The sequence below is a fragment of the Pseudomonas promysalinigenes genome (assembly GCF_014269025.2).
GTDB lineage: Bacteria > Pseudomonadota > Gammaproteobacteria > Pseudomonadales > Pseudomonadaceae > Aquipseudomonas > Aquipseudomonas promysalinigenes.
This window is the reverse complement of sequence record NZ_CP077094.1, coordinates 4,542,765-4,773,450: the sequence shown is the minus strand read 5'-3', so window position 1 is coordinate 4,773,450 and position 230,686 is coordinate 4,542,765. Positions and strand designations below refer to the sequence as shown.

Below are 230,686 nucleotides of genomic sequence, written 5' to 3'. Positions count from 1 at the left end.
GAACGCTATCAGCCAGGCCAAGTACTTCAACCAGAGCGTCGAATTGACAGGCCTTGCCCTGACCAAGCTGGACGGCACGGCCAAAGGCGGGGTGATCTTCGCCCTGGCCAAGCAATTCAAGCTGCCCATCCGCTTCATCGGGGTGGGTGAAGGCATCGATGACCTGCGCACATTCGAAGCCGAGCCGTTCGTCAAGGCTCTGTTCGCCGAGCGAGACTGACCATGATCCGATTCGAACAGGTTGCCAAGCGCTACCCCAATGGCCATGTCGGCTTGCATGAGCTGAGTTTCCGGGCGCGCCGGGGCGAATTCCTGTTCGTCACCGGCCACTCGGGTGCGGGCAAGAGTACGTTGCTGCGCCTGCTGCTGGCCATGGAGCGCCCCACGAGTGGCAAACTGCTGCTGGCCGGGCAAGACCTAGGGCAGATCAGCAACGCCCAGATCCCGTTCCTGCGCCGGCAGATCGGCGTGGTGTTCCAGAACCATCAACTGCTGTTCGACCGCACAGTGTTCAACAACATCGCCTTGCCACTGCAAATCCTCGGCCTTTCCAAGGCCGAGATCGCCAAGCGCGTGGACTCTGCGCTGGAGCGTGTTTCGCTGGCGGACAAAGGCGAGCTGTTCCCGGCGGACCTGTCCACCGGCCAGCAACAGCGGGTCGGTATTGCCAGGGCCATCGTCCACCAGCCGGCGTTGCTGCTGGCCGATGAGCCCACCGGTAACCTCGACCCACGTCTGGCGGCCGAGATCATGGGCGTGTTCGAGGACATCAACCGCTTGGGCACCACCGTTCTGATCGCCAGTCACGACCTGGCACTGATTGCGCGCATGCGCCACCGTATGCTGACGTTGCAGCGCGGCCGTCTGATCGGCGATGGGGAGGCCGGGCAATGAGCACTACACGTACACCCAAGGTTTCCGAGCGCGTCGCGCCCAAGGCCGCCGACCCGCAGCCGGCGAAGAAAAAGGGCGGCGATCACGACGACGGCCCGGATTTTCGCACCTTGCTGCACGCCTGGCTGGAGAGCCACCGGGCCAGCCTTGCCGACAGCCTGCGGCGCCTGGGCAAACAACCTATCGGTAGCTTCTTCACCTGCCTGGTGATGGCGGTGGCTTTGAGCATGCCCATGGGCCTGTCGTTGCTGCTCAAGAATATCGAAGTGCTAGGGGGCTCCTGGCAGCGTGCTGCGCAGATTTCGCTGTACCTGAAGCTCGATGCCGGTAGCCAGCAGGGCGAGGCCTTGCGCGATGAGATCAAGCGCATGCCGGGTGTTGCCGATGCCCAGTACGTGAGCCCCGGGCAGGCCCTTGAGGAGTTCCAGCAGCAATCCGGGCTGGGCGAAGCGCTGCGCGAGCTGCCTGACAACCCGTTGCCCGGGGTGGTGGTGGTGACCCCTACCGAAGTCGACAAGCCCGCCCTCGAAGCCCTGCGTCAGCGCCTGTCGGAATTGCCGCGAGTCGAGAATGCGCAGTTGGACCTGGTCTGGGTGGAGCGCCTGGCGGCGATCCTCAAACTGGGTGATCGCTTCGTCTTCGGCCTGGCGGTGATGCTGATTTCTGCGCTGTTGTTAGTAATCGGTAACACAATTCGTCTACATATCGAAAACCGCCGTATCGAGATCGAAGTCATCAAGCTGGTCGGTGGCACCGACAGCTACGTACGCCGGCCTTTCCTGTACATGGGAGCCTTGTATGGCCTGGGTGCAGGGGTACTGGCCTGGGCAATTCTGGCATTCGGCCTGAACTGGCTGAACGAGGCCGTGATAGGGCTCTCGGGGCTGTATGGCAGTGACTTCGCATTGGGCGGGGTGCCCGCTTCCGATGGTCTGTCGCTCTTGATCGGAGCGGTGTTGTTGGGGTATATCGGTGCATGGATCGCAGTCGCTCGCCATTTGAACGAGTTGGCCCCGCGATAGTTTTTACCTGCCAGCATTGACACGTTGTTCACGGCTGAACTTGTACGGTCGTGCCGTGTCTATGTTGGTAGTGCTCACAAGGCGCAAATTCAGTAAGTCGGAGGTTCTTGAATGACCACATCGTTGCAACCTGCCTATGCCCTGGTGCCCGGTGCAAACCTGGAAGCCTATGTGCACACGGTCAACAGCATCCCGCTGTTGTCTGTCGAGCAGGAGCGTGATCTGGCCGAGCGTCTCTATTACGAGCAGGATCTTGAGGCCGCTCGGCAAATGGTGATGGCCCACCTGCGTTTCGTCGTACATATCGCACGTAGCTATGCTGGCTACGGGCTGGCCCAGGCCGACCTGATCCAGGAAGGTAACGTTGGCCTGATGAAAGCGGTAAAGCGTTTCAACCCTGAAATGGGTGTGCGCCTGGTGTCTTTCGCCGTGCACTGGATCAAGGCAGAGATCCACGAGTTCATCCTGCGCAACTGGCGCATCGTCAAGGTGGCTACCACCAAGGCGCAACGCAAGCTGTTCTTCAACCTGCGTAGCCAGAAGAAGCGCTTGGCTTGGCTCAATAATGACGAGGTGCACCGCGTGGCTGAAAGCCTCGGTGTTGAGCCCCGTGAAGTGCGCGAGATGGAAAGCCGCCTGAGCGGCCAGGACATGGCCTTCGACCCGGCGGCAGAAGCCGATGACGACAGCGCATTCCAGTCGCCTGCCCATTACCTTGAAGACCACCGCTACGACCCGGCTGTGCAGTTGGAAGATGCCGACTGGAGTGACAACTCCACTAGCAATCTGCACGAAGCCCTGCAAGGGCTGGATGATCGCAGTCGCGATATCCTCTATCAGCGCTGGTTGGCTGAGGAAAAAGCTACCTTGCACGAGCTGGCTGAGAAGTACAGCGTTTCGGCTGAGCGGATCCGCCAGTTGGAGAAGAATGCGATGAACAAGGTCAAGGCGCTGATCACCATCTGATTGCGCCAAGTTACGCTGAAAAGCCGCTTATCCGAGGAGGATGAGCGGCTTTTTCGTTTGTGCTGGTTTTATCACCCTCTTGGCGGGTGCACTGCAACAGCTAATGGTCAGTAGCGAACCTGTGGGCGCGGGCTTACCCGCGAAGAGTGCATCAAGGCCTGCGCGTCGAGTCGAGTTGCATGAGGTAGCTCGGCCCACCCAGCTGACTCATCTGCCGACGAATCCAGCCCGCTCGACTTGCGACATAGGCACTGGGCCTGCTGGCGCTCCATTTGATCGGGCTCGGCAGCACTGCGGCCAATTGAGCCGCCTGCTGGCGGGTCAGTTGGCTGGCATCGACGCCAAAGTGGTATCGGGCCGCGGCCTGGGCGCCGAATATACCTTTGCCCCATTCGGCGCTGTTCAGGTACACCTCAAGGATGCGCTCCTTGGGCCAGAATAATTCGAGCAGTGCGGTGAACCAGGCCTCCAGCCCCTTACGAAACCAGCTGCGCCCCGACCACAGGAACAGATTCTTGGCCACCTGCTGGGTCAGGGTGCTGGCACCGCGAATACTGCCCCCGCGCTCGTTGTAAGCCAGCGCCGCTTGGATGGCCGGTATGTCGAACCCCCAATGGCTGGCGAACTTCTGGTCTTCACCGGCGATTACCGCAACTTTCAACTCGTCTGAGATGTTTTCCCATGGCTCCCAGTCGCGCTGCAGCTCGATCGGTTCGCCACTCACCCAGGACTGCACTTTGCGCTCGATCATCAATGCGCTGCCTGGCGGTGGAACCCAGCGAAACACCAGCACCAGTACGATGCTGCCGGCAGCGAACCAGAGCAGGGCACGGGCGAGGCGACGAAGAATGGATGACAGCATGGCGATGGCTTGGCCGGACCAGTGGAACGGGCCATTATACAGACCCGATAGAAGGAGTCGTCCCATGCTTCGCAGCTTCCTCATGCTCGCCGCCTTTTTCGGCTTCACAGGCGTCGCACTTGGCGCGTTCGCCGCGCACGGGCTCAAGAACCGCCTCAGCGCCGACTATTTGGCAATCTTCCACACCGGGGTGACCTACCAATTGGTACACGCTTTGGCGATCTTCGGCGTCGCCGTGCTTTCGGTGCACCTGCCAGGGCGCCTGGTCGGCTGGGCCGGCGGTCTGTTCGCCGTCGGTATCGTGCTGTTCTCCGGTAGCCTGTATGTGCTGACCCTGACAGGCATCAGCAAGCTTGGGGTGATCACTCCTATCGGTGGCCTATGCATGCTCGCCGGCTGGCTGACCCTAGGCCTGGCTGCCTGGCGCCTTGGCTGACCAAGCGGTCCACAATCGCGACTAATGGTGTGCAGTGCCCTTGGGTTCGCGCGTGGATCGGCGCTAGAATGCGGGCCCCAAAGTACAATGGTGGCCGTGCGCATGCGCATTCAACTGAACGGTGAACCTTACGAACTGCCCGCTGGCGAGAGCGTTGCGGCGCTGCTTGCTCGCCTGGAACTGACCGGGCGCCGGGTGGCGGTGGAACTCAACCTGGATATCGTGCCGCGCAGCCAGCACGACAGCACGCCGCTCAATGAGGGCGACCAGGTCGAAGTGGTCCACGCCATCGGTGGCGGCTGAGCACTCTCCGGCAATTCACCCGATAGCCTGCAACCCTTTCCAGAGGAACATCGATGAGCAACGTTCGCAGCGACAAGCCTTTCATCCTGGCCGGGCGCACTTTCCAGTCGCGCCTGCTGGTGGGCACCGGCAAGTACCGTGACATGGAAGAAACCCGCCTGGCAACCGAGGCTTCGGGTGCCGAGATCGTCACCGTGGCCGTACGCCGGACCAACCTGGGCCAGAATGCAGGCGAGCCGAACCTGCTCGACGTGCTGTCGCCTGACAAGTACACCATCCTGCCCAATACCGCCGGTTGTTTCGACGCGGTCGAGGCAGTGCGTACCTGCCGCCTGGCTCGCGAGCTGCTCGATGGGCACAAGTCCCACGAGTCGCGCACACTGGTGAAACTGGAAGTTTTGGCCGACCAGAAAACCCTGTTCCCCAACGTGATCGAAACCCTCAAGGCCGCAGAAGTGCTGGTCAAGGACGGCTTCGACGTAATGGTGTACACCAGCGACGATCCGATCATTGCCCGTCAGTTGGCAGAAGCTGGCTGCATCGCGGTGATGCCACTGGCTGGCCTGATTGGTACTGGCTTGGGTATCTGTAATCCGTACAACCTGCAGATCATCCTCGAGGAGTCCAAGGTGCCCGTGCTGGTCGACGCTGGCGTAGGCACGGCCTCCGACGCCACCATCGCTATGGAAATGGGCTGTGAGGCCGTACTGATGAACTCGGCCATTGCTCACGCACAGCAGCCGGTGTTGATGGCCGAGGCAATGAAGCACGCCATCCTCGCCGGTCGTATGGCCTATTTGGCCGGCCGCATGCCGAAAAAACTTTATGCCAGCGCATCTTCGCCGCTGGATGGTCTGATCAAGTAAGAGCCCCTGATGACTGACTCGCAAGATACGCCGATCTCCGCCGACGGCGACCAGCGCCCACACCGCCGCATCAAGAGTTTCGTGATGCGTGCCGGGCGCATGACCGAAGGCCAGCAACGTGGCCTCGACCAGGGCGGCCCGCAGTTCATCCTACCGCTGGCCGACAGCCCGGTGGACTACGACCAGGTATTCGGCCGTTCGGCGCCGCGTACCTTGGAGATTGGCTTCGGCATGGGGCACTCCCTGCTGGAAATGGCCGCCGCTGCGCCGGAGCAGGACTTCATCGGTGTCGAAGTGCACCGTCCGGGTGTCGGCGCGCTGCTCAACGGCGTGCTGACTCAGGGCCTGACGAACCTGCGGGTGTACGACTGCGATGCGATTGAAGTACTCAACCGCTGCGTAGCCGACAACAGCCTTGACCGTCTGATGCTGTTCTTCCCGGACCCGTGGCACAAGGCGCGTCACCACAAGCGCCGTATCGTGCAACTGGAGTTTGCCGAGTTGGTACGGCGCAAGCTCAAGCCCGGCGGCGTGTTCCACATGGCCACCGACTGGGAGCCTTACGCTGAGTACATGCTCGAAGTGATGAGCGCCGCTGCGGGGTATCGCAACCAGGCTGACGACGGTACTTACGTGCCGCGCCCGCAGGAGCGCCCGATCACCAAGTTCGAGCGTCGTGGCGAACGCCTGGGCCATGGGGTCTGGGATCTGAAGTTCGAGAAGGTGGACTGACCGGCGTATCAAGCCTTTCGATACGCCGCAGTGATCACGGGCTTTGGCCCGTGTTCGCGGTGAACCCGCTCCCTTAGCGCCCATGCTTTGAGGTGATGCTCGACCAGCGGGAGCGGCTTGCGCCGTTATGAGGCCGGCCCAGGCTGACACGCTGGTGGCGCCTCACCCTCGGCGATCAGCCACCACGCCAATCAGCACCAGCACCACCAGCAACACCGGTGCCAGCGCATAGTTGTTGAATTGCCCCAACCCCTTCACCACCCAGGGGGTAGCATAGATCAGCGCCGCACCACTGCCGATCATCACCAGTGCCGCCATCACCGGCACGCGCAGCGCACCCGCCAGAGCGCCCAGGCGCTGGTCTACCCAACCTTTGATATCGGTGCCGAACAACACCAGCAGGCAGCCTACCAAGGCAAGGGAAATCTCAGACAGATTGCTGCGGCTCCAGCGAGAAACCGTAGCGAGCAGATCGAGTACCAGATCCATGGGTCTTCCTTAGGTCAAGAAATACTGCAGCAGGTCATTGAGGAACAGCTGGCCTCGCGGTGTGGCTACCAGCCGATTCGGTTCGACTTGCAAAAGACCCTTTTGTTCGGCAGCACGTCGTGCTTCGGCCAGCTGCGCCAGGGGCAGCCCGGTGCGCTGGGTGAACAGCTCGGCCTCCACGCCATCGGTCAGGCGCAGCGCATTCATCAGGAACTCGAACGGTAGCTCCTCTACGGGTAACAGCTTTTCGCCGGCCTTGAATGGCTTGGCCAGATTCAGGTAATCCTTTGGCAGGCGGGTCTTCCAGGTACGCAGGATGCGGCCGTCGGCAAACGTCAGCTTGCCGTGGGCGCCGGCACCGATGCCAATGAAGTCGCCAAAGCGCCAGTAGTTGAGATTGTGCTGGGCGGCCCGATCAGCCTGAGCATAGGCCGATACTTCGTACTGCTTGAAGCCGTTGGCTGCCATCAGCGCCTGGCCCGCCTCCTGGATGTCCCAGAGGATATCGTCCTCTGGTAGTTCCGGTGGCTGGTTCCAGAACACCGTATTTGGCTCGACGGTCAGCTGGTACCACGACAGATGGGTAGGGCCGAGGTCGATGGCCTGCTGCAGATCGCCCAAGGCATCGTCAAGCGATTGCTCGGGCAGGCCGTGCATCAGGTCCATGTTGAAGTTGTCGAAGCCAGCAGCGCGCGCCATGCCGGCAGCGCGAACCGCTTCGTCACCATTGTGGATGCGCCCTAGCGCCTGAAGCTTGGCAGGCTGAAAGCTCTGCACCCCGATCGACAGGCGGTTGATGCCCGTTTGCCGATAGGCCTTGAATTTCTCTTGCTCGAAGGTCCCCGGGTTGGCCTCCAGGGTGATCTCGATGTCCGATGCGAACGGGATGCGCTGCTCGACCCCGCGCAGCAGGCGCCCCAGGGCATTGGCACTGAACAGGCTAGGCGTACCGCCCCCGAAGAAGATCGACGACAGGGGCCTCCCCTGGACGGCAGCCAGCTCCAGATCGAGGTCGGTCAACAGCGCGTCGACGTATGCCTCTTCTGGTAGCTCAGGCCCCGCGGCATGGGAGTTGAAATCGCAATACGGGCATTTGCGTACACACCACGGAATGTGGATGTACAGCGCCAGCGGCGGCAGGCTGGTCATTGCTGCCACGCAGCGTTGGGACTGCGCTGCGATCATGCCAGGCCCAGACGTTGGCGCAGCAGGGCCATGGCGCGGGCGCGATGGCTGAGCTGGTTTTTATCCACAGGTGCGAGGTCAGCGCTGGAGCACTGGCGCTCAGGCACCCAGAACAGCGGATCATAGCCGAAACCATGCTCCCCGCTGGCCTCGAACAGGATGCTGCCGTGCCACAAGCCTTCGCAAAGAATCGGCAGCGGATCGTCGGCGTGGCGTACCAGCGCCAGCACGCAGACGAACTGTGCGCCGCGCTGGTCTTGTGGCACATCCTTCAACGCATCGAGCAGTTTGGCGTTGTTGGCTGCATCACCCTTGCCGTCCGCGTAGCGCGCCGAGTAGATGCCTGGCGCACCGCCAAGAAAGTCCACCGCTAGGCCTGAGTCGTCGGCCAGCGCCGGCAAGCCGGAAATCCGCGCGGCGTTACGCGCCTTGAGGATGGCGTTTTCCACGAACGACAGGCCGGTTTCTTCGGGTTCGACCTGGCTGAACTCGCCAATCGAACGCAGCTGCACCGACTGGCCGAGCATCGCCTGAAGTTCCTTGAGTTTGCCAGCGTTATGGCTGGCCAGTACGAGTTGCTGGAGATTCATCATTCGCCTGGGAAGACTTCCTGGTTGAAACTAAGTGAATGGCTGACCCCGCCGGTTTCGACCGTGATGTCGAAGGTCAGGGTCTGGGCCTGCTCGATTTTGAACTGAGCGATGTAATACACCGCGCCGTGTTCGGTCATCTGCTTGAATGACAGCGCGCTGGTGCGGCCGGTCAGGTCTTTGACAGTGCCGCTGACCACCGCCGTAGAAGGCTTGTTGCCCTTGAGCACGGCAATGTTGAGCACGCCCTGGTTCTTGCTGCGGTTCAGCCCGGCGGCAGCGGCAATGTCCGGTTGCAGCATGCTTGAGGTGAAAGCGCTGTAGTGCACCGTAACGTCGCCGAAGACTTCCTTGCGCTCGGGGCGAGCAGCTTCGGACGCCAGTGCTGGCAGAGCCAGGCACAGGCTGATCAGTAACAGGGCTAGGCGACGACGCATGGTGCGATTCCTCCGGAAAGCGTCAGACCGCCAGGTGGTGCTCCCGCAAGCCCGGGCTGCTGACACGGTAGATGCCGATTTCACCCAGAAGATTAGGCCAAAGCCGGCCAGCCCACCCGTTGCGATGCAAATGGTCGACGGCTAGGCGGTCCAGCACCTTGGCCCGGCGCTCGCGGCACAGCTGTTCGAAGTCGGCGAACGTGCAGAAGTGGATGTTCGGCGTGTTGTACCAGGTGTAGGGCATGAAGTCCGACACTGGCATGCGGCCCTTGGTGGCCAGATACCAACGGCAGCGCCAATGACCGAAGTTGGGGAAGGTGATGATGCACTGGCGGCCCACTCGCAGCATTTCGTCGAGGATGCGGTCAGGATACTCCACAGCCTGCAGGGCCTGGGTCATGACCACAACGTCGAAGCTGTTGCTGGCGAAGTTGCCCAGGCCTTTGTCCAGGTCCTGCTCGATGACGTTGACACCTTTAGCCACGCAAGCGGCGATATTGTCGGCGTCGATCTCCAGGCCATAGCCGGTGACCTGCTTGCGGTCACGCAACGAGGCCAGAAGCTCGCCACTGCCGCAGCCCAGGTCCAGTACCCGGCTGCCGGCGGGAATCCACTCGTGGATGATTTCCAGGTCGGCTCTCATGCTGTCCTCAGATGACGATGCGGTTCATGTAGTTCGCGAAACCCTGCATGTAGCGAGGCGTGGGGATCAGGAAGGCATCGTGCCCATAAGGTGAATCGATCTCCAGGTAGCAGACGTTCTTGCGTGCGGCCATCAAGGCATCGACGATCTCTCGCGAGCGGGCCGGCGAGAAGCGCCAGTCGGTGGTGAACGAGATGATGCAGTAATCGGCTTTGACGTGGCTCAGGGTGGCCGCCAGGTCGCCGCCTTGGGCAGCGGCCGGGTCGAAATAGTCTAGAGCCTTGGTCATCAACAGGTAAGTATTGGCGTCGAAACGGCCGGAAAACTCCTCGCCCTGATAGCGCAAGTAGCTTTCGACCTGGAATTCGACGCTGTGGAAGTCGTAGTTGAGTTTGTCGCTTTTCAGTTCACGGCCAAACTTCTCACCCATCGAGTCATCGGATAGGTAAGTGATGTGGCCGACCATACGTGCCAGCATCAGGCCACGTTTGGGAATCACACCTTGATCCTGGAACGAGCCGCCGTGAAACTCAGGGTCGGTGAGGATGGCCTGGCGTGCGACCTCGTTGAAAGCGATGTTCTGCGCCGACAGCTTGGGCGCCGAGGCGATGTCTACACAATGACGCACACGCTCGGGGTAGGTGATGGTCCATTGCAGCGCCTGCATGCCACCGAGGCTGCCGCCGACGATCGCAGCCCACTGGCCGATGCCCAGGCGGTCGGCCAGCCGTGCCTGGCTGTGTACCCAGTCTTGCACCGTCAGCACCGGAAATTCGGCGCCGTAGGGCTTGCCGGTAGCCGGGTTGGTGCTGCTTGGGCCGGTGCTGCCGTTGCAGCCACCGAGGTTGTTCAGGCTGACCACGAAGAAGCGATTGGTATCGATCGGCTTGCCAGGGCCGATGCAGCTATCCCACCAGCCTGGCTTGCGGTCGGTGGTGGCGTGGTAGCCAGCAGCGTGGTGGTGGCCGGACAGTGCATGGCAGATCAGCACGGCATTGCTCGCGCTGGGGTTCAGTGTGCCGTAGGTCTCGTAGACCAGTTCATAGCTGTTCAGCGAACGGCCGCAGGCCAGGGCCAGCGGTTCATCGAACCTGGCAATCTGAGGTGTAACCAGACCGACGGAATCTTCGGGAAGGACAGTGGACATCGACCCTGCTCACGCTTGACGGAGGCGTAAGTCTAAAGAGCGCTACCCCCAGCGGCAAGCGAAGGCTTGCCTCTGGAGGCAACAGCAGGGCCAGGTCCTTAGATCATGCGCCACAGTTCTTGTGGCATGCCTGCGTAGGCCGCCAGCGGAGGCATGACGAACGACTGGATCACCTGGATCGCCAGGAAGGCGAAGATCGGCGATATGTCCATGCCGCCCAGGTTGGGCACGATGCGGCGGAAGGGCGCCAGCACCGGCTCGCTGATCTGCCAGGCAAGCTCGGCAGCGGGGTTGTGGCTGTTAGGGGCAACCCACGAGACGATCACCATGACAATCATCGCCACCCAGAAGATTTTCAGGAACAGCGAGGTGACCCCGATGATGGCCCACGTCAGCAGGTGCAGGATGTCGCCGAAGGTGCCGTAGGTGACCATCAACACGAAGCCCATCAACAGCGCCTGAATCACGATCGCCAGCAGCAGCGAGGAAGTGTCCAGGCCAGCGGTGCTCGGAATTATTCGACGGATCGGCTTGAGCAGCGGCTGGGTGGCGCGCACGGCGAACTGGCTCAAGGGGTTGTAGAAGTTGGCCTTCACCAGCTGCAGCACGAAGCGCAGCAGCACGATCACCAGATACAGGCTGACCAGGGTTTGCACCACGAAGATCGCGGCGCCGGACAGTGCATTCATCGACAGCTCCTTATTTGCCCAGTTGTTCGGCCAGCTCTGCAGACCGTTTTGACGCCGCTTGCAACGCCTGCTCGACGATGGCCTCGAAGCCATTGCCCTGGAACGACTTGATGGCCGCTTCGGTGGTGCCGGCTGGCGAGGTGACACGACGGCGCAGTTCAGCGGCATCGACATCGCTGGCGACCGCCATGTGGGCTGCGCCCAAGGCGGTTTGCAGGGTCAGCTCAGAGGCGATTTCGCGAGGTAGCCCCAATTTTTCGCCGGCAGCGGTCATTGCCTCGATCAGCAGGAAAAAGTAGGCCGGGCCGCTGCCGGATACCGCAGTGACCGCGTCCAGTTGCTGCTCCTGCTCAAGCCACAGGGCGGCACCGACCGCCGACAGCAGCTGTTCGGCCTGCTGACGTTGTTCGGCGGATACCTGGGCGGTGGCATAAAGGCCGCTGACGCCTTGGCGCAGTAGGGCCGGCGTATTGGGCATGCAACGCACCAGCGCAACATCGCCAAGCCAGGCCTGCAGGCTGGCGCAAGTGATGCCGGCGGCGATGGAGACAATCAGTTGCCCCGCTTTGAGGTTTGGCTTGAGCGCCGCGCACACATCTTTCATGACCTGCGGTTTGACCGCCAGCACGATGACGTCGGCGCCCTCGACAGCCTGGGCGTTGTCTTCGAACGCCTCGATACCGTGTTCGGCCTGGATGCGGGTGCGGGTGTCGGCGCCCGGGTCGCTGGCACGGATCTGCGCCGCGTCCAGGCCTTGGGCACGCAGGCCACCGATCAGGCTGGCGGCCATGTTGCCGGCGCCGATAAAGGCGATACGTGTCTTGCTCATGTCAGGTCCTTGAAGGAAAGAGTGAGTAAAGCATGGAATCAGGCGGGGCCGTACTGGCGGGCGCCGAACAGGGCGGTACCGATACGTACCCAGGTCGCTCCCTGGGCGATGGCTGCCTCCAGATCGTGGCTCATGCCCATCGACAGGGTATCGAGGCCAAGGTCCAGGCCTTGTTGGAGCTGGCGCAGGCTGGCAAAGGCCGCCTCCTGGATGGTGCGATCTTCGCTGGGCTCAGGTATCGCCATCAGCCCCCGCAGGCGCAGATTCGGCAATGCCGCCACCGCCTTGGCCAGCGCTGGCAGGTCGGCAGGGGCGCAACCGGACTTGCTGTCTTCGCCGCTGACGTTCACCTGCAGGCAGATGTTCAGCGGCGCCAGGCCCGCAGGGCGCTGCTCGGACAGGCGTTGGGCGATCTTCAAGCGGTCCACGGAGTGTACCCAGTCGAAATGTTCGGCAATGGCTTTGGTCTTGTTCGACTGAATGGGGCCGATGAAGTGCCAGATCAAGGGCAGGTCGCGCAGTTCCGCTTGCTTGGCCAGTGCCTCTTGCAGGTAGTTTTCACCCACGTCGCGCACACCGGCGGCGTGGATTTCGCGGATGGCAGCGGCGGGTTTGGTTTTGCTGACCGCCAGCAGCTGCACGCTGCCCGGCTCACGCCCGGCGGCCTGGGTTGCATCGTGGATTCGGGCGGCAAGGGCGCGAAGGTTGTCTGCTATGGTGGACATGGATCGATGCCGTCTGCTCTGAAGATCTTCGGCATTCTACCTGCTTGATGGCTATTGGGGAGTCTCATGGATGTGACCGACCTGTTGGCCCGGGCCATGGATGCAAGGGCTAGCGACCTGCACCTGGCAACGGGCGAGGTACCGATGCTGCGCGTGGATGGGGCGTTACGGCGCATGCCGCTGCCAGAGATTACGGCAGCCGCGTTGGGCGATGCGATAACGCCCTTGCTCGATCAGAACCAGTGCCGGCAATGGCAGCATGGCGATGAGCTGGACCTGGCCTTGCAGTTACCTGGCCTGGGGCGATTTCGTCTCAATCTGTTTCGGCAGTTCAATGGTCTGGCCGCCACCATCAGGCTGATTGCTCAGCGCATAGCCTGCGTGGATGAGCTCGACCTCGAGGAAGTGTATCAAGCTGTTGCGCGATATTCGGATGGGCTTGTGCTGGTAGGCGGCCCGACCGGCAGCGGCAAGTCAAGCACCCTGGCGGCCTTGGTCGACCGGCTGAACCGGGAGCGGGCGCTGCACATCATCACGCTTGAAGACCCCATCGAAGTTATCCACACCAGCCAATGCAGCCTGATCAACCAGCGTGAAGTTGGCCGGCACTGCCGCGACTTCGCGCAAGGCTTGCGCAGTGCGCTACGTCAGGACCCCGATGTGATCATGATTGGCGAGCTGCGCGATCTGGAAACCATCCGCTTGGCGTTGCGTGCCGCAGAGACCGGCCATCTGGTGCTGGCCACGGTGCATACGCGCTCTGCTGCAGGCAGCATCGATCGGTTGGTCGAGGTTTTCGAGGCGCCGGAAAAGCCGCTGGTAAGGTCCATGCTGGCAGAGTCATTACGCTTGGTGGTGGCGCAAGCGCTGGTCAAGCGGGTGGGTGGTGGCCGTGTCGCGGCGCGTGAGGTGCTGGCGGCGACACCTGCTGTGCGCAATCTGGTGCGCGAGGGGCGCATGGCGCAGTTATGTTCGGTGATGCAGGCCGGGGCGGCGGAGGGCATGCGGACGATGGAGGGAGCGATTCGGGGGCTGAGGGAGCGCGGGTTGATTAGTGACCCGTAGCGGCTGTGCTGACGTACAGCGGGTGAACCTGCTCCTACAGGGCTTGTGGGAGCGGTTCACTCGCGCTGATCAGATCAGCGTTTGGCCAGGCTCAGTGCTTGCTGTTCTTTTGGCAGTACACGTTTGGCCACTACATAGTGCTGCTGCCAGTACGGCTTGCTCAAGGTGTCGATGCTCACCCGCTTGCCCCTGCGAGGCGCGTGGATGAAGCGATCGTTACCCAGGTAGATGGCAACGTGGTTCACACGGCGGCTTTTGATGTTGAAGAAAATCAGGTCGCCGGGCTTGAGGTCGCTTTTGGCGACTTTCACGCCGTGGCCTTGAGCCATGGCATTGGAGGTGCGCGGCAGGTCGACGTCAGCCACATCATTGAACGCGTACTTTACCAACCCGCTGCAATCGAAACCTTTTTTCGGGTTGCTGCCGCCCCAAACATAAGGAGTACCTAGCACATTGACTGCACGGCTCAGTACATTGCTGCTCTGTTTGGGCGACATGGCTGCAACAGCAGGCAGGTGGTGACTTTTGCTCGAAGAGGCCGAGCGTGCGCGCAGCGAGGTTTGCTTGGTGGGCGCGTGTTTCACCGATGCATTGCTGGTGTAACCGGTGAAGCCATTGGGAAGACGTTGCTCACGGTTGGTGGCGTGGGCGGCCAGGGGCAATAATAGGCAGAGGGTCAGCCATGTCTTGAATAAAGGCGGCATAGATGAAGCTCTTATGAGTGATTATGTGTTTGGCGGGCAACTTTATAACAGCTTTTTGACTCCTTTCTGGGCCGTTGGTCGATTGTCATGTTGCCGTACGTCGCCCTGCGGCGAAAAAGTCACAACTTTTTTTAGAAAATTTTCGGATAACCCACGAGGGCTATGAATGAACAGTTATCAACAGGGCGTGCCGTATCACGACACCCACAGCAAGGTCATTGGCTACCTGTTGTGGATTTTCGGCTTTACCGGGTCTCACCGTTTCTACTACGGCAAGCCCATTACCGGGACGATCTGGTTCTTCACGCTGGGCCTGCTCGGCATCGGCTGGCTGATCGACCTGTTCCTGATCCCGTCGATGGACCGTGAGGCGGACATGCGCTTCCAATCGGGCCGTATCGACTACAACATCGCCTGGATACTGCTGACCTTCCTCGGCATTTTCGGCGTACACCGTCTTTACCAGGGCAAGTGGATCACGGCGATCATCTACTTCTTTACCGGCGGCCTGTTCCTCGTTGGGGTGCTCTACGATTTCTGGACCCTCAACGGCCAGATTTCCGAAGCCAACGCCCGCAATCGCTAAACGCCTGCGCGTAAAAAAGGCCTTGTCGCGTTGTACGGCAAGGCCTTTTTCATTACTGGCGGGTCTGTCGCTGCTGCAGTAGCAGGTTGTTGAAGCCTGCCCCCGACAACTGCTTTTGTGCCCCGGTCAGCTGTTCGCGGTTGCTGAACGGCCCGACCAGCACCCGGTACCAGGTTTCATCCTTCACGGTACCCGACTCGACCTTGACCGCCAGGCCCAGCAGGATGATCTGCGCACGCACTTTGTCAGCGTCGGCCTGCTTGCGGAACGAACCCGCCTGCATGAAGTACTGCGTGGTAGCGGCGGGCTTGATCACCGGAGGTGCCGGGGGCGGGGTTTGCCCCAGCAAGGCGGCCTGAGCGCGTGCGGTATCGATTTTCGCAGCCTCCGCCGGTGTCACTGGAGTGACGGGCTGGGCAGGGACTGGCGGGGTTTTTTCGGGTACAGCCTCCGGCGGCACGATGACCTCGGATTCGGGCAGCAGCGTATAGAAATCGTACTTGGGCTTGACCGGCTGCTGTGCAGAGGCCGCCGTGGTCGACTTGCCGGCCTCGGCCACTTTCTCGGGCTTTTGCTGCTCGGGCTTGGTGCGCTTGATCTCGCCGCCACCCGGTTCGAGCTTCATGAGAAAGACGATGAATGCACCGACCGTCAGGCCTACGGCCAACCATACCCAGCCCGGAATCGGCTGCTTGGCTGGTGCGGTCTGGCGGCTGGCCCCGCGTTTGGGTGCTGGTTTTTTCTTGGCAGCCAACTTACATGCGCTCCAGGGTTTCCAGGCCGAGCAGTTCCAGACCTTGTTTGAGGGTGCGGCCAGTCAGCGCAGCCAGGCGCAGGCGGCTCTGCTGCTGTTCTGGGGTGTCGGCGGCGAGAATCGGGCAGTTCTCGTAGAAGCTCGAGAACAGGCCAGCCAAGTCGTAGAGGTAGCTGCACAGCACATGCGGGGTGCCTTTCTCGGCCACGCTGTTGAGCACCTCACCGAACTGCGCCAAGCGTGCCGCCAGGTCCTGCTCGTGGGCGGCCTGCAGCACGATGTGGCCATCGACTTGGTCTAAGCCTTTGCCCAGCTTGCGGAACACGCCAGCCACGCGGGTGTAGGCATAAAGCAGATACGGCGCTGTGTTGCCTTCAAAGTTGAGCATCAGTTCGAAGTTGAAGCTGTAGTCGCTGGTGCGATGCTTGGACAGGTCGGCGTATTTCACCGCGCCGATGCCAACCACCTCACCGATGCGGCGCAGTTCATCTTCGTCCAGGCTCGGGTTCTTTTCCTTGACCAGCGCGTAGGCGCGATCCTTGGCTTCGTTGAGCAGGTCGATCAGCTTCACGGTCCCGCCATCGCGGGTTTTGAACGGGCGGCCATCGGCGCCGTTCATGGTACCGAAGCCCATGTGCTCCATCTGCATTGGGTGGCCGACGAAGCCAGCACGGCGGGCCACTTCGAATACCTGATTGAAGTGCAGGGCTTGACGCTGGTCGACGAAGTACAAGGCGCGATCAGCCTTGAGCACGTTGCTGCGGTAGCGCACGGCTGCCAGGTCGGTAGTGGCGTACAGGTATCCGCCATCGGCCTTCTGTACGATCACCGGCAGTGGCTCGCCTTCGCTGTTCTTGAATTCTTCGAGGAATACGCACTGGGCGCCTTGGTCTTCGACCAGCAACCCTTTGGCCTTGAGGTCTGCGACCACGTTGGCCAAGTCGGCGTTGTAGGCGCTTTCGCCCATCACGTCGGCCATGGTCAGCTTGACGTTGAGCAGCTCGTAAGTCTTCTGGCAGTGCGACAGCGAGATGTCCTTGAAGCGGGTCCACAGTGCCATGCAGTCTGGGTCGCCGGCCTGCAGTTTGACCACCAGGCCGCGGGCGCGGGTGGCGAACGCCTCGGACTCGTCGAAGCGCTTCTTGGCGGCGCGGTAGAAGTTTTCCAGGTCCGACAGTTCATCACTGGTGATCGGGTTTTCTTCCAGGTAGGCCAGCAGCATGCCGAACTGGGTGCCCCAGTCGCCTACGTGGTTCTGACGAACGACTTGGTCACCAAGAAACTCCAGCACGCGGGCGACGCTATCACCAATGATGGTCGAACGCAGGTGGCCAACGTGCATCTCCTTGGCCAGGTTCGGCGCCGACATGTCGACCACTACCTTCTGCGCAGGGCCTGCCTTGCGTGCACCCAGGCGGGCATCGGCCAGCGCTGCGTCCAGGCGCTGGGCCAGGGCCTCGGTGTTCTGGAAGAAGTTCAGAAAGCCAGGGCCGGCGATCTCGACCTTGCTGATGTCGGCGCTGGCCGGCAATGCGTCGATCAGTTTTTCTGCCAGCTCGCGCGGCTTCATGCCAGCTGGCTTGGCCAGCATCATGGCGATGTTGCTGGCGAAGTCGCCGTGGGTCTTGTCCCGGGCATTTTCCACCTGAATCGCCGGCGAGAGCCCTTCAGGCAGCACACCGTCGGTGACGAGTTGGGTGAGGGCTTGCTGGATCAGCTGGCGAATGGTGTCTTTCATTGGGATCTCTTTTCGACCGCAAGCGCGGTAGGGCGCCTGGATGCGCTGGTGGAAAAACTGGGCATTATCCGTTGCTGGGCGCGGGTTGCCAACCTTTAGGGCACATGCTCAATAAAGGTCCACCGGGTCGACGTCCAGCGACCAGCGTACCTGGCGCCCGCTCGGCAGTTGCTCCAACACTAGCAACCAGGCACTGATCAGTCGATGCAAGGGGGCTCGGGTATTGGCCTGAACCAACAGTTGCGCCCTGAAGCGCCCGGCGCGCCGCTCCATGGGCGCAGGCACCGGGCCAAGCAGCTCGATGCCGGGCAGTTGCTGTTCTGCCACCAGGCGCTCGGCCGCAGCGCAGGCTTGGTCGAGGAAGCCTTCGGCCTGGCCGGGCTTGTGCGCTTCGGCGCGCAGCAGGGCCAGGTGAGAGAACGGCGGCAGCCCAGCATTGCGCCGCTCGTCCAAAGCCTGTTCGGCGAAGGCGAAGTAGCCTTGTTCGGTCAATTGCACCAGCAGTGGGTGGTCGGCCAAGTGCGTCTGGATGACCACCTTGCCCGGTTCCTCGGCGCGCCCGGCCCTGCCCGCTACCTGCACGATCAGTTGGGCCATGCGCTCGCTGGCGCGGAAGTCGCCGGAGAACAGGCCGCCATCGGCATCGAGGATGGCTACCAAGGTCACCCGAGGGAAATGATGCCCTTTGGCTAGCATCTGGGTGCCCACGAGGATGCTCGGCTGGCCGCGCTGAATGGTCGTGAAAAGCGTATGCATGGCGTCCTTGCGGGCCGTGCTGTCGCGGTCCACGCGCAAAATCGGATAGTCCGGAAAAAGCACTTTCAAGCGTTCTTCTGCGCGTTCGGTGCCGGCGCCAACCGGGCGCAGGTCGACATGATTGCACTGCGGGCACTGCTGCGGCAGGCGCTCGTCGTAGCCGCAGTGATGGCAACGCAGCACGCCAGAGCGCTGGTGCACGGTCATGCGTGCATCGCAGCGCGGGCATTCGGACAGCCAGCCGCAGTCATGGCACAGCAAGGTTGGGGCGAAGCCGCGGCGGTTGAGGAACACCAGCACCTGCTGACCGGCCTCCAGGGTCTGGCGAATGGCCTGTTGCAAAGGGCCGCTGATACCGCTGTCCAACGGCAGGCTCTTCACATCCAGGCGCAACATGCGCGGCGGGCGGGCACCACCGGCGCGCTGGTTCATGCGCAGCAGGCGATAGCGGCCGGTAAGTGCGTTGTGCAAGGTTTCCAGCGACGGCGTCGCGGAGCCGAGCAAGATCGGAATGTTCTCTTGCTGGGCGCGTACCAGCGCCAGGTCGCGGGCGTGGTAGCGCAGGCCTTCCTGCTGTTTGTAGGAGCCGTCGTGTTCTTCATCGATGATGATCAGCCCTGGGTTTTTCATCGGCGTGAACAGCGCCGAGCGCGTACCGATGATGATGTCGGCCTCGCCGTCGCGAGCGGCCAGCCAGGCGTCGAGGCGCTCACGATCATTCACGGCCGAGTGCAGCAAGGCGATGCGGGCGTTGAAGCGCTGCTCGAAGCGCGCCAGGGTTTGCGGCCCTAAGTTGATTTCCGGAATCAGCACCAGGGCCTGCTTACCGGCCTCCAAGGTTTCGCGGATCAGTTGCAGGTACACCTCGGTCTTGCCACTGCCGGTGACGCCGGCCAGCAGGAAGGCAGCAAACGCGTCAAAACCCTCCCGCACGGCGTCGAACGCATCGCGTTGTTCGTCGTTCAGCGGTAATTCCGGCTGCGCCAGCAAATGTTCATGGCGTGGCGCCGGCTGGTGGCGGCGTACCTCCAGTTGAACCAGCTCCTTGGCCAGCAGCAGGTCGAGGCTGTCCTTGTTCAGGTTCAGCTTGCTCAGCAGGCTGTGTGCCACGCCGTGCGGGTGCTGGGCCAGGGTCTTGAGGGCATCGCGCTGACGGGGCGCGCGGGCGATGCGTGGGTCCTCCAGGCGTGCATCGGGTGCTACGTGCCAGAAGCGCTCCTGGCGCATCTCGGCGGGCTCGCCCTGGCGCAGCAGCGCAGGCAGGGCCCAGCTCAATGTGTCGCCAAGGCTGTGCTGGTAGTACTGCGCGGTCCATAGGCACAGCTTGAACAGCGCTGGCGGGATCGGCGAAACCGAGTCGAGCAAGGCACTGGCGGGCTTTAGCTTGTCGGCGGGCACCTCGCTCTGTGCACACACCTCCACAAGCACACCGATCATTTCGCGACGCCCGAATGGCACGCGAACGCGCATGCCGGGGGTCAGTGCTTGGCGCGCCATGCTTGCAGGCGCCTTGTAATCGAACAGGCGACGCAACGGGGAGGGCAGGGCAAGGCGCAGAATGACGTCGGGCACGCGTGAGGTCTCGCAGGGCGTTTCGAAGACTGGCGAGCCTAGCAGACGACGGTCGGTGCAAGCGACAACTTGCGTTGGCGCGATGCTCTGGTATTATTTGCCGCCTAATTACGTGCGGTATTCAACAATAGGTGTTGGGTGGCGGCACGCAGCTTGAGGAAGTGACCATGAAAGAAGGTATCCACCCGAACTACGAAGTAGTTGCAGTCACCTGCAGCTGCGGTAACAAGTTCGAAACTCGTTCGACCCTGGGCGACACCCTGGCGATCGACGTTTGCAACCTGTGCCACCCGTTCTACACCGGTAAGCAGAAAGTTCTGGACACCGGCGGCCGCGTACAGAAGTTCGCCGATCGCTTCGGTATGTTCGGTACCAAGAAGTAATCATGCGCATGGCGAACCCTTCGGGCTTCGCAGTGTTGCTGAAAAAGGCGCCCCTTGTGGGCGCTTTTTTTGTGGGCGCAATCTGGCACCTCCCAGCCCTGGCGTTCTGCCCGGTGCCTGACCAGCCGCAGCGGGTAGCGGTGCGCCAAGTGGTCGACGGCGACACCCTGCGCCTGACAGACGGTCGTAGCGTTCGCATGATCGGCATCAATGCCCCAGAGATCGGGCGCAAAGCACAACCCAGCGAGCCTTATGCCGAGGCCGCTAGGCAGCGCCTGCAAGCACTGGTCAAAGCCAGCGACGGGCGCTTGGGGCTGGTGCCAGGCGTGCAGGGCAGGGACAAATATGGCCGCACCCTGGCGCATGTTTATGACCGCAGTGGCAACAATCTGGAAGCACAGTTGCTCAGCGAAGGGCTTGGGTTTCGTGTCGCGGTCGCACCCAATGTGCGGTTGGTGGGCTGCCAGCGCGCGGCCGAGCAGGTGGCGCGCAACAAGCGGGCCGGTCTGTGGGGCAACTCGCCCGTGCTCAGGGCCGAACGTGTAAAGCAATCGGGCTTCGCCGTGCTGACTGGCACTGTGGGAAACATCGAACGCAATCGTGGTGGCGTCTGGCTGGAACTGGACAGGCGTGTGGTGTTGCAGATTCCCGCTCGTCTGCAACCCTCCTTCCCGGCGCGGTTCTTCGATAACCTCAAAGGGCGCCAGGTCGAGGTGCGGGGCTGGGTGAAGGATCGATCCCGCCAGGGCGGGCTCAAGCCAGGGCAGCGGCGCTGGGTTTTACCTCTGACAGACCCCAGTATGCTTGAGCGCACATCAAGCCGAAAGATGTAGACATTTCGCTATTGAATTGTACACACTGAGTGCCGCATGCCCCGTGTGTGATAGCTTAAAGTCGTAGGCTAAAGGCCTTGACACAAGTGACTGACCAGTCTTGTGACTCCCCGGCTCTTTGCGTATCCTCGGCGGCCCGTCAGAACAGTAAATAGCGGAATGCCCACCATGTCAGACCTGAAAACTGCCGCTCTCGAATACCACGCTCAGCCCCGTCCGGGAAAACTGAGCGTCGAGCTCTCCAAGCCCACTGCCACCGCCCGTGATCTCGCCCTGGCCTACAGCCCAGGTGTTGCAGAGCCTGTGCGTGAAATCGGCCGTGATCCTGAGCTGGCTTACAAGTACACCGGCAAGGGCAACCTGGTCGCGGTCATTTCCGATGGCACCGCTATCCTGGGTCTGGGTGACCTTGGCCCACTGGCATCCAAGCCAGTGATGGAAGGCAAGGGCGTTCTGTTCAAGCGTTTCGCTGGTATCGATGTGTTCGACATCGAAGTCGACTCGGAAAGCCCGCAGGCTTTCATTGACACCGTCAAGCGTATCTCGATCACCTTCGGTGGTATCAACCTTGAAGACATCAAGGCTCCTGAGTGCTTCGAAATCGAACGCACCCTGATCGAGCAGTGCGATATTCCAGTGTTCCACGATGACCAGCACGGCACCGCAATCGTGACCGCGGCCGGCATGATCAACGCCCTGGAAATCGCCGGCAAGAAGCTCGAAGATGCCAAGATCGTCTGCCTGGGTGCCGGCGCTGCTGCCATCTCCTGCATGAAGCTGCTGGTCAGCATGGGCGCCAAGGTCGAAAACATCTTCATGATCGACCGCAGCGGCGTGATTCACGCTGGCCGTGACGACCTGAACCAGTACAAGGCCCAGTTCGCCCACGCCACTGACAAGCGCACGCTGGCCGATGCTCTGGACGGTGCTGATGTGTTCGTTGGCCTGTCCGGCCCGAACCTGCTGAGCCCGGAAGGCCTGAAGTCGATGGCTGCCAACCCGATCGTGTTCGCCTGCTCGAACCCGGACCCAGAAATTTCCCCAGAGCTGGCCCACGCTACTCGCAACGACGTGATCATGGCGACCGGTCGCTCCGACTACCCGAACCAGGTCAACAACGTACTGGGCTTCCCATTCATCTTCCGTGGTGCCCTGGATGTTCGCGCCAAGCGCATCAACGAAGAAATGAAGATCGCTGCCGCCATCGCCCTGAAAGACCTGGCCAAGTTGCCGGTGCCTAAGGAAGTCTGCGATGCCTACGGTGTTGAAGGCCTGGAGTTCGGCCGCGAGTACATCATCCCGAAACCGCTGGACGCGCGCCTGATCACCGTCGTCTCCGACGCTGTGGCCAAAGCCGCCATCGAGTCCGGTGTGGCAACGCTGCCGTATCCGAAGCACTACCCGCTCAACAGCGTGGATGAAGTGTTCAACGGCTGATAGCAGCCCTCGCGGCAGTAAAAAGCCCCGGCTCGCGAGAGTCGGGGCTTTTTTGTGTTCGTCTTGAGGGTTGTGGTGGCTGTGAGAGCCAGCGCCGCGCGGGCGGCGCTTGATAGATGCATCACCCCAAGTTGAGGGTCAGAACAGGTCCATAGGCGCCGCTTCATCGGCTGGCAGCGGGCTACCTGGCGCAACGCCATTGCCTAGTTCGTCCACCGACGGTGGCGAGTCCTCGGCCTTGAACAGTTCGAAGTAGGCGTTAGGCGTGCTCGGCGAGGCCGCGCGTCCGCTCACCGGGTCTACTCGCAGGCTGAGGATGCCGTCCGGCTCCGCTGGCGCATGGCTTGGCCTGCCATGCAGCGCCGCGCCCATGAATTTCATCCATATAGGCAGTGCCGCCGTGCCGCCGTACTCGCGACGGCCGAGGCTTTCTGGCTGGTCGAAGCCAACCCACACGGTGGTCACAAAATCGGCGTTGTAGCCTGAGAACCAGGCATCTTTGGACTCGTTGGTGGTGCCGGTCTTGCCGGCCAGGTCGTCACGGCCCAAAGCCAGGGCCCGGCGGCCGGTGCCGCGTTTGATCACATCCTGCAGCATGCTGGTGAGGATGTAAGTAGTGCGATTGTCGACGATTCGTTCAGCGACGGCCGGGGTTTGCGGTGGTGGTGCAACCTCGCCAAGGGCAGAGGGCGCCTCGCCTGGCAGGGCGGAAGTGCTGATCGGTTGCTCCGCAGCAGGCAACCCTGCATTGTCCTCAGCCCCTTGAGGGACGCGGGCTGGATTGGCGGTGAACAGCGTTTCACCACTGCGGCTCTCGATACGGTCGATCAGATACGGGTTCACCTTGTAGCCGCCATTGGCAAAGGTGCTCCAGCCAGTCGCGATTTCCATCGGTGTCAGGGTTGCGGTACCCAGTGCCAGCGACAGGTTGCGCGGCAGGTCCTGCTTGTTGAAGCCGAACTTGGTGATGTAATCGATGGTGCGATCCACCCCCATGGCCTGCAGCAAGCGAATCGAAACCAGGTTACGGGACTTGTACAACGCCTCGCGCAAGCGAATCGGGCCAAGGAAGGTGTTGGTGTCATTTTTGGGGCGCCATTCCTTGTCCAGATACTGATCGACGAATACGATCGGAGCATCGTTGACCAGGCTGGAGGCGGTGTAGCCGCTGTCCAGGGCTGCGCTGTAAATGAACGGCTTGAAGCTCGAACCCGGCTGGCGCTTGGCCTGCATGGCGCGGTTGTAGTTACTCTGCTCGAACGAGAAACCACCTACCAGCGCGCGGATGGCGCCATTGTTCGGGTCGAGGGTGACCAGCGCGCTCTGCGCGGTGGGGACTTGGCTGAACTTGAGCTTGCCATCGTCCAGGCGCTGCAGGCGCACCAGGTCGCCGACCTGCGCGACGTCAGCGGGCGACTGCGGCGAACGGCCTTGGGCGTTGGTGTTGATGTAGGGGCGTGCCCACTTCATGGTGTCCCAGGCAACCTCTTCATCCTTGCCGTCACGGGTCAACACCTTGATGCCGGTTTTCTCGACCTGGGTGACGATGGCCGGCTCCAGCGCGCCGAGGTTACGCTGCTTGTTCAGCTCTTGTTGCCAGGCAGCATGCGTCTTGCCTGGGAAGCGCGCCTCCGGGCCACGATAGCCATGGCGTTCGTCGTACTCGGTGAGGCCGTTGAGGATGGCCTTGTTGGCCATTTCCTGCATATCGCTAGGCACCGTAGTGGTCACGCGGAAACCCTCGGTGTAGGCATCACCGCCATAACGGCCGACCATTTCGGCGCGGGCCATTTCAGCCACGTAAGGTGCGTTCACCTCAGGGGTCGGTACGTGGTAGCTGGCGTTGAGCGGTTCGGCCAGGGCAGCCTGGTAGCTGGCTTCGTCGATCTTGCCGAGCTTGTACATGCGCCCAAGGATCCAGTCACGGCGCTCCTTGGCACGGGCCGGGTTGGCCAGCGGGTTGAAACGTGAGGGTGCTTTCGGCAGACCGGCGATCATTGCCATCTGTGCCAGGCTCACGTCGCGGATCGACTTGCCGTAGTAAACCTGAGCCGCGGCGTCGATACCGTAGGCGCGGTTGCCCAGGTAGATCTTGTTCACGTACAGCTCAAGGATCTCGTCCTTGGTCAGTTCGCGCTCGATCTGCAGAGCCAGCAAAATTTCGCTGGTCTTGCGCGAGAAGCTGCGTTCGCTGGTGAGGAAGTAGTTTTTTGCCACCTGCATGGTAATGGTGCTGCCGCCGGTCTGAATATGACCAGACTTCACCAGCTGGGTAGCAGCACGCATCAGGCTGCTCGGATCGACACCGTAGTGGTTGAGGAAATTGTCGTCCTCGGCTGACAGAAGTGCCTGAATGAACTGTGGCGGAATGTCCGCGAAGCGGATCGGCGAGCGCCGCATTTCGCCAAACTCGGCGATCAGCTTGCCGTCACTGCTAAAGACCCTCAGTGGGATCTGCAACTGGATGCTTCTGAGTGAATCGACCGATGGCAGGTTGGGGCTAAGATACAGAAACGCACCGCTCACACCGAGTACGAGCGCGCAGATGACTGCGACGAAAGACCACCAGAAGAACTTCAGCAGGCGTATCAAGGCTTTTCGGTGTCCAGGTTGAGAGGTGAATTGCGCACGGGGCCGGCGGACGAAAAAACGCTGGGCATTATAAGCACTTTTCGCTTCGCCGGGTGACCGGCCAGGCGGCTCGCTGCACCGTTTGGCCCTTCAGGGCCCGGCAGTGTGGCGGTTCATGGTTGTAACAAGGAAATCGTGATGTTAGGACGCTTTGGCAAGGATGCCAGTTCACTGCTGGGGGTGGAAATCACCTCGGATTCACTGCGGGTTGCCCAACTGCGGCGCCACAGGGGGCGTTATGAGCCGCTTGTCTGGGCGGTGCATGAGTTCGAGCCGCTCGCGCCTGGCAACCGATCGCAGGGGCCAGAGCGCTTGATAGCTACTTTGCGCAACGCGTGTCAGCAATCGGGCAGGCGCCTACGTAGAGCCGCAGTGGCACTGCCCGCCTCGCAGGTCATCTGCAAGCTGTGCCGCTTGCCTGAGGGGCAGGCCCCCAGCCAGCTGGAGGCGCAACTGCTGGGTGATGCGGAGCAGCTCTTCCCTTTCCCACTCGAAGATCTGGCATTGGACTTTCAGGTACTGGGGGACTCCCTGCTGCAACCGGGATGTCAGGATGTATTGGTTGCGGCCAGCCGGCAAAGCTCGCTGCAGCCTTTGGTCGCTGCCTTCGAAGCCGCGGATCTGGAACTCGAGGTGGTGGAAGTTGACACAATTGCCCTGCGTCGCCTGCTGCCGGGTCAAGGCCACAGTGGCGCAGCGCTGCTGCGCATCGAGCCGGGAAGCGCAACGTTGCATGGCTGGCTTGGCGATACCCTGCCTGTCCGGCGTGAGTGGCCGCTGGAGACGGGGGCAGTCCTGGAGCTGCTCAATGAACTGGCAGATGGCCAGATGCCGACCGAACTGCTTGTGGCCGGTGCGTCGGCAATCGGTCAAGACGCGCTGCTTCGCCTGAGTGAGCGCTTTGGCTTGCCGTGCCACCCGTTGCCGCCTGTGGCAGGTGTGCACTGCCAGGACGGCTGCATGGCGTTGGCCTTTGCCTTGGCGCTTGGGAGCCTGCATTGATGTTGCGCCTCAATTTGATGCCCTGGCGAGAGCGGCAGCGCCAAGCGGCGATCCAGCGTTTACGCCTGATGTTGGTAGGGGCTGCAGTGTTGGCGCTGTGCGCCGTCCTGTTGATGGACCAATTGGCTCGTCAGCGCGTTCGCCAGCATGCCATGGCCAGCCACGCCCAGCAGGTCGCAATACAGGCACTCCAGGCGCAGCTCTCTGAACACGAACGCATCACCCAGGCTTACGCCGACGTGCGCAATCAGGTTGCGGCCTTGGCAGGCTTGCGTACCCAGCAAGGGCTGCCAAGCGCAGTGTTTGCCGACCTCGAGCGGGCAATGCCGGAGGGCGCTCGTCTGCGCCACGTGGAGATGGACGGCTCGCAATTGCGCATGGCCGGGATAGCTGCCTCCAGCGCTGTAGTGGCGCAGCTGATGCGTGAACTTGAGCGCTCTGGCGTGCTACGCGACCTGGAGCTCAAACACATCAGGCAGCAGCCGGGCGGCGACGAGTTTCTGCTGCTGGCGCGCGTATCGGCAGTCTGGTCATGAACCTGTTGCGCGGTGGAGAGTTGCTGGCATTGATAGAGCGCTTGCCACTGGCTCGCAGTGCGCTACCGGGCATTTTGTGCATTGTTGTGTTCGGTTTTGGGTGCTTGCTTCTTCTACCTCAATGGCTACAGCGTGAGGAGGTGGCACGTGCTCGGTATGTGGGGCTGCTGGAAGACCAACAAGCTGCAATTGGCGAGGTGAAGGCGCTCGGGCAACTTCGTGAAAACTACGAGGCTGAGCTGATGCAGTTGCAGGATGCTCGCTGGCGCCTGGCTGCCGGCGCAGGCATGAGCGATTTGCTGGATCAGTTGGCCGCTTCAGGGCATGCCCATGGCCTGCACTTCGAGCAACTGGATGTGGGCGAGGAGGTCAAGCGACCTGGCTACTGGCAGACGCCTGTGGATATACGCGTAGTTGGGGGGTATGCAGGGCTTCGAGTGTGGCTGGACGACTGGCTTGGCCAGGTTCGCCTGCTGCGTGCCGAGACGATGCGGCTGGAGCCAACGGAGGATCGGCCAGGGCTGTTGAGCCTTGGTATGCGAGTGTATGTCTATCAAGCCGACGGCTCCGTACCACAGCCGCCATCACTGGCCGATGTGCCTGCTCGCGGTCAGATGCAACCTGTGAGCCTGGATCCGTTTTCTTCCTCGCCGGCTCGTGTAGTGCGCGCAGGGCTTGCCGGTGTTGCGCTGACACAGCTGCAGATGGTCGGCAGCCTGCAGCGCGGTGAGCAGAGCGAAGCGCTTGTGTTGTCGGCTGGGCGTGTGTACCGCGTTCGCCCAGGGGACCGGCTGGGGCGCGAGGGAGGGGTAGTGGTGCAGGTTGGCGAACGGCAATTCGAGGTCCGCGAGCGTCTGTTCGTAGGAGGCGTGTGGCGAGAGCGCACGGTAACGCTGAAGCTCAGGAAGAGCATGAAAACTGAGGCCACGGAGGGCGACGATGAGGCTGTCGAAATGGCTAGTGGTGGGCTTGATGGCCAGTCAGGCGTGTCTGGCAGCGCCCTTTCGGGGTGAGGCCATAACCCTGAACTTCCAGGATGTGGAGGTGCGCTCAGTGCTTCAGGTGCTGGCTGACTATGCCGGGATCAACTTGGTGGCCAGTGACACCGTGCAAGGCAATATCACCTTGCGGCTACATGATGTGCCCTGGGATCAAGCGCTGGATTTGGTGTTGCACAGCAAGGGTCTGGCGCGACGTGAGCAGGGCAATGTGTTGTTGGTCGCGCCCGCCGCAGAGTTGGCCGAGCAGTCTCGCGGTGCCCGTATCAAACAGGAGCTGGACGCACAAATGGAGCCTTTGCGGCGTGAGCTGCTACCGATTCATCACGCCAAGGCCTCGGACCTTGCCGAGTTGCTCCTGGCGACGCTCGCCGATGACGGTATTTTGACCGGCCGTGGCAGTCTGAGTGTCGATACGCGCACCAACACCCTGGTAGCGCACCAGCCGGCTGAGCGCCTGGCCGAGTTGCGCCAGTTGGTCGCACAGCTTGATGTACCGGTCCAGCAGGTGGAAATCGAGGCGCGTATCGTGGAGGCCAATGTCGATTACGAAAAAGGCCTGGGGGTGCGCTGGGGGCGGCAGTTATACGGGGATGCACCACTGTTGGGCAAGGACCTGTTCGTCGACCTGGGCATGGACCGGGCCGCAGCTGGCATTGGCGTAGGGTTGTTGCGCGGCGGTGTGCTGCTGGACCTGGAGCTCAGCGCGATGGAGAAAAGCGGCAACGGCGAAATCATTTCCCAGCCCAAGGTGGTTACGGCTGACAAGGAAACCGCCAGGATTCTCAAAGGCACCGAAGTGCCCTACCAGGAAACCAGCAAAAGCGGGGCGACCTCGGTAGCCTTTCGCGAAGCCTCGCTGTCACTGGAAGTTACTCCACAGATCACGCCGGACGGCAATGTCATCATGACGGTCAAAGTGACCAAGGATGAGCCCGATTTCGTCAATGCTCTCAACGACGTACCACCGATTCGCAAGAACGAAGTCAATGCCAAGGTTCGGGTAGCGAATGGGGAGACCATCGTCATCGGTGGCGTTTACTCGACCGCGCAAAACAATGTGGTCGACAAGGTGCCATTTTTCGGCGATCTGCCGTATGTTGGGCGGCTATTTCGACGCGATGCATTACAAGAGAAAAAATCCGAGCTGCTGGTCTTCCTGACTCCGCGTATCATGAGTGACCAGGCGATTGCTGTGAGTCGTTGATTCTGTGCGAAATTTGATACTTGTAGGGCCCATGGGTGCTGGTAAAAGCACCATCGGGCGCCTGTTGGCCAAAGAGCTGCGCCTGCTGTTCAAGGATTCCGACAAGGAAATCGAACTGCGAACCGGCGCCAACATCCCGTGGATCTTCGACAAAGAAGGCGAGCCGGGCTTTCGTGACCGTGAGCAGGCGATGATCGCCGAATTGTGCGCGCTCGATGGCGTCGTCGTGGCCACCGGCGGCGGCGCGGTCATGCGCGCGGAAAACCGTCAAGCACTGCACGCGGGCGGGCGAGTCATCTACCTGCATGCTTCGGTGGAGCAGCAGGTGGGGCGTACCGCACGCGATCGCAATCGCCCACTGCTGCGCACAGCGAACCCGGAGGCCACCTTGCGCGGCTTGCTCGAGGCTCGCGACCCGCTCTATCGCGAAATTGCCGATCTGGTGGTGGAAACCGACGAACGGCCGCCACGCATGGTAGTGCTCGATATCCTCGAGCGCCTGCAGCAGTTGCCGCCCCGTTAAGCCGGGACTATTCTCGGCCAGCGCCGAGGCGACGTTCAACGTTCCTGCGCGGCGCGCACAGCCGGCGCCGCGCCCAAGTACATTGTGGGGATACATGCAGACACTTAAGGTCGATCTCGGTGAGCGTAGCTACCCGATCTACATTGGCGAAGGCCTGTTGGACCAGGCCGAACTGCTGGCGCCGCATATCCGCGGGCGCCAGGTCGCCATCGTTTCAAATGAAACCGTCGCGCCTCTGTATCTCGACCGCCTGAGCAAAACCCTTGGCGCCTATTCGGTAGTGTCAGTGATCCTGCCGGACGGCGAAGCACACAAGAATTGGCAAACCCTGCAACTGATCTTCGATGGCCTGCTGACTGCGCGGCATGACCGCCGTACTACTGTGGTGGCGCTCGGCGGCGGCGTGATCGGCGACATGGCCGGCTTCGCAGCGGCCTGCTATCAGCGGGGGGTCGACTTCATCCAGGTGCCGACCACTCTGCTGTCACAGGTCGACTCTTCGGTCGGCGGCAAGACCGGTATAAACCACCCCCTGGGCAAGAACATGGTCGGGGCTTTCTATCAGCCTAACGCCGTGCTGATCGATACCACCAGCCTCAAGACCTTGCCTGGGCGCGAGCTTTCGGCAGGCCTGGCTGAAGTCATCAAGTACGGGCTGATCTGCGACAAGCCCTTTTTGGCCTGGCTCGAAGACAATATGCAGGCACTGCGTGCCCTCGAGCCCGCAGCTCTGACCGAGGCGATCCGCCGCTCGTGCGCGGCCAAGGCCGCAGTGGTCGGTGCCGACGAGCGTGAGTCCGGTGTGCGTGCCACGCTCAATCTCGGGCACACCTTCGGCCACGCCATCGAAACCCACATGGGTTACGGAGTGTGGCTGCATGGTGAGGCCGTAGCCGCAGGCACGGTCATGGCCCTGGAGATGTCCATGCGCCTGGGTTGGATCGACCAGGCCGAACGTGATCGCGCAATACGCCTGTTGCAGGATGCAGGTTTGCCGGTGGTGCCACCAGAGGAAATGACCCCGGCGCATTTCATGGAGCATATGGCGGTCGACAAGAAGGTGCTCGATGGTCGCTTGCGGCTGGTGCTGCTGCGCCAGCTGGGGGAGGCCGTGATCACCGACGACTATCCGAAAGAGATTCTTCAGGCCACGCTGTCGGCGGATTACCGCGCGATCGTGGCCCAGCTTTGAGGTTGTGACAGCGTAATGACCAGTTTGCATGCCGATGAGGCGTTCCTCGAACATTACCAGTTGAGCCACGATCCGTTCGCGCCGCGTGTGCCCGGCTTCAAGTTTTTCCCCGCCCAGCGCAAGCCGGTGTTGGGCCAGTTGCATCACCTGGCCCGCTACAGCCAGTTGATGCTGGTGGTCACAGGCCCCGTGGGCAGCGGTAAGACCCTGCTGCGCCAAGCCCTGGTGGCCAGTACCAACAAGCAGTCGGTACAGAGCGTGGTGGTATCGGCCCGCGGCGCCAGCGACGCTGCCAGCGTGCTGGGGCAGGTGGCGCAGACGCTGGAAGTGCCGCAGCCTGAAATGCAGGCGATCTTGAACAAGGTCGTGCAACTGGCGCTAACCGGGCAGGAAGTCTATCTGCTGGTGGACGATGCGGAACAACTCGACGAGTCGGCACTCCAAGCGTTGCTGGAACTGGCGGCAGGGCTCCCGGAAGGGCGCCCGCACGTGTTCCTGTTCGGCGAGCCCTCGCTGATTGCCGGGTTGGATGAGATCCAGATCGAGGAAGAGCGCTTCCACGTCATCGAACTTGCCCCCTACAGCGAGGAAGAAACCCGCGAGTACCTTGAACAACGCCTGGAAGGTGCTGGCCGGGGTATCGAGGTGTTCACCCGTGAACAGCTTGTCGATATTCATGAAAACTCCGACGGGTGGCCTGGCAACATCAATCAGGTCGCCCGCGATACTCTGATCGAAGCCATGATCGCCAGCCGTACCACGGTCAAGCGACCAGCCATGGGGTTCAAAATGCCTAAGAAACACGTACTTGCGCTTTCCGCAGTAGTCGTGGTCGCCGTAGGCGCTGCGGTGCTGATGCCCAAAAAGAGCGACAAGGCCCCTGCCGAGGCGCCTGTGGCCCAGGCCCAGCTGCCATTGGGCGAGGGCAAGCAAGGCGCTGAGCAAGCCAACAATGGCAGCCCGGCCATCGAATTTTCCGGCCAGTCGCAGCCGATGCCGCTGCCACTGGTCGGCCAGTCCCAGCCGGTCATGCGCGAACCGCTGGCCGAGGCTGCGGGTATGGGTGATGGGGACGAAGGCGGCCCTGCCGGCAATACCGCTTTGCAGCCTGGCAATCCGCCTACAGTAACCACTATCGCGCCTCCTCAAGGTGTACCTGCCGGTCCCGCACCGAGCATGGCCCAGGCCACTGCTCCCACGCAGCCTGCTGCGCCTGCGTCCAAGCCAGCGGCGTCTCAGCCGGTCAAGCCGGTTGCGCCAACCAAGCCAGCGCCTACTCAAGTCGCCACCGCCAAGCCAGCCGCCAAGGCCGCGGAAAAGCCTGCCGCTGGCGGTACCGGGAACAGTGGTTGGTATTCGGGTCAGAAACCAGGCAACTATGTGGTGCAGATCCTAGGTACCAGCTCTGAGGCTTCGGCCCAGGCCTTCGTAAAAGCGCAGGGTGGCGACTATCGCTACTTCAAGAAAACCCTGCAGGGCAAACCGCTTTACGTGGTCACCTACGGCAACTTTGCCAATCGCGACGCTGCGGTCGCGGCAATCAAGAACTTGCCAGCGAAGGTCCAGGCTGGTAAACCTTGGCCACGAACCGTCGCCAGCGTCCAACAAGAGCTGGCCTCGGCCCGCTGATCCTGCCGGGCGGCATCACCCCCGCCGCCCAGTTGCTGAGCGATTAAAGACATCCGAATAGCCTGCTGCGCCCGAGCGCGGCAGGCTTTTCTGTCCCGGACTGCTGGCCACAAGCCTCCCTAGCAGTCATGGCAAAGCGCTTCAGATACAATCCAGCCGTTATCACGGCTCTCGGCGCAAAAACATTCAAAAATGCGACATAAATTTTCAATGGTGAGACATGAAAATTTGTGGGTATGACTGTCGCTGTGCAACAATGGTTTTCCATGGCCACCGCAAAAAAGCTGGCGTTTGATCGGCGTGGATGGTAAGTGGTTGTACATAAAAGAGATTTGCCTCCGGTTGAGAGGTGAACCTGGTGAGAAAGTGTCTATGAAAACAGGTCTGTACCATCCCGAAGAATTCAAGGACAACTGTGGTTTCGGCCTGATTGCCCATATGACGGGCGAACCGAGCCACCACCTTCTGCAAACGGCTATGCAGGCACTGACCTGCATGACCCACCGCGGCGGCATCAACGCTGACGGCAAGACCGGTGACGGTTGTGGTCTGCTCATGCAGAAGCCTGATCAATTCCTGCGTGCCGTGGCCCAGGAGCACTTCAGCGCCGAGCTGCCCAGGCAGTATGCCGTCGGTATGGTGTTCTTCAACCAGGACCCGGTCAAAGCCGAAGCTGCCCGCGCCAACATGGACCGCGAAATCGTCGCTGCCGGCCTGAAGCTGGTCGGTTGGCGCAAGGTGCCGATCGACACCAGCGTGCTCGGCCGCCTCGCCTTGGAGCGCCTGCCGCAGATCGAGCAGGTGTTCATCGGCGGTGAAGGCCTGAGCGATCAGGAATTCGCCATCAAGCTGTTCAGTGCTCGTCGCCGCTCGTCCGTGGCCAACGCCCACGACGCCGACCACTACATTTGCAGCTTCTCGCACAAGACCATCATCTACAAAGGCCTGATGATGCCGCGCGATCTCGCGGCGTTTTACCCAGACCTGGGTGACGAGCGCCTGCAAACCGCGATCTGCGTGTTCCACCAGCGCTTCTCCACCAATACCCTGCCGAAATGGCCGCTGGCGCAGCCGTTCCGCTTCCTCGCCCATAACGGCGAAATCAACACCATCACCGGCAACCGCAACTGGGCCATGGCCCGTCGCACCAAGTTCGCCAACGACCTGATCCCCGATCTGGAAGAGTTGGGCCCGCTGGTCAACCGCGTCGGCTCCGACTCGTCGAGCATGGACAACATGCTCGAACTGATGGTCACAGGCGGCATCGATCTGTTCCGTGGCGTGCGCATGCTGGTACCGCCAGCTTGGCAGAACGTTGAGACCATGGACGCCGACCTGCGCGCCTTCTACGAGTACAACTCCATGCACATGGAGCCGTGGGATGGCCCGGCCGGTATCGTCATGACCGAAGGCCGCCATGCGGTGTGCCTGCTCGACCGCAACGGCTTGCGTCCTGCACGCTGGGTAACCACCAAAAATGGCTACATCACCCTGGCGTCGGAAATTGGCGTATGGGACTACAAGCCTGAAGACGTCATCGCCAAAGGCCGTGTCGGCCCAGGGCAGATCTTCGCTGTCGACACCGAAACTGGCCAGATTCTCGACACCGATGCCATCGACAACCGCTTGAAGTCGCGTCACCCCTACAAGCGTTGGCTGCGCCAGCACGCCCTGCGCATTCAGGCCAGCTTGACCGACGACCAGGGCGTGGCCAGCTATGACGCTGACCAGCTCAAGCAGTACATGAAAATGTTCCAGGTCACCTTCGAAGAACGTGATCAAGTGCTGCGTCCGCTCGGTGAGCAGGGGCAGGAAGCGGTCGGTTCGATGGGTGACGATACGCCGATGGCGGTGCTGTCCCAGCGTGTGCGTTCGCCGTATGACTTCTTCCGTCAGCAGTTCGCCCAGGTGACCAACCCGCCGATCGACCCGCTGCGCGAAGCGATCGTCATGTCCCTGGAAATCTGCCTGGGCGCCGAGCGCAACATTTTCCAAGAGTCCCCGGAGCACGCATCTCGGGTGATCCTCAGCTCGCCAGTCATCTCGCCCGCCAAATGGCGTTCGCTGATGAACCTGGAGCGCGAAGGCTTCGACCGCCAACTGATCGACCTCAACTACGACGAGAGCGTCGGCCTGGAAGCGGCCATCCGCAACATTGCCGACCAAGCCGAAGAAGCCGTGCGTGGCGGTAAGACCCAGCTGGTGCTGAGCGACCGCTACATCGCACCTGGCAAGCTGCCGGTGCATGCATCGCTGGCCGTGGGGGCCGTGCACCACCGCCTGACCGAGCAGGGCCTGCGTTGCGACAGCAACATCCTGGTCGAAACCGCCACTGCCCGCGACCCGCATCACTTCGCCGTGCTGCTGGGCTTCGGCGCCTCGGCCGTGTACCCGTACCTGGCCTACGAAGTGCTGGCCGACCTGATCCGTACCGGTGAAGTGCTGGGTGACCTCGACGAAGTCTTCAAGTACTACCGCAAAGGCATCTCCAAAGGCCTGTTGAAGATCCTTTCGAAGATGGGGATCTCCACCATTGCCTCGTATCGTGGCGCACAGTTGTTCGAAGCCGTTGGCTTGGCCGAGGAAGTGGTTGGCCTGAGCTTCAAGGGCGTCTCCAGCCGCATCAAGGGTGCGCGCTTCGTCGATCTGGAAGGCGACCAGAAGCTGCTGGCCGCCGAAGCCTGGAGTGCCCGTAAGCCAATCCAGCAAGGTGGCCTGCTGAAGTTCGTCCACGGTGGCGAATATCACGCCTACAACCCTGACGTGGTCAACACCCTGCAAGCTGCTGTGCAGCAGGGCGACTACGCCAAGTTCAAGGAATACACGACGCTGGTGGACCAGCGCCCGGTATCGATGATCCGCGACCTGTTGAAAGTGAAAGTGGCCGACCAGGCCCTGCCGCTGGATCAGATCGAGCCGTTGGAGGCCATCCTCAAGCGCTTCGACTCCGCCGGTATCTCGCTGGGTGCACTGTCGCCAGAGGCTCACGAGGCCCTGGCCGAGGCGATGAACCGCCTGGGCGCGCGCTCCAACTCCGGTGAGGGCGGTGAAGACCCGTCGCGCTATGGCACCATCAAGAGCTCGAAGATCAAGCAGGTCGCCACTGGCCGCTTTGGCGTGACCCCAGAGTATCTGGTCAATGCCGAGGTACTGCAGATCAAGGTCGCCCAGGGCGCCAAGCCCGGTGAGGGTGGCCAGCTGCCAGGCGGCAAGGTCAACGGCCTGATCGCCAAGCTGCGTTATGCCGTGCCGGGTGTGACCCTGATTTCGCCTCCGCCGCACCACGACATCTACTCCATCGAAGACTTGGCCCAGCTGATCTATGACCTCAAGCAGGTCAACCCGCAGGCCCTGGTTTCGGTGAAACTGGTGGCCGAAGCCGGTGTTGGCACGATCGCCGCGGGCGTGGCCAAGGCTTACGCCGACCTGATCACCATCTCTGGTTACGACGGTGGCACCGGCGCCTCGCCGCTGACCTCGATCAAGTACGCCGGCGCCCCGTGGGAACTGGGCCTGGCCGAAACCCACCAGACCCTGCGCGGCAACGACCTGCGCGGCAAGGTGCGGGTACAGACCGACGGCGGCCTGAAGACCGGTCTGGACGTGATCAAAGCGGCCATCCTCGGCGCCGAAAGCTTCGGCTTTGGTACCGCACCGATGATCGCCCTGGGCTGCAAATATCTGCGCATCTGTCACCTGAACAATTGCGCCACTGGCGTAGCTACGCAAAATGAAAAGCTGCGCAAGGATCACTACATCGGCACCGTCGACATGGTGATCAACTTCTTCACCTTCGTTGCTGAAGAAACCCGTGAATGGCTGGCCAAATTGGGCGTTCGCAGCCTCGGCGAGCTGATTGGTCGCACCGACCTGCTTGAAGTGCTGCCAGGCGACACCGAGCGCCAGCAGTACCTGGACCTGACGCCCCTGCTGGGCAGCTCGCACATTCCGGCCGACAAGCCGCAGTTCTGCGAAGTCGACAAGAACCCGCCGTTCGACAAAGGCGAGCTGGCTGAAAAAATGGTCGAGATGGCCCTGCCGTCGATCCGCGACCAGGCCGGCGGCGAGTTCAGCCTCGATATCTGCAACTGCGACCGCTCCATCGGTGCGCGAGTTTCCGGTGAAATTGCCAAGCTCTACGGCAACCAGGGCATGGCCGACAAGCCGGTCACCTTCCGCTTCAAAGGTACTGCCGGTCAAAGCTTCGGCGTGTGGAACGCCGGCGGCCTGAACCTGCACCTGGAAGGCGACGCCAACGATTACGTCGGCAAAGGCATGACCGGGGGCAAGCTGACCATCGTGCCGCCAGCTGGCAGCCCGTTCGCCACCCAGCATAGCGCCATCGTCGGTAACACCTGCCTGTACGGCGCAACCGGCGGCAAGCTGTTTGCCGCTGGCACTGCGGGCGAGCGCTTCGCTGTACGTAACTCCGGCGCCCACGCTGTTGTCGAGGGTACTGGCGATCACTGCTGTGAATACATGACCGGCGGCTTTGTCTGCGTTCTGGGCAAGACCGGTTACAACTTCGGTTCTGGCATGACTGGCGGCTTCGCCTACGTGCTCGACATGGACAACAGCTTCGTCGACAAGCTCAACCACGAGCTGGTCGAAATCCAGCGCATCAGTGGTGAGGCGATGGAAGCTTACCGCAGCCACTTGGCGCGGGTCCTGGGCGAGTACGTGGAAGAAACCGGCAGCGAGTGGGGGCGTGAGCTCTTCGAGAACCTGGACGACTACGTGCGGCGCTTCTGGCTGGTCAAGCCCAAGGCGGCCAACCTCAAGCAACTGCTGTCCAGCACCCGTGCCAACCCGCAGTAAGAACAGCTGCAAGTGACGGCCCCGTGCGCGGGGCCCGTCGTGCTCAAGTGATCGTCTTGCAGCTTGCAGCCTGAAGGCTGGCAACTGCGGTAAAGAGGTTTTGAAAAATGGCTGAACGTCTGAACAACGACTTCCAGTTCATCGAAGTGGGCCGCAAGGACCCCAAGAAAAAGCTGCTGCGCCAGCGCAAGAAAGAGTTCGTGGAGATCTACGAGCCGTTCAAGCCCCAGCAGTCCGTAGAGCAGGCCCACCGTTGCCTGGGCTGTGGTAACCCCTATTGCGAGTGGAAGTGCCCGGTCCACAACTTCATCCCCAACTGGCTGAAGCTGGTTTCCGAAGGCAACATTCTTGCCGCGGCGGAGCTATCGCACCAGACCAACACCCTCCCGGAAGTCTGTGGCCGCGTATGCCCGCAGGATCGTCTGTGCGAGGGTGCCTGCACGCTGAACGACGGCTTCGGCGCGGTGACCATCGGCTCGGTCGAGAAGTACATCACCGACACCGCCTTCGCCATGGGCTGGCGCCCTGACATGTCCAAGGTCAAGCCAACCGGTAAGCGCGTTGCCATCATCGGTGCCGGGCCTGCCGGCCTGGGCTGCGCCGACGTGCTGGTGCGCGGCGGCGTGACCCCTGTGGTGTTCGACAAGAACCCGGAAATCGGCGGCCTGCTGACCTTCGGCATCCCTGAGTTCAAGCTGGAAAAGACCGTGCTGAGCAACCGCCGCGAGGTGTTCAGCGGTATGGGAATCGAGTTCCGCCTCAATACCGAGGTTGGCAAGGACATCACCATGGAACAGTTGCTCGCCGAATACGACGCCGTGTTCATGGGCATGGGCACCTACACCTATATGAAAGGTGGTTTCCCGGGTGAGGACCTGCCTGGGGTGCACGACGCATTGGACTTCCTGATCGCCAACGTCAACCGCAACCTCGGTTTCGAAAAAGCGCCGGAAGACTTCGTCGACATGCAGGGCAAGAAGGTCGTGGTGCTCGGCGGTGGCGACACCGCGATGGACTGTAACCGTACGTCGATCCGTCAGGGCGCCAAGTCGGTCACCTGTGCCTACCGCCGTGACGAAGCCAACATGCCGGGTTCGCGCAAAGAGGTGAAGAACGCCAAGGAAGAAGGCGTGAAGTTCCTCTACAACCGCCAGCCTATCGCCATCGTCGGCGAAGACAAGGTCGAAGGGGTGAAAGTCGTCGAAACCCGTCTTGGCGAGCCGGATGCTCGTGGTCGTCGTAGCCCAGAGCCGATCCCAGGTTCCGAAGAAATCCTGCCGGCTGACGCCGTGGTGATCGCCTTCGGCTTCCGCCCAAGCCCAGCCCCGTGGTTCGAGCAGCATGGAATCGAGCTGGACAGCCAGGGCCGGGTTGTAGCGCCAGAGAAAGCCAAGTTCAAACACCAGACCAGCAACCCCAAAGTGTTTGCTGGCGGCGACATGGTGCGCGGTTCTGACCTGGTGGTTACAGCCATTTTCGAAGGCCGTAACGCTGCCGAAGGCATCCTGGACTACCTGGAGGTCTAAGAGCACTAGGTTTTGTATACAAAATCTATTGATCCACGACATACCTATTAAGAAAAGGCACGGCAAACAGCCGTGCCTTTTCTTTGTGCGTCTGAGAAAATGCCCGCACTATTTTTCCGGATGCCGACATGACTGCCCTGAAGAACGATCGTTTCCTGCGTGCACTGCTCAAGCAACCCGTGGACGTCACCCCCGTGTGGATGATGCGCCAGGCCGGCCGCTACCTGCCGGAGTACCGCGCCAGCCGTGCCAAGGCGGGTGATTTCATGAGCCTGTGCATGAACCCGCAGTTTGCCTGCGAGGTGACCCTGCAGCCGCTGGACCGCTACCCGCTGGATGCGGCGATCCTGTTCTCGGACATCCTCACCATCCCCGACGCCATGGGCCTGGGCCTGTATTTCGAAACCGGCGAAGGTCCGCGTTTCAAGAAAGTCGTCAGTACCCCGGCCGATATCGAGGCGCTGCAGGTTCCTGACCCGCAGAAAGACCTGGGTTATGTGATGGACGCGGTCAGTACCATCCGCCGTGAGCTCAACGGCCGGGTGCCGCTGATCGGCTTCTCCGGCAGCCCATGGACCTTGGCCACCTACATGGTCGAAGGCGGCTCGTCCAAGGACTTCCGCAAGACCAAGGCCATGGCCTATGACAACCCACAAGCCCTGCATCTGTTGCTGGACAAGCTGGCTCAGTCGGTCACCAGCTACCTCAACGGCCAGATCCTCGCAGGCGCCCAAGCCGTGCAGATCTTCGACACCTGGGGCGGCAACCTGTCGGCGGCGGCGTATCAGGAGTTCTCACTGGCCTATATGCGCAAGATCGTCAGCGGCCTGATCCGCGAGCATGAGGGGCGTAAAGTGCCGGTGATTCTGTTCACCAAGAACGGCGGCCTGTGGTTGGAAAGCATCGCTGAAGCGGGAGCAGATGCACTGGGCCTGGACTGGACCTGCGACATCGGTGACGCCCGCCGCCGTGTGGGCGACAAAGTGGCGTTGCAGGGCAACATGGACCCGACCGTGTTGTACGCCAAGCCGCAGGCCATCCGCCAGGAAGTGGCGCGCATCTTGGCCAGCTACGGCCACGGCACCGGTCATGTGTTCAACCTCGGCCACGGTATCACTCCGGAGGTCGACCCGGAGCACGCAGGTGTGTTCATTAACGCCGTACACGAACTGTCGGCGCAGTATCACCAGTGATTTGAAGGCAGAAAAGAAGAGCCCGGCGATATGCCGGGCTTTTTCATGTCATTAAGTTTGAATTCAGCGATCGTCGCTAATCTGGTCCCATTGAACATCAAACAGGACCCAATCACCATGAAAGCACGTTACCTTGCCTTGATTCTTGCGCCTCTGTTCAGCACTGCAGCACTGGCTGCGACTTACACCGGGCCCGGTGCCACACCGGTTACCACAGTGGCTGCAGCCAATGACGCTGCCGATGATACGCCGGTTGTGCTGCAAGGCTTTGTGACAAAGAAAATCAACAACGACGACAAGTACGAATTCAAGGACAACACCGGCACAATTACCGTCGAGATCGATGACGAAGACCTGCCGACGACGCCGTTCAATGAAAAGACCAAGGTCAAGCTGACCGGCGAGGTCGAGAAACACCTTATGAGCCGTGAGGTGGACGTAGATATTGTCGAGATCATCAACTGATCCACTGGCCCTTTCGCGGGCAAACCCGCGAAGGGGCCTCACACCGCTTTGGGCTGAAGCTTGCTCAGGCGCAACGCCACCAGCAACGCCACCGCCAGCAAGCTGCCGATGAACAACCCGATCCCATTCCAGCCCCACTGGTGCCAGAACACACCGCCCGCCGTACCCGCCACGCTGGACCCTGCGTAATAGCTGAATAGGTACAGCGACGAAGCCTGTCCCTTGGCCTTGAGCGCCCGTCGCCCGATCCAGCTGCTGGCCACCGAGTGCGCACCGAAAAAGCCGAAGGTGAACACCAGCATGCCAACGATCACCATCGCCAAAGGGGTCGCCAAGGTCATCAGCAAGCCACCTGCCATTACCACGATACTGGCCCAGAACACCTTGCGTCGGCCCAGTTTGTCGGCCAGGGCGCCGACCTGCGCTGAACTGTAGATGCCCGACAGGTAGACCACCGACAACAAGCCGACCAGGGCCTGGTTCATGTGGTAGGGCTCGGCCAGCAGGCGGTACCCGATGTAGTTGAAGAGCGTAACGAAGGCGCCCATCAGCAGGAAGGCCTCAAGGAACAGCCACGGCAGGCCGGCATCCTTGAAATGCATGACGAAACCGTCCAACAGGCTACGTGGATTCATCGATTGCTGGCGGAAATTACGCGACTCCGGCAGCACCTTCCAGAACACCAACGCCGCCAGCAGGGCCAGGCCGCCTATGGTCAACATCGCCGTATGCCAGCTGACGAAATCGATCAATACGCCGGTGATCAGCCGCCCGCTCATGCCACCGATGGCATTGCCGCCGATGTACAGGCCCATGGCCAGGCCGATGTGCTGCGGGTGAATCTCTTCGCTCAGGTAGGTCATTGCCACTGCCGCCAGGCCGCTCAGCGACAGGCCGACTAGTGCGCGGCTCGCCAGTACCAGTTCCCAGCTCGGCATCACCGCGCTGGCCAGGGTCGAGAGTGCGGCGCACACCAGTGCGAATACCATTACCGGCTTGCGTCCGATTCGATCGGAGACTGGCCCAGTCACCAACAGACCGACTGCCAGCATCGCCGTCGACACCGACAAGACCAGGCTGCTTTGCGCCGCATTGATGGAAAACTCCTTCGATAAAAGGGGCATCATCGGCTGCACGCAATAAAGAAGGGCAAATGTGGCAAAGCCGCCGCTGAACAGTGCCAAGACGGTTTTGATGAAAGCCGGGGTGCCTTTCTCGATCCACATTTCGGTCAGGCCGGCAGGTTCAGTGTTGGCAGGAAGGGGTGCTACAGCAGTTTTCACGGACGGTACCTCTGGTGCAATGAAAAAAGCATATAGCTGGCTAATAATTAGATCCAATATATTGTTCGACCTATTTAAGACGTCAAACGACCTAATTGGAGCTGATCATGGAGCTGCGCCATTTGCGGTATTTCATCGCTGTTGCCGAGGAGTTGCATTTCGGACGCGCGGCTCAACAGCTGGGCATTTCCCAGCCACCTTTGAGCCAGCAGATCCAGGCCTTGGAGCAAGAGCTAGGGGCTCGCCTGTTCGAGCGAACCAACCGTCGTGTCGAGCTCAGTGAGGCTGGCCGGTTGTTCCTCGATGAGGCGCGGCAGGTGTTGGCCCAGGTGGAGAAAGCTGCCGACGTGGCGCGGCGCGCGCAGTTGGGCGAGTTGGGCGAGATGAAGATTGGCTTCACCTCGTCGGCACCGTTCACCTCGAAGATTCCCAAAGCCATCCATGCCTTTCGCCAGCGATTTCCGGCGGTGCACTTGAACCTCAAGGAAATGAGTAGCCGGGATGTTGCCGAAGGTGTGTTCGATGAGTCCATCGAGGTTGGGCTGATGCGACCGATGCCCTTACCCGAGGGCCTGGTGGCCATCGAGTTGTTCCGCGAGCCGTTGGTGGCGGTGATCAACGCCTCGCACCCCTTGGCAGAAGGCTCGGGACAGGGTGTGCACATGGCCGCACTGACCCATGAACCTTTCGTGTTCTTCCCGCGCAGCTACGGCAGTGGCTTGCATGCGCAGTTGCTGAGCCTGGCCCGCCAAGCCGGCTTCAGCCCACATTTCGCCCAGGAGGCAGGGGAGGCGATGACCATCATTGGCCTGGTGTCTGCAGGCCTGGGGGTTTCGGTGCTGCCGGCTTCGTTCCAGCGGATGCGAATCGAGGGCGTGGTGTACCGCACGCTGCTGGATGAAGGGGCCATGTCGGCGGTTTGGCTGGTGCAGCGTGAGCAGGGGGCTTCGGTGATGGCTCGGGCCTTCGCCGAGTTGCTGACCGGACTGATGGCGAGCCAGGGTTGATCGGGGGGATACAGGCAGGCTAAGGGGCAAATGGCACTGGTCATTGCCGCTGCACCACCACATACTCGGGCATTCGTTGATACACGGAGGTCTATCATGCGGCGCGTGGTGTTCAATCAGAAAGGTGGTGTGGGCAAGTCGAGCATCGCTTGCAACCTGGCAGCAGTGAGTGCCAGCGAAGGTTACCGGACCTTGCTGATCGACCTGGATGCCCAGGCCAACTCCACCCAATACCTCACTGGCCTGACCGGCGACGATATCCCCATGGGCATTGCCGATTTCTTCAAGCAAAGCCTTTCCAGTGGCCCGTTCAGCAAGAAGAATCAAGTCGATATCTACGAAACACCGTTCGACAATCTGCATGTGGTCACCGCCACTGCAGAGCTGGCCGACCTGCAGCCAAAGCTTGAGGCCAAGCATAAAATCAACAAGTTGCGTAAGTTGCTCGACCAGCTGGACGAAGACTACGAACGGATCTACATCGACACGCCACCGGCCCTCAACTTTTATGCGGTTTCTGCATTGATCGCCGCTGATCGCGTGCTGATCCCCTTCGATTGCGACAGCTTCTCGCGCCAGGCGCTGTACGGCTTGCTGTCTGAGATCGAAGAGCTCAAGGACGACCATAACGAAGACCTGCTGGTCGAAGGTATCGTGGTCAATCAGTTCCAGTCACGCGCCAGCCTGCCCCAGCAGATGCTCGACGAACTGCTGGCCGAGGGGCTGCCGGTGTTACCGGTGTACCTGGGCAGTTCGGTGAAGATGCGCGAATCGCACCATGCCAGCCTGCCGCTGATTCACTTGGAACCGCGGCACAAGCTGACCCAGCAGTTTGTCGAACTGCACGATTTGCTCGAGGAGAATGGTTGAGGATCTCACAGGCACCAATCAGCTCAAGACAGGCGCTTCAAACCCCCTGACCGCGCAACCACTCCAGCAACGGCTGGAGCGCAAACGCCCCAGCCTGGCGGCTGATTTCACGACCGTTCTTGAACAGGATCAGGCTGGGAATCGAGCGGATTCCCAGTTGCCCCGCCAAGTTACGGTTGGCTTCGCTGTCCAGCTTGGCCAGGCGGCAGCGGCCGCTGAGCTGGCGGGCAGCCTGCTCGAAGGTCGGGGCAAACGATTTGCACGGGCCGCACCAGTCAGCCCAGACGTCGATCAGCAGCGGCACGTCGCCTTTGATCTGGCTGCCATAGTTCGCTTCGCTCAGTTCGAACGGCTGGCTCAACAGCACAGCCTGTTTGCAGCGCCCGCATTTGGGTGTGTCACCCAGACGCTGCGCCGGCAGACGGTTAAGGCCGTTGCAGTGGGGGCAGGGGATTATCAGTGGCTCGGACATCAAGGCTCCTTGAACATTAAGAAGAACAGCTGATTTCCAGGTGTTTGCCCCACTCAGGTGGGCGCTCGGCGTAAGCCTGCATGCCGGCTTGTTCCTCGAACGGCGTGCTCAGTACCTGGTGCAGGCGGCGTACTTCACTGTAATCGCCCGCTTCGGCCGCTTCGATGGCCCGCTGCGCAAGATAGTTGCGCAGCACGTACAGGGGGTTCACGCCATGCATACGCTCACGACGGCCTTGGGCGTTGCCGCTTTCGCGCTTGCACCGGGCCAAGTAGTCCGCACCCCATGCATCGAAGCCGGCGAGGTCGATGAAGTCGTCGCGTACCAGCTTCAGAGCCTCGGCGACTGGCCGTTCACCCAGCTTGCGGAAAAACAGGTTGTAGTCCACGCCACCACTCTGCATGCGCTGAAGCAGGCGCTCGATCAAGGCCATGTCGTCGTCTTCGCCTGTGGTCAGCCCCAGGCGCCTGCGCATCAGGTCCAGGTAGTGTGCCTGGTACAGCGGCAGGAACAGGCCCAGCGCCTCCTTCAACGGTTCCACTTCGATGACCGTGGTCAGGGCCTGGGCCAAGGCGCTGAGGTTCCAGTGGGCGATGGGCACCTGGTTGGCGTAGCTGTAGCGGCCGCGGTCGTCGGAATGGTTGCAGATGAAGTTGGCGTCGAAGTCGTCGAGGAAGGCGTAAGGCCCGAAATCGAAGGTGATGCCAAGAATCGACATGTTGTCGGTATTCATCACCCCATGGCAGAAGCCATAAGCCTGCCAGCGGGCGATCAGTTCGGCATTGCGCTCGACGATGGTGCGGAACATTGCCAGGTAGGGCTGCTCGGCATCGCGGCATTCGGGGTAGTGCTGCTGCAGCACATGGTCGATCAGCAGGCGCTGCTGCTCTGGCTGCTTGGTGTAGTAGAAGTATTCGAAATGCCCGAAGCGCACATGGCTGTGGGCAAGGCGGGTGAGCATGGCGGCACTTTCGCGGGTCTCGCGCCAAACCGGCGTGCTTGAACCAACCACGCACAGGGCGCGGCTGGTAGGGATGCCGAGTGCGTGCAGGGCTTCGCTGGCGAGGAATTCACGAATCGATGAGCGCAGCACCGCACGGCCGTCGCCCATGCGCGAGTACGGGGTCTGGCCGGCTCCTTTGAGGTGCAGGTCCCAGTGCTCGCCCTGGTCGTTCAGCACCTCGGCCAGCAACAGGCCACGGCCATCACCCAGGCGCGGGTTGTAGGCGCCGAACTGGTGCCCTGAGTACACCATCGCGCGTGGGTCGGCCTCTTCCCAGAGCTTGTGGCCGCTGAACAGCTCGGCGAACAACGGCAGTTCGGCCTGGGCCGGGTCAAGGTCGAGCAGGGCCATGGCGGACGTGCTCGCCACCACCAGGCGCGGCTCGGCGATCGGCTCGGGCAATACCTGGGTAGAGAACGCATCGCCCAAACGGGCGAAGCGGTTGTCGAAGGTGAGTTGGTCGAGGGCTTTCACGGGCTGCTCCTGGGGTTCAGCACAGAATAAAGCATTCGAGCCTGCTCAGGCCGATGGGGTGCCATCGGGTTTGGGTTGTTCCATCGGGATCAGCTGTTGCTTGCCACCTTTGGAGTCCATCAGGAACACCTCGACCTGACGTACCGAGATCTTGATGTCATGGGCCTTGAACTCGCGGTTGATGTAGCGGTTGATCTCGTCCAGCGTCGGGTTGCGGTCACCCAGGTCACGGACATGCATGCGCAGTTCGTGGTCCAGGGAGCTTTCGCCGAAATTGAGGAAATACACCAGCGGCTCTGGGTCCTTGAGCACGCGCGGGTTCTCGTGGGCGCCCTTGAGCAGCAGATCGCGCACCAAGTCCAGGTCCGAGCCGTAGTCGATGCCCAGCTTCAACGTCACCCGAGTGACGGTATCGGTCAGCGACCAATTGATCAGCTGGCCGGTGATGAAGGTCTTGTTAGGGACGATGATGTCCTTGCGGTCGAAATCGGTGATGGTGGTGGCCCGAATGCGAATCTTGCTGACCGTCCCTGAAAGGTTGCCGATGGTGATGGTGTCGCCGATGCGCACCGGCCGCTCGAACAGGATCATGATGCCGGAGATGAAGTTGGCGAAGATCTCCTGCATGCCGAAGCCCAGGCCCACCGAGAGCGCTGCCACCAGCCACTGTAGCTTGTCCCAGCTCACCCCTAGGGTAGATAAGGTGCTGACGATACCTACGCCGACGATGGTGTAGGAAAGCAGTGTGGTGGTGGCGTAGGCGCTGCCCTGGGCCAGGTTCAGGCGTGAAAGCACCAGCACTTCCAGCAGGCCAGGCAAGTTGCCAGCCAGGGCGAAGGTGATGCCAACGATCACCAGGGCGCCCAGCAGGTCGCCGAGGCTGATCGGCACCATGCTGGCCGAGGTACCGGTCCCGCTGGTGTATTCGTACAGGGTGACGTTGTTGAGGTAGGCGAAGACCGAAAGCAGGTCCGACCAGACCCAGTACAGGCCGGCGATGAAACCGCCGAGCAGTGCCAGGCGGATCAGGCGCAGCGACTGCTGGTTGACCTGTTCGATGTCCAGGGTCGGCTCTTCGACGATGACTTCACCGTCGAGCCCTTCCTTGGCTGCCTGGCGCTTGCTCAATGCGCGCTGGTAGGCCAGGCGCCGCGCCGCCACCGACAGGCCGCGCACGAATGCCGCCTCGATCACCAGCCAGAACAGCAGCAGGTACAGGGTATAGATCAGGCGGTCGGTAAGTTTGAGCGCGGTGTAGTAGTAGCCGAAACACACCGCCACGAACAACGCGATCGGCAGCGCCGTGAAGGCCACCCCGACTGCTTTGCGGAACAGCGATGTATTGCGGTGCGCCGGGCTGCTCAAAAGCAGGCGGCTCAGTAGCCAGGCCATCAGGGCATAACAGGTCAGCACCACGCCGATACCCAGCACGTCGTCGGCCAGCGCCGAAGGCTGGTGCTCGGCGACGGCAACCACCCCGACCAGCGCCAGCACCACGATGCCCAGCCGGCGCACCCAGCCGCGTAGAAACTCGACCTGCGGCTTGTGCCAGCGGAAATGGATCTCGGCCACCCCGCCCGGGGCGAGGATACGGTAGGCGGTATAGAACACCAGCCAGGCCTGGGCCAGTTGCCACAGCGCGGCGCCCAGGTTGGCGTTCTGGCCGCGGGCGTCGATCTGCAGTGCATAGCTGCACAGGGCCAGGCCCAGACTCACCGGCATCGCCAGCAGTACATTGATCAGGATGGCCTGTGGCGTGTGCCATTGGCTGTCGCGACGGAAATGGCCGATATCCTGGTGGACCTTGTTCAGCCTTTCATACAGGTACTTGCGCCGCCACAAGAGGGCCCCAATGACCAGCAGCAGGGGCAGGAACAGTAGCGGGCGCTGGCTCAGGCCGTCGGCCAGTTCCTTGATACCCGAACCCCAGGGCAGGCTTGCGATCTGTTCGGGTAGGCGGGTCGGCACGAAGCTCAGCCAGTCCCAATCCAGCGGTTTGTTGCTGGGGATCCAGAACATCTGCTCATCGAGCGTGTTGCGCAGCCCCTGGGCGGTGCCCAGCAACTGCTTCTGGTTGAGCTGCAGAGTGATCGACTCGTTGAGCAGCGCCGACAGTTCACGGTTCAGGCGCTCGAGCAGGTCGCTGCGGGTGATCGCCACTTCGAGCAGCGCCTTGCGTAGCTGCGGTGTAACGTCTTGCTGCGGCTGGTTGGCCAGCAGCTTATCGACGTAGCCCACCGGGTTGCTCATTTGCTCGCGCTGCTGGTTGATCTCGAATTGATACAGGCGGATATCGGCAATCTGATCAGCCAGGTCACGGTCGAGCTTCAGGTGCGGCAGCGCCTGTTTCTGCTTGTAGAGGATCTTCGACAGCAGCAGGCTGCCCTTGAGAACGTTGATCTGTTCGTCCAGCGCCTGGTCGGCCTGGGTCAGGCTGTCGAGCTGCTGCTTGGTACGCAGGTTCTGCTGGGTCACCTCGTTGAGGCGGTCGGTGCTTTTGAGCAGGTAGTCCGAAAGCTTGAGGTTGGCCGCACTCTCAGTGGCGAGCAAGCTGCTGCCGCCAGCCTTCTGCGCCTCGATCGACTGTTGCGTGACGGTTTGTTGGGACTGGGCCAGGCGCTTGTCATTGATCAGCGTCTGCAGGTCCTGGATTTCCTGCTCCAGGCGTGCGGTACGCTCGATCAGCAGGTCATGCTGAGCATTGCCAAGGTCTTGCAGCAAACCATTGCCGGCCAGCTCCTGACGCCGCAGTTGGGTAAGGGCATTGAGCGAGCCCAATTCGGCATTGAGCTGATTGCGCTGGTCGGCGTTGATCGGCTTGCCAGCGTCTTTGCCGCTCTTGAGGATGTTGTTGATCTGCTGGGTGCGGGTCTGGTTTTGGCTGATCTCGGCCTGGGCCCGCTCCGGGCGGGTTTGCGAGTTGATGATCAGGCTATTGGCGTCTGACAGCGCCTTCTGCAAGTCGCCTTGCAGGGTATTGCGCTCGCTGAGCATTTGCTCGAGCTGCGGCACGCTCAGGTTGGCATAGCGCTGGGTGACCGGCTGGGGTTTGCTTTCCTTGAGCCTTGCCAGCTCTTTCTGGCTATCGCTGGTTTGCTTGGGCGCACCGGCCAGTTGCTGCTTGAGCGCGGCCAGCTTGCTCTCGCTGTCTTCTTTACTGTTTAGCAGCGCCAAAGTCTGCTCGAGCACCTGCTGCAGAGCCTTCTGGTCAGCTTCGGGCAGCTTGCGCTCGGCGATCTTGTCGAGGCTGTTCTGGATGCTGGCGGTGGTTGGGGCTTCTGCCGCGGTGGCCGCGAACGAAAGGGAAAGGCACAACCCAAGCAGGGCCGCGCGAAGGTACACACGCAAGGACATAGGCAGACTACTTATGGATCAGGCTAACACGCAGTTTAGAGGAACAATCCTGGTCCGGGTCGCGTTCCCTCGGGGAATCTGACGCCGACTTTCTGGATCTTGTTCCCGTCCATGGTCGCCACGGTCCAGATCGTGCCGTGCCATTGCACCTGGTCGCCTACTACTGGAGCGCCTCCGACCTTTTGTCGGATGAACTGCGCCAGCGGCATTTTCACGTCCAGACCATCGAGTTTCAGGCCGTACAGGGCGGCTACCGCACCCAACTCCGCATCGCCTTCGAGCACGAAGTCGCCGAAGAAACGCAGATCCAAACCACGTTGGGGTGCCTGGCTGAACAGTTTGCCCAAAGCCGGAAGATTGTGCTCGTGGCCGATCACGCAAAGCATGTCGCCGACTTCCAACACGGTACTGCCGGAAGGGTGCAGCAGTTGCTCGCCACGGAACAGCGCAGCGATACGCGTGCCTTCGGGCATTTTCAGCTCGCGCAGGGCGGCGCCGATGCACCATTTCTCCGCGCCCAACCGGTAGACGAACAGCTCCCACTCGCTGGTGACATGAACCTCCAGGGCCGAGCGGGAGATCGGGGCGGGGTCTGGCGGCACGGTGACTTTCAGCAGCTTTGCCATCCAGGGCAGGCTTGTGCCTTGCACCAGCAGTGATACCAGCACGATGAAGAACGCCAGGTTGAAGAACAGCTGTGCGTCCGGTAGGCCCGCCATCAGCGGGAACACCGCCAGAATGATCGGCACCGCACCCCGCAGGCCAACCCAGGAGATGAAGGCTTTTTCGCGGCCGTGGAAGGCCTTGAACGGCAACAGGGCGGCGACCACCGACAGCGGCCGTGCCATCAGGATCATCCACAGCGCCAGGCCCAGTGCCGGCAGCGCGATCGGCAGCAAGTCGTGGGGCGTAACCAGCAGCCCCAGCACCAGGAACATGCCGATCTGGGCCAGCCAGGCCATGCCGTCAAGCATGTGCAAGATACCGTGGCGGCTGCGGATAGGCCTGTTGCCCAGCACCAGGCCGCACAGATAAACGGCCAGGAACCCGCTGCCGTGCAGGGCATTGGTCAGCGAGAACACCACAAGCCCCCCAGCGATGACCAGAATCGGGTATAGGCCGCCGGCCAGGTTGATGCGGTTGACCAATTGCAGCATCAGCCAGCCCCCACCCAGGCCGACCAGGCCACCGATGCCGAATTCGCGCAGCAAGTGGCCCAACAGGCTCCAGTGCAGGCCGGTCTGGCCACTGGCGATCATGTCGATCAGGGTGACAGTGAGGAATACCGCCATCGGGTCGTTGCTGCCCGACTCGATTTCCAGGGTGGCGGTAACCCGTTCGTTCAGGCCTTTGCCGCCCAGTAGCGAAAACACCGCGGCGGCGTCGGTCGAGCCGACGATGGCGCCGATCAGCAGGCCCTGGATCAGGCTCAGATCGAACAGCCAGGCGGCGACCATGCCGGTCAGCGCCGTGGTGATCATCACCCCGACCGTGGCCAGGGACAGCGCTGGCCACAGGGCTACACGAAAACTCGCCACCCGTGTGCGCAGGCCGCCGTCGAGCAGAATCACGGCCAGTGCCAGGTTGCCCACCAGGTACGCGGTTGGGTAGTTGTTGAAGATGATGCCGCCACCATCCACGCCAGCGATCATGCCGACAGCGAGGATGATGACCAGAATCGGAATGCCCAGTCGCGACGACAGCGAGCTGACCAGGATACTTGCACCCACCAGCAATGCGCCGATCAGAAACAGGCTGTTGATGGTGCTGGCATCCAAAGGCAGTACTCCGGGGGGCGGGGCGGGGAAAGACTTGACTGGCAAGTCGCGTGCCAATCGATTCTAACCTGATGAATTGGCAGCCTGTAAAGCGTTTCTGCAGATGAAAAAAAGGCACCGCGAGGGTGCCTTCTATTTGGGTGGCCTAATGAGCGCTTTCGCGGTTAAAGCCGCTCCTACAGATACAGTGTGGGAGCGGACTCATCCGCAGCAGCCTCAAATGGCTTGGCTGAGTGGCGTCAGGGTCAAGCCTGCTTCACTTCACGCATTGGTTTGCCTTTGACCGGTGCATCGCCTGCCACATAGTACTTGGCAGTGCTGCGCGGCAGCGGCTTGCGGCCACGGATCTTGTCGGAGATTTTCTCGGCGATCATGATCGTGGTCGCATTGAGGTTACCGGTGATGATCAGCGGCATGATCGAGGCATCGACCACGCGCAGGCCCTGCATACCGTGCACTCGGCCTTCACCGTCAACTACCGCCATGTCGTCGGTGCCCATCTTGCACGAGCAGGATGGGTGGAAGGCGGTTTCGGCGTGCTCGCGGATGAACTTGTCCAGCTCTTCATCGGTCTGCACGTGCGCGCCCGGGCTGATTTCGCGGCCACGGTACGGGTCCAGCGCTGGCTGGGCCATGATTTCGCGGGTCAGGCGAATGCCGTCGCGGAACTCCTGCCAGTCCTGCTCGGTGGACATGTAGTTGAACAGGATGCTTGGGTGCTGGCGCGGGTCTTTGGACTTGGCCTGAACGCGACCGCGGGCGGGCGAGCGCATCGAACCCATGTGGGCCTGGAAGCCGTGTTCCTTCACACCGTTGGAACCGTTGTAATTGATGGCCACCGGCAGGAAGTGGTACTGGATGTTCGGCCACTTGAACTCAGGACGGCTGCGGATGAAACCGCCGGCCTCGAACTGGTTGCTGGCGCCGATGCCAGTCCCGTTGAACAGCCACTCGGCACCGATCGCCGGCTGGTTCCACCACAGCAGCGATGGGTACAGCGAAACCGGCTGGGTGCAGGCGTACTGCAGGTACAGCTCAAGGTGGTCCTGCAGGTTCTCGCCAACCCCTGGCAGGTCATGCACCACGGGAATGTCGAGGCTTTCGAGCAGGGCGCGTGGGCCAACACCGGAACGCTGCAGCAATTGCGGCGAAGCAATCGCGCCGGAGCTGACGATCACTTCCTTGCGGGCGCGGGCCTCGACGCGTTCTTCGCTGTCGCCGACCAGGTAGCTTACGCCTACGGCACGCTTGCCTTCGAACAGTACGCGGTCGCTCAGGGCGTGGGTGACGATGGTCAGGTTCGGGCGCTTCTTGGCCTGGTCCAGGTAGCCGCGAGCGGTGCTGGAACGGCGGCCGTTCTTGGTCACCGAGCGGTCCATCGGGCCGAAGCCCTCCTGCTGGTAGCCGTTGAGGTCTTCGGTACGCGGGTAACCGGCCTGCACGCCGGCTTCGACCATGGCGTTGAACAGCGGGTTGTTGCCCGGCTTGGGCGTGGCCACGCTGAGCGGGCCGTCGCCACCGTGATAGTCGTTCGGGCCGATGTCACGGGTTTCGGCTTTGCGGAAATACGGCAGGCAGTCCAGGTAGGTCCAGTCTTCAAGGCCTGGCAGTTCTGCCCAGCCGTCGAAGTCCATGGCGTTGCCGCGGATGTAGCACATGCCGTTGATCAGCGACGAACCACCCAGGCCCTTGCCGCGGCCACATTCCATGCGGCGGCCATCCATGTGCGGCTCTGGGTCGGTCTCGTAGGCCCAGTTATAGCGGCGGCCCTGCAGCGGAAAGGCCAAGGCAGCGGGCATCTGGGTGCGGAAGTCGAAGCGGTAGTCGGGGCCACCGGCTTCCAGCAGCAATACGCTGACACCGGCGTCTTCGGTCAGGCGGGTTGCCAGGGTGTTACCGGCCGAACCTGCACCGACGATGATGTAATCGAATTCTTGGGACATGAACGTACCCTCGTGTTGGCGGTGATCGGGGAGCGGGAGCGCCCGTGCCCAGAGGCACGGGCGTGGCTAGACAGTTTTAGAAAACCGAGGTGTAGCCACCCAGCTCGACCTGCACCGACTTGATGCGAGTGTATTGAGCCAGCGAGCTGACGCCGTTCTCACGGCCTACGCCCGACTGCTTGTAGCCGCCAACCGGCATCTCGGCTGGCGATTCACCCCACGCGTTGATCCAGCAGATACCGGCTTCGAGCTGGTGGATGATGCGGTGGGCGCGGGAGATATCGTTGGTGCAGACACCGGCGGCCAGGCCGAAGTCGGTGTCGTTGGCACGGCGGATGACTTCTTCTTCGCTTTCGTAGGTGAGGATGCTCATCACCGGGCCGAAGATCTCTTCCTTGACGATGGTCATGTCGTCGCGGCAATCGGTGAACACGGTCGGTGCCACGAAGGCACCCTTGGCGAATTCACCCTCAGTCAGACGCTCGCCACCGCACAGCACGCGGGCACCTTCTTCTTTGCCCTTGGCGATGTAGCCCAGCACGCTTTCCATGTGCTGGAAGCTGACCAGTGGGCCGAAGTTGGTATTTTCGTCTTCCGGGTTGCCAACGCGAATGCGGGCAACGCGCTCGACGATCTTGGCTTCGAAGGCCGCTTTCATTTCGGCCGGGACGAACACGCGGGTGCCGTTGGTGCAGACCTGCCCCGAGCTGTAGAAGTTGGCCATCATGGCGATGTCGGCGGCCTTGTCCAGGTCGGCGTCAGCGCAGATGATCAGCGGCGACTTGCCGCCCAGTTCCATGGTGACTTCCTTGAGCGACGAGCTCGAGGCGCTGGCCATGACCTTTTTACCGGTGGTGGTGCCGCCGGTGAAGGAAATTTTCTCGATGCGTGGGTGCTCGGTCAGCCAGGTGCCCACTTCGCGGCCGCTGCCGGTCAGCACGTTGAACACGCCATTGGGCAGGCCGGCTTCGGTGTAGATTTCGGCCAGTTTCAGCGTGGTCAGGGAGGTGACTTCCGACGGCTTGAAGATCATTGCGTTGCCGGCGGCCAGCGCGGGTGCGGATTTCCACAGCGCGATCTGGATCGGGTAGTTCCACGCGCCGATACCGGCCGTCACGCCCAGCGGCTCGCGACGGGTGTACACGAAAGACGACTCGCGCAGCGGGATCTGCTCGCCTTCGATGGCCGGCACCAGGCCTGCGTAGTACTCCAGCACATCGGCGCCGGTGACGATGTCGACATAGCGGGTTTCGGAGTACGACTTGCCGGTGTCCAGGGTTTCCAGCATGGCCAGCTCGTCATTGCGCTCGCGCAGGATGTCGACGGCACGGCGCAGAATGCGCGAACGCTGCATGGCGGTCATCGCAGCCCAGACCTTCTGGCCGCGCTCGGCGCTTTGCACGGCCTTCTCGACGTCAGCCTCGGTGGCGCGCTGCACGTGGGCGAGGACTTCGCCGGTGGCCGGGTTGATGGCTTCGAAGGTGGCATTGCTGCCAGCGTCGACGTAAGCACCATCAATGTAGAGTTTTTGCGTTCCGAAACGGGCCATAGTGTCCTCGCAAGTGCAGTGTGTGATTGGCTGCGCGTCACGCTCCTGCCGGTGTGGCAAGCGCCGTGCGTGCTTGGTCAGCCACCTGGTCGGTTGTGCCCAGGGTGTGCTGTTTAGCCAGTTGTAGATCCATGTATTCGTTGGCAATCCGTATTGCCTGGTCGGTGTCGAATGCATCACCCGACAGCGCGCCACGCAGCCACAAGCCATCGATCAAGGCCGCCAGGCCGCGGGCTGCCTTGCGCGCATGGTAAAGCGGCAGGGCGCGGCGGAACTGGCAACACAGGTTGGAGTACAGACGGTGGTCGTTAATTCGCTGCAACCTGTGCAAATCGGGCTGGTGCATGCTGGAAGCCCAGAAGGCCAACCAGGTTTTCATCGCCGGGCCGTTCACCTGGCTGGCATCGAAGTTGCCCTCGATGATCACCTTCAGGTGGGCTCGCGGGCTGTCGTCGATCAGGGCCTGGCGACGTGCTCTTACGCCTTCGTTGAGCATGTTCATGATGTAACCCATCGTCGCTGCGATCAGGCCGTTCTTGTCCCGAAAGTAGTGACTGATGATGCCGTTCGACACGCCGGCCAAACGGGCAATCAGCGCAATGCTGGCGTCCCCCAGTCCGACCTGATCGACCGCCTGCAACGTGGCTTCGATCAACTGCTGACGGCGGATGGGTTGCATACCGACCTTGGGCATCTTGCTATCTCCTCAGGTCCTGCCAGCAGACGACAGACGGCTGACTCGGCGAAGACCAGTCTATTTTGTTTTGATTGAACGTTCAATCAATAAAGAATAAGCTCTGCGACAATTTGTGCCATTGACACTGTTCAAAGCGATCGGTGAGGCGCGAATTGACACCCCAGGAAATCGCGAAAACCCCCGGAATACAAGGCGTTGACGGGCATGGGCGATGCGAAATTCAGATTCTGCCGTACGGTCACTGGCCCTGCGACAGGTCCTTGGAGCGGGCGGGGTGGTCTGTGACCAATGCGCGCACCTAAGCGGTGATGCAGCAGTTTTCAACAGGCCGCCTGTCTGTTTTTTGCAACGTATCGACTCGGGATCGCGGTTTCCAAGTTGCTTTTATAACACCTGATGCAGTGGGGATATTCCACCAATTGCTCGGGAAAGACTGATTAGCCTCCACAGCCGCACTGCCCGGAGCATTCGTGCAATGAGTTCTGCCTCCCTTACCAAGCCCCCCGCCGAGAGGGTACGGGTCAACCGCGTGGTGTTCTTCACCTCCGCGCTGATGATTCTCGTTTTGACTGCCTTGCTGATCGCTGTACCCGAAACCGCTGGCCGTGTGCTGGGCGTCGCCCAGACATGGCTTACGCGCACCTTCGGCTGGTACTACATGCTGGTGATCTGCGGTTACCTGCTGTTCGTGGTTTACCTGGCCTTCTCCGATTACGGCAAGCTCAAGCTGGGCGGCAAGGATGACCAGCCCGATTTCAGCTACGGTGCCTGGGCCGGCATGTTGTTTTCTTCCGGTATCGGTATCTCGCTGTTGTACTTCGGTGCTTCCGAGCCACTGGACCACTACTTCAACCCACCGCAAGGCACCCCTGCCAGCCTTGAGGCCGCACGCCAGGGCCTGCAACTGACCTTCCTGCACTGGGGGCTGCATGGCTGGGCGATCTATGCGCTGGTGGGCCTGGCCGTGGGTTACTTCGCCTACCGCCATAACCAGCCGCTGGCGCTGCGTTCGGCCCTGTACCCGCTGGTCGGTGAGCGTTGGGTCAAAGGCGCTGCAGGCAATGCCGTGGACATCTTCGGTATGTTCGTGACCTTGCTGGGCCTGGTGACCAACCTGGGGATCGGTGCAATGCAGGTGGCCTCTGGGCTTGAATACCTGTTTGGCATGGACCACAGCAAAACCAACCTGTTGGTGGTGATCCTGGTGATGGCCGGCGTGGCAACCGTGGCTGCAGTGTCCGGTGTGGAAAACGGCATCCGCCGCCTGTCCAACCTGAATATCCTGCTGTTCAGCGGCCTGTTGATCTTCGTACTGCTGGCCGGCAACACCCTGCATCTGTTCAACGGTTTCGTGCAGAACGTCGGGGACTACCTCAATGGCATCGTGCTCAAGACCTTCGACCTGTACGTGTATGAAGGCGAGAACGGCCAGTCCGAGCGCTGGTTGGGCCTGTGGACGGTGTTCTACTGGGCTTGGTGGATCTCCTGGGGTCCATTCGTCGGCATGTTCATCGCCCGTATCTCCAAGGGCCGCACGGTGCGCCAGCTGGTCAGCGGGGTGCTGCTGATCCCACTGGGCTTCACCTTGGCCTGGCTGTCGATCTTCGGCAATACCGCTTTGGACCTGGTGATCAACCACGGCGCTGTCGAGCTCGGCAAGACGGCGCTGGAGCAGCCTTCGATGTCGATCTACCAGCTGTTGGAGTACTTCCCGGCAGCCAAGATCGTCATCGGTGTGGCAGTGTTCGTGGGCTTTGTGCTGTTCCTCACCCCCGCCGACTCCGGTGCGGTGATGATGGCCAACCTGTCGTGCAAAGGCGGCAAGGTCGATGAAGATGCCCCACATTGGATGGTGGTGTTCTGGTCGGTGGTCATTACCCTGGTCACCATCGGCCTGCTGTTCGCCGGTAACTTCGAAGCCATGCAGACCATGGTGGTACTGGCGGGGCTGCCGTTCTCGGTGGTGTTGGTGCTGTTCATGTTCGGCCTGTACAAAGCCATGAAGCACGACGTTGCCGTCGAAGGCGAACGCGCCGAGTTGGCTGCCCGTGGCCGCCGTGGCTTCAGTGAGCGGCTGACCCAGCTTGACCTGCAGCCGACTCAGGCCGTGGTGCAGCGGTTCATGGACAAACAGGTCAGCCCGGCGCTCAAAGAAGCCGCCGTTCAGTTGCAGACCCTGGGTTTTGAAGTGGAAACCCGTGTTGGCCAGTCGCGCAGCATGATGGGCCTGCGGGTGATGATGGAGGAGGGCAACCCGTTCGTTTACGAAGTGAGCCTCGATGGCTACCTGGCGGCGCCAAGCGAGGCACCGGTGGAGGGCGAGCCCCAGGTGCGTCAGCGCTTCTACCGGGCCGAGGTGTACCTGCACGATGGCAGCCAGGAGTATGACCTGATGGGCTTTGCGCCGGAGCAGATCGTGCGTGACGTGCTCGATCAGTTCGAAAGCCACCGCCAGTTGCTGGGGCGTGTCTATAGCTGATCGCTGAGCCGCAGCGAGCAGGGGCCTGGTGCGAAAGCATCAGGCCTTTTTCGTTTGTGCGCAGTCGCAATATGTACAGCCAAGCGGGCTTGGGCGTGACGGCATGGTGGCGGCCCACCCACCAAGAAGCGCTCACCATGACTACACTTTCGACAACGCTGTTCGATTTCAAAGACGCTGTGGCCCGGCAGTTCGTCGGCAGGCCGACCCTGCGCCAGGTGGTCAGCACCCAGGTGCTGAACCTGTTGCTCGAAAAGCTGCCTTGGCTGGCTTACGTCACTCCAGCACTGACCGATGCCGAGCCACTGATGCTCGACAGCCCTGTGCTGGGCACCCGGCACTACACCACTGAGCCTTTGGTCGATCGGGTGCTGCAGGCGCTGGTGGCGGACCAGCCGATGAACCTGGAGGCGCTCGACGGGCGTCACCATAACCTTGCGCTGGCCGCGACCCACCGCTTCGCCGGTGCCGATAGCGAGTTCGATACCCGCCGCCTGAGCGGCGTGACCGATGCCTTCAACCAACTGCTGGTGGATTTGCCCGAACACTTCTGCCATGCCCAGGTTGCTTACTGGCAGGGCCAGGGCAACGCCAGTAATAACCGCGACAAGTGGTTGCAATGGCTGCTGAAGATGGCGCTGCTCAGCAACCTTCCCCGCCAAGGGCTCGATACCAAGGCGCAGGCGTGTGTGCGCGCGCTGATCGAAGGTGGTATCGGGCAGCCGGCAGTGTTTGCGGTGCAGGCCAACCTGATCTGGGATGAGCAGGCGGTGTCGCTGGTGCAACCGGGCTTGCTGCTGGTCGGTGAGTGGGATGAGGAACAGGTTGTGCTGTGGTACAGGCCGTCGAGCCAGGTCACGGCCTTCGCATCGCTGGATGCCTTCGGTCTGGCCTTACGCGACACCTTGGCGCTGGACTATGGTTTCGAGCGCCTGAGTTGGGACCGTCATGGCCTGGAGGGCAATGTATTCGCCCAGCTCACGGCGCTGCTGTTGACCCTGATGTGCGAGCAGATCACGCAATTACGCCTGCATGGCCTTGATGTGGCGCAGATGCAGGTTCTGTTCGCACAGTTGAGCGATCCTGCGCAGTGGCTGGTTGCCGGTTATTTCGACGACGATGGCCTGCAGGCCAAGCTGCCTTTGGGCTTGCTCGGCGCTTCGGCCAGCGACAGTTTCGCGGCTCAGCAGGCGCTGCTGGGCATGGCGCTGGCACAGGCGCAGTCAGAGGGGGGCTCGGCGCTCGATGGCGTGCAGGATCTACACACCTTTGCACGTAAGCGTTTGCGTGAGCAATTGCTGGCCGACTACCCGGTGGAGGCGAACTATTTTCCCGACGACCTGCTGCTTTCGCTTGCCTCGGCCCAGGGCATTGCGGGAGGCGCTGCGAGCGGGGCAGGTGGCGGCGAACCGCTGGTCCACAGGGGGGAGGTGACCCTCACGGCATTCGCCATCGGTAATCTGAGCTCCCTCAGTACGGCGGTGATCACCGGCGTCCGGCACCGTACCGGGCAGTTGATCATGCCTTGGCTGAGCGTGGATTACCTCAAGGGCCTGGTTCAGCGGGTCGACATCGGTGGCCAGTACCCACACTACGTGGCAACTGCCCTGGGCGACCTGGCCAGCCGGCCGCAGCGCACCCACTACATCGCCCGCGAGTGGCGCCAGGGCCTGCTGTTCAGTGCCCTTGCTGCCAAGCTCGACGGCAAGGTCACGGAGTTCGGTCTACAGGGTGTGGTCGACTTTTGCCATGGCCGCCAGGGCCAACCGTCACCCAGCAGCGTGCTGATGCCCCTGGCTTTCAAGCGCCGTCCCGAGGCTAGCCAATCTGATGGTGTTCAAGGCATGTACCTGCTGATTTGCGCGCAGCCCTCGCGGGTGTTGTTGTACCGCCCGCTCTATGCCAAGGATACGCTGCTCGAGTACCCCAGCCTGGATGCCATGCTGGTGGCGATCCGCGCTTCGCCCGAGCTGCAGCAGAGCATGGTGGCGTGGATGGATCCGGCGGCGCGCCCAATTTATGACCACGGCGGCATCGGTGAGCCGCACATCAGCAGCATCGGCATCGACCCCTACAACCTGCCGGAAAAACCAGCGCCTGCCCAACTGGCAACGTTGCTGTGGGCCACGGGTGTGGATGAAAAACTGTATGCCGCCAACCAGGAGTTGCGTATTGCATTGGCCGATTTGCAAAGCACGTCCACCGCCGAAAGCCGCTGGGCGCTGCTCAGCCGCGGCGCCTGGCTATTGTTCGATGTGGTCAGCCTGGCGCTGCGCGGCCCTGTGGCCTCGGTGTCTTGGCTAGTACAGAGCCTCAGCGCGTTGGACGCAGAGCTGGAGGCATTGACCCAAGGCGACGATTTCGCTCGCCAGGCGGCCACCGTCGACCTGATCATCACTGCTGGCATGACCCTGCTGCATGCCCATCTGCCCAGCGCCGCAGCGAGCGACCCCCAGCCGCTACCAAAGGCAGCGGCATTCAAACAGTTGCCAGCCCAGGATGGCCGCTACCAGGGCCTCTACGTTGTGCCTAGCCAAGGCAAGGTGACGACCCCTGGGCCGCTGCCATGGCCGGTGCCGCCGCTGGAGGGCACGGCGCAGATAGATTTCAGTTGGCGTGGCAACCAGGGTTTCAACGATTTGCCAACCCAGCGGCGCCAGGCCCTGATGGCCATGCGCGCCAAAATCGCACTGGACGGGGAGCAACCGCAGGCAACGGGTATTTATCAGGTCGCAGGCCAAGACTACATCTCGATGCTTGGTGAGGTATTTGCCGTGACTGCTACGCGCGACGGTATCCGCGTGGTTGACCCAGCCGGTGGACATGGCCCGTACCTTGTCTATCAAGGCGGCGCATGGCGGGTCGATACCCGCTTACGCTTGCGCGGCGGCATGCCCAAGGCGTCACTGCAGACGCAGTTCAGCAGGATGCTCGCGCAGATCGATCGGTTGAGCCATGAGTCCAACCAGGCTGCCAACCTGTTCCAAACGGCCCTTGACGAGGTGCAGGCGCTACAACGCAAGCGGGCGCAGTTGGCTGCGCTTGAAGCCACGGAGCAAACGCGACGCCAGGATGCTGAGGCCGCAGGGGAGGGCGGTTTCGATCGTGCCGCCTCCGACCACCTGATGAGCCGCTACCAGGCACGCCTGAGCGAAATGGATGCGCAAGTGAAGGCAAAACGCCACGAAGTCGTGGCTACGCTGGAAGCGGTCATCGCCCTGGACCGCAAGCAAATCGCCCAGCTGAAGGTGATGCTCGAACCCAAGTATGGCCGTTATCGCCCCCATGAAATGGGCGATGTACTGGAGCGTCAGCTCAAGCTGCTGCTGCAGTCGACGATTCGCAACGCTGACTTCGCCCTCGGCGAACTCTACCTGCTGGCCGACTACAGCTATATCAGCCAGAGACGTCGGCAGTTCAGTGGCAAATACCTGCATGAAATGGCCGAGCAATACCAACAGTTCCGCGCAGAACTCATTCCCCACATCGAACTCAATGAACGGATACTGGCCCTTCACGGCGAGCTCGACGTGCTGTTGCGCGATGCGCCGGACACCTTGGACATCAGCGTCTCGACCACTCCGCGCAGCGTGGCGCAGTTGATCAAAAGCCGGCGCTTCACCACCATCGACTTGCGTTTCCAGCACGCGTTGAACCTTGCCGAGGCCGCTTTGCGCCTGGAGTCCAAAGCCATGCCCCGGCGCCTGCTGCGGTTCCAGAATGGGTTGATGAACCCGGCACTGAACCGCGCGTCGTCGGCACACGGCGACTCACTGATGGCCAACCTGTCGGCCTCGGATCGGATCAGCATTTTGCAGGAGGCCTGGGATGAATACACCGCCGCAATCGTGCACTCCCTGCACATCGAACCCCAGGCCGGTGTATTGCTGGACCCTGTGATGTTGCGGCGCTACCGGGCGCAGATGATCCTGCTCAAGGAAGACGCCGGGCGCCGGTTGGTCGATGCCATGGCTGAGCAGGACGGCAAGCCGACTGCTTCAGGGCGGGTGCCGTACCCTGTCACCCAGCAGCCGCAGCAGGTGATTCGCAACCGCGATGGCCAGTTGCTGATTGCCACGCAGGTCGAGGATCAAGGGCAAGTCGTCCTGCAGGTGCGTCAGTCGATCAGCGATAAAATCCTGCAGGTGTTCGAGCGCCAGGGGGATGCCTGGGTCGAGCGTGTTGCCAAGCCAGCTTCTGCTCGGGCGCAGCCAGGCCCAGCAGTGGATGTCGACGCCCAGGTCAAGGCGTTGCTGCTGGACCACCAGGAGGTGCTCGTCGCCGCCCAGGCTTATGTACTGGAAGATGTCAGTGGCGGGTTGCTCGATCGCCTGCTCAGTGACCAGGTGAACGTGCTGGAAACTGCCTTGGCAAGCTTCGCCGAGCAGGGTGCGCAAAGCGCGGCGACAGCACCGCTGAGCCAAGCGCTGATTGCGCTGCGCGCCTACCGGGTCGAACAGTTGACTGCGCTATTCAGCAAAACCCCGTACCCCACCGCCAAAGCCTTGCGCTTCTTGCATGAGCAGCGCTTGATCAAGGTTGAGTACGTGCGCCGCGAGGTTTCTGCCAATACCAGCCCGTTCGACGAGTTCAAGATCATGCGCCTGAACGCCCCAGGCGCCAGTAAAGGGCGACCGCTGTGGGCTGCGCACTTCCATTTGCCGTCGCAAACCGCGAACCTGGCCGACTTCACTTACGCCCATCTCAAGCGTTGGAGCCAGCGCCAGATGGGGCGGCAATTCGAGTCTGTGAGCGGTCAGCGCGTACATCGTGGGCGGCTAGAGCAGGCCGATGTGCAGGGCATCATTGCGTTGAACTGATAGTTAACCGAAGGTGCAGGCCCGGTTCTGACGAGCGGGCCTGATCGCCCTCAGCCGTCAGTCGTTGCGAGCAATATTTAGGCCTGGCCGGTCAGGCTGGCTCTATAGGGTTCCAGGCTATTCTCAACCTGGAGCAAGCGCCCATGCCCCCCCTGAACGATGACAAACATGCTGTGGCCGCGCACTTCGCTAGCCGCCCGACTCTGCGCCAGGTCGCGGGGCAGCAATTGATGCAGGTGCTGATCGCACAGTACCCGGCCATTGCCCACTACCGGCCTGAACTGACCTCTGCTCAAGCGCTGTATTTGATGATTCCGCAAGTCGATGGCACCTGGAGCCACCAGCCTTTTGTCGACTACGTCCTGCAAGCGCTACTGACGCGTCGTGTGCTGGATTTTCCCTGGGTGGCCGGCCTGGACTATCGCCTCAGCCTGCAAGTCCCCTACCGTTTCTATGCCAACCCTGACCCATTCCAGAGCTCCGATGACGATGTGGTCAGGCCCCAAGCGCTGACCGCCGCGCTCAACGATCTGTTGCTGCTGTTGCCCGAGCAGTTTTGCCAGGCGCAAGCCGAATACTGGCAAGCGCTGGGCGTCAGCGGTGTCAGCCGTGACCTGTGGCTGCAACAGACGATCAAAGCCGCCTGGTTGGCCAACCTGCCTATGCAGAACCTGGATGCCGAGCAGCAGAGCTACATCCACGGTGCGCTTCAGGGCGGCCAGCGATCGCCCAGTGTGAGCGTGGTACAGGTACGACTGAGCCAAGGCAGCCAGAGCTATCGCTGCCTGTTGCCTCATTTGCTGATCATGGGGGAAAGCGATGCGCGCAAGGTACTGCTGTGGTGCGCGCCCTGCAGTGTGATCCGTTCGTTCGATTCGCTGGACGAGTTCGCCTTGGCCCTACAGGATACGTTCGCCCAGCGGCATGCATTCGAGGGTTTCGTTTGGGACCGCTTTGAACTGGAGGGCGATGCTTTCGCGCAGTTGAGCGCGCTGATGCTCGAGGCGCTGCTTGAGCCTGTGATCCGCGTGCGCTATTGGCAACTAGCTGACGTTGACGCGCTTGAGCAGTGTTTCGCTGGCCTGTGCGATCCATCGCGCTACTTTGTCGATGGCTATCGGTTGACCGAACCACGCGCCAGCACCCTACTGCCACCGCGCTTTCTGCATGCAGCGGCGGCCGATAGCTTCGCTTGCCAGTGCGCATTGTTCGACCTAGCCCTGGCCCAAGCACAGTCCGATGGTATCGGCGCCCTGGAGGGGGTGCTGGACCTGCACGCCTACACACGCCAGCAGCTGCGGGCGCAGTTGCTGGCCGACCATCCCGATGACGCCAACTACTTCCCCGACGACCTTGAATTGACCCTGACCATCGCCCGCGGCACGCCGGGCGGTGCTGGCGCAGGCGTGGGTGGCGGCAGTGTGGAGCATCGGCGCCTGAGCTTGACCGAGTTCGCCATTGGCAATCTCAGCTCTTTGCAAGGCGCAGTGCTCAGCGCTGTGCACCACCGCCAAGGGCAGTTGATCATGGACTGGATGAACCCAGCCTATGTGCAGGCCCTGGTGCAAAAGGTCGACATTGGTGGTCACTACCCGGCGTATGTCGCTCAATGCCTGGATGACCCCGAACAGCGCCCACAGCGGGTGGCCCGGTTCGGGCGTGAGTGGCGCTGCTCGCTGTTGTTCAGTGCGCTTTCGGCCCGCTTGGCCAATGACCTCAGCGAAGCTGGCCTGCAGTGCGTTGTCGACTACTGCCGGGGTGTGGTTGACCCCCAATTACCTGCGCAGATGCTGATGCCACTGGCGTTCAAGCGCGAAGCTACGGCGCCGGCCAGCGACCAGGCAACTGGCATGTACGTGCTGTTTTCCACGCAGCCTGCATGTGTGCTGCTGTATCGCCCGTTATACGGCGATGTGGCGATCACCGAGTACCCCAGCATCGAGGCGATGATGGCGGCGATAGGCCAGGCCGGTGCGCTGCAAACCAGCGTCCTTGACTGGCTGAGCCCGCAAGCTCGTCGTGTCTATGACTGGGGTGGTTTCCTTGAGCCTCATTTGCTCAAGCCAATTTTCGATACCTCAGTGTTGCCTGCGCGGGTCAAGCCTGCCTCGTTCGAAGCCCAGTTCTGGCAGCGGGATGTTGATGCTCAGCTGTACCAGGCCAACCGGGACCTGCTGGTGGAGCTGGCCGACCGCCAGACGGTTTCCAACCAGGAAAGCCGTTGGGCCATTCTCACCCAGGGCGCCTGGCTGTTGTTCGATTTGGTCAGCTTGTGGCTGCGCGGCCCGGTGGCTTCGGTAGCATGGTTGGTGCAGGCTCTTGGGGCTTTGCAAAACGATGTGGCGGCGTTGCGTGGCAGCGATGCATTCCAGCGCTCTGCTGCCGTGGTGGATCTGCTGCTCAATGCATCCATGGCTTTGATGCATCTGCGCCTGCCAGGCGCACCAGAAGCAACGGCATCGGTACTGCCCGCTGCGGCCACCGAGCAATGGCCGAGGGTGCATCCGGCCAGTCGTGCTCAGGCATCCATGCCGGCCCAAGGCAAGGTTGGTTTACCAGGTGCCCTGGCAGAGCAGGCCACGCGACTGGACTTTTCCTGGCGTGGCGCCCAAGGCCTGAATGTGCTCTCGGCCGAACGACGCAAGGCGCTGCAAAGCATGCGGGTGCGCCAATCGCTCAGTGGGCTGGAAATGATCGAAAGCGGTGAGCACCATGGCCTTTACGCGCTCGATGGGCAGCATTACTTGCAATTGGCTGGCGATGTTTACGGCGCGCGCGTTACCGACCAAGGCGTTCGTATCGTAGACCAGGCTGGGCGAGCGGGGCCCTGGGTGGCGTTGGTCGATGGTCAGTGGCGAATCGACCATGCCCTGCGGTTGCGCGCCGGCATGCCGCGTAGTCGCTTGAAGGCAATGCGAGAAGAAAACCAGAAGCTGCTCGAAAGCCTGCGGCATACCGAAGCAGACTTGGCGAGGAACAATAACCGGCTGGGTATGCAACTGGAGGGGCATCGCGAAATGCTTATCCAAAAAGACCAGCAGATCGAAGCCTTGCTAGCACGGCCGGAGCTGGACGAATTGAGCCAGAACCTTCTCGACCTGACTCGTCGCCTGCGCAAGAAGCTCAACGAAAAGGTCATCTACGAACTCAAGGCAGTGGTCGAGAATGGCATAGAGCATGATCAAGTGTTGGCGCGGCTGAACGCCATGCGCATCGACGAGAAAACGCTGCTCGACTCGCTCAGCGAACAGCGCAGCAGCGTTCGTCAGGCACTGATCCAGAACCTCTCGGTTTACTACAACGAGATGGCCAAGATGATCAATGACGAGGGCTTGGATGATATTTCCAAGGACATCGCCGTACGCCCCGAAGGTGAGCGCGAAATCCAGCACTACAAAGACTTCCTGGGGATGCTGGAGAATGTCATCAAATGGGAAACCGACCTGGTCGATATTTCCCGGGTTTTGGACAAGTTACTGGTCGATACCCTCAACGATAGCTCGATCCTGTACAGGGACGAGGCGAGTGGCGCAAGGATCAACAAGGACTTGGAGCTCAAGGAAACCATCGAGCGGCGTCGGCTATCTGCTATCGACCTGGATTTCCGTCTGCTGCTCGATTTGGCCGAGGCCAGCCTCGACCGGTTGGTGGACGTCGACGAGCGCACCTTGGAGCAATACCTGGATTACCTTGGCAGCGAGACCTTGATCAGCGCGGGCAATGCCCATGGCGATCTGGCTGCAAGCGAGCTCTCGGCCGCTGAAAGGATCGAGGTACTGGCAGGCATTCTGGAGGTTTACGAAGAAGCCAGGGGCATGGCGGACTACCTGACCAGCCTGGGTGGCCCGGCGATCCGGCAAGATCGTCTGCAGCAGTACAAGCTCAGGCTCGAGGGCCTTCAGAGCTTGGCGGAAAAGGATATGGCTGAGGCTGTACGGGAAAAAGAACTTGAGCAGCCGCCCGCACGGCAGCCCCCTACTTATGCGCCGCGCGGTGGCAGGCGCAAGGTGGTCAGGACCAACCGAGGCCGCAGCGTTCTGGGTGAAGAGGTAGAGATCGACGGCGTTGCCGTGGTTCAGCAACGAGACTTCCGCACCCAGAACGTCATCAAGACGTTTCATAAACAGGGTGAAGAATGGGTCGAGCAAGCCGCTGGATTAGGCGGCAGCGAACTGCCACCTTTCTCGCCCAAGGACCCGCGCATCGCGCGTCAACGTGCCCAGGCACTGGTGGACCAGGTGGATTCGGTGATTTCCCTGGCTCGCCTGTATGTCAAATCGGATGAAGCGCTCGGGCTCTCCACGGTCGTGGAAGAGCATATCGATAAGATCAAAGAAGCGCAGGCCAAGCTACCCAGGCTGACCCCCGAAGACGAACTGTTCGACAGCCTGAGCCAGGCAGTGACCAGGCTGCAGGCAACCCAGCGTGCTCTGCTGACCGGGATGTACCTGGTCACCTTCCACCCGACGGCGAAAAGTTTGCGCTTTTTGGTCGAGCATCAGGAAGTGACCGTTCACCGTGCCGGGCCCCGGCGCATGCTATCGGCGAAGGACTACCTGGATGTCTACGAGATTCGCCGACGCGTCAGGGCTGGCGAGCAGGAGGGCGAAGGTTTGTGGGAGGCGCATTTCCATTACCCCACGGCCACAACTGGCGCACGGCAGTTCAGCAAGGGCCATCTGAAGCTCTGGTCGCAGCGCAAGCTGGGCCGCAAAGCGCAGCTTCAGGCGGCAGCCACCGGCAAGGACTTGCTGGCGATCTACCGGGGTGAGGTGCGGCTGAACGACGTCGAGGGCATCATTCCTTTCGATTGACCGGGTCAGCGGTTCTGGTAACGGCCATGCTTGCCATGGGCTGGCATGGCCTGATTACCGCGCTCGGCGATCATCTGCTGCAGCCTTACCAACTCGATGCCCTGGCTTTTCAGGCGGGGCAGTTGCTGTTCGAGTACCGCCAGGGTTTGCGGGTATGGGTGGCCGATCAGTACCGCCGAGCCTTGCTTGTGCGCCAGGGCGATGCCTTGCTGCAATTGTGCGGCAATGGCTTCAGGGGTGCGCACGTCGTCGAGGAATACATCCCGTGAAACATGGGCCAGGCCTTCGGCCTGCGCCTGGGCCGCGGCGACCGTAGCTGCGCTGGTACGGCTGTCGACGAAGAACAGGTGCCGGCGCTGCAGTTCGCCCATCAACCAAGTCATTGGCTCGCGCTGTGCGGTCATGCGGCTGCCCATATGGTTGTTGATGCCCGCAGCGTACGGCACTTTGGCCAAGGCCGCGTCCAAGCGCCGCGCCAGCTCTTCGATGGCGATCCCTGGGTGCCAGGCGTAGGGCCCGGTGGCTGGGTCCATGGGCATGTGCAGGATCACCGTCTTGCCGGCCTTGTGGGCCTGGCGGGCGAAGTCAGTGGCATGCGGGGTATCGGGCATGATCGCCATGGTCACCGGCCCTGGCAGGGCGAGTGTGCGGGTGTCACGCTCGGTGCTCTGGCCCAGATCGTCGATGATGATGCTCAGGTAAGCCTTGCCGGCCGGTGCCGCTTGCGCAGCACCGGCCATCAGGCAGAACAGAATACACAGCAGATAACGCATGGGTTGGGTCAGTCACCCTTGGTGATGTTCAGGCCCTTGAGCAAGCTCAGCGCCTGGCTCAGCTGATAGTCGCTGTCCTGCGGGCGGTCCTGGCGCTTGGCCTTGCTGCTGCCGGTCGGGCGGTCGGCGCCACCGTTGCCGTTGCCCAGGTGACCCTGCAGGTCGGCTTCCTTGAAGGTGTCGTTGTCATTGTCGCTGGCATCGGCGGTGAGCTTGGCCTGACGAACTTCGATATCGGGCACGATACCTTGTGCCTGGATCGAGCGGCCGTTGGGGGTGTAATACAGCGCGGTGGTCAGCTTGAGCGCACGATCGTTGGCCAATGGCAGTACGGTCTGTACCGAACCCTTACCGAAGCTGTCGGTGCCCATCAGTACGCCGCGCTTGTGGTCCTGCAGGGCGCCAGCGACGATCTCCGAGGCCGAGGCGCTGCCACCGTTGATCAGCACCACCAGCGGAACACCTTCGCTGGCGTCGGCCGGGTCGGCAGAGAAGCGCAGCTCGGAGTTGGCGATCCGGCCCTTGGTGTAGACGATTAGGCCCTTGGTGAGGAAGTGGTCGGCCACTTCCACGGCCGCCTGCAGCACGCCACCTGGGTTGTTGCGCAGGTCGAGGATCACCCCGCGCAGCTTCTTGCCGTTGTCCTTGCGTAGCTTGGTCAGGGCTTTGCCGACTTCATCGCCGGTCTTGACCTGGAACTGGGTGATGCGGATGTAGCCATAGCCGCTTTCGAGCAGTTGGCTTTTCACGCTTTTGACCTGAATGACCGCGCGGGCAAGGGTTACATCGAACGGGCTGCCGCCGTCGCGCACCAGGGTCAGGGTAATCTTGTCCCCAACCTTGCCACGCATCTTGTCGACCGCTTCGGTCATGGTCTGGCCGCGGGTGGGGGCGCCGTTGATCTTGACGATCAGGTCACCGGCCTGCACCCCGGCGCGGGAAGCCGGGGTGTCGTCGATTGGCGACACCACTTTGATCATGCCGTCTTCCTGACCCACTTCGATGCCAAGGCCGCCGAATTCGCCGCTGGTGCTTTCCTGCAGCTCCTGGAAGTCCTCAGGGCCAAGGTAGGCCGAGTGCGGGTCGAGGTTGCTGAGCATGCCTTTGATGGCATTTTCCAGCAGGGTCTTGTCGTCCACCGGTTCGACATAGGCGGCTTTGATGCGGTCCATGACCTCGGCGAAGGTGCGTAGCTCCTCCAGCGGCAGCGGGGCCTTGGCGGTCACCTCGGTGACGGGCATCGCGGCGGATTTGGCGGGTGCTTTCGCCGGCTCCGCGGCGCAGACCAGGGGCGCACCGATCGCCAGGGCGATGGTCAGGGCCAGCTGGGTGAGGCGAGGCGAGTGCAGCATGTCGAACGAACTCCTGATCCTGTAAGCGCTCCCTGGGGAGCATCGGTGCGGCGCCTGGCGCTATACCGTTTGTTGTGTGTCAGCCGCGGCACCATTGTGCGGGGTCGGTCGGCCGGCCCTGCTGGCGGATGGCGAAGTACAACCCTGCACTGTCCTGGCCACCGCTGTCGCCAACGGTGGAAATGGCTTCGCCGGCCTTGACGATGTCGCCGGCGCTCTTGAGCAGGCTCTGATTATGGCCGTACAGGCTCAGGTAACCATTGCCATGGTCGAGAATGACCAGAAGTCCAGCGCCACGCAACCAGTCGGCGAACACCACTCGCCCGCCATGCACGGCGTGCACTTGCGTGCCGGGGTTGGCGCTGATCATCACCCCGTCCCACTTGGCTCGGGCATCATTGCCGCGGGCATCGCCAAAGCGTGCCAGCAGTCGACCGTTGACTGGCCAAGGAAGTTTTCCCCGTGCAGCAGAAAATGCACCGCCATAGCTGGCGCCATCACTGGAAACCATCGGGCCGAGGGTGGTGCGAGCCTTTTTCGGGGGCTCGGCATCGTCTTTGTCGGCCCGTGCGGCCAAGGCTTCTTGCTGCCGGCGCTTCTCGGCCTCCTGCTGGGCGAGCAGAGCCTTCTGCCGCGCTTGCTCGGCTTCGCGGGCCTGGCGGGCCAGGGTTTCTTCGATGGTCTTGAGCACTTTGGCCAGATCCGCCTGGTCCTGCTGGCGGGCCTGCAGTTTCTGGTCGCCGCTCTTCACGTCGTTGTTGAGCTTGGCCAGCACCTGCTGACGCTTGCTGCGTTCGGCGTCCAGGGCCTGGCGGCGGGTGTCGAGGTCGGCGCGCTGGGCCAACAGTTGTTCCTGCTGGCGGGAGATGTCCTGCTCGACATTGGCCAACTGGCGCAGGGTTTCGTTGAAGGCCTTGAGCTGGTCCAGGCGGGCTTTGCTCAGATAGTCGTAGTACGTCAGGGTGCGGGCGAACTTCTCAGGGTTCTGCTGGTTGAGCAGTAACTTGAGGTATTCCTCGCGGCCGTTGTTCTGGTAGGCCGAGCGAGCTTGTATAGCGATCAGCCGTTGCTGTTCAACGCGGGCGCTCTGGAGTTTTTTTTTCTCGGTATCAAGGCGCTCCAGCTCGCCCTCGGTCTTTTTTAGTTCTTGTTGCAGGGCCTCCACCTGCTTCTCCAGGTTACCGATGTCGGTTTCGGTGGCCTTGAGGTCTTTTTGCACTCCGGCTTTTTCTTCCTGCAGCTTGCTTAGCGTCTTTTTGAGCTCGGCAATGTCCTGGCGGGTGGCATCCAGTTGCTGCTGGGTCTGTGCGCGCTCATCGGCGAAGGCCGGGCTGAGCAGGCAGGACAGGGCTAAGGGGATCAGGGCGCGTAGCATGGGGGTCGGCGTACCAGGGATGAAGACTGGCCTAGTATGGAGCAGCGGCAAGCGCCAAGCTACCTGCGGCAAGAAAAAGCGAGCAATGGCAGGCCTGATCTTGCCGCGTGCAGCTGGCAGCGTCAGGCGTCGAGCAGGATCGAGGTGCCGGTCATTTCAGCCGGTTTTTCCAGGCCCAGCAGCTTCAGCATGGTCGGCGCCACGTCGGCCAGTACGCCGCCTTCGCGGACCTTGACCTTGCGTGTACCGACATAGATGAACGGCACCGGCTCACTGGTGTGCGCGGTGTGGGCCTGGCCTGTGCAGGCGTCTTCCATCTGTTCGACGTTGCCGTGGTCGGCGGTGATCAGGGCCTCGCCACCGACCTTGTCCAGCGCCTGAACGATGCGCCCGACACAGGTGTCCAGGGCTTCGACAGCCTTGACTGCAGCGTCGAAGACACCGGTGTGGCCGACCATGTCGCCGTTGGCATAGTTGGCCACGATCACGTCGAAACGCTGCTGCTCGATGGCTTCGACGATGCGGTCGGTCACTTCAGACGCATTCATCTGCGGCTGCAGGTCGTAGGTGGCAACCTTCGGCGACGGGATCAGGATGCGCTCTTCGCCCTCGAATGGCTCTTCGCGGCCGCCGGAGAAGAAGAACGTGACGTGTGCGTACTTCTCGGTTTCGGCGATACGCAGCTGAGTCTTGCCGTTTTTCGCCAGGTACTCACCCAACACGTTGTCCAGGCTGGACGGTGCAAAGGCGGCCGGAGCGGCAATTTTGGCCGAGTACTGAGTCAGGCCGATGTAGGCGGCCATCTTTGGCAGACGCGCCCGTGGGAACTCGTTGAAGTCCGGTTCGACGAAGGCACGCGACAGCTCACGAGCACGGTCGGCGCGGAAGTTCATGAAGATCACCGCATCGCCGTCTTCGACCTTGACCGGTGCGCCGATGCGCGTGGCCTTGACGAATTCATCGTTCTCCTCGCGGGCGTAGGCCGCTTCCAGGCCTGCCAGTGCGGTGTCGGCGCTGTAGTCGGCCACGCTGTCGACGATCAGGTTGTAGGCCGCGCTGACGCGGTCCCAGCGGTTGTCCCGGTCCATCGCGAAGTAACGGCCGATCAGGCTGGCGATGCGGCCCTTGCCGAGCTTGGCGAAAGTCGCGTCGAGCAGTTCGATCGACGACTGCGCGCTGCGTGGCGGGGTATCGCGGCCGTCGAGGAAGGCGTGCAGGTAGATGTTCTCGGCGCCACGCTGGGCGGCCAGTTCGGCCATGGCGACCAGGTGGTCCTGGTGGCTGTGCACGCCACCGTCGGACAGCAGGCCGAGGATATGCACGGCCTTGCCGGCGCCGACTGCCTTGTCCACCGCGCCACTTAGCACGGGGTTTTCGAAGAATTCGCCATCGCGGATGGCCTTGGTCACGCGGGTGAAGTCCTGATAGACGACGCGCCCGGCGCCGAGGTTCATGTGGCCGACTTCAGAGTTGCCCATTTGCCCATCTGGCAAGCCGACATCCATCCCGGAGCCGGAAATCAGGCCATGCGGCTGGGTGGCGCGCAGACGATCGTAGACCGGGGTGTTGGCGGCGTAAATGGCGTTGAATTCGTGGCTTTCGCTATGGCCGAATCCATCCAGGATGATCAGGACCAGGGGTTTGGGCGTGCTCGTCATCAATCAAACTCACGGTTGTTCAAAGATGATAAAGACACGCATTTTAGGGCAAATGCGCCATCTGCGGCGAATAATCGTCCTGCCACCCGACCGGCGCAGGCCTGCGGCAACATGAACCTACCTTTACCACCGGCCCATCGGGCTTTGGTGGCACAGGGGGGCTGTGTATACTGGGCGGCATTTTCAATCGCCTGGAACACCGCTGATGGTTGCTCACCTGATTCAATTCGCGACAGATCACTACATCCTGGTGGCGATCTTCGTGATTCTGCTGGTTGCCTTGCTCGTCAACGAACTGCGCCGTGGTGGCCAGAGCCTGAGCAATGGCCAACTGACCGCGCTGGTCAATGCCGAGCAGGCACTGGTCATCGACATTCGCCCGTCCAAGGAGTACTCGGCCGGCCACATCGTCGGTGCGCTGAACATTCCACAGGACAAAGTTGCCAGCCGCATGACCGAGCTGGAAAAACACAAGGCCAAGACCCTGATCGTCGTCGACGCGATGGGCCAGCAGTCCGGCGCGGTCTGCGGCGAGCTGATCAAGGCTGGTTTCACCGCCGCCAAGCTCAGCGGTGGCGTTTCCAGCTGGAAAGCCGATAACCTGCCCTTGGTGAAGTGATATGAAGCCTGTCATCGTCTATTCCAGCGACTATTGCCCCTACTGCATGCGCGCCAAGCACCTGCTCCAGAGCAAGGGCGTGGCCTTCGAGGAAATCAAGGTCGACGGCAAGCCGCAGGTGCGTGCCGAAATGAGCCAGAAGGCGGGCCGTACCTCCGTGCCGCAGATCTGGATCGGCAGTACCCACGTCGGTGGATGCGATGACCTTTACGCCCTGGAGCGCGCCGGCAAGCTCGACGCGCTGCTGGCGCCCTGACTTGCCCTGCATTCAAAACCATTAGGATAAGGATCTGCCATGACTGACCAACAGACCAACGGCGCTGCTGCAGAAGACAACAGCCCGCAGTTCTCCATGCAGCGCATCTACGTGCGTGACCTGTCGTTCGAAGCCCCGAAAAGCCCGCAGATCTTCCGTCAGGCCTGGGAGCCGAGCGTTGCCCTGGACCTGAACACCAAGCAGAAGGCCCTTGAGGGTGACTTCCACGAGGTGGTGCTGACCCTTTCGGTTACCGTGAAGAACGGTGACGAAGTCGCATTCATCGCTGAGGTTCAGCAGGCCGGTATCTTCCTGATCAAGAACCTCGACGCTTCGTCGATGAGCCACACCCTCGGCGCGTTCTGCCCGAACATCCTGTTCCCTTACGCCCGTGAAACCCTGGACAGCCTGGTGACCCGCGGCTCGTTCCCGGCCCTGATGCTGTCGCCGGTCAACTTCGACGCCCTGTACGCTCAAGAACTGCAGCGCATGCAGGAAACTGGCGAAACGCCTACCGTGCAATAATTCTGCCGGTATCGAAAAAGCGCTCCTCGGAGCGCTTTTTTAATGCCTGTGCCGACCTGTTCGCGGGCTAACGGTCAGCTCCCGGCAAACCCATTCTGCCGCCAGGCTTCATAGACGGTCACCGCCACGGTATTGGACAGGTTAAGGCTCCGGCACCCTGGCCGCATCGGCAGGCGCAAGCGCTGTTGCGCTGGCAGGCTATCCAGGACTTCTGCGGGCAGGCCTCGGCTCTCAGGCCCGAACAAAAATGCATCCCCTGGCTGATAAGCCACCTCATCGAAAGGGTGCGAACCCTTGGTGGTGAAGGCGAACAGGCGCGGGTTGCCCAGGCTTTCCAGGCATTGAGCCAGGCTCTGGTGGCGTTTGAGCGTGGCATACTCGTGGTAGTCCAGCCCTGCCCGGCGCAGGCGCTTGTCGTCGAGTTCGAAGCTGATTGGCTCGATCAGATGCAGGGCACAACCGCTGTTGGCGCACAGGCGGATGATGTTGCCGGTATTGGGCGGAATTTCTGGTTGAAAAAGGATGACGTGAAACATGCACGGCTCCAAACGTGAAGATGACGAGCATTCTACCCTCGAACCGGACCTGCGTTCGAAGGCCTGGCCGCGGATGCTGCTTTCCCTGGCGCTGTTTGGCGTGCTGGTGGGCCTGATGATCGGGCGCCTGACGGCCCCGGATGAGCGTGTACTGGAGCAGGTCGAGGTGGTACAGGGTGGCCTGGACCTGTGGTTCAACGAAGCCCCCAAGCTGCATGGCGAAAATGTCGAGGGCACCGTGGCTGTGCTGTTCGAGGCCCAAGGCAAGGCTCAGCGCGGTCAGCTGGACTTGCAGGGTAAGCCGGTGGGCTGGCGTTTGCAGGACAGCGACAAGGGGCTGTTACTGACACTGATTGCCGCGCGCCCCCTGCACGGTGAATGGGCCGGTGCAGAGGACGCTGGGCGTTGGCGGGTGCAGGTGAGGCTGCGCGAATAAAAGAGGGGATTCCCGGCCTGCCTGTACCGAGGTCCCCAAAGGGGGCTACTGCGTATTAAAGAGGGGATGGCCCGGCCTGCCTGTACCGAGGTCCCCGAAAACGGCTACTGCGAATAAAAGAGGGGTCACCCGGCCTGCCTGTACCAGGGCCCCCGAAACTGGGTATGTACCAACCATTGCAGGTGGCGTGCCAGTTTTGCAAAACCCGTGATTACTGGGCCTTGAGGGCAATCTGGCCGTTTTTACAGGGGATTTGTGCCTTGGTGAGGTGCAGCGGGCACAGCAACGGTGCATCACAGGGCAAAAACGACTAAGGCCGCGAAGCGGCCTTAGTGAGTTCATGGACGAAGCACAGGATCAGTGGTCGTCACCTTCTTCGTCATCCCCGCCATCTACATTCATCCCCAACTCTTTGATCTTGCGGGTCAAGGTATTGCGGCCCCAACCCAGCAGCAGTGCCGCATCGCGACGGCGCCCGGCGGTGTGCTTGAGTGCGGTCTCGATCATGATGCGCTCAAAGCTGGGCACTGCGCTGTCGAGCAAGTTCGACTGGCCGCGGGCCAAGGCTTGGTCGGCCCACTGGCGCAGGGCTTGTTCCCAGTTAGTCACCGGCGCAGCATCCTGCGGCAGGTTCAACAGCTCCGGCGGCAGATCGCCAATCAGCACTTCGCGGCTGGAGGCCATCACGGTGATCCAGCGGCAGGTGTTCTCCAACTGACGCACGTTGCCCGGCCATGGCAAGTTGCGGATGAACTCTTCGGTTTCTGGCTTGAGCAGTTTCGGCTCGACCGCCAGCTCCTGTGCGGCACGGCCCAGGAAGTGACGGGCCAGTGCCGGGATGTCCTCGCGGCGGTCTGCCAAGCGGGGGATATGGATGCGGATTACATTGAGGCGGTGGAACAAGTCTTCGCGGAACTTGCCAGCGGTTACCAGTGATTCCAGGTTCTGGTGGGTTGCGGCGATGATTCGCACGTCGACCTTCACCGGCACATGCCCGCCCACGCGATAGAACTCGCCATCGGCCAGCACTCGCAGCAAGCGGGTTTGGGTGTCGGCCGGCATGTCACCGATTTCGTCGAGGAACAGCGTACCGCCGTCGGCCTGCTCGAAGCGCCCGCGACGCAGGTTGGTGGCGCCGGTGAATGCACCTTTTTCATGGCCGAACAGCTCGGACTCCATCAAGTCCTTCGGAATGGCCGCCATGTTCAGCGCAATGAAAGGCGATGCGGCACGTGGGCTGTGGCGGTGCAGGGCGTGCGCCACCAACTCTTTACCCGTACCGGATTCGCCGTTGATCAGTACGGTGATGTTGGAGTGGCTCAGGCGACCGATGGCTCTGAACACCTCCTGCATGGCCGGCGCTTCGCCGATGATTTCCGGGGTGCGGGCCAGCGTTGGGGGTACATCCAGGCCTTGCTGTTCCTGAGCGTGCTGATTGGCGCGCTTGACCAAAGACACCGCTTCGTCGACGTCGAATGGCTTGGGCAGGTATTCGAAGGCGCCGCCCTGATAGGACGCCACAGCGCTGTCCAGGTCGGAATGGGCGGTCATGATGATGACCGGCAGTCGGGGGTGTTGTTCGCGAATCTGCGCCAGCAGGTCGAGGCCGCTGGCGCCGGGCATGCGAATGTCAGAGATGATCACATCCGGTTGCTGGCGAGCCAGGCGGCCCATCACACCATCGGCGCTGTCGAAGCTCTGGGTGGTCATGCCTTCCTGTTGCAGGGCTTTTTCCAGGACCCAGCGGATGGAGCGATCATCATCGACGATCCATACGGTTTCACTTCGGCTCATGAGGCGTTGGCTCCTTGTTCCAAGGGCAGGAAGATCGAGAAGGCGGTGTGCCCTGCGTGGCTTTCGCACTCGATCAGGCCCTGGTGCTGGCTAATGATGTTCTGGGTAATGGCCAAGCCGAGGCCGGTGCCGTCCGGGCGCCCGCTGACCATGGGATAGAAAAGCGTGTCTTGCAGTTCCGAGGGGATACCCGGGCCGTTGTCGATGATCTCGATCCGCGCCGCCAGGCGATGGCGCACGTGGCCGATGGTGAACTGACGCACGGCGCGGCTGCGCAGGGTGATGCGGCCCAGGCGCAGCTCGTTCTGCGAACTGATCGCCTGCATGGCGTTACGCACGATGTTCAGGACGGCCTGGATCATCTGTTCACGATCGATCAGCACATCCGGCAGGCTTGGGTCATAGTCGCGCACCAAAGTGATGCAGCCCTGGCTTTCGGCATCGACCAGGCTGCAGACCCGTTCGAGCACTTCGTGAATGTTGGTCATTGCCAGGGACGGCAGCTTGTTCGAGCCAAGCATGCGGTCGACCAGGTTGCGCAGACGGTCGGCCTCTTCGATGATCACGTTGGTGTAGTCGCGCAGCCCCTCTTCGGGTAGCTCGCGAGCGAGTAATTGCGCGGCGCCGCGGATGCCGCCAAGCGGGTTCTTGATCTCGTGAGCCAGGCCCCGCACCAGCATCTTGGTGGTTTCCTGCTTGCTCAGCTGGGCCTCTTCCTTGGTAATTCGCAACAGGCGGTCGCGCGGGTGGACCTCCAGCAGCAGCAAGGTATTGCCTTGGTGCAGGATGGGCGTCACGGCGTAGTCAACAGTGATGGTCTGCCCGGTCAATGACGTCAGCTGCGCTTCACGCTTGGTGAACGGGTGCGCGTGCTCCACCGCCTGGCGCAATGAGTTGAGCGCTTCGGTCGATTCGGTGAACAGTTCACTGATGAACTGCCCATGGCTGCGCTGGCCGCTGACTGCAAGTAGCATTTCTGCGGCCGGGTTCATGTACTCCAGGCGCAGTTCCGCATTGAGCAGGAGCGTGGCGGTGGTCAGGTTGTCCAGAAGCAGACGGTGCTGTGCATCGCTGATGGTCATAAGGCGTCGTCGACCTCTTTTGGCACTTGTCGGGCAGGCTGCGGCCATTGGCCGGGCGCGCGGTGGAACCGCTGATGCCAGTCTCTGCCCAAGAAACTGCAAGAAACAAACCAAGGCTCTGAAAAGAAGCGGAATTTACTGATTACGGCCTGAATATGCGCATATTCGGACCAGAATGCCCTGATAAATCGATCCGGTGAACCGTTTTGGGGTACAAACCGGCTCACTCGCAGATTTCATGCACCAATATAGAGCATAGGTGGTTCAGGGTGTGTCGCACAGCCGGCCAGTTGCGCGGATCAGAGCCTGCTGAGTCAGATGGTCCACAGGGCGGCCGGCCACGGCATTGGCTAACTCAACGGCGCAGTTTTGCGGTTTGCCCCTGTCGAAGTCGGCCAGTTGCCTGAGCAAGGCGCTCTGTAGCTGGTCCAGTTGAGGGCGGATTTGCCGTTGCAGGTCGCTGCGCGGCTCGTCTGGTGCTGCGCCCACGCGTTGCCAGTGGAAAAGCAGTGTGTACTGCACCAGTTTGTTTGCCTCGATCTGGTCAGCGAAGAACGCCTCGGCGCGCTCTGCAGCCAGGCCATATTCAGCTGCGGCCGCCCGCACATTGGCCACTACTTGCCGTTCACGGGTGCTGGCCTGAACAGGTTGGCCGTTGTCCCACTTGTGCAAGGCGACCGCTTGCGCCAAATCCAGGCGACGCTCGATGGTTTCGAGCAGTGGGCCGAAGGCTAGGTGGTTTGGTTCTGATGCCGCGCAGCCGGTGAGAACAAGGCTGGCGGTTGCCACAAGCAGGGGTGTACGCATGCTGAACCTCCTTTGAGTGAAGGTTCGAGTGTGCAGAAGCTAGGCTGGGCTGCGGGTAGGAGCCTTCCGAAGTTGCTGAAGGCAGAAACAGAAACGGCCTCCCGAGGGAGGCCGTGTCGATCAGCTTATCGACGCCAGGCGCCGATCAGATCAGCAGCTGTAGTACAGCTCGTATTCCAGCGGGTGCACGAAGGTACGGACCTTGATTTCTTCTTCGCTCTTCAGCTCGATGAAGGCATCGATGAAGTCGTCGGAGAACACGCCGCCCTTGGTCAGGAACGCACGGCCTTTATCCAGTTCTTCCAGAGCCTCTTTCAGGCTGCCGCAAACTTGCGGGATGTCCTTGGCTTCTTCTGGTGGCAGGTCGTACAGGTTCTTGTCGGCAGCATCGCCTGGGTGAATCTTGTTCTGGATGCCATCCAAGCCAGCCATCAGCAGGGCCGCGAAGGCCAGGTATGGGTTAGCCGATGGGTCCGGGAAGCGGGCTTCGATACGGCGGGCTTTCGGGCTGCCGACGTAAGGAATACGGATCGAGGCGGAACGGTTGCGAGCCGAGTAGGCCAGCATTACCGGAGCTTCGAAGCCTGGAACCAGACGCTTGTAGGAGTTGGTCGATGGGTTGGTGAAGCCGTTCAGGGCCTTACCGTGCTTGATGATACCGCCGATGAAGTACAGAGCGGTTTCCGAAAGGCCGGCATAGCCTTCACCGGCGAAGGTGTTCTTGCCTTCTTTCCAGATCGACATGTGTACGTGCATGCCCGAGCCGTTGTCACCGTACAGTGGCTTAGGCATGAAGGTAGCGGTACGGCCGTAAGCGTCGGCAACGTTGTGCACGACGTATTTCAGTGCCTGAACTTCGTCAGCTTTCTTCACCAGGGTGTTGAACTTGACGCCGATTTCGTTCTGGCCGGCAGTCGCCACTTCGTGGTGGTGAACTTCAACGGTCTGGCCCATTTCTTCCAGCGCGTTGCACATGGCAGTACGGATTTCGTGGTCGTGGTCGAACGGCGGAACTGGGAAGTAGCCGCCTTTGACGCCCGGACGGTGGCCTTTGTTGCCGCCTTCTACGTCAGCGCCGGTCATCCACGAGCCTTGCTCGGAGAAGATCTTGAACATCGAGCCGGAGATGTCCGACTGGAACTTCACTTCGTCGAAGATGAAGAATTCTGGCTCTGGGCCGGCGAATACGGTGTCACCGATGCCAGTGCTCTTGAGGTACTCTTCGGCGCGCTTGGCGATCGCACGTGGGTCGCGATCGTAGCCCTGCATGCTCGACGGGTCGACGATGTCGCAGGTGATGATCAGGGTCGGCTCTTCGGTGAACGGGTCCAGAACGGCGGTTTCATCGACCGGCATCAGGATCATGTCGGATGCTTCGATGCCTTTCCAGCCAGCGATGGAGGAACCGTCGAACATCTTGCCGACTTCGAAGAAGTCTTCGTCCAGGCCATCACGCGCCGGCATGGTCACGTGGTGCTGGGTGCCTTTGGTGTCCGTGAAACGCAGATCAATCCACTTGACGTCATGATCTTTGATGAGTTGAACCGACTTCGACATGTTGTCCTCCGGATGGTCTAGAGCGCGGTAGGCCGCCGCCCTGGAAAAAGGGTGTTGCTGGGCGCGGATAGTCGGCCAAGCGTACCTGCCTCACAAGGGAGCAAATTGCATGCCAGTGCCCGAAAATGGCGAGCGTGAGATAAAAAGGGGCGTTTGCGGGCATTTGGTGGCGGGCTCGCGGGTAATAGCGCACGGTTTTGATGCGTTTTTTGTTATGTGTGCACTGTTGTGGTGCTTGGCGTCGTTTTTGTGGTGCGTTTGCGATCGAGCGCCGCCCGCGCGGCGCTCGATCTCACAGGCACCCTCAAAAACCGCCCCTTTCATCTATATCAAACCTTCTGATCAAAAGTTGCTCAAATCCTGAGCAATTTCCGCTATAATTCGCGCCCCTCATTTTCGGCAGGCCCTGCGCGCGCTGTTAACCAATGAAACTCATCGTCAAAGTCTTCCCAGAAATCACCATCAAAAGCCGGCCGGTGCGCAAGCGCTTCATCCGCCAGCTCGGCAAGAACATCCGCAACGTGCTCAAGGATCTGGATCCCGAGCTCGCGGTCGATGGTGTCTGGGACAATCTCGAAGTGGTCACCCGCGTCGAGGACGAGAAGGTTCAGCGCGAGATGATCGAGCGCCTGACCTGCACACCGGGTATCACTCACTTCCTGCAGGTAGAAGAATACCCGCTGGGTGATTTCGACGACATCGTCGCCAAGTGCAAACACCACTTCGGCCATCTGCTGGCAGGCAAGCGTTTTGCCGTACGTTGCAAACGTGGCGGGCACCACGACTTCACCTCGATGGACGTCGATCGTTACGTCGGCAGCCAGCTGCGCCAGCAATGCGGCGCCGCCGGCATCGACCTGAAGGCGCCAGAGGTAATGGTGCGTATCGAAATTCGCAACCAGCGCCTGTACGTCATTCACAACCAGCACAACGGCATTGGCGGTTACCCGCTTGGCGCTCTTGAGCAGACGTTGGTACTGATGTCCGGTGGTTTCGACTCCACCGTGGCCGCCTACCAGATGATGCGCCGCGGCCTGATGACCCACTTCTGCTTCTTCAACCTTGGGGGGCGTGCCCACGAGCTGGGGGTAATGGAAGTTGCGCATTATCTGTGGAAAAAGTACGGCAGCAGCCAGCGGGTGCTGTTCATCAGCGTGCCGTTCGAAGAAGTGGTCGGCGAGATTCTCAACAAAGTCGACAACAGCTATATGGGCGTGACCCTCAAGCGCATGATGCTGCGCGGCGCCGCGCACATGGCCGAGCGCCTGCAGATCGATGCGCTGGTCACTGGGGAAGCGATTTCCCAGGTCTCCAGCCAGACGCTGCCGAACCTGTCGATCATCGACTCGGCCACCGACAAGCTGGTGCTGCGCCCATTGCTGGCCAGCCACAAGCAAGACATCATCGACCAGGCCACGCAAATCGGCACGGCCGACTTCGCCAAGCACATGCCCGAATACTGCGGCGTCATCTCGGTGAACCCGACCACCCATGCCAAGCGTCACCGCATAGAACATGAAGAAAAGCAGTTCGACATGGCCGTGCTGGAGCGTGCCTTGGAGCGCGCCAAGTTCATCTCCATCGACCATGTTATCGACGAGTTGGGCAAGGACATCGAAATCGAGGAAGTGGCCGAGGCGTTGCCGGGCCAGATCGTCATCGACATCCGTCACCCCGATGCCCAGGAAGACCAACCTCTGGTGCTGGACGGGGTCGATGTGCAGGCCATGCCGTTCTACGCGATCAACAGCAAGTTCAAGCATCTGGACCCTACACGCCAGTACTTGCTGTACTGCGACAAAGGTGTGATGAGCCGTTTGCACGCACACCACCTGCTCAGTGAGGGACATGCCAATGTGCGTGTTTATCGTCCGACATAAGACGCCAGGGCTGTATGGCGGCAGCATCCGCCATCGCCCTCCCGACCATCGGGCCCGCTGAGCCTCAAACTCTACATATTCGCCGCCTACACTGGCGGCAACCGAATCCTCTGATCGAGATACAGTTGTGATCGAAAATCTGCGTAACATCGCCATCATCGCCCACGTTGACCATGGTAAAACCACCCTGGTCGACAAACTCCTGCGTCAGTCCGGCACTCTGGAGCGTAACGAGCTCAACGACGAGCGCGTCATGGACTCCAACGACCAGGAAAAAGAGCGCGGTATTACCATTCTGGCGAAAAACACCGCCATCAACTGGAATGGCTACCACATCAACATCGTCGACACCCCCGGCCACGCCGACTTCGGTGGCGAGGTTGAGCGTGTAATGTCGATGGTCGACTCCGTGCTGCTGCTGGTCGATGCCCAAGACGGCCCAATGCCGCAAACCCGCTTCGTAACCAAGAAAGCGTTCGAAGCCGGCCTCAAGCCAATCGTCGTGATCAACAAGGTCGACCGTCCGGGTGCGCGCCCTGATTGGGTACTGGACCAGATCTTCGACCTGTTCGACAACCTCGGTGCCACCGACGAACAGCTGGACTTCAAAGTCGTCTACGCCTCGGCCCTGAACGGCATTGCCGGCCTGGACCACACCGCCATGGGCGAAGACATGACCGCCCTGTACCAGTCGATCGTCGACAACGTACCTGCGCCATCGGTTGACCGTGAAGGCCCGTTCCAGATGCAGATCTCCGCTCTGGACTACAACAGCTTCCTCGGCGTTATCGGCGTTGGCCGTATCGCCCGTGGTCGCGTCAAGCCGAACACGCCAGTGGTCGCCATCGACACCAATGGCAAGAAGCGTAACGGCCGTATTCTCAAGCTGATGGGCCACCACGGCCTGCACCGCGTCGACGTGGAAGAAGCCCAGGCTGGCGACATCGTCTGCATCAGCGGTTTCGACGAGCTGTTCATCTCCGACACCCTGTGCGCCCCAGATGCGGTCGAAGCGATGAAGCCGCTGACCGTTGACGAGCCAACCGTTTCGATGACCTTCCAGGTCAACGACTCGCCGTTCTGCGGCAAGGAAGGCAAGTTCGTCACCAGCCGTAACATCAAGGACCGTCTGGACAAGGAACTGCTGTACAACGTAGCTCTGCGCGTTCAGGAAACCGACTCCCCAGACAAGTTCAAGGTATCGGGCCGTGGTGAGCTGCACCTGTCGGTACTGATCGAAACCATGCGCCGTGAAGGCTTCGAGATGGCCGTGGGCCGTCCTGAAGTGATCATCCGCGAAGTCGACGGCGTCAAGCAGGAGCCGTTCGAGAATGTCACCATCGACATCCCTGAAGAATCCCAGGGCAAGGTGATGGAAGAGATGGGCCTGCGTAAGGGCGACCTGACCAACATGGTTCCGGATGGCAAGGGCCGTGTTCGCCTGGAGTACAACATTCCAGCCCGTGGTCTGATCGGTTTCCGTAACCAGTTCCTGACCCTGACCAACGGTGCAGGCATCCTGACTTCGATCTTCGATCGCTACGACACCATGAAGTCGGGCCAGATGTCCGGCCGTCTGAACGGCGTTCTGGTTTCGGTCGAAACTGGCAAGGCGCTGACCTACTCGCTGGAAACTCTGCAGGCGCGTGGCAAGCTGTTCGTCGAACACGGCCAGGAGATCTACAACGGTCAGATCATCGGCCTGAACAGCCGCGACAACGACCTGGGCGTTAACCCGACCAAAGGCAAGAAGCTCGACAACATGCGTGCTTCGGGCAAAGACGAAGTCATCGCCCTGGTACCGCCAGTTCGCCACACCCTCGAGCAGGCTCTGGAATTCATCCAGGACGACGAGCTGTGCGAAGTGACGCCGAAGTCGATCCGTCTGCGCAAGAAGATCCTGGACGAAGGCGAGCGTACCCGCGCTGCCAAGAAAGCCAAGAACTGAGTTAGCTCAGGCTGAATGAAAACGCCCCCGGTCGAAAGGCCGGGGGCGTTTTTGTTTTGAGGGTGCGCGGTTTTTGTAGCTGATGTCTCAAGGTTGTGTAGTTTGCATCTGCCAGTGCATTTTGCGACTTGTGGGCGCTTTTGGTCATGCCTAGCGTGGCGTGCATTTTCTTGGAGAGGAAGCATGACCATGAATTACCGCTTGGCAATGGCCATCCCCTGCCTGATGGTTGGCCTGCAGGCTTGCACCGGGCGCGAATGCGCCAATGCGCGACCGCAGGATGTCGTCCAGTGCCACATGGACAAGGTGCGCCAGGCACCCTTGGAAGCAGAACTGTTGGAACAGGCCTCCGAGCCTGGCTATGCATTGCGTCGTCTGCAGATGGTTTCGCAGGTGTGGGAGCCAGCCCCGGTGCTGGAGCCGCGCCGCTGGGTGCACAATGTCGAGCTGCACATTCCCGACAACGCAGTGCCTGGCAAAGCCTTGCTGGTGGTGAACAACGGCGTGCGGCACGGGCCGGCGCAAGTGCCCGACTATGCTCGAGAAGCATTGCGCGAAATCGCCCTCAAGGCGCAGATGGCCGTGGTCATGATCAGCGATGTACCCAACCAGTACGTGATCTTCAGCGATGTCGACAAGCCATTGCGTGAAGATGACGCCGTGGCCCACACCTGGGCCCACTCACTGCGCGGGGCTGCGCCGGAACTGCCGCTGCATGTGCCGATGGCTGCGGCGGCGAGCCGGGCGATGGACTTGGCCCAGCAGGAACTGGCAAAGCAGGGCCTCACGGTTGAGCGTTTCATCATCACCGGTGCCTCCAAGCGCGGCTGGAGTGCGTGGCTTACGGCATTGGCCGATGAGCGGGTGATGGCCATCGTGCCCAGTGTGATCGACATTGCGGACGTTTCGGGAATGCTGAGCGGATTGCGCAAGCGTTATGGGGGGCACTGGCCTCTGGCGCTGGGTGCCTACCAGCAGGCCGGTGTTCTGCAGCAACTGGGCACCCCAGCATTCGAGCGGCTGATGATGATGATGGATCCGATGCAGTACCTGGGCGAGGAGGGGCAGCGGCTGGCCATTCCCAAATATCTGGTGTCCGCCAGCGGCGACGACTTCTTCGCACCTGACCCGGTCACTGATTATCAGCAGCGCCTACCTGGTGTGACGAGTTTGAGGGTGTTGCCTAACTCTGACCATGGTGGCGTGCGAAAAGCGGTGGTCAGCACTTTGGTGCCGCTTGTTACGCGCCTGCGCGATGGCAAGCCACTGCCTAGTGTGAAGGTGACAGCGAGCGGGCAGGCCGGGCAGATGTTGGTCGACTTTTCCGAACCGCCAGTGGCGGTGAAGGTATGGACGGCGAGCAACAGTCGGGACCGAGATTTCCGCTATGCCTGCGGGGTGCGTTACCTGTCCGAGACGCTCGCGCCCAAGCAACACTTCGTTCTGCAACGTACGGCGCCAGCTACTGGGTGGCAAGCGCAGTTCGTCGAAGCGAAGTTCGCTGATGGCTTCATCGCAACCAGCCCGGTCAGCGTATTGCCGCAGAGCTACCCCGAGCACCCTCCGATGGATCAGGGGGGGCTTGCCGCAGCTTCCCCGCGTAGATCGCTTCAGAAGCTGGTTCGGTGGGGCATGCCGAGTTCGGCGTCGTCCAGTAGAGCCTTGGCCAATGCACTGAGGTAGTGCGCAGCCCATATCAGTTGCGGGTCGTTTTCCATGACCGCGTTCAGTGTCAGGTCGCGCACGCAGCCCATCAGCTCGGAGGCTTGATCGCGGGCGTCCTGGCAGGGTATACCCGCGCAGACTTGAAACAGCGGTTGTTTGTGATCGTCGCCTTGGTAAAAGCAGGTTTTTCCGGGAGTGATCGGGTTGTCGTCGGTCATCGATCCAATTGCCTGAGTCCAGTTGTGGGTGACACCGGCTGCGCTGGTGTTCGCGGGTGAAGCCGCCCCCACAAGAGGTGCGGGTACCCGCGAAGGGTCGGGCATCAATGGCTGCTGCCGGTTCGCTCCAAGGCGTGCGATAACGCATCCGCCTGCCCCCAGGCCAATTGCATGGCGCGCAGGCCATTGACCAGCGTTTCGCGCGTGCGATCATCCTCGACGGTGTCGACGGCGCGGTGGCAGTGGTTATAGGCGATCATCAGGTAATGGGTGATGTTGACCACTACATGGTCGAGTGGAACGAGGTTTTCGCAGATGGCGTGGGTGAGGGTCGTGCCGTCTGGGAGATCGAAGTGGTGGGGTGGGTCGGGGACGATTTTTTTCATGGCTCGCTCTCATGTCTTTACCCCGCGCTTGCGTTTCCACACGCAAGGGCGGCGATTGTACGCGGAGTGGAAAACCAGGCATGAGAACCCCGGTAGGCTAAGCAGCCTTCCGCGTACAACCGCCATAACGACAGTCGCAGTTCTCATGAATTGCCGGGTTTCCACACCCGATCGCTGAACCGTCAGCGACCTGGTGAGCCTAGAGGGACAGGTTTCCAGCAACAATCAGATGCGAGTCGACAGGGTTTGTAGGGTATTTCGCAGGGAGTGAGATCGCTAGATTGAATTTGTAGGAAATGTCTGGCGGTTGAGTGGGAATGGTGGCGGGGTGGGTTTGTTTTGAGGTTGCGGGTAGGCCAGCGTGGGTTCGCCTTGGCATTTTCAGCGCCTGGGAGATCGAGCGCCGCCCGCGCGGCGCATCGCGAGCTGCGCTCGCTCCTACGTTTGTTTCGGGCCAATTGATCCTGTGGGATTTGCGCGCGGACGCCTTGGTGCATGGCGCAATGTCGCGTCGTACAGACAAGGCGGTCGCGCGCGTCTGCTACAGGCGTTATTGGCCGGAAACAAACGTAGGAGCGAGCGCAGCTCGCGATGCGCCGCGCGGGCGGCGCTCGATATCCGCCGCACCACCACAATCAAGTCAATACCGTCAGCTCGATATCCGCCGCACCGCAACACTCAACTCAATAGCGTCAGCGCCCAACCACCTTCGGCTTGTACGCACAATAACCCGGCCGCGGCCCAACCTTGGGGTGATTGCGGCAGGTGTCCGGGCGTTTGTCATAAATGGTGCAAAGCCGGCTTTTACGATCCAGATAGAGGCAATCGTCGTTGCTCATGCGGGTCAGGGTGAAGATCCCCGACTTCTGGTTGAAGCGCTCGATGATGCCGTCTTTCTGCAGGCGTTTGGCGATGTTCTTCGGCGGCTCGTCTTTCTCGAACTCATCCACTACGCCGATGCGGATCAGATCCTTGATCTTCACCTCTACCGGCAGGGTGCAGCACGTCGAATGGCAGCCATGGCACATATTGCTGGTGTAGCGCTGCCAAGTCTCCAGGCGGTCGACTTCGGCCGCGGCGATCAGGGTCGTTTTCATCGTTTTATAAGAGGTGAATCACGGTCTTGGGGCGCGCGATGATACCGGAGTTGTTCAAATTGTGAACAACCTTTTGCCGGATTTGGCAATCGGGCATGAAAACTGCGAACGTCATCTGTCACTCTGTGTCGAAGTGGCTAGTCTCAACACTCTCCCTGTGATTCGTCCATTTGCCCGAGGATGCCGTATGTCCCAGGAAACCAACCCACGTGACGCCGAGGTGGCCGATTTTCGCGCCGCGGTGCTGAGCAAACTGACCTACGCGGTCGGCAAAGACCCAGAGCATGCCTTCGACCATGACTGGTTCGAAGCCATCGCCCTGGCTGCGCGCGACCACATGGTCGACCACTGGATGGACCACACCCGCCAGGCTTACCGTCGCAGCCAGAAGCGGGTCTATTACCTTTCTCTGGAGTTTCTCATCGGCCGGCTGCTGTACGACAGCCTGAGCAACCTCGGGTACCTGGAGATCGCCCGTGAAGCGCTGCAAGGCCTGGGCGTGGATCTTGAGCGCATTCGCCTGCTCGAACCCGATGCGGCCTTGGGCAACGGTGGCCTGGGGCGTCTTGCCGCGTGCTTCATGGAAAGCATGTCGACACTGGGCATTGCCGCCCACGGTTACGGCATCCGCTACGAGCATGGTTTGTTCCGTCAGGCCGTGGTCGACGGCTGGCAACAGGAGCAGACCGAGAACTGGCTGGATTTCGGCAACCCTTGGGAGTTCGAGCGGGCAGAGGTGATCTACCCCATCAGCTTCGGCGGTAGCGTCGAAACGGTGCACGACGCCCATGGCGAACAGCGTCAGGTGTGGTGGCCGGGCGAGACCGTGCGGGCAGTGGCCTATGACACCCCGGTGGTGGGCTGGCGTGGCTCGAGCGTCAACACCCTGCGCCTTTGGCGTGCGCGGGCACTGGAAGAGCTGCACCTGGAACGCTTCAATGCCGGCGACCATTTGGGCGCTGTCGCCGAAGTGGCCAGGGCCGAGAGCATCTCGCGCGTGCTCTACCCAGCCGACAGCACCGAGGCTGGGCAGGAGTTGCGCCTGCGCCAGGAGTACTTCTTCGTGTCGGCATCGCTGCAGGACTTGCTGCGCCGTCACCTGAACATGCACAAAGACCTGCTCAACCTGCCTGACGCGGCCGCCATCCAGCTCAACGACACGCACCCCTCGATTGCTGTGGCCGAGCTGATGCGCCTGTTGGTCGATCAGCATGAAATACCCTGGGACACCGCCTGGTCGCTAACCGTCGGCACCCTGGCCTACACCAACCACACGCTGCTTCCGGAGGCGCTGGAAACCTGGCCGGTGGCGCTGATGGAGCGCATGCTGCCGCGGCACATGCAGATCATTTACCTGATCAATGCCTATCACATCGACGCTCTGCGCGCCAAAGGGCAGCACGATTTCGACGTGCTGCGCGCCGTGTCGCTGATCGAAGAGGACAACGGCCGCCGGGTGCGCATGGGTAACCTGGCGTTCCTCGGGTCGCACAGCGTGAACGGTGTGTCGGCGCTGCACAGCAAGCTGATGAAAAGCACGGTGTTCTCCGAGTTGCACAAGCTTTACCCCGAGCGCATAAACAACAAGACCAACGGCATCACCTTCCGCCGTTGGTTGTTCCAGTCCAACCCGCAATTGACCGCGATGCTGACCGAAGCGCTTGGCCCAGAGCTGCTGGACGACCCCGAAGGCCGTCTGGCCGGGCTGCTGCCGTTTGCTGACAAGCCCAGCTTCCGCAAGGCGTTCGCTGCCCAGCGGCTGCACAGCAAGCGTGCGCTGGCCAGCATCATCCAGGACCGCATCGGGGTCACGGTGAACCCCGAGGCGCTGTTCGATGTGCAGGTCAAACGGATTCACGAATACAAGCGCCAGTTGCTCAACCTGCTGCACACCGTGGCGCTGTACCAGGCCATGCGCAACGACCCCGGCACCGACTGGGTACCACGGGTGAAGATCTTCGCCGGCAAGGCCGCTGCCAGCTACCAACAGGCCAAGCTGATCATCAAGCTAGCCAACGACATCGCGCGGGTCGTGAACAATGACCCGACCGTGCGCGGCCTGCTGAAGGTGGTATTCCTGCCCAACTACAACGTCAGCCTGGCCGAGAGCATCATTCCGGCGGCGGACCTGTCCGAGCAGATTTCCACGGCCGGTTACGAGGCATCCGGTACCAGCAACATGAAGTTCGGCCTCAATGGCGCGCTGACCATTGGCACACTCGATGGCGCCAACGTCGAGATGTGCGAACACGTGGGTGCGGACAACATGTTCATCTTCGGCCTCACCGCCCAGCAGGTAGAGGCGCGCCGCAAAGCCAACGACTTCGGCGCCAGCGCCGCGATTGCCGCCTCCAATCGGCTGAACGACGTGCTTCAAGCCATCCGTAGCGGGGTGTTCTCACCTGACGATCCGTCGCGTTACAGCGGGCTGATCGACGGGCTGGTCGCCTATGATCGCTTCCTGGTGTGCGCGGACTTCGATGCCTACTGGGATGCCCAGCAGCGGGTCGAAGAGCTGTGGCACACACCGGAGCAGTGGTGGCGCATGGCCGTGCTCAATACGGCCAAGATGGGCTGGTTCTCGTCGGATCGGACCATTCGCGAATATGCCACCGAAATCTGGAAGGCTCTGGATTGATCTAAGCCCGTGCTGGCACCTTCGCCAGTTAACCCGCTCCTACCATCAGCAATCTCCGGCTGCTTGGTGGGAGCGTGTTCATCCGCCAATGGCCCTTGGGCCGACCACCTGCCTGGCGCAGGCTGAACTACCGACCTATTGTGCCGTCAGAGAGCCGTGGTGAGTCTCATCACTCGCTAGCTCGCCACTCTCACTGTAAACTGCGGGGGTTTATCTCCCCCTATCCTTTCGGAGCCATACATGTCCCGCGTTACCCTGAGTCGCTATCTGATTGAGCAGACCCGCAGCAACAATACCCCTGCCGATCTGCGCTTCCTGATCGAAGTGGTGGCGCGTGCGTGCAAGGAAATCAGCCATCACGTGTCCAAAGGCGCCCTGGGTGGCGTGCTGGGCAGCATGGGCACTGAAAACGTGCAGGGCGAAGTCCAGAAGAAACTGGACGTGATCTCCAACGATATCCTGCTTGAAGCCAACGAGTGGGGCGGCCACCTGGCCGGCATGGCCTCCGAGGAAATGGACAACGCCTACCAGATCCCGGGCAAGTATCCCAAGGGTGCCTACCTGCTGGTCTTCGACCCACTGGACGGCTCGTCGAACATCGACGTCAACGTTTCGGTCGGCACCATCTTCTCGGTACTGCGTTGCCCTAACGAATACCTGAGCCAGAACGAAACCCTCAACGAAAACGCCTTCCTGCAGCCAGGCACCCAGCAGGTCGCCGCCGGTTATGCCATTTATGGCCCGCAGACCATGCTGATCCTGACCCTGGGCAATGGCGTCAAGGGCTTCACCCTGGACCGCGAACTGGGCAGCTTCGTCCTGACCCACGAAAACATCCGCGTCCCGGAAACCACCGCCGAGTTCGCCATCAACATGTCCAACCAGCGTCACTGGGAAGCGCCAGTGCAGCGCTACGTGGGCGAACTGCTGGCAGGCGAGACCGGCCCGCTGAAAAAGAACTACAACATGCGCTGGATCGCCTCGATGGTCGCCGATGTGCATCGCATCCTGACCCGCGGTGGCCTGTTCATGTACCCGCGCGATGCCCGTGAGCCGAGCAAGCCGGGCAAGCTGCGCCTGATGTACGAAGCCAACCCGATGTCGTTCATCATCGAACAGGCTGGCGGCGCCTCGACCAATGGTTACGATCGCATCCTCGACATCAAGCCTGAGAGCCTGCACCAGCGCGTGTCGGTAATCCTTGGCTCGAAGGAAGAGGTCGAGCGCGTCACCGCCTACCACAAGGAGTAAATCATGCTCGCACCTTGGCAGCCGTTGCTGGAGTGGTGGTTCGGTTGGGGCACCAGTCCCCAGGCCGTGGCTGACGAGAAGAGCACGCTGTGGTTCGGTAAGCACTACGATGCCGAGGCACAAGCGCTGTTCGGCGACCTGGTCGAGCACGCCCTGGCCGGTGGGCTCGACGAATGGCAGCAGAGCCCGCAAGGCTGGCTTGGCCTGTTGATCCTGCTGGACCAGTTGCCGCGCATGCTTTACCGAGACACGCCGCGCGCCTTCGAGGGCGACCGGCGGGCCCAGGTAGTGGCTCTGCAGGGCCTGCAGAAGCACTGGGATTACCAGTTGCTGCCGATCCAGCGGGTGTTCGTGCTGCTGGTGCTGGAGCATGCCGAGGTGTTGGACTGGCAGAACCTGTGTGTCGAGCGCTATCAGGCGCTGCTGCAGGAACAGCCCGAGGAGCACCGGCGTTTGTTTGAAGGCTTTCTTGATTACGCCGAGCAGCACCAGCGGGTGATCGCGCGGTTCGGCCGCTTCCCGCACCGTAACCTGGTGTTGGGGCGGCCGAGTACCAGTGAGGAGATGGACTTCCTGCTGGAGCCTGGGTCCAGGTTCTGATCAGAGCGCCTCTTCGCGGGTGAACCCGCGAAGAGGCGCCGCCGCATTCAGATCCTGAAACTACCCACCAAGTGCTTCAATCGTTCGACCTGATGTTCAAGGTCATTGCAGGCGCGCAAGGTGCTCTGCAGGTTCTGCACGCCTTCCTGATTCAACGTGTTGATTTCGGTGATGTCGACATTGATCGACTCGACCACTGCCGTTTGTTCTTCCGTGGCGGTGGCCACCGACTGGTTCATGCCATCGATCTCACCAATGCGCTGGGTCACACTGCCTAGTCGCTCGCCGGCCTGGTTGGCGATACCAACGCTGTGGTCACTGTGCTCACGGCTCTGGTTCATGGTGCTGACGGCCATCTGCGCGCCTGCTTGCAGTTCTTCGATCAGGCGCTGCACCTGCTGCGCCGACTCCTGTGTACGGTGCGCCAGGTTGCGCACTTCGTCCGCCACCACGGCAAAGCCGCGCCCGGCCTCGCCGGCACGGGCCGCCTCGATCGCGGCGTTGAGCGCCAGCAGGTTGGTTTGCTGGGATATGCCGCTGATCACATCGAGGATCTGACCAATGTTGGCGGTGTGCTCATTGAGCGTTGAGATATTGCCGCACGAATCGCTGATGCGCGCCGATAGCTGGTTCATCACCTCAATGGTGCGGCCGACCACCTGCTGGCCATCTTCGGCCAAGCCCCGCGCCTCGCTGGAGTGCTGCGAGGCCTGGGCGGCATTCTGGGCGATCTCCTGCGTGGCGGCGCCTAACTGGTTAATCGCGGCTGCCACGCTGCTGGTGCGGCTGGACTGCTGATCGGCTTTGTCGATCGACGCATTCGACGCGCTCACCACCTGGGCTGCCACGGCATTGACCTGGCTGGTGGCCGAGGCTACCTCACGAATCGACTGGTGGATACGCTCGACGAAGCGGTTGAATGACTGGCCGAGGCTGCCGAACTCATCGTGTGCATGAATGCTCAGGCGCCGGGTGAGGTCGCCTTCGCCTTCGGCGATGTCATGCATGGCGCGGCCCATCAGGTGCAAGGGCGCCATCAACACGCGGATCAGCAAGCCCAGCAGGGCGATGATCACCACCACCGCGATCAGCGTAGCGACCACCGCTGAGGTGCGTAGATCGCCCAGCATGGCGAAGGCTGCGTCCTGGTCGAGTACCAGGGCGACGTACCAGTCGGCCGAAGGCACTCCGTCGATGTGGGTGAAGTTGATGAACTGCTTGCGCCCACCTGCTTCGAGTTCCTTCAGGCCACTGCCGATTCGAGGAGTGTCCTGGGGGTAGATATCGGCCAGGGTTTTCAAGGCCAGCTCGGCGTTGGGGTGAATCATGACCTTGCCCTGGCCGTTGACGATGAAGGCATGGCCCTGGCCGTTGAAGTTCAGCGCATTGATCAGGTCGCTGACGGTCTTCAGGTCAGTATCCACACCACTGACCCCCACCAGTCGTCCGGCTTGCTGCACCGGTGTCGCCAGGGTGATCACCAGCTTGCCGGCCGATGCCGAAAGGTAGGGCTCGGTAACGATGGTCTGGCCGCTGGCAGTGGCAGCCTTGTACCAGCCGCGAGCCCGTGGGTCGTAATCGGCAGCGCGGTTACCCGCAGGCACCGACTGCATGCTGCCGTCCTGGCCCCCGAAATAGGTGAGTTGAAAGTTCTTGCTGTACACGGGCAGGGCCAAGCTACGGCTAAGGCTGGCTTTGCCTGGCCCGTCGAGTGCTATTTGCTGGGCCAGGGAGTCGAGCAGCTGGATACGGCTGTCGAGCCAGTTGCGGATGTTGCCTGCGGTAAGGGTGCCCAGGTTCTGCAGGTTGGTTTGTGTGTCGCTGCGCAGGGATTGGCGTTGGCGATAGTCGTTGAACAGTACGAAACAGGTAAAGGCAACGGCCACCACCAGGGCGGCGGCCAGCAGGATCTTGTGGCTGAACTTGAGGTTCTTGGTCATTTTTCTGGTCTGCACAAGGCAAGGCAAAGGAGGGCGCAGGGGCCACGCGGCCACAGCGTGCTCGCTGTGTCGTCTGATCCGGGCAAAACATTAATTGTATACCCACGGCCGGCCGACCAACGGCGTACCACTAAAGCGCAATTGCCGGGGAACCAGGGAGGGATTTTCCCGTCGAAGGTCACTGCAGGCCACTCGCCTGTGTCTACTATCCAGGAGTGTGCCTTCATGTCGTTGCGTTCCCTCGCCCTGTTGTCGTTGTGCGTCGTGCTGACTGCGTGCAGCAAGATCAATCAGGAAAACTATTCCAAGCTCAAGGCCGGTATGAACAAGGCCGACGTCGAGCAGCTGCTCGGCACGCCCACCGAGTGCTCCGGCGCGCTGGGTATGAGCAGTTGCACCTGGGGCGACGAGAAGAGCTTCATCAGCGTGCAATACGCCTCCGACAAAGTATTGATGTACTCCGGGCAGGGCCTTAAATGAGGCGTCTGCACCTACTGCTGGGGCTGTGCCTGGCCATGCTGCTGGGTGGCTGCGCCAGTACCTCCACCGACCCACTGGCACCGAAGACCGCAGGCAACGTCGACCTCAAACGCTACCAGGGCAAGTGGTACGAACTGGCGCGGCTGCCGATGAAATACCAGGCCGATTGCGCGCAATCCGAGGCGCACTACAACCTCAAGCCCGATGGCTCGTTCGGTGTGCTCAACCGCTGCCGTACTTTGGGTGACGAGTGGCTGCGCGCCGAGGGCCATGCCAACATCCAGGAGCCGGGGCACACCGACAAGCTGTGGGTAGAGTTCGACAACTGGTTCACCCGCTTGGTCCCAGGGGTCGCCCGGGGCGATTACTGGATTCTGTACGTCGATGAGCACTACCGTACGGCGATCGTCGGCAGCCCGGATCGCAAGTACCTCTGGCTACTGTCGCGCACGCCGACCCTGGCGCAGTGGCAGCGCGAGAGCCTCATGGCCAAGGCCCGGCAGCAGGGCTATGACACTAGCCGGCTGATCTGGCGGACACCCGACAAGCAGATCGTGCAAATGCATTGATAACCGAGGGGGCGCTGAAGGCGGCCCCCATCGGTTTCAGGCCAGAAGCGTGCGCAACACCTCGGTGAATGCCTGCTGGCTTTGCGCTTCATCTGCATGGTGGCCCTGGCGCACCACCCACTGCCCGTTGACCATCACATCGCGCAGCTGGCGGTCGCCGCCGGCGAACAGCCAGCGGTTGAGCACGCCATCGCCTTCAGCCATGGCGATGTAAGGGTCCTGCCCATCGAGCACCAGCCAGTCCGCCCGCTTGCCCACGGCGAGTTCGCCAACCGGCTGCCCCAGCGCCTGTGCCCCGCCAGCCAACGCCGCATCGTAGAGCGTGCGCCCGACCATCGGCTGATCATTGCGGTACAGGCGGTTGCGCCGCTGGTCCCGCAGGCGTTGGCCATACTCCAGCCAGCGCAGCTCTTCAACGACGCTCAGCGACACATGGCTATCGGAACCGATACCCATGCGCCCGCCCTGGGCCAGGAAATCCACGGCCGGGAATATGCCGTCGCCCAGGTTGGCTTCGGTGGTCAGGCACAGCCCGGCCACCGCGCCACTGCGTGCCATGGCCGTGACCTCATCGGCCAAGGCATGGGTGGCATGCACCAGGCACCAGCGCGGGCCAACCTCGACATGTTCATACAACCACTGCAGAGGCCGCAGCCCGCTCCAGGCCACGCAGTCATCGACTTCCTTCTGCTGTTCGGCGATATGGATATGCACCGGGCTTTGCCGGTCGCTGGCCGCCAGTACTTCAGCGATCTGGCCGGGGGTGACCGCCCGCAGCGAGTGGAAGCACAAGCCCAGGCGCTGTGCCGGCTGGGCCGCCAGGATGGGAGCCAGGCGTGCCTGCATGTGCAGATACTGATCTTGGGAATTGATGAAGCGCCGTTGCCCATCGTTTGGCGCCTGACCACCAAAGCCTGCGTGGCTGTACAGCACCGGCAGCAGGGTCAGGCCAATACCGCTGCTGGCGGCGGCCGCACTGATGCGCCGCGACAGCTCGTCCGGGTCGGCGTAGGCCTTGCCTGAAGGGTCATGGTGCACATAGTGGAATTCGGCCACCGAGGTGTACCCGGCCTTGAGCATTTCGATGTACAGCTGGCGGGCAATCACCTGCAGTTGCTCCGGGGTGATCTTGCCGACCAGCCGGTACATCAGCTCGCGCCAGGTCCAGAAACTGTCGTTAGGGTTGCCAGCGACTTCCGCCAGGCCCGCCATGGCCCGTTGAAACGCGTGGGAATGCAGGTTGGGCATGCCTGGCAGCAATGGCCCGGCCAGGCGCTCGGCGCCCTCGTGCGAGGCGCCGGTTTGCACGTGGCTGAGCAAGCCGTCGCTGGACACTTCCAGGCGCACATCACGGGCCCAACCTGTAGGCAGCAGGGCGCGTTCGGCGAAATAGGCGGGCATCGGCAAATATCCTGTTATTGTTAACTTGTATATACATATACAGGCGTTTGCCTGCCGGGTAAACTGCGGCAAGCTACCGCTCACCCCATAGCCTAAGGACTCAATGCCGTGCCGACACCTCCTGTCTCCGCGCTGGTTGCCCAGATGGGCGAGGGCCCGGCGCCGCTGTACGCCAGGGTCAAGCAGATGATCATCCAGCAGATCGAAAACGGCAGCTGGCCGCCGCACCACCGGGTGCCGTCGGAGAGTGAACTGGTCAGCGAGCTGGGCTTCAGCCGCATGACCATCAACCGCGCCTTGCGTGAGCTGACCGCCGAAGGCCTGCTGGTGCGCATGCAGGGTGTAGGCACCTTCGTGGCCGAACCCAAAAGCCGCTCTGCGCTGTTCGAGGTCAACAATATCGCCGACGAGATCGCCGGCCGTGGCCACCAGCATAGCTGCCAGGTAATCACCTTGGCCGAGGAAGCGGCAGGCTCGGAGCGCGCTTTGGCGTTGGACATGCGTGAGGGGCAGCGGGTGTTTCATTCGCTGATCGTGCACTACGAAAACGGCGTGCCGGTGCAGATCGAGGACCGTTTCGTAAACGCTTCGATTGCCCCGGATTACCTCAAGCAGGACTTCACCCGGCAGACGCCCTATGCCTACCTGTCCCAGGTTGCGCCGTTGACCGAGGGCGAGCACGTGGTCGAGGCGATTCTCGCCGAGCCTGAAGAGTGCCGCCTGCTGCAGATCGAACGTGGCGAGCCTTGCCTGCTGATCCGCCGGCGCACATGGTCTGGCCGCCAGCCGGTTACTGCCGCACGCTTGATTCATCCAGGCTCCCGTCACCGTCTCGAAGGACGCTTCAGCAAATGACCCAAATGCAGCTGCTGCGTGCCCAGGACTACCCGCGCATGGCGTGGAAGAACGGTGGCGGCTTCACCGAAGAAATCACCCGGGACAATGGCGAAGGGCTCGATGGTTTTGGCTGGCGTCTGTCGATTGCCGATATCGAGGAATCGGGCGGGTTTTCAGTATTCGCCGGGTACCAGCGGATCATCACGGTGCTGCAGGGTGAGGGCATGCGCCTCACGGTGGAGGGTGAGCAGAGCCGGCCCCTGCTGCCGTTCGATGCTTATGCCTTCGATGGCCAGAGCCAGGTGAGCTGCAACCTGCTGGGCGGGCCGATCCGTGACTTCAACCTCATCTATGCACCGCAGCGCTATCGGGCGCGCTTGCAGTGGTTCGACGGTACCAGCCGCGTCTATAGCTCGGCACCGACGCTGTTGCTGTTCGCCGCCAGCGGGCAGGTCGAGGTGGCGGTGGCAGGGCACGATATACAACGGTTGGGGGTGTACGACTGCTTGCGGGTGGACGGTAACCAGCGGTTGCTGGAACTGTGTATTCAAGGGCGGTTCTGCCTGATTGAACTGATGCTGCGTTAAGGTCATACGGCGCCTGGGACGATGCGCACCGCCCGTTCCCTGCACCAGCATCCTTTCCCTGGCCAGTGGCGAGGTCCGTGAATTTTGGTTGTCCATGCTTGTACATACAAGTAAAGATGTGTTTATCTATCGCTCACGACACATCTGCCCGCGGACAACCGCCAAGGACCTTCCCGTGACCGACAACAACAAATACCGTGACGTTGAAATCCGTGCCCCACGTGGTAACAAGCTGACCGCCAAAAGCTGGCTGACCGAAGCGCCGCTGCGCATGCTGATGAACAACCTCGACCCACAAGTTGCGGAAAACCCCAAAGAGCTGGTGGTGTATGGCGGTATCGGCCGCGCCGCGCGCAACTGGGCCTGCTACGACAAAATCGTCGAAACCCTGACCCGCCTGGAAGACGACGAAACCCTGCTGGTGCAGTCGGGCAAGCCGGTTGGCGTGTTCAAAACCCACAGCAACGCCCCGCGCGTATTGATCGCCAACTCCAACCTGGTGCCGCACTGGGCGAACTGGGAACACTTCAACGAACTGGATGCCAAGGGCCTGGCCATGTATGGCCAGATGACCGCCGGCAGCTGGATCTACATCGGCAGCCAGGGCATCGTTCAGGGCACCTACGAAACCTTCGTCGAAGCCGGTCGCCAACACTATGGCGGCAGCCTGAAAGGCAAGTGGGTCCTGACTGCTGGCCTTGGCGGCATGGGCGGCGCCCAACCACTGGCCGCAACCCTGGCAGGCGCCTGCTCGCTGAACATCGAATGCCAACAGAGCCGCATCGACTTCCGCCTGGAAACCCGTTACGTCGATGAGCAGGCCAACGACCTGGACGACGCCCTGGCCCGCATCGCCAAATACACCGCCGAAGGCAAAGCGATCTCCATCGCCTTGCACGGCAACGCTGCCGAAATTCTGCCCGAGCTGGTCAAGCGTGGCGTGCGCCCGGACCTGGTCACTGACCAGACCAGTGCCCACGACCCGCTCAACGGCTATCTGCCTGCTGGCTGGACCTGGGAGCAGTACCGTGACCGTGCTCAGACCGAGCCTGCAGCAGTGGTCAAGGCTGCCAAGCAGTCGATGGCCGTGCACGTGCAAGCCATGCTCGACTTCCAGAAGCAGGGCATCCCGACCTTCGACTACGGCAACAACATTCGCCAGATGGCCAAGGAAGAGGGCGTGGCCAATGCATTCGATTTCCCAGGCTTCGTCCCGGCCTACATCCGCCCACTGTTCTGTCGCGGTATCGGCCCGTTCCGCTGGGCGGCGTTGTCCGGTGATGCCCAGGACATCTACAAGACCGACGCCAAGGTCAAAGAGCTGATCCCCGACGACGCGCACCTGCACCGCTGGCTGGACATGGCTAGCGAACGCATCAGCTTCCAGGGTTTGCCAGCACGTATCTGCTGGGTTGGGCTGGGCCTGCGCGCCAAGCTGGGCCTGGCGTTCAACGAAATGGTCCGCAGCGGCGAGCTCTCGGCGCCCGTGGTCATCGGCCGCGACCACCTGGACTCCGGATCGGTATCGAGTCCCAACCGTGAAACCGAAGCCATGCGCGACGGCTCCGACGCGGTCTCCGACTGGCCGCTGCTCAACGCCTTGCTCAATACAGCAGGCGGCGCTACCTGGGTTTCGTTGCACCACGGCGGCGGGGTGGGCATGGGCTTCTCCCAGCACTCAGGCATGGTCATCGTTTGCGACGGCACCGACGAAGCGGCGGCGCGAATTGCCCGGGTGTTGACCAACGACCCGGGTACCGGGGTGATGCGCCACGCCGATGCCGGTTACGACATCGCCATCGACTGCGCCAAGGAGCAGGGCTTGGACCTGCCGATGATCACCGGCTGATCGCTGCGCTTGGTTGATACTGAATAACAAGAGGGGCTGCGGCCCCGACAGAATTGGAGTAGCGAAGTGACCGAATTGACCCTCAAGCCCGGCACCCTGACCTTGGCCCAACTGCGCGCCATTCACGCCGCACCTGTACGCCTGCAGCTCGATGCCAGCGCCGCTGCGGCCATCGAAGCCAGCGTTGCCTGTGTCGAGCAGATCATTGCCCAAGACCGCACCGCCTACGGTATCAACACCGGTTTCGGCCTGCTGGCGTCGACCCGCATCGCCAGCCATGACCTGGAAAACCTTCAGCGCTCGCTGGTGTTGTCCCACGCCGCCGGTATCGGCGCGCCGCTCGACGACGCCCTGGTGCGGCTGATCATGGTGCTCAAGATCAACAGCTTGAGCCGTGGCTTCTCCGGTATCCGCCGCAAAGTCATCGATGCGCTGATCGCCCTGGTCAATGCCGAAGTCTACCCACACATCCCGCTCAAGGGTTCGGTCGGCGCCTCCGGCGACCTGGCACCGCTGGCGCATATGTCGCTGGTGCTGCTGGGCGAAGGTAAGGCCCGTCACCAAGGCCAGTGGCTGTCGGCCACCGAGGCCTTGGCAGTGGCTGGCCTTGAGCCGCTGACCCTGGCCGCCAAGGAAGGCTTGGCCCTGCTCAACGGTACCCAGGCGTCCACCGCCTACGCCCTGCGCGGGTTGTTCCAGGCCGAAGACCTGTATGCCGCTGCCATCGCTTGTGGCGGGCTGAGCGTTGAGGCAGCGCTGGGTTCGCGCTCGCCGTTCGATGCACGTATTCATGAAGTGCGTGGTCAGCGTGGCCAGATCGACACCGCCGCTTGCTTCCGTGACCTGCTGGGCGATGCCAGTGAAGTGTCGTTGTCGCACAAAAATTGCGACAAGGTTCAGGACCCTTACTCGCTGCGCTGCCAGCCGCAGGTCATGGGCGCCTGCCTGACCCAGATCCGCCAGGCAGCCGAAGTCCTGGGCATCGAGGCCAACGCGGTATCGGACAACCCGCTGGTGTTCGCCGCTGAAGGTGATGTGATCTCCGGCGGCAACTTCCATGCCGAGCCGGTGGCCATGGCTGCTGATAACATCGCCCTGGCGATCGCCGAAATTGGCTCGCTGAGCGAGCGTCGCATCTCGTTGATGATGGACAAGCACATGTCGCAGCTACCGCCGTTTCTGGTGGAAAACGGCGGGGTGAACTCAGGGTTCATGATCGCCCAGGTGACTGCTGCCGCCCTGGCCAGCGAGAACAAGGCCTTGTCCCATCCGCACAGCGTCGACAGCCTGCCGACCTCGGCCAACCAGGAAGACCATGTGTCGATGGCCCCGGCCGCAGGCAAGCGTCTGTGGGAAATGGCCGAGAACACCCGTGGTGTGCTGGCCATCGAATGGCTGGGTGCATGCCAGGGGCTGGACCTGCGCAAAGGCCTGAAGACCTCGGTGAAGTTGGAGCAGGCGCGCCAGGCGCTGCGCCGTGAAGTGCCGCACTACGACCGTGACCGCTTCTTCGCGCCGGATATCGAGGCCGCTGTGGAGCTGTTGGCCAAAGGTAGCCTGACCGGGCTGCTGCCTGCCGGTGTACTGCCTAGCCTGTGATGCCCCTGAGTCGCCATGCGGCCTTTTCGCGGCTGAAGTCGCCCCCACGATTAGCGTAGGAGCGACTTCAGCCGCGAACTTCCACCTCACGACCACAAAAACAATTCAAGGACGTGACATGCAACAAGCTCAAGGTCTAAAACGCGGGCTCACGGCCCGCCACATTCGTTTCATGGCCCTTGGTTCTGCCATCGGCACTGGCTTGTTCTACGGCTCCGCCTCGGCCATTCAAATGGCCGGCCCAGCGGTACTGCTTGCCTATCTGATCGGCGGCGCGGCGGTATTCATGGTCATGCGTGCACTGGGCGAAATGGCCGTGCACAACCCGGTGGCGGGTTCCTTCGGCCACTACGCCACCACCTACCTCGGGCCCATGGCCGGGTTCATCCTCGGCTGGACCTACGCGTTCGAGATGGTCATCGTCGCTATCGCCGATGTCACTGCCTTCGGGATCTACATGGGCTTCTGGTTCCCCGAGGTGGCGCGCTGGATCTGGGTGTTGGGCATCGTCTTCGTGATTGGTGGCCTGAACCTGTGCAACGTCAAAGTGTTCGGCGAAATGGAGTTCTGGCTGTCGCTGCTCAAGGTGGGCGCCATCGTGGCGATGATCCTGGCAGGCCTTGGCATCATGGCGTTTGGTTTCAGCCAGGTGAGCGGGGAGCATGCAGCGGGCATCGGCAACCTGTTCGCGCATGGCGGCTTCATGCCCAATGGCGTCGCCGGACTGGTCGCCTCGTTCGCCGTGGTGATGTTCGCCTTTGGTGGCATCGAGATCATCGGCGTGACTGCAGGTGAGGCCAAGGACCCACAGCGTGTCATCCCCAAAGCGATCAACGCCGTGCCCCTGCGCATCCTGCTGTTCTACGTACTGACCCTGTTCGTGCTGATGTGCCTGTACCCGTGGCCGCAGATCGGCAGCGAAGGTAGCCCTTTCGTGCAAATCTTCAACAATCTGGGCATCGGCTCGGCAGCTGCGGTGCTCAATGTCGTGGTGATCTCGGCTGCTGTTTCAGCCATCAATAGCGACATCTTCGGCGCGGGCCGCATGATGTACGGCCTGGCCCAGCAAGGGCATGCGCCACGTAGCTTCGGCAAGCTGTCCAGACACGGCGTACCGTGGATGACCGTAGTGGTGATGGGCTCGGCGTTGCTGATCGGTGTGTTGCTCAACTATCTGATCCCGGAAAACGTGTTTCTGTTGATCGCCTCCATCGCGACGTTTGCCACCGTGTGGGTGTGGTTGATGATCCTGGTCACCCAAGTCGCCATGCGCCGCAGCATGAGCCGTGAAGAGGCTGCGGGGTTGAAGTTCCCGGTCCCGTTCTGGCCCTACGGCCCGGCCATGGCCATTGCCTTCATGGTGTTCATTTTTGCTGTGCTCGGTTACTTCCCGGACACTCAGGCGGCCTTGCTGGTCGGTGTAGTCTGGGTGGTGTTCCTGGTGGCGTCCTACCTGCTGTGGTGCAAGCCCCGTGCAGGCAAGCACGCCCCAGTTGAGCTGCACCGCTAGTCAAGGAGATTGCACATGAGAACCCTCTGGCATAACTGCCAAGCGGCAACCATGGTAGAAGGCCGTTACTCGATCATCGAGGATGCGGCCATCGTCACCCAGGCCGGGCTTATCGAGTGGATCGGCCCCCGCGCTCAATTGCAGATATCGGCGCTTGAACGCACCGTGGATCTGGACGGCGCCTGGGTCACTCCGGGCCTGATCGATTGCCACACCCACGTGGTATTCGGCGGTAACCGCAGCGATGAGTTCGAACAGCGCCTGCAGGGTGTCAGTTACGCCGAAATCGCTGCCCAGGGCGGCGGTATCGCCAGCACCGTGCGGGCCACCCGTGCGGCAAGCGAGGATGAACTGTTCGCCAGTGCGCGCCAGCGCGTTCAGGCATTGATGCGCGACGGTGTGACGACCCTGGAGATCAAGTCCGGTTACGGCCTGGACTTGGAAAACGAACGCAAGATGCTGCGCGTCGCTCGGCGCCTGGCTGACGAGCTGCCGCTCACGGTGCGCGCCACCTGCCTGGCCGCCCATGCCCTGCCGCCGGAGTACGCCGGCCGGGCGGACGACTATATCGCGCATATTTGCGATCACATGCTGCCGGCATTGGCCGCCGAAGGCCTGGTGGATGCGGTGGACGCGTTCTGCGAGCACTTGGCGTTTTCCCCGCAGCAGGTCGAGAAAGTGTTCATCAAAGCCCATGAGCTGGGCCTGCCGGTGAAACTGCATGCCGAGCAATTGTCTTCGTTGCATGGCTCCAGCCTGGCAGCGCGCTACCAGGCGCTGTCGGCCGATCATTTGGAGTTCATGACCGAGCAGGACGCGATCGCCATGGCCGCCGCAGGCACCGTGGCCGTGCTGCTGCCAGGGGCGTTCTATTTCCTGCGTGAAACCCAGCTGCCGCCAATGGACGCGCTGCGTCGGCACGGCGTGAAGATGGCCCTGGCCAGTGACCTCAACCCTGGCACATCGCCAGGTTTGTCGCTGCGCCTGATGCTGAACATGGGTTGTACCTGTTTCCGGATGACGCCAGAACAAGCCCTGGCCGGCGTCACGCTACACGCAGCCGCGGCCCTGGGCCTGGAGGGCAGCCACGGCTCCCTTGAAGTTGGCAAGGTGGCCGACTTCGTCGCCTGGCAAATCGATCGTCCTGCCGACCTGGCCTACTGGCTAGGCGGCGATCTGCCCAAGCGCGTGGTGCGCAAGGGTCACGAAATCTGTATTTGAGCGAGGTGCCATGGACAACGTACTGAGTTTCCACCAAGGCCGCCTGCCACTGCTGATCAGCATGCCCCATGCAGGCTTGCGCCTGAGCGATGCGGTGCGCGACGGCTTGGTCGAGCAGGCGCAAGGGCTGCCTGACACCGATTGGCATATTCCTAGGTTGTACGACTTTGCCCGTGACATGGGCGCCAGTGTGGTGGCTGCGCAGTACTCGCGTTTCGTCATCGACCTGAACCGCCCGGACGACGATAAACCGCTGTATGCCGGTGCCACCACCGGCCTGTACCCGGCGACCCTGTTCGAAGGAGAGCCGCTGTTCAAGGCTGGTTTGCAGCCTTCGCCTGAGGAGCGGGAACGGTACCTGGAGCAGATTTGGCGTCCATACCACAACACCCTCCGCCGCGAACTGGACCGCCTGCGCGAACAGTTCGGCTACGCCCTGCTTTGGGATGCCCACTCGATTCGTTCGCGGATCCCGCACCTGTTCGAGGGCAAGTTGCCCGACTTCAACCTGGGCACCTTCAACGGTGCAAGTTGCGATCCAGTACTGGCCGAGCGTCTGCGGGCGGTATGCGAGCAGGCCGCGGGCTACAGTCATGTGCTCAACGGCCGCTTCAAGGGCGGGCACATCACCCGGCATTACGGCGACCCGGCCAAGCACATCCATGCGGTGCAGCTGGAGCTGGCGCAAAGTACCTACATGGATGAATTCGCGCCCTTCGCCTACCGGGAAGACCTCGCACTGCCAACACAACAGGTGCTCAAGGCCTTGCTGCAGGCACTGTTGGCCTGGGGCCAGGCGCGCTATGCGCACTGAACCCAGGCCAGGGCGTGGCGATCAGTCGTCGTTGTTCACGAAGGTGATGGTCAGCTCGCGCAGCAATTGCTGCTCTTCCTGCGCCTTATCCGCCAGCAGGCCCTGCTGCAGGTCGAGTTCTACCTGAAGCGGGTGGTCGGCGCTGGCAAGGTCCAGCACCCGCTGGCGAAAACGTGCTTCGACTTCATCGAAGCGGGGCGCGTTTTCGGCCCGCAGGCGCGCCGTCCAATCGGCGTTAGCCAGCAGGTAGTCGATGAACGCATCACCGTGTTCACTCTGGCGCACATGCTCCAGCACGCTGGACAGCTCGCCACGGGCCAGGTTGGCTGCACCTCGAAAGCGCATGCTGTCGGCAATCGGCAAGTCCAGTTCCTTGGCAAGTTCACGGCGGTAGGCCAGGCGCACCGATACCAGGTCGCCGGAGCCCGTGCGAGTGCTGGCCAGCTTCTCCAGCTGGCCCATGCGAAACAGCTGCAATAGCCGCCTGCGCAGGGTTTGCAGGGTATCGCCTGCATCAATCAGCACGCGTTTGCTCAACAGGTAGAGCTCAATGTTGTTGAACTCTTGCAGGGCGCCGTCGTGGCAGGTCTGCGAGCCGGTTTCGGGGTCGGGCAGGGCGGCTGCAGCAATGCTCTCCAGCAGTGGGCGTTCCTCGGGGTTGGCTACCGCTGCCACCAGCATCAGCCGAACGCGCTCAGTGAAGCTGGCCCGAGTGGTGAGGTCGACGAATGGCGCAGCATTGTGCAAACGGCCAACCAGGCGCAACAGGTCGCTGCCTTCGAGTTGTTCCCAGCAGGCTTGCAATGCCTCGTTTTGAGCGGCATTGCCCAGCATCCAGTCGGCCATCCTTGGGGTGTCGTCGCTGAGCATGGGGAAGTGCGGGTGGTCCAGCGAACCCTCACTGGAGGAGCTGGCCAGCAGCAGGTTATCCGGAATGTCCAGCGCGAAGGAATAGCTGCGTTGGCTATCGGAGAAAGCGCGCACACGCAAGATGGTCTCCATGGGCAGAGGGTTGTCGAACAGCGAAATCGAGGAAATCGGCAGTGCGTTGTTCAGGTTCGAAAGGATGTGTTCGGGCAGCTCGGTGATGCTGTTAGCGCTCAAGTCCAACAGTTCCAGAGGCAGCAAGTCGTTGCACCACGCAGGCCAAGCTTGCAGGTTCATGTTGGTCAGCCCCAGTGAGGTCAGGTTCGCGGCCAGGCTTGCAGGGGCTTGGGTTATGTTGCCGATGCGGTTGCCTGACAGGTCGAGCGATGTCAGGTGCTGCAGCTGGGCCAGGGTGTCCAGCATGGCCTGGTCGACTTCCAGGCCCATGTTGCGAACCTCAAGGTATACCAGCCGAGGCAGGCGCAGTAGCGCCGTGGCCAGCGAGCCGTTGGCACCTTGATGGGCATCGATGACAAGCCGGGTAACGTTGGGAAAGCGCCCGAGCAGTTGGTCGAGCTGCGAAGCATCGCCGCGCAGGCGGGTGAGCACCACCGACGTCACACGTTCACCGAAAAACGCCGGTAGCCGCCGGGGGAAGTTCTCCAGCGCCACCTCTTCCAGTACCAGGCGCAGGTACTGCTGACCACGTTCCTGTCGCTCCCAGAATTCGTTGATCGCCGTGGCTATTCGCTGCCGGTCTGCCAGGGTGGCTTGGGTCAGTGGTTGGCTAGAGCTCGACGCTTGGGCCCAGCCGTCGATCGCTTCGCGCAACTGTTGTCGCTCGTTGCGGATGCGTGCCAGGCGCTGATCGAGTGCCGGGGTTTGGTCCAGCGCTACCTGTGCAGTGGCCGGATGCTCGCTCAGCAGTAGGCGCTGCAGGTGCGTTTCATTGATGTTGTTGCCTTGCAGCGAGATAACTGGTGGCCGGATGAGTGTTTGGGTTTCAGTGATCAGGAACGAGGGCAACGAAGTCAGGTTGTTTTCCTGAAGGGAAAGATGGCCGATGCGTGCCAGGGCATCGCTGCCGATACCCAGCGGCCATTGGCTCAGTTGCATTCGGTTAAGCCCTAGATAGTCCAAGGAAAACAAATGGAAGCTTGGCCGGTCACCACTTTGCTGCAGGCGGTTGCCACTGAGGTCCAGATGGCTGAGCTGAGCCAGCCCTGCCAGCTCGGTCAGATGGCTGCCGGTCAGGGCGATGTTCTGATTGGTCAGCGCCAACCTACGCAGGTTGGGCAAGGCAGTGGGGATGCTCGATACACTGGCCTGCAGTAGCGAAGGGGTGGCGCGAGGATTGTAGGGCCTGCTGATTTCCAACGATTCGAGCTGCGGCATCAACCGGAACAAGCGCTGCATCAAGCGCTCACTCTGCCCCCAGCCCGCGAGCGGGCCACTTGGCAGATCGAGCAGGTGCAGGTTGTGTATACGCTGATAGAAAAAACCAGGCAGGGTCATCGGGATATCGGTCAGTGGCACGCCCTGCACGCTAAGCTCGGCGCTGCGCGAGGCGTCATCTTGTAGAGCGGTGTCGTACCAGTGCTGCATGATCGATTCGCGCAGAGCGTCATAGGCGCGAGCCGCTTGGTCGGAGGCTGGCGAAATGGCTTCGCTCCAGTCGTCCAGCCGGCTTTGCAGTTCGTTGCGCTCGTCCAGCAGCGTGGTCAGATATTCCAGAATCTGCAGCCGATTGCGGCCATTGCTGGCAATGGATGACAGAAGCTGCTCGGCTGGCCTGCCAGTGCGCTCCGGGATGCCCGTTGCTCTGAGGGTGGCCAGCAAATGCTGGCGTGTGCTGCCTTGGGCTTGGTCGTCGCCGCTGCTCAGTGGGTACCCCAGCCGCCCATCGGCAAGGCGCAAGGGGGAGCGGTAGCCTGGGCGAACAGGCTGCATGCCCAGCGCCCGGCGCAGGGCTTGGCGGGGTAATAGTGGGCTCTGCTGCATAAGTTGCTGGAGGGCTTTGCCGTCGGTTGCGCCAAGCTGAGCCATGGCTTGGGGCAGCGCCTGGTGCAAGGCATCATAGATGTTTGGGTGAACAGGCACCGTTGCCCCAGGCTGGCTGGTATCGGTGACCAGATAACCTGCGTGTGCGTGGGTCAGGGTGATATAGGGCCGGGTGTCCTGCGGGCCGATGGCATGGTGTTGATCTGGCCAGAATCTGCGCTGCAGGAGCTTGAGTTTGGTTTCGACGGGCCAGCCCGGCAGCTGTGTCAGGGTTTGCAGGATCAGCCGGTCACTGTCCCAGCTTGGTACCCCGGCCAGGTGCAGGCCCTCGTAGGCGCGGGCAAGCCGCACCTGTTGCTGATACACGCGGATTTCTTCGGCCAGGCGTAGGGGCACCTTGCCCGAGGCTAGCGCTTGCAGTTCCTGGGCATTGGCATTACCCAGCAATTCCTCGATAACCAGGCCGGGTAGGGCGGGGTAGACACGCTGGATGAGCTCGCCGTGAAGGGGCAGGGATGGCTGAAGACGCTCGTAGGCCTGGGTGAACAGTGCAGGCAAGGCTGGGTTGCCTGGCGTCTGACGCACGCCCTGGTCGAGCTTGAAGCGTTGCAGCGTGTCTTCGAGCAACGCCGGCAGCCTTAGATTCTGCGCGAGCACCCGGCGTAAGGTGCTTTGCTCGGTGGCACTGATCTGGAGGATGCGTTGCAGTGTCGTTTCATCGAAATGCGCACTCAAATGGCCAAGGCGGCGCAGCAACCTGCTGCCTGCCCAGTGCCGTGGTTGGTCACCGGGCAGCAGCCAGGCACCGCTGCCGTTGTGGGCCAGCAGCGGTGAGTAGCGATGAGGTGCCGTGGGGTGCCGCAGACGGTATTGGTCCGTCGCGGGCGTTCGCTCTACCTGGTATTGCTGGCCTTCGATCACCAGCCACTGTTTGCCCTGGTGCATACGCAGGCCACGTTCGTCCGTTTGCAGGCCTGCCGGTAGCGGTTGGTCGCTGTGATAAGGCCGCAGGTCGGATTTCCACAGGCGTATCCGCCCGTCGGGCATCTCAACGTCTTGGAGTTCTTCGATGAACGACGGTGTTTCCACTGCGAGGCGCTCAGGGTACGGGTCTTCACTAGGCTCGCCCTTCGCGCCTTTCAACGCCTTGTGCGCCGCAGCGAAGGCGGCCATGAGTGCGACGTTTTCGATCACGTCGACCAAGTAATTGAACGCGGTGTCGCGTTCGTCGTTGTGCCAGGCCTCGATGCCGTCATACACCTCGAAGGCCAATTGGGTCACGCACACTGCCAGCATCAACTGACCAAGGCCGGGCACGAAGAAACCGGCAATATTCAAGCCGGTCAACGCACGCCCGAAAATCAGCTCGCGGTGCATCTGGGCGCTGCGGCGGTCGACGATTTCAGTGGGGATGGCATGGTACAACGCGTCTCGTTCGTGGCGCTCTACCTTCTGCAGCGCCATCATGCTCTGGAACGCGTGGGTGAAGGGGCGCATGACCGGGTTGAGGCTGGCCTGGGTGTCCGGCAGGCGCTCGAGCAGGCCCCGGCTGCTCCATCGAATGGGGGTCAGGCGATCGGCCAGGCGGCTTTGCACAGCGGCTTTGTCCCGCTCGGGGATATGCGCGTCCAGATAGGCGATGTTGGCCCGCAGCCGGTCGCTCAGCTCGTTTTCCAGTGCGCCGATAGAGGGGAATGCCTTGAGCGGGGTCTGTTCATCCTGGGCCACATAGAGGGCGTGAGTCAGTTGCCCGTTGCCTTGCCAGGTGATCAGAATGACGCCGGTCAGTTCGGCCTCCCATAGGCTAAGGGTGCTGAAGGTGAGTGGCGCATCTGCAGCCGGGGCCTGATCCACTGGCGTTGCAAGTGCTGCGTCGTAGAAGCCTTGGTCAATATCGCCTTTGAGCCGGGCGAAGTGTAGCGATTGGCGCCACGCCGAGGCTTCGGCCTTGCCCAAGGTCTGATAGACCTCGAGCGCGACTTCGTCGGCGCTGCGCTCGGCAGTGGCAGCAGGGTAGTAGATGGCATGCACCAGTGCGTGGTAACCGCCACCGATGTCCAGGTTGCGGCAAAGCTCAGCAAAGGCTTCGGCGCTTATGTCCAGAGCGTTGGTGATGGGTACGGTGCCCATGAACCTGCGGTGGTCGACGATGACCGACCTTTTCAGCAGCGCGTTGGGGGCGTCCATGCCATGCTCGCCTGCGGCCTGGGCGTCGAAATTGTGCATGGCGCACTGCAGCAGCGAGCGAGTTGCCCGATTCACTGCCTGACGGCCGTCGATGGCATTGCTTGTGTCGATCAGGCGCGCATCGATCAGGTAGGTGTGGTCGACATCAATGGGCTGCGCAGGCTCGAACCTTGCGTTGAGGGCGTCGCTCAGTGCGGCTCGAGCGTAGCTTTGCAGGTCAGGCAGGTGGGCGAACAGTTTTTGCACATCGGCCTGGTGCTCGCGGTGGCGAGCATGTTCTTCGGCCCAGGCTCTGGCGACATCGGGCTGGCGCGCGATCGCATCGGCCAGCCAGGCAGGCGCCTGTTGCCAGTTTCGCAGCTGACGGTGCAATGCAGGCGGGCTGCGTTTGAGCCACGCAGGGATGGTGTTTGCAAGGGTGGTGTAATGCACGTTCGGTGGGGTTGGCATGCGAGCTCCAGTGCGTGATCAAAGCAAAGGACGTTGCCTGCCCAGCCAGATGAGTGAGTGGTAGATATGTGCGTTGCACTGCGGCTGACCATGGCGCTTCGTTCCCCGTAAAATCGGAATGCGAAGAACCTGCTCTGACGCATGCTCAAAGTGCAATTCAGGTTTATGATGGCCCACGGCTGAACCAATCCTCACACGGAGTGCGCAATGCAGACCCTGTACCCGCAGATCAAACCCTACGCCCGGCACGATCTGGCCGTGGAAGCGCCGCATGTGTTGTATGTCGACGAAAGCGGCTCGCCCGAAGGTCTGCCGGTGGTGTTCATCCACGGTGGCCCCGGTGCCGGGTGCGATGCTCAGAGCCGCTGCTATTTCGACCCTAACCTGTATCGCATCATCACCTTCGATCAACGCGGCTGTGGGCGCTCCACCCCGCATGCGAGCCTTGAAAACAACACCACCTGGCACCTAGTCGAGGACCTTGAGCGCATTCGCCAGCACCTTGGGATCGACAAATGGGTGCTGTTCGGCGGTTCGTGGGGCTCGACCCTGGCCTTGGCCTATGCTCAGACCCACCCCGAGCGCGTGCATGGCCTGATCCTGCGCGGCATCTTTCTGTGCCGCCCGCAGGAAATCGAATGGTTCTACCAGGCCGGCGCCAGCCGCCTGTTCCCTGACTACTGGCAGGACTACATCGCGCCGATCCCGGCAGAAGAACGTGGCGACCTGGTCAAGGCCTTCCACAAGCGTTTGACCGGCAATGACCAGATTGCCCAGATGCATGCAGCCAAAGCCTGGTCCACATGGGAGGGGCGCACCGCAACGCTGCGGCCCAACCCGCTGGTGGTGGATCGTTTTTCCGAGCCGCAGCGTGCGTTGTCGATCGCCCGCATCGAATGCCACTACTTCATGAACAATGCCTTCCTGGAGCCGGATCAGCTGATTCGTGACATGCCCAAGATCGCTCACCTACCGGCGGTGATCGTGCACGGCCGCTATGACGTCATCTGTCCGCTGGACAACGCCTGGGCGCTGCATCAGGCCTGGCCGAACAGTGAATTGAAGGTGATTCGCGACGCAGGTCACGCCGCCTCCGAGCCGGGTATCACCGATGCTTTGGTGCGTGCCGCCGACCAAATGGCCCGCCGCCTGCTCGACCTGCCCCTGGAAGAAGCATGAGGGGCTTGCTGCAGCGCGTGCGTGGCGCCAGGGTGGAGGTGGGCGGGGAAATCGTCGGCGCCATCGACCAGGGCTTGCTGGTTCTGGTCGCCGTAGAGCCTGAAGATACCCGCGAACATGCCGATAAGCTGTTGCACAAGCTGCTCAACTACCGGGTATTCAGTGACGAGCAGGGCAAGATGAACCTGTCGCTCAAGGATGTCGGGGGCGGTTTGCTGCTGGTATCGCAGTTCACCTTGGCGGCCGATACCCGCAGCGGCATGCGCCCCAGCTTTTCAACTGCGGCGCCACCGGCGCTCGGAGCGCAATTGTTCGACTATCTTTTGAGCAAGGCCCGCGACCAGCATGCCGATGTGGCCAGTGGGCGTTTTGGTGCAGACATGCAGGTGCACCTGGTCAATGATGGCCCTGTGACATTCTTGTTACAAATATGAGGTCGAAAAACCCCTTGTTTGGAAGAAAACAAGGGGTTTCGTACGATAAATAGTTGATCCAGCCTGATGCGTTGTAACGCGACCTGCTGGATAATCGCGCGCTGCGTGAGCCTGCGTTCGCAGGTTCGTTTCACTCTGACTCGAGCGTTGTCTGGACCTGTTTGGGGAATCATTAGGCCCTGATGGGGTCCGAACAGTGCTCGCCAACCCGGCATTTGTCGCTGGCCGTTGGTTTCATGATCTGTTTTCGGCGAGGGTTGCTCGTGATTGTTAGTCCCCATAAAGCATCAAGAATCCCCGGCACTGGGTTGCGCAAGGCCCTGATGGCCAGTGTGGCACTGGTCGGCCTGATGAGCGCGGGCCAGCTGTGGGCATTCAATCTTGACGATGTTGCAGCCAAGGCAAAGGATCTGGCCGGCCAGAAATACGAAGCACCGAAAAGCAATTTACCTGCCGTGTTCCGCGACATGAAGTTTGCGGATTACCAGAAAATCCACTTCCTGCGCGAAAAAGCCGAGTGGGCCAACGACAAGACTCCATTCAAGCTGTCGTTCTACCACCAGGGCATGCACTTCGACACGCCGGTGAAGATCAACGAGATCACCGCGACCAAGGTCGAGGAAATCAAGTACGACTCCAGCCGCTTCGAGTTCGGGGACGTGCCACACGACCCCGACACCGTGAAGAACCTCGGCTACGCCGGCTTCCGGGTGCTGTACCCGATCAACAAGGCCGACAAGCAGGACGAGATCATGACCCTGCTGGGGGCCAGTTACTTCCGCGTGGTCGGCAAGGGCCAGGTGTATGGCCTGTCGGCCCGTGGCCTGGCAATCGACACCGCGCTGCCGTCGGGCGAAGAATTCCCGCGCTTCACCGAATTCTGGGTGGAAAAGCCCAAACCGGCCGACAAGCACCTGGTGATCTACGCGCTGCTGGACTCGCCGCGCTCCACTGGGGCCTACAAACTTATTCTGCGCCCAGGCACCGATACCGTGGTCGACGTACAGTCGCGGGTGTTCCTGCGTGACCAGGTCAGCCGCCTGGGTGTCGCGCCGCTGACCAGCATGTACCTGTTCGGCCCCAACCAGCCGTCCAAGGTGCTGAATTACCGCCCAGCGCTGCACGACTCCGAAGGCCTGTCGATCCATGCCGGCAATGGCGAGTGGATCTGGCGCCCGCTGAACAACCCGAAACACCTGGCCGTGAGCAATTTCAGCGTCGAGAACCCGCGTGGTTTCGGCCTGATGCAGCGTCAGCGCGCCTTCAGCGCCTACGAAGACCTCGACGACAACTACCAGAAGCGCCCAAGCGCCTGGATCGAGCCGAAGGGCGATTGGGGCAAAGGTACCGTCGACCTGGTCGAAATCCCGACAGCCGACGAGACCAACGACAACATCGTTGCTTTCTGGAGCCCGGAGAAGTTGCCTGAACCAGGCAAGCCGTTCGAGTACGCCTACCGCCTGCACTGGACGCTCGACGAGCCGCAGTTCCAGGCCCCTGAGCTGGGCTGGGTCAAGCAGACCCTGCGCTCGACCGGTGACGTCAAGCAGTCCAACCTGATCCGCCAGCCAGACGGCAGCGTCGCCTTCCTGGTCGACTTTGCTGGCCCGGCCCTTGCTGCCCTGCCAGAAGACGCCCCGGTGCGCAGCCAGATCAGCGTCGGTGACAACGCCGAGGTGGTAGAGAACAACCTGCGCTACAACCCGGAGACCAAAGGCTGGCGCCTGACCCTGCGTTTGAAGGTCAAAGAAGCCAACAAGTCCACGGAAATGCGCGCTGCCTTGGTACGCGACGTGCCGGTCGAAGTAGCCACGCCTGCTGCTGAAACCAAAACGGAGAAGGCTGTGGCCAAGCACGGCAAGCACGATAAGGCTGCCAAGGCGGAGCCAGCCAAGGCTGAACAACCTGCCGCCGATGCGGCATCCACCAACGGGACCCCGGCCACCACCGAGAAAGTGCTGACCGAGACCTGGAGCTATCAGTTGCCTGCCGATGAGTAACTCAAGCGCAAGGCCGGAATCGCTTGGCGAATACCTGGCCCACCTCCCTCTGAGCGATGAGCAGCGTGCGGAACTTGCCAGCTGCACCTCGTTCAGCGAGCTGCATCAACGCCTGGCGGCCACCCCGGCCGCCAACGGCACCGAGGCCGTGCAGGCCTCGGTTGGCCCGCGCCTGACCGTGGGCAGCGCCGCCGAACTTGAAGACGCAGAAATGCTCGGCGTCGACGGCAGCGGCCGGCTGTGCCTGAAGATCGCCCCGCCGATCAAGCGCACCAAGGTCGTGCCTGAGCCATGGCGTACCAACCTGTTGATCCGCATGTGGCGGCGCATGACCGGCCGCCCCAATGCCCCGCAGCCGCCCAAACGCGAGCTGCCGGCAGCGCGCTGGCGCACGGTCGGTTCGATCCGCCGTTACATCCTGCTGACCCTCATGATTGGCCAGACCATCGTCGCCGGCTTCTATATGAAGGGCATCCTGCCATATCAGGGCTGGTCGTTCGTCGACCTGGACGAAATCGTCAATCAGCCGCTGTGGGACACCGTGGTGCAGGTTTGGCCGTATGCCCTGCAAACGTCCATTCTGGTGCTGTTCGGTATCCTCTTCTGCTGGGTTTCTGCAGGTTTCTGGACCGCGCTGATGGGCTTTCTCGAGCTGCTCACCGGGCGTGACAAGTACAAGATCTCCGGCAGCAGTGCAGGCAACGAGCCCATTGCTCCCGAAGCGCGTACCGCGCTGGTGATGCCGATCTGCAACGAAGACGTGCCGCGGGTGTTCGCAGGGTTACGGGCGACTTTCGAATCGGTGGCTGCCAGCGGCAACCTCGATCGCTTCGATTTCTTCGTGCTCAGCGACACCAACGACACCGACATTGCCGTGGCCGAGCAACAGGCCTGGCTGGACGTGTGCCGCGAAACCAAGGGCTTTGGCCGCATCTTCTATCGCCGCCGCCGCCGCCGTGTGAAGCGCAAGAGCGGTAACCTCGACGACTTCTGCCGTCGCTGGGGTGGCGAGTACAAGTACATGGTGGTGTTGGATGCCGACAGCGTCATGAGCGGTGAATGCCTGAGCAGCCTGGTGCGCCTGATGGAGGCTAACCCGGATGCGGGCATCATCCAGACCGGGCCGAAGGCTTCGGGCATGGACACTCTCTATGCGCGCATGCAGCAGTTCGCCACCCGTGTGTACGGCCCGCTGTTTACTGCCGGCCTGCACTTCTGGCAGCTGGGTGAGTCGCACTACTGGGGCCACAACGCGATCATCCGCATGAAGCCGTTCATCGAGCACTGCGCGCTGGCGCCGTTGCCCGGCAAGGGGGCGTTCGCCGGGGCCATTCTGTCCCACGACTTCGTCGAAGCAGCGTTGATGCGCCGTGCCGGCTGGGGTGTGTGGATCGCCTATGACCTGCCGGGCAGTTACGAAGAACTGCCGCCCAACCTGCTCGACGAGCTCAAGCGCGACCGCCGCTGGTGCCACGGTAACCTGATGAACTTCCGCCTGTTCCTGGTCAAAGGCATGCACCCGGTGCACCGTGCGGTGTTCCTCACTGGGGTCATGTCGTACCTGTCGGCGCCGTTGTGGTTCTTGTTCCTGGTACTGTCCACTGCGCTGCTGGCGACCAATACGCTGATGGAGCCGCAATACTTCATCGAGCCGTACCAGCTTTACCCGCTGTGGCCGCAGTGGCACCCGGAGAAGGCCGTGGCGCTGTTCTCCACCACCATCGTGCTGCTGTTCTTGCCCAAGCTGTTGAGTGTGATCCTGATCTGGGCCAAGGGCGCGGTCGAGTTTGGCGGGCGCATCAAGGTCACCCTGTCGATGCTGATGGAGATGTTGTTCTCCATGCTGCTGGCGCCGGTTCGGATGATCTTCCACACCCGCTTCGTGCTGGCCGCGTTCCTTGGCTGGGCTGCGACGTGGAATTCGCCGCAGCGTGACGATGACTCCACCCCGTGGAGCGAAGCGGTGCGTCGCCATGGCCCGCAGACCCTTCTGGGTATCGCCTGGGCTGGGCTGGTGGCGTGGCTTAACCCAAGCTTCCTGTGGTGGCTGGCGCCGATCGTCGGTTCGCTGGTGCTGTCGATCCCGGTGTCGGTGATCTCCAGTCGCACCCGCCTGGGCCTTGCAGCCAAGGACGAGAAGTTGTTCCTCATTCCAGAGGAGTACGCAACTCCCCAGGAGCTGTTGGCGACCGACCGCTACACCCACGAAAACCGCTGGCATGCGCTGCATGACGGCTTCGTGCGCGCAGTGGTTGACCCGCGGCAGAATGCCCTGGCCTGTGCCATGGCCACCGCCCGCCACGGCCATGCCGCGCCGATCGAGGCGCTGCGCGCCGAGCGCGTGGCCAAGGCGCTGGAAGTGGGGCCCAAGGCACTGGACCTCAATACCCGCCTGGCGCTGCTCAGCGACCCGGTAGCCTTGAGCCGCCTGCACGAACAGGTGTGGGCGCAGCACAATGCGGCGTGGATCGATGTGTGGCGTGCTTCGATCAACAACGACCCGCATTCACCGCTGCTGCCACTGCATCCGGAGCAAGAGGGCCAGCCGACCCTGGCCGGCGCCTGACGGAGCCTATTCGCGGGTGAACCTGCCCCACGGTCACTGCGCCGCCTCACGGTCGGCGCGGTACTTGTGGGAGTAGGTTCACCCGCGAAGCTTTTCACCACCCAGGCCGATTTTGGCCAACAAAGTCCCCGCCGGCTCTAGGTCCCAGGCCCGCCATGCGTTAGCATCCGTCTCCGATAATGCGCATCGGCCAGTACGGCCGTGCCAAGACAATAAGATTCGCTTCTTTACTTGTTAGGGGACTTGGTGATGATCAAGCAATACCTTTCGCGACTGTTGGTCGGTGTCACCGCCCTGGTCGCCGTAACGGCAGCCCAGGCCGGCGCTATCGACGATGCAGTCAAGCGCGGCACCTTGCGGGTGGGCATGGACCCAACCTACATGCCGTTCCAGATGACCAACAAACGCGGCGATATCATCGGCTTCGAGGTCGATATCCTCAAAGCCATGGCCAAGTCCATGGGCGTGAAGTTCGAGGCGGTTTCCACGGCCTATGACGGCATCATCCCGGCGCTGCTGACCGACAAGTTCGACATCATTGGCAGCGGCATGACCCTCACCCAGGAACGCAACCTGCGCCTGAACTTCAGCGAGCCCTTCATCGTGGTTGGCCAGACCCTGCTGATCCGCAAGGAGCTGGCTGGCGAGATCAAGTCATACAAAGACTTGAACAACGAGAAGTACCGCCTGACTTCCAAGCTGGGCACGACCGGCGAAATGGTGTCCAAGAAGCTGATCGGCAAGGCCAAGTACCACGGCTACGACAACGAGCAGGAAGCGGTGATGGACGTGGTCAACGGCAAGGCTGACGCTTTCGTCTACGACGCACCCTACAACGTGGTGGCGATCGAGAAGGTCGGCGCTGGCAAGCTGCAGTTCCTCGACGAGCCCTTCACGTACGAGCCACTGGCCTTCGGCCTGAAGAAAGGCGACTACGACAGCATCAACTTCATCAACAACTTCCTGCACCAGATCAAGCATGACGGGACCTACGATCGTATTCACGACAAGTGGTTCAAGAACAAGGACTGGCTGAAGGAAATGGAATAAGGCTCAGGCCACAAGCCTAGCTTTTGCCCCCGACGCGCAGGTAAACCCTGCGCGTTCGCATTTACGGAAGTACCCCACGTGATTAAACACAAGAAAGCCCAGTGGCCCTGGCACGGGTTGACCGCCCTGGTCCTGTTGGGCCTGGCGTTCAGCCTGTACATGGCGACCTCGATGATTTCCTACGAGTGGCGCTGGAACCGCGTGCCGCAGTATTTCGCCTACAAGGCAGAAGAAGTTCAGCGGGCCGGCGGCAACGGCAGCGTGCAGGAAATCGTCGTTTCCGGTGACACCGCACGTGTCACGCTCAAGGACGAGAACGGTGACGAGCAAGTGCTCGACGTGGCCAAGGACAGCCTGTTACTGAGCCGTGGCGACGATGTCGCCGAAGGCGACCAGATCGGCGTGACCCGTCACTGGGCGGCGGGCCCGCTGGCCTGGGGCCTGTGGACAACATTGTGGCTTTCGGTGGTGTCCGGCGCTTTTGGCTTGCTGATCGGCCTGTTCGCCGGCTTGTGCCGTCTGTCGAACAATCCAACCCTGCGTGACCTGTCGACGGTTTATGTCGAGTTGGTGCGGGGTACTCCACTGCTGGTGCAGATTTTCATTTTCTACTTCTTCATCGGCACCGTGCTCAACCTGTCCCGGGAATTCGCGGGGGTGGCAGCCTTGGCGTTGTTCACCGGCGCCTATGTTGCAGAAATCGTTCGCGCCGGCGTGCAGTCGATCGCCAAAGGGCAGAATGAGGCTGCACGCTCGCTGGGCTTGAACGCAGGCCAGTCGATGCGCCACGTGATCCTGCCGCAGGCGTTCAAGCGCGTGCTGCCACCACTGGCGGGCCAGTTCATCAGCCTGGTCAAAGACACCTCGCTGGTATCGGTGATCGCCATTACCGAACTGACCAAGAGCGGCAGGGAGGCGATCACCACATCGTTCTCGACTTTCGAGATCTGGTTCTGCGTGGCAGGCCTGTACCTGCTGATCAACCTGCCGCTGTCGCACATCGCCAGCCGGCTCGAGCGGAGGCTTGCGCAAAGTGATTGAAGTCCGTGACCTGTTGAAAGTCTTCGACACCCGTGGCCAGGTAGTGCGGGCTGTGGATAACGTCACCACGCAAGTTGCCAAGGGCGAAGTCGTGGTCGTGCTTGGCCCATCGGGCTCGGGCAAGTCGACCTTCCTGCGTTGCCTCAATGGCCTGGAGCATTTCGATGAAGGCCATGTGGCCATCGACGGTCTGCAACTGGCAGACCCTAAGACCGACATCAATGCCTACCGCCGCGAAGTCGGCATGGTGTTCCAGCATTTCAACCTGTTCCCGCACATGACTGTGCTTGAGAATCTGTGCCTGGCGCAGAAGGTGGTACGCAAGCGCAACAAGGCCGAGCGTGAAGCCAAGGCCCGGGCATTGCTGGATAAGGTTGGCATCGCGCAGAAAGCCAACGAGTATCCCTCGCGCCTCTCCGGTGGCCAGCAGCAGCGGGTGGCGATTGCCCGCGCGCTGGCGATGGACCCGAAAGTGATGTTGTTCGACGAGCCGACTTCGGCGCTTGACCCGGAGATGGTGGGTGAGGTGCTGGACGTGATGAAAACCTTGGCCCAGGAAGGCATGACCATGGTCTGCGTCACCCATGAGATGGGCTTTGCCCGTGAAGTGGCCGACCGGGTGCTGTTCTTCGATCACGGCAAGCTGCTGGAAGATTCGGCCCCGGCGGCGTTCTTTGCCTCGCCCCAAGACCCGCGGGCGCAGGCTTTCCTGCGCCAGGTGCTGTAACTCGGGGCCCTTTGCGGGTAAACCGGCTCCCACACGTTAGCGAGCATCTCCAAGCATGTGCTGCCCTTGTGGGGGCGGGTCCACCCGCGATGTGGGCGCCTGTATCTCAAAGGTTGAATCGCCCCACCATCCCCCGCAACTGCTGCCCCAGCTGCTCCAGCTCACCACTGGAGGCTGCCGTCTGCTCACTGGCCGCACTGGTCTGGTCCGAGGCATCCCTCACGCTGATCACGCTACGGTTGATCTGTTCGGCCACGACGCTTTGCTGCTCGCTGGCCGTGGCAATCTGTTGGTTCATCCCCTGAATGCTCGACACGGTATCGGTGATCTGCGCCAGCGCCTGCCCAGCTCTGCGGCTGAGCTCCACGCTCTGCTCGGTCAGCTGTTTGCTGTCATCGAGCAGGCGGGTGACCTCGTCGGTGCCGCTGTGCAGGCTGTGGATCAGTTGTTCGATTTCTTCGGTGGATTGCTGGGTACGCTGCGCCAGCCCGCGCACCTCGTCGGCCACCACGGCAAAACCACGGCCCGCTTCGCCGGCCCTGGCAGCTTCGATGGCTGCGTTGAGTGCCAGCAGGTTGGTCTGTTCCGACACTGACTTGATCACCACCAGGATGCTGCCGATGCGCTGGCTCTCGCCGGCCAGGTGCTGCATGGCGTTCAGGCACGCATCCATCTGCCGTGCCAACTGCTCGATCCGGCCAATGGCTTGAGCCACCACCTGATCGCCCAATTGCGCCTGCTGGTCTGCATTGGTGGCCGCGAACGAGGCATGTTCAGCGTTCTGCGCCACTTCTTGCACCGTTGCGCTCATCTGGTTCATGGCGGTGGCCACTTGGTCGGTTTCTTCGCGCTGCTGGTTGATGCGCAGCTTGGTGTCCTCGCTGCTGGCGGCCAGCTGCGACGCCGCCTGGGACAGGTGGCCAACGCCATGGTCGATACCGCCGATCAGCTCACGCAGGCTCACGGTCATTTCGCGCATGCTGGCCTGCAATTGCCCCATCTCGTCGCGGCGCCGCACAGGCTCCAGCGTGCTCAGATCGCCTTTGGCGATTCGCGCGGCCAGCGTCAGCGTCTGGCGCAGCGGCTGGGTGATCTGCTGGGTGATGAGCCAGCCGGCGACGACGCCTACGACCAGGGCCAACAACGCCACGCTGGTAAGCAGCGAGCGAGCAGCCAATGCTTCCCTGTCACGCTGCTCCACTTTACGCTCGCTCAGCGAAAGGCTGATCCCCCGGACCTCGTCGCCCATCTTTTCCATTTCATTTTGCAGCTGTTCGACCTTAAGGGCCGTGACGCGATACTGGGCCAGACTGGTTCGGTATTTTTTCAGCTCGATGCCCGGCTGTTCGGTCAGCGTACGTGGCAGCCCGAGGGGCGCCAGGCCGGTGACGAGCTGAGCGAGGCTGGTGTCGGCGATGTTCAATGCGCTGTCACCGACCGTGGCGAAGTCTTCAAGCGGCGAGAAGGTGTAGGCGGGCACCAGACTCTGCTGGTTGGCGGTGTCCACCTGCTGGCTCAGGCTATCCATCAGGCCAAGCAGGTTGCCTTGGCTGTCTGCCGGCATCTTCAACAGGGCCTGGGTTTGCAGAGCATCGATGGCGTCGTTGAGTTTTTCTTCCTGGGCCTGCATGGCCGTGCGAAGCGCGTGACGCTCATCGACGTTGCGCTGCAGTGCGGTGAAACTTTCGCGAAGTTGCTGCAGCAGCGGCAGCTTATGGGTCAGCAACTCGCGTGACTCATCGACCTTGCTGCGTTGCTGCAAAGTGGTCACCGTGGCTTCCAGTTGCTGAAGAATGCCAGCGATCTTGGCTTTGCTGGTGTCGTCGGCGAGCACTCTGTAGGTAATGCGCTCGGCGCGCAGGTCTTTGGCCAAGTCGTTGATGCGGCCAATTTCGCTAAGTTGTTCCGAGCGGGTGATGGCGCCGTCCAGCGCGCGCCAGCCGCTGATCGTGGTCGCCAGGGTGAGTGCCAGTACCACGGCGAAGCCCAGGGCGAGCTTGGCGCCGACACTGATGTTGCCGAGCCTGTAATTGAGGTAGCCGAACATGGCAGATCTCCGTCCAGATGAGGGGGTAGGGTGCTGGCGGAATGCTGGCATCCTATCCCTGCCCATCGGCGGAGAGCCCGTAGGACTTGACCTGAAAGTGCTGTAGGAAAATTCAGCTCACTTTGTGAGGCGTTAGAGCCGGAATCGCCCGACCAGCCCCTGCAAATGGGTGCCCAACCGTGCCAGTTCCACGCTCGAGCTGGCGGTTTCCTCGCTGGCTGCCGAAGTCTGGTCCGAGATATCACGCACGTTCATGACGCTACGGTTGATTTCTTCGGCTGTAGCGCTCTGCTGCTCGGCTGCCGTGGCAATCTGCTGGTTCATGGCCTGGATCGACGACACCGTGTGGGTGATGGTTTCCAGCGAACTACCGGCACGACGGGTCAGTTCGACGCTGCTGTCGGTCAACTGGCGGCTGGCGTCCATCACGCTGGCGACGCGCTGGGTGCCGCTTTGCAGCCCGGCGATCAGCTCTTCGATCTCCTCGGTGGACTGCTGGGTGCGCTGGGCGAGGCTGCGCACCTCGTCGGCCACTACCGCAAAGCCACGCCCGGCTTCACCGGCACGGGCCGCTTCGATGGCCGCGTTGAGCGCTAGCAGGTTGGTTTGTTGGGCCACCGACTTGATCACATCCAGCACGCTGCCGATTTTGTCGCTTTCGGCCTTGAGCTGGTTCATCGCCTCGCTGGAGTTGACCACTTCGCCGGCCAGGCGCTCGATCTGCGCCACTGCTTCGCTGACCACCCGGTCGCCTTCTCGCGCCTGCTGATCGGCCATGGCAGCGGCTTCGGAGGCCTGCTCGGCATTGCGAGCTACTTCGTGCACGGTGGCAGCCATTTCGTTCATCGCAGTGGCGACCTGGTCGGTTTCGACCTTCTGATTGCTGACCCCGGCGCTGGTCTGTTCGGTGACCGCCGACAGCTCTTCGGCAGCGCTGGCGATCTGTGTCACGCCATCGCCGATACCGCCGATCAGTTCGCGCAGGCCTTGGGTCATGCGTTGCATGCTGGCCTGCAACTGGCCGAGTTCGTCGCGGCGGGTGGTGTCCAGGTCCTGGCGCAGGTCTCCATTGGCCACGCGCTCCGCGGCAGCGAGGGTATGGCGCAGGGGGACGATGATCTGTCGGGTGATCGCCCAAGCGGCCAGCAGGCCCAGGACGATGGCCAGGGCGCTGGCGCCGCCGAGCATGATTTTGGCTTTGTGCGTACCGGCATCGCGGACCTCGGTCTGCGAGAGGGTCATGGCTTCACTGTTCTTCAGCAGGACCGAGCCTTGCTCAGTGATGCGCTCCAGGGCCTGCTCGCTGGCACCTTGAGCATCGCCGAACTGGGTCACCGCATCGCGGTAGGCGGCCAGGGCAGTGGCCGAATCGTCCAGGCTGGCGGCGTATTCGGCAGGCAACCTGGCAGGCAGAGCTTTGAGCTCGCTCAGTGCCTGGTCGATGGCCTTGAGCGCAGTCTGCTGATATTCGGCGTTGCCGCTGTAGGTGTAGCCACGCACTTGGAAGCGTGCCTGCTGCACCAGCGCACTGACCTCCACGGCTTGGCGATACTGGCCGATGTCGCCGCCCTGCAGCAGGCGCTGCTCGACCCGGTCGATCAGCCCGGCCGCCTTGTCGGCGCTGTCACCCAGCACCGCGCGGGCAGCTTCGCGGCGTTGGCCGGCTTGCTTGAGGTCGTTGAAGGCTTGCTGATACTGGGCAACGGCGGCCTGCTGTTGCTTGAGCCGCTGCTGGTCGATGGGTTGCTCGATTTGCCCGAGCATCATGTCGACCTGACGCTCGAGGATACCCAGTGCTTTTTCCATCTCACCGATGGCCGCCTCGTTGCGGTCGCGCTGGTAGTGCTGGCGGGCGATGCGCAGATCCTGGGTGTACTGGTGAATCACCGAAATGTTGCCCAGCTTGTCACCCCTTGCGGTGACGCTGTCCAGCCCTTGCCAGCCGGTGAAGGTGATGGCCAAGGTCAGCAGCAACACCAGGCCAAAGCCCAGCCCCAGCTTGCGATTGACGCTTATATTTCCCAGCGATTGGGAAAACCATTGGTACATGTTCGACTCCCCGGCAGCGTGGCAGTATTTTTGTGGTATTGCCCACACCATCGGCTTGCGCTGGGGAAACTTTACAGCTTAAAGCTGACCCGCTCGTCAGAAAATCCTCGAGAGCAAGGCTGTTACAGCGGTTTCCACACGCAAGATGCGCTCACCCAGTTGCACGGGGGCAAGGCCCGCGTTGCCGAGCAAGTCCACTTCATACGGAATCCAACCTCCCTCCGGCCCAATCGCCAGGGTCACAGGCCCCTCGACGGCGCGCGGGCAGGCGGGGTAGGGGCCAGGGTGGCCGACCAGCCCGAGTGTGCCTTGGGCGATGGCCGGCAGGCGATCTTCGACGAACGGTTTGAAGCGCTTTTCGATGATGACCTGGGGCAGTACCGTGTCGCGGGCTTGTTCCAACCCAAGGATCAGGTTTTCACGAATGCTTTCGGGGTTGAGGAATGGGGTTTGCCAGAAGCTCTTCTCGACCTTGTAGCTGTTGACCAGGATCAAACGCGGCACGCCCAGGGTGGCGACGGTCTGGAACAACCGGCGAAGCATTTTGGGCCGTGGTACGGCCAACACCAGGGTCAATGGCAACTTGGCCGGTGGTGGTCGATCGAAAGCGACTTGCAGCTCGGCTTCGTGCCGTTCCAGGCGCAGCACCATCGCCGTGCCCATCAACCCATCGATGCGCCCGACGCGAAGTGTGTCGCCTACGGCGACACGGTGGATGTCTTGCATATGGGTCAAGCGCCGATCAGCCAGAACGACGCGGTCGGCCGCGACGAAGTCGGCCTCTTCGAGGAGTAACAGGTTCACGGCTGGGTCGCTGGCGGCTGGTCGTTAGGGTCGTTGGTGGCGTTGTCTTCGGCTTCGCTGCGTTTGCGGATCAGGCTGCCGCATAGCACGCCGATCTCGAACAGCAGCCACATTGGCACCGCAAGCAGGGTCTGCGAGAAGATGTCGGGCGGGGTGAGGATCATGCCGACCACGAAGCAGCCGATGATCACGTAAGGGCGGATCTTCTTCAGATACTTCACGTCAACCACGCCGATCCACACCAGCAGTACCACAGCCACCGGAATTTCGAACGCTACGCCGAAGGCGAAGAACAGCGTCATCACGAAGTCGAGGTAGTTGGCGATGTCGGTCATCATCGCGACGCCCGCAGGAGTGGCGGCGGCGAAGAACTTGAACATCAATGGGAACACCAGGAAATAGGCGAACGCCATGCCTGCGTAGAACAGCAGGATGCTGGACACCAGCAATGGAATGGCGATGCGCTTTTCATGGCGGTACAGCCCTGGCGCGATAAAGCCCCAGATCTGCTGGAGAATGAACGGGATCGCCAGGAACAGCGAGACGATCATGGTCAGTTTGAACGGCGTCAGGAACGGCGAAGCCACGTCGGTGGCGATCATCGTGGCGTTGGCCGGCAAATGCTCGCGCAGGGGTGCCGACACCAGGGTGTAGATCTGCTGGGCAAAGGAGAACAGCCCCGCGAAGATCAGGAAGATGACCGCCACACAGCGAAGCAGGCGGGTACGCAGTTCGGTCAGGTGCGAAACCAGCGGCATGGGCTGGTCGTGTTCCGGATTTTCGCTCATGGGGCTCGCGGCGGTTGAGGCTGATCGGGCGATTCAGGCGCAGCTGTCGGCACTGCCGGCGTTACCGCAGGCGCAGCAGCGGGCGGGGTGGCGGTGGGCGAAGGCGCGGGCGGGCTTTGCGGGTTGAGGATGCGCTTGGCTTCCTCTTCCATCCGCAGGATGTGCTCGTTGTGCAATTGGCGGCGAATGTCGTCGGCACCAATTTCGCGCTCCACTTCCATCTTGATCGTATTGAAGCTGCGTTTCAGCCGGCCTATCCACAGGCCCGCTGTACGCGCAGCGCCCGGCAGGCGCTCGGGGCCGAGCACCAACAAGGCGACGAGGCCGACGAGCAGCAGCTCGCTGAAACTGATGCCGAACATGGGTCAGTCTTTCCGCTGTGGCTCTTGGACCGGCTGGGCCTGGCCCTCGATGGTGTGGCCTTGGGGCTGCTGCGCGGTGTTCTGCACCGGCGGCACTGGCGGCACTGGCTGGGCGGGCGGTGGGGTCTGCTCGGCCGGCTTGGTTTCTTCTTCGTTCATGGCTTTGCGAAAGCCCTTGATCGACTCACCAAGGTCGCTGCCGAAGTTCTTCAGCTTCTTGGTGCCGAAGACCAGGACTACGACGATCAGCAGAACGATCCAGTGTTTCCAGTCAAAAATACCCATGGTGCTCTCCTAGAATGCAATGTGCTCAGGCCGAAGGTTGGCGCGCGGCTTTTTCATCGTGCCCGGAAAGCCCGAAACGGCGCTCCAGTTCATCAAGCACCGCTTGTGGGTGCTGGCCCAGCGCACTGAGCATGACCAGGCTATGGAACCACAGGTCTGCGGTTTCATAGATGACATCACTGTAATCCTGGCTCACGGCGGCGTCTTTGGCCGCGATGATGGTCTCGACCGATTCTTCGCCAAGCTTTTCGAGGATCTTGTTCAGGCCCTTGTGGTACAGGCTGGCCACGTACGAGCTGTCGGGCGCTGCAAGTTTGCGCGCTTCGAGCACTTGGGCCAGGCGGTTCAGGGTGTCGCTCATGTCAGTGTCCTGCGCTATAGATGGCATCCGGGTCTTTCAGAACCGGGTCGACGGTTTTCCACTGGCCGTCTTCGAAGACGCGGTAAAAGCAGCTTTCGCGGCCAGTATGGCAAGCGATGTGGCCTAGCTGCTCGACCATCAGGATGATCACGTCGGCATCGCAGTCCAGGCGCATTTCATGCAGCTTCTGCACGTGGCCGGACTCTTCGCCCTTGCGCCACAGCTTGCCACGGGAACGCGACCAGTAGATGGCGCGTTGTTCGGCGGCGGTCAGGGCCAGTGATTCGCGGTTCATCCAGGCCATCATCAGCACGCGTCCGGTCTTGTGGTCCTGGGCGATCGCCGGTACCAGGCCATCGCTGTTCCACTTGATCTCGTCCAGCCAGTCTTTCATCGTCGACTCCAAAACGGGCCCGCTCCTGTGCCGGGCCCTTTGCGCTAGTGTGCCAGCCAGCAGCGCGGCTGGCTATTGGCGCACGATCAGGTAAAGGCCGGCGGCCAGCATCAGCCAGGCTGGCCAGGCAGCCGGAGCGGCCAGGCTGGCGGCCTCGGCGGCGCCGGTGGCCAGTACCGCACCGCCACCGAGCAAACCGGCGCCAAGCAGGCGCAATGCCCATCGGTCGCCCAGGCGGCGACGTTCTGGCAGTTGCGGGTCTTGTAGATGAGGCTGCGACAGGCGCTCGAGCAGGTCGCGGGTCATGCCCGCCAGGTGCGGAAGCTGTTCGGCCTGGCTGTACAGGTTGCCAAGCACCGCCTTGGGGCTCATGCGCTCGCGCATCCAGCGCTCCAGGAACGGCTTGGCAGTGCTCCACAGGTCCAGCTCTGGATACAGCTGGCGGCCCAGGCCTTCGATGTTGAGCAGTGTTTTCTGCAACAGCACCAGCTGCGGCTGCACCTCCATGTTGAAGCGCCGTGCAGTCTGGAACAAGCGCATCAACACCTGGCCGAAGGAGATGTCCTTCAACGGCTTTTCGAAGATAGGCTCGCACACAGTGCGGATCGCCGCTTCGAACTCGTTGACCTTGGTGTGCGCCGGCACCCAGCCCGAGTCGATGTGCAGCTCGGCAACACGGCGGTAATCACGCTTGAAGAAAGCGATCAGGTTGCGCGCCAGGTAGTCCTGGTCCTCGGCGGTCAGGCTGCCGACGATGCCGCAGTCGATGGCGATGTACTGCGGGCTCCAGGGTTTCACAGTACTCACGAAGATGTTGCCTGGGTGCATGTCGGCGTGGAAGAAACTGTCGCGGAATACCTGAGTGAAGAACACCTCCACACCGCGCTCGGCCAGCATCTTCATGTCGGTGCGCTGATCGGCCAGGGTCACCATGTCGGTCACCGGCACGCCATAGATGCGCTCCATCACCAGCACCTTGGGGCGGCACAGGTCCCAGTACACCTGGGGCACGTACATCAACTCGGACCCCTCGAAGTTGCGCCGCAGCTGGCTGGCGTTGGCCGCCTCGCGCAGCAGGTCGAGTTCGTCGTAGATGGTTTTCTCGTAGTCGCCGACGATTTCCACCGGGTGCAGGCGGCGGGCATCGGCCGAGGCACGTTCAGCGGCCTTGGCGATCAGGAATAGCCAGGCCAGGTCTTGGGCGATCACCGGCTTCAACCCCGGGCGCACCACTTTGACCACCACTTCTTCACCGCTTTTCAGGCGTGCGGCGTGCACCTGGGCGACCGAAGCAGAGGCCAGCGGTTCGACGTCGAAACGGCTGAACAGCTGCGCCACGGGGGCGCCCAGTTGTGCCTCGATCAGCGCCACCGACTGCTTGGGATCGAACGGCGGCACTCGGTCCTGTAGCAACATCAGCTCATCGGCGATGTCGCTCGGCAGCAGGTCGCGGCGCGTCGACAGCAACTGGCCGAACTTGATGAAGATTGGCCCCAGGTCCTGCAGTGCCAGGCGCAGGCGGGCACCACGGCTGAGCTCGGAAGCCTTGCGTGGCAGCCAGCGCCAAGGCATCAGCAGGCGCAGGCTGGCCAGCCACCAGGGCAGTTGGGGCTGGTCGAACAACAGGTCATCGAGGCGGTAGCGAATTACCACGCGCTGGATGCGAAAGAGACGTCGGACGGCGAGCAGCTTCATGCGTTACCGCTGGTATCAAGGGATCGGGAGAGGCGCTGCAGGCGCGCCTCGAGACGTTCGATGTCGAGCTTGAGGGTGTCGAGCTCGCTGAAGGCGGCTTCGGCTTCACGCTGCCCTACCAGGGTGCGTGATTCCTCGGCCAGGTATTCGGCCAGGTTCTGGCTGAAACGTGCCAGGCCCTGGCGGGTCCAGCGTGCACGCAAGCGTATGTGGCCGGCCAGCATCGCGGTGGCTACCGGGCCGAGCCAGCGCTGCAGCTCGTGCTCCCAGTCCAGTTCCAGGTCCTGCAGCACCCCGAAAAGGTCGAGCAGCACGGCGCTGTCGCCATGCAGTTCGACCTGAGGGCTGTGCAGCACGGCAGTCTTGTCCTTGGCCACCGCCAGTTGCACCAGGCTGCCAGCCGGAGCGCGCAGGCTGCAATGGACCTCACCCTCCCAGTGGGCGGCGAGCATCAGGCCTTGTTCATCGGGCAGGATGAACACCTTCATGGCCGGTTGGCGGCAGTCGATTTCGATGGCCTTGCCTTCCAGCGCGGCCAGCCGCGGCAGGGCCGTGCTGTCCATGCGCAGGACCCGGTTCAGGCCATGTTCGATGCTGGCGAGCAGCCCGGCCAGCAGCATCAGGGTTTGATTCCCCGGTGCACGGCCACGATACCGCTGGTCATGTTGTGGTAAGTGACGCGGTCGAAACCGGCCTCGACCATCATGCTCTTGAGGGTTTCCTGGTCGGGGTGCATGCGGATCGACTCGGCGAGGTAGCGGTAGCTGTCGGCATCATTGGTGATCAGCTTGCCGGCCAACGGCATGAAGGCGAACGAGTAGGCATCGTAAGCCTTGGACATCAGCTTGTTGGTGGGTTTGGAGAACTCCAGGATCAACAGGCGCCCGCCGGGCTTGAGCACACGCAGCATCGAACGAATGGCTGCGTCCTTGTGGGTGACGTTGCGCAGGCCGAAGGCGATGGTCACGCAGTCGAAGTGGTTGTCGGGGAAGGGCAGCTTCTCGGCATCGGCCTGGACGAACTCGATGTTGGCAGCCACACCACGGTCTAGCAGGCGGTCACGGCCGACCTTGAGCATGGACTCGTTGATGTCGGCAAGCACCACTTGGCCGGTCGGGCCGACCAGGCGGGAGAACTTGGCGGCCAGGTCACCGGTGCCGCCGGCGATGTCGAGCACCCGGTTGCCGGCGCGCACGCCCGACAGCTCGATGGTGAACCGCTTCCACAGGCGGTGCATGCCGCCGGAGAGCACGTCGTTCATCAAGTCGTACTTGGCGGCCACGGAGTGGAAAACCTCGGCGACCTTCTTGGCCTTCTGGCTTTCAGGGACGTCCTGGTAGCCAAAATGGGTGGTGGGTTCGGCGTGTTCGCCTTTGCGCTGGTCGTTCATATCGCTTCACCGGAAAAAATTACCGCCATTCTAGGGTGAACCGGCGGATTTGTCTTGGCGGGGTGTGCCTTGGAACAGGGGCGGGCATAATGCCGATTATGTCTATATGCCCAGGAACGCCCGCATGACCCAGATCAGCGTCGAACGCAAACACTCCCTCGGCCGCGAGGCCGCCCGCGCCAAGGCCGAAGCGTTGGTGGACAAGCTCAGCCGCGAATACGACCTCAAGGCCACCTGGAACGGTGATCGGGTCGACGTAGCGCGCAGCGGTGCCAACGGCAGTGTGCACATCGGCGAGGACAGCATCCGGGTGGAGCTCAAGCTCGGTATGATGCTGTCGATGATGGGTGGCACCATCAAGGGCGAGATCGAACGCGCCCTTGATAAAGCCTTGGCCTGAAGCGCTGCTTCAGCTGTCAGGGAAGGGGATCAGGCCCTCTATGTCGCGCAGGCGCAGGTCGCCTCGGTAGATGCGGATACGTTCTGCCGGGTCCAGTGCCCGTTGAAGCTGCTCATCCCGGCCCATCCCCCGGGGCTCGCTGAACTTCAAATGACCTTTGGCGAACGCTCGTGGTGCCGCGTGCTCCTGGGTGTAATGGAAGTGCGCCTCCCACAGCGGCTGCCGCGGTTGTTTGCGGTCGATGGTGTAGACGGCAAGGTAGTCATTGGTGCTTAGCCGTTTTCTGGCTTTGACCAGGGTGACTTGCACCTGGTCCTGCTCGATCAGGTAGCGCAGGGCCGTACTGTCTGGGTGCCTGGTATTGAGGTAGGCGTCAGTGAGCAACCGGCGTTTCTCTGCCTGCATGTCGGCGATGGCTTGATCCAGTTGACCGGCAAGCGCGTGCCCATCGGCAGGGCCAGCATGCAGGCGCTGTGCGATATCGCTCATATCCTGCATATGCCAGTCGAGCAGGTCGGCCAAACTATTGGGCTCATTGGTATAGCGGCTGGCCAAGGCTATCTGAGCTGCCTTGCGGCCTAACAAGCGCGTTCCGACACGCCGCAGATAGGCAGGGCCATGGATGACCGGTGGGGCCGGCACTTGCTCCCAAGCGTCGCCTTGGCGCTGATATTGGCTGGTGGTCTGTTCGGTGACCGGGTCATTGAGCAGCGCCTGGCTGCCGTCACCGTTTTGCTCGACCAGAATGGCTCTGCCCCGGCTGGTGCGGATCAGCTTGCGTTTGCCTTTGCGCTCTCGATAAGTGACGGGTTGGGCGATTGCAACTGCGCCATCGTCGCGTTCGCGCAAGGTGTTGCTCAACTCGCGCTCGGCCTGTGATTCCAGGGCACCCATTTCCCGTATGTAGGCTTCGAGCTGAACAATGTTCAACGCCGGATCGTTCAGCGACAGCAGGTAGCTGGCCTTGGTGCGGGCGATGCGGTACTCGCGCAGGGCGTTGTTGAGGACCTCGACCTGCTCATCGAGCGGCAAATCGGCGCTAGGGATACTGTTGTGGCTCAGCAGCGCTTCTTTGAAGTCCAGCGAACGCAAGTCGGCCTGCATGCGCAGCAGCTCGTCGAAGCTTTCGGCGGTCAGTCGCTCTCTGTCGATGACCAACTGGCTCAGGTCGCTCAGCACCTGAGCGCGGGTGATCACGGTCGAGTACTTGCGTCGAGCGATGATCTTGTCAATTTTCGTTTGTTTACCGGCAAACTGGATGCGGTTGTCCAGCAGCGCCTCGACCAGATTGCGATCCAGTCGCTCGGTGGCAGCCAGTATGCGTTGGTGCAGTGCCAGCGTCGGCTGCAGATTGTCACGGTAAGCTTGGTAAACCGATATGTACTCCTCCCCGAATGGCAAACTGGCCAGTGTCAGCGATTGCGTCTGCACCTGCGTGTAATCGGTCAGTTCAAGCAGGCGATGGATCATGTGCACATCGTTGTTGAGCAGTTGTTCCCACCATTGACCCAGGCCATAGGCAGCCAGGCCGGAAGGGTCTTGCCTGGCGAAGCGAGGCTCACTCATCTGGCCTAGGACCTGCACTTGTGAAGTCAGGATTTCAGCTTGCTTTTCATGGGTCAGCACCAGTACCTGAAGCTGGCTGCGCAGGCTTCTGCGCATGGCTTGCAACTCGTCCATTTGTGTTTGCACGGGCTCTGGCAGGTTTTCAAGCGATACCCCTGGGTAATCCTCGAGCAGCAACCTGAGGGCCTTTGCGGCGTCGTCCAACGGTTTGACCTGCTCGGAGTTCCTGTCCAGCAGTGCCTCGTACTTCACCAGCATCGCGTCGTTTTGCGCCCTCTTGGCCTGTAATTCGGCCAAGGCCTTGCGGTTCTCTTGCATCACTGCCTGGCGGGATTTGGGCATGCCGCCGGCCAAACTGAGGTCGATCACCCATTCACCATTACGGCGTACGACCCATGGCCCCTTGTCGCGCTCGCGACCAACGATGAGGTAGCCATCCCAGTCGCCACCCCAGCGGTCGGTCCATTCGCCTTTACGGGTGTCCGACCCAATGATGCGGATGCCCGTAAAGGTCTCTTCAACCTCGTAGAACGTGCCTTGTAGATTTACGTAGCAATGTTCTTCGGCCTTGTACAAGCCGCGCAGGCGTCCGCTGGTCTGTAAGGCCGGTGCCTGCGGCTGTGGCCGTGCGCGCAGTTGGGAAAGCGCAGCTCGTGCCTGCGCCGAAAGATTCGCCAAGCGTTGGCTATCACCCCAACGCGTTACCCGGTAGGCAGGTGATTCGGGATGTACAGGTACGGCTTCCCAGGTGGCCGGCTGGGGCGCTGATGTGCTGTGACCACTTGCAGGCTGTCGCTTGGCAGGCCCAGTGATGCGTACCAGGCGCTCGTCTGGCGGTAGCGGGCTGGGGCTGTGCGCAGGGGTTTTGTGCATCAGTAGCATGGCAACGCTCAGCAGAATGTCGGTTGCCGCCAGAATATCGCTCTGCTCTGATCCCTGGCCGAGCACCGCCAAGTCATTGTTCAGGCTCAGTGCCGTAGTCACCAACCACACCACGGTGGCTGCCGGCCCACGCAGCGGGGTGGTAACCACGTTGAAGGCCAGCCATGCACACTCCACCACCATGTCCCAACGTAGCTCGGCGTTGGAGGTAGATTGGCGCGACGCCAACAGCAGCATGGCGAGGGCTTTGTCGTCATAGAGCTGCTGATCCAGGTGGTCCGCCCAGGGCTTGAAGTCCAGCGCGGCCGGGGCGCGGATCGCATCCAGCGCGGTAAGCCCCAGGGGGTTGAGCAGCGCTGCGATTTCTTCGAGCGTGGGATACAAGTGAGGGTGCGTGAAGCCACCATTGTCATAGATCGGCCTGGCTTCGTCGCTCATCCAGGCCAATACGCTGCGCTGCAGGGCGGGATCGCTGCGCAGGCTTTCCATCAGCTGGTCTGGGCCGGCGAACTCACGCAGTGCGGCATCGCTGAGCCATGGCCGGTAGAGCAGCCAGCTTTGCGGGTCGTTGAGCTTGATCAGGTACATGCCATGGGCCCGATTGCTGCGCTTGGCGCCTCTGGCGCAGAAAAAGGCCAGCGGTGCCAGTTGCAGGTTACCTTGCGCTTGAGCCTGGCCCTGGCAGTAATCGGTCACTGCCTGATAACTGCGCTCACCCAGCGCCCCGTCTATTTTGGCTTTCAGTGCACACAGCAGCAGGCTGGCGCGCCATTCTTTGGCAAAATGCTGAACCCGCAAGCTTTTGCTGGCCGAGTCGTTCAGCAGGCCGTGCACATAGGCTGGATATTGACCGGCAACATCGACGGTACGGATCAGCGAGTTGACATAGGTAAGGGTCACCCAGGGCGCCAATGGATGTGCGGTAGCGCTTTGCACAGCAGAGACTACCAGCTCGGTAGCGGGGCGCAGCCTGGTGATCGCAAGCTCAGGCAGGCTGATGGTTTTGACGAGGCGCAGCTGCCAAGGGCCTTCGGAGGACACCTGCACACGTTCAGAAAGGCTGATGACGATGTGCTCGGGGTTACTGGGCGGTGTGCCGGGGTGGTCGGCGAGCATCTGTTCGCGCAACCGGCGCGTCGTATACGTGCTCAGGCTTTCGATGCCTTGCAGCGAACTTGTATCTTTGGCCTGGGATTGGCCTGATGACAGCTGCAGCAGCGCTTGGGCATAGGCAAGACGATCCTGTGCATCGGCATTTGCCAGCCAATCCGGAAGTGGCAGCGCTGACCCTGGGAAGGGCGGATGGGCGTAATCGTTGAATGCTGTGCAGGGGTCGCTGAGCTCAGCGTACACCCGCTCCAGATGTGCCACATCTGCGATCGAGCCAAGTTGCACCTGGGCGATACGCTGCAGCATGACATTGAGCAACTGTTCGGCCTGATACGCGAAAACGGGCCTGCTCAGCGGCATTCGCGCCCAGCTCCAGGCGCTGAACGTGTAGCGCTCACAGAGGTCCCGATGCAGGTCTTGTGCAAAGGCTTCTAAGTTCACGTAGCGGCGCACGCTACCTGAAGGCTTGCACCACAGAAACCCTTGTCCGCTGCCCGTCCGCTGGCTGAGCAGAACATCCGGCAACAGTGGCTTGTGCTCCTCACCTTCCTGAGCCAGTGATACTTGCAGGGCGTAAGCCACAGGTGGAGTGCTGGCCTGGTCGATCAAATCATGTACGCACTGTTCATCGGCAGCAGTCAGGCCCTGTTTCTCGAGGGCCTGCAGCCACGCGCCCTTGATAAGCTGTTCGAGCCAAGTGATGGGGGACACCTCGGTGTCGCTATTGCAGCCATTCCAGAAACTGATCTGTGCCAGCTGAAAGGCTTCGCTCAGGGTCGCCAGGCGCTCGTCGAACACCGTGTTGAGCACTACCGGATTGAGTTCGATTACCGGTGTATGGTCTTGCGCCCGGAATATCAGGGGAGGGGCCAGGCTCAGGTAGTCAGACGGTGCCAACGTCACTTTCTGGCCGCTGACGAAATGCTCGAGCAGGGTATCGACCAAGTTACGGGTGCTTGGCTGGCCTGGGCCGGCCGCTCGCACCACGCTCAGAGCGTCCGCCGAATGCAGGTGGGGATGGTTCTGCCGGGTCCAAGGATAGCGCTGCACGATGGCTTCGAAGGCGCTTATGGCCAGTACTTGGCGCAAGGTTGGCCGATCGGCGAACCGGGCGGCGGCCATTTGCTTGAACGTCAGAGGACGGATGTCGGTGATAGAGGGCATGGGATCGCGTGCTCCTGCTGGGGGAGCGGCGAGGGTGGCGTGGGGGTAGCAAAGGGGTGCGGTATATAGATCCGAGCGTTGATCTTAGGGTGAGAATTCTAATTTCGGCTCGTACCGTATGTTCAAGCCCAACCTCCATGGGCAGGTTCCTCCTCCACTCATGAGCATGAGGTACAGAGCATGGCTAAAGTGACTGTGAAGAAAAAACAAGACGCCCCAAGCACCTTGGGCGAAGTTCGCGGCTACGCGCGCAAGATCTGGCTGGCGGGCATCGGCGCTTATGCGCGGGTGGGCCAGGAAGGCTCCGACTACTTTCAGGAACTGGTGAAGGCCGGCGAAGGCGTCGAAAAGCGTGGCAAGAAACGCATCGATCAAGAGCTCGATGCTGCCAACTCCCAGATCGATGAAGCCAGCGAAGAGGTCAATCGCGTACGCGGCAAGGTCGAAATTCAACTCGACAAGATCGAAAAAGCTTTCGACGCACGGGTAGGCCGCGCCTTGAATCGCCTTGGCATTCCGTCTAAACATGACGTTGAGGCGTTGTCCATCAAGCTTGAACAGCTGCATGAGCTGCTCGAGCGCGTCGCGCACAAACCATAAGGAGAGCAGGATGGCTGGCAAGAAGAATTCCGACAAAGAAAGCAGCTCCTGGATCGGCGGGATCGAGAAGTACTCCCGCAAGATCTGGCTGGCGGGGCTGGGTATCTATTCGAAGGTCGACCAGGACGGCTCGAAGCTGTTCGAATCGTTGGTCAAGGATGGCGAAAAAGCCGAGAAGCAAGCCAAGAAGACCGCGGAAGATGTGGCCGACAGCGCCAAGTCCTCGACCACTTCGCGGGTATCGGGCGTCAAGGACCGTGCGTTGGGCAAATGGAGCGAGCTCGAAGAAGCCTTCGACAAGCGCCTGAACAGCGCTATTTCGCGCCTGGGCGTGCCAAGCCGCAACGAGATCAAGGCATTGCACCAGCAGGTCGACAGCCTGACCAAGCAGATCGAGAAGTTGACCGGTGCCTCGGTTACCCCGGTCTCCTCGCGTGCTGCGCCAGCCAAGCCGGCGGCGAGCAAGAGCGCTGCCAAGCCACTGGCAAAGGCGCCTGCCAAAGCTACGGCGAAAACCGCGGCGGCTAAACCAGCAGCGAAAACCGCTGCTGCTAAGCCTGCAGCCAAACCAGCAGCGGCTAAAGCTACAGCGGCCAAACCTGCCGCAAAACCTGCAGCAGCGAAGAAGCCTGCCGTTAAAAAGGCGCCGGCCAAGTCAGCCGCTAAACCAGCCGCACCAGCGGCCAGCGCACCTGCTGCTACTGCTGCCCCAGCTCCGGCCGCCGCCCCGGCCAACAACACTGCGTCGGCACCGGTGAACGCCACTCCAGTAGCGTGACACCTCGTCGGCTGCTTCGCGGGTAAACACGCGAGTACAGGGTTGTCGTCTTACCCTGTGCAAGCGCGTTTACCCGCGAATGCGCTGAGCGCAGCACTGCGCTCGCCATGGGCTTAGCCCTCCAGATACCGCAGGGCCAGTTGCTCCGCCGCTGCCCGTGGTCGTTCCTGCAGATGCGGTGCCACCAGCATCATCACCTGATACACCACGATCCCCACATCACCTTCGCGCCCCAGCACCCGTTGGTAATCCAGCGAGAACATCAAGGTCAGGGTGATCTGTTCCACCAGTTGCCCCAACGCCTGTGTCTCACTCACCACCTGCCCCTGACCTTTCAGGCTCGCCAACAGCGCCGCCAACGTGCGCTTGAGCGCATTGATCAGGCTGCGCATGCCCCGCGCCAGTTTGGGCAAGCGCCCGGTCAGGTTGGAAAGGTCCTGGAACAGAAAGCGGTACTGGGCCATGCGTTCGACGATCAAATGCAGGAACAACCAGTAGTCCTCTGCCTCCAGGCGTAGCTCCAGGGGCGGGTCGAGCAGCGGCATCAGCGCTTCTTCGAAACGGTCGAACAAGCCGTGAATCAAGGGCTCCTTGCCATGGAAGTGGTAGTAAAGGTTACCGGGGCTGATCCCCAGTTCGTTGGCGATCTCCAGGGTCGAGACATTGGGCTCGCCCTGCTGGTTGAACAGCTGCAGGGCGCATTCCAGGATACGGTCGCGGGTCTTCATCCAGTCGGCGTGCTCATCGGGTCAGGACATAGGTGCCCGGCGCAGGGCCCAGCGGTGGATAGGTTGCATTGCCCAGCTCGGCGCGGGGGGCTTTGAGCGGGCCGGAACGCCGGGTGATCCACTCCAGCCACAGCGGCCACCAACTGCCCTCGCGCCGCTGTGCGTCATGGAACCACGCGCGCGGGTCACTGGAGAGCCTGGGGTTTTCCAGGTAATAGGCCTTGGGGTTGCCGGGCGGGTTGATGATGCTCTGGATATGCCCGCTGTTGGCCAGCACGAACTGCCGGTCGCCACCAAGCAGCATGGCCGAGCGGTACACCGCATCCCAGGGTGTGATGTGATCGTTGCTGCCGGCCACGGTGAAGCTGTCGAGGTCGACCTGCTTGAGGTCGATCGCTGTACCGCACACCTCAAGGCCTTTTGCGTGGATAAGCGGATTGAGCTTGAAGAAATCCAGCAGGTCGCCATGCAAGGCGGCCGGTAGGCGGGTGCTGTCGGCGTTCCAGTACAGGATGTCGAATGCCGGTGGAGTCTTGCCCAGTAGGTAGTTATTGACCCAGTAGCTCCAGATCAAGTCGTTGGGCCGCATCCACGCAAAGATCCGGGCCACTTCCCCGCCATCGAGCACGCCGCGTTGGTACGAGCGACGCTTGGCTGCCTCGATGGTCTGCTCGTCGGCGAAAAGGCTGGCTGGGCTGTCGAATTTACTTTCCAGCAGGCTGACCAGGTAGGTGGCGCTGCGTACCCGGCGCAGTTGCCGCTTGGCTTGCAGGTGGCCCTGCAGTGCGGCCATGGTCAGGCCCCCAGCACAGGCACCCATCAGGTTGGGGTCACGGTTGCCGCTGATGCTGCGGCAAACATTGAGCGCTTGCTCCAAGGCCTCCACGTAGCTCGACAGGCCCCATTCACGGTGGCGCGGGTCGGGATTGCGCCAGCTGACCATGAACACCTGCAGGCCGTTCTTGAGCATGTACTGGACGAAGCTGTTGTGCGGCTGCAGGTCGAAGATGTAGTACTTGTTGATCTGGGGTGGCACCACCAGCACGGGGCGCGTGTGTTGCTTCTCGCTCATTGGCTTGTACTGGATCAACTCTAGCAACGGGTTGCGAAACACCACGGCACCCGGGGTGGCGGCGAGGTTGCCGCCTACTTCGAAGGCGCGCTCATCCACTTGGCGGGGCAGGCCGTCATTGTGGCGAAGGTCGTCGAGCAGATGGGCCACGCCACGCACCAGGCTTTGCCCGCCGGTGTTGAACAACTCCTTGACCGCCAGTGGATTGAGCAGCGAATTACTCGGTGCCAGGGCGTCGTTGATCAGGTTGAACAGAAAATGCGCACGGGCTCGGTCATCCTCGTCCAGATGGCTTTCTTCGATCCACAGGCGGGTCTGTTTCTGCCAGGCCAGGTAGGCCTGAAGGCCGCGCCGGTAGAACGGGTTCTGACTCCATGTCGGGTCGCTGAACCGCGCATCGCGCGGGTTTGGCTGGTAAGGCGTGTCACCGAGCATCACCCGCCCCAGCTGGCCACCCAGGGCCAGCAGATGGCGGGCAGTATGCAGCGGGTTGCCCAGGCCATGGCGGCCAACGTTGCGCAAGGTGGAAATCAGGTCGCGACCGCGCAGGCCAAGGATGGCGTTCTGTGCGTTCATGCGGGTGGCGGGCAGCGATGACGTTCCTCTGGCCGGCTTTTCTTTCATGGCGATCACTCCCTTGTCAGGCCACGAACAGGTTCATGCAACAGCAAGCGACAGCTCAGCCACCAGGGGCCGGGCTGGGGTGCATGACCGCGCGCTGACGCTCTTGCTGGAGAAACTTCATGATGATGGGGGCGACGGCCTCGGCCCGCGTAATAAGGAACAGATGACCGTCGTCGATAATATGTAGCTGGGCATTGGGAATTCGCCAGGCCAGCAGGCGCATGTTCACCAATGGGATCAGCGGGTCGTCGTCACCGGCCAGCACCAGGGTCGGCTGCTGGATCTTGTGCAGCCAATGGATGCTGGTCCAGCCAAGCCCTGCGAACAGTTGCCAGTAATAGCCCAGCTTGCCGCCTGAGCGCACCTTTGCGGCGTGGTGCAGGGCCAGCTCCGGGTCGCGGCGAAAGGCGCCGCCATAAATCATGGGCGCGATACGGATGACGTGCGATGGCTGCACGTAGCGTCTAGGGCTGGCCATCATCCATAGCACCTTGGGCTTGCCCGGCACCATCACCGCCCCGGCAGCGGTAGCCGCCAGCACCAGCTTCTTGCAGCGCTCGGGGTAATCATGGGCGAACTGCTGGGCCAGGGCACCGCCCCACGACACGCCAATGACGTTGACCTGGCCATAGTCCAGGTAGTCGAGCATGCGTGCGGTCAGCTTGGCCAGGCCCGGAAAACGATACGGATGGCGCGGGGTGGACGAGCCTCCTACGCCAGGGACGTCGAAAGCGATGACTTCCAGGTCCGGGTCCAGTGCCTCGATAAAGGGGAACACCAGCTCCAGGTTCGCACCAATGCCGTTGAATATCAGCAGCGGCGTCAGGTGGGGCTTGCCTGGGCGCACCGCGGTTCGGATCGATTGGTCGTCCAGCTCGACGGTGCGGAAGATGTAGGGTTGCGGCATGCGCATGGCTCGGTAGCTTGAAGAGGTACCGTGGCGCGCTCCAGGCGGCCACGGCATTGCGACTCAACGTTCGTGGACGTAGGTCCCGGGTGCAGCCTCGGCTGCGGCGTAGGCACGGTTGCCCAGGCGCGTCGGCGCCTTTTTCAGCTCGCCTGCACGTTCGCCCAGCCAGCGCTGCCAGTGCAGCCACCAGGAGTCGGCGTGCTTGTCGGCGTTCTCCTGCCAGGCCACCGGGTCACCTGGGCGATCCGCACCGGTCATGTAACGGGCTTTAGGGTTGCCTGGCGGGTTGAGGATGCTCTGAATATGGCCACTGTTGGACAGCACGAACTCGATCTTGCCGCCGAACAGATGCGCTGAGCGGTAGCACGACTGCCAGGGGGTGATGTGGTCGGAGGTGCCGGCAACACTGAAGATGTCGCATTGGACCTGCTTGAGGTCGATGGCGGTGCCGCACACTTCCAGGGCATTCGGGCGGGTCAAGGGGTTGTTCTTGAACATCTCGATCAGGTCGCCGTGGAAGGCGGCCGGCAAGCGGGTCGTGTCGTTGTTCCAGAACAGGATGTCGAAGACGGGTGGCTCGTTGCCGAGCAGGTAGTTATTGACCCAATAGTTCCAGATCAGGTCGTTGGGGCGCATCCAGGCGAATACCTTGGCCATGTCACTGCCTTCGAGCACACCGGCTTGATAGGAGTGGCGCTTGGCAGCTTCCAAGGTCTGTTCATCGACGAACAGCGCAACATCGGTGTCCACGGTGGTGTCCAGCACGCTGACCAGCAGGGTCAGGGCATTGACCTTCTGTTCACCCAGCGCCGCGTAGTGGCCCACCAGGGCGGTGCAGGTGATGCCGCCGGAGCAGGCGCCGAGCATGTTCAGGTCTTTGCTGCCGGTGATGGCCAGCACTGCATCCACCGCTTCCTTGAGCGCGTCGATGTAGGTCGACAGGCCCCACTCACGTTGAGCCTTGGTCGGGTTGCGCCAGCTGATGATGAAGGTCTGTTGCTGCGAACGCAGGCAAAAGCGCGCCAGGCTCTTTTCCGGGCTCAGGTCGAAGACGTAGAACTTGTTGATTTGAGGCGGCACCACCAGCAATGGGCGAGCATGCACCTGTTCGGTGATGGGGCTGTACTGGATCAGTTCCAGCACATCGTTACGGTAGACCACTGCGCCTTCGCTGGTGCCAAGGTTCTTGCCGACCTCGAAAGCGTCCATGTTCACCTGGCTGGGCATGCCGCCATTGTTGACCACGTCCTTGGCCAGGTTGGACAGCCCATCGAGCAGGCTTTTACCGCCGGTTTCGAAGAAGCGTTTGACCGCGGCCGGGTTGGACAAGGTGTTGGTCGGCGCCATGGCTTCGGTCATCAGATTGATGACGAACTGGCCACGGCTGATGTCCTGTGGCGACAGGTCGCTGTTGCCGATCCATTCGTGCAGCTCCTTGCGCCAAGCCAGGTAGGTTTGCAAGTAACGACGATAAAGAGGGTTCTTGCTCCAGGCCGGGTCCTGGAAGCGGCGGTCGTCGCCTTCGGGGGCGAGGCTGGACTTGCCCAGCAGCACGTTTTTAAGCTCCAGGCCAAAATGCGCCACGTGCTTGGCACTGTGCAGCGGTTGGCGTACGGCCTGGCGCAGCACGGTACGGGCCGAACTCAGCAAGTCTTTGCGGCGAATGCCAATGATCGGGTTGAGCCCCAGGGTGTTTTCCGAGGCTTGCCGCTGCAACTCATCGTTGTTCTTGTTACTCATCTACGACGCTCCGTTGTCCTGAGACGAGTACCGGGGTGCTGTAGCGTCATGCACAGCGGACAACCCAGTACCGCTACTCGGGTGACCAGTGATAAGGAACAGCGGTGCTGCAGGCCGGATGCATTCGGTGATGAGCTGCGGGGGATTCTGCGTGTGAAGACAGCCTGCTTTCGCTCGCGACCTCTACATACCGGCCAGTGCCTGATTGCCCTGAAGGCGATGCAGGGAACTTGCCAGTTCCATTGGTTACCCGACTTTCATGTAATGCGCAAGACAACCCTTATTGGGGTTGTCTGTAAGGCATTCAAACAGATGAGATTAGAAAATGCGCTCTAATGCCTGGAAGGCTTGAGCTAGAGCATGAATTTCACAACCGATTCGGCGGGATCGCGGGATTTGCCGGCTTTGTGCAGTTCATCGAGATATTCGGCCCATAGCTGTTGCTGACGAAGGCATAGCTGTTCGAGGTACTCCCAAGTGAACAGGCCGCTGTCATGACCGTCGTCGAAGGTCAGTTTCAGTGCATATTGGCCAGCCGGTTCCAGGCCGCTAAGGCCGACGTTCAATTTGCCGAATTGCAGGATGGGATTGCCGTGGCCCTGGACCTCGGCGGAAGGCGAATGAACGCGCAGAAACTCGGCGCTCAAGTGGTAGACGTCGTCAGGGGCGTAGGTGAGGCTGAGGGTCTTGGAGGCTTTGTGCAGGTTGATGGCGGTGGGCATGCGGGCCATGGCGGGAATCCCTAGGTAGCTGGTCCAGCAAGCTTCCAGCTTCCGGTAGAGGGATTCAAGGGCCTTTTCGAGGCGGCGCGGCGCCCGATGACCTGTTCCAGGTGCCCACCCAACCTTGGGGCGACTGCCTGGTCGGCCTGTGCCGGCCGCTTCGCGGCTAAAACCACTCCCACAGGTTGGGGCACATCCCACATTTGGGCGGTGCGGGTGAGAGCGGGTTTACCCGCGAAGAAGGCGACGCTGGCCTTACAGGATGTAGCGCGACAGGTCCTCGTTCTGCGCCAGTTCACCCAAGTGGCCGTTTACATACGCAGCATCGATACGGATCGGTGCTTCTTCATGGGAACTGGCCAGGTCACCAGCACTGAACGACACCTCTTCGAGCAGGCGCTCGAGCAGGGTGTGCAGGCGGCGGGCGCCGATGTTTTCGGTCTTTTCGTTGACCTGATAGGCAATCTCGGCCAAGCGCTTGATACCGTCGGCGGCGAACTCGATGTTCAAGCCCTCGGTCTTGAGCAGGGCACTGTACTGCTCGGTCAGCGAGGCATGGGGCTCTTGCAGAATGCGCTCGAAGTCCTCTGGGGTCAGTGCCTTGAGTTCGACACGGATCGGCAGGCGGCCTTGCAGCTCCGGCACCAGGTCGCTCGGCTTGCTCAGGTGGAACGCACCGGAGGCGATGAACAGGATATGGTCGGTTTTGACCATGCCCAGCTTGGTGTTCACTGTGCAGCCTTCGATCAGTGGCAGCAGGTCGCGTTGTACGCCTTCGCGGGATACATCAGCGCCGCCGACGTTGCCACGCTTGGCCACCTTGTCGATTTCATCGATGAACACGATGCCGTGCTGCTCGACCGCTTCCAGGGCCTTGGCCTTGAGTTCTTCTTCATTGACCAGGCGGCTGGCTTCCTCGTCGCGCACCATCTTCAGTGCGTCCTTGACCTTCAGCTTGCGGGTCTTGCGCTTGCCCTTGCCCATGTTGGCGAACAGGCTCTGCAGCTGGTTGGTCATCTCTTCCATGCCGGGTGGCGCCGCAATTTCGACGCCCATGTTCTCGGCAACTTCGATCTCGATTTCCTTGTCGTCCAGTTGCCCTTCGCGCAGGCGCTTGCGGAACAGCTGGCGGGTATTGGTATCGCTGCTGGTCTGCGCTGCTTCCTCGCTGAAGCTGGTGACGCGGGCCTGGGGCAGCAGGGCGTCGAGGATGCGGTCTTCGGCGGCGTCCTCAGCGCGGTGGCGTACCCGAACGATTTCCTGCTCGCGCAGCATCTTCAATGCAGCATCGGCCAGGTCGCGGATGATCGACTCGACATCGCGGCCAACGTAGCCTACCTCGGTGAACTTGGTCGCTTCGACCTTGAGGAACGGCGCGTTGGCCAGCTTGGCCAGACGCCGGGCGATTTCGGTTTTGCCGACGCCGGTTGGGCCGATCATCAGAATGTTCTTGGGCGTCACTTCGGCACGCAGCTCGGCAGGCAGCTGCATCCGGCGCCAGCGGTTGCGCAGGGCGATGGCTACGGCGCGCTTGGCGTCGTCCTGGCCGATGATGTGGCGGTTCAGTTCGTGGACGATTTCGCGGGGGGTCATGGACATATCAAAAATGGTCCTTGGACGAGGTGTTCAGCGTGGAAAAGCCCCACCGCCGGGGTGGGGCGCCAGAACAACTGATTACTCGGCCAGGTCCTGCTCCTCGATGGTCAGGTTGTGGTTGGTGAACACGCAGATGTCACCAGCGATGTTCAGGGCGGTCTCGGTAATTTCCCGGGCCGACAGGTCGGTTTTGTTCAGCAGCGCGCGGGCTGCGGCCTGGGCATAGCCACCACCGGAACCCATGGCAATCAGGCCGTCTTCGGGTTCGACCACATCACCGTTGCCGGTGATGATCAGCGAAGCGTCCTTGTTGGCAACGGCCAGCATGGCTTCCAGACGGCTCAACGACCGGTCGGTACGCCAGTCCTTGGCCAGCTCGACGGCTGCACGGATCAGGTGGCCGGAGTGTTTCTGCAGTTGGGCTTCGAAGCGCTCGAACAGGGTGAAGGCATCGGCGGTTGCACCGGCAAAACCTGCGATCACTTCGCCGTTGTACAGGCGACGGACCTTCTTGGCATTGCCTTTCATCACGGTGTTGCCGAGGGATACCTGGCCGTCGCCGCCCATGACGACTTTGCCATTACGGCGGACAGAAACGATGGTGGTCAAGGGGAGAGTCTCCACGCAGCGGGGCAAAATTGCCTGATGCAGACTCATATGGGGGTGGGGGGAAGGATTTCAACCGGGGGGGATGAATGGTCGTGCCCGATGGGCTTGGCCCCTCGCGGGTAAATCCGCACCTACTTGGGTGTGCACAAGGGCTAGCTTGTGCAATACCGGTGGGCGCGGATGTACCCGCCAAAGGGCGACGCGGCCTATCAGGCCTCGTGGCAGACGTGCCCGTCGACCAAGGTATAACGCACGGCCGCCGGCAGGCAGTGGCCGATGAACGGGCAGTTTTCACCGCGCGAGAGCCAGCGCTCACCGGCGATGGTCGAGGCTTTGGCGTCGAACAGTACCAGGTCGGCGGCGCCTGCCACTTTCAGCTCACCGGCTGGCAGGCGCATGGCCTTGGCCGGGCCGCTGCTCAGGCGAGCAAGCAGGGTCGGCAGGTCGAGCAGGCCGTCTTCGACCAGGGTCATGGCCAGCGGCAGCAGCAGCTCAACGCTGCTGATGCCAGGTTCCGTAGCGCCGAAAGGTGCCAGCTTGGCATCACGCTCATGGGGCTGATGGTGGCTGGAAATCGCCTGGATCACCCCCGACTTGACCGCCGCTCGCAGGCCATCGCGGTCTGCAGCGGTGCGCAGTGGCGGCTGCACGTGGTACAGGCTCGAGAACTCGCGCAGCGACTGGTCGGTAAGGATCAGCTGGTACAAGGCAACGTCTGCCGTGACTGGCAGGCCCAACTGTTGGGCCTGCTCGATCAGCCGTGCGCCACGGGCGCTGGTGATCTGAGTGAAGTGCGCACGCACGCCGGTCTGCTCCACCAGCAGCAGGTTGCGCGCCAGGGCCACGGTCTCGGCGCTCTCTGGGATGCCGGGCAGGCCGAGGAAACTGGCCATGGCGCCTTCATGGGCCAGGCCACCTTGAGCCAGGTCGCGGTCCTGGGAGTGGAACACCACGGTCAGGTCGAAGGTGGCAGCGTACTCCAAGGCACGGGCCAGGGTGCGGTTGTTGGGGATCTCCTTCAAGCCATTGCCGAAGGCCACGCAACCGGTGTCGCGCAGGGCAACCAGCTCGGCCAGCTGTTCGCCTTCCAGGCCCTTGGTCAGCGCGCCGATTGGGTAGACCTTGCTGTTGCCCGCTTCGCGGGCGCGATCGAGGATCAGCTCGGCCACCGCCGAAGTGTCCAGCACCGGCTTGGTCTGCGGTGGGCAGCACAGGCTGGTGACGCCGCCGGCTACCGCCGCACGGGTTTCGCTGGCGATGGAACCCTTGCGGCTGTAGCCCGGCTCGCGCAACGAGACGCCGAGGTCGACCAGGCCAGGTGCGGCGATCAGGCCATCGGCGTGGATCGTGCGGCTGGCGCTGAAGCCGGCCGGGGCGGTGCCGATGGCGGCGATGCGGCCGCCGTCCAGGTGCAGGTCAGTGACCTGGTCCAGGCCGCTGACCGGATCGATGACACGAGCGCCAAGAATGCTGATGGTCACTGGGCGTTCTCCTGGTCGAATTGACGTTGCGCGTTCTGCCCGCTCATGGCCATGGACAGTACGGCCATGCGCACGGCGATGCCGTAGGTGACCTGGTTGAGAATCACCGAGTGTTTACCGTCGGCCACGGCCGATTCGATTTCCACGCCGCGGTTGATCGGGCCGGGGTGCATGACGATGGCATCCGGCTTGGCGCCGGCCAGGCGCGCGGTGGTCAGGCCGAACAGGCGGTAGAATTCGCCCTCGCTGGGCAGCAGGCCACCAGCCATGCGCTCACGCTGCAGGCGCAGCATGATCACCACGTCGACGTCTTTGAGGCCTTCGGCGAGATCGGTATACACCTTGACGCCGTACTGCTCGATGCCGATCGGGATCAGGGTTTTCGGGCCGATCACACGGATATCCGGGCAGCCCAACGCTTTGAGCGCGAGCATATCGGAGCGGGCCACGCGTGAGTGCAGGATGTCGCCGACGATCGCCACCGAGAGGTTCTCGAAGCTGCCTTTGTGGCGGCGGATGGTCAGCATGTCGAGCATGCCCTGGGTGGGGTGGGCATGGCGGCCGTCCCCGCCGTTGATAACCGCGACGTCCGGGCACACGTGCTCGGCGATGAAGTGCGCGGCGCCGGAGTCGCTATGGCGCACGACGAACATGTCGGCGGCCATGGCCTCCAGATTGCGCAACGTGTCGAACAGCGTCTCGCCCTTGCTGGTCGAGGAGGTCGACACGTTCAGGCTGATCACATCGGCCGACAGGCGCTGGGCGGCCAGCTCGAATGTGGTGCGGGTGCGCGTGGAGTTTTCGAAGAACACATTGCACACGGTCTTGCCGCGCAGCAGCGGTACTTTCTTGACGGCTCGGGCGCCGACTTCGAGGAACGAGTCGGCGGTGTCGAGGATCTCGGTGAGCAGTTCGCGGGGCAAACCGTCGAGCGAGAGGAAGTGGCGCAGCTGGCCCTGGTCATTGAGCTGCAGCGGGCGCTTGGCGTCGATTGGCGTCATCGCGAGGGGACTCTTAAAGGGCGGAAGCAGTGGCGAGGTCCTGGCGCTCGAGGGCGAGCGGTGCGGGGCCGGTCAATTTTACCCGTTCATTGGCGGCCAGCGACAGGGTGGCGCCGAGCACATTCGGGCGAATTGGCAGCTCGCCAGCATCCAGATCGAGCAGGCAGACCAGAGTAACGCTGGCCGGGCGGCCGTAGTCGAACAATTCATTGAGGGCAGCGCGTATGGTGCGGCCACTCATCAGCACGTCATCGATCAGCACCAGGTGCTGGCCCTCGATTTCGAACGGCAACTCCGACGGGCGGACCTGAGGGTGCAGGCCGTTCTGGCTGAAGTCATCCCGGTAGAACGATACGTCCAGGGTGCCGAGGGGGCTCTGGTCGCCCATTTCCTCCTGCAGGGCCTGGGCAACCCAGACGCCGCCGGTACGGATACCGATGAAGCGTGGTTCGGTGATAGTGCGGCGGGCCAGATGGGCACGAAGGTCGACAGCCATCTGCCGGATCAGCTCGGCGGGGTTGGGTAGGCTCATGGGTATCTCCTGAGGGCGCCGGGGCAAGGCGATGGCCCCGACATAAACGCGGAAGGGTCAGGTATTGGCCTCCAGCCAGCCTTGCAGCAGCAAGGCGGCGGCGATGGCGTCGACCGGGTTGTCACGGTAGCTGCCGCGCTGGCCGCCACGGGCCAGGCGTTCACCCTTGGCTTCGAAGGTGGTCAGGCGTTCGTCGTGCGTGTGTACCGGCAGGTTGAAGCGGCCATTGAGGCGTCGCGCGAACTTCTCGGCGCGGGCGCTCATTTCGCTTGGGGTGCCGTCCATGTTCAGCGGCAGGCCGACGACGATGGCATCGGGTTTCCATTCGTTGACCAGTTTTTCCACCTGAACCCAGTCCGGCACGCCGTTCTGCGCCTTCAGTGTGCACAGCTCGCGGGCTTGCCCGGTCACCACTTGGCCAACGGCCACGCCTATCTGCTTGCTGCCGTAGTCAAAGCCCAGCAGCAAACGCAGTTGTGGGTGTTGTTCAGCCATCAGGCGTGGCCCGCCTGGCTGGTCAATAGGCTGAGATTGATCCCCAGGCTACGTGCTGCGGCACCCAGGCGCTGTTCGCTGGCGACGGCGAAGAGAATGTCAGGGTCGAATGGGCAGTTGAGCCAGGCATTGTCGGCCAGTTCGGCTTCAAGTTGGCCTGCTTCCCAGCCGGCATAGCCCAGGGTGATGAGGCTGTGTCGGGGCCCATCACCTTCGGCGATGGCGAATAGCACGTCCTGCGAGGTGGACAGCGACAGGCCCTGGAGCTCGACGGTGGCTTGGTAGCTGCATTCGCTACTGTGCAGGACGAAGCCTCGGTCGGTCTGCACCGGCCCACCTTGGTAGATCGGCACCTGCAAAGTAGTGGCCGAGGGCAGTTCGTCTGGACGCAACTGCTCGAGAATGTCGGCCAGGCTCAGCTCTTGTGGCCGGTTGACCACAAGGCCCATGGCGCCATTGGCGTTGTGCTCGACGATGTACGTGAGGGTCTGGGCGAAGTTCGGATCGGCCATGTGCGGCATGGCGATCAGGAACTGATGCTTGAGGTAGCTCGGGCTGAGGGTTTTCATGGGAGATAGTGTGGCGCCAGGTGAGGAGACTGACAAGGTGCGCAATGAGGCTGTGGGACCGGGTTCACTCGCCAGTGCATACGCCCCGGCCACATCATTGCCTGATCTGGCGGATTCACGGTTGAACCCGCTGGCACAGCGGCCGTGCAGCATGGGGGTTAGTTGCTCGACAAGCGGTCGCCACGGGCAAAACGCCAGGTGCGGATGATTTCCAAACGGTCGAATTCGGCCAGGTCACCGGTAAACGGTGCAAATGGCGCCGCCAGCCGTACGATGCGTTGCGCCGCCTGGTCCAGCACCGGCTGCCCGGACGACTCCAGTACCAGCACCTCATACAGCGAGCCATCGCGATTGATCGAAACCATCATCCGCAAGTTACCGTAGATCTGCTGGCGACGAGCTTCGTCGGGGTAGTTCAGGTTGCCCACGCGCTCGACCTTCTTGCGCCACTCTTCCTTGTACCAGGCACCCTTGTCCCGCATGGTCGAGGCCGCATTGATGCGGTGAATCTTCGGGCGCTTGGCGTACATCTGCTGCTCATGGGAAAGCTCGGCTTCCAGGCTGGCAATCTGGCTCGACAGTTGCGAGCTGTCGAAATCCGGAGTGGCCGCGGGCTTGGGTTGCGGCTTGCTTTGCTTGGGCTTGGGCTCGGCCTTCTGCGCTTTCGGGGCCTTGGTCGCCACCACGGATTTTTCCGGCTTGGGCGGTGCAGCGACCTCGGGCTTGGCCGCAGGGGGCGGTGTGACTTTGTTGATCTTGCTGTCCTGGAACGGCGCCACCTCGGTGGTGGTCGGTAGCGCTTTCTTTTCCAGCGTGCCGCTGCCCTGCTGATTGTCCTGGGCCTGGAAATCCGCCTTTTTGGGCGCTTTTTCGCTTTTGAAGGTGGCCAGAGTGATATCCATGCTCTGGCGGACCTCGGCTGGCTTGACCACGGTAAAGCCCACGCCCAGGATCAACGCCAGGTGCACCAGGGCGGCCAGAAACAGGGTAAAGCCAAGCCGGTCCACCGGGCGAACACGCGGTGGCAGCAGGTCGGAAGGGATGTCGGCAGGCAGCGTCATCAGGTATCCAGCAACCGCAGGGCGGGGCAGCAGCTCAGTCGATAAGGACCGGCATCATACCCCACCGCGGGCAATTGCTCAGCGTCGGCGGTCAGCGCGCCTTGAGCTTGCGATCAATGGCATCCATCAGCCGGCCACCGATATCGGTGTTGTAGGCCGCGTCGATCTCGCGGATGCAGGTGGGGCTGGTGACGTTGATTTCGGTGAGGTAGTCGCCGATCACGTCCAGGCCTACGAACAGCAGGCCCTTTTCACGCAGTGCTGGGCCGACCTGGGCGGCGATCCAGCGGTCGCGCTCGGTCAGGGGGCGTGCTTCGCCCCGGCCGCCTGCCGCCAGGTTGCCGCGGGTTTCGCCGCTGGCGGGGATGCGGGCAAGGCAATAGTCGACCGGCTCACCGTCGATCATCAGGATGCGCTTGTCGCCGTCCTTGATTTCGGGCAGGTAGGCCTGCGCCATGATCTGCTGGCCGCCGTGCTGGGTCAGGGTCTCGAGGATCACCGACAAGTTTGGGTCGCCCTGGCGGTGACGGAACACCGAAGCGCCGCCCATGCCGTCCAGCGGTTTGAGGATCACGTCGCCATGGCTGGCGGCGAATGCACGCAGGATATCGGCACGGCGGCTGACCAGCGTGGGCGCCATGCATTGCGGGAATTGGGTGGCGAAGAGTTTTTCGTTGCAGTCGCGCAGGCTCTGCGGGCGGTTCACCACCAGCACGCCCTCGCGTTCGGCTTGCTCGAGCAGGTAGGTGCTGTAGACGAACTCCATATCGAAGGGCGGGTCCTTGCGCATCAGCACCACGTCCAGCTCGGCCAGGGGGCTGTCCTGCTCCTCGCCCAGCTCGAACCAGCGCGCGGGATCTGCGAATACCTTGAGTGGGCGCATGCGGGCGCGGGCTTTGCCTTCGCCGTGATAAAGGTCGCGCTGCTCCATGTAGAACAGGCTCCAGCCGCGGGCCTGGGCAGCCAGCAGCATGGCCAGCGAGCTGTCCTTCTTGTAGGAGATGGACGCGATCGGGTCCATGACAATGCCGAGGCGAACGCTCATGGGTGGTTCCTCTTGGCGGCCGCAGGCCGCGGTGGGTCGAAAGAAAAGTGGCTCAGGGTGGCGCTGTGAGCGCCGCGGGTCAAGGGGGCGGCAGATGGTACGGGCCCCAGGAGTGTGCTAAAAATGCCTCAGCTTCAAGCTGCAAGCCGTCAGTGGCTTGCTGCCCACACTGTGCAGCGATGGTAACGCGACTTATGGAACAGCCCCTGAAGGTGATGGTGATCGACGACTCCCGCACGATCCGCCGCACTGCGCAGATGTTGCTCGGCGAAGCGGGCTGCGAGGTGATCACCGCCAGTGATGGCTTCGATGCCCTGGCCAAGATCATTGATCACCAGCCAAAGATCATCTTCGTCGATGTGCTGATGCCCCGCCTGGATGGTTATCAGACGTGCGCAGTGATCAAGCACAACAGTGCCTTCAAAGACATCCCAGTGATTTTGCTGTCATCGCGTGACGGCCTGTTCGACAAGGCCCGCGGTCGGGTGGTCGGCTCCGACCAGTTTCTGACCAAACCCTTTAGCAAAGAAGAACTGCTCGACGCGATCAAGGCCCATGTGCCTGGTTTCGCCGTGCCCGAACAATCTGCACCCTGACCGCGCCGTGCGGGTGCGGCTTTCAATTTCCTGATGGGGAAACACAATGGCCCGCGTTCTGATTGTCGACGATTCGCCGACAGAGATGTACAGATTGACCGAATGGCTGGAAAAGCACGGTCACCAGGTGCTCAAGGCCAACAACGGTGCCGATGGCGTGGCCCTGGCCCGCCAGGAAAAGCCCGATGCGGTACTCATGGATATCGTCATGCCGGGCATGAACGGCTTCCAGGCGACCCGCCAGTTGAGCAAAGATCCAGAAACCAGCGCCATTCCCGTGGTGGTCGTGACCACCAAGGACCAGGAAACCGACCGTATCTGGGCCACGCGCCAGGGCGCGCGCGACTTCCTGACCAAGCCTGTGGAAGAAGACGCGTTGATTGCCAAACTGCAAGAAGTGCTGAGCGCTTGACCACTCGCCCGCAGGGCGCGTCGTTGACCGCCTTCGAGCTGTTGCTGGACATCGACCGGCGCTGCCGCCTGCTGGTGGCCGATCAACCGCCGCAGGGCGCCCGCCTGCAGCAATGGAGCGGCATCGGCTTTAGGGTTGCCGGGCAATGGTTCGTGGCTCCGATGGGCGAGGTAGCCGAGGTACTGCGCGAGCCGCGCAGCAGCCGTGTGCCTGGCGTACAGCCATGGGTGTGTGGTGTGGCCAACCTGCGCGGCCGGCTGCTGCCGGTGATGGACCTGAGCAGTTTCTTCGGCCTTGGGCCCACCGCGCCGGGCAAGCAGCGGCGGGTGCTGGTACTGGACCATGAAGACCTGTTCGTCGGCCTGTTGGTCGACGAGGTGCTGGGCCTTCAGCATTTCGCCCTGAGTAGCCTGGAGCTGTCGCCACCACAGCCGCTACTGCGGGCCGCTGCCCGCTACGTGCAGGGGCACTTCGCGCGCGAGCGCAACTGGGCAATCTTCAGCCCCTTCGCCCTGGCCCAGGCGCCGGGCTTTCTTGACGTGGCGCTATAGGACTTTCGAACGTGAACAAGCCGGCCACCCCAGTCGCCCCCGCCAGCATGACCCCACGCACGCGCAGCATCGTGCAGATCACCGTGCTGTTCGTGATCCTTATTCTGTCGATCATTCTGCTGTTCGCCAACTTCGCTTACCTCAATACCCAGGCCAACCACGACAAGCAGTACATCGGCCATGCCGGCGAGCTGCGCGTGTTGTCCCAGCGGATCGCCAAGAATGCCACCGAGGCGGCAGCGGGCAAGGCCCTGGCGTTCAAGCTGTTGTCTGATGCGCGCAACGATTTCGAACAGCGTTGGAGCTACCTGCGCGAGGGTGACAAGTCTACCGGCCTGCCTGCTGCGCCTGCGGCGGTGCGCGATGAAATGGAGGCGGTGCGCCAGGACTGGGAAAACCTGCGCAAGAACACCGATACCATTCTGGCCAGCGAGCAGACCGTGCTGTCTTTGCACCAGGTGGCTGCGACCCTGGCCGAGACCGTGCCGCAACTGCAGGTCGAGTACGAGAAGGTGGTGGAAATCCTGCTCCAGAGCGGCGCGCCGGCCAATCAGGTGGTGGTGGCTCAACGCCAGTTGCTGCTGGCCGAACGCATCCTTGGTTCGGTCAACACGGTACTGGCTGGCGATGAAACGGCGGCGCAGGCTGCCGATGCCTTTGGCCGCGACGCCAGCCGCTTCGGCCAAGTGCTCGAAGGCATGCTCGGCGGCAACCCGGTCATCCAGGTAACCCGCGTGGAAGACACCGACGCCCGTGCTCGCCTGGCGGAGATCGCCGAATTGTTCCAGTTCGTGGCAGGTTCGGTGGATGAAATCCTCGAAACTTCGCCGGAGCTGTTTCGCGTTCGCGAAGCGGCCGGAAACATCTTCAGCCTGTCACAGACCTTGCTCGACGAAGCCTCGCACCTGGCCAACGGGTTCGAGAACCTCGCCAGTGGCCGCACCCTCGACACCGTCGGGGGGTACGCACTGGGCCTGCTGGCCTTGGCTTCGATCATCCTGATCGGCCTGGTGATGGTCCGCACTACCCATCGCCAGTTGCAGGAAACCGCTGAGAAGAATGAGCGTAACCAGCAAGCGATCATGCGTCTGCTGGATGAAATCGAAGAGCTGGCCGACGGCGATCTGACGGTTACGGTGTCGGTGACCGAAGACTTCACTGGCGCCATCGCCGACTCGATCAACTACTCGGTCGACCAGTTGCGCGACCTGGTGGCCACCATCAACCACAGTGCCGAGCAGGTGGCAGCTGCCGTGCAGGACACGCAGAACACCGCACGGCAGCTGGCCAAGGCTTCGGAGCACCAGGCCGAGCAGATCAGCGAGGCTTCCGAGGCGGTTGGCGACATGGTCGAATCGATCGACAGGGTTTCTGCTCACGCGTATGAATCGGCCAAAGTTGCCGAGCGTTCGGTGGCCATCGCCAACAAGGGCAACGAGGTGGTACACAACACTATCGATGGCATGAACAACATCCGTGAACAGATCCAGGACACTGCCAAGCGAATCAAGCGTCTGGGCGAATCTTCCCAGGAAATCGGCGATATCGTCAGCCTGATCGACGATATTGCCGATCAAACCAATATCCTGGCCCTCAACGCCGCCATTCAAGCGTCCCTGGCGGGCGAAGCCGGCCGCGGCTTTGCCGTGGTGGCCGACGAGGTGCAGCGCCTGGCCGAGCGATCGTCCTCGGCGACCCGGCAGATCGAGGCGCTGGTGCGGACCATCCAGGCGGACACCAATGAAGCCGTGATTTCCATGGAGCAGACCACCGCCGAAGTGGTGCGCGGTGCCCGGCTGGCCCAGGATGCCGGGGTAGCGTTGGCTGAGATCGAAGGCGTGTCGCAGAACCTTGCCGAGCTTATCCACAGCATCTCCGACGCCGCCCAGTTGCAAACCTCCTCTGCCGGGCAGATTTCCCACACCATGGCGGTGATCCAACAGATCACCGCGCAGACTTCAGCCGGTTCCGGAGCCACTGCCGACAGCATCCGCCACTTGGCGCGAATGGCCAGTGAGATGCGCCGCTCGGTCTCCGGGTTCACCCTGCCGGCTCCTGCCGAGCAACGCTGAGGAAAGCCCATGGCTTCTGCCGCTGTAAGCCCCGAGCGCCAAGATACCGTGGCCCTGGCCTGGACCCGCGCCGCCATCTTCGATTGCTTGAGCCAGGCACGTCAGGCCCTGGAGCGTTTTGCCGGGCAGACCGATGACCTGTCGATACTCGCGTTCGTCGTGGATAACCTGCATCAGGTGCACGGCTGCCTGCGCATGCTCGAACTGCGCGGTGCCACGCGCCTGGCCGAAGAGCTGGAATTACTGGCCAAAGCTTTGGCCGATGGCCAGGTCAGCCCTCGCGGGGACTGCCTGGGGCCGTTGTTTCGGGGGCTTGAGCAATTGCCCTCGTACTTGGAACGGTTGCGCGGTGCGCGCCATGATCTGCCATTGGTGATGCTGCCATTGCTCAATCAGCTGCGCGCTTGCCGTGGTGTCGAACCCCTGGCCCAAGCCAGCCTGATCAGCGGTGCGGCGCAGCGTTTTGCCGGTTCCGATGACCTGGCCAACCTGGACCTGTCGCTGGGTAACTGGCGAGAGCAGTTGCAGGCTGGGCCTGGGCGCGATGCCTTGCGCTCGGTGGTCACGGCCTTGTGTGATGACCTGGTGCGGATCAAGGAACGCCTTGACCAGTTCGTGCGTGGCGACCGCCAGCACAGCGAAGAACTGGAAACCCTGCTCGCACCCTTGCGCCACGTGGCTGATACCTTGGCGGTGCTGGGCTTCCAGCAACCACGCCGGGTGATCATCGACCAGGTGCTGGCGCTGCAGGCGTTGGCCCAGGGCGAGCGAGCCGTGGATGACGCGGTATTGATGGATGTGGCTGGTGCTCTGTTGTATGTGGAAGCCACCCTCAACGGCATGGTGCTGCCTCAGGAAGATGGGGCACCGGGCGGCCTGCCGGGTTCCGATCTGGCAGAGATTCGCCAATTGGTGCTGACCGAGTCGCTTTCGGTGTTGCAGCAGGCCAAGGACCTGATCGGCGATTGCCTCGAGTCTGGCTGGCCAAAGCAGCGCTTGCAGCCGCTGCCAGGGCTTTTGCAGCAGGTGCGTGGGGCGCTGGCGATGTTGATGCTGCCGGCCGCCGCTGAGGTGTTGGCAGGTTGCGCGAGTTATGTGCAAAGTTGGCTTCAGCACCTGGAGACCGAGCCGCCAGAGCCCGAACTGAACCACTTGGCGCAGGCACTCAGTGCCGCTGAATGCTACTTGCAATGGCGGGTCGCAGACCCGCTGGCCGATGCCCAGCCTTTCCTGGACATGGCCTGCACCAGCCTCACCGCGCTGGGCGTGCAATGCACCCATGCCGACCGTTTCGAAATCCATGACGGCAGTGATGGCATCGATGACGAATTGCGTGAGGTGTTCCTCGAAGAAGCCAGTGAGTTGTTGCCGGAAATCGAGCGGCACTGGTTGCGCTGGCGTGCCGACAATAGCCTGCGCGACGCCCTGATCGAGGTGCGCCGCGACCTGCACACGCTTAAGGGCAGCGGCCGTATGGTGCATGCCGAGGCGGTAGCCGAGCTGGCGTGGGGCGGGGAGCACCTGCTCAATCGCGTGCTGGAAGGGCGTATCGCCTTGAGCCCGGAGGGCGCCGTGGCGCTGCAGCAGGTGTTCGTTCACTTGCCGGATCTGCTGGCCGACTTCGCCGCCGGCCAACTGCCACAGTTGACCGAGGTCGAACAGCTGGCGAGCCACCTGCACGCTCTTGCCGAGAATGACGCACCGGCCAGTGCTGCGGTGGATGGCCTCGATCCGCAGCTGCTGGATATTTTCCGCAACGAGGCACAAGGGCATTTGGCCGACCTCGAGGCCTTCCTGCAAGGGGGGGAGGGTGCTGACCGCGAAGTCAGTGACAGCCTGCAGCGCGCCTTGCACACGCTCAAGGGCAGTGCCGCCATGGCCGGGGTCATGCCGATCGCCGAACTTGCCACCGCCTTCGACCGCCTGGTACGTGAGTACCGTGGCCACCAACTGCCCCTACAGGGGCAGGAGCTGCATTGGCTGCAAACGGCCCATGGGCTTTTCGTGCAAGGCCTGGCCCAGCTGGGTAGCTCGCCATTGGCGGCGATTGCCGGCGCGGCCCAACTGATCGAACAGGTTGGCGAAGCGGTGGATCTACGCCTTGCCAGCCTGCATGCCGAGCCCCACCCTAGCCGTCCTGGCAAGCGCGACCCGCAGCAGGTCGCAAGCTTTCTGGCTCAGGCCATGGACATCGTGCTCGATGCCGAGTCTTTACTCTCGCGCTGGCAGCAACAACCAGGGCAGCGCGAGCCGCTGGAGACTTTGCTCGATGAACTGACGACCCTGGGTCACGCCGCGCATCTGGCGGATCTGTGGCAGATGGACGCGGTGTGCGAAGCACTGCTGGACGTCTACGGCGCGGTAGAAGAGGGCAGCCTGGGTGCCAGCCCGCGCTTGTTCGCCGTTGCCCAGCAAACCCACGAAGCGTTGCTGGACATGCTCGACCAGGTCGCTGCCGGGCAGCAAGCCAGCCCTCGACCTGAGTGTGTCGATGCCCTGCGCGAGCTGCTCGATGGCGCGCTGGCGGCCGATGCCACCGGCCTGGTCAGTGCCGAGGCGGTCACACCGTTGCCTGGTTCGCTGGAGCAGGATGAAGAACCCGACAGCCCAGGGGACAAAGAACTGCTGGAAGTCTTTCTCGAAGAAAGCTCCGACATCGTCGAAAGCGCGGCCGCTGCCTTGGCGCGCTGGCAGGCCGACCCGCGCAACAGCGCCGAGGTCGAGAACCTGCTACGTGACCTGCATACCCTCAAAGGTGGGGCGCGCATGGTCGAGATCAGCGCCATCGGCGACCTGGCCCATGAGCTGGAATTTCTCTACGAGTTGCTTGCCGCAGGGCGTTTGCCGCCGAGCGCGGCGCTGTTCGCACTCTTGCAGAACTGCCATGATCGCCTGGCCCACATGCTCGATGCCGTGCGCCTTGGCCAGCCTTTGCACGCCGCAACCGCGCTGATCGACTACATCCGCAATTTCAGCAGTGCCGCATTGACCGACAGTGCCGCCGGCCAGGCGCTGGCCGACACCGCCCCAAGCGACATGCCCGCCGCCGCCCCCGAGCGCGCACCGGGCGACATGGTCAAGGTCGACGCCGAACTGCTCGACGACCTGGGCAACCTGGCCGGTGAGCATTCGGTCATTCGTGGTCGGATCGAGCAGCAAGTCAACGATGCCCAGTTCGCCCTCAACGAGATGGAAACCACGCTGGAGCGCATGCGTGACCAGCTGCTGCGGCTGGATATCGAAACACAGGGCCGGGTCAGCAGCCGGCAAGCGTTCGAAGGCGATGCCTACGAAGATTTCGACCCCCTGGAAATGGACCGTCATTCGCAGTTGCAGCAGTTGTCACGGGCACTGTTCGAATCGGCATCCGACCTGCTCGACCTGAAAGAAACCCTCACCCAACGCGCCCAGGAGTCCTACAGCTTGCTGCAGCAGCAGGCGCGGGTGAACAGCCAACTCCAGGAAGGCCTGACCGCCACGCTGATGGTGCCATTCGAACGCCTTGTGCCGCGTTTGCAGCGCGTGGTGCGGCAGGTCGCCAGTGAGTTGGACAAGCAGGTCGACTTGGTGGTCGGCAATGCCGAAGGTGAGCTGGACCGCAGCGTGCTCGAGCGCATGGTCGCACCCTTGGAGCACATGCTGCGCAATGCCGTCGATCATGGCCTTGAAGCGCGCGAGGTACGCCTGGCCGCAGGTAAGCCTGAGCAGGGCACCATCCACCTCAACTTGCTGCACGAAGGCGCAGACATCGTCATCGAGATGACCGACGACGGCGCAGGTGTGCCGCTTGAGGCGGTGCGGCGCAAGGCGATCAAACGCGGCCTGCTGGACCCGCAGGCCCAGTTGAGCGACCACGAGATTCTACAGTTCATCCTGCGCCCGGGCTTTTCCACCGCCGAGAAGATCACCCAGATCTCCGGGCGTGGGCTGGGCATGGATGTAGTCCACGAAGAGGTCAAGCAACTGGGCGGGTCGATGAGTATCGAGTCTGCCCAGGGCAAGGGTGCGCGCTTTCTGATTCGCCTGCCGTTCACCGTGTCGATCAACCGGGCACTGATGGTGCACGTGGGCGAGGAGCAATACGCCATCCCACTGAACACCATCGAGGGCATCGTGCGGGTACCACCGGCTGAACTGGCAGCCTGTTACCAGGCCGATACGCCGCGCTACGTATACGCTGGCCATGATTACGAGCTGCGTTACCTGGGCGAACTGCTGCAGGGCCTGCCGCGCCCGGTGCTGCTGGGGCAAAGCGTGCCGTTGCCGTTACTGCTGGTGCACTCTCAGACTCAGTCGTTCGCCATCCAGGTCGATAGCCTGTCGCCTAGCCGTGAAATCGTGGTCAAGAGCCTCGGCCCGCAGTTCGCCGCGGTGGCGGGGCTGTCGGGCGCGACCTTGCTCGGCGATGGCCGAGTGGTACTGATCCTCGACCTGCTGGGCCAACTGCGTGGCCAGCAGCGGCGCCTGGCACGTTTGCCCGCTGGCAGCGGTGTGCAGCGGACGCTGTTCGAGCCGGCAGCCCAGCGGCCAACCTTGGTGATGGTAGTGGACGATTCTGTCACCGTGCGCAAGGTCACCAGCCGTTTGCTGGAGCGCCATGGCATGAGCGTACTGACGGCAAAGGACGGGGTCGATGCCATGGCCCTGCTGCAGGAACACCGGCCGGACGTGGTGTTGCTGGATATCGAAATGCCGCGCATGGACGGCTTCGAAGTCGCCACCCGCATTCGCCGCGACGAGCGGCTCAAGGCGCTGCCGATCATCATGATCACTTCCCGCACTGGGCAGAAGCACCGCGACCGTGCCATGGCCATCGGCGTCAATGATTACCTGGGCAAACCCTATCAGGAGTCGGTGCTGCTGCAGAGCATCGCCCATTGGAGCCAGAACCATGCTTGAACTGCTTGCAGGGCAGCGCAACAGCCTGACCGGCCTGTTGCTGCCCTTGGGCGACCGGACCTTGGTGCTACCTAACGTCGCCGTGGTCGAATTGATTGGCCAGCGCAACCTCACGTGCGAGCGGGGCGACCCGGCCTGGCATCTTGGCTGGATCGACTGGCGCCAGCAGCACCTGCCTTTGATCGGCTTCGAGGCTGCCTGCGGGGGGCAAACCCCCTGTGGCGAGCGTGCGCGAATCGTGGTGCTCAATGCCCTAGGTGACACCGGCCTGCGCTACCTGGCAGTGCTGCTGCAGGACATCCCTCGCTCGTGCAAGCTCGACATTCAGCTCAACTACGTGGATGTACCACTGGGTAGCCTGGAATTGGCCGCCGTGCAGGTGGGCGAGCAAGTGGCGCGGGTGCCCGACTTGGCAGGGCTGGAGCGGTTGGTGCGTGACGCTCAGTTGCTACCCGGCGACCAATGATAGGCGGGCGTGGGCGCCAGGCAACTTGCTGCTACTTACGAGGGGCGCACGCTTGCCTGGGCCCGCGCTCGTTCCAGTCTGGCCTTGGCCCAATCGGCTGTGTCCTTTGATATCTGTGTTGCGATCGCTACCGGGGCACTGTCTACCAAGGCTTTGGCATCGCCAAATGGCAACCCGGTGAGCTCACGTACGGCTGCAATCACTGCTATTGGGTCTGGACCAACCCTATCGAGCCAAACAGCGTACAAGTTATTTTCGCTGGCGTAATTTGGGTTATCTGAATACATGTCTCAATTCCTATTGGGTGATGTGTGCCTCAAGGAAATGTAATGAACGGCTAGTCACACGAGTACTGGCAATCATGTTAGGTAGGGACGGTGAAGGAGCGCTGGAAGGGAACCTGGTTTCAAGGTAGAGGTCTTTTCTGCATGTATTACGGTGAACGCTTCAACGCCTGGACCCACCTGGTCGGTGCTGTCCTGGCCTGTATCGGTGCCATCTGGCTGATTGTCGCGGCGGGCCTGCAAGGCGATCCGTGGAAAATCGTCAGCTTTTCCATCTACGGCGGCACTTTGATGCTGCTGTACAGCATTTCTACTCTCTACCACAGCACCCGCGGGCGAGCGAAGGTGATCATGCGTAAGCTCGATCACCTGTCGATCTATCTGTTGATCGCCGGCAGCTACACCCCATTCTGCCTGGTCAGCCTGCGCGGGCCGTGGGGCTGGAGCCTGTTCGGCGTGGTCTGGGGGCTGGCGCTGATCGGCATGCTGCAGGAGATCAAGCCGCGCACCGAGGCACGCGTGCTGTCGATCATCATTTACGCGGTGATGGGCTGGATCGTGCTGGTGGCGGTCAATCCGCTGTTGCAAAGCCTGGGTACTGCAGGCTTCGCCTGGTTGGCGGCCGGTGGCCTGTTCTATACCGTTGGCATCATCTTCTTCGCCTTCGACAGCCGCTTCCGCCACTGGCACGGCATCTGGCACCTATTTGTGATCGCCGGCAGCCTTATGCACTTCGTGGCAGTGTCGCTGTACGTGCGCTAGAAATCGCCCCACAGCTGCTGAGCTACCGATAGCGCCACCACCGGCGCGGTTTCGGTGCGCAGTACCCGCGGGCCCAGGCGCGCTGCGTTGAACCCCGCGGCGTTGGCCTGCTCGACTTCGGTATCGCTCAACCCGCCTTCAGGGCCGATGAGAAAAGCCAAGGTTGCCGGTTTTTCATGGCTGGTCAGCGGTTCGGCGACCGGGTGCAGTACGAGCTTGAGATCGGCCTCAGTGCCCTTGAGCCATTCGCTTAAGGTGACTGGCGGGTGGATCACTGGCAGGGTGGAGCGGCCGCACTGTTCGCAGGCGCTGATTGCAACCTGACGCCAGTGGGCCAGGCGTTTGTCGGCACGTTCGTCCTTCAGACGCACCTCACAGCGCTCGCTGACGATCGGGGTGATGACATTGGCACCCAGTTCGGTAGCCTTCTGGATAGCCCAATCCATGCGCTCCCCGCGCGACAGGCCTTGACCTAAATGCACGTGCAGCGACGAGTCGGGTTGGCCAGCCAGGGCCTGGTCGAGGCTCACGCGCACGGTCTTCTTGCCGACTTCCAGCAAGCGGCCGAGAAATTCCTGGCCGCTACCGTCAAACAGCTGCACGGCGTCGCCGGGCGCCATGCGCAGAACACGGCCGATGTAGTGGGCCTGGGCTTCGGGCAGGTCGTGCTCGCCGAGGCTTAAGGGGGCGTCGATGAAGAAGCGGGACAGTCTCATGGTTGTGCTCGAACGAAAAGGGATCACATTACTCCATGGGAGCGGTTTACCCGCGAGTGTGGCGGTGCAGCCACCTTCGTGCGCACGGGTAAACCTGCTGCCATGGAATCGACGGCGGGCGCTGTGGCTTAGCCCGGGTCGCGGAAGTCGGGGTGGAAGTTGGCCGGTACGGCGACGCTGACGCTGTCACGGGTGGCGATGTCGATGCCTTCGCTGGCCACTTCGGCGAGGAAGTCGATCTGCTCCGGGGTGATCACGTATGGCGGCAGGAAGTACACCACGCTGCCCAACGGGCGCAGCAGCGCGCCGCGGGTCAGGGCGTGCTCGAACACTTTCAGGCCGCGCCGCTCCTGCCATGGGTATGCGGCCTTGGTGGCTTTGTCCTGGACCATCTCGATGGCCAACGCCATGCCGGTCTGACGGACTTCAGCGACGTGGGCATGCTCGGCCAGGTGCGCGGTGGCGTTGGCCATGCGCGTTGCCAGGGCTTTGTTGGCCTCGATCACGTTGTCCTGCGCGAAGATGTCCAACGTGGCCAGCGCGGCGGCGCAGGCCAGCGGATTGCCGGTGTAGCTGTGCGAGTGCAGGAAGGCTCGCAGGGTCGGGTAATCGTCATAGAAGGCCTGGTAGACCTTGTCGGTGGTCAGGCAGGCCGCCAACGGCAGGTAACCGCCGGTCAGGGCCTTGGAAAGGCACAGGAAGTCCGGGTGGATACCGGCCTGTTCACAGGCGAACAGCGTGCCGGTGCGGCCGAACCCCACCGCGATTTCGTCGTGGATCAGGTGCACGTCGTAGCGGTCGCAGGCCTCGCGCAGCAGCTTGAGGTAAACCGGGTGATACATGCGCATGCCGCCGGCACCCTGGATCAGCGGTTCGATGATCACCGCCGAGAGGGTTTCATGGTGTTCGGCCAGGGTCTGTTCCATGGCGGCGAACATGTTGCGCGAGTGTTCTTCCCAGCTCATGCCCTCAGGGCGCAGGTAGCAGTCGGGGCTTGGCACCTTGATGGTGTCCAGCAACAGCGCCTTGTAGGTTTCGGTGAACAGTGGCACGTCACCTACGGACATGGCCGCAATGGTTTCGCCGTGGTAGCTGTTGGTCAACGTCACGAAGCGTTTTTTTGCCGGTTTGCCGATGTTCTGCCAGTAATGGAAGCTCATCTTCAACGCCACTTCGATACACGACGAGCCATTGTCGGCGTAGAAGACCCGGTCCAGGCCCGTCGGTGTGATGGCTACCAGTCGCTCGGACAGCTCGATGACCGGCTGGTGGCTGAAGCCGGCAAGGATCACGTGCTCCAGTTGGTCGACCTGGTCCTTGATGCGCTGGTTGATGCGAGGGTTGGCGTGGCCGAACACATTGACCCACCAGCTGCTCACGGCATCCAGGTAGCGCTTGCCCTCGAAGTCCTCGAGCCACACGCCCTCGCCACGCTTGATCGGAATCAGCGGCAACTGCTCGTGGTCTTTCATCTGGGTGCAGGGGTGCCACAGGACCTTGAGGTCGCGCTGCATCCACTGATCGTTGAGGCCCATCGGCACTTCTCCTGGCTTTGCTGCCTGCTTTGACCGCGTAAGCCTAAGCAAAGCCTTGGGGGAGGACAACCATTAGCGGCCCGTTGGCGAAATTGTCAGTTGCCAAAGGCACTTGATATCGCCGTGCTGGCAGGGCCCGGACAGCTGACGTATTCTTAGCGCAATGTCTTGTGGGGTATTTCCGCCCCATCCCATCCCTGTAATTTCAACTCGGAGTCTGCCGACATGGCTGCTGCTTGGGTGCGCCTGTGCGCATTGGTATTGATCGGTGCGTCCAGCGGGGCCGCACTGGCGAAAGACAAAACACCGTCAGCAATCGTGGTAGGTGGCGGCCTGGCAGGCCTGACCGCAGCTTACGAACTGCAGGACAAAGGCTGGCAGGTGACTGTGCTGGAAGCCAAAGCGGGCATGGGCGGGCGCTCGGGCCTGGCCACCAGCGAGTGGATCGGCAATGCCAAGGCGCAGCCGGTGCTCAACCAGTACCTGGACCGCTTCAAGCTGCAAACCTTGCCGGCACCAGAGTTCGTACGCACGCCCAGCTACCTGATCGACGGCGAATACTTCAGTAGCACCGACCTTGCCACCAAGCAGCCGGCCACGGCAGAGGCGATCAAGCGCTACGAGAAAACCCTCGATGACCTGGCACGCTCGATCGACGATCCGTTGAACCCGCAAGCGACCAGTACCCTGTTTGCGCTCGACCAGATCAACGTGTCCAGCTGGCTCGACAAGCTGCAATTGCCAGCTACCGCACGTCAATTGATCAACCAGCAGATTCGCACCCGTTACGATGAGCCGTCGCGTTTGTCGCTGCTTTATTTTGCCCAGCAAAACCGTGTCTACCGTGGCGTCAGCGACCGTGACCTGCGCGCTTCGCGGCTGCCTGGCGGTAGCCCGGTGCTGGCTCAGGCCTTCGTCAAGCAGCTCAAGACCATCAAGACCAATTCCCCAGTGACCGCGATCGTGCAGGACAAGGACGGTGTCACGGTCAAGGTTGGTGGCGCCGACTACAAGGCCGATTACCTGGTGATGGCCGTGCCGCTGCGGGCCTTGGCCAAGATCCAGATCACCCCTGGCCTGGATGCTCAGCACATGGCCGCGATCAAAGGCACCAACTACGGCTGGCGCGACCAGCTGATGCTCAAGTTCAAGCAGCCCGTATGGGAAAGCCGTGCACGCATGTCGGGCGAGATCTTCAGTAACGCTGGCCTGGGCATGCTGTGGGTCGAGCCGGCGCTCAAAGGCGGCGCTAATGTGGTGATCAACCTGTCGGGTGACAATGCCCGTCTGTTGCAAGCATTTGGCGACAAGCAAATGGTCGATCAGGTCCTGATTCGCCTGCACGCGTTCTATCCCCAGGCCCGTGGCGCTTTCACCGGCTACGAGGTCAAGCGTTACAGCGTCGACGCGGGCACAGGTGGCGCTTACCTGGCTTACGGCCCAGGTCAGATCAGCAAATACTGGCGCCTGTGGGAGCGCCCGGTGCAGCGCATCGCTTTTGCGGGTGAGCACACCGATGCGCTCTACCCTGGCACCCTTGAGGGGGCGTTGCGCAGCGGCCAGCGGGCTGCCAGCCAGGTGCAGGACCTGCTTGCCGGCAAGTCGTTCGACCCCGCCAAGGCGGCCACCGTGGCAGCCGCAGCGACAGCGGGCGCGGCTGCGACGAAAAAGGACAGTGGCGGGTTCTTCTCGCGCCTGTTCGGCGGTGATGACAAGCCTGAGACGAAAACGCCCCCGGCTGCCAAGGCGACCGATACCGCACCGGCCCAGGCTCCAACTCCTGCTACCGCTGCCCCTGTGCCCGCCGCTGCTGCGCCCGCTGCAGTAGCCAAAGAAGAGCCGGCCAAGCCTGCGGCCGCCAAACCTGCGGCCAAGAAGCCTGCACCGGCTAAGCACGCCCCTGCACACAAGCCTGCTGCCAAGCAGGCGCACAAGGCGACCGAGCCAAAAAAGGCAGCGGCCAAATCCGCTCCAGCGAAAAAGCCGGCAAATGGTAATCAGGCCAAAGCCAACTGACGTTTAACTCGGCCTCTTTGCAGGGTTACGCTGCGAAGGGGCCGAGATATCCAAAGGTTATTTCCCCGCACCCCGTTAATGTTTTCTTAATAGGAAACTTGCACACTAAATATCGGATTATTTGATAATCCGCAGCAATTTTTTAAGCTTTTATTCGATACGTTAAGCGTTAGTCTGTGCACAGCTTTCACGGAGAAACAGCTCATCATGCAACTGCGCAACTCACCTTCTCGCTATGGCGTAGTCAGCATCGTCCTGCACTGGGGCGTTGCATTGGCAGTCTTTGGCCTGTTCGGCCTGGGCCTGTGGATGGTCGAGCTCGACTACTACGATCCTTGGCGCAAGGCCGGCCCCGATTTGCACAAAAGCATCGGCCTGGTCTTGCTGGGGGTGATGTTGGTGCGTGTAGTCTGGCGTTTCATCAGCCCGCCGCCACCGGCGCCAGCGAACCATGGGGCACTCACCCGCGTAGCTGCCAAGTTGGGGCACCTGGCGTTGTATATCGGGCTGTTCGCGGTCATGACCGCGGGCTACCTGATTTCCACCGCTGACGGCGTAGGCATTCCAGTGTTTGGGTTGTTCGAGGTGCCGGCTTTGGTCAGCGACCTACCGGACCAAGCCGACCTGGCCGGGGTGATTCACCTGTGGTTGGCCTGGGGCTTGGTGATCTTCGCCGTATTGCATGGCTTGGCCGCTTTGAAGCACCATTTCATCGACCGTGACGCGACCCTGACCCGTATGCTGGGCCGCAAAGCTTGATTCTCAACCTCAATTGCAATGGAAGGAAAGTAAGGATGTTGAAAAAGACTTTTGCCGCTCTGGCGCTCGGTACCGCACTGTTCACCGCTGGCCAGGCTATGGCCGCCGAGTACAAGATCGACAAGGAAGGCCAACACGCGTTCGTCGACTGGAAGATCAGCCACTTGGGCTACAGCTTCATTCACGGCACCTTCAAGGACTTCAGCGGCGACTTCACCTGGGACAGCGCCAAGCCTGAAGCCAGCAAGATCAGCGTCGACCTGAAAACTGCCAGCGTCTGGTCCAACCATGCCGAGCGCGACAAGCACATCGCCAGCAAGGACTTCCTGGACGTCAGCAAGTACCCGGATGCCAAGTTCGTATCCACCAGTGTCAAATCGACCGGTGACAAAACCGCCGATGTGACTGGCGATCTTACCCTGCATGGTGTGACCAAGCCGGTTACCTTCAAGGCCACCTTCAACGGTGAAGGCAAAGACCCATGGGGCGGCGAGCGCGCTGGCTTCAACGCCACCACCACCCTGAACCTGAACGACTTTGGCATCAAGGGCCCAGGCCCGACTTCGCAGACCCTGGACCTGGACATCAGTGTCGAAGGTGTGAAGCAGAAGTAAGATTTGCCCAGGCAATGAAAGCGCCGCCTCAATAGCTCCTGCCAATCAGTTGATGTTTCAGGCTATCTATTGGGGCGACGTTGCGGCCCTTCGCGGGTAAACCCGCTCTTACAGGTTCTGCGCCGGCCCTGATTCCGGCGCAGAACCTGTAAGAGCGGGTTTTTCGTGAGAGGCGCAAAACCAGCCGCCAGTGGGCATACAGTGACTGCGCCGGCCATGATGCCAGCACAGACCTGTAGAAGCGGGTTTACCCGCGAAGGGCTGCAAAGCAGCCCTAATGGACTTAACTGACTGGCATCAGCCGAAGGGCGGCGTTGTGCCTACGGCTCAGCCCTTGCGGGTCAGCAGCGCTGGTCGCTCACTTCGAGGGCGGCTTGGCAGGTCGTCCAGTTGCTCGGGCGTAGGGTAACGATCGAGCTTGGATTCCTTGCGAATGATCACCGGCTGGTGCTGCTCGCGGGTACTACGTACCGCCGGCTCCTGGCGCGATGCATCCTCACGGCCTGCCGAACGGTTACGACCACCGCCATTGCCGTCGCGACGACCACCACCGGCATTGTTGTTACGTGGGCGCTTGTCAGCGCTGCCGTTACGACCCTGCCCGCCGGCATTGCGGCCCTGGCCACCATTATTACGTGCCTGGCCAGTGCCATTGTTGCCGCGCTGGCTGCCTTGGCTCTGGCCCGTGCCTTGAGCGGCACCACCTGGGCGGCGGTTGCGACCTTGACCTTTGCCGTTCTGGTATGGGCTTACGTAATCGGCACGGTTACCGAAATTGTCGATCTCGTCGTCCAGAAACTCTTCCGGATCACGGTCGGCCGGGACTTTCGGGACCGGGGTAGCGCTTGCCTGTTGCTGCTGGCGCGGCTTCTTGTCACGTGGCTTGCGTGGTTGTCTGTCGCCAGACTTTTCCTTGTCGGCAGGCTTGTCCGCTGCCTGCTGCTTGGCCTTGCCTTTGTCCTTGCCCTTGTCCTTGCGGCCACCGTTGGCGTCTTTGCCGCCGTCTCCACGGGCTTGTTGATTGCGCCCGCCGCGGCCGCTGTTCTGCTGGCGCTCACGCGCCTCTGGCTTTTCGGCCTCTACTTGGCTGGCATCGAAGCCCATCAGATCGCCATCGGGGATCCTCTGCTTGGTGACCCGCTCGATGCTTTTGAGCAGCTTCTCTTCATCTGGCGCGACCATGGAAATGGCCTCGCCCGAACGCCCGGCACGGCCAGTCCGGCCAATGCGGTGCACGTAATCTTCCTCGACGTTGGGCAGCTCGAAGTTGACCACATGGGGCAGTTGGTCGATGTCCAGGCCGCGGGCGGCAATGTCGGTGGCTACCAGCACCCGCACACTATTGGCCTTGAAGTCGGCCAGCGCTTTGGTGCGGGCGTTCTGGCTCTTGTTGCCGTGGATCGCGGCGGCGGTCAGGCCGTGCTTTTCCAGATACTCGGCCAGGCGGTTGGCGCCATGCTTGGTGCGGGTGAACACCAGGACCTGCTCCCAGGCACCCAGCGTGATCAGGTGGGCCAACAGGGCGCGCTTGTGGCTGGCTGGCAGGCGATAGACGCGCTGCTCGATGCGCTCGACGGTGGTGTTTGGCGGTGTGACTTCGATGCGCTCCGGGTTGTGCAGGAGCTTGTCGGCCAGGTCGGTGATGTCTTTGGAGAAGGTCGCCGAGAACAGCAGGTTCTGGCGTTTGGCCGGCAACCGGGCGAGGACCTTCTTCACGTCATGGATAAAGCCCATGTCGAGCATACGGTCGGCTTCGTCCAGCACCAGGATTTCCACATGCGCCAGGTCCACCTTGCCCTGACCGGCCAGGTCGAGCAGGCGCCCCGGGCAGGCGACCAGCACGTCCACGCCCTTGGCAATGGCTTGGATCTGCGGGTTCATGCCGACGCCGCCGAAGATGCAGGCGCTGACCAGTGGCAGGTCGCGAGCGTACACCTTGAAGCTGTCGTGTACCTGCGCAGCCAGTTCGCGGGTCGGCGTCAGGACCAATACGCGCGGTTGACGCGGGCCGTGACGCTGGGATTTGTCGGGGTGGCCGGCCGGGAACAGACGCTCGAGGATCGGCAAGGCGAAACCGCCGGTTTTACCAGTACCAGTCTGAGCGGCAACCATCAGGTCGCGGCCCTGCAACACGGCGGGAATGGCCCGCTGTTGCACCGGGGTCGGCTGGGTGTAGCCCGCTGCCTCGATAGCGCGGACAAGTGCCTCGGAGAGACCGAGGGAAGCAAAGGACATGGGCAATCCTGTTCTCGTGGGGGCTGGGCCCGTTGGGATATTCTGCCTGGCGCGACGGGCATCGAAGGGATGCGATCGCGTCCGGTCCAGCTGGGCTTTCACTGCACATCCGGGAAGCGGCGGGTGGACGCGAATGGGCGTCAGTACCGATCGGGATGCCTGTTGCAAGGCCGAGCGTCCGGGCGTGAGCCGGGCGGGAAGGCCCGAGTATAACAGAGCTAACGCGGCATGCTGTGTTCGTGCTGCTCAACGGCGTCAGACGGGCTTGCGGAGCCGCCGGTATAACGCTCGATAATCGCCGTATAGGCGCGCTCCTGCTTGAAACGGCGTAATTCTTCGGTGAATGCCTGAGCCAATAATTGGTGCTCCGGGGTTCGGGTCAAACCCAGGTACTGAGCCTGACGGCTTATCACCAGGGGCAATTCCTCCACCTGCTGTTCCAGGCCAAGTTGACGGCGCAGATAGCGCCCAACCAAGCGATCAGTGACCACCAGGTCTACGCGCGCGCGTATGAGCTTGCCGAAATTGGCTTCATGGGTTGGCGCGGATTCGCGTTTGAACGCCGAAGACTCGCTGAAGGCTTTGCCGTAGGTGTAGCCCGACGAGATACCAACGCTAAGGCCCGCCAGGTCACCGAGGTGGGTGACTGCATGGGGGCGGTTTCGGTCTTGGAACAGCACGAATTCGACATGGGACATAGGTTCTTCGGGGTAGACCAAAAAAGCCTCACGTGACTCAACCCGGAAGATATCCATCACGCCGTCGGTCAAGCCCTGTTCCACCATCGCCAGGCAGCGCTTCCAAGGCATGAACTGCCAGTCCACTTCGACACCCAGCCGGCGGAACACCTGCGTAGTGACTTCGTAATCGATGCCTTTGGCCTGGCCCTGCTCGAGATACACATAGGGCGCCCAGTCGTCGCTGACCAGGCGCAGCCGTTCGGCCAGCGCCAAAGGGCTCAGGCAGGCGAGCAGCATTATGCACAGCAATCGGACAGCGTAGCGCATGGCGCGAGATTACGCGCTCAGCAGGGGCAAAGCCAGTGACGCTGCAAGCCCCTTGTAGTTAGCCATCAGCGCTGGCGGGAGCGCAGCAAGTGCGCCTCGACGTCTTTGCGTCTGCTACCCAGGGACAGGCGCAGGCTTGGGTGACGCAGGCATTGGCGCAGTTGCTCGGGATCGATACCGCCGCAGCGTTCGTTGAGGTTTTCCAGTGCCTTGTCCCACCAGGCTGAGGCGCAGGCGCGATCGAACTCGTTGGGGTAGGGGTAGCAGCCATATAGCAGCTCACGCACGAACTGACGCTCGCGGCTGGGCATGGTCAGGCTCAAGGCCTTGTAGCCCAGGCGTTGCAGTGTTGGCGGGCGTGGGAGTTGGTCGTTGACCAATGCCACATCGGCGAGCGCCGCCGCGCCCAGTGGATCATCACCGTGTTTGCGCAACCAGGCCTGAATCTTGGCGCGAAACTGCGCCTTGCGGCTCCAGTAGTGGTGAATGACATCGGTGCATTCGGCCAGCTCCAGGTTGCGGTAGGCAGCAACCGCCAGGCAGAACTCCTCAAGGGTGTAGGCCGTGCGCGCCAGCGGATAGAACTCGTCCATCATGGCGATGGAGCGGTCCAGCACCTGGGCGTCTTCGGCGCACAGGCCAATGACGCCTGAGTTGATCAACGACATCTGGGTATCGGCCAAACCGCGGGACTTAAGAATGTCGAGCAGGTTGGTGTACAGCAGGCATTGCGGGTTGTGACCATAGCGCGCGTCGATGCTGTTGCACAGCAGGGTGCCAGGCTTGACCCGCTGGAACAGTTGCAGGGGCGACTTGCGGAAAAAGGTGTCGGTGTCTATCAGCACAGCTTGAGGGTACTGCTGCAATACCTGGCGCATCAGCACATGCTTGCTGCGGAAATGATAGCCATGGGGCTGGTTCCAGGCCGTGCGAGTCGCTTCGTCGAGCAGATGAACGGTTACCGGCAGTTTGCCGTAGGGCTCGGCGTTGTCGGTATAGACGTGGATGTCGATGGCCGGGTCGGCGATGCTCGGCAGGTGCGCGAGGGCGCTGACGATGCTGAAGCAGGCTTCCTGATGATAGGTGGCCGGGCCGAAGGCCAGGTACACGAGTTGAGGACGTGATGGCAGGAAATGTTGCATTACAGACGACACCTGTCAGAGCCAAAAATAAACAAGGCCTTAGTCTACGACCAAAGCCTTGACGGTTTCAGCACCTGATCATGCCAAGAAATTTCAGCGTGGCAGCTTCAGGTTGTTCCATATCGCCAGGCTCGCTTCGGCCTGGTTGAGGGTATAGAAATGCAGCCCCGGTGCGCCGCCTTGCAGCAGTTGCTCGCACATACGGGTGATGACTTCCTCGCCGAAGGCCTGAATGCTCGCGATATCGTCAGCGTAGGCTTCCAGTTGCTTGCGGATCCAGCGTGGAATCTCGGCGCCGCAGGCGTCGGAGAAGCGCGCCAGTTTGCTGTAGTTGGTGATCGGCATGATGCCGGGCACCACCGGTATGTCCACACCCAGCTTCTGCGCACGCTCGACGAAGTAGAAGTAGCTGTCGGCGTTGAAGAAATATTGGGTGATGGCGCTATCGGCCCCGGCCTTGACCTTGTGCACGAAGTTGCCCAGGTCCACCTCGAAGTTGCGCGCTTGCGGGTGCATTTCGGGGTAGGCAGCGACTTCCAGGTGGAAGTGGTCGCCGGTTTCCTGGCGAATGAACTCCACCAGGTCGCTGGCATAACGGAGTTCGCCACTGGCCATGCCCATGCCCGACGGCAGGTCGCCACGCAGGGCTACGATGCGTTTGATGCCAGCAGCCTTGTACTCGGCCAGCAGAGTGCGCAACTCGTCCTTGGTGTCGCCGACGCACGACAGGTGCGGTGCTGCCGGGACTTTCACTTCATTTTCCAATTGCAGCACGGTGTTGAGCGTGCGATCGCGCGTGGACCCACCCGCACCGTAGGTGCAGGAGAAGAAGTCCGGATTGTACGCGGCCAACTGGCGGGCAACGCCCATCAGCTTTTCATGGCCGGCATCGGTCTTGGTTGGGAAGAATTCGAAACTGTAACGGCGTTCTTGGGACATCTGGCGTTCCTCGAGCAGCGTGCCTCAAGCAGCAAGCTGCAAGTAAAAGCCAGATCGGTGATGGCCGATCTGGCTTGGGCATCGTTCAGGTTCCGGCGTTGAAGCGGCTGGCTTCAAACATGCCGCTTAGTAGCGGTAGGCGTGCGGCTTGAACGGGCCTTCGACGGTCACACCGATGTACTCGGCCTGTTGCGGGGTCAGTTGGGTAACCACGCCACCGAAGCCGCGGACCATTTCCAGGGCCACTTCTTCGTCGAGTTTCTTCGGCAGTACTTCCACGGTCAGGCGCTCGGCCTTCTGGGCGGCTGGCAGTTCGGCGAACTTCTGCTCGAACAGGAAGATCTGCGCCAGCACCTGGTTGGCGAAGGAACCGTCCATGATGCGGCTCGGGTGGCCAGTAGCGTTGCCCAGGTTCACCAAACGGCCTTCGGCCAGCAGGATGAGGTAGTCGTCGTTCTGTGGGTCGAAGGTGCCAGCGCCGGTGCGGTGGATCTTGTGCACCTGTGGTTTGACCTCTTCCCAAGCCCAGTGCTTGCGCATGAAGGCGGTGTCGATCTCGTTGTCGAAGTGGCCGATGTTGCACACCACGGCACGTTTCTTCAGGGCCTTGAGCATGTTGGCGTCGCAGACGTTGACGTTACCGGTGGTGGTGACGATCAGGTCGATGCGGCCCAGCAGGTCGGCGTTGATGCCGGCTTCGGTACCGGTGTTGATACCGTCCTTGAACGGCGAAACCACTTCGAAGCCGTCCATGCACGCTTGCATGGCGCAGATGGGGTCGACTTCGGTGACCTTGACGATCATGCCTTCCTGACGCAGGGACTGGGCCGAGCCCTTGCCCACGTCACCGTAGCCGATCACCAGGGCTTGCTTGCCCGACAGCAGGTGGTCGGTGCCGCGCTTGATGGCATCGTTGAGGCTGTGACGGCAGCCGTACTTGTTGTCGTTCTTGCTCTTGGTGACCGAGTCGTTGACGTTGATGGCCGGGACCTTCAGCTCGCCCTTGGCCAGCATGTCCAGCAGGCGGTGCACGCCAGTGGTGGTTTCTTCGGTCACGCCGTGGATCTTGTCGAGCATGGCCGGGTATTTCTTGTGCAGGATCTCGGTCAGGTCACCACCGTCGTCCAGCACCATGTTGGCGTCCCACGGCTGGCCATCCTTGAGGATGGTCTGCTCGATGCACCACTCGTACTCCTGCTCGGTTTCGCCTTTCCAGGCGAATACCGGGATACCGGCGGCAGCGATGGCGGCAGCGGCCTGGTCCTGGGTGGAGAAGATGTTGCACGACGACCAGCGCACTTCGGCACCCAGGGCAACCAGGGTCTCGATCAGCACGGCAGTCTGGATGGTCATGTGGATGCAGCCGATGATCTTCGCGCCTTTGAGCGGTTGCTCGGCTTGATACTTGCGGCGCAGGCCCATCAGTGCCGGCATTTCCGACTCGGCGATGATGACTTCCTTGCGACCCCAGTCAGCCAGGGAAATGTCGGCGACCTTGAAGTCGGAAAAACCAGCAGGCGTGTTTACAGCGCTCATTGAGAGCCTCCATTCGTAGTGTGCGAATGGGCGCCGTTGTGCGTTGAGCGTCCACCTCAGCGGACAACGCCCCAACCGAGCCTGACAGGCCTAGCCTGCTGCAGCGCCCCTCGGATGGGTGGCGGGATGGCCGCCACTGCGGGCAGCCATGAGAATCGGCAGCGATTATAGCCGTGGCGGGGTGCCACACCCAAGGTTTTCTGTCGATTAATCGCGACGATAGTCGATGTTCGATGGAGCGCTGGCGGCCGCTCTGCCATCATGACTTCACGTTAGCCAAGCAGGTCAGGAGTACAGATGAACTTTCACACTCGTAAATGGGTTAAACCTGAAGACCTCAACCCCAACGGCACCCTGTTCGGTGGCAGCCTGCTGCGCTGGATCGACGAGGAAGCGGCGATCTACGCCATCGTCCAATTGGGCAACCAGCGCGTGGTCACCAAGTACATGTCGGAGATCAACTTCGTCAGTGCTTCGCGCCAGGGCGACATCATCGAACTGGGCATCACGGCCACCGAGTTTGGCCGTACCTCGATCACCCTTCGCTGTGAAGTGCGCAACAAGATCACCCGCAAGAGCATTCTCACGGTTGACCGCATGGTCTTCGTGAACCTGGGTGAGGATGGCTTGCCGGCGCCCCACGGGTGTACCGAGATCAAATACGTCCAGGACCAGTTCCCGGACTCTACGGTGGAGTGAAAGGCGGGGCTGCCCAGCAGCCCCGCCTTGCTCACGGCTGGGCGCTGACCTTGCGCACCACTCGGCCGATGCTCAAACCCTGCACCAGGATCGACGACAGCACCACGATGTAGGTGATCGACAGCAGCAGGTCACGCTCTTCACCCAATGGCAGCGACAGCGCCAAGGCAACCGACACCCCGCCGCGCAGCCCGCCCCAGGTCAGAACGCGGACAGTGCCTTTGGGCACTGGCCGCCAGCGGCGCAACAGCACGATCGCCGGCGCTACGGTCAGCAGACGCGACAGCAGTACCGCCACTGCCAGCACTGCGCCCGCTGCCAGGTGCAGCCAGTTGAACGGCAACAGCAACAGCTCAAGGCCGATCAGGGCGAACAGCAGCGCATTGAGCATGTCGTCGATCAGTTCCCAGAAACCGTCCATGTAGCGGCGGGTCATGTCGTTCATCGCCAGGTTGCGCCCCAGGTTACCGATGATCAGACCCGCGACCACCATGGCGATCGGTGCCGAAACGTGCAGCTCATAGCACATGGCCGAGCCGCCGATCACCAGCGCCAGGGTCAGCATGACCTCGACCTGGTACTGCTCGACGCTTTTGATCATGCGGTAGGTTGCGTAGCCGATCAGGCCGCCGAACAGCGCACCCCCGATGGCCTCGCGGGCGAACAGGATGGCGGTGTCGGGTATGCTCGGCGTTTCTCCCAGTTGGATGATGCCCAATAGCACGGTGAACACCACAACAGCGGTACCGTCGTTGAACAGGGACTCACCGACGATGGTGGTCTTCAGAGGCTTAGGGGCGTTGGCGGTACGCAGCGCGCCCAGCACGGCGATGGGGTCGGTCGGGGAGATCAGCGCGCCGAACAGCAGGCAATAGATCAGTGGCACCTGCCAGCCGAACATGCCGAATACCCAGTGTGCCAGGTAGCCGATCACTACCGTGGCAATCAGCACACCCAGGGTGGCCAACAGCCCAATCGGCCAGCGGTAGCTGCGCAGGTCGCTGAGGTTCACGTGCAGCGCACCGGCAAACAGCAGGAATGCCAGCATCCAGTGCATCAGCAGGTCGTTGAAGTCGATCTGGTTCATCAGCCCTTCGACGCGTTCCTCCAGGCCAGGAAAGCCGATCAGGCTCAGCCCTTGCAGTATCAGAGAGAACAGCAGTGCGGTGACCATCACGCCGATGGCCGGTGGCAGGCCGATGAAGCGGTAATTCACGTAGGTGAGAAGGGTGGTAAGGCAGATAAACGCGGCTACTAATTCAAGCATCCCAATTCCTGTGACAGTGGCTTCCAAGTCGTTACCCGAATGACTCGGGTAGTTCTTTGATGGTCGGGTAAGGGTGTGGGGACACACTTTTCGACTGCGCAGGTAGACAACGTCCTGACTGCGAGGTTGCCAGAGGGCCGTGCCTGGCGGCTCGACCCTCGATGACACGGGTTGGTCAGTGAACCATCGATCGTTTACAAGTCTTTCTTCACCGTCTTGTCGATGTGCTTGTCTGCTTTGTGGCGTTCTTTGTCCAAGTGCTTGGCGCCTTTGTCGATTTCTTTGCGGTCATGAGTGACCCCCTTGTCCACTTCGCGCACGTCATGGCGCACACCCTTTGCCACCTCGCCTTCTGCCTGCGCCATGGACACCGTCGTGAGGGTGGCCAAGGCGATAGCAAGCGCAGCAACCATTTTCTTGATCATGTCAGCATTTCCTTCAAGTGGCGTATGTTGTCGGGCTTTGCAAACTGAATGTAGCCCAGTGCAGGTGCGCTAGCGGGTAAGTGAACAGGGTTTAATCAGCGTTGGAGTGGCCGCAAGGCGAAACATCTTGGAGCGCCCGCAACGTTGAAGCGTTGTGCGTTGTTTCGGTTTTCGGAGGATGCTGAGCAAATGAACGGACGTTCATCTGGGCCAGCGCTTTGAAGTGGCAATCTCTGCGCGCAACTGATGCGCTCAAATCAAGCCCGCTGCGCTGAAGCGCTTTTTCGTTTCGCTCGCTGCCGATGATGGCCATTATTAGCCGACGGCGAATTGAGCCATTTCACTCAAACCCAAGGCAAGGAACCGTTCGCGTGCTGGCAACATCCCTGGTACTGGTCGCCGCCATGCTGCACGCGGCCTGGAACACCCTGATCAAGTTCAGCGGCGAACGCCTGCTGGTCATCGCCAGCATGGACACGGTAGCGCTGGCTTTCGCCGTGTGCGCAGTACCCTTCAGCCAATTCCCCCCTGCTGCGGTATGGCCATGGCTGCTGGCGTCGGCGCTGGCCGAGCAGTTGTACCGCTTTTTGTTGATCAAGGCATATCGGGTTGGCGACCTTGGGTTGGTCTATCCTCTGATGCGAGGTTTGTCGCCATTGGTAGTGCTGGGGTTGACCCTGGCAGTGGCCGGTGAGTCGCTCAGCCAGCAGCAGATCATCGGCATCATGCTTATCCCCTGCGGTATGGCTTGCCTGTTGTGGCAAGGCGGGGGTGGCGAACGGTTGCCGTGGTCGATGCTGCCGGTGGTGGCGTTGATCGGTCTGTGTATCGGTTGCTATACCTGGCTCGACGGCCAGGCGGTGCGGCTGTGGGGGCAACCCTGGGATTACCTGGTATGGCTGACGCTGCTCAGTGCCTGGCCATTTCCCTTGCTCGCCAGCGTCGCGCGGCGTGCGCCATTCGTGCTGTTCTGGCGTACCCAATGGCGCCTGGGGCTGGCGGTGGGTTTTTGCGTGTTGTTCAGCTATGCGCTGGTGCTGTGGGCCATGCACCTGGGCTCGGTGGCCGAGGCCGCGGCGCTTCGCGAGGTAAGTGTGATCCTGGTGGTGCTGATGGGTATGCGCTATCTCAAAGAACCTTTTGGCGGGCCAAGACTCCTAGCTTGCGGGCTGGTCCTGGCAGGCATGCTGGTGATGAAGCTCTGAACCATTTTCGAACAAGGAGTCATGAGCATGACCGTTGCCCTGTGGTGCATCCTGATCGCCCTGTGTCTGCCGCTCTTGTGCGCATTGATTGCGAAAGTGAGCAGCGGCCGCTTCGGCATGAAAGACAACCATGATCCACGCGCATTTCTCGATAACCTTGAAGGCCTGCCGCGTCGAGCTCATTCGGCCCAGCAGAATAGTTTCGAGACGTTCCCTGCCTTCGCCGCGGCAGTGCTGGTGGCCGATATCGTCGGCAATGCCGAGCAGGTGACCCAGGATGTGCTCGGGGTGATGTATATCACCAGCCGGCTGCTCTACATCATCTGCTACCTGGCAGATTGGGCTGCGTTGCGCTCGCTGGTGTGGTTGGCGGGATTGGGTATCATCATTTCGTTTTTCGTGGTTTCTGTCTGAAACTGCACCGCCCGTTGCGCGGGTAAACCTGCTCCTTCACGCCTGAGGGAGCGGGTTTACCCGCAAAGCACCCATCGCCGATCAAGGCACTTTAGGCACATCTGGCAGTGGCTTGCCTTTGGGCCAAAGCATCCATATCTGCCCCTGCTGTTTCATGTTGCCTGCCAGTTCACCGGCTTTCGGCCCGGTTCCCCAGAACAGGTCGGCCCGCACCTCGCCGGTGATGGCCCCGCCAGTATCCTGAGCGCCCACAGGCCGTACCACGGGTGTGCCGTCAGGGCGTGTTGTCGAAAGCCACAACAGGCTACCCAACGGGATGACCTTGCGGTCGATGGCCACACTGTAACCCGCCGTCAGGGGCACATTCAGCGAGCCTCTTGGCCCTTCATTGCTATCCGGGCGGGTGCTGAAGAACACGTAGCTTGGGTTGCTGGCCAACAGTTCCGGGACGCGCTGAGGGTTGGCCATGGCCCAGGCATGGATGCTGCCCATGGACACATCCTCCTTTTTCAGTTGCCCTTGCTCGACCAGCCAGCGTCCGATCGGTCGATAGGGGTGGCCATTCTGGTCGGCATAGCCCAGGCGCAATTGCCGGCCATCTTCCAGCTGCACCCGGCCTGAACCCTGTATTTGCAGGAACTGCAGGTCCATTGGGTCGGTCAGCCAGGCCAGTACGGGGGCTTTGACGCCATCGCGGTTGATGACCTCGGCGGTGTCGTAGGGCTTGAGTACACGCCCTTCCAGGCGCCCGCGCAGGCGCTTGCCCTTGAGTTCCGGGTACACGCTGGCCAGGTCGACCACTATCATGTCGTCGGGTACGCCATACACCGCTACGTGCGCGGCTTCTGTGCGTTTCAGGCTGCCGGGATAGACGGGTTCGTAGTAGCCGGTGATCAGGCCATTGGCGGTGTTGTCTGCCGAGCGCAGGCCATACACCTGCAGGTTCTGCTCAAGGAAGGTACGCACCTGTGCGGCGCTGGCCGTGTCGCTGCCGGCTGCCTCACAGGTGGCTGCCCACACCGGGTCGCGCTTGAGTTTTTCGCAGCCACTGCGCCAGGCATAGAAGCCTGCCAGCAAGTCTTCGTCGCTGACCGCCGGCAGGTCCTGCCAGGTAGCAGGGGCGTAGGTAGCGACGGCATGTGGTTCAGGCTTGGCGCTCTCGCCGCCATTGCAGCCGGCCAGCAAGGCCAGGGCAGGGAGCGTCCAGGCCAAGTGGCGCAGGGCAGTTCTCATTGGTTTGATCCTGTGCACGGCGAACATGAAAAATCGCCCTTATAAATATGTGGCTATTGGTCTTTGCAGGCATGGCGGCGATACTGGCCGCCCATTTGCGAGGCCTATGTGACTGTGATGTTCAAGCGATTGACTGTTGTACTGCTTGCCGCCCTTGCCCTTACCGCCTGTGACCGGGTCGACCCTAACTCGCCACTTGGCAAGCGCAAGGCCATTTTCAAGGACATGCTCAAGACCAGCGAAGATATGGGGGGCATGCTGCGTGGTCGCTTGCCTTTCGAGGGGCTGAAGTTCACCGAGGGCGCGCTTAGGCTCGACAGCCTGGCTCACGCGCCGTGGGAGCATTTTCCACAGGTGCGTGATGAGGGTGACAGCAGCGCGCGCGCAGAGGTTTGGCAGCGTCAGGAGCGTTTCCATGACCTTGCCCGGCAACTGGAGGGCGTGACCGGCGAGTTGGTCGAGTCGACCCGAACCCAGCCCTTGGACCCCGCGCAACTGAAAGCGCCCATGGCCAAGGTCGAGGCAGCGTGCAAAGCGTGCCACAGCGAATTTCGCAACCATTGATCGCCTGCCGCGACAGGCGCCCCCCACACGGTCAGCGGTCCAGGTCGTCCACTGCTTCCTGAAGTTCCTTGCGGGATTCGGCAAGCTTGTCTTTGCGCTTGTTGATTTTTTCAGCGTCGCCTTTTTTCTCGGCCTTTCTCAGGTCTTTTTCCCGTTGCGCCACCTCATGACGGGCATCGAGCACTTTTTGCTCGCGCTCTTTGCGCAGGCTGGCATCGGTGCAGTTCTCGACGCCGCGCAGCGCTTGCTCAAGGCCTGCGACTTGGTCGCTGTTGCCATGATCGCGGGCAATTTTGAGCTGGTTTTCGATAGCGCTGCGCTTGGCCGCGCAACCGCTGAGGCCTTGTTCGGGTTGAGCGGCTTGGGCGGCGCCGGTAGTGAGGCCTAGTGCGCTGAGCACTACCAGGGTGGAAATCAATTTCATCGGGGCCTCCTTGAGGGGGCGGGGCAGCAAAAGATGGAGCAAATCCTGCCTTGCTTTTGATGATTTAGGAACCCTTGTTGGACTTTTCTGACGCAATCCTGGCACTTCCTTACAAGGCGCCGCTGAAAAGTCATTCAAAACCGGCTATGCCATTTTCCGCCAGTTGCCGGGCAAGCTCTTGCACAGGCTCAGCTGCGAAAAACGCCTCTAGCTGGTTGGCGCGGGTAGCGCCAACGCCAGGCAGGGCTTGCCATTGCGCGGCGGAGCGGCTGGCGAGGGTTGCCCAGTCATCCTGCGTCGACCAGGCGCGCGGGGCCGGCACGCCAAGGCCGTTGACCCACTGGCTGAAGGGTCTGCTGCGGCCAAGCTCGAAACTGCGCTGCAGGCGGCTGGCGCTGTTGGCGCCGATCCCTGGCAGCTCGGCCAACTGCTCGGCATCCAGCGCCAGCCAGTCTGCCAGCGATGTCACCAGCCCGCCACGTACCAGTCGTCGCCAGGTGCCTGGCCCGGTGCCCGGCATGGCCAGGCCATGTTTGCCACTGAGCCAGGTCAGGCGCGCAACGAACTGTTCTTCGCAGTGGTCCGTCGCTTGCCAGCATGTCATTGGGCCGTAATCGTCGAGTGCAGGTGCTTTAACGCTGCGACGCTCGGCGGCGCGGTGTGCAACCTGCTCGAAGCGAGGGATGGTCAGCCCCGCCAGGCCGATGACGACGTGGTCCCCCGGGCCAACTTCGAGCGCCCGCCAGCGTGCGAGGGAGCCAAGGCTCACTTGCGCGATAAGGCGGTCATCGAACTGGACCGGCTGTAGTTTCAGAATGGGGGTGACCCTGCCAGTGCGGCCAATGCGAAAGTGCACGTCACGGACTTCGGCCAGCGCCTGGGTAATGGGGTACTTCCAGGCCGCGATCCAGTAGGGCGCGTTAACCTCCCAGCGCTCGGCGGCTGGCCTTGCATTCTGGCGCAGGATCACGCCGTCCGTGGCAAAGGGCAGGGCTGTGCGGTAAAAGTGCTGGCGCCACTGCTCCGCCTCGGCGGCAGTGCCGATGGACACACTCAAGCGCTGGCTGTCGGAAAAACCCAGGGCGGCCAACCTTGCCATGCGCTCGCCTTGATCCCTGGGCCCCTGCGGCCAGTCCCAGACGAACAGGGCGATGCCTAAGCCTTGTTCACCGCTCAGCTGCTTGCGTGCCAACAAGCCTGCGACCGTGGCGCGAGCGTTGACGCTGCCTGCCTGTGCCTGTACGTGGTGATCCAGATGCAGGTAAAGCTCGCCTTGCAATGTCAGGTCCAATGGGTGGGTCAGTGGATGGTTAAGGCGCTGCAGCGAGTCGATATGCCGGCTCCAGTCATGGCCGTTGATGCCATCTCCACGGCTGAGCAGCTGCACCAGCCGACCTTGGCGGTAGACCAGGGTGACTGCGACGCCATCCACCTTGGGTTGCAGCCAGACTTCGGCCTTGCCTCGCATCCATTGGGCCACAGCCCTTTCGTCCGAGAGCTTGGCGACACCTGTATGACGGATGGGGTGGGCGATCGGCCCACGTGCGCTGGCCAGCGAGTTCAGCTCGCTCGGCAGGGCGAAGCAGCCTTGCAGGTGCACAAGGCGCTGCCTGCTCTGGTCGTACACCTGGTCCGGCACCAGGGATTGACCCAGCCGGTGGTAGTGGTCGTCCCAACGGCGCACCGTTTCATGCAGGCGAGTGACCTCTGCATGAGCCCGCTCAGCCGACCAGTTCGGGCAGCCTGTGGCGTGGGTCTTGAGTGGCATGAACAGCAGCAACACTAGCAGCAGCGGCATGGCCAGCATCCTTGCTTGGCAGTGGAAGCTTCAGCCTAGGCAAACACGAGCAGCGCTGCCCTAGGCAGTTGTCAGCCGATATGTCACAAAAAAGGCCCCAGCCGATCGCTCGGCAGGGGCCTTCAGTTACCGCTGTAGGGAAATTACAGGCCGGCAGCGTCACGCAGCGACTGGGCGCGGTCGGTAAGCTCCCAGGTGAACGTGGTGAAGGTGTCGTCGCCGACGGTCTTCTGCTGCGGCTGGCGGCCGAAGTGCCCGTAGGCTGCGGTTTCCTGGTACATCGGGTGCAGCAGGTCGAGCATTTTGGTGATGGCATATGGGCGCAGATCGAAGCACTCACGCACCAGTTGAATGATCTTCTCGTCCGATACTTTGCCGGTGCCGAAGGTGTTGATCGATATCGAGGTTGGCTGGGCTACGCCAATGGCGTAGGACACCTGGATCTCGCAGCGTTCGGCCAGGCCTGCAGCGACGATGTTCTTGGCCACGTAACGGCCGGCGTAGGCAGCGGAGCGGTCGACCTTGGACGGGTCTTTGCCAGAGAAGGCCCCACCACCGTGACGTGCCATGCCGCCATAGGAGTCAACGATGATCTTGCGGCCGGTCAGGCCACAGTCGCCCACCGGGCCACCGATGATGAAGTTGCCGGTCGGGTTGATGTGGTACTGGGTGCCTTTGTGCAGCAGTTCGGCCGGCAGGGTGTGCTTGACGATCAGCTCCATCACGGCTTCCTGCAGGTCTTTTTGCGAGACCTCAGGATTGTGCTGGGTCGACAGCACCACCGCATCGATACCCACAACCTTGCCATTTTCGTAGCGGCAGGTGACCTGGGACTTGGCGTCCGGGCGCAGCCACGGCAGCAGGCCAGACTTGCGCGCTTCGGCCTGACGCTCGACCAGGCGGTGCGAGAAGCAGATCGGGGCCGGCATCAGTACGTCGGTTTCGTTGCTGGCGTAGCCGAACATCAAACCTTGGTCACCGGCGCCTTGGTCTTCCGGCTTGGAGCGGTCGACGCCCTGGGCGATGTCCACCGACTGCTTGCCGATGATGTTCATCACGGCGCAGGTGGCGCCGTCGAAACCAACGTCGGAGCTGTTGTAGCCGATATCGATGATGACCTTGCGCACCAGTTCTTCCAGGTCGACCCAGGCAGAGGTGCTGACTTCACCGGCGATGATGGCGACACCGGTCTTGACCAGGGTTTCACAGGCTACGCGGGCGTATTTGTCCTGGGCGATGATGGCATCCAGGACCGCGTCCGAAATCTGGTCGGCGATTTTGTCCGGATGCCCTTCAGACACGGACTCGGAGGTGAAAAGGGAGTATTCGCTCATCTCGACGGGTTCCTAAAATTTACCGATGGTGAGTGTCGCCAGCCGTCCGCTGAAAATGGCGGACCTGAATCTGGAAACCGTTACGCAAGCCCACATACAGGCTGTCCCCGGGGGCCAGCCCGGCTGCTGTGGCCCAACGGGCCAGGTCGTCCTGTTCGAAGCCTAGCCAGAGGTCGCCGCAGGCTTCCCGCGCCCACCCCTGGTCATGGCTGCACAGTTCGGTGACCAGCAGGCTGCCGCCTGCCTTCACCCGTTTGGCCAGCTGGCGCAGGGCCAGGGCCGGGTCGCTGAAGTGGTGCAGGACCATATTCAGCACAACGCAGTCGGCTTCCACATCCGTTGCACCCAGTGCATCGGCCAACTGCAGGTTTACATTACTCAGGCATTCGCGTTCGCAGACCTGGCGCGCCAGCTCGAGCATGGTCGGGCTGTTATCCATGGCCGTGACCTTGGCGAAGCGCCGCGCCAGGTCCGGCAGGAAGCCGCCATCGCCGGGGCCAACTTCCAGTGCACTGGCAGCCGGGGCGAAGTTCAGCTTGTCGAGCAGCGCCAGCAGGCTCTCGCGGTACTGCGGCAGGCCGGCGATCAGGTCTTGCTGGGCGCGAAACTTCTCTTCCACACGCAGGAAGAAGTCCTGGCTGGTGGCGGCTCGGCGTTGCTGCACCTGGGCGATGCGCGCCTGTACGTCCTCGGGCAAAGTCAGACCGTCAACTTCATCGAGCAGGGCCATGTGCAGGCGCCCGCCAAAGCGCTGGCCGTCGGGCAGGGCACGGCGATAGAAAATCGCATTGCCCTCACGCCGGGTGGCCACGAGATCCGCCTGGGCCAGCACTTTGAGGTGATGGCTCATGCCTGACTGGCCGATGTCGAAGATCTGCGCAAGCTCCAGCACGCCGAACGAATCGCTGGCCAACGCGCGCAATACATTCAGGCGCAGCTCGTCGCCACTGGCTTTGCACAGAGCAGCCAGTGTGTCGCTTTGCTGGGGCAGCGGTTGCGCACGTAGGTTCATGGGGCGGCAGTCTAGACAGGCAAGGCTGCCCTAGCAAGGTCAATATCAAAAAGTTTTGATATTGATGGATGGGCGGGTACATCTGTCGATTTTTTCGCCGCAATGCGGCCCAATCACAGGAAAATCCCCCAACTGCGACCATCCGTCATTGCCCCCGGCCCCCGCAGTGGGCGAAAATAGCCGTCTTTTTCGTCTCACCACCCCTTTCAAGCCCCCAGGAGATAAGCGATGCCCAGCCGTCGTGAACGTGCCAACGCCATTCGTGCCCTCAGCATGGATGCCGTGCAAAAGGCCAACAGCGGCCACCCAGGTGCCCCAATGGGCATGGCGGATATCGCCGAAGTGCTGTGGCGCGACTACATGAAGCACAACCCGAGCAACCCGGATTTCGCCGACCGTGACCGCTTCGTGCTGTCCAACGGCCACGGCTCGATGCTGATCTACTCGCTGCTGCACCTGACCGGCTACGACCTGTCGATCGACGACCTCAAGGGTTTCCGCCAACTGCACAGCCGTACCCCAGGCCACCCGGAATATGGCTACACCCCGGGCGTTGAGACCACCACCGGCCCGCTCGGTCAGGGCCTGGCCAACGCCGTGGGCTTCGCCCTGGCCGAAAAAGTCCTGGCTGCCCAGTTCAACCGTGAAGGCCACAACATCGTCGACCACAACACCTATGTATTCATGGGCGACGGTTGCATGATGGAAGGCATCTCCCACGAAGTCGCTTCCCTTGCCGGCACTTTGGGCCTGAACAAGCTGATCGCCTTCTATGACGACAATGGCATCTCCATCGACGGTGAAGTGCACGGCTGGTTCACCGATAACACCCCAGCACGTTTCGAAGCGTACAACTGGCAGGTGATCCGCAACGTCAACGGCCACGACGCCGACGAGATCAAGATGGCCATCGAGACGGCGCGCAAGAGCGACCGCCCGACCCTGATCTGCTGCAAGACCACCATCGGCTTCGGTTCGCCGAACAAGCAGGGTAAAGAAGACAGCCACGGCGCTCCGCTGGGCAGTGACGAAATCGCCCTGACCCGCAAAGCATTGAACTGGAGCCACGGCCCGTTCGAAATCCCGGCCGACATTTATGCCGAATGGGATGCCAAAGAAGCCGGTGCCAAGGCTGAAGCCGACTGGAACCTGCGTTTCGAGGCATACGCCAAGGCTTACCCCGAGCTGGCTGCCGAGTTCAAGCGCCGTGACAGCGGCGAGCTGCCGGCCGACTTCAGCGAAAAGGCCCAGGCCTATATCAACGAAGTGGCTGCCAAGGGTGAAACCATCGCCAGCCGCAAGGCCAGCCAGAACGCGCTCAATGCCTTCGGCCCGCTGCTGCCTGAGTTTCTCGGTGGTTCGGCTGACCTGGCCGGTTCCAACCTGACCCTGTGGAAAGGCTGCAAAGGCGTCGAAGCAAACGATGCCAGCGGCAACTACGTGTTCTACGGCGTGCGTGAATTCGGCATGACTGCGATCATGAACGGTGTTGCCCTGCACGGTGGCCTGGTCCCTTACGGCGCGACCTTCCTGATGTTCATGGAATACGCCCGCAACGCGGTGCGCATGTCGGCCCTGATGAAGCAGCGCGTGATTCATGTCTACACCCACGACTCCATCGGTCTTGGCGAAGACGGCCCGACTCACCAGCCGATCGAGCAGCTCGCCAGCCTGCGCAGCACCCCCAACCTGGATACCTGGCGCCCAGCCGACGCGGTCGAATCGGCCGTTTCCTGGAAAAACGCCCTGGAACGCAAGGACGGCCCATCTGCGCTGATCTTCTCGCGCCAGAACCTGCAGCACCAGGAGCGCGACGCACAGCAGATCGCTGACATCAGCCGCGGTGGCTACGTGCTCAAGGATTGCGCTGGCGAGCCGGAGCTGATTCTGATCGCCACCGGTTCGGAAGTGGGCCTGGCCGTTCAGGCCCATGCCAAGCTCACCGAGCAAGGCCGCAAAGTCCGCGTTGTCTCCATGCCTTGCACCAGCGTGTTCGATGCTCAGGACGCTGCGTACAAGCAGTCGGTACTGCCGGTCGAAGTGGCTGCGCGCATCGCCATCGAAGCCGCCCATGCTGACTTCTGGTACAAATATGTGGGGCTGGAAGGCCGTATCATCGGCATGACCACCTACGGTGAATCGGCCCCGGCCGCTGCACTGTTCGAGGAGTTCGGCTTCACCCTGGACAACATTCTGGGTACTGCCGAAGAACTGCTGGAAGACTGATGTAAAGATCTGCGGGCGGTGTCGCCCCTGCTCGCGGGCAAGCCCGCCCCCACAGAGGTTGCATATGACCCTGTGGCGGCGGGCTTGCCCGCGAATAAGGGCCACGCACTCGATCCGTAGGCTGATGACAATAAGACTGTCTCGTGAGCACCGAATGCCCCACCCGCGTCCCTACAAAGTTGCACTCAACGGTTATGGCCGCATCGGCCGCTGTGTCCTGCGCGCACTGTTCGAGCGGGGGGCCCAGGCCGGCTTCGAGATCGTCGCGCTCAACGACCTGGCCGACCAGGCCAGTATCGAATACCTGACACGCTTCGACTCCACCCACGGGCGTTTTCCCGGCCAGGTGAGGGTCGATGGCGATTGTCTGCATATCAATGGCGATTGCGTGAAAGTCATGCGCAGTGCCACCCCTGAAGGCATCGATTGGGCCGCTTTGGGCATCGACCTGGTGCTGGAATGCTCGGGTGTCTATCACACCCGCGCCGATGGCCAGCGCTTCCTTGATGCCGGCGCACCGCGCGTGCTTTTCTCGCAGCCGATGGCCAGTGAAGCCGACGTCGACGCCACCGTGGTCTACGGCATCAACCAACAGTGCCTGACCGGTACCGAACGCTTGGTTTCCAACGCTTCGTGTACCACCAACTGTGGTGTGCCGCTGCTGCGCGTGCTTGACCAGGCATTGGGTATCGAGTACGTGCAGATCACCACCATTCACTCGGCGATGAACGATCAGCCGGTGATCGACGCCTACCACCATGAAGACCTGCGCCGCACGCGCTCGGCCTTCCAGTCGGTTATCCCGGTATCCACCGGCCTTGCGCGCGGTATCGAGCGCCTGCTTCCGGAACTTGCCGGGCGAATCCAGGCCAAAGCGGTACGTGTGCCAACCGTCAACGTCTCATGCCTGGACATCACCCTGCAGACCTCCCGCGACACCAGCGCGGCCGAAGTCAACCGGGTGCTGCGCGAGGCCGCGCTGAGCGGCCCGCTCAAAGGCTTGTTGGCATACACCGAGCTGCCTCACGCCAGCTGTGATTTCAACCATGACCCGCATTCGGCCATCGTCGATGCCAGCCAGACCCGCGTTTCCGGCACTCGCCTGGTGAACCTGCTGGCCTGGTTCGACAACGAATGGGGGTTCGCCAACCGTATGCTCGACGTTGCCGACCATTATCTGCACGTCGTTCACCCAACCCGCAGCAAACAGCCCTGAAGGACTGCATTCATGACCGTGTTGAAGATGACCGACCTCGACCTGCAAGGTAAGCGCGTACTGATTCGCGAAGACCTCAACGTTCCTGTGAAGGACGGTGTGGTATCCAGCGATGCGCGTATCCTGGCAGCGCTGCCGACCATCAAGCTGGCCCTGGAAAAGGGTGCAGCGGTGATGGTCTGCTCGCACCTGGGCCGCCCGACCGAAGGCGAGTTCTCTGCCGAGAACAGCCTGCAGCCGGTTGCCGACTACCTGAGTAAGGCCCTGGGCCGCGATGTACCGTTGGTTGCCGACTACCTGGGCGGCGTTCAAGTGAACGCAGGTGACCTGGTGCTGTTCGAAAACGTGCGCTTCAACAAGGGTGAGAAGAAAAACGCTGACGAGCTGGCCCAGCAGTACGCGGCTTTGTGTGACGTGTTCGTGATGGACGCTTTCGGCACCGCTCACCGCGCCGAAGGCTCCACCCATGGCGTGGCGAAGTTCGCCAAAATCGCTGCTGCCGGCCCGCTGCTGGCCGCTGAGCTGGATGCCTTGGGCAAGGCCCTCAAGGCCCCGGCCAAACCGATGGCGGCCATCGTCGCTGGCTCCAAGGTGTCGACCAAGCTGGATGTCCTGAACAGCTTGAGCGGCGTGTGCGACCAACTGATCGTCGGTGGCGGCATCGCCAACACCTTCCTGGCAGCAGCCGGTCACCCGGTTGGCAAGTCGCTGTACGAGCCTGACCTGGTCGAAACGGCCAAGGCCATCGCCGCCAAGGTCAGCGTTCCCCTACCGGTCGATGTCGTGGTGGCCAAGGAGTTCGCCGAAACCGCGCAAGCTACGGTCAAGGCCATTGCCGACGTAGCTGCCGACGACATGATCCTGGACATCGGCCCGCAAACCGCTGCCCAGTTCGCCGACCTGCTGAAGTCGTCCAAGACCATTTTGTGGAATGGCCCGGTTGGCGTATTCGAGTTCGATCAATTCGGTAACGGCACTCAGGTACTGGCCAAGGCCATCGCTGAAAGCGCTGCATTTTCCATCGCCGGTGGTGGCGATACTCTGGCTGCCATCGACAAATATGGCGTAAGCAAGGATATCTCCTACATTTCTACCGGTGGCGGTGCCTTCCTCGAGTTCGTCGAAGGCAAAGTGCTGCCGGCCGTGGCGATCCTTGAAGAGCGGGCAAAAGCCTGAGCAGGGCGGCGCCTGGCAAAGGGAGTGACCTGATGGTCAAGCAATTGCCTTTGATGATTCTGGCTGGCCTGCTAGGCGCGTGCTCCAGCAGCCCGTCCCCTGAGGCCGACCCCTCGCAACCGCCCAAGGGCGGTTGCTACCAGTCTGAATGGCAGGCCGAAACCGTGCCGGTCATCAGCAAGCGTGTGGGCCCGCAAGGCCTGGAAAAGTACGACGAAGAACACCAGCGCCAGGCGCCGGGTTGCCCTTGAAGTGCGTTCCTGCCTCGGGCGTTTGGTCGGGGCAGGCAACCAAGCGACTGCAATGCGGTCATCTAGAGGATATGCAATGAAAGCGCTGCTGGCCGCGACGGCCCTGGCGACACTGGCAGGCTGCTCGCTGATGCAGTCTGCGCCCTCCGCCCCTGCGGATGACTGGACCCGCTGGGTGTGCGACACCCAGGCCGAAGTGCTGTGGCGCTTTGCCGATGCCGAGCGCGACCAGGTTGACGTACGCCTGGGCGGCGGTGACCAGGTATACCGGCTCAAATCCGAGCCGGGCGCCTCTGGCGCGCTGTACAGCGACGGCGTGCTGGCCTTTCACACCAAGGGCGAAGAAGGCCTGGTGTACTGGGTGGCGACCAACGATCTGATTGGGCGGGGCTGCAAGGCACCGTGAATGGCCGGGCCGCCCAGGTGGCCCACACTACTTGAACAGCAACCGCCCCTGCGGCAGGCTTGCACGAAACAAACGACGCTTGTCGGGAGAGAGATACACAATGGCACTCATTAGCATGCGCCAGATGCTGGACCACGCCGCCGAGTTCGGTTACGGCGTTCCGGCTTTCAACGTCAACAACCTCGAGCAGATGCGCGCCATCATGGAAGCGGCCGACAAGACCGACTCTCCAGTGATCGTCCAGGCTTCGGCCGGTGCCCGCAAATATGCCGGTGCTCCGTTCCTGCGCCACCTGATCCTGGCTGCCATCGAAGAATTCCCGCACATTCCGGTGTGCATGCACCAGGACCACGGCACCAGCCCTGACGTGTGCCAGCGTTCCATTCAGTTGGGCTTCAGCTCGGTAATGATGGACGGCTCGCTGGGCGAGGATGGCAAGACCCCGACCGACTACGAGTACAACGTGCGCGTCACCCAGCAGACCGTGGCCATGGCCCACGCCTGTGGTGTTTCGGTAGAAGGTGAACTGGGCTGCCTGGGTTCGCTGGAGACCGGCATGGCCGGTGAAGAAGACGGCATCGGTGCCGAAGGTGTGCTGGACCACAGCCAAATGCTGACCGACCCGGAAGAAGCCGCCGACTTCGTCAAGAAAACCCAGGTCGACGCCCTGGCCATCGCCATCGGCACCAGCCACGGTGCGTACAAGTTCACCAAGCCACCTACCGGTGACGTGCTGGCCATCGACCGTATCAAGGAAATTCACAAGCGTATCCCCAACACCCACCTGGTGATGCACGGTTCTTCCTCGGTACCACAAGAGTGGCTGGCGATCATCAACCAGTACGGTGGCGACATCAAGGAAACCTACGGTGTACCGGTCGAGGAAATCGTCGAAGGCATCAAACACGGCGTTCGCAAGGTCAACATCGACACCGACCTGCGTCTGGCCTCTACCGGTGCCATGCGCCGCCTGATGGCGCAGAACCCGAGCGAGTTCGACCCGCGCAAATTCTTCGGTGAGACCGTGAAGGCCATGCGTGATGTGTGCATCGCCCGTTACGAAGCCTTCGGCACCGCCGGCAATGCCTCGAAGATCAAGCCGATCTCCCTGGAAGGCATGTTCCAGCGCTACCTCAAAGGTGAGCTGGCCGCCAAGGTCAACTGAGTCTCAGGCAAGAACTGAAGAAACCCGCAGCGATGCGGGTTTTTTTATGTGTCGCAAATGCTGCAGGCACACCGTTAGTCGGCTAACGTGAAACTTGTCGATTGATAGCTATCTGGTTGCATTGCTTGCTGCATGCACGGGTCTAGAGTGTTAATCGGATCCAAAAGGACTTTGAAGTCGGTCATACAAGAGACGCAGCATGGATGGCGCTTACCCTCAACCACTGGATGGAACGTCTGTTCTTCTGGTGGTAGATGATTACCCGGAAAACCTCATCAGCATGCGTGCCCTGCTGGCGCGCAACGATTGGCAAGTATTGACCGCAAGCTCGGGCATGGAGGCCTTGGGCAAGCTGCTGGAACACGAGGTCGATCTGGTCCTGCTCGATGTGCAGATGCCGGAAATGGATGGTTTTGAGGTGGCCCGCCTGATGCGCGGCAGCCAGCGTACCCGGCTGACCCCAATCATCTTCCTCACCGCCAACGAGCAGTCCGAAGCGGCCGTGCTCAAGGGCTATGCCAGCGGGGCGGTGGATTATCTGTTCAAGCCGTTCGATCCTCAGATCCTCAAGCCCAAGGTTCAAGCCCAGTTGGAACAGCAGCGCAATCGGCGCATGCTGCAGCGCCTGACCCGGGAGCTTGAGGCTGCCCGGACGTTCAACGCCTCCATCCTCGAAAACGCCGCCGAGGGCATCCTGGTTGTCGACGCCAGCGGCGTCATCAGCTTCGCCAACCCGGCAATCTCAAGCTTGATGTGCGCTCCGGTTGGGCAACTTCAGGGTTCCCGCCTGCTTGATCTGCTGCAATTGGCCAGTGCCAGCTTGTGGAACGAGTCCGAGTTCTACAACGCCTACCTGACGCGGCAGATCGTACGCGTCCACGATGCCCACCTGCGCACCCCGCAGGGCCACCTGATACCGGTCGCCCTGTCATGCGCGCCGCTGCCGGCGGAACAGCAGTCGATGGTGGTCACGGTGCTGGACATGTCGGCCGAGCGTAGCCTGCACCAGCAACTGGAATATCAGGCGGTGACCGATCCTCTGACCGGGCTGCTCAACCGCCGTGGTTTCTATCAGTCGGCCGAAGGCGTGTTGCTGCGCGGCGAGCATTCGAACAAGGCCCAGGCCTTGATGTACATGGACCTGGACGGGTTTAAGCGGATCAATGACTCGCTGGGCCACGAAGCCGGCGACCGGGTGCTGCGCTGGGTGGCTGAGCAGATCAAAGACTGCCTTGGCAGCGAGGCGCTGTTGGCGCGCATCGGCGGTGACGAGTTCATCGCGCTGTTCGATGGTTTGCCCTATCCGGAGCTAGCCGGGCGCCACGCCGAGAAGCTGCTCGAGCGGGTGTCGATTCAGCAGCAGGTGGACGGGGTCGACGTGTGCCTGGGCGTGAGCATCGGCATCGCCACATACCCCGACTGCGGCGCGAATGTCGAGGGCTTGCTGCGCGCTGCCGATACCGCGATGTATGCGGCCAAGCAGGCCGGCCGCCACCAGTATCGTTTTTATGATGTGGAACTCAATGGCCGCGCTCGTTCGCGCCTGATGCTCGAAGACAGCGTGCGCAATGCCATCGAAGACCACGACTTCACCCTTGTCTACCAACCTCAGGTGGCCTTTGCCGATGGTCGCCTGCGTGGTTTCGAGGCGCTGCTGCGCTGGCAGCACCCAAGCGTAGGCGATGTGCCGCCCGGCCTGTTCATCCCGCTGCTGGAGGAGGCGCGCCTGATCAACCGGCTGGCCAGCTGGATCTATCGTCAAGGCGCCGCGCAACGTCAGGCGTGGTGCCGGGCATTTGCCCCGGAACTGGTCTTGGGCATCAGCCTGAGCCGAGCGCAGTTCACCATGCCGAGCCTGGTCGATGAACTGCAGCGGGTGATTCAGGATTATCACCTGGACCCGGCACAACTGGAGGTCGAGGTGGCCGAGACCTCCTTGATGTACAACATCGAGGCGGCGATCAAACAGACCCAACGCCTGCGCGACCTGGGCGTGCGAGTGGCCTTGGACGACTTTGGCGCTGGCGACTGCTCGCTGCGCATGTTGCGCGACCTGCCTATCGACACCTTGAAGCTGGACCGCCATCTGGTGGCGCGTTTGCCGGATTCGGCGGTAGATGCCGCTTTGGTGCGTACGGTCATCGATTTGTGCGGGCAGTACGGCATCACTGTGATCGCCGAGGGGGTAGAGACACAGGCCCAGGCCGCGTGGCTCAAAGCGAACGGATGCGCTTACAGTCAGGGTTTTCTGGTGGCACATCCACTGACAGCGGCCGATGCCACTGGCTTTCCGGCAATTTATCCCTGGCCTGGGCTGTGATTGGCTAGAATCAGCGTTCGTTACGCCGAAGCCATGCCATGACCGTATTACGCTATTTGCAAGCCTACCCCCCGCACCTGCAAGAGCAGGTGCGGCAGATGATCGACAGCGACCGCCTGGGCCAATACCTTGAACGGCGCTACCCCGGGCGCCATGACGTGCAGAGCGACAAGGCGCTGTACAGTTATGCCCAGGACCTGCGCCAGCAATACCTGCGCAGCGCGCCTAACCTGGACAAGGTACTGTTCGACAACCGCTTGGACCTGACCCATCGGGCCCTGGGGCTCAACACGGCGGTATCGCGAGTACAGGGTGGCAAGCTCAAGGCGAAGAAAGAAATTCGAATCGCCTCGTTGTTCAAGGAGGCCGCGCCGGAATTTCTGCGCATGATCGTGGTGCACGAGCTGGCGCACCTGCGCGAGCGCGACCACAACAAAGCGTTCTACCAGCTCTGCCAACACATGGAGCCGGCCTACCATCAACTGGAGTTCGACCTGCGCGTCTACCTGACCTACCGGGAGTTGCCGGGCAACCTGTAAGGACCACGCAGCATGGATGTGAGCAAGACCAAAAGCAGTTTCTATCGCCGCCTGTACGTGGCCTGGCTGATCGACAGCCAGGCTGCCACCAGCGTGCCAGCGCTTGTGGAGGCCACCGGCATGCCTCGGCGTACGGCCCAGGACACCATCGCTGCGCTCGCCGACCTGGATATCCTTTGTGAGTTCGAGCAGCAGGAAGGGGCGCGCAACCATGCTGGGCATTATCGCATTCACGACTGGGGGGCGATCGACAAGCAGTGGATCGTCCGCAACCTGCGGCAGGTCAAAGAAGTACTGGGCTATCCATGAGTTGTTGCGTCCTCACGGCCAAAATAGAGGCTAAATGACACTATTGGCTGCTGCCACCTGCAGCCTCTTTGTGTACGCTCACTTTTGCGAATCGCCTATCACTGCGTGTGCCCCCCACTGCAAAAGGACTTATGCATGCGGCCACTGCTTTGCGCGTTGGGTTTGCTGGGTGTGCTCGTTGCAGGTCCTGCACTGGCCCAGAACAAGCTGCGGCTAGTGGCCGATACCTGGCCGCCGTTCACCGAAAGCAGCATGCCGGGCGGTGGCTTGGCCACCAGCCTGGTCACCACGGCGCTGGCCCGCGCCGGTTATACCAGCAGCTACGAGCAAGTGCCTTGGGCGCGAGCGTTGATGGGCATTGGCGAGGGGCGCTACGACGTGCTGATAAACGCTTGGCACAACGATGCACGCAAACGGCTTGGGCAGTTCTCCAAGGGCTACCTGAGCAATCGCATCCGCCTCCTCAAGCGCAAGGGCCAGACGTTGCGCTACCAACGCCAGTCCGATCTCTATCCCTTCAGTATCGCTGTGGTGCGCGACTACGCTTACTCTTCAGCGTTCGATGCCGACACCCTCCTGCACAAGGTGCCAGTGCGCGACTTTTCAACCGCCGTGCGCATGCTGGCTGCCGCGAGGGTCGACCTGGCTGTGGAGGATGAATACGTCGCCCGCTACAACTTGCAACGCGAGCCGCAGAGTGTGCGCGATGAGGTGGAACTGATGGAGCCATTGCTGGGTGAGAATACCCTGCATATTCTGGTGAGCCTCAAGCACCCCGACCACCAGCAAATCGTCGAGCGCTTCGACCAGGCCATCGCTGCTATGAAAGCCGATGGAAGCTACGCACGGCTGCTGCACCAGTATGGTTTCTGACCCCGCCTGTTATCGGGTGAAGCTCACCACCGAGGGTTAAGACTGCCTCGCAGGGAACGCTAGTGGGTAGGTGCCGCTTCAGCGGCGAGCAGACCGCTGTAAAAAGCACCTCAGGTAGATGGCGCCTCTTTGATCAGGTGAGCAGCCAGCGTGCGCAGCGGCGCGAGTTGCCGGCATATCAGCGCCAACTGCGTCTGCACCAGCCTTTGATGCTCATCCAGCTCATCGGGCATCTGCTCCAGAGCATTGGCCAGGGCCTCTTCGGTATCACTGTGTATGGCCACTGGCAGCCGTGCCGACAGACCATTGGCGATTTCGTCCAGGCTGTTGGCCAGGCTTTGTCCGGCGCCGTCGATCAACTGCTCCTGCACATCGGTCGGCAAGGCGGTGTCGCGGTGAGCACCCAGCCCCGACAGGTAGCTGAGCAAGGTATGCGAGAGCACCAGGAAGCGGAAACCGACATCAGCTTCCTTACGGAAATGCCCAGGCTCCATCAACATGTTGGCCAGCGTGGTCGACAGCGCTGCGTCGGCGTTGTGGGCGTTGCGTCGAGCCAGGCGGTAGGCGAGGTCGTCGCGCTTGCCGTAAGCATACTGCTGCATGATCTGGCGCAGGTACACGCTGGCGCAGGTGAGGGTGTTGGCCAGTGCCTTGTTCAGCCGCCGGCCTTGCCAGTCGGGGAGGAACAGGAATACCGCGAGGATCGCGATCAGGCTGCCGACCAAGGTATCGAACAAGCGCGGCAGGAACAGGCCGTAGCCATCCCCAATCTGGTTGAAGCAGAACAGTACCATCAGGGTGATCGCAGCCGTGGCCAGGGCGTAGCGGGTGGTACGGTTGACGAAGAACACCACCCCTGCAGCCACGGCGAACAGTGACTGGATCACCGGGTTGGGGAACAGGTCGAACAGCGCCCAGCCTACGGTCAGGCCTATCGCGGTGCCGAATATCCGCTGCACCAGCTTGCGCCGGGTGGCGCCGTAGTTGGGCTGGCAGACGAACAACGTAGTGAGGATGATCCAGTAACCCTGGGTCGGGTGGATTAGGTGCACCATGCCGTAACCGATCGAAAGCGCCAGCGGCAGGCGCAGCGCGTGACGGAACAGCAGCGAAGTCGGCGTAAGCTGGGTACGCAGGCGTGTCCAGACATCCTTGAAGTTGCGCGGCGAGCGGTCGAGCAGGCTGCTGTCGCTGGCATCGGCCAGGCTGTCGGGGTTGCTGGCGGCGCTGAGCAGGCGGTCGAGGGTGGCCAGGTTGGCGGCCAGCGCCCGCAGTGAGCGTAACAGGCCGCGCCAGGCCGGGTTGCTTTGCAAGCGCAAGTGCTCGAGGGAGGCGTTGAGGTCTTCCAGGGCTTCGGCAAAGCCTGTGGCCAGCACGAATGGCTGACGCAGGCGGATGGAGCGTGCCAGTTCCTGGCAGGAGGCGCCTTGCTTGCGCAGCAGGCGCTGGCAACGAAACATCACATCGCTATGGAAGAACGCTTCGTTAAGGGCGTTGTAGGGGTAGTGCGAGGCACTGACCCGCTCATGGATGTCCTGGGCCAAGAAGTACAACTTCAGGTAGCGGCTGACCTTGGAGTTCGGTTGGCTGTTGCCAACCCGGTGCAAGATGATTTCCTTGGCAGCGTTCAATGCTGCCACGACCTTGCCATTCTGCCGAGCAAGGTCCAGGCGCTGGGCCTCGACATCGAGGTTGCGGATCGGCTCGAACAGGCTGGCCTTGAGCTTGAGGTAGCTGCCCAATTCATAGAACAGCTTGGCCAGGCTCTGCTGCACCGGCTGGTTGGAGAACAGCGCCTGCCACAGCACCGAGAGCAGGCCATACCATGCAGCGCCCGCCACCAGCAGCATCGGCTCGTGCCAGAAATCGCTGACCTGGCCACCGCGTTGGTCTACACCGATCATGGTGTAGACCGAAGTGATCAGGGTTGCCGATGCGATCGCACCATAACGCTCGCCCAGGGCGCCGAGCATGGTCAGCGCGAAGGCTGCCAGCGCCAGGGCGATGACGAAGATCCACGGGTAGGGGAACAGCAACTCCACAGCGAGTGCGGCAATGGCAAAGCAGGGAAGGGTGACCGCCAGGGCGCTGAGGCGGCCTTGCCAGCTGTCATCGGTCTCGGCCAGGGCACTGGCGATGATGCCGAGAAACAGTGGGATCAACAGGGCCATTTCGTTCTGGTACCAGCACAGGGCCAGGCTGCCGGTAAGGGCGATGGTGACCCGGATGCTGTAGCTGAACTTGTCTTGGCCCCACAGACGACGCAGTGACTGACGCAACGAGCTCGATGACATGATGGCCTGCTAGGCAGTGATCGAATGAATGCATTGCAGCACGGCCAGCAAGAAGCGTTCCGTGCTGCTGAATGGATTCTACTCTACACGAACTGCGCTGCGGCGTTGGCCGATGCCCAGGCCCACTGGAAATTGAAACCACCCAAATGGCCGGTAACGTCGAGCACTTCGCCGATGAAGTACAAACCAGAGCTTTTCAGCGATTCCATGGTTTTTGACGACACCTCACGGGTGTCGACGCCGCCGAGGGTGACTTCCGCTGTGCGATAGCCTTCGGTACCCGCTGGCACCACTTGCCAGTTGGCCAGTTGCTCCGCGATCTGGGCCAGTTGCACTGGTGTGTACTGCTTCATCGGCCGCGACTCGAACCATTGGTCGGCCAATAGGTTGGCCAGCTTGCGGGTGAATACCTCGCCCAGCACGGTCTTCAATTCGGCGTTGGCGCGCTCGACCTGCATCTGCTGCAGCCAGCTCAGTGCATCGCGGTCGGGCAGCAGGTTGATTTGCACGGTATCGCCGGCTTCCCAGAACGAGGAAATCTGCAGGATCGCGGGGCCACTGAGGCCGCGATGGGTAAACAGCAGGTTCTCCCGGAAGCTGGCGCCGTTGCAGCTGGCGGTGCAGTCCAACGAGGTGCCCGAAAGCTCGGTGCAAAGTGCCTTGAGTTGGGGCTCGGTGATCGTGAACGGCACCAGTCCGGCTCGGGTCGGCAGCAGGGTGTGGCCGAACTGGCGGGCTACCTGGTAGCCGAAACCGGTAGCGCCCAAAGTCGGGATCGACAGGCCGCCGGTGGCGATGACCAGTGACTGGCAGGCAAACTGGCCGCCGCTGGTTTGCAGCAAATAGCCGGCTTCGGTCTTCTCGATGTGCTCGATACTGGTGTGCATGCGGATCTCGGCGCCTGCCTCATCGCATTCGGCCAGGAGCATATCGAGGATGTCGCTGGCCTTGTTGTCGCAGAACAGCTGGCCGAGCTTCTTTTCGTGGTACGGCACTGCATGCTTGGCAACCAGCTCGATGAAGTCCCACTGGGTGTAGCGGGCCAGCGCCGATTTGCAGAAGTGCGCGTTATGCGAGAGGAAATTGCTCGGCTCGGTGTAGAGGTTGGTGAAGTTGCAGCGCCCGCCGCCGGACATCAGGATCTTCTTGCCGGGTTTGTTGGCGTGGTCGAGCAACAATACCCGGCGGCCGCGGCGCGCGCTGAGCTGGGCACACATCAGGCCGGCGGCGCCGGCGCCGAGGATGATCACGTCGGTGGAATGCACGGTGTAAACCTTCTTGAAAAAACGCTGAACCCTGTGCAAGCGGTTCACCCGCGAAGACGGTGGTGAGCCCACTGTCACCTTCGCGGGTAAACCCGCTTCTACCAGGACCTTGCCTGGCTTTAGACGATACGAACTTTAAGGGCTCGGCCCTTGATCTTGCCGCTGTTCAGGCGCTGCATGGCCTGTTTGGCCAGTGGCCGCTCTACCGCCACATAAGCCTGGAAGTCGAAGATCGCGATCTTGCCCACTTGCTTGCCTGGGATGCCTGCATCTCCGGTCAATGCACCAAGGATGTCACCCGGACGCAGCTTGTCCTTGCGCCCGGCGCCGATGCACAGCGTGCTCATCAACGGCAACAAGGGTTCACCCTTGTTCTTCAGGCTGTCGAGCTGGTCCCAGCGCAGCGGGGTTTTCTGCAGCGTTTCGATGGCCTGGGCGCGGTGGCCTTCGGCCGGCGCTACCAGGCTCACCGCGATGCCTTTCTCGCCTGCGCGGCCAGTGCGGCCCACCCGGTGCACATGGATTTCGGCATCCCGGGCCAATTCGACGTTGATGACCATGTCCAGCCCGTCGATGTCCAGGCCCCGCGCTGCCACGTCAGTGGCTACCAGCACCGAGCTGCTGCGGTTGGCGAACATCGTCAGCACCTGATCACGGTCACGCTGCTCCAGATCACCGTGCAGCGCCTGGGCGACGATGCCCTTGGCGGTCAGGTGAGCCACCACGTCCTCGCATTGCTGCTTGGTGAAGCAGAACGCCACGCACGACTGTGGGCGGTAGTGGCCCAGTACACGGGTGACGGCCTCCAAGCGCTGCTGCGGGTCGATCTCGATGAAGCGCTGCTCGATCTGGTTGTCGGCATGCAGGCTTTCGACTTTCACCTGTTGCGGCTTGCGCATGAAATCGGCCGCCAATTGCTCGATGCCTGCCGGGTAGGTAGCCGAGAACAGCAGGGTCTGGCGGCGCGCTGGCGTCTTGCCGATGATGCTGGCGATGGCGTCGAAAAAGCCCATGTCGAGCATGCGATCGGCTTCGTCCAGCACCAGGGTATTGAGGCCGTCGAGCACCAGGGTGCCTTTGTCCAAGTGCTGCTGGATGCGCCCGGGGGTACCGACGATGATGTGCGCGCCATGTTCCAGCGAGGCGATCTGCGGGCCCAGCGACACGCCACCGCACAGCGTGAGGATCTTGATGTTGTCCTCGGCGCGGGCAAGTCGGCGCAGCTCCTTGGCCACCTGATCGGCCAGCTCGCGGGTAGGGCACAGCACCAGCGCCTGGCAGCCGAAGTAGCGTGGGTTGATCGGGTTGAGCAGGCCGATACCGAAGGCGGCGGTCTTGCCGCTACCTGTCTTGGCCTGGGCGATCAGGTCCTGGCCCTTGAGGATGACGGGTAGGCTCTGGGCCTGGATCGGCGTCATCGAGGCATAGCCCAGGGCGTCCAGGTTGGCCAGCATGGCGGCGGACAGCGGCAGGGTGGCAAAGGCGGTAGTTTCGGTGGTCACGAGGCGGGCCTGCGTTGCGAAGCGAAAAATGCTGCACAGTCTACCAGCCTCGTGGCCATTCGCCCTACGACTCGATGTCTTGTTCCGGACGACGGGCACGCCTTCCGTCCGTGGGCGCCAGTTGCAGGAAGATGGCCGCGGCGAGCATCGCCATGATGCCGATGGTGACGAAGGTCAGCTGGAAGGCACCCAGCGTGGTTTCCACGCCATCGGCATTACCGGCGGCAGTGAACCCGCCGAGCAGGGCGCCAGCGCAGGCCACGCCGAGGCTCAGCGACAACTGTGCGACAACTGACAGCAGGCTGTTGCCGCTGCTGGCGCTGGCGTCGTCCAGGTCGATCAGGGTGACGGTATTCATCGCTGTGAACTGCATCGAGTTGACCGCACCCAGCAGTGCCAGTTGCACCAGCAGCATGGCATAAGGGGTCTGCTCGTCGACCAGGCCAAGGCTGGCCAGCAGGATGCCCAGCAGCAACGTGTTGCTGGTCAGCACGATGCGATACCCCAGGCGCTCGATCAAGGGCCGGGCGACCGACTTGGCCAGCATGGCCGATGCCGCCAGGGGGATCATGCTCATGCCGGCCTGAGCTGGCGAATAGCCCAGCGCCACCTGCAGCAGCAGCGGCACCAGAAATGGCAGCGCGCCGCTGCCCAGGCGAGAGAACAGGTTGCCGAGAATCCCGATGGCGAAGGTGCGCACGCGGAACAGGCTGGGTGAGAACAGCGGCTCCGGGTCGCGACCGGCGCGCAGCCAGTAGGCTGCCAGGCAGGCCATGCCGGCGAACAGCAACAGCATGACGCGCAGGTGCGGCAGGTGCAGCTCACCGAGGCCTTCCATGGCGATGGTGATCAGCACCATTGCCGCGCCGAACAGCACAAAGCCTGGGCCGTCGAAAGTGGTGCGTTCGGCACCGCGCAGGTCAGGGATGAACTTCCAGACCGCGTAGCAGCCTAGCGCCCCGACTGGCAGGTTGAGCAAGAAGATCCAGTGCCAACTGAGGATTTCCACCAGCCACCCACCCAAGGTCGGGCCGAGCAGCGGGCCGAGCAGGCCGGGTATGGTGATGAAACTCATGATTCGCACCAGCTCGGTGCGCGGGTAGGCGCGCAGTACCACAAGCCGCCCAACCGGCAGCATCAGGGCGCCCCCCAGGCCCTGCACCACGCGGGCGAAGATCAGAAAGCCCAGGCTGTTGGCCATGGCGCAAAGCAGCGAGCCGAAACTGAACAGCAGGATGGCACTGAAAAAGATGCGTTTGGTACCGAAGCGGTCGGCGATCCACCCAGAGGCCGGAATCAACAGCGCTACTGTGAGCATGTAGGCAATGATCACCCCCTGCATGCGCAGCGGGTCTTCGGCCAGCGAGCGGGCCATCGCCGGCAATGCCGTGTTGAGGATGGTGCCGTCCAGCGACTGCATGAAGAAGGCGATGGCCACCACCCAGGGCAGCCAGCGGGCGGTGATCGGGTCAAGCGGTGGACGTTCGGGCATGACTTCCTCGTTTGTCATTGCCGGCCTTTTCGCGGCTGTGCAATCTCGGTGATCACAGCTTGAGGTGCGAAAAGGCCAGCCAATCCAATCACAATGTCAGGGTCAACCCTTTGACCAGCGCCCCGGGCAGATGACTCGACCCGGTACTGCGCTGCCCATAAGTGCTGGTCGATAGAATCATCTCCCGCTCCTGGGTCAGGTCTTCGAGCTGGCTGCCGAGCAGGCTGTACAAGCTGTCATCGAAGCGCATGGTATTCACCGGCCCCTGAATCTCGCCGTTTTCCACCCAAAGTGTGGCGAAACGGGTCAAGCCCGTCATGCGTGCGGCGGGCAGGTCAGAGTAGTTGAGGTACCACAGGTTGCTGATGTAAAGCCCGGTGCCCAGCCGTTCGAGGACCTGCGCGCTGGGCAAACTACCCGGCGCCAGGCTGAGCGCGCAAGGCGACTCGTAGCTGTCGGCACCATTGGCCAGCAACCCGAATTCTGCCGCGCTGCGAGCGCTGACCAGCCGCTGCAAGGCTTTGCCGTGGGCGATCAGCGGCACGTCCAGGCGCGGCGAGCCCTCGTCGGAGAAGGCTGGACTGAGCGAGCCGCTGATCTGCTCGCTGAGGGTCACTTGTGGGTGCAGTTGCGCATCGCCGTTGTAGAGGCGCTGCAAGGCACTGTTGCCAGTAGCCAGGGCTTGGGCCGAGAAGCCACCCCAACAGAGCATACCGGCGATCTCGTCCATCGCCGCCGGCGCCAGGTAGGCGCGATAGCTCCCAGGTTCGAGGGTGATGGCGGGGCGCCCAAGAAAGCCCAACTGTTCCCGCGCCTGCCGCAGACGTGTGGTGAACGCTTCCTCACTCCAGTGTTGGCCGGCATAGTTGGCTTTCACCGCCTGGCCATTGCTGTGGAACAAGCTCCAGTCGAAGTTGAAGCTGTTGGCCTGGTGCCAGCCAAACGCCCCGAACGAGCTGGCAAAACCACGGTAGATCGGCCCTGCGGCATAGATGCCGACCAGGTCCAGGTCACTCGTTTGGTCTTCAAGCAGCGCCAGTAGCTGGTCGATGTCGGGCAGCGGCTGGTCCTGCTGGTCGAGCTTGTGCCAGGCACTGTCGTCCAGGCGCAGGTAGGGGTCGACGGCCAGCAGTGGTAAGGTCTGACGTAGCTGCTGCAACGCCTGGCTCAGGCGTTGCTGGTCGATTGCAGGGTCGCCACTGAGGGTCACTTGCTGCTCTGCCTGGCGCCCGTCACGGATCAGCCGTAACTGCGCGCTGGCCTGGCATACCTCGCCGGCCTGGCGCACTTTGGCGTGATTGAAACGCACGAACTGCGACTGCTCGGCGCTGAAGCCGCAAGTGAAGTGCTCGCCTGTTTGCAGGGCCGCCTGCACGGAGGCGACCAAGGTCTGGAAAAGCTGTTTCATCAGGCGTCACCTCCGAACACGTCGATCTGGCGGAACACGCAGGCCGGCGAGGCATGCCCGACCCTGACCACTTGGTTGGGTTCGCCTTTGCCACAGTTGGGCGTACCCAGCACCTGGAAGGTGCTGCGATCACCGACGGCCGCGAGATTACGCCAGAACTGCGCCGAGATGCCGCGGTAATTCGGGTTCTTGACCACGCCTTTGAGCTCGCCATCTTCGATCAATTGGCCCCATTCGCAACCGAATTGGAATTTGTTGCGCGCATCGTCGATGGACCAGGAGCGGTTGGTGCGCATCAGGATGCCGGACTCGATGCCCTGCACCAGTTGTTCGAGGGATTGATCACCGGGCTCGATGTTGAGGTTGGCCATACGGTCGATCGGCGCACGGTTCCAGCCGCAGGCGCGGCTGTTGGCCACGCCGTCCAGGCCCGAACGAAATTGCGACAGCGCACCGCCCAGCGGGCGCAGCAGCAGGCCGTCGCGAATCAGGAACTGCTTACTGGCAGCGCTACCGTCATCATCGAAGCTGTAGCTGGCCAGCTCTTCGCCTATGGTGGGGTCGAAAGTCACGTTCAGCAGGCTGGAGCCGTATTGCAACTGGCCGAAGTCGCGGGATGTGACGAAGCTGGTGCCCGCGTAGTTGCGCTCATCGCCAAGGATCCTGTCCATTTCCAGTGGGTGACCGATCGACTCATGGATTTGCAGCATCATCTGGTCGGGCATCAGCAGCAGGTCGCGCGGGCCACTGGGTGTGTTAGGCGCCAGCAGCAATTGCAGCGCCTGGTCGGCCACATGCCGACCAGCACCGACCAAACCACAGCGCTCGATGATCTCGAACCCGCCCTGTTGGCCGAAATTTTCGCGGCCCAGGCTGCGGCACTGGCTGTCCTGTCCGTCGCTGGCGGTGACGCTCAAGCCTGGGAAAATGAAGCGCTGTGCATGGCGCAGCTGTGCGCCAGCCGAGTTCAGGTAGGTCTGTTCGACGACGCTTATGCCCAGGCTGGCCTGCCAGTCCACCAGGCGGCTGTCTTTCGGCACGCTGGCCGATTCGGCCGCCAGCAGGCCCAGGCAGTCGGCCAGATTGGGCACGGGCTGGTCGAAGTTGGGCGAAAGGTGGTCGTGACAGGCGCTGGTCACCGGTTGCTCGCGCAGATCGAGCAGGCTGTGCTTGGCGATCTGCCGTGCCAGTTTTTCAGCCTGTTCCAGTGCCTGTTGCAGGCCAGCTTGCGACAGATCTGCAGTGGCCGCGTAGGCCTCAACGCCATTGACCCGCACCGTCAGCATGGCGCCTTCGTCCTGGCTGAAATGCGGCGGTTCGGCCACATTGCGGCGCACCGAAAGCGCCTGATGCGCCTGTTTCACATGGCGTAGGGAAAACATCTCGGCGGTGCTGCGCAGCGCGGCAAAGCGCTGGCGCAGCAGGGCGCTGGAATCGAACATGTGCAAGCCTCCGTTTTCACGGTGGCTCCCCCTAGAACCACCCTTCTTGCATGGTAAGACACGTGTCGTCGCGCGCCTCGAGCAATGCCAGCTCATTATGGCAGCCAGGAATTTCCCAAGTCAGGAAATAACGTGCGGCTTGCAGCTTACCCTGGTAGAAGTCGCGGTCGGCAGCTGTACCGTTGAGCAGGCCAAGTTCGGCATGAATGGCCTGTTCCAGCCAGCGCCAGCCGACCACGCAGTGGCCGAATACCTTCAGGTACAGAGCGGAGTTGGCCAAGGCGCTGGCAACCTTGGATTGGGCAAGATCGCCCAGCAGGGATAGCGTCACCGCCTGCAGGCGGTTGACCAGGTGCTCCAGGGGCTGGCGCATCGCGTCCAGGTTGGCGTGATGGCTGGCCCGTTCAGCCGTTGCAGCGATCTGGCGGATCAGTTGCTTGAGCCCAGCGCCGTTGTTCTGCGCAAGCTTGCGCCCTAGCAAGTCCAGGGACTGGATGCCCTCGGTACCTTCGTGGATCGGGTTCAGGCGGTTGTCGCGGTAGTACTGCTCTACGGGGTACTCGCGGGTGTAGCCGTGGCCGCCGAGTATCTGGATGGCCAGTTCGTTGGCCTTGAGGCAAAAGGTTGAAGGCCAGGATTTCACGATAGGGGTCAGCAGGTCGAGTAACTGCTGAGCCTGGTCGCGCTGAAGCTGATCTTGGGCCGTGTGGGTATCGTCGTATAGCCGCGCAGCGTACAGGCCAAGGTCGAAGGCGCCTTCGACATAAGCTTTTTGCGTCAGCAACATGCGCTTGACGTCGGTGTGGCTGATGATTGGCACGGCTGGGCTGTGCGGGTCTTTGTTGTCCGGCATGCGGCCCTGTGGACGCTGACGGGCGTACTCCAAGGAATACAGGTAGCCGGCGTAGCCGAGCATCACAGCACCCATGCCGACGCCGATGCGCGCCTCGTTCATCATCTGGAACATGCACGCCAGTCCCTGGTGGGGCTGGCCGACCAGATACCCAACGCACTGGCCTTGATCACCGAAGTTCAGTGCGGTGGAAGTGGTGCCGCGCCAGCCCATCTTGTGAAACAACCCCGCCAGCGACACATCGTTGCGCGAGCCACGGCTGCCATCGTCGTTGACCAGGTACTTGGGCACGATGAACAGCGAAATGCCCTTAACGCCGGGCGGTGCATCCGGCAGCTTGGCCAGCACCATGTGCACGATGTTTTCCGACAGCTCGTGGTCGCCGCCGGAGATGAAGATCTTGTTGCCCTTGAGTCGGTAAGTGCCATCGCCGGCGGGTTCGGCGCGGGTGCGGATATCGGCCAGCGAAGAGCCTGCGTGGGGTTCGGTCAAAGCCATGGTGCCGAAGTAGCGGCCTTCGATCATCGGTTGCAGGTACAGACGCTTTTGTTCGTCGGTGCCGAAGCTCTCGATGAGGTTGGCTGCGCCCATGGTCAGGAACGGGTAGGCCGTGGTGCCGGCGTTGGCTGCCTGGAAGTGGGCGAAGCAGGCCTGCGAGACCAGGCTGGGCAGTTGCATCCCGCCCGCGTCGTAGTCGCGATTGGCGTTGAGGAAGCCGGCTTCGAGGAAGGCGTCGACGGCGGGCTTTACCTCGGGGATCAGCTCGGCGCGGCCGTTGATGTAGCGCGGCTCGTTCTCGTCGGCCTTGCGGTTGTGCGGGGCGAAGAGTTTTTCGGCGATGGTGCGGGCGGTGGCCAGGGCCGCGTCGAAGGTTTCGCGGCTGTGCTCGGCGAAACGCGGGCGTTGGGCCAGGGCTTGGGCGTCGAGCACTTCGTAGAGTTCGAAAGCCAAATTGCGGGAACTGAGCAGGGTCTCGGGCATGGCAGCGGTCCTTGAACGGGCATGTGCCGAGTCTAAGCGGTGGTACTGGAAGGGGGGAGGTTAATAGGTTTGGGTGATATGGGTTTAGAACGGGTGAGGGCGTACTGGTGCTTGCCTTGATTGTTTCGTTGCCGGTGAGATCGAGCGCCGCCCGCGCGGCGCATCGCGAGCTGCGCTCGCTCCTCCGTTTGTTTCGGGCCATTAACCTCTGTGACAGGCGCGCTCGACCGCCTTGTGGGTACGACGCGAGATCTTGCCAAGATCTCACCGTCGGCAACCATCTCAAGACATACGCCCATGAAAAAGGAGAATGCCGGTAAGGCTCGCAAGCTTAGACGAAATGCAGGGGGTGCTTACGCATCTTGCGGAAAGCCCCTACAACCATAGCAATGAAAAAGAGGTAGATGTTGTTCTTTGCTAGTGAGGAAATTTTGTGGATAGAGTTTGCCATTGGCGCAATGTTTGGAAAGAAGAAATTTCCAGGGTCGAAGATCGTTTCTTTGCCCAGTCCGTCGTCCGAGACGCACTGCGCAGAAGTATTCATCTGCGCGGGTTGGGTGAATTTATTGGTGCTTGTAATTTGCCTGTGGGGCGAGCATTGCTCGGCGATGAGATAGAGCGAGCTTTGACATTGGTGCGTGAGGGAAAATGGTTTTTTGTTCGCGAGAATGTACGCTCTCCGATTGATGTGTCGTGTTATCCCACATTGAGGTGGGCGCCATCAAAAATGGATCATCACCTGTATGGAAGTGCATATGCACAGGCGCAAGGGCCTGGTAAGCGGAGCACTTTTAGCATTGATTTAGACTCGCTCTGGTCCAGTGTTGCCTTCGCGGCAAACTTTTTAACCTCACGCGGAGATGAAGGACGTCTTTTCGCAAGCGAAGGCAGAGACTATGCCAATACTAGGCGTGTTGTGAGTCAGAGGTGGATGCCGCTAAAAGACAGCGAGCGTGATTTTGCCAGGTTGTCAGCATTGCATCGCTATGGGGCTGTGCGGAAAATAACGCAATATTTTGTCGAGGCTAGTGACGAGTGGGCGATAACTGGCCAATCTTGGCATTGGCGCCCTGTAGTGGCCGACGAGGTATACGAGTTTCGGGAAGGTGCACATTGACTGATTCAAGCGTTAGGCTGCGGAATTTCTTATATCTGTTCTGGGCCGGCATGGATGCGTTTTACATTTGTTTGTATTGTCTGCGTAGCGCTGCCCGTGGAGATGTGCCGTTCTGGTCGGACTTTCAAAGTGGCCTTGAAGTGATCCGTAGTTGGGGTGGGCCGGAAGTGTTGATCTGGGCTGGCTTGGTTTTACAGGGGTCGGTGGTCGTCTCGTGTATCGGACTCTATGCAGGTAAAAAGTGGGCTGTGTACTTGGCGATGCTGCAAATACCATTTAGATATTTTTATATTGTTCCATCTGTTTCAATAGTCTTGGTTCTGCCGATGATTATTGCTGAAATCAATAATTGGATATGGGTGGCGGGGCTTTTGTCTTCAGAGTTAGTCAAAGGTTTGAGTCTCTGGTGGTTGCGTCGTCAGGTTAAGCCACTGAGGTGTTGACCTGAGCGCGAGTAGGGGCTATCAGGGCTTATAGGTGCTTGCCTTGATTGTTTCGTTGCCGGTGAGATCGAGCGCTGCCCGCGGGGCGCATCGCGAGCTGCGCGGGCGGCGCTCGATCTCGCAGGCGCAGAAAAACTCAAGACGAAAAAAAGGAGAGCCGAAGCTCTCCTTGTTCATCAATAACCCCAGCCGTCAGCCAATGGTCATCAAGCTGGCGTTACCGCCCGCCGCCGCTGTATTCACACTCACCGCTCGCTCGATCACCAGGCGCTCCAGGGAAATCTGGTGGTCGCCACTGGACAACCCATGCACACCCACGATCGCCCCGGCACGCTTGGCCACTTGCTGGCACACGCCGCGCAGTTGGTCCGAGTCGCCGTGGTGGATGACAGCGTCGAATGCCACTTCATCCTTGCTCCAGTCGCTCACCAGCTTGACCTTGGCCTGCAGCTCCTTCGGCAAGCGGCCGCGCAGGGCCTTGCCTGGCTCGCCGTCCACCCATACCGCCGAGCTGCCCACAGCCAGCACGGCAGCCAACTGCGCCAGCAGGTCGGCCTCGTTGTCCGCCAGGCACAGCACATGTTCGCGCGGCAGGATGGTGTAGCTGTTGCGCTCGCCGGTAGGGCCTGGCAAGAGACGGGCGATACCGCTCTGCGATTGGCTGGCGAACTGTTCGCACAGCGTAGCCAGGTCAGCGTTTTGGTTGCTCTGCGCCCATGCCTTCAAGCTGTGCAGCGGCTTGACCAACTGCTCATGCAAGGCGCGGTCTGGCTGGCTTTGGCCATCGGCCTGCTGGAAATGCCGGCCAATCGCGTCGGCCGGGCGGGTCGACAGCAGGCGGTACAGGTACAGCGGGCCGCCGGCTTTCGGGCCGGTGCCGGACAGGCCTTCGCCACCGAAGGGCTGCACGCCGACCACGGCGCCAACGATGTTGCGGTTGACGTACATGTTGCCGGCATTGGCAGTCTCAACCACCTTGGCGATGGTTTCGTCGATGCGGGTATGAACACCGAGGGTCAGGCCATAGCCGGATGCGTTGATCTGCTCGATCAGTTGATCGAGGTTGCGGCGGTTGTAACGCACCACGTGCAGGACAGGGCCGAAGATTTCACGCTTGAGCTCATCGAAGCTTTCCAGTTCGATCAGGGTCGGCATCACGAAGGTGCCGCGTTTGATTTCGGCAGCATCGGCGATCGCCACCTGATACACCGCGCGGCCTTTATCGCGCATGCCTTGGATGTGCTTCTCGATACCAGCCTTGGCTTCGCCGTCGATTACCGGGCCAATGTCCACGGCCAGGCGGTCTGGGCAACCCAGACGGCTTTCGGCCATGGCGCCCTTGAGCATTTCGATCACGCGGTCGGCGGAGTCTTCCTGCAGGCACAGCACCCGCAGCGCCGAGCAGCGCTGGCCGGCGCTGTCGAAGGCCGAAGACACCACGTCGATCACCACCTGTTCGGTCAGCGCCGACGAGTCGACGATCATCGCGTTCTGGCCACCGGTTTCGGCGATCAGCGGGATCGGACGGCCTTGGTTGTCCAGGCGGCCGGCGACATTGCGCTGCAGCAGCCGGGCCACTTCGGTGGAGCCGGTGAACATCACACCTTTGACGCGCTCGTCACCGACCAGGCCGGCACCGACGGTTTCGCCACGTCCTGGGAGCAGTTGCAGCACGCCTTCCGGGATGCCTGCCTCGAGCAGCAGGCGCACAGCCTGGGCGGCGATCAGCGGAGTCTGCTCGGCAGGCTTGGCCAGTACCGGGTTGCCGGCAGCCAGTGCTGCAGCCACTTGGCCGGTGAAGATGGCCAGTGGGAAGTTCCACGGGCTGATGCACACCACCGGGCCCAGCGGGCGGTGGGCGTCGTTGCTGAAGTCATTACGGGCCTGCACCGCGTAGTAGCGCAGAAAATCTACGGCTTCACGCACTTCGGCGATGGCGTTGGCGAACGTTTTGCCCGCTTCGCGGATGAGCAGGCCCATCAACGGCTGTATTTCAGCCTCCATCAGGTCGGCGGTGCGCTCCAAGATGGCTGCGCGCTCGGCCGGGGGCGTGGCCTGCCAAATCGGCGCGGCGTTCAGTGCGCACTGGATGGCATTGTCGACGTCGGCGACGGTGGCTTCCTGCACGTGGCCCACCACGTCGCGGTGGTCTGCAGGGTTCAACACGGCGACGGCAGCTGTTTCGCTGGCGGCGCAGGCCAGCATCGGAGTGGCTTTCCAGTCGTTCTGAGCGGTGGCCAGCATGGCGCAGGACAGCGATGCCAGGCGATGTTCGTTGGCCATGTCGATGCCGGCGGAGTTGGCGCGGTCGGTGCCGTAGAGCTCGCGCGGCAGCGCAATGCGCGGATGCGGCAGGCCGATGCCGCCCTCCTGAGTACCCATGCGCTCGATGCTGGCAACTGGGTCGGCGACCAATTCCTGGATGGAGATGGAATGGTCGGCGATGCGGTTGACGAACGAGGTGTTGGCGCCGTTTTCCAGCAGGCGACGAACCAGGTAGGCCAGCAGGGTTTCGTGGGTGCCGACCGGTGCGTATACCCGGCAAGGGCGGTTCAGCTTGCCATCTGCCACCTTGCCTACAACTTGCTCGTAGAGGGGCTCACCCATGCCGTGCAAGCACTGGAACTCATATTGACCTGGGTAGTAGTTCTGGCCAGCAATATGGTAGATCGCCGATAGGGTATGGGCGTTGTGGGTCGCGAACTGTGGGTAGATCGCCTCCGGCACGGCCAGCAGCTTGCGAGCGCAGGCGACGTAAGAAACGTCGGTGTACACCTTGCGGGTGTAGACCGGGTAGCCTTCCAGGCCTTCGACCTGTGCACGCTTGATTTCGCTGTCCCAGTACGCGCCTTTTACCAGGCGGATCATCAGGCGATGACGGCTGCGCTTGGCCAGGTCGATGACGTAGTCGATCACATACGGGCAGCGCTTCTGGTAAGCCTGGATCACGAAGCCGATACCATTCCAGCCTGCCAAACTTGGCTCGAAGCACAGGCGCTCGAGCAGGTCCAGGGACAGCTCCAGGCGGTCGGCTTCTTCGGCGTCGATGTTAAGGCCAATGTCGTATTGCTTGGCCAGCAGGGTTAGCGACAGCAGGCGTGGGTACAACTCTTCCATCACGCGCTCGTACTGGGCGCGGCTGTAGCGCGGGTGCAGTGCCGAAAGCTTGATGGAGATACCTGGGCCTTCATAGATGCCGCGGCCATGGGACGCTTTGCCGATCGAATGGATCGCCTGCTCATAAGAGGCCAGATATTTCTGCGCGTCGTGCTCGGTCAGTGCGGCTTCGCCAAGCATGTCGTAGGAGTAGCGGAAGCCCTTGGCCTCGAAGCGGCTGGCATTGGCCAGGGCTTCGGCGATGGTTTCACCGGTGACGAACTGCTCGCCCATCAGGCGCATCGCCATGTCGACACCCTTACGGATCATCGGCTCGCCACTTTTACCGATGATGCGCGTCAGCGAGGAGCTCAGGCCCGTTTCGTTGTGGGTGGAAACCAGTTTGCCGGTCAGCAGCAGGCCCCAGGTGGCGGCGTTGACGAATAGCGACGGGCTGTTGCCCAGGTGTGGCTGCCAGTTGCCGTTACTGATCTTGTCGCGAATAAGGGCGTCGCGGGTGCCCTTGTCAGGGATGCGCAGCAGCGCCTCGGCCAGGCACATCAGCGCCACGCCTTCCTGAGACGACAGCGAGAACTCTTGCAGCAGGCCCTGGACGATGCCAGCACGGCCGCCAGCGCTCTTCTGATTGCGCAGTTTCTCGGCAATGCTTGCGGCCAGCTTGTTGGTCGCTTCCGCCTGGGCAGTGCTAAGGCGCGCCTGCTCAAGAAGCATCGGCACCACTTCCTGCTCAGGGCGGCGATAAGCGGCGGTGATCGCCGAGCGCAATACCGACTGCGGCAGAATGCTTTCGGCAAATTCGAGGAAGCACTGGTGGGCGTGGTCTGGCTGGACTTCCCCGGCATCGTCAACCAAGCTGTTTGCATGGCCGTTAAGCTCGGTCAAAGTGGCACCACCCTCTAGCTTCTCCAGATAATTGAAGATCGCTTGCTTGATCAACCAATGCGGCGTGCGATCGATCGATTGCGCAGCTGCTTTGAGTCGTTCGCGGGTCGGGTCATCGAGTTTGACCCCAAGGGTGGTCGTCGCCAATTTCTTATCCTCATTATTGCCACGGCTGTGGCTTAAGCTGGCATCAAGATTATCTGTAGGAGATTTCGGGTGCAACCAGGTGCAACCCGTTTTTTCACAAGAAAAGGTGCAACTCGTCTGAGGCGATTTCCTACCGTGTGAAAAGAATCCTTTATGGTGCGTTTTCTTCTATGTAGGCGCTCTTTTGCTCCAAAAAGAAGCAAGAAACAGGATTTTTCCTAAAGGGTACGGCCGGGTGCAACTGTCAAATGAAAAAGGGTTGCACCGGGTTTGCGTTGTTGCATAGGATTCGCGGCCTGGGTGCAACCGACTTCGCGAAGGTTGCGCATGACATAAAAACAAACGCCAGGGCACACGCATGGGCAATCCACTAACGATCACTTTCGTGATCTATATCGCGGTTATGGTACTGATCGGTTTCGCCGCTTATCGGTCCACAAAGAACCTTTCCGATTACATTCTTGGCGGACGCAGCCTGGGCAGTGTGGTTACCGCACTCTCGGCTGGCGCTTCCGACATGAGCGGTTGGCTGCTGATGGGCCTGCCGGGTGCCATCTACTTCGCCGGCCTTTCCGAGGCCTGGATTGCCATCGGCCTGACCGTTGGTGCCTATCTGAACTGGTTGTTCGTCGCCGGCCGTCTGCGCGTGCAGACCGAGCACAACGGTGATGCGTTGACGCTGCCAGATTATTTCTCCAGCCGGTTTGAAGATGCCAGTGGCTTGCTGCGGATCATCTCGGCCATCGTGATTCTGGTGTTCTTCACCATTTACTGTGCTTCTGGCATCGTTGCTGGCGCTCGTCTGTTCGAGAGCACTTTCGGCATGTCGTACGAAACCGCTCTGTGGGCAGGGGCCGCAGCCACCATCGCCTACACCTTCATCGGTGGTTTCCTTGCGGTGAGCTGGACCGACACCGTGCAGGCATCGTTGATGATCTTTGCGTTGATCCTCACTCCGGTGATCGTGCTGATCTCGACCGGTGGTTTCGATACCACCTTCATGGCCATCGAAGCGCAGAACCCGGCCAATTTCGATATGTTCAAAGGCGCCACCTTCATCGGCATCATCTCGCTGTTGGGCTGGGGTCTGGGCTACTTTGGCCAACCTCACATCCTGGCGCGTTTCATGGCTGCCGACTCGGTGAAATCCATCGCCAAGGCTCGCCGTATCTCCATGACCTGGATGATCCTGTGCCTGGCTGGCACCTGCGCCGTGGGCTTCTTCGGTATCGCCTACTTCTCTGCCCATCCGGATCAGGCAGGCCCGGTCACCGAAAACCATGAGCGCGTGTTCATCGAGCTTGCCAAGATCCTGTTCAACCCATGGATCGCTGGTGTGCTGCTGTCGGCCATCCTGGCGGCGGTGATGAGTACCCTCAGCTGCCAGTTGCTGGTTTGCTCCAGTGCATTGACCGAGGACTTCTACAAAGCCTTCCTGCGCAAGGGTGCATCTCAGCGTGAGCTGGTCTGGGTAGGCCGCTTCATGGTGCTCGCCGTTGCTCTGATCGCCATTGCCATGGCTGCTAACCCGGAAAACCGCGTGCTGGGTCTGGTTGCATACGCTTGGGCCGGCTTCGGCGCAGCGTTCGGCCCAGTGGTACTGATCTCGGTCCTGTGGAAAGGTATGACTCGCAACGGTGCGCTGGCAGGTATCGTGGTTGGCGCGCTGACCGTGATCCTGTGGAAGAATTTCGACACCCTAGGCCTTTACGAAATCATCCCAGGCTTCCTGTTCGCCAGTATCGCTATCGTGGCGGTGAGCAAGCTGGGTAGTCCTTCGAAGTCCATGGCTGCGCGTTTCGCAGCAGCGGATGCTGCGTACCACGCCGAGAAGTGACGTGATTGCAGCCGACGGCAGTCAATGCCGTCGGCTGCTTTAGAGCGCTCAGTTGGCAACGGCGAACTTGCACAGCGTTGCTTCGAACGCCTTTTCCTCGCGAGGGCGGATCAATGCCCTGTATTCGCCGGGTTCACAGTCCTGCAGGGTCAGTTGCCAGGTGGTGTCGCCGGAGCTGGAGACCACTCGGTTTTCGATGACGTTGCCTGGCCTGGTCAGTTCCACGACTGCTGTGTACGGGGCATTGGTGATACCCAGTACACCGTGGAGTTTGACTTCAGTGCCATTCACGTCTGCTTTGATGGAGGCTTTCATTTCAGGTACTCCTGGTTGGTAGGAGGCTTGAGTATCAGCAGCGCTGGTCGGCGGTCGGAGCTGGAATTGGGTCCCGGTCAGGACGGGGAGCACCTGACGCCGTCACCATGAACGGGTAAACTTGCCGTCCGCGCAGGAGTTGCCATGAACTATCGTCACGCCTTCCACGCCGGCAATCACGCCGACGTTCTCAAGCACATCGTGCTGACCCGCCTCATCGCCCTGATGTCGCGCAAAGAACAACCGTTCGCCTACATCGATACCCACGCCGGCCTCGGCCTTTACGATTTGCAAGGTGATCAAGCGACCCGCACCGGCGAGTACCTTGAAGGGGTGGCTCGCCTATGGGGCCGTGATGATCTGCCGGCGATGGCGACGGACTACTTGCGCATCATCAAGCGCCTCAACGCCGATGGCCAGTTGCGCTACTACCCAGGGTCGCCCGAGTTGGCTCGGCGGCTGATGCGCCAGCAGGACCGGGCGCTGCTCAACGAAAAGCACCCCGAAGACGGGCCGCTGCTCAAAGAGAACATGAAAAAGGACCCGCGCGTGGTGGTGCACCTGGGCGAGGGCTGGCATGTGCCACGGGCGCTGCTACCGGTGCAGGAAAAGCGCGCGATCATGTTGATCGACCCGCCATTCGAGCAGGCTGACGAGCTCAAACGCTGCACCACTGCGATGAAAGAGGCGATTGGCCGTATGCGCCAGACAGTCGCGGCTATCTGGTACCCGATCAAGGATCAGCGCTCGCTGACCCGCTTCTATCAGGACTTGACCAGCACCGGCGCGCCCAAGCTGCTGCGGGTGGAGCTGTACGTGCACCATCAAGACAGCCCTCAGGGCCTCAATGGCTCGGGCCTGGCCATCGCCAACCCGCCTTGGGGGCTTGAGCAAGAGCTGAGCGAGCTGCTGCCCTGGCTGGCCAAAGAGCTGGCGCAGACTGCCGGTAGCTGGCGCATGGACTGGCTGATCGCCGAATAATCGGGCACTTGGCCAGCAAGCTCGCCCTGCGGCGCCTGCCGCCCAGGGCCAGCCTGCTGGCGCAGGTTATGCAGTGTCTCGCGCATTGTTTGCGTTATAATCTCGCCCTTTAGCCGCCACCCGCCCATGAGGCCGCTGGCGCATCTCTACCGAATGAAGAGGCTAATCCCTTGGCATTGACGATTCTTGGCCTGTCCGGCGCCCTTAGCCATGACCCTTCCGCGGCCTTGTACATTGACGGCAAGCTGGTTGCCGCCGCCGAAGAAGAGCGCTTCGTGCGTGACAAACATGCGAAGAACCGCATGCCCTACGAGTCGGCGAAATTCTGCCTGGAGCAAGCCGGCATCAAACCGTCCGACGTCGATGTGGTAGCCATCCCCTTCGCTCCCATCAGCCTGTTCGGCAAGGCGCGTTGGCACTACGCCAAGCGCTACTGGTACGCCCCGGATCGCGCCCTGGACGCCATTTTGATGGGCAACCGCCGCTACAAGCGCTACCGCAAGAAGATCGTCTGGTGCCTGGAGCAGCTGGGCTTCGACCCGAAAAAGGTCAAGATCGAACCGGTCGAACACCACCTGGCCCACGCTTCCAGCGCCTACCACTGCTCGGGCTTCAAGGAAAAGACCGCAATCCTTGGCATCGATGGCAAGGGTGAGTACGCCACCACCTTCTTCGGCTACGGCGAAAACGGCAAGATCCACAAGATCAAGGAATTCTTCGACCCGGACTCGCTGGGTGGCCTGTATGGCGCGATCACCGAATTCCTTGGCTTCGAAATGCTCGACGGCGAATTCAAGGTCATGGGCATGGCGCCGTACGGCGATGCCAGCAAGTACGACTTCTCACGTCTGGCCAGCTTCGAAAACGGCGAATTGGTGATCAATACCGATTACGCCAACGTCATCGGCTTGCGCCGCCATAAAGAGAAGGGCAAAGGCTTCTACTTCTCGCCCAAGCTGATCGAATGGCTAGGCCCCAAGCGCGAAGGCGACATTGCCGACGAGCCGTACATCCACTACGCGGCCAGCATGCAGGCGCTGTTCGAAAAGATCGCCCTGCAGATGATCGATCACTACCTGGGCGATACCTTGCGTGAAACCGGCAAGCTGGCCTTCGCTGGCGGCTGCGCGCTGAACGTCAAGCTCAACCAGAAGATCATCGCTCGTTCCGACGTCAAGGAGCTGTTCGTCCAGCCGGCTTCCGGCGATGCCGGCACCGCTGTGGGTGCGGCGGCTTACGTATCCCACGCCCGCGGTGTGCCGGTCGAGAAGATGGAGCATGTCTACCTCGGCCCTTCGTACTCCAACGAAGACGTGATCGCCGCCTGCGCTCGCCACCCGAACGCGCCAAAATGGCGCAAGCTCGACGACATGCCCCAGCGTATCGCCAAGATCATGGTCGATGGCAACCCGGTGGCCTGGTTCCAGGGCCGCATGGAGTTTGGCCCGCGGGCCTTGGGTGGCCGTTCGATCATTGGTTGCCCGAGCGTGCCGGGCGTAGCCGATCGCATCAACGAGCAGATCAAGTTCCGCGAGCGCTGGAGACCGTTCTGCCCGTCGATGCTCGACACCGTCGCACCGCAGATGATCAAGGTCGACCATCCAGCGCCGTTCATGACTTTCACTTTCGAAGTGGCTGAAGAGTGGAAGACCCGTGTACCGGAAGTGGTCCACGAAGACGGCACTTCCCGCGCCCAGGTGCTCAAGCGCGAATACAACCCGCGCTATTACGACATGATGAAAGCCCTGGAAGACCTCACAGGCAATGGCGTATCGCTGAACACATCGCTCAATCGCCGTGGCGAGCCGATGATCTGCTCGCCGACCGATGCGCTGAACATGTTCTTCGGGTCTGACCTGCAGTACTTGATCATGGAAGACATCCTGGTCGTCAAGGACGGCGCAGCCGCCTATGACCAGCCGCTCTGAAGCGCGGGTCCTGCAGTTCTGCCATGGCTACGACGGGCCGTTTCTAGACTGTGCCCGTCAGTACGCCAGCCTGTTCCAGGGCAGCGGCTACAAGGTCACCACCGTGTTCCTCACCGGCGCTGCCGACCCGCAGGTTGCTGCGGGCTGCGCGTCGGACGAAGTGTTGTTTCTCGAATTCAGCTCCAAAGCCATACGTGGCCTGAAGCTCGGAGCGATTGGGGCACTGCGGCGCATCGCCGCCGAGCGCAATTTCAGCTTTTGCATCGCCCACCGTTTCAAGCCCATCTATGTAGCGCTGCTGGCTACGAGCTTGCCGGTGATCGGTGTGCACCATGCCTTCGGTGACTATCAGCGCAAGGGTCGACGCTTTTTTGCCAACCTGTTCAGCAAGCGCCTGAGCCTGCTTGGGGTATCGGATGCGGTGCGTGACGACATGCGCCGTTGCCTGGCGAAGTGGCCGGCTCAGCGTATCCAGACGCTCTACAATCGTATCGATATCGACGCCCTGCAAGCAGCCCTCGTACCTCGTGCCGAGGCCCGCGCGGCGTTGGGCCTGGACACCCAGGCTTGGGTGGTCGGCAATGTCGGGCGCCTGCACCCCGACAAGGATCAGGCGACCTTGCTACGTGGCTTTGCCCAGGCGCTGCCGGGCCTGCCAGCAGGCGCGCGGCTGGCCATTCTCGGCAAGGGCCGGCTGGAGGCTGAGCTCAAGGCGCAGGCTGCCGAGCTGGGTATTGCGGGGCAGGTGGACTTTCTTGGCCAGATACCCGATGCCCGCCGTTATTTCCAGGCCTTTGACGTATTCGCCCTAAGCTCCGACCACGAGCCGTTCGGTATGGTCCTGCTCGAAGCCATGGCGGCCGGGGTGCCGGTATTGGCTACGGCTTGTGGCGGCGCGCGCGAAGTGGTCGAAGGTGTTGGCGTGCTGTTCCCGTTGGGCGATGCCGCGCAGCTGGCGCAGGCGTTGCAGCACATGGCGGGGCTGGATGACCAGCAACTGCAGGCCTGCGCTGTGCATATGCTGCAGCGTTTGCGTGAACGGTTTTCTGACCAGGCAGTGCGTGAGGCGTTCTGGCAGTTGCCTCAGGTTCGTGCAGTGGTGGGGAAGGCTTGATGTTCAATCATGTTCAAGCCTTGCGCGAGCGCGGCTGGCAAGTCATCGATGCTGCCAGCTACGCCCAGGCCTGGGCGCGTTTTGGCGGCAGCGTGGCGACACACCCTCTGGTGGTCGAGCAACTGGCAGGCCTGGCGCAAATCCCCGTGCGCTACCTGGGTTGGTACCAGGCTGGCGCGCTGAGCGCCGCCATCCCGACTTGGGGCCGTCACTTGGCATTGTCCAAGGACGTGCTCAAGCGCGCCGGCAAAAAGGCCCTGTTCGACCTCGGCAACGCCGAGATCATCCTGCCGGCAGCTGCTGATGCCGGTGCGCCATTGCGCCACAGCGCCCGTTACCTGTCGGAACTGAACCAGGGCCGATTCACGGGCCTGAAGGTGCAGAAGGAGCAGTTGGCGATGGCGCGCACCCCGGAAGAGCTGTCCAAGAAATTTCGCTACAACCAACGTCGCGAATTGCGTCTGCTGGAAGAAGCGGGCGGTGTGGTGCGCCCGATCAGCGAATTCAGCGCGCAGCAGGTCGCAGCCATGTACTGCGACTTGTTCGCGCGTCGCTGGGGTTTTCCGGCCACCGGCGCCGAGCATATGGCCCAGGTGCTGGAGCGCCTGCGCGAACTGCTGATCGGCTCGGTGTTGATGCTCGATGACAAGCCGATCGCGATCCAGTTGGTGTACCGCGTCGAGGCGCCCGAGTGGATCAGTGTCGAGTACGTCAATGGCGGTGTCGACCCGCAGACCAAGGCCTTCAGCCCAGGTAGCGTATTGAGCTTCCTCAATACCCAGGCAGCCTGGGAGGATGCTCGTGCACGCAACAAGCCCCTGCGCTTCTCGTTCGGTCGGGCCGACCGCGAGTACAAAGAGCGTTGGTGCAACCCCGTACCGGTATTGCACACGTGAGCCGCAAGCAGCAGTTGCTCAAGCGCCATCGGCGCAACAAGCGTCTGGGGCTGCTCGCCTGCCTGGTACTGCTGGTAGCGCTGGGTTTTTTCACCTGGTGGTGGCTACCGCTACTGCTGTTGCCGCTGCTGTGGGCCGCTCACGAAGCCTGGTTCGCCGACCACCTGTTCTACGCGCCGAGCGAGGACTACGCCTACCGTTTCGGTGAGCTGAGCCATGAAGCACCCGTGATGCTGAGCGATGGCCTGCTCAAGGTGGGCGAGGCATTGCAAGGCGACGAAACCCTGATACTCGAGGCGCGGGTGAAAAGCGGCTGGCTGGGGCGCTTGCTCGATCCGTACGTCGTGCTGCGCGGCGGCGAGCTGGGCGATCGGCAAACTTTCGAGCGCGGTGTGGATGGCGTGCGCTATCTGAACCTGACCGGTTTGGCCGAGCCGCTGCAGGCTGGCACGCTACACGTGGTTGGCAAATATTGCCGGTTGCTGGGCCAGCCGCGCCTGTGGATAACCCCTGCTGTCGAGTTGCAGCGCCGTCGGGTAATGGTGATCGCGCCCCACGCCGACGATGCCGAGCTGGCTGCCTATGGTGTGTACAGTCAAGCCGATGAAACCTGGGTGGTCACCCTGACCGCCGGCGAGATCGAGGCTGAGCACTATCAGCAAATGGGGCTGGGTGAAGTGGAAGCGGCCCGCTTGAAAGGGCGGCTGCGCGCTTGGGACAGCATTGCCGTGCCACGTTGGGCGGGCGTGCCTGAGTCGCGCTGCGTGCAACTGGGCTATTTCTGCTTGCAGTTGCCCGCCATGCAGGCTGCCCCTGACCAGCCTGCTGTGTCGCGCGAAGCGGACATGGCCGATATCCGTCCGTTTCGCCAGTTCAATTCATTTCCTTTGCCGGCCGACGACAATGGCGCGCCAACCTGGCACAACCTGCTGGCCGACCTGCGCGCGTTGCTGGAGCTGGCTAAGCCCCAGGTGTTGGTGATGCCGCATCCTCAACTCGACCCACATCCGGATCATGTGTGTGCCCAGGCGGCCGTCATGGAGGCGCTTGAGGGGCTGGCCTGGCAGCCACAGACTCTGCTCTGCTACGCCAACCACCTGCATGACAACGACCGCTGGCCCATGGGTGACAGCGGGGATGGCATCGCTTTACCGCCGCAATTTGACGCAGACCAGGCATGGGCACCATGCGCCGTGCTACTGGATACCGCCACCCAGCGTGACAAGGCCATGGCCTTGGGCATGATGCATGACTTGCAGCCGCGGCTGCCGTTCAAGCGCCGCCTGCGCCGCTGGCTGCAGCGTTGGCTAGCCGGGCGCCGAGCTTCGCCTTACGGGGAAAATGAATTCTTCCGTAAGGCAGTTCGTCGGCATGAGTTGTTCTGGCGGCGAGAGCTGTAAAGTTGACCGAGATGGCGCAAAGCGCCCAAGGAAAGCAATGAAAGTTCTATTTCTGGTACAGAAAGAGCAGCGCGCGATCCTCGATCGTCTGTACGACGGCGTTGCGGCCAACTGCGACTGCGACCTGCGCTGGCTGACCAGTGACGATCAGCGCAACCTGCGCCGTTATTTCAAGCGTGAAGTGCAGGTCGAGCGCTATGACCGCATTGTGTTCTTCCTGCGTTTCAAGCAGGAGATCCGCCAGGCAGCTTTCATCCGTACGGTGCCGAACCTGGTCATTCTCGAGCACGACGCCTATCAGAACTACATCCCGTGCAAGTACACCGGCAAGTTCAGTGCGCACTACCGCAAGCTGCCGTGGGCACGGGTGATCAGCTCTGGCTTCATGGTCAGTGAGCGGCTGCGTCAGGAGGGCTTCGATGCGGTCTTCGTACCCAAGGGGTACGACGAGCAGCTGCTCGCCGACCAAGGCCGCGAGCGCGATATCGAGTTGGCATTCGTCGGTAGTACCAACAGCGTCGCCTACAGCGGCCGTAAGGCGCTTCTGGACGAGTTGGGGCAGGTCGAACAGTTGGTGGTGACTCGCACCAAGTCAGGTGAAGACTACTGTAACACCTTGAATCGTATTCGATTCTTCGTCAGTGCCGATGTCGGCATGGGCGAGTATATGATCAAGAACTTTGAAGCCATGGCCTGTGGCTGCGTGCTGCTGGCGTATGACCAGGGCGAGGACGAGAACCGGGCACTGGGCCTGCAAGACATGCACAACGTCGTTTTCTATCGCGACATTCCGACGCTGCAAGCCAAGCTGCGCGTATTGCGCGAAGATCCTGAGCTGGCCCGGCAGATAGCCATCAACGGGCGCGAACTGGCCGTTTCACGCTTCAGTTTCGCCGCTGTCGGCCAGAGCATCGTCGAACACATGCGCCCGGCCTTGAGGCCCCACCCGCCTTTGTCTGCATGGCAGCGCCTGCGGCTCAACCTTGGCTTCTGAGCTGAACATTCCAGCCTATGCTGGAGGAACTAGTTTTCCAGGCATGCGATCATGTTCTGTCAAAGACGTTGCAGTCCCACTTGGCTTGCACGGGAGAGCGGCGCAATCTCCATGAAAATCCTCAATGTGATGTGGGCAGGCGGTTCGCCGTACCTGTCCATCCATAAAGTCCATCAACACGTGCTCTCGCACGCGGGTGCCGACGCACGTATCAGCCACTGGCTGCTGCTTGGCGGTGAGCTTTGCCACAGTGATGAAAACACCCGTGCTTGGCATATGCCGCAGCGTGCGCTCAAGGGCAAAAACCTATGGCGGCTGTTGCGGCCCTGGTTACGCCTGCGCTTGCGCAAGGCGTTGAAAGAGGCGGGGGCGCAGGTCATTCTGCTCGACGGTATAGGTGTTGCGCGGCTGGTGTTGCCGGTGCTCAAGCATATGCCCGAGGTGCGCGCAAAAGTGTTGTTCCACGGCATGACCCGTTTGACCCCCAGCGACGTGAGCCTGCTGAGCAGGCTGCCTGCCGAACAAGTATGTGTTGCGGCTGTCTCGGACACCCTGGCGCGCGCGCTGCAGCGGGGTATTGGCCGCCCTGTACAGGCACTGCGCATGGCGTTCGACCCGCTGGCCTTTACCGCGTCACTGCTAGGCCGTGAGCAGGCGCGCCACGTGCTGGCATTGCCGGCAACTGAAGGTGTGTTGCTTGGTGCGGTGGGGCGGCTGGTGGAAAGCAAAGGCTTCGACATGCTTATCGAGGCCTTTGCCAGCGCCGTGGCCCAACAGCCGGGCATACAGTTGGCAATCGTCGGTGACGGGCCGCTGCGTGCCAGCCTGCAGGCACGCATCGACTCGCTGGGCCTGACCGCCACGGTGCATCTGTGCGGGCATCATGACGACCTGGAGCGCCTGTACCGGGCTTTCGACTGGCTGATGGTGCCTTCCCGCGCTGAAGGCCTGGGCCTGGTGGTGCAGGAAGCCGTGATAGCGGATGTACCGGTCGTGTGCACCGACTTGCCGGTATTTCGCGAGCAGTTGCAAGACTCGGCGCGCTACCTCCCGGTTGACGATACCCAGGCCTGGGCCCAGGAGATGGCGCGCTGCGATGCTGCCCGCGCGCTAGTTGTGGCTGGCCAGCAGCGCCGGGCGCTCGCGCCGGAGGTGGCGTGGCAGGCTTTCTGTGACGGTGCCCACAGCCTGCTGCGCGGCTGAGCTCAGCGCGCCAGCAAGGCCGCCTCGAAATCTGCGAGGGGGAAGCGATCGCCCAGGTTCTCCCGCTCGATGTAGCGCACCATGTGCTGAACATTGCGGCGGATCATGCGAGCAGAAAGCGGTGGGCGCAGGAAGCGCATGTCTGCCACGTCGATCAAGCCCAGGCGCTGGTCGGGGGTGACGACCACATTGCCCAGGTGCAGCGAGCGAAAATAGATGCCGCTGCGGTGGAGATGGCGAATCAGATCGATCAGCCTAGGCAGGTAGTGGTCCCAACTGAAGTCGTTTTCGCGCGACATCTGCAGTAGCGTCCGGCCTGGCAGTGGGCGATACAGCACGGCTGTTCTGCCCGGCACGTCGAGCTTGTGCTGGCTTATCACTTCAAGCGTCGGAATACCCAATTGCGCAAGGCGCACAGCGTTGTCGACGAAGCGCTGTGAGTAAGGCCGCAGCAGCGCAGATGAAATAAGTCGCTTACGACGAAATACCTTAAGGATATTACCATCGCCAAGCAGGTAGACTTTGGCGCCATGGCTGTCTGACTCCAATACCTGGGCGCCAAGTATCAGCTGATCAAAGTCGACCTGGGTGAGCCGAGAGCATTGCATGAGATAAGCCTTGTCGTTTGGGCAACAAAATGACCGGCAATAATGCCGAAAATAAAGCGTGAGCACCATCGATGGTGCGTGGATTCAACAGGGGTGAGGATGTTGTATCAACAAAGCTGGGCGCGCGCCTGGTTAGGCTTGGGGCTCATTTGGTTTTTCGGGGCGATAGCCTTGGCACCTTCCAACAAAGTGTACCAGCAAGGGCTTGTCGCATTCCTGTGGCTGCCCACCCTGCTGTTGGCATGGTCGGGGCGTGGCGTGCTGGCCGAGGCCTGGCGGCGGCAGCCGGCGCTCTGGGCGAGCGTGCTGATGCTGATGGCCTGGTGCTGTGTGAGCCTTGCCTGGACAACGGCTCCCGACCCCTCACGGGAGGCCAAGCGTCTGGTCTACATCCTGGTGTTCTTGTTGGCCTTCCCGCTGGTGGCGCAAGGTGGGCAAGACCGTATTCGCAACCTGCTGCAGCTGGGTTGCGGCTTGCTGGCAATCGCCGCGCTTGTTTCCATCGTGCATTTTTATGGCTTGCAGGCCCAGCCGCTGCAGGCGCGCTTGGCTGGCATCGGTGAGATCTCCCATCCAATTCTGGGGGCCTATGTGGTGGGTGCAGCGGCTGTGCTGCTGCTCTATCAGATGCCCCGTAAGCGTAGCTTCCAGCTCGGCTGGGTGCTTGCGTTGGCCTGCTTGGGTTGTTTCGTGATCATGAGCCAGAGCCGGGGTGCTGCTCTGGCACTGCTCATTACCGTGCTGATCGCGCCGTTGTGGCTAAGAGACCGCCATAGCCGGGTGCTGGCGGTGGCGGCGGTGCTCGCCACGGCATTGGCGTTCTATGTGATGTACGACCTGATCACCCTCCGAGGCTCCTCCTACCGCCCGGAGATTTTCGAGCAGGCCGTCAGGATGATCGCCGAGCACCCTTGGACCGGCCTTGGGATTGGAGCGGCCTACGACGTGCAGGTGCCTGCTTTGGGCATGCGCTTCGACCATACTCACAACATGTTCACCCATGTGGCCGTAGAGCTTGGGCTGCCGGGGATGCTGCTGTGGATCTGCGTCTGGCTGTTCGCCCTGGGGGAGATCGTTCGCGCACGCCACATCCTGCTTGGCAAGATTCTGCTCGGCCTCTGGGTGTTCTCGACGTTGGCGATGCAATTCGACGCCGCCAGCCTTACCGCAACCCCCCGTGCGGAATGGTTCATCAGTTGGCTGACGGTAGGGCTGGTCATGTTGTTGCCATGGGTGCGTGCCGAAAATGACGCCTGTGGTAAAATTCGCGGTTCAACCTGAACAGCGAGCTCGATGATGGCCGAAACACCGCGACCGGCGGAGCATACTTCCAGCCTGAAGATCTATTTCCGGCTGCTGAGCTACGTGAAACCCTATATCGGCATTTTCCTGCTGAGTATCGTCGGTTTCGTGATTTTTGCTTCGACCCAGCCCATGTTGGCGGGGATTCTCAAATATTTCGTCGACGGGTTGAGCAACCCGCAGGCCGTGCTGTTCCCCAATGTCCCTTACCTTCGCGACCTGCAATTACTGCAGGCCGTGCCGCTGCTGATCATTCTGATTGCCGCGTGGCAGGGTTTGGGGTCGTTTCTGGGTAACTACTTCCTGGCCAAGGTTTCCCTGAGCCTTGTGCATGATTTGCGGATACAACTGTTCAACAAGCTGTTGGTGCTGCCCAACCGCTATTTCGACAATCACAATTCAGGTCACCTGATTTCGCGGATCACTTTCAACGTGACCATGGTGACCGGCGCCGCCACCGATGCCATCAAGGTCGTCATCCGTGAAGGCCTGACCGTGGTGTTCCTGTTCGGCTACCTGCTGTGGATGAACTGGCACCTGACCTTGGTAATGGTGGCCATCCTGCCGGTGATCGCGGTGATGGTCAGTGTTGCCAGCAAGAAATTCCGCAAGCAGAGCAAGAAGATCCAGTCCGCCATGGGCGATGTGACCCATGTCGCCTCCGAGACCATTCAGGGCTATCGCGTGGTGCGCAGCTTTGGCGGTGAAGCCTACGAACAGCGCCGCTTTGAAAACGCCAGCCAAAGCAACACCGACAAGCAACTGCACATGACCAAGACCGGCGCGTTGTACACGCCGTTGCTGCAGTTGGTGATCTACACCGCCATGGCGGCACTGATGTTCCTGGTGCTGTTCCTGCGGGGTGACTCCACAGCGGGTGACCTGGTTGCCTACATCACCGCCGCGGGGCTGCTGCCCAAGCCAATCCGCCAGCTGTCGGAAGTCAGCTCGACCATTCAAAAAGGCCTGGCCGGCGCCGAAAGCATCTTCGAGCAACTGGACGAGGCCCCAGAGGTCGACACCGGCACCGTCGAAATGGCGCGTGTAGAGGGCCGCCTCGAAGTGCGCAACCTGAGCTTCACCTACCCCGGCACCGAGCGTGAAGTGCTGAGCGACATCAGTTTCGTCGCTGAGCCTGGCCAGATGATCGCTTTGGTTGGGCGCTCAGGCAGTGGCAAGTCCACCTTGGCGGCACTTATCCCGCGCTTCTACCACCACGACCAGGGGCAAATCCTGCTTGATGGCGTGGAAATCGAAAACTACCGCCTGCGCAACCTGCGCCGCCACGTTTCCCAGGTGACCCAGCATGTCACCCTGTTCAACGATACCGTGGCCAACAACATCGCCTACGGCGACCTGGCAGGTGCCCCGCGTGCCGATATCGAGGCTGCCGCCGCTGACGCCTACGCCAAGGAATTCGTCGATCGCCTGCCGAACGGCTTCGATACCGAGGTCGGTGAAAATGGTGTGCTGCTTTCCGGCGGCCAGCGCCAGCGCCTGGCGATTGCTCGGGCACTGTTGAAAAACGCGCCGTTGCTGATCCTCGACGAAGCCACTTCGGCACTGGATACCGAGTCCGAGCGGCATATCCAGGCGGCACTGGACCATGTGATGCAAGGCCGTACCACGCTGGTGATCGCCCACCGTCTGTCCACCATCGAGAAGGCTGACCAGATCCTGGTGATGGAACAGGGCCGCCTGGTCGAGCGTGGCACCCATGCCGAGCTGCTCGCGGCTAATGGCCATTATGCCCGCTTGCATGCCATGGGGCTGGATGAGCCGGCCAAGGCCGATATCACCTGACCCGCCTTGATCGGGGCCACATCGGCCCCGATTGTCACGGGAATTTTCCAGGTTGCATCTGGCCGTAAAGCCGCCGCCCGCCCTGTGCTAATATCCTGCCCCTGTTCATTATTTCCATATGGGTTGTCCATGAAGTTGTCCCTGCCGCGTTTCGATCAAGCTCCGGTACTGGTGGTCGGCGATGTCATGCTCGATCGCTACTGGCATGGCGGTACTTCGCGGATTTCGCCTGAAGCGCCAGTGCCAGTGGTCAAGGTCGATCAGATCGAAGACCGCCCCGGCGGCGCGGCCAACGTTGCCTTGAACATCGCCGCACTCGGCGCCCCTGCTTCGCTGATCGGTGTCACCGGCCAGGACGAAGCCGCCGACAGTCTGGCCAATAGCCTGCAGGCCGCTGGCGTGCGCTCGGTGTTCCAGCGCATTGCGCATCAGCCGACCATCGTCAAGTTGCGGGTGATGAGCCGTCACCAGCAATTGTTGCGCATCGATTTCGAAGAACCCTTCGCCACCGACCCGCTCACGCTGGGCGCAGAGGTCGACGCGTTGCTCGAAGGCGTCAAGGTGCTGGTCCTTTCCGATTATGGCAAGGGTGCGCTGAAGAACCATCAGCAACTGATTCAGGCTGCTCGTGCCAAGGCTATTCCTGTGCTGGCCGACCCCAAGGGCAAGGATTTCTCGATTTACCGTGGGGCCAGCCTGATCACCCCCAATCTCAGCGAATTCGAAACCATCGTCGGCCGTTGCGCTGATGAAGCCGAGCTGGTCGCCAAAGGCCTGCAACTGCTGCTGGACCTTGACCTCGGCGCGCTGTTGGTAACCCGTGGCGAACACGGCATGACCCTGCTGCGTACCGGCCACCCGCCGCTGCACTTGCCAGCCCGGGCCCGCGAAGTGTTCGATGTGACCGGTGCCGGTGACACCGTGATATCTACCCTGGCCGCTGCGATTGCCGCAGGTGAAGACCTCCCACACGCCGTCGCCCTGGCCAACCTGGCGGCCGGTATCGTGGTCGGCAAACTGGGTACCGCGGCTATCAGTGCTCCGGAGCTGCGCCGTGCCATCCAGCGTGAAGAAGGCTCCGAGCGCGGTGTACTGGGCCTGGAACAACTGCTGCTGGCCATCGACGACGCGCGGGCGCACAACGAGAAAATCGTCTTCACCAACGGCTGCTTCGATATTCTGCATGCCGGCCATGTCACCTACCTGGAGCAGGCCCGCGCGCAGGGTGATCGCCTGATCGTCGCAGTCAACGACGATGCCTCGGTGAGCCGCCTCAAAGGGCCGGGTCGGCCGATCAACAGCGTTGACCGGCGCATGGCCGTGCTGGCTGGCCTGGGCGCAGTCGACTGGGTCATCAGCTTCCCTGAAGGCACGCCGGAAAACCTGCTCAGCGAGGTCAAGCCTGATGTGTTGGTCAAGGGCGGGGATTATGGCATCGATCAGGTGGTAGGCGCCGATATCGTCAAGGGCTATGGCGGCACCGTGAAAGTGTTGGGGCTGGTGGAGAACAGCTCCACCACGGCCATCGTCGAGAAAATCCGCAAGAACTGACCGAGACGCGGGGCTGCACGGCAGCCCCACAGGCTATTTGTGCAGTGAGGTACGGGCGCGTCGCAGCAGTGCCCGCGCCTTGTCGCCGAAACGCTGCAGATGTGACGCCGGCTTTGCCTTCTGCTCTACCAGGCCCTGCTGCTTTACCCAGTCCTTCCAGCGAATTCTCTCGTCGGCCACTACCCAGCCTTCCTGCTGGGCGAAGCTCTCGGCCAAGTACAGCCCGCGTGTGCTGGCTGGTACTAGTTCATCCTTTTTCAAGGTGTACAGCTCGGCCAACGGCTGCCCGTCCTGCACCGGCATCAGGTAAAGATCCGGCCGCTTGCGATTGAGTCGCGCCACCAGTTGGTCGCCCTCCAACCGCTCATCGACATGGAACAGGCTGAGTTTCTTAGCGTCCCTTGGCACCTGCAGACGCATGTCGTAAATCAGCTGTAGCGAGGCCGTGGGCAGGTGCACGTAGGCCCGTGGCCGTTCGAGCAATATCTGGCTGGCGCAGTGTACTGGCCTCGCAGCGCCCGACTCTGGCGTCAGTGTGAATGGCAAGGCTTCGCGATAATGCAGCGCTGCGGCATAAGGGGCGGGGAGCCAAGTGTCGTTGAAGCGCCCGCTGAGCCAACCTTCCGGGGTTTCCAGCAGGCACTCTTCAGCTACCTCCTGCACGGCGGTGTGCAGTGGCAGGTTGAGTTCCTGGGCCGGGACATATCCGGAAATCAATTTCAGCACCACATCGCCGCGATCCTGGCGGCGTTGCCTCACCAACACCCAGTAGTCACGATGTTGCCAGTGCAACGTCAGGCGCACGGACACCCCCAGGTTGGCCAGCTCCACCACGAAGCGCTGCTTGTCGGCAAGCTGGATGGCTCGCCGCCGCTGTTGGGTCTGGGCAAAGTTCAGGGGCATGCCGATGCTCTGGTAGACCAGGCCTTCGGCGGTGGCTTCGACATGTAGGGGCAGCGTTTTGAAGTTGCTCGGGTTCTTGCGGATCAGCGTACGCGCCACGAGGCTCCTCCTTGCGTCGGGTCAGTTCCAGGCCCAGCCGTGGCTGGGTGGCAACTCAGTGCTCGCCCAGGATGCGGGCGACCGTGGCCACGTTATGGGCCAGATGCAACGGATTGATAGTGCCGACGATAGCACTGCTGACACCAGGGTGGGCGAAGAGCAGTTCGAAGCTAGCCTGTACCGAGTCGACCCCAGGGGCAAGGCAGATATGCCCACTGGCCAGTGCCTTTTTCACCAAAATGGCCTTGCCGTGTTCGGCAGCGTAGTCCAGCACTGGGCGTTCTGCCTGTTCGTTCAGGTTATAGGTGACCATTGCACAGTCGCCCTGTTCCAAGGCCTTCAGGCCGCCGGCAACGGTCTTGCCGGATAGGCCGTAGCCAAGAATCTTACCCTCCTGCTTGAGCGCGGCCAGGGTCTGATAGACCTCCTGCTGTTCAAGAATGGCCAGGTCATTGCCATCCGAATGCACCAGCACCAGTTCGATACGGTCGGTCTGCAGGCGCTGAAGGCTGCGTTCGACCGAGCGGCGGGTATGGGTTGCGCTGAAATCGAAACTGGACTGCCCGTTCTCGAACTCTTCACCCACCTTGCTGACGATGACCCAGTCATCACGCTGGCCGCGCAGCAATGGCCCCAGGCGCTCTTCGCTAAGGCCATAAGCCGGAGCGGTGTCGATCAGGTTGATGCCCAATCCACGGGCCTGGCCCAAGAGCAGGCGGGCTTCGTCATCACTTGGGATGGTGAAGCCGTTGGGGTATTTGACGCCTTGATCGCGGCCCAATTTGACCGTGCCCAGGCCCAGCGGCGAAACCATGAAGCCGGTACTGCCCAAGGGGCGATGAAGGCCGTGCAGGGTGGGTAGGCTCATGGCAGCAGTTGCTCCCATGCTGGTACACCCAGGGCCGGGCGGGGCAGGCCGGACAGGTCGGGCGTGGCAGCAGGGCGCACACCATCGCGATCGAGGCTTGCCAGTACGCGGTCGCTGAAGTCCGGTGCCAAGGCCAGTTTGGTCGGCCAGCCCACCAGCAGGCGCCGCTGCTCGGCCAGGAAGGCGTTGTCTGGGCGCACCAGCCCGGATTGTGCGGGTTCGGCACGATCGACGCGCAGGGTCGCCCAGCGCACTTGTTGCTGATCGACCCAAGGCAGCAGGCTGGCGATTTCCTGCTGCGCGGCGGCGATCTGTGCCGCAGTGTCGCGGGCAACGCCGTCGGCTTCGGCGATATCGCCACCCAGGTACCAGACCCATTGGCCATCGGCGGCCGGGTGAGTGGTGACGGTCACTCGCGGCTTCGGCCCGCCGCCCAGGCAGTGCGCATACAGCGGCTTGAGGTTAGGCCCCTTGGCGATCACCATGTGCAGCGGTCGAGTCTGCATGGCCGGCTGCTCGAGACCCAGCGCGTGCAGCAGGCCTTCGGTGCCTGCGCCGGCGCTGAGGACGATACGCTGGGCGCGGATTTCGCGGTCGTCGACGCGCAGGCCCACCAGTTCGTCGCCCTCGTGCAGCGGTTCGAGCTGCTTGCCAGCGAGCAGGCTGTCACCTGCCAGCTCGGCCAGATTCGCCAGCAGGCTAGGGACGTCGACAACCAATTCTGCCAAGCGGTAGACCTTGCCCTTGAAACCACGGTCCTGCAGCGCTGGCGGTAATTGTTCGCCTTTGACCTGATCGACACGGCCACGCACCGCTTTGCTGGCGAAGAAGCTGGTCAGGTTGCCGGCCAGGGTGCCTGGCGACCACAGGTAGTGGGCTTCGGACAGCAAGCGCGTGTGGCTCAGGTCCAGCTCGCCACTGCCAGCCAGCGCCTCACGCCAGCGTCGTGGCATGTCGGCGATGGCTTCGGAGGCGCCGGTCAAGGCACCGTGCAGTGCGTACTTGGTGCCACCGTGAATGATGCCTTGGGACTTGATGGTCTGCTCGCCACCGAGGCTGGCGCGCTCCACCAGCACTGTCGAGTAACCCAGGCGCTGCAGGCGGGCGTTGAGCCACAGGCCTGCGACCCCGGCGCCGACGATCAGCACGTCAGTGGAAATGGCAGATGGCATGGCGGTACCTCGAAGACTGGGACAGCTGCCAAGTATACAGGCTGTCTCAGTGCCCGGCAGTCTTGGAGAACAGCTGAATCACCACCACACCGCCGACGATCATGGCCATGCCCAGCATGGCTGGCACATCCAGCTTCTGCCCGTACACCACCAAGGCTGCCACGCTGATCAGCACAATGCCCAGCCCGGACCACAGGGCGTAGGCAATTCCCACCGGAATGCTGCGTACCACCAGGGTCAGCATCCAGAACGCGATCCCGTAGCCGACCACCATCAGCAGCAGCGGCAGTGGCGTGCTCAGCCCTTTGACTGCTTTCATCGAAGCGGTGGCAATCACTTCAGCAACGATCGCGATGGCGAGATAGGTGTAGGCATTCATGACAGGTTCCTCCGGCTACTGCTGGGCATTCTAGCGTTAGCCCAGGTGCGGTAAAGTCATTACCTATCCGGTGTGGAGATGGGTTGATGGCCGAGCGCTGGAGTCTTGAACAACTGCGTACCTTTTTAAGAGTCGCTGAACTGCGTTCGTTTTCCGCCGTGGCCCGTGAGCAGCGCAAGGCTCAATCGGCCATCAGCAATGCAATTGCTCTGCTAGAGGCTGATCTTGGTGTGACGTTGTTCGAGCGCAGCAGCGGTCGGCAACCGAAACTGACCGAAAACGGTATGGCGCTGATGGAGGATGCACGTGAACTGCTGCGCCAGTGCGAGCACCTGGATGGCCGCGCCTTGGCCCTGATGCGTGGCCAAGAAGCGCTGCTTCGGGTGGCCCAGGATGAAGCCATGCCGTATCAGCCGGTGATCGACAGCCTGGATGAACTGGCGAGCCGTTTTCCTTACCTTGAGGTGCAACTGGCCAGTGGCGCCCAAGGCGATGTGGCGCGCAAGCTCGCCGAGCGGCGGGCAGACCTGGGGTTGTTTTTTCATCATGAGCGTATTCCAGCCGCTCTGGAGCGGCGTGCGCTGGGCAGCGTGGAGATGGTCACGGTATGTGCGGCGGGGCACCCGCTGGCCGGTGAACGCCGGGTCAACCGCCAGCAATTGGCGCGGCATCGGCAACTGCTGATCACCCCGCAACAAAGTGGCTACCCCGGTGGTGAAGCAATCAGCCCGCAGGTGTGGCGGGCCGATAGTTTCTACGCCATGGCCGAACTGCTGATGCGTGGCCTGGGCTGGGCGTGGCTGCCACGCCATGTGGTGCAGTACCCGACCTACCAGGCGCACATGGTCGAACTCGCCAGCGAATGGCGCCCGCCGGCGCTGGTGGTAGAAATGGCCTGGCGCCGCGACGAGCCGCTCGGGCCAGCCGCGCAATGGTTGGCCGAGCGCTTTGCAGTGCACCTGCGTGCGATCGGGTAAACTGCGCCGCCATGAACAGAACACTCTATACCTTGCTGTTTCACCTGGGCCTGCCGCTGGTTGCGCTGCGCCTGTACCTGCGCGCGCGCAAGGCGCCTGCCTACGGCCAGCGCATCGCTGAGCGCTTTGCCCTTGATCTGCCGGTCATGCACCAGGGCGGCATTTGGGTGCACGCCGTATCGGTCGGTGAGAGCATCGCTGCTGCACCGTTGGTGCGTGCGCTGCTCAAGGCATACCCGGATTCATCGATCACGCTCACCTGCATGACCCCGACCGGGTCCGAGCGTATTCGCGCCATGTTCGCCGATGAACCGCGCATCCAGCATTGTTACCTGCCCTATGACTTGCCGTGGGCGGCCGGGCGGTTCCTGGACCACGTGCGTCCTCGGTTGGGCATCATCATGGAAACCGAACTGTGGCCCAACCACATCCATCAGTGCGCAAAGCGTGGCATCCCCGTGGCCCTGGCCAACGCCCGCTTGTCAGAG

The 230,686-nt window shown here is 61.9% G+C and carries 190 protein-coding genes, 4 pseudogenes and 1 riboswitch (2 of these 195 only partly in view); of the genes and pseudogenes, 97 read left to right on the top strand and 97 right to left on the bottom strand.

From position 1 onward, the window contains the following. The 4 genes from ftsY to rpoH form a co-directional block, all read left to right on the top strand. Positions 1-220 carry the final stretch of a signal recognition particle-docking protein FtsY gene (gene ftsY / locus HU725_RS21590; RefSeq protein ID WP_186476253.1) on the top strand. It extends 1,307 nt beyond the left edge of the window, so only the last 220 of its 1,527 coding nucleotides appear in the window; the start codon falls outside the window, past its left edge; its stop codon occupies positions 218-220. 2 nt (positions 221-222) lie between these two features. Beyond that, positions 223-894, top strand: coding sequence for a cell division ATP-binding protein FtsE (gene ftsE, locus HU725_RS21585; protein WP_060480077.1), 672 nt, complete (start codon positions 223-225; stop codon positions 892-894). Then, a complete protein-coding gene (gene ftsX / locus HU725_RS21580) occupies positions 891-1,916 on the top strand; it encodes a permease-like cell division protein FtsX (RefSeq protein ID WP_186476254.1) in 1,026 nt (341 codons plus the stop codon). The genes ftsE and ftsX overlap by 4 nt, the downstream gene beginning before the upstream one ends. Positions 1,917-2,027: 111 nt before the next feature. Beyond that, positions 2,028-2,882, top strand: a complete 855-nt coding sequence (gene rpoH, locus HU725_RS21575; RefSeq protein WP_060480079.1) for an RNA polymerase sigma factor RpoH — start codon at positions 2,028-2,030, stop codon at positions 2,880-2,882. A gap of 151 nt (positions 2,883-3,033) precedes the next feature. Here rpoH and mtgA read toward each other — a convergent pair whose 3' ends face one another. Continuing rightward, positions 3,034-3,744, bottom strand: a complete 711-nt coding sequence (gene mtgA, locus HU725_RS21570; RefSeq protein WP_060480086.1) for a monofunctional biosynthetic peptidoglycan transglycosylase — start codon at positions 3,742-3,744, stop codon at positions 3,034-3,036. Between the two features lie 64 nt (positions 3,745-3,808). On the opposite strand from mtgA, the gene HU725_RS21565 reads away from it, so the two are divergent. From HU725_RS21565 to trmB, 4 genes are all read left to right on the top strand, one after another. Continuing rightward, positions 3,809-4,180 (top strand): DUF423 domain-containing protein, encoded by a 372-nt coding sequence (locus HU725_RS21565; RefSeq protein WP_060480080.1) that lies wholly within the window; start codon positions 3,809-3,811, stop codon positions 4,178-4,180. Positions 4,181-4,282: 102 nt separating this feature from the next. Then, complete coding sequence (gene thiS, locus HU725_RS21560; protein WP_060480087.1) at positions 4,283-4,483, top strand: sulfur carrier protein ThiS; 201 nt, start codon at positions 4,283-4,285, stop codon at positions 4,481-4,483. A gap of 53 nt (positions 4,484-4,536) precedes the next feature. Further along, on the top strand, positions 4,537-5,349 hold the full coding sequence (locus HU725_RS21555; RefSeq protein WP_027920973.1) for a thiazole synthase: 813 nt from the start codon (positions 4,537-4,539) through the stop codon (positions 5,347-5,349). Positions 5,350-5,358: 9 nt separating this feature from the next. After that, positions 5,359-6,081, top strand: coding sequence for a tRNA (guanosine(46)-N7)-methyltransferase TrmB (gene trmB / locus HU725_RS21550; RefSeq protein ID WP_186476255.1), 723 nt, complete (start codon positions 5,359-5,361; stop codon positions 6,079-6,081). 162 nt (positions 6,082-6,243) lie between these two features. Here trmB and HU725_RS21545 read toward each other — a convergent pair whose 3' ends face one another. The 9 genes from HU725_RS21545 to HU725_RS21505 all read right to left on the bottom strand — a co-directional run bounded on the left by HU725_RS21545 (position 6,244) and on the right by HU725_RS21505 (position 12,815). Continuing rightward, complete coding sequence (locus tag HU725_RS21545) at positions 6,244-6,570, bottom strand: DUF3392 family protein (protein WP_027920975.1); 327 nt, start codon at positions 6,568-6,570, stop codon at positions 6,244-6,246. 9 nt (positions 6,571-6,579) lie between these two features. After that, entirely contained in the window at positions 6,580-7,755 is a 1,176-nt protein-coding gene (hemW, locus tag HU725_RS21540; RefSeq protein WP_186476256.1) for a radical SAM family heme chaperone HemW, read from the bottom strand. Then, positions 7,752-8,348 carry an RdgB/HAM1 family non-canonical purine NTP pyrophosphatase gene (gene rdgB / locus HU725_RS21535; protein WP_186476257.1) on the bottom strand — a complete coding sequence of 199 codons (597 nt, stop codon included), beginning with the start codon at positions 8,346-8,348 and terminating at the stop codon, positions 7,752-7,754. Before rdgB ends, hemW begins: the two co-directional genes overlap by 4 nt. Next, positions 8,345-8,782, bottom strand: a complete 438-nt coding sequence (locus HU725_RS21530) for a DUF4426 domain-containing protein (RefSeq protein ID WP_060479870.1) — start codon at positions 8,780-8,782, stop codon at positions 8,345-8,347. Before HU725_RS21530 ends, rdgB begins: the two co-directional genes overlap by 4 nt. Before the next feature lie 22 nt (positions 8,783-8,804). After that, on the bottom strand, positions 8,805-9,425 hold the full coding sequence (metW, locus tag HU725_RS21525; RefSeq protein ID WP_186476258.1) for a methionine biosynthesis protein MetW: 621 nt from the start codon (positions 9,423-9,425) through the stop codon (positions 8,805-8,807). A 7-nt stretch (positions 9,426-9,432) separates the two neighbouring features. Continuing rightward, the gene (gene metX, locus HU725_RS21520) at positions 9,433-10,572 is read right to left on the bottom strand and encodes a homoserine O-succinyltransferase MetX (RefSeq protein WP_060479872.1); all 1,140 of its coding nucleotides are present in this window, start codon (positions 10,570-10,572) and stop codon (positions 9,433-9,435) included. A gap of 98 nt (positions 10,573-10,670) precedes the next feature. Next, on the bottom strand, positions 10,671-11,261 hold the full coding sequence (locus tag HU725_RS21515) for a YggT family protein (protein ID WP_186476259.1): 591 nt from the start codon (positions 11,259-11,261) through the stop codon (positions 10,671-10,673). A gap of 10 nt (positions 11,262-11,271) precedes the next feature. Next, positions 11,272-12,090, bottom strand: a complete 819-nt coding sequence (gene proC / locus HU725_RS21510) for a pyrroline-5-carboxylate reductase (protein ID WP_186476260.1) — start codon at positions 12,088-12,090, stop codon at positions 11,272-11,274. A gap of 38 nt (positions 12,091-12,128) precedes the next feature. Next, positions 12,129-12,815: a YggS family pyridoxal phosphate-dependent enzyme gene (locus tag HU725_RS21505; RefSeq protein WP_060479875.1), complete on the bottom strand. Its 687-nt coding sequence runs from the start codon at positions 12,813-12,815 to the stop codon at positions 12,129-12,131. Between the two features lie 66 nt (positions 12,816-12,881). Here HU725_RS21505 and HU725_RS21500 point away from each other — a divergent pair, with 66 nt between their 5' ends. Continuing rightward, a complete protein-coding gene (locus tag HU725_RS21500; protein WP_186476261.1) occupies positions 12,882-13,880 on the top strand; it encodes a type IV pilus twitching motility protein PilT in 999 nt (332 codons plus the stop codon). A 74-nt stretch (positions 13,881-13,954) separates the two neighbouring features. Here HU725_RS21500 and HU725_RS21495 read toward each other — a convergent pair whose 3' ends face one another. Beyond that, positions 13,955-14,584 (bottom strand): C40 family peptidase, encoded by a 630-nt coding sequence (locus tag HU725_RS21495; RefSeq protein WP_186476262.1) that lies wholly within the window; start codon positions 14,582-14,584, stop codon positions 13,955-13,957. 166 nt (positions 14,585-14,750) lie between these two features. On the opposite strand from HU725_RS21495, the gene HU725_RS21490 reads away from it, so the two are divergent. Beyond that, a complete protein-coding gene (locus tag HU725_RS21490) occupies positions 14,751-15,170 on the top strand; it encodes an NINE protein (protein WP_060479878.1) in 420 nt (139 codons plus the stop codon). A 52-nt stretch (positions 15,171-15,222) separates the two neighbouring features. Here the strand turns inward: HU725_RS21490 and HU725_RS21485 are convergent, their stop codons facing one another. From HU725_RS21485 to HU725_RS21475, 3 genes are all read right to left on the bottom strand, one after another. Next, positions 15,223-15,924 carry an SPOR domain-containing protein gene (locus HU725_RS21485; RefSeq protein WP_186476263.1) on the bottom strand — a complete coding sequence of 234 codons (702 nt, stop codon included), beginning with the start codon at positions 15,922-15,924 and terminating at the stop codon, positions 15,223-15,225. 1 nt (position 15,925) lies between these two features. After that, a complete protein-coding gene (gene argS, locus HU725_RS21480) occupies positions 15,926-17,662 on the bottom strand; it encodes an arginine--tRNA ligase (RefSeq protein ID WP_186476264.1) in 1,737 nt (578 codons plus the stop codon). Between the two features lie 108 nt (positions 17,663-17,770). Next, the gene (locus tag HU725_RS21475; protein ID WP_060479881.1) at positions 17,771-19,990 is read right to left on the bottom strand and encodes a primosomal protein N'; all 2,220 of its coding nucleotides are present in this window, start codon (positions 19,988-19,990) and stop codon (positions 17,771-17,773) included. A 167-nt stretch (positions 19,991-20,157) separates the two neighbouring features. On the opposite strand from HU725_RS21475, the gene rpmE reads away from it, so the two are divergent. From rpmE to HU725_RS21460, 3 genes are all read left to right on the top strand, one after another. Further along, positions 20,158-20,373, top strand: a complete 216-nt coding sequence (rpmE, locus tag HU725_RS21470) for a 50S ribosomal protein L31 (protein WP_054884221.1) — start codon at positions 20,158-20,160, stop codon at positions 20,371-20,373. A 2-nt stretch (positions 20,374-20,375) separates the two neighbouring features. After that, the gene (locus HU725_RS21465) at positions 20,376-21,206 is read left to right on the top strand and encodes a thermonuclease family protein (protein ID WP_186476265.1); all 831 of its coding nucleotides are present in this window, start codon (positions 20,376-20,378) and stop codon (positions 21,204-21,206) included. A 168-nt stretch (positions 21,207-21,374) separates the two neighbouring features. Then, complete coding sequence (locus HU725_RS21460; protein WP_060479883.1) at positions 21,375-22,643, top strand: malic enzyme-like NAD(P)-binding protein; 1,269 nt, start codon at positions 21,375-21,377, stop codon at positions 22,641-22,643. A 138-nt stretch (positions 22,644-22,781) separates the two neighbouring features. Here the strand turns inward: HU725_RS21460 and HU725_RS21455 are convergent, their stop codons facing one another. Beyond that, positions 22,782-25,235 (bottom strand): penicillin-binding protein 1A, encoded by a 2,454-nt coding sequence (locus HU725_RS21455; protein ID WP_060479884.1) that lies wholly within the window; start codon positions 25,233-25,235, stop codon positions 22,782-22,784. A 177-nt stretch (positions 25,236-25,412) separates the two neighbouring features. Here HU725_RS21455 and pilM point away from each other — a divergent pair, with 177 nt between their 5' ends. The 11 genes from pilM to HU725_RS21400 all read left to right on the top strand — a co-directional run bounded on the left by pilM (position 25,413) and on the right by HU725_RS21400 (position 40,363). Beyond that, positions 25,413-26,276: a type IV pilus biogenesis protein PilM gene (pilM, locus tag HU725_RS21450; RefSeq protein WP_186476266.1), complete on the top strand. Its 864-nt coding sequence runs from the start codon at positions 25,413-25,415 to the stop codon at positions 26,274-26,276. Continuing rightward, positions 26,276-26,812 (top strand): PilN domain-containing protein, encoded by a 537-nt coding sequence (locus HU725_RS21445; protein WP_186476267.1) that lies wholly within the window; start codon positions 26,276-26,278, stop codon positions 26,810-26,812. The genes pilM and HU725_RS21445 overlap by 1 nt, the downstream gene beginning before the upstream one ends. Beyond that, positions 26,809-27,825: a pilus assembly protein PilP gene (locus HU725_RS21440; protein ID WP_186476268.1), complete on the top strand. Its 1,017-nt coding sequence runs from the start codon at positions 26,809-26,811 to the stop codon at positions 27,823-27,825. The genes HU725_RS21445 and HU725_RS21440 overlap by 4 nt, the downstream gene beginning before the upstream one ends. After that, positions 27,752-29,017, top strand: a complete 1,266-nt coding sequence (locus tag HU725_RS21435) for a type IV pilus secretin PilQ (RefSeq protein ID WP_186476269.1) — start codon at positions 27,752-27,754, stop codon at positions 29,015-29,017. Before HU725_RS21440 ends, HU725_RS21435 begins: the two co-directional genes overlap by 74 nt. A gap of 4 nt (positions 29,018-29,021) precedes the next feature. Next, positions 29,022-29,540 (top strand): shikimate kinase AroK, encoded by a 519-nt coding sequence (gene aroK / locus HU725_RS21430; protein ID WP_060479889.1) that lies wholly within the window; start codon positions 29,022-29,024, stop codon positions 29,538-29,540. Positions 29,541-29,634: 94 nt separating this feature from the next. Then, a complete protein-coding gene (aroB, locus tag HU725_RS21425; RefSeq protein ID WP_186476270.1) occupies positions 29,635-30,732 on the top strand; it encodes a 3-dehydroquinate synthase in 1,098 nt (365 codons plus the stop codon). 15 nt (positions 30,733-30,747) lie between these two features. Next, entirely contained in the window at positions 30,748-32,361 is a 1,614-nt protein-coding gene (locus HU725_RS21420; RefSeq protein WP_186476271.1) for an AAA family ATPase, read from the top strand. A 372-nt stretch (positions 32,362-32,733) separates the two neighbouring features. Continuing rightward, positions 32,734-37,179, top strand: a complete 4,446-nt coding sequence (gene gltB, locus HU725_RS21415; protein ID WP_186476272.1) for a glutamate synthase large subunit — start codon at positions 32,734-32,736, stop codon at positions 37,177-37,179. A 107-nt stretch (positions 37,180-37,286) separates the two neighbouring features. After that, entirely contained in the window at positions 37,287-38,705 is a 1,419-nt protein-coding gene (locus HU725_RS21410; RefSeq protein ID WP_186476273.1) for an FAD-dependent oxidoreductase, read from the top strand. 128 nt (positions 38,706-38,833) lie between these two features. Beyond that, positions 38,834-39,898, top strand: coding sequence for a uroporphyrinogen decarboxylase (gene hemE / locus HU725_RS21405; protein ID WP_060479894.1), 1,065 nt, complete (start codon positions 38,834-38,836; stop codon positions 39,896-39,898). Positions 39,899-40,015: 117 nt separating this feature from the next. After that, positions 40,016-40,363 carry a YgiW/YdeI family stress tolerance OB fold protein gene (locus HU725_RS21400; RefSeq protein ID WP_186476274.1) on the top strand — a complete coding sequence of 116 codons (348 nt, stop codon included), beginning with the start codon at positions 40,016-40,018 and terminating at the stop codon, positions 40,361-40,363. 38 nt (positions 40,364-40,401) lie between these two features. Here HU725_RS21400 and HU725_RS21395 read toward each other — a convergent pair whose 3' ends face one another. After that, positions 40,402-41,589, bottom strand: a complete 1,188-nt coding sequence (locus HU725_RS21395) for an MFS transporter (protein ID WP_189657897.1) — start codon at positions 41,587-41,589, stop codon at positions 40,402-40,404. 164 nt (positions 41,590-41,753) lie between these two features. Here HU725_RS21395 and HU725_RS21390 point away from each other — a divergent pair, with 164 nt between their 5' ends. Together HU725_RS21390 and HU725_RS21385 are read left to right on the top strand one after the other, a co-directional pair. After that, positions 41,754-42,653 (top strand): LysR family transcriptional regulator, encoded by a 900-nt coding sequence (locus tag HU725_RS21390; RefSeq protein WP_186476276.1) that lies wholly within the window; start codon positions 41,754-41,756, stop codon positions 42,651-42,653. A gap of 96 nt (positions 42,654-42,749) precedes the next feature. Next, entirely contained in the window at positions 42,750-43,523 is a 774-nt protein-coding gene (locus HU725_RS21385) for a ParA family protein (protein WP_186476277.1), read from the top strand. A 37-nt stretch (positions 43,524-43,560) separates the two neighbouring features. Here the strand turns inward: HU725_RS21385 and trxC are convergent, their stop codons facing one another. The 7 genes from trxC to betI all read right to left on the bottom strand — a co-directional run bounded on the left by trxC (position 43,561) and on the right by betI (position 54,790). Next, on the bottom strand, positions 43,561-43,995 hold the full coding sequence (gene trxC, locus HU725_RS21380; RefSeq protein WP_186476278.1) for a thioredoxin TrxC: 435 nt from the start codon (positions 43,993-43,995) through the stop codon (positions 43,561-43,563). 16 nt (positions 43,996-44,011) lie between these two features. Continuing rightward, positions 44,012-45,472 carry a protein adenylyltransferase SelO gene (selO, locus tag HU725_RS21375; RefSeq protein ID WP_186476279.1) on the bottom strand — a complete coding sequence of 487 codons (1,461 nt, stop codon included), beginning with the start codon at positions 45,470-45,472 and terminating at the stop codon, positions 44,012-44,014. A gap of 45 nt (positions 45,473-45,517) precedes the next feature. Continuing rightward, positions 45,518-48,826: a mechanosensitive channel MscK gene (gene mscK, locus HU725_RS21370; RefSeq protein ID WP_186476280.1), complete on the bottom strand. Its 3,309-nt coding sequence runs from the start codon at positions 48,824-48,826 to the stop codon at positions 45,518-45,520. Positions 48,827-48,861: 35 nt separating this feature from the next. Further along, positions 48,862-50,604 (bottom strand): potassium/proton antiporter, encoded by a 1,743-nt coding sequence (locus HU725_RS21365; protein WP_186476281.1) that lies wholly within the window; start codon positions 50,602-50,604, stop codon positions 48,862-48,864. A 245-nt stretch (positions 50,605-50,849) separates the two neighbouring features. Further along, the gene (gene betA, locus HU725_RS21360; RefSeq protein ID WP_060480467.1) at positions 50,850-52,547 is read right to left on the bottom strand and encodes a choline dehydrogenase; all 1,698 of its coding nucleotides are present in this window, start codon (positions 52,545-52,547) and stop codon (positions 50,850-50,852) included. 76 nt (positions 52,548-52,623) lie between these two features. Continuing rightward, positions 52,624-54,096, bottom strand: coding sequence for a betaine-aldehyde dehydrogenase (gene betB, locus HU725_RS21355; protein ID WP_186476282.1), 1,473 nt, complete (start codon positions 54,094-54,096; stop codon positions 52,624-52,626). A gap of 37 nt (positions 54,097-54,133) precedes the next feature. Beyond that, positions 54,134-54,790 carry a transcriptional regulator BetI gene (gene betI, locus HU725_RS21350; RefSeq protein WP_060480469.1) on the bottom strand — a complete coding sequence of 219 codons (657 nt, stop codon included), beginning with the start codon at positions 54,788-54,790 and terminating at the stop codon, positions 54,134-54,136. Between the two features lie 535 nt (positions 54,791-55,325). Here betI and HU725_RS21345 point away from each other — a divergent pair. From HU725_RS21345 to HU725_RS21335, 3 genes are all read left to right on the top strand, one after another. Beyond that, positions 55,326-57,272 (top strand): BCCT family transporter, encoded by a 1,947-nt coding sequence (locus HU725_RS21345; RefSeq protein ID WP_225915553.1) that lies wholly within the window; start codon positions 55,326-55,328, stop codon positions 57,270-57,272. A 137-nt stretch (positions 57,273-57,409) separates the two neighbouring features. Continuing rightward, on the top strand, positions 57,410-62,092 hold the full coding sequence (locus tag HU725_RS21340) for a DUF6543 domain-containing protein (RefSeq protein ID WP_186476284.1): 4,683 nt from the start codon (positions 57,410-57,412) through the stop codon (positions 62,090-62,092). Positions 62,093-62,235: 143 nt separating this feature from the next. Beyond that, positions 62,236-66,906, top strand: a complete 4,671-nt coding sequence (locus HU725_RS21335) for a dermonecrotic toxin domain-containing protein (RefSeq protein ID WP_186476285.1) — start codon at positions 62,236-62,238, stop codon at positions 66,904-66,906. Positions 66,907-66,911: 5 nt separating this feature from the next. On the opposite strand, the gene HU725_RS21330 is transcribed toward HU725_RS21335, so the two are convergent. From HU725_RS21330 to gpmI, 4 genes are all read right to left on the bottom strand, one after another. After that, positions 66,912-67,679: a divergent polysaccharide deacetylase family protein gene (locus HU725_RS21330; RefSeq protein ID WP_186476286.1), complete on the bottom strand. Its 768-nt coding sequence runs from the start codon at positions 67,677-67,679 to the stop codon at positions 66,912-66,914. An 8-nt stretch (positions 67,680-67,687) separates the two neighbouring features. Further along, entirely contained in the window at positions 67,688-69,031 is a 1,344-nt protein-coding gene (locus HU725_RS21325) for a S41 family peptidase (protein WP_186476287.1), read from the bottom strand. Positions 69,032-69,110: 79 nt separating this feature from the next. Beyond that, entirely contained in the window at positions 69,111-70,406 is a 1,296-nt protein-coding gene (locus HU725_RS21320; protein WP_060480437.1) for a murein hydrolase activator EnvC family protein, read from the bottom strand. A 122-nt stretch (positions 70,407-70,528) separates the two neighbouring features. Next, positions 70,529-72,064, bottom strand: coding sequence for a 2,3-bisphosphoglycerate-independent phosphoglycerate mutase (gene gpmI, locus HU725_RS21315; protein ID WP_186476288.1), 1,536 nt, complete (start codon positions 72,062-72,064; stop codon positions 70,529-70,531). Between the two features lie 205 nt (positions 72,065-72,269). On the opposite strand from gpmI, the gene HU725_RS21310 reads away from it, so the two are divergent. Genes HU725_RS21310 through secB form a run of 3 tightly spaced genes read left to right on the top strand, consistent with a single transcriptional unit; the run spans position 72,270 to position 73,464 of the window. Then, positions 72,270-72,683, top strand: coding sequence for a rhodanese-like domain-containing protein (locus HU725_RS21310; RefSeq protein ID WP_186476289.1), 414 nt, complete (start codon positions 72,270-72,272; stop codon positions 72,681-72,683). Position 72,684: 1 nt separating this feature from the next. Then, the gene (gene grxC, locus HU725_RS21305) at positions 72,685-72,939 is read left to right on the top strand and encodes a glutaredoxin 3 (protein WP_060480434.1); all 255 of its coding nucleotides are present in this window, start codon (positions 72,685-72,687) and stop codon (positions 72,937-72,939) included. A 39-nt stretch (positions 72,940-72,978) separates the two neighbouring features. Continuing rightward, entirely contained in the window at positions 72,979-73,464 is a 486-nt protein-coding gene (gene secB / locus HU725_RS21300; protein ID WP_186476290.1) for a protein-export chaperone SecB, read from the top strand. Between the two features lie 74 nt (positions 73,465-73,538). Here the strand turns inward: secB and trmL are convergent, their stop codons facing one another. Beyond that, positions 73,539-74,000 carry a tRNA (uridine(34)/cytosine(34)/5-carboxymethylaminomethyluridine(34)-2'-O)-methyltransferase TrmL gene (gene trmL, locus HU725_RS21295; protein WP_060480432.1) on the bottom strand — a complete coding sequence of 154 codons (462 nt, stop codon included), beginning with the start codon at positions 73,998-74,000 and terminating at the stop codon, positions 73,539-73,541. Between trmL and HU725_RS21290 the strand changes: the two genes are divergently transcribed. After that, positions 73,999-74,436: a hypothetical protein gene (locus tag HU725_RS21290; protein WP_186476291.1), complete on the top strand. Its 438-nt coding sequence runs from the start codon at positions 73,999-74,001 to the stop codon at positions 74,434-74,436. The two genes, trmL and HU725_RS21290, sit on opposite strands and share 2 nt — an antisense overlap. A gap of 357 nt (positions 74,437-74,793) precedes the next feature. Here the strand turns inward: HU725_RS21290 and ntrC are convergent, their stop codons facing one another. The 4 genes from ntrC to glnA form a co-directional block, all read right to left on the bottom strand. Then, a complete protein-coding gene (gene ntrC / locus HU725_RS21285; protein WP_186476292.1) occupies positions 74,794-76,230 on the bottom strand; it encodes a nitrogen regulation protein NR(I) in 1,437 nt (478 codons plus the stop codon). Beyond that, on the bottom strand, positions 76,227-77,312 hold the full coding sequence (gene glnL, locus HU725_RS21280) for a nitrogen regulation protein NR(II) (protein ID WP_186476293.1): 1,086 nt from the start codon (positions 77,310-77,312) through the stop codon (positions 76,227-76,229). Before glnL ends, ntrC begins: the two co-directional genes overlap by 4 nt. A gap of 264 nt (positions 77,313-77,576) precedes the next feature. Beyond that, the gene (locus HU725_RS21275; protein ID WP_186476294.1) at positions 77,577-78,119 is read right to left on the bottom strand and encodes a chorismate mutase; all 543 of its coding nucleotides are present in this window, start codon (positions 78,117-78,119) and stop codon (positions 77,577-77,579) included. Between the two features lie 150 nt (positions 78,120-78,269). Beyond that, complete coding sequence (gene glnA, locus HU725_RS21270) at positions 78,270-79,676, bottom strand: type I glutamate--ammonia ligase (RefSeq protein ID WP_060480427.1); 1,407 nt, start codon at positions 79,674-79,676, stop codon at positions 78,270-78,272. 425 nt (positions 79,677-80,101) lie between these two features. Here glnA and thiI point away from each other — a divergent pair, with 425 nt between their 5' ends. The 3 genes from thiI to HU725_RS21255 all read left to right on the top strand — a co-directional run bounded on the left by thiI (position 80,102) and on the right by HU725_RS21255 (position 85,187). Continuing rightward, entirely contained in the window at positions 80,102-81,556 is a 1,455-nt protein-coding gene (thiI, locus tag HU725_RS21265; RefSeq protein WP_186476295.1) for a tRNA uracil 4-sulfurtransferase ThiI, read from the top strand. 127 nt (positions 81,557-81,683) lie between these two features. After that, the gene (gene typA / locus HU725_RS21260; RefSeq protein WP_060480640.1) at positions 81,684-83,504 is read left to right on the top strand and encodes a translational GTPase TypA; all 1,821 of its coding nucleotides are present in this window, start codon (positions 81,684-81,686) and stop codon (positions 83,502-83,504) included. A 183-nt stretch (positions 83,505-83,687) separates the two neighbouring features. Further along, the gene (locus HU725_RS21255) at positions 83,688-85,187 is read left to right on the top strand and encodes a PhoPQ-activated pathogenicity-related family protein (protein ID WP_264081732.1); all 1,500 of its coding nucleotides are present in this window, start codon (positions 83,688-83,690) and stop codon (positions 85,185-85,187) included. On the opposite strand, the gene HU725_RS21250 is transcribed toward HU725_RS21255, so the two are convergent. The 3 genes from HU725_RS21250 to HU725_RS21240 all read right to left on the bottom strand — a co-directional run bounded on the left by HU725_RS21250 (position 85,115) and on the right by HU725_RS21240 (position 86,870). Then, positions 85,115-85,387 (bottom strand): DUF3077 domain-containing protein, encoded by a 273-nt coding sequence (locus tag HU725_RS21250; RefSeq protein ID WP_186476462.1) that lies wholly within the window; start codon positions 85,385-85,387, stop codon positions 85,115-85,117. The two genes, HU725_RS21255 and HU725_RS21250, sit on opposite strands and share 73 nt — an antisense overlap. A 104-nt stretch (positions 85,388-85,491) precedes the next feature. Then, complete coding sequence (locus HU725_RS21245) at positions 85,492-85,773, bottom strand: hypothetical protein (RefSeq protein WP_186476296.1); 282 nt, start codon at positions 85,771-85,773, stop codon at positions 85,492-85,494. Positions 85,774-86,465: 692 nt separating this feature from the next. Continuing rightward, the gene (locus tag HU725_RS21240) at positions 86,466-86,870 is read right to left on the bottom strand and encodes a YkgJ family cysteine cluster protein (RefSeq protein ID WP_003259873.1); all 405 of its coding nucleotides are present in this window, start codon (positions 86,868-86,870) and stop codon (positions 86,466-86,468) included. Between the two features lie 187 nt (positions 86,871-87,057). On the opposite strand from HU725_RS21240, the gene HU725_RS21235 reads away from it, so the two are divergent. The 3 genes from HU725_RS21235 to HU725_RS21225 all read left to right on the top strand — a co-directional run bounded on the left by HU725_RS21235 (position 87,058) and on the right by HU725_RS21225 (position 91,359). Beyond that, positions 87,058-89,508 carry a glycogen/starch/alpha-glucan phosphorylase gene (locus HU725_RS21235; protein WP_186476297.1) on the top strand — a complete coding sequence of 817 codons (2,451 nt, stop codon included), beginning with the start codon at positions 87,058-87,060 and terminating at the stop codon, positions 89,506-89,508. Positions 89,509-89,748: 240 nt separating this feature from the next. Continuing rightward, the gene (locus HU725_RS21230; RefSeq protein ID WP_009681216.1) at positions 89,749-90,759 is read left to right on the top strand and encodes a class 1 fructose-bisphosphatase; all 1,011 of its coding nucleotides are present in this window, start codon (positions 89,749-89,751) and stop codon (positions 90,757-90,759) included. Between the two features lie 3 nt (positions 90,760-90,762). Then, positions 90,763-91,359, top strand: coding sequence for a DUF924 family protein (locus HU725_RS21225; RefSeq protein ID WP_186476298.1), 597 nt, complete (start codon positions 90,763-90,765; stop codon positions 91,357-91,359). Positions 91,360-91,406: 47 nt separating this feature from the next. On the opposite strand, the gene HU725_RS23270 is transcribed toward HU725_RS21225, so the two are convergent. Then, positions 91,407-92,132 carry a methyl-accepting chemotaxis protein gene (locus tag HU725_RS23270; protein WP_409489149.1) on the bottom strand — a complete coding sequence of 242 codons (726 nt, stop codon included), beginning with the start codon at positions 92,130-92,132 and terminating at the stop codon, positions 91,407-91,409. A gap of 129 nt (positions 92,133-92,261) precedes the next feature. After that, positions 92,262-93,299, bottom strand: a pseudogene (locus HU725_RS23265) (cache domain-containing protein); the annotation flags it as partial. Positions 93,300-93,524: 225 nt separating this feature from the next. Here HU725_RS23265 and bamE point away from each other — a divergent pair. Next, the gene (gene bamE / locus HU725_RS21215; RefSeq protein WP_186476300.1) at positions 93,525-93,779 is read left to right on the top strand and encodes an outer membrane protein assembly factor BamE domain-containing protein; all 255 of its coding nucleotides are present in this window, start codon (positions 93,525-93,527) and stop codon (positions 93,777-93,779) included. Beyond that, positions 93,776-94,348, top strand: coding sequence for a lipocalin family protein (locus tag HU725_RS21210; RefSeq protein WP_060479943.1), 573 nt, complete (start codon positions 93,776-93,778; stop codon positions 94,346-94,348). The genes bamE and HU725_RS21210 overlap by 4 nt, the downstream gene beginning before the upstream one ends. A gap of 36 nt (positions 94,349-94,384) precedes the next feature. Here the strand turns inward: HU725_RS21210 and HU725_RS21205 are convergent, their stop codons facing one another. Continuing rightward, positions 94,385-95,749: a formimidoylglutamate deiminase gene (locus HU725_RS21205; protein ID WP_186476301.1), complete on the bottom strand. Its 1,365-nt coding sequence runs from the start codon at positions 95,747-95,749 to the stop codon at positions 94,385-94,387. A 144-nt stretch (positions 95,750-95,893) separates the two neighbouring features. On the opposite strand from HU725_RS21205, the gene hutC reads away from it, so the two are divergent. The 7 genes from hutC (at position 95,894) to hutG (ending at position 104,166) form a co-directional block, all read left to right on the top strand. After that, positions 95,894-96,604 carry a histidine utilization transcriptional repressor HutC gene (hutC, locus tag HU725_RS21200; RefSeq protein WP_186476463.1) on the top strand — a complete coding sequence of 237 codons (711 nt, stop codon included), beginning with the start codon at positions 95,894-95,896 and terminating at the stop codon, positions 96,602-96,604. Further along, the gene (locus HU725_RS21195) at positions 96,601-97,173 is read left to right on the top strand and encodes a HutD/Ves family protein (protein ID WP_060479940.1); all 573 of its coding nucleotides are present in this window, start codon (positions 96,601-96,603) and stop codon (positions 97,171-97,173) included. Before hutC ends, HU725_RS21195 begins: the two co-directional genes overlap by 4 nt. A gap of 175 nt (positions 97,174-97,348) precedes the next feature. After that, entirely contained in the window at positions 97,349-99,022 is a 1,674-nt protein-coding gene (gene hutU / locus HU725_RS21190; RefSeq protein WP_186476302.1) for a urocanate hydratase, read from the top strand. A gap of 66 nt (positions 99,023-99,088) precedes the next feature. Continuing rightward, positions 99,089-100,621, top strand: a complete 1,533-nt coding sequence (gene hutH, locus HU725_RS21185) for a histidine ammonia-lyase (RefSeq protein ID WP_060479938.1) — start codon at positions 99,089-99,091, stop codon at positions 100,619-100,621. Positions 100,622-100,739: 118 nt separating this feature from the next. After that, positions 100,740-102,131: an amino acid permease gene (locus tag HU725_RS21180; RefSeq protein ID WP_186476303.1), complete on the top strand. Its 1,392-nt coding sequence runs from the start codon at positions 100,740-100,742 to the stop codon at positions 102,129-102,131. A 15-nt stretch (positions 102,132-102,146) separates the two neighbouring features. After that, on the top strand, positions 102,147-103,352 hold the full coding sequence (gene hutI, locus HU725_RS21175) for an imidazolonepropionase (RefSeq protein WP_186476304.1): 1,206 nt from the start codon (positions 102,147-102,149) through the stop codon (positions 103,350-103,352). Between the two features lie 10 nt (positions 103,353-103,362). Continuing rightward, positions 103,363-104,166, top strand: coding sequence for an N-formylglutamate deformylase (hutG, locus tag HU725_RS21170; protein WP_186476305.1), 804 nt, complete (start codon positions 103,363-103,365; stop codon positions 104,164-104,166). Positions 104,167-104,187: 21 nt separating this feature from the next. Here the strand turns inward: hutG and HU725_RS21165 are convergent, their stop codons facing one another. Continuing rightward, positions 104,188-109,671 (bottom strand): dermonecrotic toxin domain-containing protein, encoded by a 5,484-nt coding sequence (locus tag HU725_RS21165; protein WP_225915503.1) that lies wholly within the window; start codon positions 109,669-109,671, stop codon positions 104,188-104,190. Positions 109,672-109,878: 207 nt separating this feature from the next. Between HU725_RS21165 and pip the strand changes: the two genes are divergently transcribed. From pip to HU725_RS21130, 7 genes are all read left to right on the top strand, one after another. Further along, the gene (gene pip, locus HU725_RS21160; RefSeq protein ID WP_060479934.1) at positions 109,879-110,850 is read left to right on the top strand and encodes a prolyl aminopeptidase; all 972 of its coding nucleotides are present in this window, start codon (positions 109,879-109,881) and stop codon (positions 110,848-110,850) included. Then, positions 110,847-111,284 carry a D-aminoacyl-tRNA deacylase gene (dtd, locus tag HU725_RS21155; protein ID WP_060479933.1) on the top strand — a complete coding sequence of 146 codons (438 nt, stop codon included), beginning with the start codon at positions 110,847-110,849 and terminating at the stop codon, positions 111,282-111,284. Before pip ends, dtd begins: the two co-directional genes overlap by 4 nt. Positions 111,285-111,547: 263 nt before the next feature. After that, positions 111,548-113,284: a glucan biosynthesis protein G gene (locus tag HU725_RS21150; RefSeq protein ID WP_217872368.1), complete on the top strand. Its 1,737-nt coding sequence runs from the start codon at positions 111,548-111,550 to the stop codon at positions 113,282-113,284. After that, positions 113,277-115,850 (top strand): glucans biosynthesis glucosyltransferase MdoH, encoded by a 2,574-nt coding sequence (mdoH, locus tag HU725_RS21145; protein ID WP_060479932.1) that lies wholly within the window; start codon positions 113,277-113,279, stop codon positions 115,848-115,850. Before HU725_RS21150 ends, mdoH begins: the two co-directional genes overlap by 8 nt. Before the next feature lie 252 nt (positions 115,851-116,102). Beyond that, positions 116,103-116,900, top strand: coding sequence for a transporter substrate-binding domain-containing protein (locus HU725_RS21140; RefSeq protein ID WP_060479948.1), 798 nt, complete (start codon positions 116,103-116,105; stop codon positions 116,898-116,900). 78 nt (positions 116,901-116,978) lie between these two features. Then, the gene (locus HU725_RS21135) at positions 116,979-117,941 is read left to right on the top strand and encodes an amino acid ABC transporter permease (RefSeq protein WP_186476306.1); all 963 of its coding nucleotides are present in this window, start codon (positions 116,979-116,981) and stop codon (positions 117,939-117,941) included. After that, positions 117,934-118,668 (top strand): amino acid ABC transporter ATP-binding protein, encoded by a 735-nt coding sequence (locus HU725_RS21130; RefSeq protein ID WP_060478199.1) that lies wholly within the window; start codon positions 117,934-117,936, stop codon positions 118,666-118,668. The genes HU725_RS21135 and HU725_RS21130 overlap by 8 nt, the downstream gene beginning before the upstream one ends. 106 nt (positions 118,669-118,774) lie before the next feature. On the opposite strand, the gene HU725_RS23260 is transcribed toward HU725_RS21130, so the two are convergent. The 13 genes and pseudogenes from HU725_RS23260 to ubiE form a co-directional block, all read right to left on the bottom strand. Beyond that, positions 118,775-119,479, bottom strand: a complete 705-nt coding sequence (locus HU725_RS23260) for a methyl-accepting chemotaxis protein (protein WP_397467404.1) — start codon at positions 119,477-119,479, stop codon at positions 118,775-118,777. Positions 119,480-119,677: 198 nt separating this feature from the next. Continuing rightward, positions 119,678-120,715, bottom strand: a pseudogene (locus HU725_RS23255) (methyl-accepting chemotaxis protein); the annotation flags it as partial. A gap of 132 nt (positions 120,716-120,847) precedes the next feature. After that, positions 120,848-121,561, bottom strand: a complete 714-nt coding sequence (locus tag HU725_RS23250) for a methyl-accepting chemotaxis protein (RefSeq protein ID WP_409489148.1) — start codon at positions 121,559-121,561, stop codon at positions 120,848-120,850. 141 nt (positions 121,562-121,702) lie between these two features. Next, a pseudogene (locus HU725_RS23245) lies at positions 121,703-122,764 on the bottom strand (methyl-accepting chemotaxis protein); the annotation flags it as partial. A 96-nt stretch (positions 122,765-122,860) separates the two neighbouring features. Next, the gene (locus HU725_RS21115; protein WP_060478192.1) at positions 122,861-123,568 is read right to left on the bottom strand and encodes a 16S rRNA (uracil(1498)-N(3))-methyltransferase; all 708 of its coding nucleotides are present in this window, start codon (positions 123,566-123,568) and stop codon (positions 122,861-122,863) included. Next, on the bottom strand, positions 123,565-124,356 hold the full coding sequence (gene tatC / locus HU725_RS21110; protein WP_186476309.1) for a twin-arginine translocase subunit TatC: 792 nt from the start codon (positions 124,354-124,356) through the stop codon (positions 123,565-123,567). The genes HU725_RS21115 and tatC overlap by 4 nt, the downstream gene beginning before the upstream one ends. Continuing rightward, positions 124,336-124,718: pseudogene (gene tatB / locus HU725_RS21105) on the bottom strand (Sec-independent protein translocase protein TatB); the annotation flags it as partial. The pseudogene tatB and the gene tatC, both read right to left, overlap by 21 nt. A 3-nt stretch (positions 124,719-124,721) precedes the next feature. Continuing rightward, positions 124,722-125,003, bottom strand: a complete 282-nt coding sequence (locus HU725_RS21100; RefSeq protein WP_060478189.1) for a twin-arginine translocase TatA/TatE family subunit — start codon at positions 125,001-125,003, stop codon at positions 124,722-124,724. Between the two features lie 25 nt (positions 125,004-125,028). Beyond that, complete coding sequence (locus tag HU725_RS21095) at positions 125,029-125,364, bottom strand: phosphoribosyl-ATP diphosphatase (RefSeq protein WP_186476311.1); 336 nt, start codon at positions 125,362-125,364, stop codon at positions 125,029-125,031. A 1-nt stretch (position 125,365) separates the two neighbouring features. Next, the gene (gene hisI / locus HU725_RS21090) at positions 125,366-125,758 is read right to left on the bottom strand and encodes a phosphoribosyl-AMP cyclohydrolase (protein ID WP_027592414.1); all 393 of its coding nucleotides are present in this window, start codon (positions 125,756-125,758) and stop codon (positions 125,366-125,368) included. A gap of 72 nt (positions 125,759-125,830) precedes the next feature. After that, positions 125,831-127,453: a ubiquinone biosynthesis regulatory protein kinase UbiB gene (gene ubiB / locus HU725_RS21085; RefSeq protein WP_060478187.1), complete on the bottom strand. Its 1,623-nt coding sequence runs from the start codon at positions 127,451-127,453 to the stop codon at positions 125,831-125,833. Further along, on the bottom strand, positions 127,450-128,073 hold the full coding sequence (locus HU725_RS21080) for a ubiquinone biosynthesis accessory factor UbiJ (RefSeq protein WP_186476312.1): 624 nt from the start codon (positions 128,071-128,073) through the stop codon (positions 127,450-127,452). The genes ubiB and HU725_RS21080 overlap by 4 nt, the downstream gene beginning before the upstream one ends. Continuing rightward, complete coding sequence (gene ubiE, locus HU725_RS21075; protein WP_060478185.1) at positions 128,073-128,843, bottom strand: bifunctional demethylmenaquinone methyltransferase/2-methoxy-6-polyprenyl-1,4-benzoquinol methylase UbiE; 771 nt, start codon at positions 128,841-128,843, stop codon at positions 128,073-128,075. The genes HU725_RS21080 and ubiE overlap by 1 nt, the downstream gene beginning before the upstream one ends. A gap of 124 nt (positions 128,844-128,967) precedes the next feature. On the opposite strand from ubiE, the gene HU725_RS21070 reads away from it, so the two are divergent. Further along, positions 128,968-129,243: a polyhydroxyalkanoic acid system family protein gene (locus HU725_RS21070; protein ID WP_079229996.1), complete on the top strand. Its 276-nt coding sequence runs from the start codon at positions 128,968-128,970 to the stop codon at positions 129,241-129,243. A 9-nt stretch (positions 129,244-129,252) separates the two neighbouring features. Here HU725_RS21070 and HU725_RS21065 read toward each other — a convergent pair whose 3' ends face one another. Beyond that, positions 129,253-133,965, bottom strand: a complete 4,713-nt coding sequence (locus HU725_RS21065) for a DUF6543 domain-containing protein (RefSeq protein WP_225915502.1) — start codon at positions 133,963-133,965, stop codon at positions 129,253-129,255. Between the two features lie 180 nt (positions 133,966-134,145). Here HU725_RS21065 and HU725_RS21060 point away from each other — a divergent pair, with 180 nt between their 5' ends. Together HU725_RS21060 and HU725_RS21055 are read left to right on the top strand one after the other, a co-directional pair. Next, entirely contained in the window at positions 134,146-134,565 is a 420-nt protein-coding gene (locus HU725_RS21060) for a phasin family protein (RefSeq protein WP_186476313.1), read from the top strand. 10 nt (positions 134,566-134,575) lie between these two features. Further along, entirely contained in the window at positions 134,576-135,343 is a 768-nt protein-coding gene (locus HU725_RS21055) for a phasin family protein (RefSeq protein ID WP_186476314.1), read from the top strand. A gap of 113 nt (positions 135,344-135,456) precedes the next feature. Here the strand turns inward: HU725_RS21055 and HU725_RS21050 are convergent, their stop codons facing one another. The 14 genes from HU725_RS21050 to gshB all read right to left on the bottom strand — a co-directional run bounded on the left by HU725_RS21050 (position 135,457) and on the right by gshB (position 149,528). After that, positions 135,457-136,071 carry a TetR/AcrR family transcriptional regulator gene (locus tag HU725_RS21050; RefSeq protein ID WP_060478181.1) on the bottom strand — a complete coding sequence of 205 codons (615 nt, stop codon included), beginning with the start codon at positions 136,069-136,071 and terminating at the stop codon, positions 135,457-135,459. A gap of 13 nt (positions 136,072-136,084) precedes the next feature. Beyond that, positions 136,085-137,767 carry a class II poly(R)-hydroxyalkanoic acid synthase gene (gene phaC, locus HU725_RS21045; RefSeq protein WP_186476315.1) on the bottom strand — a complete coding sequence of 561 codons (1,683 nt, stop codon included), beginning with the start codon at positions 137,765-137,767 and terminating at the stop codon, positions 136,085-136,087. 55 nt (positions 137,768-137,822) lie between these two features. Beyond that, positions 137,823-138,674 (bottom strand): poly(3-hydroxyalkanoate) depolymerase, encoded by an 852-nt coding sequence (phaZ, locus tag HU725_RS21040; protein WP_060478197.1) that lies wholly within the window; start codon positions 138,672-138,674, stop codon positions 137,823-137,825. A 63-nt stretch (positions 138,675-138,737) separates the two neighbouring features. Further along, positions 138,738-140,417 (bottom strand): class II poly(R)-hydroxyalkanoic acid synthase, encoded by a 1,680-nt coding sequence (phaC, locus tag HU725_RS21035; RefSeq protein WP_060478179.1) that lies wholly within the window; start codon positions 140,415-140,417, stop codon positions 138,738-138,740. Positions 140,418-140,770: 353 nt separating this feature from the next. Next, positions 140,771-141,148 carry a gamma-butyrobetaine hydroxylase family protein gene (locus tag HU725_RS21030; protein ID WP_186476316.1) on the bottom strand — a complete coding sequence of 126 codons (378 nt, stop codon included), beginning with the start codon at positions 141,146-141,148 and terminating at the stop codon, positions 140,771-140,773. Between the two features lie 246 nt (positions 141,149-141,394). Then, positions 141,395-142,738, bottom strand: coding sequence for an ATP-dependent protease ATPase subunit HslU (gene hslU, locus HU725_RS21025; protein WP_060478177.1), 1,344 nt, complete (start codon positions 142,736-142,738; stop codon positions 141,395-141,397). A 75-nt stretch (positions 142,739-142,813) separates the two neighbouring features. After that, positions 142,814-143,344 (bottom strand): ATP-dependent protease subunit HslV, encoded by a 531-nt coding sequence (gene hslV, locus HU725_RS21020; RefSeq protein ID WP_186476317.1) that lies wholly within the window; start codon positions 143,342-143,344, stop codon positions 142,814-142,816. A 209-nt stretch (positions 143,345-143,553) separates the two neighbouring features. Next, entirely contained in the window at positions 143,554-144,825 is a 1,272-nt protein-coding gene (locus tag HU725_RS21015; protein WP_186476318.1) for a dihydroorotase, read from the bottom strand. After that, on the bottom strand, positions 144,822-145,826 hold the full coding sequence (locus HU725_RS21010; protein WP_008099987.1) for an aspartate carbamoyltransferase catalytic subunit: 1,005 nt from the start codon (positions 145,824-145,826) through the stop codon (positions 144,822-144,824). Before HU725_RS21010 ends, HU725_RS21015 begins: the two co-directional genes overlap by 4 nt. Positions 145,827-145,839: 13 nt before the next feature. Further along, positions 145,840-146,358, bottom strand: a complete 519-nt coding sequence (pyrR, locus tag HU725_RS21005) for a bifunctional pyr operon transcriptional regulator/uracil phosphoribosyltransferase PyrR (protein WP_186476319.1) — start codon at positions 146,356-146,358, stop codon at positions 145,840-145,842. Positions 146,359-146,415: 57 nt separating this feature from the next. Then, a complete protein-coding gene (gene ruvX / locus HU725_RS21000; protein ID WP_186476320.1) occupies positions 146,416-146,853 on the bottom strand; it encodes a Holliday junction resolvase RuvX in 438 nt (145 codons plus the stop codon). After that, positions 146,853-147,422 carry a YqgE/AlgH family protein gene (locus tag HU725_RS20995; RefSeq protein ID WP_186476321.1) on the bottom strand — a complete coding sequence of 190 codons (570 nt, stop codon included), beginning with the start codon at positions 147,420-147,422 and terminating at the stop codon, positions 146,853-146,855. Before HU725_RS20995 ends, ruvX begins: the two co-directional genes overlap by 1 nt. A 158-nt stretch (positions 147,423-147,580) precedes the next feature. Then, a complete protein-coding gene (locus tag HU725_RS20990) occupies positions 147,581-148,483 on the bottom strand; it encodes an energy transducer TonB (protein WP_060478171.1) in 903 nt (300 codons plus the stop codon). Positions 148,484-148,574: 91 nt separating this feature from the next. Continuing rightward, a complete protein-coding gene (gshB, locus tag HU725_RS20985; protein ID WP_186476322.1) occupies positions 148,575-149,528 on the bottom strand; it encodes a glutathione synthase in 954 nt (317 codons plus the stop codon). Positions 149,529-149,722: 194 nt separating this feature from the next. Between gshB and HU725_RS20980 the strand changes: the two genes are divergently transcribed. The 6 genes from HU725_RS20980 to HU725_RS20955 are packed head-to-tail and all read left to right on the top strand — an operon-like array spanning position 149,723 to position 158,524. After that, positions 149,723-150,124 (top strand): response regulator, encoded by a 402-nt coding sequence (locus HU725_RS20980; RefSeq protein WP_060478169.1) that lies wholly within the window; start codon positions 149,723-149,725, stop codon positions 150,122-150,124. A gap of 46 nt (positions 150,125-150,170) precedes the next feature. Then, positions 150,171-150,536 carry a twitching motility response regulator PilH gene (gene pilH, locus HU725_RS20975; RefSeq protein ID WP_060478168.1) on the top strand — a complete coding sequence of 122 codons (366 nt, stop codon included), beginning with the start codon at positions 150,171-150,173 and terminating at the stop codon, positions 150,534-150,536. After that, positions 150,533-151,087 carry a chemotaxis protein CheW gene (locus tag HU725_RS20970; protein ID WP_186476323.1) on the top strand — a complete coding sequence of 185 codons (555 nt, stop codon included), beginning with the start codon at positions 150,533-150,535 and terminating at the stop codon, positions 151,085-151,087. Before pilH ends, HU725_RS20970 begins: the two co-directional genes overlap by 4 nt. Before the next feature lie 47 nt (positions 151,088-151,134). Then, positions 151,135-153,159 (top strand): methyl-accepting chemotaxis protein, encoded by a 2,025-nt coding sequence (locus tag HU725_RS20965; RefSeq protein WP_189657904.1) that lies wholly within the window; start codon positions 151,135-151,137, stop codon positions 153,157-153,159. Between the two features lie 9 nt (positions 153,160-153,168). Further along, entirely contained in the window at positions 153,169-158,058 is a 4,890-nt protein-coding gene (locus tag HU725_RS20960) for a hybrid sensor histidine kinase/response regulator (protein WP_186476325.1), read from the top strand. Continuing rightward, positions 158,051-158,524 (top strand): chemotaxis protein CheW, encoded by a 474-nt coding sequence (locus tag HU725_RS20955; RefSeq protein WP_186476326.1) that lies wholly within the window; start codon positions 158,051-158,053, stop codon positions 158,522-158,524. The genes HU725_RS20960 and HU725_RS20955 overlap by 8 nt, the downstream gene beginning before the upstream one ends. 35 nt (positions 158,525-158,559) lie before the next feature. On the opposite strand, the gene HU725_RS23060 is transcribed toward HU725_RS20955, so the two are convergent. Continuing rightward, positions 158,560-158,811, bottom strand: a complete 252-nt coding sequence (locus tag HU725_RS23060; RefSeq protein ID WP_186476327.1) for a ribosomal protein L7/L12 — start codon at positions 158,809-158,811, stop codon at positions 158,560-158,562. A gap of 141 nt (positions 158,812-158,952) precedes the next feature. Between HU725_RS23060 and trhA the strand changes: the two genes are divergently transcribed. Further along, positions 158,953-159,570, top strand: coding sequence for a PAQR family membrane homeostasis protein TrhA (gene trhA / locus HU725_RS20945; protein ID WP_060478162.1), 618 nt, complete (start codon positions 158,953-158,955; stop codon positions 159,568-159,570). On the opposite strand, the gene HU725_RS20940 is transcribed toward trhA, so the two are convergent. Further along, positions 159,567-160,286 carry a 16S rRNA (uracil(1498)-N(3))-methyltransferase gene (locus HU725_RS20940; protein ID WP_060478161.1) on the bottom strand — a complete coding sequence of 240 codons (720 nt, stop codon included), beginning with the start codon at positions 160,284-160,286 and terminating at the stop codon, positions 159,567-159,569. The two genes, trhA and HU725_RS20940, sit on opposite strands and share 4 nt — an antisense overlap. Before the next feature lie 128 nt (positions 160,287-160,414). Continuing rightward, the gene (locus HU725_RS20935; protein WP_186476328.1) at positions 160,415-161,821 is read right to left on the bottom strand and encodes an adenosylmethionine--8-amino-7-oxononanoate transaminase; all 1,407 of its coding nucleotides are present in this window, start codon (positions 161,819-161,821) and stop codon (positions 160,415-160,417) included. A 225-nt stretch (positions 161,822-162,046) separates the two neighbouring features. Here HU725_RS20935 and HU725_RS20930 point away from each other — a divergent pair, with 225 nt between their 5' ends. From HU725_RS20930 to HU725_RS20920, 3 genes are all read left to right on the top strand, one after another. After that, entirely contained in the window at positions 162,047-163,837 is a 1,791-nt protein-coding gene (locus HU725_RS20930; protein ID WP_186476329.1) for a flavin monoamine oxidase family protein, read from the top strand. A 207-nt stretch (positions 163,838-164,044) separates the two neighbouring features. Next, entirely contained in the window at positions 164,045-164,596 is a 552-nt protein-coding gene (locus HU725_RS20925) for a cytochrome b (RefSeq protein WP_060478158.1), read from the top strand. A gap of 35 nt (positions 164,597-164,631) precedes the next feature. Next, positions 164,632-165,210: a YceI family protein gene (locus HU725_RS20920; protein ID WP_060478157.1), complete on the top strand. Its 579-nt coding sequence runs from the start codon at positions 164,632-164,634 to the stop codon at positions 165,208-165,210. A 327-nt stretch (positions 165,211-165,537) separates the two neighbouring features. Here the strand turns inward: HU725_RS20920 and rhlE2 are convergent, their stop codons facing one another. The 5 genes from rhlE2 to ahcY form a co-directional block, all read right to left on the bottom strand. Beyond that, the gene (rhlE2, locus tag HU725_RS20915) at positions 165,538-167,445 is read right to left on the bottom strand and encodes an RNA helicase RhlE2 (RefSeq protein WP_060478156.1); all 1,908 of its coding nucleotides are present in this window, start codon (positions 167,443-167,445) and stop codon (positions 165,538-165,540) included. Between the two features lie 218 nt (positions 167,446-167,663). Next, positions 167,664-168,452 (bottom strand): substrate-binding periplasmic protein, encoded by a 789-nt coding sequence (locus tag HU725_RS20910; RefSeq protein ID WP_186476330.1) that lies wholly within the window; start codon positions 168,450-168,452, stop codon positions 167,664-167,666. A gap of 65 nt (positions 168,453-168,517) precedes the next feature. After that, positions 168,518-169,594, bottom strand: coding sequence for a hypothetical protein (locus tag HU725_RS20905; RefSeq protein ID WP_186476331.1), 1,077 nt, complete (start codon positions 169,592-169,594; stop codon positions 168,518-168,520). A 93-nt stretch (positions 169,595-169,687) separates the two neighbouring features. Next, on the bottom strand, positions 169,688-170,533 hold the full coding sequence (gene metF, locus HU725_RS20900; RefSeq protein WP_186476332.1) for a methylenetetrahydrofolate reductase [NAD(P)H]: 846 nt from the start codon (positions 170,531-170,533) through the stop codon (positions 169,688-169,690). 126 nt (positions 170,534-170,659) lie between these two features. Next, on the bottom strand, positions 170,660-172,069 hold the full coding sequence (ahcY, locus tag HU725_RS20895) for an adenosylhomocysteinase (RefSeq protein ID WP_060478152.1): 1,410 nt from the start codon (positions 172,067-172,069) through the stop codon (positions 170,660-170,662). A gap of 21 nt (positions 172,070-172,090) precedes the next feature. Beyond that, positions 172,091-172,187, bottom strand: a riboswitch (S-adenosyl-L-homocysteine riboswitch). A 179-nt stretch (positions 172,188-172,366) separates the two neighbouring features. On the opposite strand from ahcY, the gene HU725_RS20890 reads away from it, so the two are divergent. Continuing rightward, positions 172,367-172,768: an acyl-CoA thioesterase gene (locus HU725_RS20890; protein ID WP_060478151.1), complete on the top strand. Its 402-nt coding sequence runs from the start codon at positions 172,367-172,369 to the stop codon at positions 172,766-172,768. A gap of 31 nt (positions 172,769-172,799) precedes the next feature. On the opposite strand, the gene HU725_RS20885 is transcribed toward HU725_RS20890, so the two are convergent. Both HU725_RS20885 and HU725_RS20880 read right to left on the bottom strand, forming a co-directional pair. Next, entirely contained in the window at positions 172,800-174,035 is a 1,236-nt protein-coding gene (locus HU725_RS20885) for a cation:proton antiporter (protein ID WP_060478150.1), read from the bottom strand. 194 nt (positions 174,036-174,229) lie between these two features. Next, positions 174,230-174,457 (bottom strand): hypothetical protein, encoded by a 228-nt coding sequence (locus HU725_RS20880; protein ID WP_060478196.1) that lies wholly within the window; start codon positions 174,455-174,457, stop codon positions 174,230-174,232. A gap of 374 nt (positions 174,458-174,831) precedes the next feature. On the opposite strand from HU725_RS20880, the gene HU725_RS20875 reads away from it, so the two are divergent. Both HU725_RS20875 and HU725_RS20870 read left to right on the top strand, forming a co-directional pair. After that, positions 174,832-175,665 carry a DMT family transporter gene (locus HU725_RS20875; RefSeq protein WP_186476333.1) on the top strand — a complete coding sequence of 278 codons (834 nt, stop codon included), beginning with the start codon at positions 174,832-174,834 and terminating at the stop codon, positions 175,663-175,665. Positions 175,666-175,692: 27 nt separating this feature from the next. Then, entirely contained in the window at positions 175,693-176,079 is a 387-nt protein-coding gene (locus tag HU725_RS20870; protein ID WP_186476334.1) for an MAPEG family protein, read from the top strand. Between the two features lie 81 nt (positions 176,080-176,160). Here the strand turns inward: HU725_RS20870 and mltA are convergent, their stop codons facing one another. Next, complete coding sequence (gene mltA, locus HU725_RS20865) at positions 176,161-177,312, bottom strand: murein transglycosylase A (protein WP_186476335.1); 1,152 nt, start codon at positions 177,310-177,312, stop codon at positions 176,161-176,163. Positions 177,313-177,429: 117 nt separating this feature from the next. Here mltA and HU725_RS20860 point away from each other — a divergent pair, with 117 nt between their 5' ends. Then, positions 177,430-177,876, top strand: coding sequence for a c-type cytochrome (locus tag HU725_RS20860; protein WP_186476336.1), 447 nt, complete (start codon positions 177,430-177,432; stop codon positions 177,874-177,876). 31 nt (positions 177,877-177,907) lie between these two features. Here the strand turns inward: HU725_RS20860 and HU725_RS20855 are convergent, their stop codons facing one another. From HU725_RS20855 to HU725_RS20840, 4 genes are all read right to left on the bottom strand, one after another. Then, the gene (locus HU725_RS20855) at positions 177,908-178,300 is read right to left on the bottom strand and encodes a DUF1090 domain-containing protein (protein ID WP_060478145.1); all 393 of its coding nucleotides are present in this window, start codon (positions 178,298-178,300) and stop codon (positions 177,908-177,910) included. Between the two features lie 130 nt (positions 178,301-178,430). Then, on the bottom strand, positions 178,431-180,098 hold the full coding sequence (gene ligB, locus HU725_RS20850) for an NAD-dependent DNA ligase LigB (protein ID WP_186476337.1): 1,668 nt from the start codon (positions 180,096-180,098) through the stop codon (positions 178,431-178,433). 143 nt (positions 180,099-180,241) lie between these two features. After that, entirely contained in the window at positions 180,242-181,432 is a 1,191-nt protein-coding gene (metK, locus tag HU725_RS20845; RefSeq protein WP_060478143.1) for a methionine adenosyltransferase, read from the bottom strand. Positions 181,433-181,451: 19 nt separating this feature from the next. Next, complete coding sequence (locus HU725_RS20840) at positions 181,452-182,444, bottom strand: ArsR/SmtB family transcription factor (RefSeq protein WP_186476338.1); 993 nt, start codon at positions 182,442-182,444, stop codon at positions 181,452-181,454. A gap of 228 nt (positions 182,445-182,672) precedes the next feature. Here HU725_RS20840 and tkt point away from each other — a divergent pair, with 228 nt between their 5' ends. The 10 genes from tkt to HU725_RS20790 all read left to right on the top strand — a co-directional run bounded on the left by tkt (position 182,673) and on the right by HU725_RS20790 (position 192,925). Further along, positions 182,673-184,670: a transketolase gene (gene tkt / locus HU725_RS20835; RefSeq protein WP_060478141.1), complete on the top strand. Its 1,998-nt coding sequence runs from the start codon at positions 182,673-182,675 to the stop codon at positions 184,668-184,670. 154 nt (positions 184,671-184,824) lie between these two features. Continuing rightward, entirely contained in the window at positions 184,825-185,886 is a 1,062-nt protein-coding gene (epd, locus tag HU725_RS20830; protein ID WP_186476339.1) for an erythrose-4-phosphate dehydrogenase, read from the top strand. Between the two features lie 12 nt (positions 185,887-185,898). Further along, entirely contained in the window at positions 185,899-187,062 is a 1,164-nt protein-coding gene (locus HU725_RS20825) for a phosphoglycerate kinase (protein WP_060478139.1), read from the top strand. Between the two features lie 32 nt (positions 187,063-187,094). Next, complete coding sequence (locus HU725_RS20820; RefSeq protein WP_060478138.1) at positions 187,095-187,313, top strand: hypothetical protein; 219 nt, start codon at positions 187,095-187,097, stop codon at positions 187,311-187,313. A 76-nt stretch (positions 187,314-187,389) separates the two neighbouring features. Continuing rightward, positions 187,390-187,719, top strand: a complete 330-nt coding sequence (locus HU725_RS20815) for an MliC family protein (protein ID WP_186476340.1) — start codon at positions 187,390-187,392, stop codon at positions 187,717-187,719. Between the two features lie 100 nt (positions 187,720-187,819). After that, the gene (gene fba / locus HU725_RS20810) at positions 187,820-188,884 is read left to right on the top strand and encodes a class II fructose-bisphosphate aldolase (RefSeq protein WP_008093958.1); all 1,065 of its coding nucleotides are present in this window, start codon (positions 187,820-187,822) and stop codon (positions 188,882-188,884) included. A gap of 199 nt (positions 188,885-189,083) precedes the next feature. After that, complete coding sequence (locus tag HU725_RS20805) at positions 189,084-191,204, top strand: putative bifunctional diguanylate cyclase/phosphodiesterase (protein ID WP_186476341.1); 2,121 nt, start codon at positions 189,084-189,086, stop codon at positions 191,202-191,204. A gap of 38 nt (positions 191,205-191,242) precedes the next feature. Beyond that, entirely contained in the window at positions 191,243-191,743 is a 501-nt protein-coding gene (locus tag HU725_RS20800; protein WP_060478135.1) for a M48 metallopeptidase family protein, read from the top strand. A gap of 12 nt (positions 191,744-191,755) precedes the next feature. Then, the gene (locus HU725_RS20795; protein ID WP_186476342.1) at positions 191,756-192,052 is read left to right on the top strand and encodes a winged helix-turn-helix domain-containing protein; all 297 of its coding nucleotides are present in this window, start codon (positions 191,756-191,758) and stop codon (positions 192,050-192,052) included. Between the two features lie 135 nt (positions 192,053-192,187). Then, positions 192,188-192,925, top strand: a complete 738-nt coding sequence (locus HU725_RS20790; protein WP_186476343.1) for a substrate-binding periplasmic protein — start codon at positions 192,188-192,190, stop codon at positions 192,923-192,925. Between the two features lie 110 nt (positions 192,926-193,035). On the opposite strand, the gene yccS is transcribed toward HU725_RS20790, so the two are convergent. From yccS to HU725_RS20755, 7 genes are all read right to left on the bottom strand, one after another. Then, positions 193,036-195,219, bottom strand: a complete 2,184-nt coding sequence (yccS, locus tag HU725_RS20785; RefSeq protein WP_186476344.1) for a YccS family putative transporter — start codon at positions 195,217-195,219, stop codon at positions 193,036-193,038. An 83-nt stretch (positions 195,220-195,302) separates the two neighbouring features. Beyond that, complete coding sequence (locus HU725_RS20780) at positions 195,303-196,484, bottom strand: BaiN/RdsA family NAD(P)/FAD-dependent oxidoreductase (protein ID WP_186476345.1); 1,182 nt, start codon at positions 196,482-196,484, stop codon at positions 195,303-195,305. Between the two features lie 119 nt (positions 196,485-196,603). Further along, positions 196,604-197,938: an ATP-dependent RNA helicase DbpA gene (gene dbpA, locus HU725_RS20775; protein WP_230849756.1), complete on the bottom strand. Its 1,335-nt coding sequence runs from the start codon at positions 197,936-197,938 to the stop codon at positions 196,604-196,606. 112 nt (positions 197,939-198,050) lie between these two features. After that, the gene (gene mdtD, locus HU725_RS20770; RefSeq protein WP_060478130.1) at positions 198,051-199,478 is read right to left on the bottom strand and encodes a multidrug transporter subunit MdtD; all 1,428 of its coding nucleotides are present in this window, start codon (positions 199,476-199,478) and stop codon (positions 198,051-198,053) included. Positions 199,479-199,566: 88 nt separating this feature from the next. Next, positions 199,567-200,886 carry a TldD/PmbA family protein gene (locus HU725_RS20765; RefSeq protein ID WP_186476346.1) on the bottom strand — a complete coding sequence of 440 codons (1,320 nt, stop codon included), beginning with the start codon at positions 200,884-200,886 and terminating at the stop codon, positions 199,567-199,569. Then, entirely contained in the window at positions 200,886-202,328 is a 1,443-nt protein-coding gene (locus HU725_RS20760; protein WP_186476347.1) for a TldD/PmbA family protein, read from the bottom strand. The genes HU725_RS20765 and HU725_RS20760 overlap by 1 nt, the downstream gene beginning before the upstream one ends. Positions 202,329-202,359: 31 nt before the next feature. Further along, entirely contained in the window at positions 202,360-204,162 is a 1,803-nt protein-coding gene (locus tag HU725_RS20755; protein WP_186476348.1) for an acyl-CoA dehydrogenase, read from the bottom strand. A gap of 433 nt (positions 204,163-204,595) precedes the next feature. Here HU725_RS20755 and HU725_RS20750 point away from each other — a divergent pair, with 433 nt between their 5' ends. Beyond that, positions 204,596-205,279, top strand: coding sequence for a hypothetical protein (locus HU725_RS20750; RefSeq protein ID WP_186476349.1), 684 nt, complete (start codon positions 204,596-204,598; stop codon positions 205,277-205,279). After that, positions 205,276-205,722: a hypothetical protein gene (locus HU725_RS20745; protein WP_225915501.1), complete on the top strand. Its 447-nt coding sequence runs from the start codon at positions 205,276-205,278 to the stop codon at positions 205,720-205,722. Before HU725_RS20750 ends, HU725_RS20745 begins: the two co-directional genes overlap by 4 nt. 21 nt (positions 205,723-205,743) lie before the next feature. Here the strand turns inward: HU725_RS20745 and HU725_RS20740 are convergent, their stop codons facing one another. Both HU725_RS20740 and putA read right to left on the bottom strand, forming a co-directional pair. After that, positions 205,744-205,899 carry a hypothetical protein gene (locus HU725_RS20740; RefSeq protein ID WP_186476350.1) on the bottom strand — a complete coding sequence of 52 codons (156 nt, stop codon included), beginning with the start codon at positions 205,897-205,899 and terminating at the stop codon, positions 205,744-205,746. A gap of 15 nt (positions 205,900-205,914) precedes the next feature. Beyond that, positions 205,915-209,868: a trifunctional transcriptional regulator/proline dehydrogenase/L-glutamate gamma-semialdehyde dehydrogenase gene (gene putA, locus HU725_RS20735; RefSeq protein ID WP_186476351.1), complete on the bottom strand. Its 3,954-nt coding sequence runs from the start codon at positions 209,866-209,868 to the stop codon at positions 205,915-205,917. A 358-nt stretch (positions 209,869-210,226) separates the two neighbouring features. Here putA and putP point away from each other — a divergent pair, with 358 nt between their 5' ends. Next, positions 210,227-211,705 (top strand): sodium/proline symporter PutP, encoded by a 1,479-nt coding sequence (gene putP / locus HU725_RS20730; RefSeq protein WP_186476352.1) that lies wholly within the window; start codon positions 210,227-210,229, stop codon positions 211,703-211,705. Positions 211,706-211,753: 48 nt separating this feature from the next. Here putP and HU725_RS20725 read toward each other — a convergent pair whose 3' ends face one another. After that, positions 211,754-212,020: a hypothetical protein gene (locus tag HU725_RS20725; RefSeq protein WP_186476353.1), complete on the bottom strand. Its 267-nt coding sequence runs from the start codon at positions 212,018-212,020 to the stop codon at positions 211,754-211,756. A gap of 144 nt (positions 212,021-212,164) precedes the next feature. On the opposite strand from HU725_RS20725, the gene HU725_RS20720 reads away from it, so the two are divergent. From HU725_RS20720 to HU725_RS20690, 7 genes are all read left to right on the top strand, one after another. Continuing rightward, the gene (locus tag HU725_RS20720) at positions 212,165-213,001 is read left to right on the top strand and encodes a 23S rRNA (adenine(2030)-N(6))-methyltransferase RlmJ (RefSeq protein WP_060479277.1); all 837 of its coding nucleotides are present in this window, start codon (positions 212,165-212,167) and stop codon (positions 212,999-213,001) included. A 170-nt stretch (positions 213,002-213,171) separates the two neighbouring features. Then, positions 213,172-214,929 (top strand): carbamoyltransferase family protein, encoded by a 1,758-nt coding sequence (locus tag HU725_RS20715; RefSeq protein WP_060479276.1) that lies wholly within the window; start codon positions 213,172-213,174, stop codon positions 214,927-214,929. After that, the gene (locus HU725_RS20710) at positions 214,913-216,043 is read left to right on the top strand and encodes a glycosyltransferase (RefSeq protein ID WP_186476354.1); all 1,131 of its coding nucleotides are present in this window, start codon (positions 214,913-214,915) and stop codon (positions 216,041-216,043) included. The genes HU725_RS20715 and HU725_RS20710 overlap by 17 nt, the downstream gene beginning before the upstream one ends. Further along, entirely contained in the window at positions 216,043-216,939 is an 897-nt protein-coding gene (locus HU725_RS20705; protein ID WP_186476355.1) for an antimicrobial resistance protein Mig-14, read from the top strand. Before HU725_RS20710 ends, HU725_RS20705 begins: the two co-directional genes overlap by 1 nt. Beyond that, positions 216,936-218,339, top strand: a complete 1,404-nt coding sequence (locus HU725_RS20700) for a PIG-L deacetylase family protein (protein ID WP_186476468.1) — start codon at positions 216,936-216,938, stop codon at positions 218,337-218,339. Before HU725_RS20705 ends, HU725_RS20700 begins: the two co-directional genes overlap by 4 nt. Positions 218,340-218,376: 37 nt before the next feature. Next, positions 218,377-219,333, top strand: coding sequence for a glycosyltransferase family protein (locus HU725_RS20695; RefSeq protein WP_186476356.1), 957 nt, complete (start codon positions 218,377-218,379; stop codon positions 219,331-219,333). 111 nt (positions 219,334-219,444) lie between these two features. Continuing rightward, on the top strand, positions 219,445-220,536 hold the full coding sequence (locus HU725_RS20690; RefSeq protein ID WP_186476357.1) for a glycosyltransferase: 1,092 nt from the start codon (positions 219,445-219,447) through the stop codon (positions 220,534-220,536). Positions 220,537-220,538: 2 nt separating this feature from the next. Here HU725_RS20690 and HU725_RS20685 read toward each other — a convergent pair whose 3' ends face one another. After that, positions 220,539-221,144 (bottom strand): BUD32 family EKC/KEOPS complex subunit, encoded by a 606-nt coding sequence (locus tag HU725_RS20685; RefSeq protein WP_060479270.1) that lies wholly within the window; start codon positions 221,142-221,144, stop codon positions 220,539-220,541. 99 nt (positions 221,145-221,243) lie between these two features. Here HU725_RS20685 and HU725_RS20680 point away from each other — a divergent pair, with 99 nt between their 5' ends. From HU725_RS20680 to hldE, 3 genes are all read left to right on the top strand, one after another. Beyond that, a complete protein-coding gene (locus HU725_RS20680; RefSeq protein WP_186476358.1) occupies positions 221,244-222,425 on the top strand; it encodes an O-antigen ligase family protein in 1,182 nt (393 codons plus the stop codon). A 15-nt stretch (positions 222,426-222,440) separates the two neighbouring features. Beyond that, positions 222,441-224,249: a lipid A export permease/ATP-binding protein MsbA gene (gene msbA / locus HU725_RS20675; protein WP_060479283.1), complete on the top strand. Its 1,809-nt coding sequence runs from the start codon at positions 222,441-222,443 to the stop codon at positions 224,247-224,249. A gap of 129 nt (positions 224,250-224,378) precedes the next feature. Further along, positions 224,379-225,800 carry a bifunctional D-glycero-beta-D-manno-heptose-7-phosphate kinase/D-glycero-beta-D-manno-heptose 1-phosphate adenylyltransferase HldE gene (gene hldE / locus HU725_RS20670; protein ID WP_060479268.1) on the top strand — a complete coding sequence of 474 codons (1,422 nt, stop codon included), beginning with the start codon at positions 224,379-224,381 and terminating at the stop codon, positions 225,798-225,800. A gap of 33 nt (positions 225,801-225,833) precedes the next feature. On the opposite strand, the gene HU725_RS20665 is transcribed toward hldE, so the two are convergent. The 4 genes from HU725_RS20665 to HU725_RS20650 are packed head-to-tail and all read right to left on the bottom strand — an operon-like array spanning position 225,834 to position 229,221. Then, positions 225,834-226,802, bottom strand: a complete 969-nt coding sequence (locus HU725_RS20665; protein ID WP_060479267.1) for a hypothetical protein — start codon at positions 226,800-226,802, stop codon at positions 225,834-225,836. Between the two features lie 55 nt (positions 226,803-226,857). Continuing rightward, positions 226,858-227,670 (bottom strand): aldo/keto reductase, encoded by an 813-nt coding sequence (locus HU725_RS20660; RefSeq protein WP_186476359.1) that lies wholly within the window; start codon positions 227,668-227,670, stop codon positions 226,858-226,860. Continuing rightward, complete coding sequence (locus HU725_RS20655; protein WP_186476360.1) at positions 227,667-228,842, bottom strand: NAD(P)/FAD-dependent oxidoreductase; 1,176 nt, start codon at positions 228,840-228,842, stop codon at positions 227,667-227,669. Before HU725_RS20655 ends, HU725_RS20660 begins: the two co-directional genes overlap by 4 nt. Positions 228,843-228,888: 46 nt before the next feature. After that, positions 228,889-229,221: a DMT family transporter gene (locus HU725_RS20650; RefSeq protein ID WP_060479264.1), complete on the bottom strand. Its 333-nt coding sequence runs from the start codon at positions 229,219-229,221 to the stop codon at positions 228,889-228,891. An 86-nt stretch (positions 229,222-229,307) separates the two neighbouring features. Between HU725_RS20650 and HU725_RS20645 the strand changes: the two genes are divergently transcribed. Together HU725_RS20645 and waaA are read left to right on the top strand one after the other, a co-directional pair. Continuing rightward, on the top strand, positions 229,308-230,198 hold the full coding sequence (locus HU725_RS20645) for a LysR family transcriptional regulator (protein WP_186476361.1): 891 nt from the start codon (positions 229,308-229,310) through the stop codon (positions 230,196-230,198). An 11-nt stretch (positions 230,199-230,209) separates the two neighbouring features. After that, positions 230,210-230,686, top strand: partial view of a lipid IV(A) 3-deoxy-D-manno-octulosonic acid transferase gene (gene waaA, locus HU725_RS20640; RefSeq protein WP_186476362.1) — the 5' end (the start) only. 798 nt of this gene lie beyond the right edge of the window; only the first 477 of its 1,275 coding nucleotides appear in the window; its start codon is at positions 230,210-230,212; the stop codon falls past the right edge of the window.

Excerpts from the sequence above, each read along its gene's own strand:
- ftsE (WP_060480077.1), top strand. The coding sequence starts at position 223 with ATGATCCGATTCGAACAGGTTGCCAAGCGCTACCCCAATGGCCATGTC.
- ftsX (WP_186476254.1), top strand. The coding sequence starts at position 891 with ATGAGCACTACACGTACACCCAAGGTTTCCGAGCGCGTCGCGCCCAAG.
- rpoH (WP_060480079.1), top strand. The coding sequence starts at position 2,028 with ATGACCACATCGTTGCAACCTGCCTATGCCCTGGTGCCCGGTGCAAAC.
- mtgA (WP_060480086.1), bottom strand. The coding sequence starts at position 3,744 with ATGCTGTCATCCATTCTTCGTCGCCTCGCCCGTGCCCTGCTCTGGTTC.
- HU725_RS21565 (WP_060480080.1), top strand. The coding sequence starts at position 3,809 with ATGCTTCGCAGCTTCCTCATGCTCGCCGCCTTTTTCGGCTTCACAGGC.
- thiS (WP_060480087.1), top strand. The coding sequence starts at position 4,283 with ATGCGCATTCAACTGAACGGTGAACCTTACGAACTGCCCGCTGGCGAG.
- HU725_RS21555 (WP_027920973.1), top strand. The coding sequence starts at position 4,537 with ATGAGCAACGTTCGCAGCGACAAGCCTTTCATCCTGGCCGGGCGCACT.
- trmB (WP_186476255.1), top strand. The coding sequence starts at position 5,359 with ATGACTGACTCGCAAGATACGCCGATCTCCGCCGACGGCGACCAGCGC.
- HU725_RS21545 (WP_027920975.1), bottom strand. The coding sequence starts at position 6,570 with ATGGATCTGGTACTCGATCTGCTCGCTACGGTTTCTCGCTGGAGCCGC.
- hemW (WP_186476256.1), bottom strand. The coding sequence starts at position 7,755 with ATGATCGCAGCGCAGTCCCAACGCTGCGTGGCAGCAATGACCAGCCTG.
- rdgB (WP_186476257.1), bottom strand. The coding sequence starts at position 8,348 with ATGATGAATCTCCAGCAACTCGTACTGGCCAGCCATAACGCTGGCAAA.
- HU725_RS21530 (WP_060479870.1), bottom strand. The coding sequence starts at position 8,782 with ATGCGTCGTCGCCTAGCCCTGTTACTGATCAGCCTGTGCCTGGCTCTG.
- metW (WP_186476258.1), bottom strand. The coding sequence starts at position 9,425 with ATGAGAGCCGACCTGGAAATCATCCACGAGTGGATTCCCGCCGGCAGC.
- metX (WP_060479872.1), bottom strand. The coding sequence starts at position 10,572 with ATGTCCACTGTCCTTCCCGAAGATTCCGTCGGTCTGGTTACACCTCAG.
- HU725_RS21515 (WP_186476259.1), bottom strand. The coding sequence starts at position 11,261 with ATGAATGCACTGTCCGGCGCCGCGATCTTCGTGGTGCAAACCCTGGTC.
- proC (WP_186476260.1), bottom strand. The coding sequence starts at position 12,090 with ATGAGCAAGACACGTATCGCCTTTATCGGCGCCGGCAACATGGCCGCC.
- HU725_RS21505 (WP_060479875.1), bottom strand. The coding sequence starts at position 12,815 with ATGTCCACCATAGCAGACAACCTTCGCGCCCTTGCCGCCCGAATCCAC.
- HU725_RS21500 (WP_186476261.1), top strand. The coding sequence starts at position 12,882 with ATGGATGTGACCGACCTGTTGGCCCGGGCCATGGATGCAAGGGCTAGC.
- HU725_RS21495 (WP_186476262.1), bottom strand. The coding sequence starts at position 14,584 with ATGCCGCCTTTATTCAAGACATGGCTGACCCTCTGCCTATTATTGCCC.
- HU725_RS21490 (WP_060479878.1), top strand. The coding sequence starts at position 14,751 with ATGAACAGTTATCAACAGGGCGTGCCGTATCACGACACCCACAGCAAG.
- argS (WP_186476264.1), bottom strand. The coding sequence starts at position 17,662 with ATGAAAGACACCATTCGCCAGCTGATCCAGCAAGCCCTCACCCAACTC.
- rpmE (WP_054884221.1), top strand. The coding sequence starts at position 20,158 with ATGAAAGAAGGTATCCACCCGAACTACGAAGTAGTTGCAGTCACCTGC.
- HU725_RS21465 (WP_186476265.1), top strand. The coding sequence starts at position 20,376 with ATGCGCATGGCGAACCCTTCGGGCTTCGCAGTGTTGCTGAAAAAGGCG.
- HU725_RS21460 (WP_060479883.1), top strand. The coding sequence starts at position 21,375 with ATGTCAGACCTGAAAACTGCCGCTCTCGAATACCACGCTCAGCCCCGT.
- pilM (WP_186476266.1), top strand. The coding sequence starts at position 25,413 with ATGTTAGGACGCTTTGGCAAGGATGCCAGTTCACTGCTGGGGGTGGAA.
- HU725_RS21445 (WP_186476267.1), top strand. The coding sequence starts at position 26,276 with ATGTTGCGCCTCAATTTGATGCCCTGGCGAGAGCGGCAGCGCCAAGCG.
- HU725_RS21440 (WP_186476268.1), top strand. The coding sequence starts at position 26,809 with ATGAACCTGTTGCGCGGTGGAGAGTTGCTGGCATTGATAGAGCGCTTG.
- HU725_RS21435 (WP_186476269.1), top strand. The coding sequence starts at position 27,752 with ATGAGGCTGTCGAAATGGCTAGTGGTGGGCTTGATGGCCAGTCAGGCG.
- aroB (WP_186476270.1), top strand. The coding sequence starts at position 29,635 with ATGCAGACACTTAAGGTCGATCTCGGTGAGCGTAGCTACCCGATCTAC.
- HU725_RS21420 (WP_186476271.1), top strand. The coding sequence starts at position 30,748 with ATGACCAGTTTGCATGCCGATGAGGCGTTCCTCGAACATTACCAGTTG.
- gltB (WP_186476272.1), top strand. The coding sequence starts at position 32,734 with ATGAAAACAGGTCTGTACCATCCCGAAGAATTCAAGGACAACTGTGGT.
- HU725_RS21410 (WP_186476273.1), top strand. The coding sequence starts at position 37,287 with ATGGCTGAACGTCTGAACAACGACTTCCAGTTCATCGAAGTGGGCCGC.
- hemE (WP_060479894.1), top strand. The coding sequence starts at position 38,834 with ATGACTGCCCTGAAGAACGATCGTTTCCTGCGTGCACTGCTCAAGCAA.
- HU725_RS21400 (WP_186476274.1), top strand. The coding sequence starts at position 40,016 with ATGAAAGCACGTTACCTTGCCTTGATTCTTGCGCCTCTGTTCAGCACT.
- HU725_RS21395 (WP_189657897.1), bottom strand. The coding sequence starts at position 41,589 with ATGTGGATCGAGAAAGGCACCCCGGCTTTCATCAAAACCGTCTTGGCA.
- HU725_RS21390 (WP_186476276.1), top strand. The coding sequence starts at position 41,754 with ATGGAGCTGCGCCATTTGCGGTATTTCATCGCTGTTGCCGAGGAGTTG.
- HU725_RS21385 (WP_186476277.1), top strand. The coding sequence starts at position 42,750 with ATGCGGCGCGTGGTGTTCAATCAGAAAGGTGGTGTGGGCAAGTCGAGC.
- trxC (WP_186476278.1), bottom strand. The coding sequence starts at position 43,995 with ATGTCCGAGCCACTGATAATCCCCTGCCCCCACTGCAACGGCCTTAAC.
- mscK (WP_186476280.1), bottom strand. The coding sequence starts at position 48,826 with ATGTCCTTGCGTGTGTACCTTCGCGCGGCCCTGCTTGGGTTGTGCCTT.
- betA (WP_060480467.1), bottom strand. The coding sequence starts at position 52,547 with ATGTCCCAAGAATTCGATTACATCATCGTCGGTGCAGGTTCGGCCGGT.
- betB (WP_186476282.1), bottom strand. The coding sequence starts at position 54,096 with ATGGCCCGTTTCGGAACGCAAAAACTCTACATTGATGGTGCTTACGTC.
- betI (WP_060480469.1), bottom strand. The coding sequence starts at position 54,790 with ATGCCCAAGGTCGGTATGCAACCCATCCGCCGTCAGCAGTTGATCGAA.
- HU725_RS21340 (WP_186476284.1), top strand. The coding sequence starts at position 57,410 with ATGACTACACTTTCGACAACGCTGTTCGATTTCAAAGACGCTGTGGCC.
- HU725_RS21335 (WP_186476285.1), top strand. The coding sequence starts at position 62,236 with ATGCCCCCCCTGAACGATGACAAACATGCTGTGGCCGCGCACTTCGCT.
- HU725_RS21330 (WP_186476286.1), bottom strand. The coding sequence starts at position 67,679 with ATGCGTTATCTGCTGTGTATTCTGTTCTGCCTGATGGCCGGTGCTGCG.
- HU725_RS21325 (WP_186476287.1), bottom strand. The coding sequence starts at position 69,031 with ATGCTGCACTCGCCTCGCCTCACCCAGCTGGCCCTGACCATCGCCCTG.
- HU725_RS21320 (WP_060480437.1), bottom strand. The coding sequence starts at position 70,406 with ATGCTACGCGCCCTGATCCCCTTAGCCCTGTCCTGCCTGCTCAGCCCG.
- gpmI (WP_186476288.1), bottom strand. The coding sequence starts at position 72,064 with ATGACGAGCACGCCCAAACCCCTGGTCCTGATCATCCTGGATGGATTC.
- HU725_RS21310 (WP_186476289.1), top strand. The coding sequence starts at position 72,270 with ATGGTTGCTCACCTGATTCAATTCGCGACAGATCACTACATCCTGGTG.
- grxC (WP_060480434.1), top strand. The coding sequence starts at position 72,685 with ATGAAGCCTGTCATCGTCTATTCCAGCGACTATTGCCCCTACTGCATG.
- secB (WP_186476290.1), top strand. The coding sequence starts at position 72,979 with ATGACTGACCAACAGACCAACGGCGCTGCTGCAGAAGACAACAGCCCG.
- HU725_RS21290 (WP_186476291.1), top strand. The coding sequence starts at position 73,999 with ATGCACGGCTCCAAACGTGAAGATGACGAGCATTCTACCCTCGAACCG.
- trmL (WP_060480432.1), bottom strand. The coding sequence starts at position 74,000 with ATGTTTCACGTCATCCTTTTTCAACCAGAAATTCCGCCCAATACCGGC.
- ntrC (WP_186476292.1), bottom strand. The coding sequence starts at position 76,230 with ATGAGCCGAAGTGAAACCGTATGGATCGTCGATGATGATCGCTCCATC.
- glnL (WP_186476293.1), bottom strand. The coding sequence starts at position 77,312 with ATGACCATCAGCGATGCACAGCACCGTCTGCTTCTGGACAACCTGACC.
- HU725_RS21275 (WP_186476294.1), bottom strand. The coding sequence starts at position 78,119 with ATGCGTACACCCCTGCTTGTGGCAACCGCCAGCCTTGTTCTCACCGGC.
- glnA (WP_060480427.1), bottom strand. The coding sequence starts at position 79,676 with ATGTCGAAGTCGGTTCAACTCATCAAAGATCATGACGTCAAGTGGATT.
- thiI (WP_186476295.1), top strand. The coding sequence starts at position 80,102 with ATGAAACTCATCGTCAAAGTCTTCCCAGAAATCACCATCAAAAGCCGG.
- HU725_RS21255 (WP_264081732.1), top strand. The coding sequence starts at position 83,688 with ATGACCATGAATTACCGCTTGGCAATGGCCATCCCCTGCCTGATGGTT.
- HU725_RS21250 (WP_186476462.1), bottom strand. The coding sequence starts at position 85,387 with ATGACCGACGACAACCCGATCACTCCCGGAAAAACCTGCTTTTACCAA.
- HU725_RS21245 (WP_186476296.1), bottom strand. The coding sequence starts at position 85,773 with ATGAAAAAAATCGTCCCCGACCCACCCCACCACTTCGATCTCCCAGAC.
- HU725_RS21240 (WP_003259873.1), bottom strand. The coding sequence starts at position 86,870 with ATGAAAACGACCCTGATCGCCGCGGCCGAAGTCGACCGCCTGGAGACT.
- HU725_RS21235 (WP_186476297.1), top strand. The coding sequence starts at position 87,058 with ATGTCCCAGGAAACCAACCCACGTGACGCCGAGGTGGCCGATTTTCGC.
- HU725_RS21230 (WP_009681216.1), top strand. The coding sequence starts at position 89,749 with ATGTCCCGCGTTACCCTGAGTCGCTATCTGATTGAGCAGACCCGCAGC.
- HU725_RS21225 (WP_186476298.1), top strand. The coding sequence starts at position 90,763 with ATGCTCGCACCTTGGCAGCCGTTGCTGGAGTGGTGGTTCGGTTGGGGC.
- bamE (WP_186476300.1), top strand. The coding sequence starts at position 93,525 with ATGTCGTTGCGTTCCCTCGCCCTGTTGTCGTTGTGCGTCGTGCTGACT.
- HU725_RS21210 (WP_060479943.1), top strand. The coding sequence starts at position 93,776 with ATGAGGCGTCTGCACCTACTGCTGGGGCTGTGCCTGGCCATGCTGCTG.
- HU725_RS21205 (WP_186476301.1), bottom strand. The coding sequence starts at position 95,749 with ATGCCCGCCTATTTCGCCGAACGCGCCCTGCTGCCTACAGGTTGGGCC.
- hutC (WP_186476463.1), top strand. The coding sequence starts at position 95,894 with ATGGGCGAGGGCCCGGCGCCGCTGTACGCCAGGGTCAAGCAGATGATC.
- HU725_RS21195 (WP_060479940.1), top strand. The coding sequence starts at position 96,601 with ATGACCCAAATGCAGCTGCTGCGTGCCCAGGACTACCCGCGCATGGCG.
- HU725_RS21180 (WP_186476303.1), top strand. The coding sequence starts at position 100,740 with ATGCAACAAGCTCAAGGTCTAAAACGCGGGCTCACGGCCCGCCACATT.
- hutI (WP_186476304.1), top strand. The coding sequence starts at position 102,147 with ATGAGAACCCTCTGGCATAACTGCCAAGCGGCAACCATGGTAGAAGGC.
- hutG (WP_186476305.1), top strand. The coding sequence starts at position 103,363 with ATGGACAACGTACTGAGTTTCCACCAAGGCCGCCTGCCACTGCTGATC.
- HU725_RS21165 (WP_225915503.1), bottom strand. The coding sequence starts at position 109,671 with ATGCCAACCCCACCGAACGTGCATTACACCACCCTTGCAAACACCATC.
- pip (WP_060479934.1), top strand. The coding sequence starts at position 109,879 with ATGCAGACCCTGTACCCGCAGATCAAACCCTACGCCCGGCACGATCTG.
- dtd (WP_060479933.1), top strand. The coding sequence starts at position 110,847 with ATGAGGGGCTTGCTGCAGCGCGTGCGTGGCGCCAGGGTGGAGGTGGGC.
- mdoH (WP_060479932.1), top strand. The coding sequence starts at position 113,277 with ATGAGTAACTCAAGCGCAAGGCCGGAATCGCTTGGCGAATACCTGGCC.
- HU725_RS23260 (WP_397467404.1), bottom strand. The coding sequence starts at position 119,479 with ATGAGCGCAACGGTGCAAGAAGTGGCGCAGAACGCTGAACATGCCTCG.
- HU725_RS23250 (WP_409489148.1), bottom strand. The coding sequence starts at position 121,561 with ATGAACGAAATGGCTGCCACCGTGCACGAAGTAGCTCGCAATGCCGAG.
- tatC (WP_186476309.1), bottom strand. The coding sequence starts at position 124,356 with ATGAGCGAAAATCCGGAACACGACCAGCCCATGCCGCTGGTTTCGCAC.
- HU725_RS21100 (WP_060478189.1), bottom strand. The coding sequence starts at position 125,003 with ATGGGTATTTTTGACTGGAAACACTGGATCGTTCTGCTGATCGTCGTA.
- HU725_RS21095 (WP_186476311.1), bottom strand. The coding sequence starts at position 125,364 with ATGAGCGACACCCTGAACCGCCTGGCCCAAGTGCTCGAAGCGCGCAAA.
- hisI (WP_027592414.1), bottom strand. The coding sequence starts at position 125,758 with ATGAAAGACTGGCTGGACGAGATCAAGTGGAACAGCGATGGCCTGGTA.
- ubiB (WP_060478187.1), bottom strand. The coding sequence starts at position 127,453 with ATGAAGCTGCTCGCCGTCCGACGTCTCTTTCGCATCCAGCGCGTGGTA.
- HU725_RS21080 (WP_186476312.1), bottom strand. The coding sequence starts at position 128,073 with ATGCTGCTGGCCGGGCTGCTCGCCAGCATCGAACATGGCCTGAACCGG.
- ubiE (WP_060478185.1), bottom strand. The coding sequence starts at position 128,843 with ATGAACGACCAGCGCAAAGGCGAACACGCCGAACCCACCACCCATTTT.
- HU725_RS21070 (WP_079229996.1), top strand. The coding sequence starts at position 128,968 with ATGACCCAGATCAGCGTCGAACGCAAACACTCCCTCGGCCGCGAGGCC.
- HU725_RS21065 (WP_225915502.1), bottom strand. The coding sequence starts at position 133,965 with ATGCCCTCTATCACCGACATCCGTCCTCTGACGTTCAAGCAAATGGCC.
- HU725_RS21060 (WP_186476313.1), top strand. The coding sequence starts at position 134,146 with ATGGCTAAAGTGACTGTGAAGAAAAAACAAGACGCCCCAAGCACCTTG.
- HU725_RS21055 (WP_186476314.1), top strand. The coding sequence starts at position 134,576 with ATGGCTGGCAAGAAGAATTCCGACAAAGAAAGCAGCTCCTGGATCGGC.
- HU725_RS21050 (WP_060478181.1), bottom strand. The coding sequence starts at position 136,071 with ATGAAGACCCGCGACCGTATCCTGGAATGCGCCCTGCAGCTGTTCAAC.
- phaC (WP_186476315.1), bottom strand. The coding sequence starts at position 137,767 with ATGAAAGAAAAGCCGGCCAGAGGAACGTCATCGCTGCCCGCCACCCGC.
- phaZ (WP_060478197.1), bottom strand. The coding sequence starts at position 138,674 with ATGCCGCAACCCTACATCTTCCGCACCGTCGAGCTGGACGACCAATCG.
- phaC (WP_060478179.1), bottom strand. The coding sequence starts at position 140,417 with ATGAGTAACAAGAACAACGATGAGTTGCAGCGGCAAGCCTCGGAAAAC.
- HU725_RS21030 (WP_186476316.1), bottom strand. The coding sequence starts at position 141,148 with ATGGCCCGCATGCCCACCGCCATCAACCTGCACAAAGCCTCCAAGACC.
- hslU (WP_060478177.1), bottom strand. The coding sequence starts at position 142,738 with ATGTCCATGACCCCCCGCGAAATCGTCCACGAACTGAACCGCCACATC.
- HU725_RS21010 (WP_008099987.1), bottom strand. The coding sequence starts at position 145,826 with ATGACGCCAATCGACGCCAAGCGCCCGCTGCAGCTCAATGACCAGGGC.
- pyrR (WP_186476319.1), bottom strand. The coding sequence starts at position 146,358 with ATGAGCCTACCCAACCCCGCCGAGCTGATCCGGCAGATGGCTGTCGAC.
- ruvX (WP_186476320.1), bottom strand. The coding sequence starts at position 146,853 with ATGGCTGAACAACACCCACAACTGCGTTTGCTGCTGGGCTTTGACTAC.
- HU725_RS20995 (WP_186476321.1), bottom strand. The coding sequence starts at position 147,422 with ATGAAAACCCTCAGCCCGAGCTACCTCAAGCATCAGTTCCTGATCGCC.
- HU725_RS20990 (WP_060478171.1), bottom strand. The coding sequence starts at position 148,483 with ATGACGCTGCCTGCCGACATCCCTTCCGACCTGCTGCCACCGCGTGTT.
- gshB (WP_186476322.1), bottom strand. The coding sequence starts at position 149,528 with ATGAGCGTTCGCCTCGGCATTGTCATGGACCCGATCGCGTCCATCTCC.
- HU725_RS20980 (WP_060478169.1), top strand. The coding sequence starts at position 149,723 with ATGGAACAGCCCCTGAAGGTGATGGTGATCGACGACTCCCGCACGATC.
- pilH (WP_060478168.1), top strand. The coding sequence starts at position 150,171 with ATGGCCCGCGTTCTGATTGTCGACGATTCGCCGACAGAGATGTACAGA.
- HU725_RS20965 (WP_189657904.1), top strand. The coding sequence starts at position 151,135 with ATGACCCCACGCACGCGCAGCATCGTGCAGATCACCGTGCTGTTCGTG.
- HU725_RS20960 (WP_186476325.1), top strand. The coding sequence starts at position 153,169 with ATGGCTTCTGCCGCTGTAAGCCCCGAGCGCCAAGATACCGTGGCCCTG.
- HU725_RS20955 (WP_186476326.1), top strand. The coding sequence starts at position 158,051 with ATGCTTGAACTGCTTGCAGGGCAGCGCAACAGCCTGACCGGCCTGTTG.
- HU725_RS23060 (WP_186476327.1), bottom strand. The coding sequence starts at position 158,811 with ATGTATTCAGATAACCCAAATTACGCCAGCGAAAATAACTTGTACGCT.
- trhA (WP_060478162.1), top strand. The coding sequence starts at position 158,953 with ATGTATTACGGTGAACGCTTCAACGCCTGGACCCACCTGGTCGGTGCT.
- HU725_RS20940 (WP_060478161.1), bottom strand. The coding sequence starts at position 160,286 with ATGAGACTGTCCCGCTTCTTCATCGACGCCCCCTTAAGCCTCGGCGAG.
- HU725_RS20935 (WP_186476328.1), bottom strand. The coding sequence starts at position 161,821 with ATGGGCCTCAACGATCAGTGGATGCAGCGCGACCTCAAGGTCCTGTGG.
- HU725_RS20930 (WP_186476329.1), top strand. The coding sequence starts at position 162,047 with ATGGCTGCTGCTTGGGTGCGCCTGTGCGCATTGGTATTGATCGGTGCG.
- HU725_RS20925 (WP_060478158.1), top strand. The coding sequence starts at position 164,045 with ATGCAACTGCGCAACTCACCTTCTCGCTATGGCGTAGTCAGCATCGTC.
- HU725_RS20920 (WP_060478157.1), top strand. The coding sequence starts at position 164,632 with ATGTTGAAAAAGACTTTTGCCGCTCTGGCGCTCGGTACCGCACTGTTC.
- rhlE2 (WP_060478156.1), bottom strand. The coding sequence starts at position 167,445 with ATGTCCTTTGCTTCCCTCGGTCTCTCCGAGGCACTTGTCCGCGCTATC.
- HU725_RS20910 (WP_186476330.1), bottom strand. The coding sequence starts at position 168,452 with ATGCGCTACGCTGTCCGATTGCTGTGCATAATGCTGCTCGCCTGCCTG.
- HU725_RS20905 (WP_186476331.1), bottom strand. The coding sequence starts at position 169,594 with ATGCAACATTTCCTGCCATCACGTCCTCAACTCGTGTACCTGGCCTTC.
- metF (WP_186476332.1), bottom strand. The coding sequence starts at position 170,533 with ATGTCCCAAGAACGCCGTTACAGTTTCGAATTCTTCCCAACCAAGACC.
- ahcY (WP_060478152.1), bottom strand. The coding sequence starts at position 172,069 with ATGAGCGCTGTAAACACGCCTGCTGGTTTTTCCGACTTCAAGGTCGCC.
- HU725_RS20890 (WP_060478151.1), top strand. The coding sequence starts at position 172,367 with ATGAACTTTCACACTCGTAAATGGGTTAAACCTGAAGACCTCAACCCC.
- HU725_RS20885 (WP_060478150.1), bottom strand. The coding sequence starts at position 174,035 with ATGCTTGAATTAGTAGCCGCGTTTATCTGCCTTACCACCCTTCTCACC.
- HU725_RS20870 (WP_186476334.1), top strand. The coding sequence starts at position 175,693 with ATGACCGTTGCCCTGTGGTGCATCCTGATCGCCCTGTGTCTGCCGCTC.
- mltA (WP_186476335.1), bottom strand. The coding sequence starts at position 177,312 with ATGAGAACTGCCCTGCGCCACTTGGCCTGGACGCTCCCTGCCCTGGCC.
- HU725_RS20860 (WP_186476336.1), top strand. The coding sequence starts at position 177,430 with ATGTTCAAGCGATTGACTGTTGTACTGCTTGCCGCCCTTGCCCTTACC.
- HU725_RS20855 (WP_060478145.1), bottom strand. The coding sequence starts at position 178,300 with ATGAAATTGATTTCCACCCTGGTAGTGCTCAGCGCACTAGGCCTCACT.
- ligB (WP_186476337.1), bottom strand. The coding sequence starts at position 180,098 with ATGCCGCTGCTGCTAGTGTTGCTGCTGTTCATGCCACTCAAGACCCAC.
- metK (WP_060478143.1), bottom strand. The coding sequence starts at position 181,432 with ATGAGCGAATACTCCCTTTTCACCTCCGAGTCCGTGTCTGAAGGGCAT.
- HU725_RS20840 (WP_186476338.1), bottom strand. The coding sequence starts at position 182,444 with ATGAACCTACGTGCGCAACCGCTGCCCCAGCAAAGCGACACACTGGCT.
- tkt (WP_060478141.1), top strand. The coding sequence starts at position 182,673 with ATGCCCAGCCGTCGTGAACGTGCCAACGCCATTCGTGCCCTCAGCATG.
- epd (WP_186476339.1), top strand. The coding sequence starts at position 184,825 with ATGCCCCACCCGCGTCCCTACAAAGTTGCACTCAACGGTTATGGCCGC.
- HU725_RS20825 (WP_060478139.1), top strand. The coding sequence starts at position 185,899 with ATGACCGTGTTGAAGATGACCGACCTCGACCTGCAAGGTAAGCGCGTA.
- HU725_RS20820 (WP_060478138.1), top strand. The coding sequence starts at position 187,095 with ATGGTCAAGCAATTGCCTTTGATGATTCTGGCTGGCCTGCTAGGCGCG.
- HU725_RS20815 (WP_186476340.1), top strand. The coding sequence starts at position 187,390 with ATGAAAGCGCTGCTGGCCGCGACGGCCCTGGCGACACTGGCAGGCTGC.
- fba (WP_008093958.1), top strand. The coding sequence starts at position 187,820 with ATGGCACTCATTAGCATGCGCCAGATGCTGGACCACGCCGCCGAGTTC.
- HU725_RS20805 (WP_186476341.1), top strand. The coding sequence starts at position 189,084 with ATGGATGGCGCTTACCCTCAACCACTGGATGGAACGTCTGTTCTTCTG.
- HU725_RS20800 (WP_060478135.1), top strand. The coding sequence starts at position 191,243 with ATGACCGTATTACGCTATTTGCAAGCCTACCCCCCGCACCTGCAAGAG.
- HU725_RS20795 (WP_186476342.1), top strand. The coding sequence starts at position 191,756 with ATGGATGTGAGCAAGACCAAAAGCAGTTTCTATCGCCGCCTGTACGTG.
- HU725_RS20790 (WP_186476343.1), top strand. The coding sequence starts at position 192,188 with ATGCGGCCACTGCTTTGCGCGTTGGGTTTGCTGGGTGTGCTCGTTGCA.
- yccS (WP_186476344.1), bottom strand. The coding sequence starts at position 195,219 with ATGTCATCGAGCTCGTTGCGTCAGTCACTGCGTCGTCTGTGGGGCCAA.
- dbpA (WP_230849756.1), bottom strand. The coding sequence starts at position 197,938 with ATGCTGGCCAACCTGGACGCCCTGGGCTATGCCTCGATGACGCCGATC.
- mdtD (WP_060478130.1), bottom strand. The coding sequence starts at position 199,478 with ATGCCCGAACGTCCACCGCTTGACCCGATCACCGCCCGCTGGCTGCCC.
- HU725_RS20765 (WP_186476346.1), bottom strand. The coding sequence starts at position 200,886 with ATGAAACAGCTTTTCCAGACCTTGGTCGCCTCCGTGCAGGCGGCCCTG.
- HU725_RS20760 (WP_186476347.1), bottom strand. The coding sequence starts at position 202,328 with ATGTTCGATTCCAGCGCCCTGCTGCGCCAGCGCTTTGCCGCGCTGCGC.
- HU725_RS20755 (WP_186476348.1), bottom strand. The coding sequence starts at position 204,162 with ATGCCCGAGACCCTGCTCAGTTCCCGCAATTTGGCTTTCGAACTCTAC.
- HU725_RS20740 (WP_186476350.1), bottom strand. The coding sequence starts at position 205,899 with ATGAACAAGGAGAGCTTCGGCTCTCCTTTTTTTCGTCTTGAGTTTTTC.
- putP (WP_186476352.1), top strand. The coding sequence starts at position 210,227 with ATGGGCAATCCACTAACGATCACTTTCGTGATCTATATCGCGGTTATG.
- HU725_RS20725 (WP_186476353.1), bottom strand. The coding sequence starts at position 212,020 with ATGAAAGCCTCCATCAAAGCAGACGTGAATGGCACTGAAGTCAAACTC.
- HU725_RS20720 (WP_060479277.1), top strand. The coding sequence starts at position 212,165 with ATGAACTATCGTCACGCCTTCCACGCCGGCAATCACGCCGACGTTCTC.
- HU725_RS20710 (WP_186476354.1), top strand. The coding sequence starts at position 214,913 with ATGACCAGCCGCTCTGAAGCGCGGGTCCTGCAGTTCTGCCATGGCTAC.
- HU725_RS20705 (WP_186476355.1), top strand. The coding sequence starts at position 216,043 with ATGTTCAATCATGTTCAAGCCTTGCGCGAGCGCGGCTGGCAAGTCATC.
- HU725_RS20695 (WP_186476356.1), top strand. The coding sequence starts at position 218,377 with ATGAAAGTTCTATTTCTGGTACAGAAAGAGCAGCGCGCGATCCTCGAT.
- HU725_RS20690 (WP_186476357.1), top strand. The coding sequence starts at position 219,445 with ATGAAAATCCTCAATGTGATGTGGGCAGGCGGTTCGCCGTACCTGTCC.
- HU725_RS20685 (WP_060479270.1), bottom strand. The coding sequence starts at position 221,144 with ATGCAATGCTCTCGGCTCACCCAGGTCGACTTTGATCAGCTGATACTT.
- HU725_RS20680 (WP_186476358.1), top strand. The coding sequence starts at position 221,244 with ATGTTGTATCAACAAAGCTGGGCGCGCGCCTGGTTAGGCTTGGGGCTC.
- msbA (WP_060479283.1), top strand. The coding sequence starts at position 222,441 with ATGGCCGAAACACCGCGACCGGCGGAGCATACTTCCAGCCTGAAGATC.
- hldE (WP_060479268.1), top strand. The coding sequence starts at position 224,379 with ATGAAGTTGTCCCTGCCGCGTTTCGATCAAGCTCCGGTACTGGTGGTC.
- HU725_RS20660 (WP_186476359.1), bottom strand. The coding sequence starts at position 227,670 with ATGAGCCTACCCACCCTGCACGGCCTTCATCGCCCCTTGGGCAGTACC.
- HU725_RS20655 (WP_186476360.1), bottom strand. The coding sequence starts at position 228,842 with ATGCCATCTGCCATTTCCACTGACGTGCTGATCGTCGGCGCCGGGGTC.
- HU725_RS20650 (WP_060479264.1), bottom strand. The coding sequence starts at position 229,221 with ATGAATGCCTACACCTATCTCGCCATCGCGATCGTTGCTGAAGTGATT.
- HU725_RS20645 (WP_186476361.1), top strand. The coding sequence starts at position 229,308 with ATGGCCGAGCGCTGGAGTCTTGAACAACTGCGTACCTTTTTAAGAGTC.